Genomic DNA, 230,686 nt, shown 5'->3' on the forward strand with positions numbered 1-230,686 from the left:
ATGGCCGCTATGGCAACAGGTTTAGTATTGGCTTTCCTACTTTATGTCTTGAATAAAGGTCGTATGCTCACAAGCTTTAAGCAATCTGCTCTGGGCGGGGCGCTATATCACTGGTGCTACCACGGTCTAGGCTTTGATGCTTTATATGATTTAGTTTTTGTGAAGCCCTTCTTATTCATAGGCAATTTAGTGAAATCAGACCCTATAGATAAAACTTGGAATGTATTGCCAATGATCGTGTCAGCGGGCAACAAAATGCTGTCGGCGACGCAAACAGGCTCCCTTCGAGGCTATGCAGCAAGCTTTGGCTTGGGTGTGGCAGTACTGCTCGTGCTAGTAATGATGACGGTGGTGTAAGATGACAGGATTACAAGACGTTTGGCAATTACCCGCCTTAATCGCAGTCCCCTTTATTGCTGGTTTACTGTGTTGGTTGGTAGAAAAATTCAATAACCGTTTGCCGCGCTGGATTGCCCTTATCGGCATGATTATTACTTTTGGTTTGTCCATACAAATGTGGTATGCCGGTGACTATTCAGGCATGAGTCAGCAGGTGATTGCGCCTGCAGTCGCTACGCCGTGGGCGGCAGAGTTTGTCTTACCGTGGATTCCAAGCTTTGGCATTAGCTTCCATTTAGCGATGGATGGCATGTCGCTGTTGATGGTGGGCTTGACCGCTTTGCTAGGCATTATGGCCGTCGGTTGTTCGTGGAATGAGATTCAGCGCCGTGTTGGTTTCTTCCATTTAAACCTATTATGGAGTTTGGGCGGAGTTATCGGGGTGTTCTTAGCCATCGATATGTTTCTGTTCTTCTTCTTCTGGGAAATGATGCTGGTCCCCATCTACTTCTTGATCGCCATTTGGGGTCATGATGCTATCGGTGGCAAAACCAAAGAATATGCTGCGACGAAATTCTTTATCTATACTCAGGCATCTGGTCTGATTATGTTGGTCGGTATTCTTATCTTAGTCATCATTAACTTTGTCCAAACGGGCATGGTGAGCTTTAACTACGAAGACTTATTGAACACGCAACTCGGTAAGTGGGAATACCCATTAATGCTGTGCTTCTTTATTGGCTTTGCTGTGAAGCTGCCGATTCTACCTTTTCATGGTTGGTTGCCCGATGCGCATGCGCAGGCGCCGACAGCAGGTTCGGTCGATTTGGCAGGTATTCTTATTAAGACGGCTGCTTACGGTCTAATTCGTTTTGTCCTACCGCTATTCCCGAATGCCTCACAAGACTTCGCGCCAATCGCTATGACGTTAGGCACTATTGGTATCTTCTACGGCGCTTGGTTGGCATTTATGCAGACCGATGTGAAGCGTCTATTGGCTTATACCAGTATTTCGCACATGGGCTTCGTTGTATTAGCTATTTACGCTGGTACTTTATTAAGTCTACAAGGTCTCATGATTCAGATGCTCGCGCATGGGTTAAGCTCTGCGGCACTATTCATTATGGCCGGTCAGTTATACGAGCGTATGCACACGCGTGATCTACGTTTGATGGGTGGTATGTGGGGTGAGTTCCGCTATTACGCCCCGATGTTGATGTTCTTCTGTGCGGCACTGCTAGGTATTCCCGGTACTGGTAACTTCTTAGGTGAGTTCCTCATCTTAATGGGTGCCTTTGCTCAATATCCAGTCTTCGTTGTTTTCGCTACCATTAGCTTAGTATTGGCGGGTCTGTACTCGCTCATTTTGATTCATCGTGCTCTATTCGGTGATAATAATGTGAAGCAAGTGGCCGCAGAACAAGCCCATGTTCATGCTGCTCATGCTCAGCAGGCTTTACACGGCGAGACAATGATAGCTAGGACTAATGCTACAGCGGCTCCTGTTGCGCACAACACTCATAGTGCTAATACGGTCGCAACTAAGCCTGCACCTACTGTACGAGTTCGTGATTTAGGCAAACGCGAATTGTCCTTACTGTTAGTATTGGCAGCGGGTCTGGTCTGGTTGGGTTTATATCCACAGCCTTTCTTAGATACGTCTAGCGAAGCGATGCAGTGGATCAATAACGCCTACGTCTATAGTGAGGTCTCACAAATAGATACAACGCAATCTCTTGGTGCGATGGAGGCACGTTAAGTCATGAATGCAACGATAACGAATGATTTGATGGGGCTGGCGCCTTTTGCACCAATATTTGCAGTGGTTACCGCTGTACTGTTTGTGATGCTCGCCATTGCCTTTAAACGCTCGCACTTTGTCACGGGTACTATTAGCGTACTGGGTCTAAATGCGGCACTATTTATTTTACTAGCGCAAATCTTTGGCTTTTGGGATGTCAGTATGACCCCAGCTGAGATTACGCTAGCGTCTCAGCAGCTGTTTGTCATTGATCCCTTTGCGCAGTTCAATATGGTCGTGATACTTATTGCGGCTTTAGCGTGCTGTACTTTAGCTTACGCTTATCTAGCCACGCTCAAAGACAATAAAGAAGAGCTGTATTTGCTCATGCTATTGTCGACCGCTGGCGCCATGTTTATGGTAGCAGCGCAGCATATGGCTTCCTTCTTTATGAGCCTTGAGCTATTGTCAGTACCGCTATATGGCATGCTCGCTTATACCTTTATGCGTCAGCGCTCGCTAGAGTCAGGTCTTAAATATCTAGTACTATCAGCGACGGCTTCGGCCACGCTGTTGATGGGTATGGCGCTGATTTATGCAGAAGTCGGCTCGCTACACTTTAAAGAAATCAGTTTAGTCCTGCCTACCTTGTTTGAGTCACCGTTGATCATCGTTGGTGCGGCCTTAATGATATTTGCGGTAGCCTTTAAACTGTCGGCAGCACCTTTCCATACTTGGACGCCAGACGTGTACGAAGGGGCTCCGGCACCAGTCGCTACCTATTTAGCTTCGGTCAGTAAAGTCGCTATGATGGCGCTAGTCGTACGCTTCTTAATCGGCTCTGCATTACTAGCCTTACCATCTGTGCAAATGCTCATTATGGTTATCGCTGCCTTGTCTATCTTGGTCGGTAACTTATTGGCCGTGCGTCAGACCAACATCAAGCGCTTATTAGGGTATTCTTCAATCGCCCATATGGGTTATGTGTTGATTGCTTTGGTCAGTATCGATGCCGGTGCTCAGCGTATTTCTGCCTTATATATGGCAGTGTATGCGATGACTTCTATCGGTGCTTTCGGCGTAGTCACGCTAATGTCTAGCCCTTATCGTGAGATTGGTGAAGCAGACGAGTTGGTGCATTATCAAGGTCTATTTTGGCGTCGTCCAGTATTGACTGGGGTGATGACCATCATGATGTTGTCACTAGCAGGTATCCCGTTAACCGCAGGCTTTATCAGTAAGTTATTTGCCGTATTGGCAGCCGTACAAGGTCAGCAGTGGTTCTTGACCGCTATGATTATCATCGGTAGTGCTATCGGTCTGTTCTACTACTTGCGTGTCACGCTGACCCTATTTAAACGTCCTAAGAAAATCATCGAGTATGATGCGACTTGGCATTGGGGTATTGGCGCTGGTGGTATCATGGTGATGGCGACGACCTTTATCGTGATCTATTTCGGTATCTTGCCGAACAGTTTAATCGAATGGTCAACGATGGCTAGAATTTGGTAAGTATTAAACGACAGCCTCAATTGCTAACCTATCCGCTCTAACCAACAGCCCCACGTCATGTTACGCTTGGGGCTGTTTTTATTAGAGATACTCTACTAGACTAGAGTGGCAAGCAGTCATAGATACAGGTTGATACCGGCTAAGTCGTCCCCCATTTCAGTAGTAACCCTCATTTCAGTAATAACCCATATTTCAGCAGTAAAATAAGATAAGAAGAGCAATTATGAGTGATTCGATTCAAATCGTAACCGTATTAAGTAAAACCACTTGGACACCGACATTATTTAGCTTCACAGTCACGCGCCCTGATAGCTTTAAATTTACGGCTGGGCAATTTGTACGGTTGGGCGTGAACCCGAGTCAGTTAAAGTACTATGCTGATTTGCCCACAGCTGAGCAGGAAAAAGCCGTGGATGAAGACATTTTTCGCGCTTATTCTATCGTGTCATCACCATTCGACGAGGTGTTGGAGTTCTTTTCTATTGTGATACCTGATGGCGCTTTTACCTCGCAATTGCAGCATTTAGAAGTTGGCGATGAGCTGTTACTCAATACTATGCCGTTTGGCTTTTTGACCCTAGCGCGCTATCAAAAGCCCTTGCCTAAAGACTTATGGTTATTGGCTACTGGTACTGGGCTGGCGCCGTTTTTGTCTATGCTACAAGACCTAAAAACCTGGGAAGACTACGACGATATTATCCTAGCCTATAGCGCGCGCACCCAAGAGGAGCTGGCTTATGTAGAGCTGATTGAGCGCTTGGCAGAAGATTTTGGTAGCTTGGTCGACAACCCCGCTAAATTTACCTTTGTGCCTATTGTCACGCGCACGCAAGTTGAGGGAATGTTGAATGAGCGCCTGCCTAAGCTATTGTTAGACGGCACACTGCAGCAGCATGTGGGTAAAGCATTAGACCCAGATAGCACCCATATTATGCTGTGTGGTAACCCGGATATGGTTGATGATACTAAAGAGGCGCTGAAGTCATTAGGGCTGACTATGAACCGCCGCGGGGAAGGCAATATTGCTGTGGAGAATTATTGGTAGGCACTTATTCTAAGCAATCCATCCTCAATCCTTCCTTTATAAAAGGAAGGAGGTAAAAGCAAAGCAAATCCCCCTTACTACGCGAGCACAGCTCTTGTCTTGCGTCAGGGCAAAGGTTCCCCAAATCTTTGCTATTTCCTGACTCAGGGATTTAGGGGGATTTAAACCAAAAAAAACCATGACTGAATCAAGCCATGGTTTTTTTATGAGCGCTAGTTTTTCTTTATGCTAATCATTCTACTATTACAACCTATCAAGAAATTATTCCTGGCTAGGGTCGGTCGCATCGCTAATAGGGTTAATCGGGCCTTTCATAAGCTCTGGTTCTGGCTCATCCTTATCACTCAAGATATCTTCGCTATGACTCACTGACAGCAGCTCGCGATAGTTCACTTGGGTCTTAAGAATCAGCTGTTCTTCTTCCACCTTGCCATAGTTCACCTGAGCTTTATGTAAAGCGGTCATGATTTTCTTATTCTTTTTTAACCAACGATGAATATCTAAGTAGATGATATTGTCTTTGGAGCGGGCAATATTGATATAGCTCAAGATAAAACCTAGCGGGTCTTTCTTTAACACACTGTGATAAAACCAGATGGCCAGCTTGATGCCTTGACGTTTTACAAAAGACTCGCAGCGCAAGTTAAGCACATCGGTATAAGTCTGCTGGGCAAAGACAAAGCGCTGCACGTTACGATCGAGTTGGGCATGCACTAAGCCAAAGTTACTCGCTACCTCAGCGTGGATACCTGCGGCATTGACCGTACAGAATAACCGAAACCAATCGTCATGCAGCTCTACGCGTAGCTCCAAAATAGGGCCGACGTTATCGGTGACGAATTTCTGCAAGGCGTCATTGACCTGCTTTTGGCTCACGGGCAAGGAGAACTCATCATCGACCGCATTGGTAGCTTTGTTATACCACTGTTTTAGCGTATCAGTCAGCCCATCCCAAGTATCGCTAATGCCTTCTTGCAAGCGAAAGCCCAGACTCTCAGTAAATTGTTCAAAGTCACTCAAGCGTATAGTCCTTTTATCTTGTGATAAAATACATAGGGTTATAGCATTGGCTGTTAGCCAAGCAATTTGATTGATATTGTAGCAAATATTTCAGGGCGCACGGGGACTATCGCAGAGGGTTTATGTGACTTGCAGGCCCAACATGCTATGATGGTCAGCGCAGTCTACGGTTGAGCTTGCTGCCAACATGAGCTACCACCCGTAATCTTCTTTTTACCTTTTGTTTCGATGAGACCGCTAGTGTCGCCAACCAAAAAAACCTCACCTTATGTGACGTATTTCACTGAATTGACCCACGACCATACTTTGCTCGCGGCGATTTTGCTGGCGTTGATAATCCATGGCTTAGTGATTTTCGGCATCAGCTTTACCATTAGCCAGGACCCAGCGGCAATGGTGCAAGATGTGGCGCAGGTATTGAGCGATAATATGCAGCCGAATGCCGATGCTAAGTATATCGCCAATGCCTCACAAGTCGGCGGCGGTGAAGTGCGGCAGCAGCTGCGGCAAGAAAGCGTACAAATTAGCCCCATGACAGACGTGCAGATGCAAGAAACGCAGGATATCATCAACCTCGAGCAGCAAGTACAGCAGCAGCAAACGCAAGAGAGCTACCTGCATACTACGCTAAGTTGGCGGCAGGCGAGCACACAAAATGAAAATGATAGTGAGCAGCCAAAGAATGACTTGCAAGCGCAAGAGGCGCGACTGCGGAAACAGATAGCGACCTTAGAGGCGCAATTGTCCCAACGACAGCAAGAGTTTGCGACTAAGTCAAAAGTGCTCACTGTAGACAGTAATTCGACCACAAAAGGTGAGGCCGTAGACTATATCGAGCGCTTCCGACATCAGGTCGAGCAGATAGGCAATCAGCAGTATCCAGAGCAGGCGCGGCGACAAAATATCACGGGTGAAGTGCGGCTCATGGTAATTATCCGGCCAGATGGCACGGTGAAAGATATTCGTCTGCTCGGTAAATCGGGGTCTAATCTGTTGGACGATGCGGCGAAGATGTCCGTGAAAAGGGCGGCGCCATTTGGTCGTTTCACTAAGGATATGCAAGAGATTACGGAGCTAAGGCTTATTCGTACTTTCCGCTATAGTGATCGGATAGAAGTAACGTATTAATAGTTTAATTCGATGATGGCCCTTTGAGATTCAAGAGGACCGATTAGTCAGAAAACCGGCTCTCAAATAGAGACCTGTATCAGAAAACAGCGCAGTGGCACTATTGTCAGGCGCTGTCTTTTTTGGGGGATACTAAGGTAAATACCCAAAAGCGGAAGTTGAATAAGGTGTATAGGCTGCATAGCTTGGCTAAATAGTTTGTATGTATAGTTTGGATAGATAGTTTCGATTTATGAGACCGGGTTTATAAGACAGAAAACCACTTTTAGCCACTAATTTTTAACCCAAGAAGACAACCATAGATGACGAGCATTACTCGCATCGAAGGATAGGATAAAGCATGGAGTTTTTAGGATTCACGCTCGATATTGCCGAGCTAACGCACGATGCCACGACCATTTTAATCAAAGTAATTTTGGCGTTAGCCATATTTATTATTGGTAAATGGTTGGCGAAAAAACTGGTCGCGCTGGCGTTAAAGATGATGAACCGCAGTCGTCTTGATGATACGGTAGCCGTATTTCTAAGCAAAGTGCTCTACGGCATACTCTTAGTGGTGGTCACGCTCGCCGCGCTCAATAACGTCGGTATTCATACGACTTCTGTAGTGGCTATTTTGGGTGGGGCAGCGGTGGCCGTAGGGTTGTCGCTCAAAGACCAGCTGTCGAACTTTGCGGCGGGCGTGCTGATTGTGACTTTCCGGCCTTTTGTCCGCGGTGATTTTGTCAAAATTGGCAACTTTGAAGGGATTGTCAAAGAGATTACTTTGGTGAATACCCATCTTACCTCGCTAAATAACCATGAGATTATCATTCCCAATAGTGACATCACTAAGAATGCGACCCTTAACTATACCTCACTGCCCAATCGCCGCGTCGATATTACCCTAAGCATCGGTTATAGCGCAGATATCAAGACCGTCAAAGACATTATGCTACAGTTGGCGAGTGAGCATCCTTTATCCTTTAGCGACCCAGCGCCCATAGTGCGGGTGACTAAGCTGGGCGAGTCTGCCGTTGATTTAACTTTAAACGTTTGGGCCACCAATGGCGACTGGTGGACCCTCAACTGTGAGCTGCTTGAGCAATTCCGTTATGCTTTAGACCATAAGGGCATTGGCTTTCCCTTACCGCAACGCAATCTTAATGTCACTGGTTTAGAGAGCTTAGTAGAAGCAGCTACCACTAACCAGCCTGGACCTCAGGTTGAGCTGAGTAAAGAGACACTAACCAAAGAAGCTGCGTCTAGCGGCTCTATGCCTAAAGAATCGGCCAGTAACCAAGCGAATGCGAAACATAGCTTTATTAAAAGTACGACTAGCGACCCTGAATAAACTAAGCATACTGTTTGTTGCGAATAATTGAAAAAGGGGCTCTATCTCTCAGGCTATGAGCCTTAAATTCTAGTCCTGATACGGATCGGCAACGCCTAATTGCGCTAGGATAGCAATCTCAAAAGCCTCCATTTCGGCTTGTTCCGCGGCACCAATTTCATGGTCGAAGCCTAACAAGTGCAGGATGCCATGGACGATAAGGTGGGTGATATGGTCGGCTAAGAGTTTGCCTTGTTCGCTGGCTTGCTGCTCAACCACGGCGTGACAAATGATGAGTTCACCAAGCGGTAGGGTGGGCATTTCCGCTAATATAAAAGGCGGCAACTCACTCGGATAAGACAAAATATTAGTGGCATAGTCTTTACCACGTGCTTCAAGATTGAGCTCGCGGCCTTCTTCGCTATCGGTGATATAAATATCCAACTCTTTCGCTTTAGTTTGCCAGAGACTAGGGTCTATCTCCTCGAAATAAGGCAATACCAATCCCGCCTGCATTTGCTTATCCATATATGCTAACACGGTCGTCAGCAGGTGCTGAATTTTAGCAGGGTCATAAGCCGTGGCTATGAGCTGTTGGTCGATAGTGTCTGCCGCATTAATATTAATCTGTTGGTCATTCGCTTCTAAATTATCAGACATGGTCGCATTATCTCTCAAGCAAAAATAGGGGTATAAACTAAGGGTAAGAAAGTGGCAGTGTTAATACAATAGGGTCATTATAAAGTAGTAGCGCTATTATAAAGCCTAGGGCGTGTCCTCAATTAACAACACTAACGTGTAATGGACTAAAACTGGCTATATTTTCGTCACTCTGCGAAAATTTCTAGACAATATGCTCATATTCTCTGCAAAATTTTCATGGACTGACAAAAATCTATCTCACTTTTAGCCTCATGATTCAATTGAGGACACGCCCTAGCAAGTCTAAAATTATAAATACAAAAAAGCCGGATATGATATCCAGCTTTTTTTATGATTATTAGACTATGCTTTTGATTCAGTACTTGTATGGCTAAGCAAAGATAGCCCTAAGCTTTAGGGGTACTATTAGCGGCAGCGGCTTCCACAATTCTGCGATCTTGCTCAGCGATACGGGCTTGCTTACGCGCTTCTTTGATAGACTCTTGCTCTTCATCAAAGACATCATAAGCTTCGACAATTTGCTGTACCAATTGATGGCGGACGACGTCTTTTGAGTCAAATCTAGTGATATGAATCTCTTCAATCTTACTCAAAATCTGTAGCGCCTGCGCCAAGCCAGACTTATGACCGCGTGGCAAATCGACCTGAGTAATATCACCTGTGATGACCGCGCGTGAGCCAAAGCCTAATCGGGTCAAAAACATCTTCATCTGTTCTGGGGTGGTATTCTGCGCTTCATCCAAAATCACAAAAGAGTTGTTCAAAGTACGGCCACGCATATAGGCGAGAGGGGCGACCTCAATGATCTGGCGCTCAATCATTTTGCCAACCTTATCAAAGCCTAGCATCTCGTATAACGCGTCATAGAGAGGACGTAAATATGGGTCAATCTTCTGTGATAAATCACCCGGTAAGAAGCCCAGTTTTTCGCCGGCTTCTACCGCTGGACGTACCAATAAGATACGCTCAATTTCATTACGCTCTAGCATATCTACTGCACAAGCAACGGCTAGATAGGTCTTACCCGTACCTGCAGGACCCACGCCAAAAGACACGTCAGAAGTGAGAATTTGTCGGACGTATTCTTGCTGGTTGCCACCACGCGGGATGATTTTTCCTTTGCGGGTACGCAAGCTGATAGGGGTATATTCATTCGGCATTTTGCCGTCCATCTCGTCTTCATCTTCGCTGTTTTCTTGAGCTTCTAACTCGCGAGAAACGCTAGATTGAATAATAAGATGCAGCTCTTCTGGGCTGATATGTTTAGAGGTCATTGCCTCATCAGCGAGCTTATTAAAGACGCTTTCAGCACGTTCAACCGCCGTTAAATCTCCCGAGAGGCTAATGGTATGTTGACGTTGGCTGATAGTGATATCAAGGCGATCTTGAATGTATTTGATATTGTTGTTGTATTCACCTAAAAGCACTTTGAGCTGTGGTGAAGTTAAAAAGTCTAAGTTCATTTTACGAGTAATGGCGTCAGTCAAGTGGCTATCCTTTTTTATGCGAATGATATAAGTATAATTTGGTCTAGCAAATGCTAAAAAAACGGTAGATGGGGTAATGACGGTATAGGGTTGGTAGCTATAATAGATAAGTGGCTATATTAAATAATTAATGACTTGGTAATAGATTTCTTAACGTTATCTGGCAATTAGCAATATAGTAAAACAGGGTACATTCGGTACTGATAACGGTTGCTCGGGCTTCAGAATTGTTTGATTTAAGCGAGGTCAAAGCAAGGGGCAGCAGCGGAAATATGCCAGCCGTGATCTTTCATTGCCCAGGCCATTATGTGCTTAACCATTACTTTATTATGGACGCTCGCTAGGAAAATTCAAGCACCACCGCTAGTAACGGTGGGCAATTTTGTAGTGAAATAGTGATTCTGGCATCCCTTGTCATTACGGTTAGCGACTTATTGAAGACCCCTATAGTGCTGATTAAATAGGGTCTAAAGAAAAAGTGAGGTAAGCACGTTGATTGATTAATCGTCCCGCAGCAGAGTCGTTTGGCGCGAGAGGTCGTTCGCTAGTATGGATATGGGTTTTAATTAAGCTGGGATCAATACCGTACTGCTCTATCAAGACTTGCTTGATGACTTCTGCCCGCGCTGTCGCTAGCGCCAACTCATTAGCCACTTCGTCTTTGGCTGTGTGGCTTTCGATATGGAAGACCCAATGTTTGTCTTTAAACTTAGAATAACTGGCAATTTCTCGGTATTCCTTAACTACCTGAGCAATAGCAGCGAGGTCTGACGCTTTCAGCTCGCTCTTACCAGTTCCATAGGTAAATTGTTGCCTATGTTGGTCGTCGTCAGAGCCTAGCTGTTGTGCAGCTGTAACGTCTTCTATAAGTGGATTAGCAGGGGTAGCTTGGGGTGCCTCTGTGACCGTTTGTAGCGCACACCCCGATAATAGAAAAAAGCTTAGTAATCCAGTAAGTTTAAAAGTATCCAATAGCCTGCTTCTCCTAGTTGTTAGGGCGTGTCCTCAATTAACAACACTAGCGTGTAATGGACTAAAACTAGCTATAGCTGAACTTAGATTAACAGGGCCACTCTGCGAAAATTTCTAGACAATATGCTCATATTCTCTGCAAAATTTCCATGGACTGACAAAAATCTATCTCACTTTTAGCCTCATGATTCAATGGAGGATACGCCCTAGTATCGTTAAAAGTATGCCTTATTTTTGCAATGAAGGATTAAGTGCTTATGAGCTAATTCCTGCACCTACACTGATGATGCAATTTGAATAATAGAACAGCGCGCTATAGTAGACAGACGATAACGGTATCTGAACCGCAGTCGGTGTATGATATGGTAATCTAACCCTAGCAGATTTGAGCGACAAGATTCGTAAAGGAACGTAGAAATCCACTACACCGGTCCATACTCAGTAATATCGAACCGCAACATAAAACGACTATAAAATTGTAATAATTGACCGAGACTATTTATGACTGAAACTACCCATCAGATCGATAAGCAGAATGTTAAAGCCAGCCTTAACCAACCCATCACGGATCAGCACGTTCTAATTGCAGGCGGTGGTCATGTAGGCTTGTCATTTGCGCTATTGTTGGCGCACCACGGCATTGCCAGTACCCTTATTGAGAAGAACGCTTATCCAGAAATTAGCCCTGCTGATGATGCCAAACGCAGCCATTATTTAGACAGTCGCAATACCGCATTGTCACGCCGTACTGTGCAAATTTATCAAGAGATTGGCCTATGGGATGAGCTACAAAGCCATGCTTGTCGTATCGATGCGGTACAAGTAAGCGAGCAGGGCAGCTTTGGTAAAGCGACACTCAATAAAGCAGAGGAAAACGTCGAGTCTTTTGGTCAAGTGATGGAAAACGCTTGGCTTGGGCGTAAGCTTTTATTGGCGGTCAATGCCAGTCCGTTAATTACCGTGCTTGATGGCACGAGTGTCACCAAAGTAGACCAAGATAAAGCGTCTGTCAGCGTCACGCTGCAAGAAAATACGGCTACATCATCTACCTTAAATAGTCAGGATGCGAGTGCAGCTAATGAGCGCGTATTAACCGGGTCAATGCTAGTAGCCTGTGATGGTCGCGACTCTAGTATTCGTCAGCTGCTTGGCATTGATATTACCACTTATGATTATAAACAATCCGCTATCGTAGGTGTGGTGCAGACGGATAAACCGCATGAACACGTAGCGATTGAGCGTTTTAGTCCTGCGGGTCCTTTAGCCGTATTGCCACTCACTGATCCAGATGGTGATGGCCATGATTTGCAGCAAGCCGGCTATCGTCGTTCAGTGGTTTGGGTGTGCCGGAAAGGGGAAGAGCAGCAGTATCTGGATGATGAAACCTTATTTTTAGAGACCTTACAAACCGCCTTTGGGCAACGCGCGGGCAAGTTCGTCAAGGCGGGTCGTCGCGGTGCTTATCCGCTCACTCGAGTATTGGCCAAAGAGCAGGTCAAAGGTCGCTGTGTCATCATGGGCAATGCCGCCCATACTTTGCATCCCGTAGCGGGACAAGGCTTTAACCTGTGTATGCGTGATGCTCATGTATTGGCGCAAATGCTGGCGAGTCAGGTCATGCGTGGTGAGGATATCGGTGAGACGAAGATGCTCAAACGCTATGAAGCCGCCCGCCAAAAAGACCAAAAGCGGGTCATTCGCTTCTGTGATGCGGTAGTGTTGGGCTTTACCCATCCCAACCGCGCGGTGAAGCTGGCGCGCAACGTCGCTTTAGTAGCCTTTGATAAATTGCCCAATATTAAGCCGCTCGTAGCGACTTATGCTATGGGGCTGAAGTCTTAGGATAAGCTTAAGTACAGATAATAATAGCAGCAGCTCTATAAATATATATTATAAATATGGCAGATATAGCTACGGTAAAAAGGCATAAATCATGACCAATCACACCCTTATCATCGGCGGCGGCATTACTGGCGCTAGCCTTGCACTAAAACTGGCACAAGCTAAACTTCCCGTCACGCTGATTGACGCTCGACCTGAATTGACCTCTGAAAAATGGCAGCAAATCCTAAGCAAGCGCGATGCTCGCGTTTATGCGTTAAGTCTGGCTAGTATTGAACTGCTTAAAGAAACCGGCGTTTGGGATAAAATTGCAGCTTCGGGTCGCAAAGCCGATTATTCGCAGATGCAAGTCTGGCAGTTAGACGGTATCGGCGAGTTAAAGTTTGGTGATGAAGATGCCGCGGTGCCGAAACTACTCGGTAGTATGGTAGAGCCACTGGTCATCGAGCATGCGCTATGGCAGCGTTTTCAGGAAGAGGACGTTAAGGACTATTTAACCGTCATCGCGGGACAGAAAGTCACTGATTTGGATTGGTTGGGTGCGGAAAAAGGCTATCGGGTCACGTTAGCCAATGGCGAGCGCGTCGATGGCAAATTGGTCGTGGGTGCTGATGGTCGTGGCTCTTTTGTGCGTAAACAAGCCAGCATTGGTCTCGACACTTTAGATTATCGTCAGACCGCGATTTGCTGTGCGATTAAGACCGAAAAACCGCATTTAGCGACGGCTCGCCAAGCGATGTTACCAACAGGGACGTTAGCGTTATTACCGCTAGCCGATATCACCGAAGAAGATCATGCCAATCCACAACATTGGCAATCGGTCGTATGGACGCTACCCACCAATCAAGCTTTGGATATACTTACGGATTCAGACGAGGAAATCGCCGCAAGTTTGGCCGCTGCTTGTGGTTATGAATTGGGTAATATCGAGCAAATTGAATCGATTGCGAGCTTCCCACTAAACGCGCAACAGGCCGATACTTATGTGCGGGACAACTTGGTCTTAGTCGGAGATGCCGCGCATGGCGTGCATCCGTTGGCAGGTCAGGGACTTAATCTGGGTCTACTCGATGTGATTGAATTGTTTGCGACTTTACATCACGATTGGCAGCGCAGTGGCGGCAACAGTTGGGCGGCCTTATCGACTTTGCGTCGATATGAGCGCGCTCGTCGTCCACATAACAGTATCATGATGCACAGTTTTTCCGCGATGAACTGGTTATTCGCCGGTGAGTTTGCTGCGCTAAGACCGGTGCAGCAAATCCGTAGCGCGGGCATGTACCGCGTCAGTAAAATCAAACCGTTAATGCGCTTGTTTGCTCGGCAGGCTAGTGGGGTTTAAGGATATGGATGACGCTAACCTTATTACCTATATTGTAGGCTAGTGCTTTTAGTTCATCTCCTAAATTATCTGTTGGCATAGGGTGGATAGCTTTGGTGATGTATAAGGTGTTGTGTAAATAGACGCTAATAAAGGACAGCTGATGACTAAGTTCAGGACGACCAAAATCACTATTGCTGGGTTACTTATAGGGTCGATAGCCTTAGCAGGGTGTCAAATCCCCACACAAAATAACCCTATAGTTAAGCCAATAACCGTTACTATTGCTAACACGCAAAATATAGCAGCTAATTTGGATAGCGATGGTGATGGTATTTTAGACGACGAAGATAGTTGTCCAGGAACCCCTATAAACGTCATGATAGATGAGAATGGATGTCCCCCTTCATTGTTACTTGAGGGTCATCTTAAAATGGAATATCGAGCTTTTTTTGCCAAAGGTAGTAGTGAGTTATCAAAAGGGTATCAGCTAGAGCTCGATAAAATAGCCCAAAAATTGCAAGAGTACGAAACGGTACCTATGTGTATTGAGGGACACGCTTCAGCAGATGAAGTAAATGAAACATCAAAGGCAAAATTGCGAGAAAATTCTCTAGCAGAGAATAGGGCGCTTATCGTCAAAAACTATTTAATAATGCAACATCAAATTGATCCTGATCGCTTAAGTACTGCCAGTTATAGCGCGGAACGGCCTATTGCCCCTTCTGATACCGAAGAAGGTAAGTCTATGAACCGCCGAGTTTATGCGGTGGCTGAAGAACCTCTAAATTAATTACAGGTTTCGAGTTTTGAACATTCAGTATCTAATGAATGGGTTTTGATTTAAAACAATTATTCCAAGGCTATCTCTATGCTCATTCCTAAATATTGGGCGGTCTATCAGCAACGGTTTGATAAGGTTGAGGCTAAGACGCAAAATAAGCGCCAAGCCACCATCAAGCGTTATGGCTGGTCAGATATAAGCCATGCTGCAGCCTTAAGTCATGCGCAGTCACGAGTTGCGGAGGCGCATAAGCGTTGGTTAGCAGGCGATGATATCCTCCGGCGTGAGCGCGTTGAAGAATATAACGAAACCAACGCCATTCCTATCCGTGAGCAAATTCTCTTAGAGCAAACCTTCCCTGAGGGAGCCAAGCAGAATAATAGCGATACCACCCAGCTAATCGTCACGCGCAATAGCTATGGGGCGCAAGTCGCTAACGTGAATAATATTGCCATTATTGATGTCGATAATATTGATTTATTACGGCTTTATTATCCTGAGGTCTATGCGAATAAGTGGGATAGCTTCTTTGATGATGGTATAGCCGAGTGGCCACAGGATATTAACTTAGCTCAAGTTGCACCAGAGACCGTGGCAAGTCCGTCTAAGAGTGGTCCAGCAGGCAGTAGTTCAGCAGCTAGTAAAACTAAGTCTTGGTCAGGAGATAAATCGGCTGCATCTGAAAATTCACATTTTAAAAAGTCACGTGTAGAAAAGTCTCGTTTAGCAAAATATCAGGTAGAAAAACCACACTCTCTGAATACAGCTACCGAAAATACTCGATCAATGAAACCCCTAGTTTGGGTATTTGTTATTGCCTCAATCGCTTTAGCGGGTGTGATTACTTGGTACGACTTGTCATGGGGTTGGCTCATTGCCTTTATGGTGGGCATGACCGTCCTCTTATGGCAGCAAGCGCAGAAGATAGAGCAAACGCAAAACCATGCAGAGCAGGAGCAATGGCATGATCATTTGACCGAGTTAGTCGGTCATATGCGCCAGCGGATTAATGAGCGCCTTACTAGTCATCCCCATGAGCGCTTTCGTCTCTATCAGACCCCTGCAGGCTTTCGCATTATCGCCACGCACAGCATGGTTACCCCCAACGATACGGTCGTCAAAGACTGGCTAGAGCATTTCCACGCTGATAGCAACTACGCCCGACTGTGCCAAGCGCAGCAATGTTTCCGTGCGCGTTTAACGGCGAAACCTTGGCGTATGGTTGAAATTGTTAAGCAAAATAAATTGGATAAGACTTTGCCACATAGAAATATTTGGTTGGTCGAGACTGAGACACAAAGAAAAAATGAGGCCGTAGAGCGTGAGGAATGGGCGCAAAAGTATAATGAGTTTGCCAAAGGCTACAAAGCTTGTCGATATTTGGAGACGCTTGGCGAACGTAGTGGGGTTAATAACAATGCTGATAGTTTGAATTCGGCGGCTAAGCAAAAGGCCATTGAAGGGTTTGTGCGTTGGCATGATAAGGCTTGTCAGACGGATTCAGATTTCCCGATGGGGTAACTGTTAAGTATCAATATTTAATCCCTTTGAAAGTTAATCACAGTCTCAGAAAATATAAATGTTGCTCCAAATATAGATCAAGGAAAACCAGTGACCACTCTAAAATACATCGCCCATTATCCTGAACAAATTCAAGACCAAGCTCGCTTGCTCATTAGCACGGATCGGTTGGGCGATTATATTACCAATAAATATCCTAGCCAGCATGAGATTCAAAGTGACAAAGCACTGTATGACTATATTACTGAGATAAAAAGTCAGTATATGCGCAAGAGTAATCCATTGTCGCAAGTCAGCTATAACAGCAAACTTAAGGTGCTAAAAGATGCCTTGGGCATTCATACTTATCAATCGCGGGTGCAGGGGAGCAAGCTTAAGTCGCACAATAGCATAACGGTTGCCAGTCTTTTTAAAGAAGCGCCACCTGAATTTTTGCGCATGATTGTAGTACACGAATTGGCGCATTTTAAAGAAAAGGAGCACAGCAAAGCGTTTTATCAACTCTGCCGCCATATGGAACCGGACTATCATCAGTTTGAGTTGGATACGCGGCTTTGGTTACATTGGCGAGAGTTATAGTTGGCGCTAGTCTCAGCAGGAAGGGGGTAGGAAAGTTAAATTAATACTCGCTATATTTGGTTCGATTTAAAACCGATACAGTGCGACTGGGAGAAATTTTTTGCAGCCCTGATGTTAATATGGCCAAAGCTCTTGGCATACAACCAGCCATAAAAATTTTTACCAGTTGCACGAACTATGATGACTCGGATTTATTTTAACTTACTTATAACACTGTTAAACAATCGACTACCCCAACGCCGATAGCGCCACCATCAATACTGGCGAGACGATATTAATAATAAAACCAAAACTAATAGCCAATGGTACTACGGTCAAACCACCGGACTGTTGAATAATAGGTAAGGTAAAGTCGAGACTTGTAGCACCGCCAAGGCCAACAGCAGCGGATGGATAACGGCGCATAAATAATGGGATAAATAGCAACGCTGCAAACTCACGAATTAAGTCATTAAATAGCGCCACACTGCCCCAAACCGCGCCATAAGCGTCGGTCATCACAATCGCCGAGAGCGAATACCAACCAAAGCCTGCCGATAGCGCCATACCCTGGGTCATGGAAACTTCGCTAAACAGTAGCGAGAACAAGATACCACTCGCCAATACGGCTAAGGTAAACACTAAGCTCATCTGCATGCCGCGTTTATTCACCAGCACTTCTTTTAGAGTGATTCCTGACCCTTTGAGACCAATTCCGACCAATAAAATCAGCAGCATTAGCAGCCCCGTCATAGTATTGGCAGGGGGCAGTAGACTCTCAGGCAAAACCCAACCAATCGCATAGCCAATCACCACACAGATGACTTGCACCAAACTGCCACGGATACTCACGCGATGTTTAGCGATGTCTTGACTGGCGGCACGGACTTGCCACGGCAAGAATTTATCTAGCGCCATTAATCCTAATAGACCAGAGGCAATAGTTAAGATGGCCAATACGGTCACATATAAGGCGATAGTACCTACCTGCGACCCAAGCCCATGGACTTGTGCCAACTCGATACCAATGAGGGTCAAAATAATATAGACCAGATACGACAGCATCTTATCGGCTAGGCGTGTGCGCTGCTCAGATGAGGGCAAGATAAAGCCAATAAATAGCGGGGTTAGTACCAGCACCAACATGATTAGGTTTTTAAAATTATCGACAGTTTCAGGGCTTTGCATATCACAACCTAACACGCCGACACCGGGCAATATCGACGGAAAAAATAAAAACGTCGATTGTATCACGTTGTGCTGATTTTAGAGTACTGCGAGATGATTGCGAATTGGGAAAGTGTGTACGATAATTAGCCGCTCTCCTTGGATAAGGAGAGGGTAAAAGAATTAATTAAATGAAAAATATTAAGCAGATAGCGCAGTTGGCGAGTTGGTCTTGCTAGCGTTTAATACTGAGATAGGGATGAGTTTTTCGACATTGGCGGTCGTTGAAGTCTCTGCTGCTAATAGTGGCGTTATGATACTAACCTTTGCCGCCGCTGCACTGTCTGGAAAGTCGCTGCGGAAGTGGCCACCACGGCTTTCACTACGGCTTAAGGCAGCTTGTAGCATCAACGTAGCAAGGTGCAGCAATCGTTGCCAACGCCAAGTGTCTAACGTCTTCGATAAATCCTTGGAAGATTTTTCCACCATCGTTACTAGGTTGGAATCTATATTATTATCTGATGCTGCTGCGTCTTGCCACGCTTGCACCTGCTGTAAAGCCTGCTGTAATTCTAGCGCATTACGGCTAATACCTAGATGATGACTCATTAGTGATTTAAGCGCAGCTACTTTCGCTGTATTTTCTAAGCCTGCTTGAATGGGTTTTGAAGTATCTGTTGGCTTAGTCTGAGTGAGCGCTGTTTTCTCGACGACATAACCATTAGGCACGGTTGGTGATTGCCAAATATTCTCATCGATATTATTGATAGGGTTACTAATTTGGTCAAGATAACCAGGGATATGGGTAGCAATACGGCGACCGACGACTACGCATTCGAGCAGAGAGTTGCTGGCAAGACGATTGGCACCGTGTAATCCGGTATAGGCGACTTCACCAGCGGCGTAGAGACCAACGACATCGGTGAGACCATCCGCTGTAGCAACCACACCTCCACAAGAATAATGCGCAGTAGGGGCTACCGGAATTGGCTGGCAGGTCATATCAATGCCGAGTTCGCTCAACGTAGCATCAATTTGCGGGAAATGCTGGCGAATAAAATCGCTCGGTTGGTGGCTGATATCTAGGTGGACATAGCCCAAGCCGTTTTGCTTAATCTGTGCAGCGATAGCACGGGCGACGATATCTCGGGGCGCTAACTCTAAGCGTTCGTCATACTGAGCCATAAAGCGCTCACCCGTTAGCGGACAGCGTAGATAAGCGCCTTCGCCACGCAAGGCCTCAGAAATGAGAAAGTTGCTATTATCTAAGGCTAAACCTGTCGGGTGAAATTGCACAAATTCCAAATTAGCCAAACGGCAGCCCGCTTGCCAAGCCATCATCATACCGTCGCCCATACAGACATCCGGGGCGGTCGCGCGTTGGAATAGCTGTCCCAAACCCCCGGTCGCTAATACGGTCGCAGTGCTATTGATAGTGACTAAGCGTTGCTTATCGCTAGCAAATACTAGGGCGCCGCTACAAACTGACGGTTCACTCGCAGCCTTTTCATTCGCAATAGTCTCTCCACTAAGGAGCTCTAAAGCCTCATAGCCGGTCAATACAGTGATATTGCTCGCGTCTAATGTCCGCTGACTCAGCGTCTGCATAATATAGTAACCAGTCGCATCATCGGCATGAGCGACGCGGCGTCTGCCATGACCGCCTTCCTGCGTTAAATGTAAGTCTACAGGCGAGGGCAAGCCCGTTTGGCCATTGCCATTCTTATCAACCTCAGCTTGCTCTTGTAAGGTAAAAGGCACACCCTGCGCTTGTAGCCAAGCCACCGCATTCGCACCTGCCGTCAAAATCTCAGCAGTATTGCTACTATCACAGAGGCCATCGCCCGCGACTAAAGTATCCGCGATATGATCCTCTACGGAGTCCTCAGCAGCGAGACTGGCAGCGATACCCCCCTGCGCATAATGACTAGAGCAAGCGGTGAGCTCTTTTTTACTTAGAACGATGACCTTTAGCGTTGAGGGTAAAGACAACGCTGTGCTTAATCCCGCTAGTCCCGCCCCAATAATTAGCACGTCGCAGTCCATAGAGGTCAGTTTAGCTGAACTAGGAATGAGCGTTTGAGCTGGGCTTACGTCTGATTGCGGGACAGCTGTAGTCATAATCGTTTCTCTTAGAGAGTAGGAAGTAGGATAGAGCGCTTTTAGCGTTGCTGATCACTAGCTTCGTTTATCAGTAGCAGGGCTTATAAAGTAAGGGTTTTGCTAAGCCGCCCCGACTTTATTAAATAGTGGGCGATCCGCGACGATATCACCGCTGGCTTGGACGCGGCGTTTTTGCTCCGCAGCGAAGTCCAGCATACGTTGCAACGGTTTCAGCGCGCGTTCGGCTAAATCAGGAGCGAGATGGACCTCACCCGTACCGGTCTCTAAACTGTGCTCAATCCCTTTTAAGCCGTTCATTGCCATCCAAGGACAGAAAGCACAGCTCTTACAAGTGGCACTTTCACCCGCAGTAGGGGCGGCTAAGAAACGTTTCTCGGGAGAGTGTTTTTGCATCTCATGTAAAATGCCCAAATCCGTACCAACGATAAAGGTCTTGGCGTCCATTTCTTTAGTAGCATTCAATAGCTTACTGGTTGAGCCCACCACATCGGCCAATTGCACCACGCTATCGGGCGATTCGGGATGGACCAACACCACCGCATCGGGATGCTCGGCTTTAAGTTGCTGCAGTTCTGTCGCCTTAAACTCGTTGTGCACGATACACGACCCTTGCCAGAGGAGCATATCTGCACCAGTTTGCTTTTGGATGTAATTACCCAAATGACGGTCGGGGCCCCAAATGATTTTTTCACCATTGGCATGCAAGTGGCTGACGATTTCTAACCCGACTGAAGAGGTCACGACCCAATCCGCGCGTGCTTTCACTTCGGCACTGGTATTGGCATAGACCACGACAGTACGGTCTGGATGGGCGTCACAGAAAGCGCTAAAGTCGTCGATAGGACAGCCCAAGTCGAGCGAGCACTCCGCTTCCAAATCTGCCATTAATACGGTTTTTTCCATGCTAAGAATCTTCGCGGATTCCCCCATAAAGCGTACCCCAGCGACGACTAGCGTAGTAGCAGGATGCTCTTGACCAAAGCGAGCCATCTCTAATGAGTCGCCTACACAACCGCCGGTCTCTAAAGCCAACTCTTGGATAAAAGGATCGACATAATAATGCGCGACCAGGACCGCATTATGCTGTTGTAGCAACCGTCTGATATTGGCCTCTACCTCTTGTCGCTCCGAGCGAGACATATCTGCCGGTATCTTAGCTTTAGCGTATTCAATGTTGAGTTGGTTCGATAGCTCACCTGCCTGGTTTAAGGTGGGGGCATCGTAAGGATAGATTTTCATAAAGAACTCCGCGCTGTGCGATGTAGTAGGCGGGCTAGGTTTGCTATGCGTATTCCCTGCATAAAACCCACCTACTTAGATAAATATGAGAAAAATAAAAAGGGTTTTAATAGTGTTGGTATTAATTATGCTCATTTTGAGTATAAATACAAGAATTAATTTTTATAAGGGCAGTAATATTAGAAGTAAATAGGGGCTGTTTCTTGTATTACAGAAGCTGGTTTTTGCAATAAGGCTAAGAAAGACAGTGAGTTTACGGCTAAAATTTAGCGTCAATAGGGGTGAGAGTTTTATAGAGTACAGAGTCACGTAAAAACCTTAACCCTAGGGCAGAGGGTTAATGCTAGAATCAAGCTACTAAAATGAATAATCCTATTTTGCAAAATTATTGAAGTGCTTTTATGAATTGGTCTTATACGCATGCGCACCGCCAAGGGAGCGGTACCACCGAAGTGGTCGCTGTGCTTATCGCTATTACGGGTGATAAAGCGCGAGTTCTGACGGTCGATAATGGTCAGCTGTTGCCCAACGGCCCTTTGATGCCATTGCATCGCTCTTTGCAAGCCGGTGTGCGGCAATGGGTGGAAGAGCAGACGCAGCAGCCGCTCGGCTATATCGAGCAGCTTTATACTTTCGTTGATACGCATCGTCGCAACGCAGATGGTCATGCGTTGGTGTATGTCAGCTATCTCGGCTTGGTGCAGGAGACGCAGCTTTGCGAGCTAGAGTCGCAAGCGGTCTGGCGCGATTGGTATGACTATTTTCCTTGGGAAAATCATTTACAGGGCCCGCCGGAAGCTATTAGCGATTTAATCATACCGGAGTTGGCTAAATGGGCAGCCGCTAGCGAAACTGCCAATCAGCGTCTGCGCCGTGAGCAAAGGATTGCCTTGTGTTGGGGCTTACAGGTAGACACCGAGTCGACTACCAAGACGGTTACTTCCAAGACCGATACTCCTAAGACTCAAGCTACGGATATTGATTGGGTCTCTGAGCATGCTTTACTGCGGTACGAGATGCTTTATGAAGCGGGCTTACTGCCTGAATCGCCAGCATATCAGCCCAATAAACTGCCCGCCAGTTGGCCAAAAATCATTGGCAAACCCATGTACTACGACCATCGCCGGGTGATTGCTACTGCGATATCACGCTTGCGCGCTAAGATTGAATACCGCCCGCTGATCTTTGGCCTTATGCCAGATGCCTTTACCTTGTCGCAGTTGCAGCAAAGTGTGGAGGCGCTGTCAGGGGTGAAACTGCATAAGCAAAACTTCCGCCGTCTGCTTGAACATCAAGACTTGGTAGAGCCTACCGGGGAAAGTAGCAATGCCAGTCGCGGTCGTCCTGCCAAGCTATACCGATTCCGCTATGACATCGAGTTGCAGAGTTTATTAATGGACAGCAAGTTACCCAAACGCAAGTAGAGTTTTCTCGTACAGCTACTAGAATAAAACCCTAAAATTAAACAAAAAGTTTGCAGTAAGCCCTATTATTCTTTATATTTATGCTCCAACTGAGTATAAATAGCTTTTTTTACGCTATGTCATAAGCTTGTATAACAAGCAATGACTGGCGTAAATTCATATTATGAGAGGGCGAGCGATGGGAGTTCAAGGGATGCAGAGTCTACAAGCTAGCGAGCAAACAACTAATACTAAACAGCAGACTCAAGGCATGTGGGAGCCTAGCATCGATGATGTCTTGCTCAAACCTTGGGTCACCGCAGCGCTAACGGAAGATTTAGGTCGTCGTGGCGATGTGACTTCACAAGCGACTATACCTGCTGATAAGACAGCAAGCCTAGTGATTAAAGCACGCGATGCTGGCGTGATCTGTGGTTTGGATTTGGCGAGGTTGTCTTTTGCGTTGGTCGATAGTAAGGTTGAATTTACTGCCCATGCTTACGATGGTCAGCGGGTAGAGGCGGGCACCGTATTAGCAACAGTAAGTGGCAATGCGCGACACCTGCTCACGGCTGAGCGTACAGCATTGAATTTTATGACCCATTTGAGTGGTATAGCAAACGAGACCCAGCAAATCGTAGATAGTGTGGCGGACTATAAAGCACAAATTACTTGTACTCGTAAAACTATCCCTGGCCTGCGCACCCTGCAAAAATATGCCGTGCGCTGTGGTGGCGGTCGCAACCATCGTTTGGGTCTCGACGATGCTATTTTGATTAAAGACAACCATATTGCTATCGCTGGTGATATCGCTACTGCGGTCAAACAGGCGCAGCAATTTGCCGGTCATTTGATTCCTATCGAAGTCGAAGTAGACACTTTAGAGCAGCTTGAGCAGGCCTTAGCCGCTGGTGCAAAATTGGTCTTACTGGATAATATGAGCCCAGACACTTTACGAGAAGCAGTCACAATGTGCGCCGGTAAAGCGTTGACAGAAGCTTCCGGTGGCATTACGCCACAGAGTGTAATTGAGGTGGCTAAAACGGGCGTAGACTTCATTGCTATGGGCTATTTAACCCACAGCTCTACAGCGCTAGATATCGGCTTAGACTTTACTGCGTAAGCGTAGTAAGGTAGCTAAAATCCTACCATTAGTGGTGACACTATTACTGGTAGTAAATCGCTCTGAACAGTCAAAATAAGTTTTGAAAAATCGTGTCATAAAAACAAGGTATGTTACAATGGCCGCCTTTTATTTGCGGTCAGTCCTGTGACGATTAGCAAGCAATTGGCATTGCCCTTAATTCGCTCAATAAGCATCTACGCCAGCTATTAAATCAGGGTCAAAAGCTCAGTCAACTAATAGCTAAACTAGCGGCGATTACTATCGCTGTTTTAAGGGTAATTCACCAGACATCTCGGCTAAAGTGAGTTCGCTGTGGACACAGAAATCATTAAAATTGTCTTAGCATTTGTGGTGCTAATTAACCCATTCGGTGCCCTGTCACTGTTTTTGGATTTGACGCGTGGCTACTCGATGGCCGACCGCCGTAAAGTCGCTCGGATATCTTGTTTTACTATTTTTATTACCATTGCCTTTTTTACCATAGCGGGCTCCAGTCTGTTGCAAGGCCTGGGTATTTCTATCGGCTCTTTCCAAGTTGCCGGTGGGGTGTTGGTATTCTTAATCGCCATTAATATGATGAATGGTGAAGGCAATCCAGTAAAGCCGGACCAAGACAATTTCGATGTCGATCATATTCAAGCGCCCGCCAGTATGGGTGCTGCGGTAGTACCGATTGCTATTCCCATGATGATTGGTCCCGGTGGTATCTCGACGGTTATTATTTATTCTTCGCAGATTTCAGGCATCTGGCGGGTATCAGCGGTGATTATCGCTGGGTTATTTATTAGCTTATTCTGCTATTTATCGCTGATGATGGCGGGTCGTATCAGCCGCTTTTTGGGCGATACTGGTTTGAATATCATGAGTCGTATTATGGGCATGCTGTTGGCTGCCGTGTCTATTGAAATTATCGTTAGTGGCTTACGCACGCTGTTCCCGCAGTTGCTATAGTGTTTTAATGCAGTCGGCGATTCAGCTGAATTGACCAAAACAGCTGTAATCATAGAAAAAACAGGACATTGTCGATGCCCTGTTTTTTTTCGCTTAATTACTAGATTTTATAGGTTGTCTGAGCCCTAGGACTTTATACAGCGGTTAACCCTACAGCAATTTATATCCTCATCCTTAGCTTTGCCATAAATGCCAAGAGAGATAGAGCATTAACACGCCAATCAGGGCGTCCAAAATATTCCAAGCTTTCGGTTTAGTAAAGACGGGAGCAAGTAGGCGCGCACCATACCCTAAGGCGAAGAAAAAAGACACAGAGGCCGTAATTGCACCAATGGCAAACCAAACTTTACTGGCGGCATTGGTCGATACCATCCCCACCATCACTAAGGTGTCGAGATAAACGTGAGGATTTAGCCAAGTAAACCCGATGCATAATAGCAAGGCCTGTTTTAAGCTGCTGGTGGTCGTACCAGTCGTGGTCATAGCATGGCTTTTGGTCGCACTGGCGTACAAACTGAGTAAACCATAGACTAATAAAAAGAGCGCGCCGCCGAGCTTAGCAAAAGTTATGAAGTCAGGATAACGGGCAGTAATAGCGCCAAAACCGGCGACCCCAGCAGATAATAATAAGGCGTCAGAGAGGGCACAGAACAGACAGACCGCAAAGACGTGCTCGCGCTTTAAGCCTTGCTTTAAAATAAAAGCATTCTGTGAGCCGATAGCCACTATTAGCGAAAAACTAATCGCAAACCCTGAGATAAAATCTGGCATGACTGTCCTAATTGAAGCAAAAACTGGCAATATAAAACCGAGGAGGGGGAGAGGGCTGAAGTTTGACTTGATTTATAGCGCTTAATACCCTCATATTAGACTAATAACTACTGGATAGTAGACTAAGGCAAGCGCTGCATTGAGTGGTCATACGTCGGGCAGTATAGCTAGTCATATAGCCGCTAATGTGCAAAGAGGACGTATCTTAAGCCATATCGCTATCGCTAGGCAAACACTTGCTTTTTTTGTACAGAGTTTTAGCGGTGATAAAGGTATTATAAGCATTGCTGAGCGCATAATAATAACCATTAGGTCCGGTCGCAAAAGGCTAAAGCTAAGCAAGAGCGTGGCAAAACTGTGGTTATAAACTGCGGCTATAAACAACACCGCAATGCCAATGGCGTAACAGAATTGATGTGAATACGGTCGCGCCCGTTTGCGTGACATAAGGTGAGCAATGGTGGTCAGTCTAGCAAGAATGTTTAAATCGTTGACCGAGCCGGCGTCTCGTGATGTCGAGGCTTTGCTAAATGGAGCGACTCTACCCCCATTGACTTATCCCGGTTCAGTCGCGGCGCAACAGCAACAAGCGGCCAATCCAGCGACAACGCCTGTGCAAGAGCGTACAGACCCTACGGAGCGCGACAATCAGCGCTCAAGAGCAGAGCGGGTATCAGCCGCCGTCGCACAGGTGAATAATCATCTATCACCCACGCCCTTGACGGACCGCTATTTAGAAAACAGAAAACACTATCGCTCTCCCAATCGCCCCCCTTTTGATCCTGCCACTTTATGGACCTTAAAACACGGATGCTGCCCTATCATGACTGAACTTATCCACGTCGTCGATGAACGTACGCTCAACGCAATGCCTATTGAGGCGGTCGCTATTTTAGATCGGATTAACCAAAAGCTGGGGCGTTATCGAGAGTGGTCCAGTGAGCTGCATGGCGAGCAAGAAGAGTGGATTTGCGAGCGTCAGTTTGTGATTGATAAACTGATTAACGAGAGCATTCCCGAGGCCCTTAATCATTATGAGCAGCTGCTGCGCTTTAGTCCGCATCGTACCCGCAATAATACCGTTCAGGGTAAAATGACGGCAGGGGATATGTTGACGGATTTATTTTTAGAGATTGATTATGAGCTCGATGAGCTATTGGACGAGTTGCATAATACGGTCCTTAATCGCTTGGCCTCGACCCATCGTTATGTGAAAAGCCGCACCAAAAGCTAAACCAATAAATACAAAAATACGGGTATAACGCTGCTAAATTTAAGGCGTTAAATTTTAAAATTGAAGAGTTAGGATTGGATTATGACCCAGTTAACCGCCATGTTTTTGATGTTTGTCTTATACGGCGCGCTGCCTGCTGCCGGGATATATCTAGGCTATCGTGGGGTGAAAAAATTGACTCAGCCCAAGATGCTTGAGTATAAAGCGATGCCGCAATTGGGCTATATCCCTGAAAAGAGCTTACCAGCAGATATTAAACTGACCTTAGCGCAAATTAATGAAAAGGGCGAAAAGCTGCGCCTGATTTATGGCGATACCAATAACGATGGCGTCATCGATGATAAAGATGCGGTCACTGAAACCTATGTAATGATTAAAAACTTGATGGACAAACACGTGCCGCAAGCGATTAAAGACTATCGCCGCTTGCATGATTTAGATGGCGATCGTACCGATACCACCAAGATTCAAAATTCGAATGTTACGGGTAAAGAAGCCTTGTTGGAAGTTTTGAATACGGTCAACGCGCAATTTGACGAGTTACTGAATGCCTCATACCATAAAGACGGTCAGAAACTACTGGTAGCCAATCGCTACTTAAAGCAGCGTTTTGAAGATGAGGCGCTATAGCCTTAGTTTTTAGCAGCAGGTTTCAGTATGAGTTTTTATTATCATGCTGCACTGTTAGGCTGCAATCATTAGCTATAAGCGGCTAACCATTTGCAAAGGGGCCATTTAGGCACAAAAGCTTATGAGTTTATTAATTGGCGTAGCGCTAGTATCCACCTTAGGCGTGGCTTATATCGGCCGCAAAGGCTGGTATGCTTTCCATCGTGCCGTCGGTATTACTCCGGGTACTCTAACTTATACGCCGCCATCTGAGCCGCTAGCTTTGCCCAATCTCATGCAATTAACATTAGATGATGCGGTGCTGACGTATCTTCCCGAAGAGCTGCTTGAGCAATTATCTCGTATCGATCACAAGGCAGATATTTATCAACAATGGCTAGAGGATTTAGCCCAGCAGGGTCATACCGTACCCACCAGTGAAGCGCAATTCACCCTCCGTAAACTATTAAATGAGCGTCTGCCAGAGATGCTTAAGCATTATCATATCCTAGCCCAGCATCAACAGCGTATGGCCAGTCTACCTACTTTTGCTACAGCGGCGTCTACTCCTAATTCTGAAGCACTTAGCTCAGATTTAGGAGTATTAGAGGCGTTATTAGCGTCAACCGAGCAGCGTTTGGATAATTTACTAGCGCAATGTCGCGACAGTAGCTATCAAGAGTTACTGATTATGCAGCGTTATTTGCAAAAGCTGGATGATAACCTGTAAGAAGTAATGCGGCTACTCTAATGTCATAAGTCTATTGGTATAAGCAAGCAGATATAGTCATAATCAAGAAAAACCCCTTATATTAACGCTAATATAAGGGGTTTTTTATGGCCATCATTGCGAGTAAAGCTCGCTAATTGCAGTCAGCTAGGTCTTATGAGCGACCACGCTTATTACCGCGAGTGTCAGAACCGTTCGGACGCTCAGAACGGTTGCGACCTTCAGAACGGCCTTTGCTGGCGGGGCTACCTGCTGTACCTGAGCGGCCTTTACTGGCTGGACCACCTGAGCTAGCAGGACGACCTTTACTGGCCGGGCTACCGCTCTCGATACGGTCAGAAGTACGGCTACGGCGCGCTTTCAATGGCTTGTCTTTGATACGCTCTTGCTTACGCTTGGCCATACCATATAAGCCCGTACCTTGACGCGGACGCAGATTAACTAAGTCAGTCAAATCATGAATATCGCGTTTGTCGAGCTCAAGGAAACGACCCGTACGCAGCTCTTTGGGTAAGCTAAAGCTGCCATATTTAGTACGCAGTAGACGACTAACCTTGAGGTCTTGTGACTCAAACAAACGACGAACTTCACGGTTACGGCCTTCTTTTAGTTTGACGTTATACCATTTGTTGACGCCACTACCGCCGGCTTCTTGGATATCATCAAATTTGGCTAGACCATCTTCAAGCTCGACGCCAGCAGTCAGTTTACTGGCGATTTGCGGGGTCACTTCACCCAATACCCGCACAGCATATTCGCGCTCGATTTGATTAGACGGGTGCATCAAACGGTGCGCTAGCTCGCCGTCGTTAGTGAATAGCAGTAGGCCGGTCGAGTTAATATCCAGACGGCCTACCATCACCCAACGGTCATGGGTCAGTTTGGGCAGACGGTCATAAACGGTTGGGCGGCCTTCAGGGTCATTGGCTGAGCAGATTTCGCCTTCAGGCTTATAGTAGGCAATGATACGGCGGCGCTTTTCATTTTCAGATTTATATTTGATGAGACGACCATCGACTCGGATTTCGTCTCCTTGGGCAACGCGGTCACCGATAGTGGCTGGGGTGGTGTTAATAGAAACACGGCCCGCTTTAATGATCTCTTCCATCTGACGACGTGAGCCAAGCCCCATACGCGCTAGTGCTTTTTGTAGCTTTTCAGTACCGGCAGTGCTGACTTTGGTCGCTACGGTAGCTTCGCCATCTAGATTATAGTGTTCCGCTTCTGGATCAGGCGTAGACAGTTTAGGGTTGCGGGGGTTACGGCTAGGATAATTTGGTTTACTCATGGGAATAACTCCTTGAATCGGTGGGTGGCACATTTCGCAATGTGAATAACTTACTGTGATTGCTAAGAACCTTGTCTAAAGACAAGCCATTTTTAAAATCACAGTAGTAAATAATAAAATAAGTATTAATAAGCTACAGCCAAAAATACAGGCATAGTTTACGCTAAATACGCAGTAAATACTGTAACAGAGCGATAAGCTTTGCTAATTTTTAGCTTAATATAAACTTTTCGCTAATCTTGCAAAACGGTAACTTTTATTAAAGTTAACCGATAGTAATTAGATTCTAATGGATAATCATTAGCATTGAGCATAAAATGTGTCGTTGTTGAGCGTTTAACCCTGGCTACAACGGTTAGCAGACGCGGTATATCGCGCTTATTGCCAACTGGTGCAGTGAGGCAAAAGGTGATTAAACGCTCGCATAAAGTTGAGTAAATTCATATTTTAGCTAGTGTTTATTTATCACTCGTCCCACTATTTTATTCTTATTAATCTGTACTTTGCTGTTCATTAGCCGCTTATTAAGCCATACATCATGAATAAGGGCGTTGTGAATAAAAGCGTTATTAATACAGAATAGGACGTGTGCTAAACCAACCCTAGTTACTCGTATATATCACGCTAAGGTGGGTCTGCCTACCGATTGTGATGAGTAAACTCGCTAGCAGCCGCTGTTGTTATATTGCAACGACTCCTTAAGCCCGTCTTGCCCCGCACAGTCTATAACAGACGCACTCTAGCCCTGCTAGGAGTCGGTTATGACCTTCAAAATCCGCAGCGTAATGCCTGTAATGACGCTCTTTTTAGTCCCCGCTATCGCCACCACGGCTATGGCAAAAGAACATCCCATGGGCCCCTCGCAAGAGGTGGCTGGGATGGAGATAGCTTCGGTCTATCTACAACCCATCACTATGGATATGCCCATGGGACTGCCTGCCAATGAAGCAGAGGCCCATATTGAGCTCGATATCCACGCCACAAAAGACAACGAAAATGCCTTAGCAGAAGGTTGGTGGGTTCCTTATCTCACGGTCACTTATGAGCTAGAAAAAATCAACAATCGCACCAAAGCGGTGATCGCTTCACAATCGGGTGACTTAATGCCGATGATTGCTAGCGATGGTCCGCATTATGGCCGTAACGTCAAGCTTGATGGTCCGGGTCTCTACCGCATTAAATACCATATCCTGCCTCCGAGCGACAACACTCAAGTTCATTTTGCCCGCCATATCGACAAAGAAACAGCTGCTCCTGAGTGGTTTGCTCCTATTGATATTGAGTGGCAGTTCCCTTGGGCCGGTCCTGGCGAAAAGGGCAGCTACTAATCTCTATATGTTTACGGGGCTCGCTATGGTGGCCAATTTTAGCGACCATAACGAGGTTTCTGTTCGCAAAAACGGCCCTATCTTTATCTTCGCTATGTAAGGCTTACTCTATGACCTCCTTTCTAAAATTGGCTCTGGCACTATCTTTCAGTACAGCGGCAATGACGACTTTTGCCGCCTCGTTACCAGATATCGGTAAAAGCACCTCGTTGGCGACTAACGGCTACAGTCAGCAAGTGCACCATAAGCGTTATGGTGATTTGCCGGCCTATCTGGTCGAAATGAAAGATGGCCAGCTGATCCCCAAGACGCTAATCGTCCCGGCCAAACAAAAATTCCGCATTATTGTGCGCAATATCGGCCGAAAACCAGCAGAGTTCGAAAGCAACCAGCTGCGCCAAGAAAAGATACTCTATATGGGCACTGAGTCGGTTGTGCTGACCATGCCCTTGAGTGCAGGGGCTTACGACTATTTTGATGACTTCACCCCGGGGGCGAAAGGGCGGATTATCGCCAAATAACCCACAGTCTGTAGTTGCCGAGGAATAACTGCACGAGCAAAGCGGTTTAAGTCGACCAAGATTTGAGCACAAAACAGCTGCAATAAGTAAGTGGCAGCAAAGCACAAAAGGTAGGTGAGTATGGGACAAGTTATCTTTGTCGTTTGCCGAGAGAGTATCGAAGCCTTACTGGTCATCGGTATTTTATGGGCGTGGATGAATCAAAACGCTGAAAGTCGCAGCGGGAAAAAATGGCTGCTAGCAGGTATCGGAGCAGGGTTATTGTTGGCCTTGTTATTGGCGTTGACCTTGATTGGGGTGACGCAATTTTTGGGCGGAGCCGCCCAAGCTTGGTTTGAGATTGGCATGCTGATTGTAGCCGCAGCCTTAATCGTACAAATGGTCTTTTGGATGCGCAAACACGGTCGAACCTTGAAGTCAGAGCTGGAGTCTGGCTTGGCCAGTAATGTCGAAAACGCTAATTGGTGGGGAGTATTTTTTCTCGCTATGATTGCGGTAGGCCGCGAGGGCTCTGAGTCGGTCATGTTTTTGTACGGCAGCTTTTTGAGCCTAGTCGGGAGCGCGGCCTATCTGCAATTCTTTATTGCAGTGGCCATCGGCTTGGCTCTCGCCGGACTGCTGTTTTATTTACTGCAAATCGGCAGCCAGTATGTTTCTTGGCCGAAGTTTTTTCGGGTCACAGAAATCTTGTTGCTATTCTTAGGCTCAGCACTGTTTTTGACCGCCGCTGAAAAATTGCTCAATGGTCCTCTGGGGTTAGTAAATTTCCCAGACTGGATTTACGCGACCATGTGGGACAGCAGTGCACTGCTGAATGACAGCAGTACGTTTGGCAATCTATTGGCCTCACTCTTTGGCTATCGCTCACAGCCCAATGGCTTCGATTTGCTGGCTTTAGCGCTCTATTGGGGACTGGTCGCTTTGGTTTTATTGCCTAATTGGCAACGAGCACCAAGCCAATTAACCGTGCGTGCGGCCCAACCACAAAAACCACCTCAGTCGTTAACCGATCATTGAAAGCCGCCATGACTAACCGAGTATTATTCCGAACTGTGATATTGCGAACCTGGTTAAAAGATATCACGCTATTGGGCTTACTACCGGCAGTGTTGCTATTAACGGCAATCGGCTCCAGAGCGGGTGAGGCCAAGGCGCTGACTGATACTGACTCTAACGGAATATACCCTGAGCTTAGCGATGCTGAGGTCGGTAAGCTGCTGTTCTTTGATAAAAATTTATCTTATAACCGAACCATGTCATGTGCGACTTGTCACGATCCTGCTCAGGCGTTTAACGATCAGCGTTTAAGCCACGCCCACGGCAGTGTGTCGCAAGGGGCTAATGGCACCGCCTTTGGAGTACGCAATACCTTGACGGCAAGCTATGCTAATACCAGTCCGACCTTTCATTTTGATAGCGATATCCAAGAGTTTGTGGGCGGGCAATTTTGGGATGGGCGCAGTGCGACTTTAGCGCAGCAAGCGATGGGGCCGCCACTCGATGCCAATGAGATGGCGATGCCGTCAGCGGTCGAGATCGTCAAGCGCTTGCAGGCCAATCCAGTCTACGAGCAAGCTTTCAAAGATGTGTATGGCGATAATATTTTTTATGTACAAGACAGCTACTCTAAGTATCGTAAGCTCAGTGACCCCAAAGAGTTGCCCAATGCTTTTATTGCTATGGGGAACTTTATTCAAGCCTTTGAGCAAAGTGATTATTTCTCTCCGTTTGATAGTAAGTATGACCGCTATCTAGACGGAAAGTATGTCCTTAGCACCCAAGAGGAGGCGGGGCGTAAATTATTCTTTGAAGACCCTGAAGTGAGCTGCCGCAGCTGTCATATGCAAAAACAGATGGGGGATAAAAAAGAAGCTTTTACCAGTCACCGTTTTCGTAATGTCGGAGTACCGAGCAACCCTGCGCTGGTCGCTTTGCACCCAGATGCCCCTGACTTTATTGATGTAGGGCTGATGAACAATACCCACACGACTGAATCGCAGTTTAAAGGTAAGTTTAAAGTACCGACTCTGCGTAATGTGGCGCTGACGGCGCCTTATATGCACAATGGGGTCTTTCATGAGCTGCGCACCGTAATAGCGTTTTTTGATCATTACAACAACCCCGATCGCAAGATAAACCCTGAAACGGGTCAACCTTGGGGTGTGCCTGAAGTCGCTAAGACGCTAGACCATAAAGACCTAGCGGGTCGGCCTTTATCGGATACAGAAATCGATAACTTAGTGGCATTCTTTAAGACCTTGACCGACCAACGCTATGAAAATCAACTGGAGCTTAACCAAGTACCGTAACTAAGCTGCAAGATCACTAATAGATAGCTAAAGATATCTAAAAGATCGTTAAACCCACTATAACGCCCAAAAATCCCCACAACATGAATCAGTCAATTTGCGATAGCGCGCCCAAATCCGGCAGCGGCGGAAGCTCATCTAAGCTGGCCAGCCCAAAAGCATCCAGAAATTCAGGAGTGGTATGGAGCAGTGCCGGTCGACCCAAGGTTTCTTTATAGCCCTTTTCTACAATCCAAACTTTATCAAACAGTTGGCGAAGAATATTACTTGAGACTGTGACCCCACGAATCTGCTCGATATCACTACGGGTGACCGGTTGTCTATAAGCAACCACGCTAAGGGTCTCTAATAGTGCTTGGCTTAAATTCTCTAAACGCTGCGGAAAGACTTTTTGAATCAAGCCGCTATAGCGATCTGTAATCTGTAGCCGATAGCCGGTAGCGGAGTGGTTAAGCTGCAATACCCCAGTCGATAAACGTTGCTGCAACACCAATAAAGCCGTCTCTAACTCTTGTTTAGAGAGCGATAAATGCCGTCTAAGTTGGCTGTCGTTAAGCGGGGTTTCAGACGCATGCAGCAAGACTTCGACATAGCGACTCAAGGTCTCAAACCGGGCGTGCGAGTCTGCAATAGACTGAGCATCAGTACTAGGGGAGCTTGGGTTATTAGCCGGTGAGCTAGTAGGAGTAGGCGAATTAGGTTGCTTAGCATCAAGGTTTGCAGTATTAGCAGGGCTGCTCATAAAAGATTCACGATAATTGGGAGAAATTAGGAAAAATTGAGTAAGACTATACAGTTAGCTGACCCATTTTAAAGACAGCTCAGACATTGTAAAGTTAGCAAAATCATCCTCGTCATTCTGAACGTTGTCTTCGTCATTTATTGCCTTGCCATTCTTTATAGCGTCAGGCTGATAGTCCACGACAATTAAATGCCGTTTAATCAGCTCTAATACCGCGACGAAGCTGACCACAACTCCCAAACGACCTTGCGATTTATCCAGTAGCTCCGCAAAGCGACCTTCGCCGCGTTCTGACAGCTGCCGGGTGATACTGGCAATACGATCTTCTAAGGGAACGCTATCCGCCTTCACCGTATGCATCTGATAGTCTGGCTTGAGTTGCATTTTTAATAGGCTGTCGACTAATAAGGTCGCAGGATAATTAGGCAATTGCGCTGCCATAACTTCCGGGTTGGGCAAACTGGCCATTGCCACAAAAACATCGCGCTCTAAGCGTACAAGCGCATCTAGTCGGCGGCTGGCTTCCTTAATTTGGGCGTATTCTTCCAAACGCGCAATCAGCTCTGCTTTGGGATCGCGTGCCTCACTGTCGCCTTGCGTATCTTCAGGCAACGGTAATAATAACTCGGTTTTAATCGCAATTAAGGTGGAGGCCATCAGCAGATAGTCGCCAGCGAGCTCGAAGTGATCCTCATCCAAAGCATTGATATAGGCTAAATACTGCTCAGTAATCGGCAAGATAGCCGTATCGGTCAAATCAAAGTTATTCTTTTTGACCAGATACAGCAAAAAGTCGAGTGGGCCTTCAAATTGCTCCAACCAAATCGCAAAAGCTTGCGGTGGGATATACAGGTCGTCCGGCAAAGCCTCGATAGCCGTTTGATAAATCCGCACAGCTGGGCCAGCTAGCTTGGTGGTCGTGGCAGTATGAGCACCAGTGCTTTTATTAGCATCAGTATCAGGGCTGATACTATCTGGACTGTCATTGCCGCTATCTTGCTCACGACCTGACGGGCTATCCGTTAACGACATGGCTTATTTCAGCTTTGCTAAAGGTTTAATACCAATAGCACGGCGGGCTTTGTCCAATTGCTTACGGCTATGACGACGGGCTTTTTCCGCACCCATCTGTAGGATTTCTTCCAACTCTTTAGGGTTCGCCATTAGCTCATTATAACGAGCACGGAAAGGCGCGACCTCTGAGTTAATCTTATCAAATAACGCTTCTTTAGCCTCACCCCAACCAATACCTGACTCATATCTTGCGCGCATCTCAGCCACTTCTGCTGGGGTAGCAAAGGCTTTGTAAATTTCAAAGATAGCAGAATCATCTGGGTTCTTAGCTTCTTCGGGCAGCTGCGAGTTGGTGACGATTTTCATAATCGCTTTATGCATCTGCTTTTCGGCATCAACTTGTGGGTTGTTATCGCCAAATAAGGGGATAGTGTTGCCATAGCTTTTGCTCATTTTACGACCGTCAAGCCCGGTAAGTAGCGGCATGTCATCATCGACCATGGCCACAGGTAGGGTAAACAGCTCTTTGTATTTATGGTTAAAAGTACCGGCGATATCGCGCGCCATTTCGATATGTTGAATCTGATCGCGACCGACGGGCACATGCGTGGCGTTAAACATAAGAATATCAGCCGCCATTAATACTGGGTAGCCAAACAAGCCCATTGTAATCCCTTGATCGGGATCGACGTCGTTCTTTTCCATATTGGCATCGACAGACGCTTTATAAGCATGAGCACGGTTCATTAAACCTTTGGCGCACGAGCAGTTGAGTACCCATGCCAATTCAGGAATTTCTGGCACATCTGACTGGCGATAAAAAGTGACGCGCTCAGGGTCTAGACCACAGGCAATCCAAGTGGCGGCAATGATTTTGGTCGATTCATGAATCTGCTGTGGGTCATAGCATTTGATGATGCCATGATAATCGGCTAAGAAGAAAAACGCCTCGTCATCGCTGTCTTGGATTGACTGAATGGCAGGACGAATAGCGCCGACATAATTGCCTAAATGCGGAATACCGGTCGTGGTAATCCCAGTTAAGATACGTCTAGGGGTAGTGTCGTTAGTAGTAGTATTAGCAGAGTCACTCATGATAAATCCAATCAATGATTTTAATTTTAGGGAGAAATAGGTTGGGTATAACTAGATTAAACAAGGATGTTGAGTAGCGTATAAGGCACTGAGACCACGCAAGCCGCTAAGTATAACAAATTATCTTACGGCTTTTGCGCTTGAGACCAGTCAGTGTCGAATGAGACGTTAGTTGTTAATTAATTAGTAGCCAACTAGTCATAATAATTCGAGCGACCAGTCTCATTGTTTTTAAAGCGACGATGAAACCACATCCACTGGGTCGGGTCGATACGAATTAAGCCTTCTAGCAATTCGTTGACACGGGTAGCATCGGCCACTTCATCATTACTAGGATAATTCTCTAGTGGTGGGGTAATAGTGAGATGATAATGCGGACGCTTGCCACGAGGGAGATTGTCTGGGGTCTGCCGATAGGTGTGTAGCGCCATAATAGCGGGTGGATTGGCTTTATCGCCTAAACGGGCTAGCCGTCTAGGAGCAGTAATCGTAGCTGCCGGAACGCCAAAGAAAGGCGCCATCACCCCATGTTTAAGGCCATAGTCTTGGTCAGGCGAATACCAAATGACTTTGCCCGCTTTAATACTACTGACCAAGGCACGCATATCTTGATGAGGAATTTGTTGATCAAAAATATGGCGACGACCATTAAAGATAAACCAATCGAGTAGGGCATTATTCTGCGGGCGATAAACACAATCCACTGGGAAAAACTGCGTGCACAGGCGACCGCCTAAATCTAACATCGTATAGTGCGCCCCAAGCAATAACACCGCGCGGCCTTCCTTCTGGGCATTAATTAAATGCTGAAGACCTGAGATAGAGAGGGTGCGGGTAAATAAGTTAGGGCGAAACCAAGCACACAAAGTCTCAAAGATGCCAATGCCTTGATTAACAAAGATCTGTTTGGCCATCAGCTCGCGCTCAACCTCTGGCTTTTCTGGAAAAGCTAAGCGTAGATTAACCAAAGTATCGTTTTGCCGTGATTTGGCCACATGATAAATCATAATGCCCAGCTTACGCCCCAACCAAAACTGCCACGCTAGCGGTAAATATATCCACGGTAGCATCAGCGCAAAAGCCAACCAGATACCCCAATATTTAGGGTGCAAAAATTGCCATTCAAACGGACGCTTTGGCGCCAAGTGAGTTTGTTTATGGTTGTCCGTGATACTCGGCATCCCCGCAGGGATAGGCGGCGATTTTTTAGGATTGCTCGCCTTGCCCGTATTAATGGTTGCAGAATTAGCCGTCGGGTTACTAGGATCATAAATAGGAGGCGTCGCTATCTCTGACGTCGCAATTTTAATACGCGAGTCATGGCGGCTGCGAGTGCTAGAGTCGCGCGAATCGGTAGCAGTAGGCACCGAGGCATTGGGATTGGCGGGGTCGTACTGTTGGGGAGCTTTCATAAGCGTAGCAGATACATTATCAGAGTAATAAATGCTGTATGGGCAATAAATGCTCACTTGAGCAATAGGATAGCCTTATTATAGCTGAATCAGCCGCCCAAGCGGATAGGGCTTGTGGGCAGGAATGTAAACAACAAAAAAGGCGACTGTTTGACAGTCGCCTTTTCTTAACACTATAAGGTCTAGGACAAAACGGATTAACGTTTTGAGAACTGTGGACGCTTACGTGCTTTACGTAGACCAAGTTTCTTACGCTCAACTTGACGTGAGTCACGAGTTACGAAGCCAGCTGCTTTTAGGGCAGACTTAAGGGTTTCGTCAGTCTCGATCAATGCACGAGTGATACCATGGCGAATTGCGCCGGCTTGACCACTAATACCACCACCTTTAACAGTGATGTATAGGTCATAGCTGGTAGCTGAGTCAAGTAGCTCTAGTGGCTGACGAACAACCATGCGAGCTGTTTCGCGGCTGAAATACTCGTCAAGTGGCTTACCGTTTACAACGATATTACCAGTACCTTTAGCTAAAAAGACACGAGCGGTAGACGTCTTACGACGACCTGTACCATAATTTCTGTCAGTTGTGCTGAGTTCCATAAGTGTCTCCTTAGATGTCTAATACTTGAGGCTGCTGCGCTTCATGTGGGTGTTCAGTACCCGCATATAGCTTAAGCTTCTTAATCATAGCATAGCCAAGAGGACCTTTTGGAAGCATGCCCTTAACCGCCTTGTGTAGTACATCTTCAGGCTTATGCGCAATCAACTTAGTAAAGTTGGTTTCTTTAATACCGCCTGGGTAACCGCTGTGACGATAGTACTTTTTGTCTTGAGCTTTTTTACCAGTTACTGCAATTTTCTCTGCATTGATAACGACGATGTAATCACCGGTGTCAACGTGCGGAGTAAAATTAGTTTTATGCTTACCGCGTAGGCGAGAAGCGATTTCAGTAGCTAGGCGACCGAGAGTTTTGCCGTTAGCATCCACGACATACCAGTCATGGGTAACCTCAGCTGGTTTGGCACTAAGTGTTTTCATGATAAAACCTTAAATTAATAGTCGTTGAGAGTTGTAACGGGGCTCTCAAAAAACAGACTGCACATTATAAGCAGTAGTGTCTAAGCTTGCAAGCTGAATCGAGGGTTATTTTATCGCGAATAATAGACAGGCATAGTGAAACTGCCGTTTATTAAACACGGTTTCTATCCTCGAGCTTAATTTGGTGTCGATATTCTAACAGATATTACGCGCAATGGTTATGTGTTTCACGAATTAACTGCATATTGATAGATACCAGCGTGAATTTGGCCTACTTTAGTGGTCTTTAAGCAGTAAAAGCTAGGCTCTGTAGTGGTGCTATCTGAATTGTCATGAGCTAATGCTGTTGTCGGCTGCGCTTCTTGATGGGCCGTATCTGGTTTATGAACAGTATCTTGGTTAGAGTCACTGTCCTCAAGCACCGTCACGATTTCATTAATAGGGCGGTCTGCTTCTAGATATAGCAGCGTGTCGCCATGAATTAACTGATGGGTTAATAATGCCTTGAGGATAGGCTGCCAAAGATTAAGCTCATAAGGCGGGTCAATAAATACCACATCGAAGGGAGAAAGGGTAGCCGCCTGTTGCTCAATGACCACTTCTGCCCGTCCGGTAAAAATATCCGCGTCTGTCTGACTGACTTGTAGCAGTGCTGCGCTGTTTAATAACAATTGGCTTTGTTGGGGGTTGGCTTCAATAAAGGTACAGTGCGCCGCCCCTCGAGATAAGGCCTCAAAGCCTAGCACGCCGCTGCCGGCACAACAGTCTAATACCCGCGCGCTATAAAGGTCGGCCATAAGCCAACTAAATAAAGTCTCTCGCAAACGATCGGGAGTGGGGCGCAGCCCTTCAGCATCAATAAAATCCAATTGACGGCGTTTAAAGTGCCCCCCGATAATGCGCACTGCACTCGTGGCAGTGTGATGCTTGCTCGGGGAAGGACGAGAGGAGCGGACGGTTTTTTTGGGCATGGTAGCGGCTTGTTAAAAGTTATTAAGTGAGTAAAGTCATTATTGTTTAAAGCTATGAGCTATTTAAAGCTAGTGGTTAATAGCTATGAGGTATTACAACTTATTAAGGATTAAAAGGGCCTGCAAGTCTAAAAAAGTACAGGTTTAAAGAGTACAGGTTTTAAAAGTACAGGTCTAAAAAGTAAGGAGCTACTCAGTTGGTTTCTTTTTAGGGTCAGCGGGAGCTTGCGCCGCCAGCAACTCTTGCTCAGCTTCCAACCGTGCCTTCTCGAGAGCTTTTTGTGCCCGTATTTCTTTAATTTCTGCAGCAGTCGGTGGTAGGATCGGGTCTTTTTCGCGTTGCAGCATCCAATAATCCATCAAGGCCTTACCAATAGGCGCTGCTGTGGTACTACCGCCACCACCGTTTTCTACTAAAATAGCAACGGCAATTTCAGGGTCTTCTACAGGCGCAAAGCCATTAAACCAGGCGTGATCCCAATGACGCTCATCAAGCGCTGCTTTATTATAGCGTTTACCTTGCGCGATAGATTTGACCTGCGCCGTCCCTGTTTTACCCGCACTACGATATCTTGGGTTGTAGATAGCGCGAGCAGTACCATGTTTGGCCGTTTCTTCCATTGCCGCCCGCATCCGCAACCAATCCATCTTGGTGCCATTAAATTCAATTTGACCATCTGGCTTTTCGATGGTATCAACACGAACAGCGCCTTCACTACGCTTTAATAGATGCGGCGTAATATGTTGCCCTAAGTTGGCAGTCATAGCGGTCGCATTGGCAATTTGTAGCGGTGTGGCTAAGAAATAACCCTGACCAATACTTACTGAGATGGTCTCACCCGGTAGCCAGCCTTTATCGTAAGTGTCTTTTTTCCATTGCGGCGAAGGAAAGACCCCAGCCTTTTCATTGGGTAAATCGATACCGGTCTCAGAGCCAAAACCAAAGCGTACCATCCAGTCGTGTAGACGCTGGATACCCATAGTGTAAGCCAGCTTATAGTAGTAAGTATCTACCGATTGCACAATGGATTTTGTTAAGTTTACCGTGCCATGGCCACCCCGTTTCCAATCGCGGAAACGATGACTGTCACCGGGTAGCGTAAAGTAACCGGGGTCATAAATTGTACTGTTCCAGTCCATTAGCCCATAGTGAATGCCGCCCAACCCTTCAAACGGTTTAATGGTTGAGCCAGGTGGATACATGCCTTGTAACGCACGGTTATATAGCGGCTGGTCGATATTATCGCGGAGCGCACCATAATCCTTAAAGGAGATTCCCGAGATAAAAGGGTTGGGATCGTAGCTGGGGTTACTTACGAACGCCAGCACGTCCCCATTTTTAGGATCAATGGCAACGACGGCACCGCGGCGACCATTGAGCTGATCCTGCGCGACTTTCTGTAGCCCATAATCCAAGCTGAGATAGATATCATTGCCCGGCGTCGACGGTTTCGTATCCAATTGGCGCAAAATATTGCTATGGACATCGGTCTCTACGGACTGATAGCCCGGTTGACCGAGTAATAGGTCTTCGTACTGGGCCTCGATACCGAGTTTGCCAATCAGGTCAGTGCCTGCGTAGCGGTCTTTATCAATAGTCTTAGTTTCTTTATCATTAATACGACCGACATAGCCGATTACGTGAGCAAATAGCTCATCATAAGGGTAGGTGCGGGTCAGCTTGCTTTGAATAGCGATACCATGAAAAAAAGGCTTACGCTCACTAAACTGTGCCACTTGCGCCTCAGAGAGGTCGATTTTGACCGTCACCGGATCATTTTTTTTATTATTCTCAATACGCGCTAAGATATCGGTAATTTCTTTTGGCGTTAAATCGAAGATAGGGGCGAGCAACTCCAGCGTGCGTTTGGGGTCCGAGACCTCATCAGGGCTCAACATTGCTGTGAACACCGGCTGATTGTCCGCCAAAATGATGCCATTGCGGTCATAAATATAGCCGCGACTTGGCGGCACCGAAATCAGCTTGATACGGTTATTATCCGCTTCGGTAGTATAGAGGTCGTGCTCAAAGAGCTGCAAATAGCTATAGCGAGCAATGAGGGCAAGCAGACCCAAAAAAATAAAGAGACCGGCAACGATGACGCGGCGCATAAAAATGCGGTTCACTTGGTCCGTATCTGAGGAGTTATGTTGGTTCATGGAGCGCTAACAAGCTTGGCTAAAGTGGGCAAAATTATACCATAGAACCTTGAAGTCATGAGTAGCCCTGTCGGTAAGATTGCGTGAGGTTCTTTGCTAGAGTCCTACCCAAGTCTTGCCTTTAACTATAGCCCCCGTCTATAAAGACAGCAGTAAGGGCTTGTTTGCCTATTTTATCCACAGAGTATTTTTATTAAATCATGGATTTTATTCAGAATTGTAAAAGACTTGGGGGTCGGTTATAGCTATAGAGTAAGCGTGTTAACCCTAGGGAAATATGCTAGAATCATTCGATTTTGCGGGTAGCGTAACGGCGGCATAGTGCAGATTGGGGCGTGGTTAACTCACATAAGTGCAACCGTGAGCATACCCCGTCTTAGCTCAGCTAAACTAAGCAGCGGCTAGGCGGAGGGCTCATTACTCTAGTATAAAATAACAGAGGCGGATGCCGGACTCGTCAGAACTTTTGCTACCAACTCTAGGCGCTGTGTAGTATAAGTAGGCGTCATGGGACTTTTTTAGGTCTCCTATTGTCAGCCTTATTAAGGTAATGAAAACCGGTCTTATAATGCCGGCAAGCGCCTTAATACAACCCAATAAGCTAAGAGCCTAATAAGCTAAAAGTATGGTTTGGGTAGGCAGTGGCTTTGAGCTAATTTAATTATTTTACCAGTTGAGCTAGGGGTAACCGCAATTATGAGTGGATCATCTATATGGCAAACACTCATCGAGCATCCAGAATTTATTGCGATGCTGACTATTCCACCCGTCACAGCCTTTGTGACTTGGGTGCACGTGTGGATGGCGCTCAAAATGCTTTTCTATCCCATCAAGTTTTGGGGTATCCGTCTCCCGATTCCTAATTTGCCTTTTGGGCTACCGGGGATTGGCTGGCAAGGTATCGTACCGCGTAAGGCGGGTAAAATATCAGGCGTTATCGTTGATCAGACCCTATCTAAGCTGGGCTCGCTCGATGAGTTCTTTCAGGCGATGGAGCCGGAAGAGATGGCCGATTTCATTACGACCGCGGTCGATGAAAATCTAGACCATCTCATTGATGAGATTATGAAAGAGCGCTCAGATGCCCTATGGGGGCGTGTGCCTTATGCGGTAAAGCGCCGTATTTATGCTCATGCGCATCAAGAGCTGCCTAAGATTATGAAAGAGCTGGTCGTCGACCTGACTTATAATGTCGAAGACTTGGTCGATATGCGCGAAATGATCGTGCGCACGATGGAGAATGATCGCCGTTTGATGGTGGAGATGTTTCTCAAAGTCGGACAAAAAGAGATTAACTTTATCTGGCATATCAGTGCTTTGATTGGTTTAATCTTCGGTATCATTCAGATGGGTATTTTCATAGTGGTGCCGCAGCATTGGACTGTACCGTTCTTTGCCGCTATCTGGGGCGTCTTAACCAACTGGATCGCGATTTGGATGGTCTTTAATCCGGTTGAGCCGCATTATATTCGCTATCCTAAATGCTTTAAAGTCTCTAAGTCTTTTCCATTCATCATTCCGCAAATGCCGCATATGGGCACCTATAATTTCCAAGGTGGCTTTATGAAACGTCAGGAAGAGGTGTCTACGGTGTTTGCTGAGATTGTGGTCAAGGATTTGGTCACTTTAGAGAACATTATGAATGAAATGATGTTTGGCGCGCGCTCAGATAAGACACGTGAGCTGATGAAAAACCATTTATATGAGATACTAGAGTCACCTTTAGTGAGTACCACTTTAAAAGTGGGTCTAGGCCGTCGTGAGTTTGGTCAATTAAAGAATACCATTATCGACAAGTCTATTGATGCCACCATGGTGCCCATACGCGATCCTTCGTTGAACGCGAGCCGTGCCAGTAAAATCTTTGGTCTATTCCGCGATCGCATCCGTGCACTATCGCCTAGCGAGTTTCAAAACTTGCTGCGTCCCGCCTTCCGTGAAGATGAGCTAACCCTCATTATTTTGGGCGGTGTTACCGGCTTCTTGGCAGGGTGGCTGCATTTGGTCTTAGTGTTTTTCCCAGTTGCCGGCTAGCTAAAAATAGCTACTGCTATACTAGTTACTGCAATATGGACAGTTTAAAACACGAGTTATTAAACGGCTGAGCAATTTAATGGTTTTAGTATGAAAACTATAGGTTTAGATAAGTCCTGTTAGCTTACAGGGACACTTATCTAAGCCTTTACTCGTTTAGAATAAGGCATTTTTGCCAGCTATAACTTTAGCCGTATGAATCGTAAGGCGTTTTGCAATTTTCCTTTTTATAAGGTTACTCTTTATAACGCTTCTTTTTATGCTGCTCCTTTATAAATATGGCTTTATAATAGCTGGCTTAAGCCAGTTGGTATGCCCTTAAGCTAGTTGGTATGAAAGATTTAATAGTAAGTCACCATCACAAGTATTTGTCATAAATAGCGATTAACAGCCATGCTTCTAGCTGCCTGTCATAAATCACTGTCATAGTTATTGTCAACGATGGCCATTACTGGTCAAAGGTCAGATATATGTTAATCACAGAGCTGGGTTATTTTGCCTTGCTGGCCGCCTTAGTGCTAGCCATGTTACAAGTGGTACTGCCCACCCTTGGTATATACCGCAACGAGCCTGCTTGGCAGCGTCTAGCCCCAAGTCTAGCTTGGGCACAGTTTGTCGCCATGATGCTGTCATTCACCGCGCTAATGGCCGGGTTTTATTACAATGATTTTAGTCTCATCTATGTGGCGCAGCACTCGAATACCTTATTACCTTGGTACTATCGTTTGTCAGCCACTTGGGGCGGGCACGAAGGGTCGCTGTTATTATGGATGACCATCATGGCCACTTGGTGCGCTTTGGTGTCTTATTTCAGCCGCGGTTTGCCGTTGTCTATGCGCGCGCGCGTCCTCGTTATTTTGTCCGTAGTGCAGCTGATGATGCTGGCGATGTTGATTTTCACTTCATCACCTTTTGAGCGCACCCTGCCCAACTTACCCGTAGATGGTGCTGACTTAAACCCAGTGTTACAAGACCCAGGTCTGATTATTCACCCGCCTATGTTGTATATGGGTTATGTGGGTATGGTCGTGCCGTTTGCCTTCTGTATGGCCGCGCTATGGGCCGGTCGTTTGGATGCGGTCTGGACCCGCTGGTCACGCCCGTGGACTCAGGCGGCTTGGGGTTTCTTAACCTTAGGTATCGCGCTAGGCTCTTGGTGGGCTTATTACGAGCTTGGCTGGGGCGGATGGTGGTTCTGGGATCCTGTAGAAAACGCTTCGTTGATGCCTTGGTTGGCCGGTACGGCTTTACTGCACTCCTTATCAGTGACCGAGCAGCGTGGGGTCTTTAAGGCTTGGACCATTATGTTGGCCATCTTTACCTTTGCGCTTAGTTTGTTAGGCACTTTCTTGGTCCGTTCGGGCGTGATTACCTCAGTGCATTCGTTTGCTGCGGATCCCACCCGTGGTTTGGCCATCCTCGTTATTTTAGGCGTGGTGATTGGCGGCGGCTTGTTGATGTTTGCCTTACGGGGTTGGCGTTTGACCGTCGAGAGTCAGTATCAACTGATCTCACGTGAGACCTTTTTGGTCATTAACAACGTCATTATTCTCATCGCAACTTTAGTCGTCCTATTGGGTACGCTATATCCGATTATCGCGGATGCCTTTAGCTTAGGTCAGGTATCGGTAGGCCCTCCTTACTTCAATGCTTTATTTGTGCCGCTCACTTGGTTGCTGTTATTGGCCATGGGTATGGGCTCGAATATCCGTTGGAAAAGAGACAAGCGTCCTTTATTAGGCGTGGCGCTCATGATTGCTGTCAGCAGTGCTGTATTAGCCGCTATCATTACCTACTTTGTCCATCCCATGGATATGTTTAATATCGCCGTGACTATTGCCTTAAGTTTATGGGTATTGGGTTGGATGTTGGTCGATATCAAAGACAAAACCAAAAATGCGAGCAATCGTCTGGTCGGTTTGACCAAGCTAAAAAGCAGCTATTGGGGCATGCAAACAGCACACATTGGCGTGTTAGTAGTAGCTATCGGGGTGGCTGTCACTAGTGGCACCAGTATCGAAAAAGATGTGGCATTGGCCCAAGGCGATAAACTGCATGTGCAAGGCTATGATTTTGAGATTGCGAGTTTCCGTGAGGTCAAAGGCAGTAACTTTGATGCGACTGAAGCCGAAGTGTTGGTCAGTAAAGACGGTAAAGCCGTAACGACCTTACGCCCACAAAAACGCACCTATATCGTCAGCATGATGCCAATGACGGAAGCGGCAATCGACGCCAAGTTGAGCCGTGATATCTACGTCGCCCTAGGCGAGCCTATCAGCGATGGCAGTAACGAATGGGCCGTGCGTATCTATGTGAAACCTTTAGTTCGGTGGTTATGGTTTGGCGCTATTATCATGGCGCTAGGAGCATTATTAGCGATGCTAGACCGTCGTTATCGTCTAAAGCCTAAACGTCGGAATGGCTTGCCGGCGACCGTGTCTACTCAGGCCGCGCCTATCGCGCCAACAGCGGCAGTAGAGTCAGCGACGCCCGTCGTATCTGATGCTTCAGTAGGGGAGCGTTAATATGGAAAAGCAACAACTGAAACTGTGGTTTTTGATTCCGCTTATCGTTTTTTTGGGCTTAATCGTGATGTTGTTTTTGCGCTTAGGAAAGCCCACTGAGATTGAGACCAATACGGCCTTAGAGCGTCCGGTACCGTCTTTTGAACTGCCTTTATTGTCGGATACTTCACGGACGATAAAGACCTCGCAGTTACCAAATAAGCCGTACTTGATTAATATTTGGGGCTCATGGTGTCCGACTTGTATCGTTGAGCATCCTTTTCTTTTAGAGTTAAAAGAGCGCGGTGTCGACATCGTTGGGGTCAACTATAAAGATGAGATTGGCAATGCGCTAAATTATCTCAATGGTCGTGGTGACCCGTATCTACTATCTGTACAAGATGAGTCGGGGCAGTTTGCCTTAGATTTAGGCTTGACCGGTGCCCCTGAAACCTTTGTGGTCGATAGCAAAGGCGTCATTCGTCAGCACATCATTGGGGAGGTCAGTGAGGTCAACTGGCAAGAGCGGATCGCCCCTTGCATGATGGTACTGAATAAAGCGGATAGCGATAAGTCGAGTATTGAGGAGGCATGTCGATGAAAGCCCTGATAAATATTTTTCTGCTACTGCTAGCGTCGGCTACTTTTATGCCCTTGACCAGCTACGCTGAAATTGAAGTTTATGACTTTAAAAGTGATCAGCAAGAAGCGCAGTATCGCGGATTAATCGAAGAGTTTCGCTGTCCGAAATGTCAGAACCAGAACCTTGCGGGGTCCGATGCGCCTATCGCACAAGACCTTAAGCAAAAGACCTACGATATGATTCAAGACGGACGTACGGATGCTGAGATTCGTGAGTTTATGCAAGAGCGTTACGGGGATTTTATTAGCTACAAACCGCCCGTGCGACCGTCGACTTGGGTGCTGTGGTTTTTCCCGCCGTTATTGCTGATCTTCATATTGGGTGGTTGGTTTTGGCGTACCCAGCGCCGTCGCCATCGCAGTGACACAGTCGTCGATACTTCTAAAGGCCGAGGACAGCTCTCGCCGGAGGAGCAGGCCACCTTAGACCGGCTATTGGCCAGTCGTACAGCCAGTAAGACACCGTCACACCAGACCACTGCTGCAGGTCAAGACGATCCGAGTAGTCAAAGTAAAGGAAAAGGGGCATCGTCATGAGTGTATTTTCAACGCTAGGGTTATTTATTTCCTTAAGCTTAGTGATCGCGCTACTGTTGGCACTGATTGTCATTGTTCCTTGGTTGCGTGCCAGTAGCAAAATGGACAGCGTAGACAACCAGTTGGTTGATATTAATATCGACGTTTTTAAATCGCGCTTGGCTGAGATTGTCACCGATAGAGAGACAGGAATTATTAACGACAGCCAGTATCAAGTGCAAAAAACTGAGCTTGAACGTCAATTAATTGCCGCTGAGCAGCAAGCCGCCCCTATGCGCTCACCTGGGGTTAAAAGCCGTCTTATCATTATGATTTGGGTACCCGTATTAGCTGCGATGGCTTATTACCTGATTAGCGATCGCAGCGATGTCTTTAAGCTATGGCAAGCCCAAGATAGCGTCGGTCAAGTGGCGGACGATCTGCTCACAGGTAAGATTGATCAGCCGCCAGAGTGGGCCATTGAAGATGGCACCGCGCTTATCTCAGCCATGCAAACCAACGTCTACCGCCATGCCGATGATCCCGATCGTTGGATGCGCTTATCTGAGTTATTCTTATCGCTAGAGGCCACAGATTCAGCGCTAGAGGCATTATCGAGAGCTTATCGTCTTTCGCCCGATGATATGGCTATTGCCACGACTTATGCGCAGATTAGCTTCTTTGCTAAAGGTGGCAGTCTTGATGAAAGCAGCCGCCGCGTGCTACAAGGAGTACTGCAGAAGCAGCCGGACCACGAAGGCGCGCAGATGTTAATGGCCATGGGTGAGGCACGTGCTGGTAACTTTGCGCAAGCTCAGGGTTGGATTCGTAAGCTGCGTGGCAGTATCGCGCAAAAGCCTGGTGACCATACAGCCGCCTTAGGCAGCTTAGATGAGCTCAGTGCCAATATCAAAGCGCAGCAAGAGCAAGCTTCAGCGGGTGTATCGGTGACGGTTAGCGTCAATCCGAGCTTACTGCCGTTAATTAAAGCTGAAGACGTGTTGTTCGTCACCATTCGTGCTGCCGCTGGTGGTGCGCCTTATGCCGCCAAACGTCTGCCAGTGACGAGTCTCACCAATGGCAGCCTAGTACTAAGCCTCAGTGATGCTGATGCTATGATGCCAGACCGTACCTTAGAGAGCGCTCGCAGCGCCGGTGAGCAGCTGGTAGTCACCGCTCGAGTCAGCCAGTCGGGCAATGCTATTAGCCAATCAGGCGACTTATCGGCAAACCCAGTAGTGCTACAAAAAGATCAGAAACAGCTAAATATTGAGATTAATCGTCAGGTGCCTTAAGTGGTTATCAGATTATTTACGAGCTAGCGTGAGCCTTTAGGACTTTAACTGAGTATTAGTAGGTCTTATGTTAGCTCGTCAATTACGGTATCTCTGCTAGATATAACGATTTTTTATCATAGTACGCACAATTTTTATGCGGATAGTCGGCTTTATTAGGGTAATATAAGGCGGCTTTTATAGTACGAATGGTGAGCAAACACCATAATTTAAAGAGTGATCATGAAGTACTGCGAAAATTACTTGAGCTTTAATCCTTCACAAGGTAAGGTATTCGAGTAATATATTGGTAATATTGATACAACACAGACGAGGACAAGCAAGTATGATGCGTATTATTTTGTTAGGGCCACCAGGCGCCGGTAAGGGCACTCAGGCGCAATTTATCTCTAAAAAGTTTGATATTCCGCAGATTTCTACAGGCGATATGCTTCGCGCTGCTATCAAAGAAGGCAGTGAGTTGGGCCTTAAAGCTCAAGACGTTATGAAAGCTGGCGGACTGGTATCGGATGACTTGATCATCAACCTAGTAAAAGAACGCATCACAAAACCTGATTGTGTCAATGGCTGTATCTTTGACGGTTTCCCGCGTACTATCCCACAAGCGCAAGCTTTGGCTGATGCTGGTGTGGATATTGATAACGTTGTAGAAATTCGCGTACCCGATGACGAGATTGTCCAGCGTCTATCAGGCCGTCGTCAGCATCCAGGCTCTGGTCGTGTGTATCACTTGCAGCACAATCCACCTAAGACTGAAGGCTTGGACGATGTTACCGGTGAAGAGCTAATCCAACGTGATGATGATAAAGAAGAAGTCATCCGTGAGCGTCTAGCGACTTATCATGAGCAGACGTCTACGCTAGTGGGCTTCTATCAAGAAAAAGCGCAAGAAAGTGGGGCGGCGCCGCATTACTATCAGTTTGATGGTACCCAAGGTATCGACACTGTGAAAGAGCAAATTTTATCGGCTTTAAGCTAGTATTTATTAGGGCTTAGCTAGTGCTGAATGAGGACCCTGACTGCTTTGGTGGTTGGGGTTTTTTTGTGGGTGTTAATTTCAAATCCCCCTAAATCCCCCTTTGAGAAAGGGGGACTTAAAAGCGCTCGTCTAATTAAGAACGCCCCCTCCTTTGTAAAGGAGGGCTGGGGAGGATTTGGTTTTTAAATTTCGAAAGCTTTTCATAAAAAACTGCCAAGTAATCTTTATGAGCTAAAATCCCCCTAAACCCCTGAGTCAGGAAGCAGCAAAGGTTTGGGGAAACTTTGCCCTGACGCAAGACAAGAGCTGTGCTCGCGTAGGAAAGGGGGACTTAAAAGCGCTCATTTAATTAAGAACGCCCCCTCCTTTATAAAGGAGGACTGGGGAGGATTTAGTGTTTAAAGTCCAAAAGAAGCCCACAAAAAAACCGCCAAGTAATAAACTTGACGGTCTTTAAAATACTCTATTCAGTAACTGAGCTAGCAGTCAAACCAGCTAGGCTTAAGCGTTGCCTTCACCAGCGATTTGCTGTTGGCTTTGCGCATAAGCTTGGTCAAAGTTAACCGGAGCAAGCAATAGCTGTGGGAAGCTGCCACGCGTCACGATGTCGCTGATGACTTCACGAGCATATGGGAACAAGACATTCGGGCAATAAGCACCTAAAATCTGACCAATTTGATCTTCAGGAATATTTTGTAGTAAGAAAATACCGGCCTGATGAACTTCAGCGATAAACGCAGTAGTGTCAGAGTTTTTCGCAGTAACGCTTACGGTAAGCACCACTTGGTAATGGTCGTCATCTAGCTTGTCAGCACTGCTAGACAAGTTAATGTCGAGCTCTGGGTTCCACTCTTTGGTGAACACTTCAGCGCCAGGCACTTCTAGTGACATATCTTTTACGTAAATACGCTCTAAAGCCAGTTGTGGTTGGGCTTGTTCGTCAGCCATGTTTTGCTCCTTAAAGTAAATATTATAATTTATAGTAATACATGAGGTCGGATGACCGGCAAATTAACCGTTCAACATCTCATCAAGCTTACCAGCTTGGTTTAGCTTGTTCAATTCATCAAAACCACCAACGAAAGTGTCACCTACAAAGATTTGCGGCACAGTACGATAGTTATTGGTTTTTTGCATCAGTTCCATACGCTCTTCACGGCTCATATCGTGCATACCGATTTCTTGATACTCAACGCCTTTAGAGGTAAGCAGTTGCTTGGCGTTTGAGCAGTATGGGCAGATAGGGGTAGAGTAAACGATTACAGGGACGGTCATAAAAGCTCCTTGGGAGAAATAAATAGGGGGTAAAAAATCAGCAGCCATGCATTAATAATAATTATAAATCTAAAAGTAATACAAAAGGATAAGCTACAAATGGTGGCTGTTTTTTTGGACTACCGTTAACATGGGGGTAATCCAGATTTATTCAATATCTATTTGCTCTTACTCAATACAGTCTTTTTGTTACCGCCCTTGGCACCGACCAGTGGCATACCAGCAGCTTGCCAACCATTAATGCCCCCTTCTAAACGAAAGACATTGTCTTTACCAATCAATTGCACAGCCGCACCAGCCTGCACACCCATATCACAAATAATGATAATTGGGTTTTCAATCGCACGAATCTCTTCCATACGGTCTTTTAATTGGGTAAAGGGAATATTGCGGCTGCCTTGAATGTAGCCGGTCTCAAACTTGTTTTTGGCGCGCACATCGATCAGCTGTGCGTTTTGGGAGTTCACCATCATCCCCAACGTATTGGGAGAGACTTTTTTGCCACTGCGTTTATTTTCAATAGTGAAAAACAACACGATGAGCACCCCCAACAGACCAAATAGGAACGGGTGGTTGCCCATGAAATCAAACCAACGACTAAGATCCAAAACTTACCTCCAATAGTGTGCGTGCGGCTTGCCCGATATTCCTGCTATTCAGCGAACTTGTACGCTAACCCAAAATAGCGCTTGGCTAAGACCCAATGTGCGTCTATGCCAAGTACGGATCAGATAGGTAGGGGAGCAGGAAAAAATGGCAAACATAATCAACAGTGCGCATTATACCGACAACCTAGCGCAATTGCATTAAAAGCTATCACAGCCTTTAGGGTAAGGCCATGCTATGGATATAGGGTTATCGATATAATAATGTCTAAATATAGCAATGTCGCAATGCATTTTAACAGTGCAGTTTAATAATGCTTGGTATCGGCTTCTTCTTGCAAGACCACCAAGTTCTCAACGCGGCGTTGCAAGACCTCGCCATTCTCTACCGCTTCCCATAGCGCACAACCCTTGGCATTTTGCGTGTGTTTGCAGTCGCGGAATTTACACTCAGCAGATAAGGGGGCTAGCTCGATGAACCCTGAGATAACATCGTCTGGGGTCAAATGCCAAATACCGTATTCACGAATCCCTGGAGTATCGACAATACCGCCTTGGCTTAAGTCCTCAGTGACAAAAGGTAAAAGGCGACTGGTCGTAGTGGTATGCTGCCCCAATTTAGAGTTTTCGGAAATCACGTTCACGCTTTGCTCAGACTCAGGGAGTAAGGCGTTAATCAGAGTGCTTTTACCTACGCCAGACTGGCCAGCAAATATAACCAATTTATGGTCAATTTTAGCCTTTAAAGCTTGTAACCCTTGCTGCGAGAGTATGGCCTCGTCCGATTTGCTATCAGACGTCTCAGTAGACTGTTGGCTGAGTAAGTTTTCAGGGCAATCTACCGAGGTTAATACCGTCTCATAGCCTAAAGCCTCGTAGTCATCTAAGAGCGTCTGTACCGAAGCATAAGCCTCTTGCGCGAGTAAATCGGCTTTGTTAAGCACCAATAGTGGCCTCACACCCGCATGATGACAAACAACAAGATAACGGTCGATTAAGCTAGGCGCGGCCATCGGTAACGGGGCAAACACGATAGCTAAAATATCAACATTAGCGGCAACCGGCTTGAGCTTATGATAACGGTCAGGTCGTGACACTAATGAGGTGCGCGGTGCTACCGACTCAATACGGCCAAGCCCTGTGTTCGAGTCCGCAATCCAGCGCACATGGTCCCCAGCAACTAGCATCGGTAGATTAGTACGGGCATGACAACGCCAAATATCATGCAGTTCGATAGGCTGCCAAAAAGGGTCAGGGTCATCTGCAGCCACTTCCGGCTTTTCCGGGATGACGTTGGGCAGGCTGGTAATCTGCACTTCCAACTGTTTGCCATAGTGCGCCATAACGACGCCATCCATTAGGCTGTCATCGAGGCTGTCTTGCTGGTCGAGTTGTTGCTTTTCGATACGGCGAATCTGCTGTTTGGTCAGTTTGCGTTTTCGAATCAATGCCATTATTTATAACCTTTCATGCGAATATCCCAATTATTTTTGCAATAACAAATTTAACTCAGTGTACCGTGAAAATTTGCTAACATACACCGCTTATCGTATAGGTTTTGCCCATTAAATACCTCAGTACCTTATCTCATTATTTACGCATAGATAGTCTAGGCAGCTACAGGCATGATGATTAGAGAGTGTATAAAGAGCTACGAGGTTTACGCTATAGGCAGCTATATTTAGGCAAGCTTAGTATTTCGCAAGGGCACTAAGCAGCCCAATTGTATAATTACAGAATTTTATAGTTTTATAATTTTAACGTTCAGCAAGTTTTATAAGTCAGTTTCATAACCCAATTTAATAATTTAGTTTTATAACATCGCATGATTAATAGGAAAGCATATGGCCACGACCGACCACCCCAACAAAATTAAGATTAAGAACGAAGGTAAAAAAGGGCTGGTGTGGATAGATTTAGAAATGACGGGTCTAGATACCCTAAACGATGAAATCATCGAGATCGCCACTATTGTTACCGATCAAGATTTAAATATCCTCGCTGAAGGGCCGGTTTTTGCTATCAAAGTCTCTGACCAAAAGCTCAATGGCATGGACGATTGGAATACCAAGCAACATGGTCAATCAGGCTTGATAGATCGCGTGCGCCGCAGTACGGTGACGCTTGAGCAGGCAGAAGCTGAGACCATCGCCTTTTTAAATAAATGGGTAGATGCTGGCAAGTCGCCTATGTGTGGCAACTCTATCTGTCAAGATCGCCGTTTTATGGCGCGTCAGATGCCTGAATTGGAGCGCTTTTTCCATTATCGCAACTTGGATGTGTCGTCGATTAAAGAGTTGTGCTTCCGTTGGCGTCCCGATATCTTACGCAGCTTTGAGAAGAATGGCAGCCATCTGGCCATGGACGATATCCGTGACTCTATCCGCGAGCTTAAACATTATCGCACTCACTTTTTTAAATTGTTAGAAAAGTAGGCCTTAGTGTTTTAGTGATTATTATTGAGGTGCTATTCATCCATTTGAGTGAGTAGCACCTCAATCAGTTGTGGGCTAATAAATATTGGTGATTGTATTAATATATCTGTAAAAGGCCTAATATTCTCAATATAACCCAAGCGCTTTGCCAAAGCCAAAACGCCTAGCGATCCGATAATTTCTATCCCCATTTCAGCAGCTATTCTGCGACCTAACTTCTCATCAATCAGCAAATAATCCGCTTCTAATTCTTGATATAGTGCCATTGCCGTCATCTCGCCCATATCTAAAGGCAAATTGAGTTTTTGATAGTTGGTTAAAGTGTCTGATAAAGATATAGAGCAAATTTTATCAGAGAAAAATTCCTTTAACTCAGTAGCATAGGGTTTGTTCCTAACGGTAACCTCGGCAAAAACCTCTTGCGTAATATAAACTTCCTGATAAATCTTAACGAGCAAATCGAGACAGTGACAAGTTGTTAATGCCACTAGTGCTGAGGCATCACAAACGATAATCACAATTGCGGAATAGGAAAGTTGTTTTGTAATCGAGTAAGCTCATCGAGTAAGTCGGCTTCAGAAGCATAAGTCTGTCGGCTGATTCCGCGTAGTTGGCATTGGGTTAAAAACTCAGTTTCTGCTAATTGTGCCCAATTACTAGCTTGTTTTAAAGTGATATGGCCTTGACGATATTGATCAATAACAAAGCTTAAAGTCATCAGCTGTTCAAGGTTTTCGCCTAGATACTCTTTCGCTATCTCATCGGGAATAGAAATTGTAATATTCATTTCTTTCTCCATAATTTCGCCGGCAGGCAGCCTAGCCTAAGACCTAGTCTAGCATTCTATCTAGCTTAATGTGAGAGACAGTAGGTTTTTATATAAACTAGAATCTATGAGAGTGCTTAAAGGTTTCTCTCATAAAGTAAGTTCTAGAGCAAATCGACTAATTCGTATAACAAACCATCATAAAATTTTCATCGTTAGCTACTTCATCAGCATCATTATCTTCAGCAACGACCACCCCAATCACGGCCTCGACTTTTTCACGTGAGCCACCACTATTCAGCACCCGCCAATCACCCAAAACATAGCGGATCTTATTATTATTTTCAGCGTAGTCTTTGTTATTAGCAGCAGTGTTTTGCTTAATATCGGTGCCTTGAGAGCTATTAGCAACGGGATGGATATCAGGTCGATGCGTATGGCCATGCAACAGGCCGTCATAGGCTAGCATGACCTGTGCTACGGCGCCCTCATTAACATCCATAATAAATTCAGTTTTACGAGCGGTGTCGGTTTTACTCTTTTGCCGCATCTTCGCCGCTATTTTTTGGCGTTTCTCCAACGACTTATTGAGCAGATACCACTGTACCAAGCGATTGCGCATAAGTTTGCGGAAACGCTGATAAGCATGGTCATCGGTACAAAGGGCATCGCCATGCTCTAAGCGAAAGTGTTGGCTGCCAATTTGAATATCATAAGGCTCATCGATTAACAGGCCGCCAAAAGTGTTGCAAAAAGGCTGACCAATCAGGAAGTCGCGATTGCCATGCATGACGAAGATATCGCAGCCTTGTAGGCGCAATTGTTTCAGTTGCGCTATCATTGGGGTGATCCAATGGCTGGCCTTTTCAGCATCGCTCAACGACAGATAAGCATCATCGCCAATCCAAGCGTCAAACCAATCGCCTAGGATATACAGGCAGCGGAGATGGGGTAGGGCTTGCAAGTCGCTCAGTAATGACGAAAAAGCCTGCACTAAGGCAGGCTCTGACGCAGACAAATGCAAATCACTAATCATGACCTGCCGCACATCATGCGGGCGGGTGGTGACTAAATGATGGTAATCTCTAAATGGGGTCATCGAATAACAACCTATTGAGTTTACGGGGTATTAAGTTTATGGGGTCATTACGGCTATAGCTGGCAAGCTATTGGCTAATTGCTAGCGATTAGGTGCTAATGAATAGTGAATACTAGCAGCTCTAATCGCTAACCTCGGACTAGCGGATGACTTACTCGCTAATAACTTATTTGCTAATGACCTATTCGCTAATAACTTTAGCAGAATTGATGATAACAGGCTCTTTTGGCACATCAGCATGCATACCAAAACGACCAGTAGGTACGCCTTCGATTTTCTGAACTACGTCCATACCACTAGTGACTTTACCAAATACGGTATAGCCCCAACCTTGCATGCTTTTGCCAGAATGGTTTAGGAAGTCGTTGTCTTTTACGTTTACGAAGAATTGGCTGGTCGCAGAGTTAGGATCTTGAGTACGCGCCATGGCGATAGTGCCCATGTCATTTTTTAGACCGTTATCCGCTTCGATTTCGATAGGAGCGTTGGTCTTTTTCTCATTCATATCAGCATCCATACCGCCGCCCTGAACCATAAAGCCTGGGATGACGCGATGGAAGATAGTGCCATTATAATGACCGGCATTTACATAGTTTAAGAAGTTTGCAACCGTTTTTGGCGCGGCTTTTTCATTCAATTCGATGGTGATAGCACCCATAGTAGTATCGAGTTGTACGACTGGCATGTCACTCATGTGTTGCTCCTTGAGGTTTGGATTAGTAGTTGGATTGGCGTTTACAGTGGAATTGGCGCAACCTGCTAGCAGGATTGGCAATAGCAGACTCGAATAGCCTAGCGTTTTAAGATTTAACATTTTAATGGCAGTCACATCTTATCCTTGTTGATTTGATGGGCGCAAAAATTAGCAAAAATTTAAACGATGCCCCGCAGCTGAGGAGTGTTCATTGCTGAATAAGTGCTCGTTGCTGAATATAAGTGGGCATGGTCTAGACTAAGTGAGCCGCATAAACTTATTATTAATGGTTTAACTTATCGGTCATGACTTGATAAATGCTAGTCAATTCATACAAGCCCATTGATTAGCCGTAGTCTAACGACTTTTTGACGAGCTGTCATGTGTCAGGCTGTTAATGAGGCGCTCAAAGTAGCAAGATTACTGATAGAATAAGGCGCAATGTGCCATTAGCACCCCAATTACAAATTAATGGATGAATGCTAGGTTGAACTTTAGAGGCTTGCATAAATAAGCATAAGCTAAGAGGGATGAACCAAAGTAAAAATCCATTATCAAAGTTAGTATAGGCAAGTTTAGATTAAATCGACTGATAATGGGTGGTTTGCCACAAGACAACAGTTGTCCCTAGCGGTTGTTATCGGTAAGATATGCCCCATATTATTTGTCCTCATTATGTTTTAATAGCCACATCGCTGATCGTTAAGTTAATAGTTCAATCAGTATTTGTTATCCCTTTATTTCATACTTATTTAGTTGTCGCCGCATTACGGCAGACGACTCGTACCGTGTTAGGAGCACCCAGCCAATGAGTGACCACTCAACCAAGCCCGCTGAACAAAAAAATGACTTTATTCGTCAAATTATTAGAGAAGACTTAGCGGCGCAAAAATACCAGCAGATCGTCACTCGTTTTCCACCAGAGCCTAACGGTTATCTGCATCTAGGCCATGTAAAGTCTATTTGCCTAAACTTCGGCGTGGCGGATGAGTTTGGCGGCGTATGTAACTTACGCTATGACGACACCAACCCGACCGCTGAAAAACAAGATTACATTGATAATATTAAGAATGATGTGCAGTGGTTAGGCTTTGAATGGGCAGGGGAAGCGCGTCATGCCTCCAGCTATTTTGACCAATTGTATGCGTGGGCAGTCCAACTTATCGAGCAGGGTGATGCCTATGTGGATTTGCAAACCCTTGAGCAAATTCGTGATAATCGCGGCTCGTTCTTAGAAGTCGGTAAGCCGTCACCGCAGCGTGATACTACTATCGCCGAAAACTTGCAACTGTTTGATGATATGAAAAACGGCAAGTTTAAAGAGGGCGAAGCAGTATTACGTGCCAAGATTGATATGGCCAGCCCGAACATGAACATGCGCGATCCAATTATCTATCGTGTGATGCACCAGTCGCACCATCAGACCGGTGACAAATGGTGTATTTATCCTATGTATGACTTCGCCCATCCTTTATCGGATGCGATTGAAGGCATTACCCATTCGATTTGTACGCTAGAGTTTGCCGATCACCGTCCGTTCTATGATTGGGCGGTCGAGAAAATCGGTGAGAAGGGCGGTATTAAGCTAGCGCCGCATCAGTATGAATTCAGCCGTTTAAACGTCGACCATACTTTGACCAGTAAGCGTAAGTTAAAGCAATTGGTTGATGAAAATATCGTGAGCGGCTGGGATGATCCGCGTATGCCAACGATTGCGGGTATGCGTCGCCGTGGTTATACGCCAGAAGGCTTGCGTGATTTCTGTGATCGCGTTGGTGTGGCAAAGTCAGATGGGGTAGTGGATTTCCGCTTACTTGAATTTAGCATTCGCCAGTCACTAGAGACCACTACTGCGCGCGGTATGGCGGTTCTCAAGCCTTTAAAAGTAACCATCACCAACTTTGATGAAGCGCTTAAAGATTGGGACAACTTAAAAGACGAAGGTGTGGTTGCCCGTTGGGATAATGAGCAAAATACCCTATGGTTAACGCAGCCCAATCATCCTAATGTTGATATGGGTGAGCGTGAAATCCCTTTCACTGAAACCATTTACATCGACCAAGGCGACTATGAGCTTGAGCCACCTAAAGGCTATAAGCGTCTGTCACCAGAGAAGCCAGAGATTCGCTTGCGCAATACTTATGTGTTAGCAGTAACTGAGCATGTGTTAGATGATGCTGGCAATGTGGTTGAATTAAAAGCGACTATCGATCCAACGACTTTAGGTAAAAACCCCGAAGACCGCAAGGTGAAAGGCGTAATTCATTGGGTATCGGCGAGCCAAGGTGTGCCTGCTACCGTACGTCTCTATGAGCAACTGTTTGCGGTAGAAGACCCAAGTAGCGTCAGCGATGTGCACGATGCTTTGAACCCAAATTCGCTTACGGTATTAGAAGCAGTCGTCGAGCCGTCATTAGCAAATAGCGCTGCAGGTACGCGCTTCCAGTTTGAGCGTGAAGGCTACTTCATCGCGGATAGCGAAGACCATAGCAATGATAAGCCGGTGTTTAACCAAATCGTTAGCTTACGCGATACTTTTAAACCGGCTTAATTATTAGCTGGCTAGATAGCGATTTAGTGGTTAATAATAAGAATTAGGTCTACCTTTGGGTAGGCCTTTTTTTATGGGTGAGCTTTGTTGAGAGAGTTTTAATAGCTTTGAGCGTCTTGTTTTACATGAGTCTTTGCTAATCAAATAATAACAGATATCGATATGCATCTATAATATTAAATCAATGATATATTTAATAAAAAAGGCTATTATCAAAGTTAGTAGATAATAAATTTTACGAGATAATCTTATGTTTAAAAAATCTTTATATTTGCTCTTATTGCCATCGTTAAGCTGGGGAGCATCATGCGTTGTTCCTCCTGAGAGGATAGAGCTAGGTGGCATGAGCCCTGGGCAATCCATTACGGATTTTGTATCTAAACAAAAAGGTAGAGTAATAGTAAGAAGATTTGAAGAGGACGGAGAGAGTCGTGAAGGACGACTAGAATTCAAAGACAATAATAACTACACAACTATAGCGGGTATTGGAGAAGTATTTATAGGCTACATAGCATTTAATGTTGATAAAAATCAGATAACCTCATTTTCTCTAGCACCTACAGATTATTTAGATGACTTAGAAGATATTAGAAAAGCTTTAATTTATAAAACAGGAATACCAGAGTATTTATGGCAAACTGATAAGAAAGACCATGGCTTATATCGTTACCTTTGTGAATATTATGAAGTTGATATAAATCAAGATGATGATAGAGGTGAAATTTCTATTGTTCTAAAGAGCAGTCTTTCTGAAAGTTATAACTTCATAGAAAGGAAATATAATTTTACTGCTGCGCAGTTTATAACTCCAAAGGTGCAAAAGCGTTTACTGAGTGAAGGTATAAATTATGATAACTATGAGCTATACAACAATGACTCATTGTTTAGAAGTAGGTTGGATGAAGTCTTTCTAAATAAAGTAGGACTAAAGATAGATGATTTTGATATGGGTAGAGTTCTTAGCGCTAGAGATATAACAAATGGAATCTTAACAACTAATTTCTACCAAAAATATGAGAGTTTTAAAAATACTAAAATTGATATGTACATAGCTTACCAAACCTACAATAACCATATGTTAGTAGTGAGCAAAGATACTAATGATAATATTAAGGTATATGGTGATAAGGACCCCTTATTAATCAGTGCTATTGTGAAATCAGTGGATTTTCCAATTGAATTTGCTTCAAAAATCAAATGATACTTAATTTGCTATGGCATTAAAGACTAATTGGTTTACCTACTTTTCAATTTTAAAGTCAGACATTATTAGTTGAATGACTTTCGATACTACCTTTATTTACCGTTTATTTACCTAATAATAGAGCTCTTATGACCATAATAACCGATGCTATAGACGCTGCCGTCGCGCATATACTGCAAAATATTACCGGTCCTATTCGTTTAGCGACGCCGCTAGGATTGGGCAAGCCGTATTATTTACTCAATGCCCTTTATGACCAGGTGGCGAATGACCCTGCGCGTAAGCTGGCTATTTATACCGCTTTATCGTTGAATCCGCCTGTGGGCAAGTCTGAGTTAGAAAAACGCTTTTTGACGCCCTTCGTTGAGCGGCTCTATGGAGCAGACTTCCCTCGGCTGAAATATGCGGAGGCCAATAGTAGCGATAGCTTGCCTAATAATATTCAAGTGCAAGAGTTCTATATGAGCTCGGGAGCCTTACTTGGAAGTCTTAGCGCCCAGAGTTTCTATGCCAGTCTGAATTATACTCACGTCCCAGAAGCACTGGCCTCACGCGATATTAACGTTGTCGTGCAAAAATTAGCGCAAGATAATCAGGGTAATTATTCTTTAGCTTGCAACACCGATTTGACCTTAGATACGCTTGATGCTATCGCGGCTAAAGGTGCGCCCAAGCCCTTTTGTGTTGGGGTGATAGATGCCAAGCTTCCTTTTGTAGGGGGAGAGGCTATCGTCGATGCCAATCTTTTTGAGGTCATCGTTACTCAGGATGCGGGTGAGGAAAATGCTGCTGATAGAAAGGATGATACTAGCCCTATAGACGCCAAACTATTTGCGGCCCCGCGTCAGCCCGTAGGCGATGCAGATTATGCGATTGGCCTATATGGCTCTACCTTGGTCAAAGATGGTGGTACGTTGCAGATTGGTATTGGGGCTTTAGCGGATGCGCTGTGCCACGCGCTAGTATTAAGACAGAGCGACAATGCCACCTATCGACGGGTGCTACAAGCTTTAGCTCCTGATATTGAGAGTCATGCCACCGTTCAGGAATTTGGCGGCTTAGAGCCCTTTGTGACTGGCGTCTACGGTTGTAGCGAAATGCTCAATGAAGGGTTTCGTCTGTTGGTCAAGCATGGCATCGTGAAGCGCCGAGTGGTCGAAGATGAAGAGGTCATGCGCCGCGTGGCCAATGGCAACACCACCGAATCCGATAATAACCTTATTGAGACCCAAGGCCACTTTTTAGACGGAGCTTTCTTTTTGGGGTCGCCAGAGTTTTACGACTGGCTACGTAGTCTAGAATCGACCAATAATACCGTCGGGATGCGGCGTATCAGCCAAATCAACTCAGTGATTGGCGAGCATTATATGCTAGAGACCTATAAACGCCAGCACGCCCGCTTCTTTAACACTTGTATGATGGCCACGGCGCTTGGGGGTGCCGCGTCAGAGACTCTGCCCGATGGCAAGGTGGTCTCTGGTGTTGGCGGGCAATATAACTTTGTGAGTATGGCGCACAGTCTGCCTGCCGCTAAGTCAGTGCTACTACTGCGATCTACTCGGACTAGTGGCGGCAAGACCAAAAGTAATATCTTATGGGATGTCTCTCACTTGACGATTCCAAGGCATTTGCGCGACGTTTATATTACAGAATATGGTATCGCGGATTTGCGCTATGCGGCAGATAGCGAATGTATTAGCGCTATGCTAAACATTACCGATAGCGAGTTTCAACAAGAGCTATTAGAGACCGCACAAGACAACCGTAAAATCCATGACTCAGCGCTTAATGAGACGCTCGCCTCCGAGCAAAATACAGCCGAGGTTTTAAGCGCTAAGCTACAACCCTTTCGCCAAGACGGTACTTTGCCCGATTATCCTCTAGGCAGTGATTTCACAGATACCGAGCAGGATATCGTACGTGCATTAGGATGGTTAAAGTCAAATACTCAAACCACACCCGATAAACTGACGACGGTCTTTGATGTTTTTATACAAAACATCTCTGATAAATTCAGTGGCATCTTGGGCCGGCAGGATCGTGAAACAGACGCTGATAAAACCGAACAGCGTGTCCGTTCGGCTATGATTAGAATGGAGTATTGGGATACCGAGGGCAATGAGATTAGTGATGATGGACTACACTCGGAGCTGCTTGAACATGCTCTGCGTGAGACTTTGTAAAACTGCTCCCAGTCGCACTGTATTACTTTCAGATTAAACTGGCTGTCGCTTAGTATGCATCAGGTCTATCTTAGGATAGGCCTTTTTTAGTGCTGGATTATTTAAAAGCGCATCCATATTAATTAATAATATTTAAATTATAATTTATATATTTTAAATATAAAGTAATTTTAGTATGGTGGTATTGGGCTTTTTTATTAATAAGAAAGACGGTTGAAAAGTCTTATGAACGCTAATAATGATTATAAATAAGGGACACGACCATGGCCAAGTTTTTAAGCACTAGCGCGACCACCTACCATTTAGAAAGTTTGCTGCAAGATACCACGGAGCAATTAATCATTGTCACTCCTGCACTTAAGTTTAACGAGCGTGTGCAAGAGCTGTTAGCACAGCGCGATAGTGGGCAAGCTGCCACGCATATTCTATATCAACAAAATCACCTGCAACCGACTGAGATGTATTGGCTCAATACCTTGAGTTACCTACGCACGAGTTTTTGCAAAAATCTGCAAGCCCAGTGCTATCTTAATGATAGTCAGGCCATCATTACCAGTTTACAACTCCATGCTATTGGCCAAGAGCAACGCAATGAATTGGGCGTGTTAATACAACGCGATACAGATGCTGAGCTATATCAAGAAACTTATGATGAGGTGCAGCGCCTGCTTAGTATTAGCGAGGCTGTTCGTATAACTATAAAGACGCTAGCTGACGATACAACTAAGGACACAACTGAGTCAAATAAGAATACTTTTAAACCCAAAGTATTAGAGCAACTGAAGGCTAGCAAAAATACGGTTGCGCAGCAAAGTAATAAGGTAGATGATAAGGAACAGGTGGCAGACGCTCTGCAACCTACTGATAAATTAAAAGATAAAGATAAAAGTGAGGCAGTTGCCAGAGATAGTAAGCCAAATAAAACCCTCAAAGCTGCGCCGAGCAAACCAGTAGTAGCGCAGGATACAGACAAAGAGAAAAACAAAGACAAACAACTTACTAGTGCTACACCAGCAACAGTTCCTGACAAACTCACTACCGCAAAGTTGGCGAAGTCTCTCGGTCTCAAAACACCAGAGCTCAAAAGCAAGTTGATGGCACTTGGCTATTTAGAAGAGGTAAATGGGGAGATGGTGCTTTCGGAAGCCGGTAGGAAAACGGGTGGAGAAAGCAGAAAGGGACGGTTTGGTGAGTTTTGCGTATGGGATGCAAAAATGCAGATTTAAGTCTCGTCGTAGGCTGGCGAGCTACTATTATTTAAGGATGTTTTTATGCTACGGATGGTCGCCGGTCAAAAAGCCAAATTTACCGATTTAGGCATTAACCAACAGTTTAGTTTAACAGCAGATATTACCAGTCAGTCTGCCGTAGTGGATGTCGCTTGCTTTGGCTTAGATACGCAGCAAAAGCTAGTGAGCGATGATTATATGACCTTTTATAATCAGCCGGTTACGCCGTGTGGGGCGGTACGTTGGCAAGCGGTGGGCACGCAGCAGTGCTTTGATATTGACCTAAGTAAGTTGCCCAATATGGTCGATTATCTAGTGATTACCGCGACTATCGAAGGCCAGCAAACTATGCAGGAGCTGGGCGCCAGTCAAGTGTGGCTTGAGCAGGCGGGTCAAAGGTTAGTGGACTATCCTTTTTCAGGGGCAGCGTTCGCTAGTGAGCGCGCCGTGATGCTACTGCAGGTCTATCGTAAACAAGGTATTTGGCGTATTAATGCTATTGGTCAAGGCTTTAACGGCGGCTTAGCAGCTCTCGTTACCCATTTTGGTGGCGAAGTGGCTGAGGAGAGTAGCTCACCAGTAGCACAGTCAACGGCTGCTTCGACCACGACCGCTACCAGCACAACGTCTTCATTAACAACATCTTCCTCTTCTGCGCCACAGCCTAGTATTAATTTAAAGAAAATCACTTTAGATAAACCTGGGAGCGAGCACCGAGTCAGCCTCACTAAAGGCAGCAAAGACGTCCTGCGGGTCGAGGCTATCTGGGTCGATAATGGCGATGCCAGTGCAGACAATGACGACTTGGATTTACGTGTGGGCATCTTAGCGCAGCATGGTAAGGCGATGATCTACGTTCATGCCCCGCAGGAAGTTGGCAGTCTAAGCAAAAAGCCTTACGTGCAACATCAAGGCGATGTGCGAGTGGCTAGTGCCAATGAGCCTGGCAAAGAAGTGGTGTTGGTCAACCCTGAGATTGCCAGACATTATGGCGGTAAGGTAGCACTCGTATTTTCAGTCTACTCTGCGGTGAGCAATGGGGTCGTATCGATCGCTTCCTTGCAGCCAAAGATGCGCATGCAATATCAAGATCAGGTCGTCGAGTGCGTCTTTAATATCAAAGCGTCGCCCAAAGCGAAAAGTCGCGTGGTCTATACTTATGTGATTGGTATCGCTATCATTGATGAAGACGGGATTACTTTGCAGCATTCAGGCGAGACTAGTAAACGCATGAGCGAGGCCACGCCAAGATTAATTTGGAAAAGTGATAAGGTCGATATGAAGATTGATGGCGACGCTATGTTTAAGCTAGGATAATACTAATGCAGTTGCAATATTCCACGAAGGAATATAAGATTTACAATCAAGCACATGAATTAAATAATGAATTTGCTAAGATAAAGGCAACTACAACGAATTTATAACCCCCAAACTATAACCACTAAGGAAAATTTTATGGCACATTTAAGACTTGGCGACACGGCTCCTAACTTTGACGCTCCTACTACCGATGGCGATATCAATTTTTATGATTGGGCGGGCGACAAATGGGTTGTATTCTTCTCACATCCTGCTGACTTTACCCCAGTATGTACGACAGAGCTTGGCCGTGCTGCTGCGCTAAATGGTGAATTCCAAAAACGTAACGTTAAGCCAATTTGTATCTCAGTCGATAGCCTAGAAGACCACCATGCGTGGAGTAAAGATATCGGTGAGACTCAAGGGACTGACTTGAACTTCCCAATCATCGCTGACCCGAATAAAGAAGTCGCGAATCTATATGACATGATGCACCCAAATGCAGACAACACTTCGACGGTACGTAGCGTTTATATCATTGATGCTAATAAAAAGATTCGTCTAATCCTAACTTATCCTGCCAGCTGTGGTCGTAACTTTGACGAGATCATCCGTGTCATCGATGCGCTCCAACTGTCTGATGAATACAACATTGCGACGCCAGTAGACTGGAAAGATGGTGATGATGTTATCATTCCACCAAGCGTGAAAAACGAAGATATCGCAGCGAAATATCCTAAAGGCTATACCGAAATCAAACCGTATCTGCGTACTACGCCAGCGCCTAATAAATAAGCGTTGCCCAAGCGTAAGCTATGAGTAAGACTGGCAAGATGACTAACCCTGCGACTTAGGTGGCAGGGTTTTTTATGGTCTGGTTCTCGGGTCTTTTTAACCTTTATCTATCGCTTTTTAATCCTTACGTAAGTGTTTATAAGCTGGCTAACTTAAATGAAATAAGTTTGCTATGATGAGGTAACTTAGGTCACTGATGTCCTCTTATTTTATAGAAAGACATCCTTGTTCGGTGCAGCAACACCTTGGTTCTATAAGTAGCATTGTTCTATAAGTATCATTTGAAACTACAAAAGGAGATTGTAATGAAAAAATTATATCTAACAAGATCGGCGCCTAACCCGCGTAAAGTGGTTATTTTGCTACAAGCGAAAGGGATCGATGTCGACGATATGGACGATTTGGATGTGATTGATGTTGATTTCTCCAAGCGTGAGCAATTCTCAGAGTCGTTTACCGCAATGAACCCTATGCAAACTGTGCCCGTATTAACTCTAGAGGACGGCACAGTACTCAATGATTCCCAAGCGATTTGTGAATATCTCGACCGTGTGTATGGCGAGCGTTCGGTGATGGGCAATGATGTGGTACAGCGCGCCAAAGTCTGCTCTATGCGCCGGATTGCTGAGTTTGAAGTACTCTATAATTATATGCTGGCCTTTCAGCACAGCCATCCGTCGAAAGCTGAGCGAGTGGACCAAGTCCCGGAGCTGGCACCCAAGTCTATTGCGCGTGCTGCCAAAGCCTTGCCTTATTTTGAAAGCTTCCTGAAAGACAATGAATACTTAGTCGATAATCAATTTAGTTATGCCGATATTGTCTTATATATCGCTTTAGACTTTGGCCGAATCCTAAAAGTCGATCCGAAATCACACGGCGAAGGTATTGCTCGCTTTTATGAAATGATGAATGAGCGGTTTGGCTTTAAAAAGCAAGCGGCCAGCTAATCCTGTGGCGATTATGACCTTTAAGACCGTTATGACACTTAAGAGAAGCGTGGCTTGATGAGATGCGTAGTATGAGTAAGAGAAGAAATGTAAGAATAAGGGTGGGCGCTATGTTAATCGTAGTGCCTGTTTTTTTGCTGGGCTGCCAACCGTTACAGGTGCAAGCGCCCGTCATGGTAGAGGAGGTGGCAAGTGTTAGGACGGTTACTGAGGTTAAAGGTAACGCTGTAATAACGCCGGTAATTGCAGTCGAACAGAATTCCTCTTTGGGAAATAATACGGGCGTACCCTTATTGCCTGTCGCAGAGTGGCAGTTAATTAGCGCTTTTGATGCCAAGCGTCAGCCTATAGCGCTGTTCAATGAAATCAAAGATAACGTGCAGCTAACCTTACCAGCAGATGGTTCACCAGGTATGGGCTATACCGTGGGGTGTAATGCTCGTGGGGGTAACTTTCGCCTGCAAGAGTTGGGGGCGCACAGCAGTATTCTGACGGTAACCGATGAGATGGGCGATGCGCAGATGTGTCCTAATTTATTAGCGGCTGAGCAGCTATTGAGTGAGCTTATGGAGGGGCGCAGTCAATTGCAATTACTGACCGCTGCTGAAACCAAGAGTAACACGCCTATTATGCTGCAAATTACGGAGGAGGGCAGTGTGCTGCTGTGGCAAGCGCGCGTGGACAAACAGGCTAAAGGATTAACTGTACAGCTAATACCAGCAACTACCAACTGGCTCTCTCGATATGATTGGACGTTGGATTTCGCTATTGATAATCGCCATCTGCCTATACCTGCCTTTAAGGCCATTCCTAAGTTAGCCAATATAAAAGCTCAGCTTGAGTTTAACGAATCTAACTCTAATGCTAAGCAGGAGGTAGGGTTTGGTTATAAGATGGGTTGCAATTGGCATTCAGCGGGTTATACATTGCTCGATGGCAAGATGACCAAACCCAGTAGACTAACTATTAGCACACTCATAGGCTGTAATGACGAGATTGAGCAAGCAGAAGGCCAGCTCGGTAGAGAGTTGGCCAGCCCTAGTAGGTTCTATGCGCTAGAGGGTTCAGAGTCTCCAATCTTAGTGCAAACCAATGAGCGGGGTAGTGTCTTGCTGTGGCAAGGTCAAGCAAAGACAGTAGGAATGGCACTTAATGAATAGCAGGTATAGTAAATTACATGAACAATAAATGACTTAATTCTATATTCTTACAGTCACTATTCTTCAACGAACAATATCGTATACGGAATAAACATTTTGTTACATTATCATATTCTAGGTTGGTTATAGTAGCTTTATTGGATATTAGCAAAAATTTAATGCTCTATACTAATATCTAAACCACTGTTTAATATACCGATTATTTTGTTAATACCTCTATTATCCTACCCTTTATTATCCTACAAGGAACCTTATGTCTATTCAGCCCTTCGCCAATAAAAAATTATTGTTATCTTCTGCCATCATGGCAGGCCTGCTCTCTATCGTAGGCTGCCAAAATACCACGCCTATTAGCGCTGGGGCTACGGAAACTATTGTAAAGGATAAAGGTATGACCGATGCCAATAGTGCAGATACGAAAGCTGTCATCGATAGTAAGACGCTTGCGAGCTACGATTGGACCCTCATTAGCGCTGTGGATGGCAACAATCAACCGCTAGCGCCATTGACCGCTGTAAAAGACCAAGTGACTCTCAACTTCGCTCAGCAGAATGGCACGAATACCGTAGGTTTTGGCGTGGGCTGTAACCGTATGGGTGGCAGCTATGAGTTGGCCAGTAATGTGATGACGGTGGGTAACGTCATGAGCACGCAAATGTTTTGCCAGGACCTAGATGCGGCTGAAAAGCTACTAAGTAGCGTGATGCAGGGCGATAGTCAGCTGAGCTACAAAGACGGTGCCGCGCCAGTATTAACGTTAATCGATAGCAGCAGTGCTAAAAAGGCTACGCTAGTATGGCAGGGTAAGATGAATGCTGAAGCCAAGTATAAGCAAAAAGGTGAGACTATCTTTTGGGCGGTAGATCATAAAGCCGAGCCTTGCCCTGATGGCACGACCAAAGAATGCTTAAAAGTAAAACCTATTACTTATAATGAGCAAGGGGTCAAAACTGACGAAGGCAAATGGACCTTATTCGCCGGCGAGATCGAAGGTTTCACTCATAATGCCAACCAAGACCAAGTGCTGCGTCTTAAACGTTATACGGTTGACCCAAGCGATGTCAAAGGCAAGCAGTTTGCTTATGTGTTAGATATGGTAGTAGAAAGCCAAATGGTTAAATAAACGGTATTTATTTCAAAGCCCTAACCTAAAAAAAGCAGAGCCGTTAGGGTTCTGCTTTTTGGTTTAAAGAATCGCACTTTTTTTATACTAGCGCATTTTGGCGACATCTTCTTCTGTCAGGCGCCAGCGGCCTTTTTTCTTGGAAGCTGCCCCACGACCGAGCAAGGCAGAGTTCAGTAACAGCTTATTCATCGAATGGCTCGAGTGAGCGTGGCAAATTGCGCAGGCTAAGCCATCAGCCGCATCTTGTTGCGGGGTGATCTCGAGTTTCAACAAACGACAGACCATCTCTTGTACTTGGTCCTTATCGGCGGCGCCATAGCCACAGACCGCCTGTTTTATCTGTCTGGCGGTATATTCAGCCACTTCTAAATCTAACGCTACCAGACCAGCGATAGCGGCACCGCGGGCTTGACCCAACTTCAGCGCTGAGTCTGGATTTTCTGCCATAAAGACTTGCTCTACGGCAGCGTGGATAGGCTCGTCAAAGTGTTTTAGGTAGTGCTCGGTAATGCGAGTGACCCCCTGAAAGATGCGTTTAAGACGTTCAGGCATCTCTTTGGTCTCCGTACGGATGGTACCCGCATCCAGATAGGTGAGTTTGTCGCCCGTCTGTCGAATGATGCCGTACCCCGTCATACGGGAGCCAGGGTCGATACCGATAATAATTGCCATAGTGCCCAGTGCCTATTTTTGGTAGAGATTTGCTTAAAAAAGTAAATTGAATTTGATAGTATAGCAGGCCATCCCCATATACCTTATTAACGAAGCAAATATAAGCCGCCCCGTAGCTAGTAAGGCTGCTTTTATTCTCACTCTCTTTTTAATTATTTATTGTAGGACGACGCATTATGGGTCAGATTGTTGGCATCGCCATCGTATGGTTTATCATTGAGATGTTGCTGTGGTACTTGCTCGCCCAATTTATGAGCGGCTGGCTAGTATTCTTTTGGTTTATCATCGCAGCGGTCATTGGTATTACCTTAATTCGCAAAGGCCTAGCGACGCTGAATCCTATGGCGCAGCAGATGAAAGCAGGGGGCATGATGAACCCTGGCATGCGTCCTCCTGAAAATACGATGATTAAAAGTGTGGCCATGGCCGTCGCCGGATTGTTGTTATTGATCCCTGGCTTGATTAGCGATGTGCTAGCGCTATTAGTTATCTTGCCGCCGGTACAAAGAAAGCTGAAAGACCTGGCCAATAACTACGTCATGAACAACCAGCAAAAAATGATGGAAATGATGGCCAAGCAAATGGGTGGCCAAAATCCATTCGGCGGTGCTGGTGGTATGGGGGGCATGGGTGGTCCAGGCGGTAATCCTTTTGGCGGTCAAAACCCTTTTGGTGGTATGGGTGGCAACTCACCAAATAAGTCTGCCAATCCTTTTGGCAATGTGTTCAAGCAAACTACTACGGTAGATGGCACCGCAAAAACTGTGCCTAAAGATGTGAAGAAAATCACTCATTCTGCTAATGATGAATAAGACTTGCTAGTAGACTTGTTTTAGGACCAGACAACGCCATAAAAAAAGCCCTTTCATATTGAGAGGGCTTTTTTTGTAGCGCTAGCATAGTACAGTGATTAATAGAATATTAAGACTATAAAAACCATACTAAAAATTTAGAACCGGAGTGCCGCTGTAGGATGGGGACCCATGAACCGTCACGTTCAAGGGGGATACGTCATCGTCTCTTAAGGTTTCCTGAAACACTGCAAGCAGTGCAGGCATACACAATAAGACGATAGGTAGCGCATCCGGGTATTACATTATCGGCTCAGGGAATAACATCCACTGGCAAACACTCCAGAGTCCAATAATCATACCCAATGATTTTATAGAATGCAAGAGGCGGGCTAGAGAGATTGGTCTGTCAACACATTCAGTTCATTAGCAAAATAATAGAGCATATTTATCAAACAACCCTCTTACTTAGCGGATGAATATGCCGATAACGTCAGAGGTATTAAGGGACGAGCTGGCATTTAACGCGTCATGCTTATCACTCATGAAGTATAAAAAATACTGTTATAACATAAGCTTATTATTTGGTTTTTATCAACACCAATGCTGTGTCAAGCTCCTTGAATAATATAGAGTTTTTAGCGTTTTTTCGGCAATTTTACATTCTGTGGTAAGATAGAGGGCTTGATTCACCCTAATATTTTTGTTGTTACATTTTTTATCTCTGTTTCATGTTTTTAGCGCTATGGCCTTTCTTTTTATGGGACGAGCCATAGAATCCATCTGAATCACAGTAGGAGCGGTACTCAATGTCCAGTAGTCAAGACAGTCAAAATAATAAGCAAGCATCTAGCAAAACCCCTCATGTATTAATGATTTTAGATGGTTTTGGTTACCGAGAAGATGATAAAGACAATGCTATCGCTGCTGCCACAACGCCCAATTTAGATAAGGTTTACCAAGACTATCCTCACGGACTGATTTCAGCCTCAGGCGAAGATGTCGGCCTACCAGGGGGTCAATTTGGCAACTCTGAAGTCGGCCATATGAATCTTGGCGCGGGTCGTATCCTCTATCAAGACTCCACGAGAATCTCTAGCGAATTAGAGAGTCGTGAGTTTTATAAAAATAAAGCGATAGTCGATGCGCTGCATGCCGCTCAAGAGATGGGCGGTGCGGTCCATATTATGGGGCTTTTGTCTGACGGCGGTGTGCATTCGCACCAAGATCATATCGAAGCCATGTGTCATGCCGCGTTAGTCCATGGCGCGAAATCGGTCTATGTCCATTGTTTCCTAGACGGTCGTGATACCCCGCCTAAGTCGGCTGATAAATATATCAATCGTCTGCGCGAATACCTGAATAATTTAAATGCTCATTACGAAGGCAACGTACAAATTGCCAGTATTATAGGTCGCTACTTTGCGATGGACCGTGATAATCGTTGGGACCGCGTGCAAAAAGCCTATGAGCTGATGACCGAAGGCAAGTCTGAGCGTATGGCTACCCGTGCCGACGGCGCTATTCAAGCCGCTTATAAAGCTCGTGAGACTGATGAATTTGTGAGTCCTACGACCGTCATCGAACACGGTGAAACCCCTTGCACTATCAATGATAATGATGCCGTTATCTTTATGAACTTTAGAGCGGATCGGGCGCGTGAGTTGGCGCAAGCGTTTGTGTTGCCCGACCATGAGTTTTCAGGGTTTGCGCGTAATAAACGCCCGATGCTGTCCGCTTTTGTTATGTTAACGAAGTATTCTGACGAATTAGAAAACAACGCTAAGACGTCGATTGCCTATTATCCTACGGCCCTAACCAATACTTTGGGGGAGTTTTTAGAGAGCAAAGGCAAAACCCAACTGCGCATCGCTGAGACCGAAAAGTATGCTCACGTGACTTTCTTTTTCAGTGGCGGTCGTGAAGAGACTTATGAGGGTGAGGATCGCATCTTAATTCCTTCACCGGATGTCGCCACTTATGACTTAAAGCCAGAAATGAGCGCCTTTGAGGTGACGGATAAACTGGTCGAGGCTATTGAGTCAGGCAAGTATGATGTGCTGGTCGTCAACTATGCTAATGGGGATATGGTGGGTCATACCGGCGTCTTTGATGCGGCAGTAAAAGCGGTGGAGGTCCTAGACGAGTGTGTCGGCCGTATCGTTGAGAGTGTGCGCAAGATGCATGGTCATATGCTTATCACTGCCGACCATGGCAACTGTGAGCAGATGCAAGATTACGAAAGTGGTCAGGTGCATACACAGCATACTACTGAGCATGTGCCGCTAATTTATGTGGGTGAGAAGAAGGTGCGGGTACGTAATGGGGGTCGTCTATGTGACGTAGCACCCACTATCCTAGCATTGATGGAAGTCACTGCCCCTAAAGAGATGTCTGGGTTTAATCTGTTAGCGCCCGCTTAAGCGCTCGCTCAATGGATAGCTAACCTTAGAGTTGGCTTTCCTTCTAAGCCTACAGTTAAAAGCCGTTTTTACCAAGGTTAGTGCTAAGCTAATCGGTAAAAGCGGTTTTTTTATGCAAGCTGATGCTATCTTTAAGCACTTATTTAGCCTAATAGTAGCGGCGACTCGCCTCGATATCTGCTATGCGCAAATAGGTAAGTGACTACTACATAAATCCATTTTAACCTGAGGGCTTATTGCCTTAAACTTGGGGCTAGCTAACTTGAAGTTTAGCTTGGTATCGGGCTAGCTATTTAGCTTTATAATTAATAGAATTTCTACCCAGTAAATCTGACTATTGTCCCATTTAATAACTATAAATCGACCTTGAATTTAGTGAGTCCTCTTATGCATGTATCTTTGTTGCAGCGTTCAGCTCCTAAGACGTTAGCGCCCATTATTAGCCGTCTGACTTTAGCCATTATTTTAATAGGAGCAACGTCGCAAGTTGTGCTGGCTGCCACGCCTAAGGGTGCGATTATTAACGAGTCCAAGGCTTATTCTCAAGTAGCAGAAGAGATACAGGCAGCAGATGAGATACCTGAGTTTGATGGGGCTGATGACAGTATTGATATGGGCTCTGATGATAGCAGCTATGACGACATCAGCGATGACGATATCGTAGAGGATGATGGGGCAAGTAGTGCGCCTTTTGATGAGGCTCTAGCCTCGAGTGGCGATGAAGACTCTGCTAGCAATATTGGCTTACCGCCGCAATTTAGTGGCCCTATACCTGTGGTGCCATTGAATGCTATCTCACCGACCACGCTAAAAACCTTTGTAGAGGTGGTGGACTTAGTCCGCCGTGAGTATGTCGAGCCGGTGAGTGATGAGGTGCTATTAAACGATGCTATGAGTGGTATGTTGACCAAGCTCGACAGCCATGCTGAATTTTTGGATGCAGAAGCGTATGAAAGCTTGCGCGCCTTTACCCAAGGTGATGTGGGGGAGGTCGGTCTCTATGCTGAGTATGAGCCCACTAACGGCCATTGGGTAGTTACTGAGGTCACTGCCAACTCGCCTGCTGCCAAAGAGCGTATCAAAGTAGGCGACTATCTTCATCAAATCAATGAGGTAAAGCTCACGGATAAAAAGACTGCCAATGATATCGAGCAGATGCTCACGGGGATTGCTGGGACGCAAGTCGAGATGGTGGTGTCTAGAGCAGGGCGCCGTAAACGGACGATTACCGTGCAAAGAAACCAGATGCGCAATCAAGAAATCATGAGTCGCTTGGAGCAAGGTGTTGCGATAATTAAGCTGCCCGTATTTCAAAATAATAGTCGCCAAAGACTCCTGTTAGAATTAGCAAAATTAGATGCGCCTATCTCAGGTCTTATCATTGATCTTAGAGACAATCCGGGTGGTGTCTTAGAGTCAGCGGTAGACATTGCTGGTCTGTTTATGGCCAATACCGATGTGGTGCAGATTGAGGGCCGTAAAGGCGTAGAGCGTAGCTTAAGGACTTCACCTAATGCGTTACTGGCTAATCTACCGGTAGTCATTTTGCAAAACCGCTATTCGGCTTCTGCGGCTGAAGTATTGGCCAGCAGTTTGCAGACACAAAAACGCGCAAAAATCGTAGGTGAGATTAGCTATGGTAAGGGGTCGGTACAGTCAGTGATTCCGGTGAATGATGAGCAGGCTATTAAGCTAACCGTAGCGCACTACCTCACAGCAGATGGTCGCCAAATTGATGATATTGGGGTTACACCAGACGTTCGGCTCGAGGACAATGATGGCGCATGGGAGCAGAAAGCGTTAGCTGTAATACTCGCGCAGCCGCGTCCTGCAGGCATGAAGTTTGTTCTAAAGTCGGGCAAATAAAAAGCTTTCCACAATCATTGCGCTTACCTTTTTGAGCTATTAACCTAAAAAAGCCAGTACCCTAGTTAATCCTAAGGTACTGGCTTTATTTTTAGCAGGCTGCTACTGATGCTTTAAATGATTTTTGCTAAGGTAGCGCGGTTAATTTTTAGAATGGTCACTTTTTTAAAGTTTAATGACTGTCTATGTTATTAGCCTCTGTCTCTGCAGTCGCCGAATCTTCCTCAGGCATACTTTCTTCCAACTCAAGCTTTTTCATACGATAGCGCAATGAGCGAAACGTAGTGCAGAGCAATTCAGCGGCTTTAGTCTTATTGCCATTGGTTTGCTGCAGCGCCGTGAGTATTAGCTTCTTTTCTTGCTCCTGTAGATAGGCTTCCAACCCTTCTTTAGGCAGTTGCACCGCCGTGTTCACTTGCAAGGTATCGGCAGCAACCTTATCGGCAAAGGCCTTGGACTCATCGTATACATCCTGAGTGGGCAGTGCGTTTGCCTTCTTATCAACACTGCTATTGGCGCTGTTATTAATACTGGTATTAACGTTGTTAGTAGCACTAATGGTCATCGCCGGCTGTTTGATAGCCGCATGAATCACGCTATTTGCATAGCTAGGCTTGGCAATAGGCTGCTCTACCGTATGGCTTGGTAATATCGGCTGCTCTGAGCTGTGATAGGGCCGCTCTGTAGTAGCTACTGCTGACGGTGGCGAAGTAGGCGCTTGGTTATCAGCAGCTGCCGATATGTCTATAGGGTTAGCGCTTGTCTCAGACCCCAAGACCTGCGACTGAGGGTCTAAGCTCGTCGTTGGCATAGTCGCTTCAATACCCAGATGCTCGACATCGATAACGGGAGACTCGGTCAAAGTCACAGCGCGCTCTAACAAATTGCGCAGCTCACGCACGTTACCAGCAAAGTCGTGGGTCTTTAAGTGTTCGCAGGCGGCAGCGGTCAGTTCTGGAGCGCTCTCTAATTGCCAGTCTTCGGCAATCAAGCGTAAGAAGTGCTGGGCCAGTATTGGTATATCAGTATCCCGCGCATTTAAAGTCGGCAGCTTAAGCTCAATCACGTTGATACGATAAAATAAATCTTGGCGGAATTCTCCAGCTTGTACTAAGCGGTTTAAGTCTTTATGGGTGGCCGATAAAATACGGACATCAACCGATATTTCTTTGGTATCACCGATAGGTCGGATGGTTTTTTCTTGGATAGCCCGCAACAGTTTGACTTGCATCGCTAATGGCAGGTCGGCCACTTCATCTAAGAATAAAGTGCCGCCATTGGCCTGTTGAAAAAGACCAATTTTATCTGCTGACGCCCCTGTAAAGCTGCCTTTTTTATGGCCGAAAAACTCGGATTCCATCAGCTCAGAAGGGATGGCGCCACAGTTCACCGGCACAAAACTGCCGTCACGACGTGGGCTTAAATCATGGATAAGACGCGCAGCCACTTCTTTGCCCGTACCCGAAGCTCCCCATAAAAAGACCGGTGCTTGCGAGCGGGCCAGTTTAACAATAGTGGCTTTGAGCTGTTGGATGGCCGGAGAGCTACCGATGAGGCGCTTATCTAAAAGCTGCTGCTCGGGAGATTTTTGTTCAGCATCCGCAGGCATATTGGCCTGTTCTGCGACCTTGAGTGCATTTTCGACCAGCTGCCTTAACCGTGGCAACTCTAAGGGTTTATTCACGAAATCAAAGGCGCCCAGCTTTAGGGCTTGGATGGCCAAGTCCATATTGCCATGAGCTGTAATGACCGCCACAGGAGTATTGGCAGCGCTAGTACTAATCCGCTTGACCAGCTCAAGCCCAGAGCCATCGGGTAAGCGTAAATCGGTCAGACAAAAATCATAGACATGGTCGTCTAAATACTGATTGGCCGTCGCCAAATCATAAGCCACATGACTCTTGATGCCCATTCTGGTGAGCGTGATTTGCATTAAGCGGCACAGATCTACCTCATCATCGACGACCAGCGCGATAGCACTCATAACCCCTCCTGCCCTACAGTGTCTTTATAAAAATAAATCATATCAATTAATCAAGTCTTTTCCGTACAGCGGATGGGTTAAGTGGGGTTAGGCAGCGTAGTACTATTTAGGTCAGTCGCAACAAACTGTCGCTGTGGAATAATCAAGCGAAAGCAGGTCTTTTCATGTTCAGGCACGCACAGTAGGCGGGCATGATTGGCTTCTGTAAAGGCCTGTGAAAGATAAAGCCCTAACCCCGTCCCTTGGGTATCGGTAGTGAAAAAAGGATCGAATAATCTAGGTAAGTCAGCAGCTTGCACACCTTTTCCGTCATCAAGCACGTCGATTATAACATCGTTGACTAGCGAGTAGACTACCACTTCGACCAGCGCCTGTGGCTGTGCTTGCCGGCTATAACGCAGCCCATTATTAATCAGGTTAATGAGGATTTGCTCAAGATGCTGGGGGTCAAAATAGATGCTAACGGCCGTATTGGCCTGCAAGCGGACCTCTTGCGCGACAAAATGATCTGCTAGGAACGTCGCTAACCATTCGGCGATATCGAGCTGCTGAAACTTAGGCCGTTGTTGCCGAGACAGCTTTAGCACATCTTCAATAATATGGTTAACCCGTTTAGTTTGATTAAAAATCATCTGATATAACTCGCGGTTGCCGTCCCACTGCGCTGAGTGCGCATCACTAAGTGCAGCTGAGTCTTGAGCCTGATGTTCCTGCTCTGCCAAATCCTCCATGAGCAATTGGCTGGCTTGTGAGATAGCGGCCAAAGGGTTACGAATCTCATGCGCGATACTGGCGGTCAATTGTCCTAGCGAGGCCAGCTTAAGCTGCTGTGCTCCCGCTTGCTCGCGGCGTAAGTCTTCAATGATTAGCAGTTGACTGTTATTTTTGAGCGGCGTCAGCTCGATACGCAATTTATTCACCACCCCAGTACTGGCTAATGGTGGTAGCTCATAAATAAAAGTGAGGGGGTAAGGCCGTTGCAGGGTAGGGGCGTTAATAGAGTTGTTAATAGGGGTGTTAGGGTCTTTAGCAGTGCCGCTAAGCTCATCGTGTAGCGATAAAAACCAATTTCTTAAGATAGGGTGTAAGGTAATTAATTGCTGCTGCAAATGCTCTAAACTGCGCTCGTCATCACTGCTATAGCCATCGATATGCAGTAGCTGGCAAGCCGCTTGATTGGCTAAAACGACTTGTTTATTTTCTATGACCATGACGCCGCTGACGATTTTGCTAACGACCTCTTGATTGATTCTATTGAGTTTGGCGACTTCTTGTGCTTGTAACGCTGCGGTCTTTTCCACTTGTACGAGCCGCTGAGAGATAGACCAGCTGAGAAAACCTACCGCTAAAAAGCTCATGGACATCAGCAGGGCATCGCCTAGGTTGGACAAACTCATGCTGTTGGCGATAGCAAAAAAGAACTGCTGATAAATGACAAAAATAATGGCGAGGAGGGTAACAATTAAGGCTTGCCCCGCCCTTAATAACATAAAGCTGGCCGCCACGACGACCATATATAGCATAGTGATTTGTAGATCAGGGGCGCCACTCGAATAGAGAAGAAGGCTGAAAATAATCACATCAATCGCCAAGCCAAAGGTCAGTTGGCGCTGCGGTTGGCTCGACGCAAAATAGAGTAAGCCTAGTAAAGTGAAGCTGAGCAGTAGATATAAAATCAGTGATAGCTGTTGTAACAGGGTAGGGAGAATATGCAAATCAGAATTTTTGACCGCGGCATAACTGTTCGCCATCAAAAAGCCACTGACTATAATGCGGTAGACACTATAAATGAGACCCAGTTTACGAATTTGTGGTTCTGCTAAGGTGGCAGAGCTGGTAGAGGGCGGCAGATAACTTAGGACGCGTTGTTTCAAGGCCGCTAGCATGACGAGTGTCCCTCTACTGATGGCTATTGCTGGTCTGGTGTTCTACTGTTTTACTACTCTATTGCTATCTAGCATTTTAAGAGCCCAGCCTTAAGGTTGAATGAGACCATGACGAATCGCTAAATGCGTCAGTTTCACATCGCTGTCCACGCCCACCTTTTCATAGATACGATAGCGGTAAGTATTGATAGTCTTTACGCTAACGAATAGTTGATCCGCAATCTGCTGCGGACTCTGGCAATTAACCACCATCATTGCCACTTGCTTTTCGCGATCGCTGAGCAAATCAAAAGGCGAGCCCGCATTGTCCGACAAGAGCGTTTCAGCCAACTGTTCGGCGACTTCGCTGCTGAAATAACGCCCACCTTGATAGACTTTTTTGATGGCGCGGATCATCTCTTCGAGCGGAGTACCCTTAGTAATATAGCCATTGGCCCCTGCTTTGAGCAGCATGGAAGGGTAGGGCTGAGCAGACATACTGCTGACCGCAAGGATTTTAATGCCTTTATCCAACTGTACTAGCCGTTTGGTGGCCTCTAAGCCGCCAATATTTGGCATATTAACGTCTAACAATACGACATCAGGGGTGAGCTGCTTGGCTAATTTTAGGGCCATATCGCCACTATCTGCTTCACCAATAACTTCAATATCGGGGCTGTCACTTAACATCCGGCTAATGCCCATTCTGACTAAATCGTGATCATCGACTACTAGGACCCGAATCATAAACCCTCTCAATGTTGCTGACTGCTCGTGGTGTGATTATTTATCTTGGTATACGCACTGATTGAATTTTTATAATCAGCTAGCAAAGATAAATGGTTAGCGCTAATATTACTATAATGTTAACGAACCTTACGTCATTATGAGTTAACTGTAGCAAATCTTGTTTACAGGACAAAACATACTATTCAGTAAATCTAGAGCATTAAATTACTAGGAAATCCATGATACACTAAAAATACAAAAACTCACTATCTAGCTGTATCTACCCAATTTGTTTTACCCTTGTTAATTTTTACTGGGTTATAAAACAAACACATAGCGTGTCTATAACCGTATTATTTGTGCTTTATTACTGATAGCAATGACATTCTGTTAACTTATGCACTAATTTTAGTAGCTATTGCTAACAGGTCCTTGCTAAGGCTTATAGCTTATTAATGATTTGGCATTAACACGCGTAACGTAGCGGATAAGCTTTAAGACACAGTCTGTACAATAGGTAAGCTAATCATTTAGTGAGTTTTAGCCTATTTAAAAGTTTACTTCTATATTTATGTGGAGGTAAACGACTGCCCCTATATTGATTTGAGTCAGTGTTTGTTTGGCCCAGTAGTCTAAGTTATTTATTTTCAGTGGCTTTTATTGACTTCAGCTTAATGAAGCTAATGAGCTGCAGTAGTGGAATAAATGCAGGCTCGCTAGCCATAGATGCAGGCAGTCATTGCGCCAGCGCGCAGACACTGGCCCACAGCATAGCGAAACATGAGGTCAGCGCTCTTTAAACTGAGCGTATAGAGGGTAGTTGGCAAGCCATTTTTTAGTGGGTTGCTAATGGAGCATTCATGGTGCGTCGTTACTAGCGACTGCACACAGAAATTTTACACCGTAACTGGCAGGCTGTAGCTCGGCAGGCGTTACGCGGGGAGAGGCGAATAACATGGTAATGACTAAAAAACAGCTCATGGCAGCACTGATTTCTTTGAGCCTGGGTAGTATGGCACAAGCGGGTCTGACTATCAGTGAGGGCGGTAGCTCTAATTCTAATGCTAAGATAGGTTGGGGCGGCGCCGACAGTCTCTCAGAAGCCCGTACTATTATGTCTACCAAATCTGGTAGCGGTGTTAAGACCATTGATAATGGCTATGGCAGCAGCACCATCACCAACTCGGGTACACCAAGCTACAATACGTCTTACAATGGCGGCTATAGCAACCCTACTTATAATGCCGGCAGCGTCTATGACCAATTGGCCGTAAGTACGGGCTCCCGCGGCGTGGTCGTACTGGATGTCGAATCGGGTAAGCCTATCTACGAAAAAAGTGCTGACATCGCGCGCCCTATTGCCTCTATTAGTAAGCTCATGACCGCTATGGTACTGCTAGACAGTGGTCAAGATATGCGCGAAGAAATCGTGATTGAACCCATTGATTTCGTGGGTCCTAAACGCGCTAGCTCAAACTTAAAGTCGGGCGATCGTATGAACCGCGCTGAGCTGCTGCTCATGATGTTAATGAAGTCTGAAAACCCAGCGGCTAAGAGCTTAGCGCGTCATTACCCAGGCGGCTACGATGCCTTTATGAGCGCGATGAACCAAAAAGCTCGCTCGTTAGGGATGACCACTGCCTTCTTTGGTGACCCTACAGGTCTAGATAAGCGCAATGTGGCTTCGCCTAACGATTTGGTAAAAATGGTCAAGGCTGCGGGGAACTATGATGTGATTCGTCGTTTCTCAACCACTAAGAGCTACGACTTCTTTGTCTCCAACTATTCAGCCGGTAACCGCGTTTATAAAGCCAACAATACTAGCAGCTTAGTCCGTTCAGGCGACTATCCAATTGGTATCTCTAAAACCGGCTTTATTAATGAAGCGGGCCGTTGTGTGGTTATGGAAACTCGTGTGAATAATCGCCCTGCTATTATTATTATTTTGGGTGCCAACAGCTCAGCCACCCGTTGGGATGATGCCAAAACTATTTTGGCCGGTTTAGCGACCCGCCGTACGGTGTAGCCTCATTTCCTCGCAACAGGCGTAGTTTAAAGAAGCTGTTATTGCAAAATAACGGCTTTTTTTATGCGTGAACTTTTTGCTACCGCTACTTTTATCCTAAGCGTTGTTGTTCTATGGTTTTTTAAGCCCTTACCGTTATTAAGGCTGTTATAATTTCAATGTTTTTGGTAGGTTTTATTCACAAGACTTTTGGTTGACTGCTTATGAGCTCCCCTCTATTTTCCGCGAAATCTACAGCCAATACCCTCCCGCAACTTTACCTATTAACCAACGATGATGAGTTTACGCTGCTCTATCAAAAGTTAGAGATAGCTTTAGCTACAGGGGTGATAGGGCTATTACAGATACGCCGTAAGCAGGTGCTAGCGCAGCCTGAGGGCCGTGACCAAGTTTATGCTGAGGCTCAGCAGTTGCTGGAATTAACCCGCCGTTATCACGTGCCTATGATTATGAATGACGATATTGCCTTGGCACAAAGATTGGGCATAGGGGTGCATTTAGGGCAAGGAGATGGTGGCATAGCTATGGCCAGACAGGCGCTTGGCGAGCAGGCCATTATAGGGCGTACCTGCCACGATGCGGTGGACTTGGTACAAGCCGCACGGCAGGAAGGAGCCAGCTATGCGGCCATGGGTGCGGTCTTTGCCTCTACTACCAAACCGGAGGCGCAACCAGTCAACCGCCAAGCCTTGGTAGAGGGGGCAGCACAGAATATTGATTTATGTGTCATTGGTGGCATTAGCGCAGAAAATATCAGGGAGCTGTGCGGTTTGCCATTGCGCTACATAGCCGTAGTAGGGGATGTCTTGCATCATCCTGTAACGGAGATAGCGGCTCGCTGTGAGCAGTGGCAGCAAGTGCTCAATCATTGGTATGACTAGAGAGAATATCGGGAGGGCAGCGGAGACGGTGTCAGGAAGATATCGGAGAAGGTAGCGCAAATAGCAGTACTATGGTTAATATAAAGCTGTGGTTAATATAAAATAGCAGCTTTATTAAGGCCTAAATCAAAAAACAGTCAGCTAATGCCTTGAGAGCACTAGACTGACCGACTGTTTTTCAAAAGATACTCTTAGAGGGTTAAAAATGAAGCCACTGATTTATTAATTATTGGTTCATTAAATATTGGCTCATTAATTATTCAGCGTGCTCCATACATAAAGTAGCGTAAGGCAGCGCCTCCATACGTTTTTCTTCTATTTCTTCACCGCATACTTCACACTCGCCATAACTGCCATTTTCAATCTGGCTTAAAGCGTGCTGGACATAATGTAGGCCTTGCTTGGCCTCTACTAGTAAGCTCTTACGCATATCATTTTGACGCATAGAGATAGCTTGATCATCCCAATGCTCATTCAAGTCGTCTTGGGGATGCTGGATATGGTCTTCAATTTGATCAATGCGAACTTCATATTCTTCTTTCAGTTTAATTAGGCGCTCTTTAGCTTTAGCAGTATCGATACTCATGGTTATACCTCTTAATGATGTTGAATTAATGATGTTTAATATGGGTCATAGGTATGATGAGGTTATCATAAGCAAGATGGCAGCCGCTTACCACTGTAAAATGTAATGCCGTAAGGCTTTATTGTAGGTGCCCAGAGCGCTTGTTAGTCGCTAAAAGCTAACGTTTAAATGGCTGATGGGTTTTAGAGATATTGAGCAAGATATGCTAAACTTCGCTGCGCTATCGAAGCCATCAGTTTAGCGATTAGTAATCCACCCGCCTATAGCCTGAAAATAGAGCGTTTGCGTAGCGCTGATGCTCAAGCTAAATGGTAGAGATATAGCTTTGATTTTAGTAAAATAAATAGGTATTCTCAGCCCAATTGCTGACGGGGTTTTGAGCGTAGTACTCATTGCTAATGCTCCCCGTAGCGGGCTAATACACTCCGATATCGACCCTAATAGCGTTAACCACCCCTTTTTTGATGATTGATAAGGCGCAGCGATGAACTTTTTACGAATGAGTGAACTTGATTTAACGGGCAAGACGGTATTAATCCGTGAAGACTTAAATGTGCCTATCAAAAATGGCCAAGTCAGTAGCGATGCCCGTTTGCAGGCCAGCTTACCTACTATTAAGTTAGCTTTAGAAAAAGGCGCTGCCGTCTTAGTGAGCTCACATTTAGGCCGTCCCACAGAAGGTCACTATGAAGAGGTTTATAGTCTAGCGCCCGTTGCTGACTATTTGAGTAAGCATCTAGCCGCACAGCTTAGCGAGCCGGTACAACTTATCAAAGATTATGCGGATACCGCTGCCCTTATTACTGTAGCAGCAGGGCAAGTCGCTCTCCTTGAAAACGTACGCTTTAATAATGGCGAAAAAGCCAACGACGCCAGCTTAGCCACGCGTTATGCGGCCCTAGCAGATATTTTTGTTATGGATGCTTTCGGTACTGCGCATCGTGCGCAGGCTTCTACAGAAGGCGTAACGACGGCTATGAAACAAGCGGGTAAAACGGTCTGTGCCGGCCCTTTATTGGCGGCAGAATTGGATGCGTTAAGCCTAGCGTTAGAGACCCCTGCTAAACCGATGCTAGCTATCGTAGGGGGCTCAAAAGTTTCGACGAAATTAGAAGTCTTACATAGCTTGGCCGAATTATGCGACCAAATCATTGTGGGTGGCGGGATTGCCAATACTTTCTTGGCGACACAAGGGCACCCAGTAGGGGCGTCGCTATATGAGGCTGACTTACTAGAAGCGGCCAAACAAATTATGGAAAGAACACAGATATTATTGCCAGAATTTGTGGTAGTGGCCAATAAAAACGACATTAATTTTGATGACTTTGTTGAATCGCTCAATCAAGCAACCGCTACTATTAAAGCGGTAGACAGTGTCCAAGACGATGAAATGATTTTAGATATTGCCCCGCAAAGTGCGCAGGTACTGGCGGAACATATCAAGAATGCTAAGACTATTCTATGGAATGGCCCCGTGGGCGTCTTTGAATCAGATAACTTTGCTGGTGGTACTGAGATTATCTCTGCCGCTGTCCGTGATAGTGCAGGCTTTAGCATTGCAGGCGGTGGCGACACGTTAGCGGCAATCTATAAGTTTGACGTAGCGGACGGGGTGAGCTATATGTCGACGGGTGGTGGCGCCTTCTTGGAGTTTGTAGAAGGTAAAGAGTTACCAGCAGTAGCCGCACTACAAAAGTAAATGATGTGTTAATAAGTGTGAGCCTTTAGCCTACTTTCTAGCAATAGTTAGGATAAGTTGCTATTTTAGCTAGGTGGTAGCATTTAATTGCCAGAAAATATTTTGGTAATTCATTGAATTTATTAGCAGTATAGGCCTATAGATTAAGGCAGAGACACCTTGCTGAGTAGGTAGTTAACATACTTTGCAGAGGTAATGTTACTTTCTGTCTGAAATATACACCGCTTATATTAAAAATCGTTAAAATACGCTCAACCGCTATTGCCTATACAATTATCCAGCTATAGAATAGCGCCACCATGTATTTGACATGTATTTATTTAAAGAGGTTCATTATGTTAAAACGTCATTTATTGCTAGCTAGCCTACTTGCTGGTACTTTTGCAGTTACTGCTTGTAGCCAACAGACTGAAGAGCAAGCGGATGCGGGTAACGTCGAAGCGGCTGCTGAGTCTGCTGGTGATGATATCGCTGCCAACACCCAAGACGTGGCTGCTGATGCTGATGTAGCGGCTCAAGATGCTGCGGCACAAGCTGCTGATGGCGCTAAAACTGCTGCTGCTGTTACGGCCGGTGCTGCTGTAAATGCTGGCGAAGCTATTGCTGATGGCACCAATGCTGCTGTTGAAGGCACTGCTGCTGCCGTTGCTGATGGCGCGAATGCTGTCGCTGATGGCGCACAAAATGTGGCTGCTGATGCTGCTAGCAAAGGCAAGACTGATTTAGAAGCGGCTCCAGCTGTAGAAGAAGCCGTTGCTGAAGACCAAAAGTACTAATCTTTAGCTAATGGCTAATTAGCCCATAGCTTTATTTTTAGTCCCGTATTAGCTCATTATATTTTTTAGATAATACGGGCTTGAGCAAAGATAGCTTTTCAGTACAGACAACTATTGACCCCTAATGTGAGCTGTTAACAGGCCATCACTCTAGTGATATAACCCTTTATAACAGCTGAAAAAAAGGCCTTGGTATTTACCAGGGCCTTTTTTTGTCAGTATACCCTAGGATTAAACGGCTTTTGCGTGCGCAAACAAAGCCATATTTGCTATACTTGTGCCGTTCGAGCAGGGTATGCCAACCCCATACGCTAGAGCAGACTTGTAGTTCTGGTTAATGGTGGCAAATCGCTATATTGTTAAGCGTTAGTCTATATTAAGTCTTAATCAATCTATGGTGGTGCGCCTAAGTCAGTACTTTATGACTAAAGTACGTGGTCATGATTAGCGGCTGCTTTTTGGTTAAATCTCCCTGTCTCCGTCGGCTCGTCTCCAATCATCTTCAAATGTTAATTGTTTAATAAGTGAGTAATTTATGGCTTTAATTTCGCTTCGTCAGCTCCTAGACCATGCTGCAGAAAACAGCTATGGTGTGCCAGCGTTTAACGTGAATAATTTAGAGCAAATGCGGGCCATTATGCAGGCTGCGGATAAGACCAATTCGCCAGTCATCGTCCAAGCCAGTGCTGGCGCGCGTAAGTATGCTGGCTCTTCGTTCCTGCGTAATAACGTGTTAGCCGCTATCGAAGAATGGCCTCATATTCCGGTGGTATTGCATCAGGATCATGGCACCTCACCAGCGATCTGTCAGCGTTCAATTCAATCAGGTTTTTCATCAGTGATGATGGATGGCTCGTTAAAAGAAGATGGTAAGACCCCAGCAGATTACGAGTATAACGCTCGCGTAACCCGTGAAGTGGTTAAGCTAGCCCATGCTTGTGGTGTGTCAGTAGAAGGTGAAATCGGTTGCCTAGGCAGTCTAGAGACTGGTATGGCTGGTGAAGAAGATGGCGTTGGCGCTGAAGGCGTGCTCGATCATTCACAACTATTGACCAGTGCGGATGAAGCTGAGCAGTTCGTTAATGATACGGGTGTTGATGCCTTAGCGATTGCCATTGGTACGAGCCATGGTGCTTATAAATTTACTCGTCCTCCTACTGGCGATATCTTATCAATTGAGCGCGTTAAAGAAATTCACGCCCGTATTCCGAACACTCACCTAGTCATGCATGGCTCATCTAGCGTGCCCCAAGAGTGGCTAAAAATTATCAATGAGCATGGTGGTAACATCGGTGAGACTTACGGTGTGCCAGTTGAGCAAATCGTTGAAGCCATCAAATACGGCGTGCGTAAAGTCAACATCGATACCGATTTACGTCTAGCCTCTACTGGCGCTATCCGTCGTTATTTGGCTGAAAACCCAAGCGAGTTTGACCCGCGTAAATATTTTAAAGCATCGATGGATGCCATGGCTGAGATCTGTATCGATCGTTATGAAGCCTTTGGTACTGCGGGCCAAGCAGCGAAGATTCAGCCGGTGAGCTTAGAGAAAATGGTCTATTTTTACTAAGTCAGTATTAAGCCTTATCACCGTGTTGGCGCTAGGCCAAAAGCTTAGCCCTAACACCTTCTGTAGCAGACAAAAGGATTACTATGATTGGTATGATTAAAGGGCAAGTCACCCATCTGGCCGCACCCGTCGCGTGTGTGATGACCGCGTCCGGGGTGGGTTACGATATCGAACTGCCGTTGCCCGCCTTTTGTCAGTTACAGTTGAATACTGAGGCGCTCGTCTGGACCCATTTGCATGTGCGGGAAGATGCGCAATTGCTATACGGGTTTACCCAACCGCGTGACCGTGATGTGTTTCGTACCTTGATTAAAATTAATGGGGTAGGCGCTAAAATGGCGTTGGCGATGCTGTCTTCTATGTCGGCTAGCGAACTTAAAACGCATGTAGCGCACGAAGACGATGCGGCTTTAACACGTATTCCGGGTATTGGTAAAAAGACGGCGCAGCGTCTAATTATTGAGCTCAAAGATAAGCTGAAAGATGTGGAAGGCACGGATGATTTGCCTCTACTTAATGCTGCTGGTTCTGCTATGCCGAGTGAGGGCAGTATCATCGCTGAGGTAGAGTCTGCCTTGCTAGGTCTGGGCTATAAAGATAGAGAAGCGCAGATGGCGATTAAAGCTGCGCGCTCAAACAATGATGACGGCTTTAAAAACACGCAGTCATTACTCAAAGCGACGCTACAGCAGCTTTCTACTTTTAAATAAGGGTAGTGCAGTCAGTTTGTGGCTATTTACCCTATGCTGATTTTTAACCTTATACCTAGCTTATACTCTTTATTACTCCTTAAACTAAGACGACATCCATTGTCGTCTTTTTTATGCGCATAAGAAACGAGACGGGTAAAATGGCGTATGATAACGTATCCTTATATTTACTTATAAGCGTAAGGGTTAAGCCAAGCCCATTTAAATTTATTACCACTGTTCTATATTAGGAAGTCCGTATTTCATGATGGAAAACCGTTTGATTAATCCGCTAGAGCGCCAAGATGATGCGCCCGATACTGGTATTCGTCCCGGCCGCTTGGTTGATTATATTGGTCAGCCTGTCGTGCGTGAGCAGATGGAAGTCTTCATCGGAGCCGCCCGCAATCGGGGTGAGTCGTTGGATCATACTTTGATTTTCGGGCCACCAGGACTGGGTAAGACCACACTAGCGAATATTATCGCACGCGAAATGGGCGGTAACCTACGCTCGACTTCAGGCCCCGTAATGGAGCGTGCCGGCGATTTGGCAGCCATGCTGACCAACTTGGAAGAAGGCGACGTCTTATTCATCGATGAAATTCACCGCTTGAGTCCGGTCATTGAAGAGATTTTATATCCTGCGATGGAAGACTTCCAATTAGATATTATGATTGGTGAAGGTCCTGCCGCACGCTCTATTAAGCTCGATTTACCTCGATTTACTTTGGTTGCCGCGACCACTCGTGCGGGTCTATTGACGTCGCCACTGCGTGATCGCTTTGGGATTGTGCAGCGTCTTGAGTTCTATAGTGTCGAAGATTTGACCACTATTGTCAGCCGCTCAGCCAGACTGATGAATGTGCTGATGACAGGGGAAGGCGCGGTAGAGGTCGCTCGCCGTTCCCGCGGTACGCCGCGTATTGCCAACCGTTTGCTCAGACGGGTACGCGATTACGCCGAAGTAAAAGGCGATGGCAATGTGACGGGCGATATCGCCGCCCGAGCGCTAGATATGTTAGCTGTGGACAGACGCGGTCTTGATCATTTAGACAGACGCTATATCGAGATGGTCAATGACCGCTTTGATGGCGGGCCTGCAGGTGTAGAAGCCATCGCAGCCGCTATGGCAGAGGATCGGGGCACGCTAGAAGACGTCATCGAACCGTACTTAATTCAGCAAGGGTATGTGTTACGTACGGCCCGTGGTCGGGTATTAACGCAAATGGCGATTGACCAACTGCGTTAGTTTACCAGCGAATAATGCCACTTTAATAGATATCCCTTTAGTAACAGATATCCCGTTAATAATAGAGATACTTTTAATAACAGAAAGCCTCACTATTTATAGATAGTGAGGCTTTTTAGTGTACGCAAAATTGTTCTTTAGAAGATTTATAGTCTAATAAACCATACAAGCCGCATTAATCAGACCAAAGCTAATCGCAGTGCTGGCCAGCAAGATAGCTTTACTAATATTATTGTCTTCAATGCCTTGCGAGAGCGCCGGTAGAGCTAGGCGTACCAAGAAATAGGCCAATAGCTGCACGATAAGGGCAACGATGCCCCAAATCACCATATCGATTAGGCTAACGCTGTGCTCAATGACGGAAGCTAATGCCAACACAAAACCCAGCAAGGCCCCACTTAAGCTGATACTGGCGGCTACATTACCGGCCTTAATCAGTGCAAATTCTCTATGCGGGGTAATTGCGGTATAAATATAAACGAATGCGCTCATTAGCACGATAGCGGAGGCGCCATAAGCTAAGAAGTTCGGCAGGGTAGCTAATAAGTCAGAAAATATCATAATGCAGGCGCCTTGCAAGCGGTTATAGAGTTAAAAGTAATTAAATTAGAATCTTATGCTGCTGTTCATGTATCAGATAGCTAGGTAAAGCTTAAGCAGTCACAATCTTAAGCCTCAAAGTAATGCGGGACAAAATGACTGCTATCCTTAGTGATAAGGCTGTCATCTTCACGAATGCCAATACCAGCAGCGCCATGGCCAACGACCCAACTGCCAATCACAGGATACACTGGTTTTTTCTGCGCATTAATAAAAGTAGGTAATGGCTCCATCGCCTGATAAACCAGCTGAGCTTTATTAGCACTACCATACTCACCTGGCGTGGCCAAGACTGTCGCCGTGAAGTCGTGATTTAAGGCACTAATATTAGCGCCTTCTCGTGAGAATAAGGGCTTTTCAATGATGCCATGCTTTAAAGGATAGTGGGCCAATTGCTCACGCTGACTGGCAAAGTAGCTGGGCAGTAAGTTAGGATGATTAGGGGTCATCTCCCATAAGATTGGCAAAATGCCTTTATTGCTCAGCAGCAGCTTCCAAATAGGCTCTAACCAATGGGTTTTACTTTCGGCAATATGCGCTGCAAAGGACTCTTCTAGTAGCCACTCCCAAGGATATAGCTTAAATAAGAGGTCGATAGGGTCTTCTTCCAAATCGACAAACTGTCCTATAACCCCATGTTGACTAGGTATCGGCATCACACCGATATTTCGTAGATCTATAAACTGTGAGGTAAGCCCCGCTTGAATTGCCGTATCTTGCAAATAGCGGCAGGTTACCACGTCTTCAATGCTGTCGGTAATCGTAGCAAAAGTTACAGCAGGTTTTACTTGGTGTTGACGTGGTTCTGAGTGTTGATGTGACTCTGAGTGTTGGCGCTGATACTGCTCAGCAATCAGGCGCCACTGGCCAATCAGCCGCTCATGAATGCTGTTAAATTGGTCGGCATGCGGGAAATTATCCTGCAACCAATACCACTGTGCCACGCTAGCCTCGAACAGTGAGGTCGGGGTGTCCGCATTATATTCCAACAGCTTAGGTACTGGCGTATGCACAGGATGGTAGACCAAATCGAAGCGGCCATACAGTCCTGGCTCGCGCTGCCGCCAACTTTGTTCGATAAGAGCAGCGACACTGGGGTCAATACCCAGTTGGGCAAAACGGTCGTGTTTGATAATAAAGCTGACCGCTGCGATGCACAGCTCGTGCAGCTCATTGGTAGCGTCTTCTAAGCGGTCGATTTGCCTCTCTGTGAACCGATAGCAAGCTCGCTCTTGCCAGTAGTCGCCATCCATACTGTGATAATCAAAGCCCAAGCGCTCAAGCTTAGCTTGCCAATGGGGTCGGGGGGTCATCGCTTGTCGTTTCATAGGGTATAAGGGCGTTACCAGTAATTAAAGGTCTAGCTACGACGATAAAGCGACTAGCTACGACGATAAAGCAACTAGCTACGACCGCTACTAAAGCGACTGCCAAAGCCGCCACGCTTAACCGTTTGCGCATGACGAGCTTGGTTAGACCCATAACGGGCAGCTGCCGCATAAAAGAAAAAGCCACCGCCACGGCGTTGCTCACCTTTTTGCTCACCTTTTTGCTCACACTCAGTCTCGCCCCAGTCTTTGACGCAGTCCTGCTTGTCCGCATATTGATAGGTATCGGTTTCGCTACAGCCTGACGCGGCCAGCGTACCGAGTAGCACTAATGAGACTTGGCTAGAGCGTTTTAGGGTACGGCTCGATAGGGCAGTCGATCCCAGAGTAATCAAAGCATTTTTCATAAAAGGTCTACATTATTTTTTCATAGGCGGTGTGAATTAAAATATATTCGATACCCAATGAGCCAATTTTAAAGGGGATTAACTATAGCAGAATACCCGCCATTAAGCGCTGCTAGCCTGCCAATGGCTCTGGCCAGATTTTCCCGGGATTCAAAATATTATTAGGGTCTAGCGCCGACTTGATAGCCTGCATTATGGGCAGGGCATTACCGTGCTCTTGCACCATATATTTTCGCTTGCCTTGACCGATGCCATGCTCGCCGGTACAAGTGCCCTCCATCGCTATGGCTCGCATGGCCAGGCGACCGATAATCTCTTCTGCCTTAGCGATCTCGCTAGGGTTGTCCGTATCGACCAACAGTAACACATGGAAGTTACCGTCGCCGACGTGACCCACGATAGGCCCAACCATACCCGACGCTGCGATATCTTTGGCCGTTTCGCTCACACATTCTGCCAAGCGTGAAATCGGCACACAAGCATCGGTAGAGAGCGGTTTGGCATTCGGTCGTAGTGCTGCGCTAGCATGATAAGCATTGTGGCGAGCCTGCCAAAGACGCTTGCGCTCAGTCTCATCGGTATGCCAATTGAAATCGGTACCGCCAAACTCAGCGATGATATCGGCAAAGGTATCTGCTTGTTCTGCCACGCTAGCGTCAGTCCCATGGAATTCGATAAATAGGGTAGGCGTCTCTTGCAAGTTTAGATTGGCATATTGATTACAGGCTTTGACCTGTAACGCATCCAACAGCTCGATTCGCGCAATGGGCAAACACATCTGAATGGTCAGCATAGTCGCTTGGCAGGCCGCCTCAACAGTAGGAAAATGGCAGAGCCCGCTACCGATACACTCGCTAATACCAAACAGCTTCAGCGTAACTTCAGTGACGATGCCTAACGTGCCTTCAGAGCCAATCATTAGCCGGGTTAAATCGTAGCCTGCAGCGGACTTTTTGGCGCGAGTACCTGTTCGAACAATTTCTCCAGTCGCCGTGACCACTTCTAAGGCCAGCACCACATCCTTCATCGTGCCATAGCGGACGGCATTAGTCCCGGAAGCACGAGTGGCGACCATGCCACCAATACTAGCATTGGCACCCGGATCAATCGGAAAAAACAACCCGGTATCCCGTAGATAGTGATTCAGCTGCTCACGGGTGACGCCGGGCTGCACCGTCACGGTCAGATCTTCATTATCGACGCGAAGGATAGCGTCCATCGCATGCATATCGATACAGAGGCCCCCATAAGGGGCGTTAAGCTGACCTTCTAGGGAGGAGCCAATACCAAAAGCAATGACCGGCATTTTAAATTGATTGCAAATCGCTACTGCAGTCGCCACGTCTTGCTTATCACGCACGGTTAGGACGGCATCAGGCGGCTGATTGGTCAACCAAGTCATGGTATGGCCGTGTTGTTCGCGCACTGTAGCATTGATACTCAGCTGCTCACCGAATTTAGCTTGCAAGGCTGCTATCGCCTCTGCGTAATCAGGCTTGCTTAAAGAGGCATGTCTTAAAGAAGATTGGCTTAACAAAGAGGGCTGTGGAGTGTCTGTAGCATCAGTGGTAGATGACAACATAGGTAGCTCCTAGAAGTTGGGCGTATAGAATTGGGGTAGCGCTGGCGAGTTATAAATGTAATGGCCAGTAATTCACCAAATCGCTAAATAAATAGCTGTGGCAATTGTTGCAGGTAGCGAAGACTGAACAAGGGTAATAACAGGGTCTAATATAAAAAGGCGCCTAATTTAAACTCATTAAGCGCGCTATCTATATAAAAAGAACTTACCCGACCATCCGCCAGATGACGAAGATAATAGCAATGATATAAAACACAGGTGATAGCCAGCCGATGACTTGGGTAGCAATAGCGACACTGATACCAAAGCCGGCCAGCGCCAGCCAATCACGACGACGGTCATTAAGCATGTCCGAGCGAATCTGTTGAATCTCACGCAACTGATCGTCTTGCCGTGACCCTTGTGTCGCCAAACTCTGCAAGCCTTGGTCCAGCAGTTTAGGTAGCTGAGCGCTGGTGAGCAGTAGCTCAGGCAACTGTGTGCGCAGTTGCTGCAAGTTGCGCATAGGGTCCAGCTGCTCTTTGACCCAAGCGGTCAAGATGGGCTTGGCCAGCGACCAAATATCTAAATCGGGGTATAAATCACGGCCTAGACCCTCGACGTGCACTAAGGTCTTCAGCAGGAGCATCAGCTGTGGTGGGATGCTCATATGATGGCGGCGGGCAATATCTAGAATTTGCATCAGTACGCCTGCAAAGTCGATTTCATTAATTGGTTTCGACAGCATTGGTGAGACCGTTCGGCGCATATCACGGGTTAAGGCATGTTTGTCTGCGTTCGGGGGAATCCACCCCGCGCGACTGACAATATCGACAAGGGCGCTAAAGTTATTATTAATCACTGACAGTAGCATACGAGCTACGATTAACTGATCGTCTTTTGACAGCTCGCCCATAATCGCGCAATCAATACCGATATAGCGCGGGTTATAGCTAGGATTGGCGGCCATAACTTCAGGCGAGGCCACTTCAACGAAGATATTGCCGGGGTGCATATCCGCATGAAAAAAGTTATCGCGGAAGACTTGGGTAAAGAAGATGGTCAGACCGCGCTCTGCCAATGCTGCCCGGTCATAACCCAATTCATCAAACACATGGGTATGCGAGATGGGCACGCCGAAGATACGCTCCATAACCATGACATTTTTTGAGGCATCATAGACTTCCGGCACGTACATCATCGCCGAGCCTAAGAAGTTATTGCGCATCTGCGTGGTATTGTCCGCTTCAAAACTCAGGTCCAATTCACCGAGCATGACTTGACGATAGTCTTCGACAATATCGATAATACGTACTGCACGCGCTGCTTCAATACGCGCTGAGGCCCATTGCGCCAGCTCTCGTAACAGCTCAAAATCTGCCACGATAGTCTCACGAATATCAGGACGCACGACTTTGACGACGACTTCACGGCCATCATGCAAGGCGGCAGTGTGGACTTGCGCGATAGAGGCTGCAGCTAATGGCTTAACATCAAAACGAGCAAATAGTTCGGTAATAGGGGCGCCCAAGCCGTGTTTAGTATCTTCAATCTGGTCAATAGCGATATTGACGTCAAAAGGCTTGACGCGGTCTTGTAACTGGACCAATTGCGCGATAATCTCTGGCGTCACTAAGTCGCGACGCGTAGACAGTAGCTGGCCTAACTTTAAGAACAGCGTCCCCATATCCTCAAGCGCAAACTTAATGCCATTGGGCTGATGCGACTTGCCCCAAGCAGCAGGGTGCATACGAATCAGACGCACCACGGGCTGCAGTTGCGGGGTATCCTCTAAAGGTAGGTGAGTGTCGATACGATAATGAGCAGCGATGCGCCACAGCTCAAGCAGGCGTTTGCGGTAGGAAAAAAGCATGAACGGTACTCATCTCTTATTCTGGGACCAGGTCTGAATCTGGGTCTAAGTCGGGGACTTTATTCTAGTTCTGTGGTTTTAGTCGGGCTTGCTCGGCCATAATCATAGCAAGCCGGGCTTCTTCACGCTCGACATCTGCGCGCAGTTTGAGCAGTTGCTGCTTGAGCTCATCGACCTCAGCAGCCATCTCTGGATCGACGCGCGCATTGCCAGCCACGTCATTTGCCCAATCGGCGACATCATCAAAGGTATGCTTGGCGGTATGGCGTAGCGTACCTTTTAATTGACGAATCAATAGGTTCAGTTGCGAGGCTAATGGCACCCCAATCAAAGGCTCGAGCTGACCGGCCACATCGGGGTCAAAACCGGCAATCAACTGCTTCAGCTGCATCAATACTTTGTAGTCGCCTTCAATAGGCAGGTTGCCCTCAGTGCTACGCATAAGATTGAGCAGTTCTGCTATATTCGCTACTTTAATAGTACAGTCCGGAGCGCTATGTCCTAGGCTAGCCAGAGCTGCACTAGCACGGGCACGTTCGCTACCCTCTCTACTAGAATCTGCACTCGCATCATAACCGCGTGGCTCAAATACGCTAGGGGCCACAACCGGCTCAAAACGCAAATGGTTGTCATTGAATAGCACATCTATATTTAAAGCGGGTACTTGCATGGTTAAACGCAGCACCTTACCACTGAGTGGCACCAAGCCTGCTCGGGTAATCTCATCACTGCGAATGGCAAGATTGACCAGCTTTTCTACGCCAGCTAACAATAAGACGGTAAGCATAGTTACGACCTTTTATTTATTCTAGAAAAATAGTAGGGGCGGTTCTAGAAAGACAGTAGGGGCGGCAGCATGGCGCCCCGCCCAGTCGATTAGCAATCTATTTCTTAAAGCCGCGGTGCACAGCCACGATACCGGCCGTCAAGTTATGATAGTCGCAGTTTTCAAACCCGGCGTTTTCCATCATTTGCTTCAGCGTCTGTTGGTTCGGGTGCATACGGATAGACTCAGCCAGATACTGATAGCTCTCAGAATCGCCAGCGACTAATTTGCCCATGACCGGTAAGGCGGTAAATGAGTAAATATCATAAGCTTTAGATAAAGGCTCAAAGATAGGCTTAGAAAATTCTAGAATCAATAAGCGACCACCTGGCTTCAGCACACGGTACATAGAGCGCAATGCGGCATCTTTGTCGGTGACGTTACGCAGACCAAAACTGATGGTCAGTAGATCAAACGAGTTGTCATCAAACGGGGCTAGGGTCTCAGCATTAGCTAGGACGAAATCCACGTTATTACAACCGGCATTCAATAAACGCTCACGACCGACTTCTAGCATCGCTTCGTTAATATCAGATAGCACCACATGACCACTACGGCCCACTTCACGGCTAAATACTTTCGCTAAATCGCCGGTACCACCAGCGATATCCAGCACATGTTGGCCGGCACGCACACCACTTAAGCTAATGGCATAACGCTTCCATAAGCGGTGAATACCAAATGACATTAAGTCATTCATGATGTCGTATTTTTTGGCGACCGAAGTAAAGACATCGGCAACGCGTGCTTGCTTTTCAGCCTTTTTAACTTTCTTATAACCAAAATGAGTCTCTTCTAGACCATCGGTCTCCAGCGTATGCGGGTTATTAATGTCATCACGCGGGTTAAAACGCGGTGGGTAATGCGAGTGCTGGCTAGCTTGAGCATTGCTGTTTTGTGCGCTGCTATTTTGAGCATTGCTGTTTTGCGTAGGAGCCACATAAGGCTGGGTCATTTGCTGACCTTGTGGTGTACCTTGTGGAAGGTCAGCCGCTTGGGTAAATTGTGCGCTATCTGTGTTTTGCTCTTGCATAATATTACTCTGTACTTTGGCCATAGTAGTTTGGTTATGATTGATACTGTCTTTAACCAATTGGGCTTGCACGCTGTCATTTTGTGACGCACTTGCAGGCGTGGCATCGGCGGTCAAATTGGGCTCGATGGCATTATTATTCGTAGGGTTGCTGCTCATGGGGCGTCCTATTTTCTATGTGTTTGTGCATAATTTATCGATGCGGATATCATACATCAAACGGGTCCATGCTGCCGTCATTATTCGGTTGATGCACGCGGTCGACTATCTTTAATTCGCGCTCACAGACCGGTTCGATAAAGCTGGCGACATTAGGCAGTGGCTTCATAGCAGCAAAGCCATCGGCCATAAAGTCATACAAAGGCTGGTAGTTATATTTATAGGCCGTGCCTTTGGCTAACTGAAAGGCCTTACGTAACATAAACGAGTTAATATATTTATCCGTGCGATAGCAGACGTCTTTTAGCGCGCCCAGTTGCTCGCGGCGGGCATCGGCTTCATTCACACTGCGATAGGCTTGCAGCATATTGTCTTTATTCACCGGTAAATCGTTGCTGACTAACCACTCGGCAAGGTGTAAATCTAATTCAGTGGCATCGATAGCAGAACGAATCGCATGGGTAGCGGTCTCTAGCGCAGCAGCAGGGGCCAGTTTTTCGAGCTTTTTAGCTTTAGGGACAATACGCTCAAACTGTTTGACCAATATGTCAAATTCCGCGCCACCATAGAGCTTATTGACGAAATATTCGCCCATTAGCGTATATTTAGGCTTGGAAAACAGCTCTTTATGGGTCTCACGCAGGCGGTCGCGTTGCCAAGACTGCACTTCATTAAGTTTATCAGCGAGGACGGCATCGTTATGATGCGGCAGCTGACGGTAGTGCTCGAGGTGCGATTGCAAATTGGCGAGTGCAGACATAAAAAATCCTTATGGGTAAATTAGCTGGGGTAATCGTTAAAGTTAATGAGTAAAGTGGGCTAGCAAAGTCAGCTATAAAATCAGCTATAAAATTCAGGTCTCTAAAATAAAAATGGCGTTTTATACCATAAAAAGGGATAGTACAAATAAGGTTAATGGTGGCATAGCTCGCTGGTCTATTAATCCAGCTTATTATTTTATTTTATTGATTATATTCAGTAATTAACAGTATGACTATGCCGTATTTTACCAGTAAGTAGCGCTGAGTCTCTAATCATAGCGCCTTACCTTAAAATAATTTATAACATAACTCAAATGACAAACTGTTATCGTAACAGGGTAGCTAGATTAAGCTGGTAATTAAAGCGCTTCTTTATAAATTGAATCATAAATAATCATAAAGCAGGAGATAAGAAGAATGAGTAAAAAGAAAAAGGATGATAAGAGCGTAGATAAAGCCAAAGTTAAGGCAAAAGCAAAAGGGCAGAAAGTGGGAAAGGGAGAGAAGGCGGCAGTGGCAGATAAGCTAATGATTAATCCTCTAAGCCAGTTTTCGCTAGATGAAGAAGCGTTACGCTTGGCGTTAGTAACGTCGCAATATGCCCTGCGCGAGACCCGACAAACGGAAAAAGCTAACGTGCAGCCCACGGGTCTCTTGGTGCTGGTCAACGGTATTGAGCTGGCGGGTAAAGGCCAAGCGGTCAAACAGTTGCGCCAATGGGTCGATCCGCGGCTCTTAAAGGTCGAGGCCACTATTGGTTATCCGGCGCAGCACTCGCAGCCGCTCTGGCAAGCGCATACCAAAGCATTACCGCGCCATGGTGATGTGATGGTTTACTTTGGTAACTGGTACGCTGATTTACTCTACGAAGTCATGCAAAAGATAGCGGCTGCAGACGAGGATAACGATTGGGAGCAATATCTACAGAGCCAACTGACGCGGCTAGCGGCTTTTGAAAAGGATTTGGTCAGCAACAGCACTAAGCTGCTGAAATGCTGGTTCCATATCGATGCAGAGACGTTGGCAGAGCGTTTAGGGGACGCAGAGGCTGACCCTAAGCAGTTGTATCAAATTGACTGGTCAAATAACAAAGTATTAAAGCAGTTTAATAAAGTCGCCAAGCAAATCCTGGGGCAGCAGGGCGATTGGATTATCATCGATGGTACAGACCGTGAAGAGTCGACGCTCAAGTTCTGTCACCACGTCTTACATGCTATGCAAGAGGCGGTGCAAAGTAGCCAATACCCTGTGGCTAAAAATGCTGCTACGCAGTTGGCCACTGTGGGGTATAAACAGCCTAAGCACGAGTTTATTTGGGCCGATATCCCCGACATGCTGACCGATATCGACGACCCCGATATGGACAAATCAGACTATAAAGATGAGTTGGCGGACAAACAAGCCCAAGTGGCTAAGCTGCTGCGGGAACGTGGTCAACGCCATGTTATCTTTGCCTTTGAAGGGATGGATGCTGCCGGTAAGGGTGGGGCTATTAAGCGTCTGGTTGCCCCTTTAGACCCGCGCGAATACCAAGTCTATAACATCGGTGCGCCGATGCGCTATGAGCTTGAGCATCCGTATCTGTGGCGATTTTGGACGCGCTTGCCCAATGAGCAGACCGATCGTATCAGCCGTGTGGCTATCTTTGACCGGACTTGGTATGGGCGGGTATTGGTCGAGCGGGTGGAAGGCTTTGCCAGTGAGCAAGAGTGGCAGCGGGCCTATGATGAAATTAACCGTTTTGAATCCGATATAGCCGCTTCAGGGACGATTTTGATTAAGTTTTGGCTAGCTATTGATAAAAAAGAGCAGTTGGCGCGGTTTGAAGCCCGTGAAGAGACCCCGCATAAACAATTTAAATTGACCGAGGATGATTGGCGCAATCGCGATCGCTGGCAAGACTATGTACAGGCTGCCTCGGATATGCTGCTCCGTACCAGTACCACAGTGGCCCCGTGGAAGATGATTGCGACCAATGATAAACGCACTGCACGGCTACTCGTGTTGGACCATACAATTGCCCAATTAACCAAAGCTTTGCACCCTAAAAAAGCCAAAAAAGCTTTTTAAAAGGTTGCTGGACGAGCTAATGTATAAATGGGCTAAATAATAACTTTATTATTGGCGCTTTCACTAAGCCTTGTGTAACCGCTTTATTCAACAAGACGATTAAGCGGTTAATTCGCGCCTTTAAGTGGTGGCTTGCCTGTAGTGCTTTGCTTATATTCAGATAATTTATTTGGCGCAGCGACGAACGAGTAAGGCAGCAAAGTTATTGTTTATCTTAAAATAAATATTAGTTTATCTCAGCTTATCTATTAGTTATTTTAATGACAAAGTTTTTGTTAATAGCCGGGTCAATATCACTATCTACGATTGAATATTGCGTCAACCTCTTTATAATAGGCGCTATTTTCACCCCTATTCTAAGTTCGCATCTATATAGTCGGCTCAATAAATTCCATAGCATCCCTGTTCTCACAATATCGCCTACTTATTGCAATAAGTAACCCTATGGTGCAGGCAGGTATGTTGTCTTTTGTTGCGTTAGATTATGATCGTTCCACTGTCACGATAGCGCCTCTTAGCTATCATGAGTCAGTACAAGGCATCGTTGCATATGGGCATTAGCACTAATACCTCGCAGCCAACTCGTGAAGTTGGTTCTATGAAAGTTAATCTGTTATTCGCGGCCATTATGGCTGCAATGACCGCTTATTTTTTATGGTGGGGACTTGATTACACTTTACATCAGCAGACGCTATTGTTTGTCATTGCCACTTTTTTTGGCATCTTCATGGCGTTCAATATCGGTGGTAATGACGTTGCCAACTCTTTCGGCACCTCGGTGGGCGCAGGTACGCTAACCGTACCCCAAGCGCTAGGCATAGCGGCAATTTTTGAAGTGTCCGGTGCGGTGATTGCCGGTGGGGAAGTGACGGATACCATCCGTAAAGGTATCGTAGACTTAGATGGTCTGGCGGTCACTCCTGATAAATTCATTTATGTCATGCTGTCAGCGCTTATTGCTGCCGCGTTTTGGCTACTATTCGCCACCAAAAAGGGCTTGCCTGTCTCTACGACTCACGCCATTATCGGCGGTGTCGTCGGCAGCTCCATTGTCTTAGGTATCTCCTTGGGCGGCGTGGATATGGCCTTGTCTACGGTAGCTTGGAGTAAGATTGGTGAGATTGCGATTTCTTGGATAGTCTCTCCTTTATTGGGTGGCGTATTATCCTACTTATTATATGGGCAGATTAAAAAGAAAATCTTAGCCTATAATGATTTGGCTGAAACCCGCATTGCCGAGTTGAAAGCGGCCAAAAAAGCGGTGAAAAAGAATCAGAAGGTCTTTTTTGAACAGCTTTCTGAGTCACTGCAGCTGTCGTATACTTCGCAAATGCTGCGCGATCAAGAAATTTATAAAGATGAAGATTGCCAACGCGCTGATTTAGAGACCGATTATTACCGTGAGCTTTACGAGATTGATCGTGAACGCAATGCTATGGATCCGCTTAAAGCATTAAGAACCTGGGTGCCTTTAATCGCCGCTCTTGGCGGTATGGTTATGATGTCCATGGTGGTCTTTAAGGGGCTAAAAAATAGATCTGATTTGAATCTCTCAAATATAGATGCCTTTTTGATGATTGGGATGGCCGGGGCACTGATTTGGCTAACCACCTTTATTTATACCAAAAGTATCCGTGGTAAACTTAAAGACGACTTGGCGAAAGCGACTTTTATCATGTTCAGCTGGATGCAGGTGTTTACGGCGTCTGGTTTTGCCTTTAGTCATGGCTCCAACGATATTGCCAACGCGGTTGGGCCTTTTGCTGCCATTATGGATGTCATCAGGTTTAATACCATTTCAGCACAAGCTGCTGTGCCCACGCCAGTTATGTTGACCTTTGGGGTCGCGCTAATCGTCGGCTTATGGTTTATTGGTAAAGAAGTCATCCAAACGGTAGGGACCAACCTAGCGAAGATGCACCCAGCTTCGGGCTTCTCTGCCGAGCTTGCCGCTGCTGCCGTAGTTATGGGCGCGTCTACTATGGGCTTGCCGGTGTCTAGTACGCATACGCTAGTCGGTGCCGTATTGGGTATTGGTATGGTGAATAAAGATACCAACTGGGCGCTAATGAAACCCATCGGCTTGGCTTGGATTATTACCTTGCCAGCTGCCGCAACGATGTCTGCGTTAAGCTTCCTTGCGCTATCGTACTTCTTATAGGCCCTGCTATTAGGTCATTAGAAAGCTTGTTTTCTAGACCCGCAGATAACAAAAAACCGCCCGATAACTTGATTATCAGGCGGTTTTTTTAGGGTCTTAATTCTGTGTTTATTCTCTACTCTTTAGTCTCTAAAGCTACTTATGCTTTAAAGTTCTGTCATTTTTTATGCTTCTCTTACGCTTAAGCGCGCTCTAGAGCAGTGCCACTTTCCATAGTATTAGCACTATAATTATCCGTGCCGTATTCTCGGCGTTTTTTAGCAAAGAAGCGCTCGAGGCGATCCATAGCATCTTCTAAATCGTGCAGGTTGGGCAAAAAGACTACACGGAAATGATCCGGAGCATCCCAGTTAAAGCCTGTTCCTTGTACCATCAATACCTTTTCATCGATTAACAACTCCATCATGAATTTCATATCGTCCTGAATCGGGTAGATGTTGAGGTCAATTTTGGGGAAGCAGTAAAAGGCGCCTTGCGGCATGGTGCAAGAGATACCTTCAATAGCATTCAGACGTTCAATCGCCATAGCGCGCTGCTTATACAGACGGCCTGACTCAGAAGTGAGCGCCTTCATACTTTGGTAGCCGCCCATAGCCGTTTGGATGGCATATTGCGCCGGGACATTGGCACACAGGCGCATAGACGCTAGCATGTCTAAACCTTCAATAAAGTCGCCAGCATGGTCTTTTTTGCCGGATAGCATCAGCCAGCCTGCCCGAAACCCTGCGATACGATGCGATTTGGACAAGCCATTATAAGTGAGCACTAAGACATCGTCCGTCAGCGTACACATTGGGGTATGGGTCACCTCATCATATAAAACCCGGTCGTAAATCTCATCTGCCATAATGACTAGATTGTGTTGCTTGGCGAGGGCAATGATTTCACGCAAGATGGCGTCAGAATAAAGCGCGCCGGTCGGATTGTTGGGATTAATGACTACAATTCCTTTGGTTTTAGGCGTGATTTTAGACTTAATATCTGCAATATCGGGCTGCCAATTGTCGTCTTCATTACAGCGATAATGGACCGCTGAGCCGCCTGCAAGGTTCGCCGCTGCCGTCCATAAAGGATAATCAGGCATAGGAATCAGCACTTCGTCACCGTCATTCATCAGCGCTTGCATGGTCATGACAATTAGCTCAGACACGCCATTGCCCAAATACACATCGCGCACGTCTACAGCAGAGAGTAGGCCTTTGCCCTGATAGTACTGCAACACGGCTTTACGGGCAGAAAAAATCCCTTGTGAGTCTGAGTAGCCAATAGATTCTGGTAGATTTAAGGCGACATCGCGTAGGATTTCATGCGGCGCTTCTAGACCAAAAGGAGCGGGGTTGCCGACGTTGAGCTTCAGAATACGCTGGCCTTCGGCTTCCATTTTCGTGGCCGTTTTTAGGAGAGGGCCACGAATGTCATAACAGACGTTTTGTAATTTGTCAGATTTTTTTAGAGTATGCATAACGGGATCACTTTTATTAGTCATAGAAGAGGGGAGATCATTAGCAGGGTCGTCAGAAGAGACTACCCCAGAGTGGGTTGAAACAACATTTTTAGCCGTAGCAGTATTAGCGTCACCAGCCCTAGTCTCTGGGTGGACTGTAGCCTCTGTATTGGTTACTGCTGCTAACTCACCACGCAGTAAAAACCCTTCGCTACAATCTAGTATTCGCGCCAAAGTGGGCAGTTTTGAAGAGACAATACCATTGATACCACGCTCCCAATTAGAGATAGCACCGCGACTCGCTTTGGCTCCAGCTTCTGTCATGGCGGTAGCCAGTTGTTCTGCTGTTAGGCCTTTGGCTTTACGCAGCTTATTCAAGCGCTTACCTTGTGCCTTGTAATCAGGAGTGGAAGTCATATACGGTCCATTAGCTAATGAGAGAGCAGTTATTAGTCACCTAATGCAAGATATTATTGCATCATAAATTATCTTGCAAGTTAAATTATAAATAAGCTACAAATCTAATTTTATCGTTTATAAAATGCAAGTTTTTCTTGCATAAATAGGTCATAACGCACCTCCTTTAGTTATTTCCTAATAACTAATGGTAAAAATAACCTATATTTTGCGTGGCAGTGTAAAGAGATTTATGGAGCAAAATACGGTATAAAAATGGGGATAGATAAGTGGGGTTAATTAGAGTGTTAACCTTATAGCCATTAGCTTTCATTAACATTTATCAAAAGGTGATAGCGGCGTTTTTGTATTATTCTAGAGCTATAGATTTGAGGGTTAATCCTCCAATATCCATTTTCTTAAAATTATAGGTAACATTATGCAAGATAGAGAATTAAGCAAAGAAGAAATCGCCCAATTGACCGATGCTGATTGGCGTGCGCGCTTAAGCGACGAAGAGTATCGTGTGCTAAGAGAGAAAGGTACCGAGCGAGCTTTCGCTGGCGACTATACTGACACTGAAGATAAAGGCGTCTATCGTTGCAAAGGCTGCGGTGCCAAGCTATTTACTTCAGACAATAAGTTTCATTCGGGCTGTGGTTGGCCGAGTTTTGATAAAACCGTCTTTGATGGTGCCATTAACGAGCATTTAGACACTTCACATGGTATGCGCCGCGTTGAGGTCACTTGTAGCAATTGTGATGCTCATTTAGGCCACGTCTTCCCTGATGGTCCGCAAGATACTACCGGCATGCGTTATTGCATCAACTCTATTGCATTAGATTTAGAGCCTAGCAGCGACGACTAGTTCATGACTATTTACTGGCTAGTTTTCAATAACGACTCTTATATAACAACGGCTAAATAACAATTCTTAAATAACAACAACGACTCAAGGATAGCACTATGACCGGTATTTATGATTTTCAAGTTGAGACCCTCAATGGCGATATACAAGACTTTGCGGAGTACCAAGGTAAAGCACTGCTAATCGTCAACACGGCCAGCAAGTGTGGTTTTACCCCGCAGTACGAAGGCTTAGAGAAGCTTTATCAACAGTATAAAGATCAAGGTTTAGTCGTGATTGGCTTTCCGTGTAATCAGTTTGGTAGTCAAGAGCCTGGCGATGCCGACGATATCGGTTCATTCTGTCAAAAAAACTACGGCGTGACCTTTCCTATGATGGCGAAAGTCGATGTGAATGGTAAAGACACGCACCCTGTCTATGAATGGCTTAAAAAGCAACAAGGTGGGTTTTTGACTGACGGTATCAAGTGGAACTTTACTAAATTTTTGCTTAATAAAGATGGTCAGGTGGTGGACCGTTATGCCTCGACTACGAAGCCAGAAGCGCTGCAAGCGGATATTGAAAAGCTACTATAGTCGTTATCCTATCTAACTATTGCACGGTTTTAACCGTTTAATATTCATTACTGAGCGGTTATCTTTTGGCGATAAAAGGTCTATATAGTTACTAGCCCTATCAAGAACCCTTTCATAATTGGAAGGGTTTTTTGTTTTTTATGCATTAATTGCCATAGCTTCCAGTGTCGTAATAGATAAGAGTAATCCCTTATATCGACGATATGACGCAGCCCATCATAAAGCCCCTAATATTAGACCAATAGTTTTACTGCAGTGTTATTGTTTAATTCAGTGTTTAATAAATTTTAATAAATATGAACAACGCTTAATAACGCTTAATAACTGCAATGACTATTATTTGGGGGCCGTATGTCTATTCGGACGTCTATTAATAAACGCTCTATACTTTTTGCCTTTACCTTAATTCTACCCGTGACCGCCTTTGCAGCTGGGCAAGAGCCTACCGTCAGCTCCGTTGACCATATCAGCTGGCAGGACCAAGTCGCCATAGACCCACAGACCTTATTGGCCCAACCTATACCGCCCAATAAGGTGAGTCTGTTCTTTATTCGCGAAACTGACCTAGATAATAGTCAAACCAGTGTCAATCTGGCTATCAACGGTGACTATCAAGGCAGTCTACAACCTGGTGGCTATACGCAAGTCTATACCTGCGCCGGCACGACTCAGATTAGCGCGGTCACCACCTCACAAAAAACCAATGACTTACTCAAAAATGCTATGGCGTTAACGCTACCGGCACAGCAGAGCTATTTCTTTTATATCGAAGTGGATGAGCAAGAGCGCATTAGCTTACAGCAGGTAAATCCTGAGTCGGTTAGCTCGCTCATGACCGATAAACGCTATCAGCAGCATCAAATCAGCCGGGTCACTCCTACTTGCACCGCTGCGACCCCAGTCCCGTCTCCTACAGTGCCTCCTGTACTTGAAGAAGAGGTTAGTATTGAGATGCGGGTGTTTTTTGATACCGACAAAGCCATTATTCAACCCCAATACTTTAGCAGAGTCTCTGATGTCGCGGCGTTTATGGCAGAGCATGGCAATACTAGCACCATCATTGAAGGTCATACCGACAGTACGGCCAGTGATGCTTATAACCAAAAGCTCTCGGAGCGGCGTGCGCAGGCGGTGCAAACCTTGCTCGTCAATCAATACGGTGTGGACCCGAGTCGCATAACGACCATCGGCTATGGAGAGTCAAAACCTGTGGCGAGTAATGCTACTAAAGAGGGGCGACAGCTGAATAGAAGAGTCATCGCGGTAGTCGGACCACAATAGATAAGACGCAGCCAATAAATCTCAGGACGAGGGAAGCAGTATGAAAGCGATTATTGTAAAAGTTCAGAATACTCAAGCGACTATTAATACTGAGACGGTAATGCTAGGTGAAAATCAGCCTACGGTTATTACAGCGGGTAGAGGGGTCAATTATGAGTTACTCGAGCAGAGCTCAGGTCATGCTCCTGATCATATCATTACTAAACGGGTTGCAGATGATCTGCACGTTTCTTTTGCCGAAGACGGCGCCACGCCCAATTTAATCCTGCAAGATTTTTATAGTAATGCTGAGCAAGCCCTTATGGGGATGGCAGAAGATGGCCATTATTACTATTACATCCCAGATACCGCAGAGGTGGCTGACTATGTGACGCAGTTGGCGCCAGGTGATATAGAAGGTCAAGCGCTAGGTGGCCCTGCACAGATGTCCCCTTGGTGGGTGGGTCAAAGCGAGGAGGGTTTTACTATTTTACCTTGGCTGATAGGTCTAGCAGGACTGGGGTTGGTAGCAACGGCTCTCGCCGATGATGACGATAAGGATGATGAGGGTACGCCGGATAAACCGGAAATCCCTAAGCCAGTCCTAACGGCGGAAGAAGATGGCAGTGTGACTGTGAAGCCCACAGAAGAAGGTAATGCCACAGCGATTACTTATATCAATGAAGAGGTGAATGAGCAGACCGTCACCTTTACCCAAAATCCAGAGAACGGAAAATGGCTAGATAATAATCCTGAGGATAATGTGACGATTAACCCAGAAACGGGCACAGTGACTATTCCTGCCAATGAGGTGAAAGATGGCTCAGAGGTGACCGCAACGCAGACTACTCCAGCAGGAGAAAGCGAGCCTGCTACCGCTATAGCCGGCGCTGATATCCCACAAGCGCCCGCCATTAGTTTTGCCGAAGCAGGACCAGACGGTATTTATAATGCAGAAGAGGTCGGTGAAGATGGGACTATCACAGCTACGATCACTGTGCCTGAGGATACAGAGGTAGGCGATGTCCTGACTATCAACGGTACTGATTATCCTGTGACCGAAGACGTAATAGCTAATGGTCAAACGGTTGCTATTGCCCCGGCTACAGAGGTGGTCGCTAGCATCACTAGCGCTGCTGGTAAAAAGGGGCCCGATGCGAAAGACACTGCCCCCGAGGCAGACATTACGCCACCTGATGCCCCAACGATTGCCTTTGAATCTACTGGTGATGATGCTATTTATAATAAGGTTGAAGTCGGTGACGATGGTACGATTACAGCCACGGTGACTGTGCTGGACGGTACGGAAGTAGGTGATATCCTAACTATCAATGGGACAGAATACCCAGTGACTCAAGCCGTCTTAGAGGGTGGTCAAGCTATTGAGATTGCGCCGGATACCGTAGTGACCGCCAGTATTAGGGATGTAGCTGGTAATTCAGGGTCTGATGCGACAGCCACGGCCCCTGCAGCCGAGACCGAAATTTCACCCGCCCTGATAGTCGATAGCCTAATAGTGCCAGACATTCCAGAAACTGCTGATGGTGGGGTGGTGATAAACCCACCAGACGATACCGATTTAACCACTATGCAAGTTTCTTATTATGACGAAACTAGTGAGACGGGCGAGCTGAATACCTTTACTTTGACTCGAGTAGATACTGATAACGATGGCATTGCCGATCAATGGCAACAGGCTGCTAGCCCTGATACACCGACGGGCAGCTTACAGAGCGGGGTAAGTTTTGATGCGGAGACGGGGTCAGTTGCTCTAGTGCCCAATCGAGTTAGAGGCGAATCTGTAGTCACGGTCACTCTAACCGACGCAGCCGGTAACCAATCGATAGCTACTCATGACGCACTCGATGATAGACCCTCTAGAATTCAATATATTGAGAACAATACCAACGTGGGTTTGATTGGCAACGTGATAGTAGAGGACGAGCTAAAACCAGAAGTCGCCGAGGTGGTGTTTAATGAGAGCGGCACTGTGGTCAGTAGCGATGGTTGGTTCCGGTTAGAGCAGGACCCTGAGACTAATAATACGCTGCTTTACTTAACAGAGGCAGGCAAACTCAGTGAGGCAAATGATTTTGAAGAGGGTAGTGCCCAGCATAACTATGAGATAAGAGCGCAAGATGCTCAAGGTAATCAGCTGTATACCACCTCGCTTGAATTGACCGAAGAAAACGCTCGTGACGTATACTCTGTTGTCACACAAAACGTGGTAGAAAACGACACTGAGCAAGTGGCCTTTACCGTCACGCTCACGGATGCTCTGGAAAAAGACACCCGATTACACCTGACCCTTAGCGATGACTCGGTAGCGGATAAGCTAGATTATGACTTCTTAACCTTCAGTGAAGGGGTGTCTTATGACAAAGTTAATGGCGTGATATTTGTCCCCAAAGAGGTCACGACCTTCACGATTAGTGTACAGCCTATTAGCGATGGTTTGAGCGAAGGGGAGGAGCCGCTAGTCTTTACTATTGCCGATGCTGACTATGCCACGTCTATTTTAGACAGCGCGCCAACTAGCGCTTTGAACAGCTCGGTAGATAACGAAGTGTCCTTAGAAAACAGTCGTTTAGCATTACCAGGTACTGTCGCAAGTACACTGTATACTAACGCTTCTCTTATAGATGCTCAGGCTATAGATGCTGAATCTATGGATGCTCAAGCGACAGACAGCCACTCTATAAACGCTGCAGTTTCTACTAATAACTCCTCGATAAATGGTTACGAGCCGGTGACCATCCAAAGCTATCGCGTGTTAGATGAAAATCTAAATGCTAATGAAACGACAACGTTAGAGCTGGGCTATTCGTCACCAGTAGTGGGGCTTGAGCTAGATGACTTCCGTCTAGAAGGGGTTGAGCTAAGTGATTTGCAAACCTCAGATGGGGGTAAGAGTTGGACCGCCACCGTAACGCCGTTAGCAGGCTTTAAAGGCAGTGGACAGATTTTAGTCAATGGAGACGGCTACTTTGACGCCAATGATTACTCTCCAGGGGTAACCCGAACTTTAGAGCTAGCTGTGGATACTATAGAGACGCCCTCGCCAGAAATCACTTTTGCAGAGCCAGGGGCAGATGGCATCTATAATCTAGCTGAGGTAGGCGACGACGGTACTATTACTGCCAATATCAGTGTGCCGCCCGGTACCCTGACAGGACAGACATTGACAGTAAATGGTGAGGATTATCCAGTGACTTTAGCTATCCGTGATAATGGTCTCAATATAGAGGTTCTACCGGGTGAAGAGATAACCGCTAGCCTGACAGATAGGTTGGGCAATCAAAGTCCGCAGACCACAGCAACGGCTGCTACAGCGGATACTGATGCGCCAGCTGCCCCAACTATTGGCTTCGAATCTACGGGTGATGATGCTATTTATAATGCTGAAGAAGTCGGCGATGATGGCACTATTACCGCCACGGTGACCGTACCAGAGGGGACTGAAATTGGGGATAAGTTAACTATCAATGGCATTGATTATGCAGTCACCCAAGATGTTATTGATAATGGTCAAGACCTTGAAATTACTCCCGATACGGAAGTAATCGCTAATATTACCGATATGGCGGGTAACCCAGGGCCTATAGCCGATGACACCGCGCCAGTAGCCGATACGAGAGGGCCAAATTCTTGCACTACAAAGTTAGTGATTGATGCTATTACTGAAGACAATATCATTAATACTATAGAGCTCACCGAGACTATTAACATCACAGGCACAGTATCTGGAGAGTTTACGCAAGGCGACCAAGTGACTCTAGCCATCAATGATATAGACTATATGATGACGTTAGATACTAATGGTCTTTTCGGTGTTGAGGTCTTGGGACTAGAGCTAGGCACCGATGCGGATACCCGTGTGGTAGGTACTGCGAACGTCACGGATGCTGCGGGTAACCAAGGCACCATTACGAAAGTACAAGACTATACGTTGCAACTTGATGCTGATGCTATTGCCCCAACCAGTAAAATGGCTAGCGATATACATTACGAGGACTTGGTAGAGGACAGTTCACGTGACGGAGCATTATTCATCGACAGTAATAGTGATAATAGCGTCGCTAGTAATGTCGCTAGTAACTTTGAGACCTCGACTAGCTCGCAGTTAATCTCTGCGAATACCGGCAGCCCCCTTAACCATAATCTTGATATAGAGCAGGGTGGGGGCGTTATTTAACATTCAATCAGCCAGTCTATATGTGATAACAGGCCTTTGGTTACCTGAAGGTCTTTTATCTGCCGCTGAATTGGCTAAGAATAGTCAGTCCACTCAAGATTTGACACAGAGTCAGTGGTATAAGTTTGCGCCTGCCTCAGTCATATAATGACTTCTAACCAGAAAATTTATATCAGTGACTCGCTAAGTATCAGTTTTAAACAGGACTGACTATATAGGGTAAAACAGGTTATGTAGGGTAAAACAGGTCATTTTTAGCTTTATAACGTTTATATTCAAAAATATTGATAAAAAGTGCAAAAAGGGTTTGACAGCCTAAGTTAAATCTATATAATACACACCCACAGAGCGAGACCTTGGTTAGTATTTACAGGGGTTTCGGTTAGAAGGCCTAAGTAAGATGTGACAGTTTTTACTTAGAAATTCTAGAAAATTACCTTTAAGGAATTTTCTCTTGCAGTAGAAGTTATACCTCATTGTAGGTATTGAGCTTTTAGAATTTGCGGATAAGCAAATTCTCTTGCGCTCGGACGAAGCAGTGCTTCGTTGGCTCCTCGCTCAGGGTGATTAGCTCAGTTGGTAGAGCGTCTGCCTTACACGCAGAATGTCGGCGGTTCGAGCCCGTCATCACCCACCACATATTAGCCCGTGGGTCCTATTGATACGGACAAAAGCTAAGACGACCTAAGCAGCGGTAGTTCAGTTGGTTAGAATACCGGCCTGTCACGCCGGGGGTCGCGGGTTCGAGTCCCGTCCGCTGCGCCATATTTAAAACGAATTTAGACGTTAAGTCTGAGCAAGTTTCGCCCCATGTATTAGTTTACTTGGGGTTTTTTTGTGTCTGTAGTATTTTTTAAATTATTGATTTATAAAGTTTTAATTTTAAAAGTCTATTATCACTCTACAGGCATTTTACTCTCTCTTAGCTCATTAGACAGTAATCTATCAGCAGAGAAACTGGTATAAGAAAATCGATGACCAAAGCCTTGGTGACCAAACGGTGACCATTTCGTGACCAAGGTTGTTAAAGTTTAATGATATTTTCCCTAGCCATAACCATTTCATTTTGAACTGGCTCTACACAAAAAACCTGTTAAAGCTATGTTTGTCATAGATAAAACAGGTTTTTATTTTTTAGGACGTTCCTAGCTAGCTGGGCTAGGTTTGTAGTTTACGCACTCAGCTATTCATAGTTTTGGTTAAAAATAACTGAAAGCTCATTTGCAGCCTCTTGCATGAGAGGTAGATAACTGAGTAAATCATCTATACTTTTTCTAACCGTTGGTCCATGGGTAAATAAGGTAGCAAAGGCTGGTTGATCATTATTCGGAATCATGACCGCACAAGCTACCATGCCTGGAATAAATTCCTCATTATCTATTCCTATTTTAGTTTTGCGAGTCTTAGCAATCGTTTGCATAAGTTGTTTTTTATCGGTTTGCGTATTAGTAGTCAGCGCATGTATCGACATCTTTTCAACGATGCGTTCGCAGGTCTCAACCGATAACTGTGATAACAATAACTTGCCACTGGCACTGGCCCAGGCAGGTATATGCGTGCCAGAAGGCAAAAATATTTGCAGAGGCCAATCTGACATGACTCGATCGATATAAACCACATCTAAGTCTTTTAAAATCGCAATACCTACCGTCTCTCCTATTTTCGCTGACAGCTCATTCAGTATCGCTAATCTTTCATTTTTTAAGTCACTGTTTTGCAATAACTTCATGGCCAGTTGGTACGTGCGTTTTCCGCAGCTTACTTTCCCAGGCAAATCTAATTGTACGAACCCAAGACCATGCAGTTGGTCTAGCAGCCGATACATACTGGGTATGGGCACTTCTAATGCTTCTGCTAAATCACTGACACTCATTGGTCTTTGTGAGAGAGCGAGAGCTTCTATTATCTGCAAAACACGCTCAACGCTTGAACCCTTCTTTTTAGTAGTACTCATTATTACTTGATACCTCTAGCGCAATCGCTACGAATAAATTTATTTATTATAACGATAATTTTTATGCGGTTGCGTCTTGTTATTATAAAATTACTCTGATATATTTAAATAACGATAAGATTTTTATCGTTATATGAAATTATTCCCCAAGTGCTATTCACTGATGTGGATAGTCCGCTCTACGATTGAGCTGCTAACTAAGCTTCTATCTGGAGTCATCAATTCAAGGATGAATCACTATGTCACACAGTATCCTTCTACCAAGAACTATGGAGATTGGACGTGATGCTTGCCAAAAGCTACCGCAAATACTAGAAAGTTTAGGGGTAAAAAAACCACTTATTATCACTGATGAGATGATGGTTAAACTTGGCTATGTCGATGATATAAAGGCTGTTTTAAAAGACGCGCAAATTAATGTTGACGTGTTTTCTGATACGGTACCAGAACCCACTGAAAGCTCTATTAGTGCAGGCGTTGCCCAAGTAAAAGCTCAGGATTACGATGGTCTAATTGCATTAGGTGGTGGCAGTCCTATCGATAGTGCTAAAGCTATTTCAATTTTGGGTAAGTTTGGCGGTGTTATCCGTGACTATAAGTTTCCTCGCCAAGTGGATGAGACGGGTCTACCCATTATCGCTATACCGACCACCGCTGGTACAGGTTCGGAAGTGACACGTTTCACAATCATTACTGATGAAGCCAATAACGAAAAGCTGTTGTGTGTTGGGATGGGATTCATGCCTATCGCAGCTATTATCGATTACAGTTTCACTATCAGCGTACCGCCACGTACGACAGCAGATACGGGCATCGATGCAATGACTCATGCTATTGAAGCGTACATCAGCCCCAAACGTAATGCTTACAGTGACCAACAAGCCCTAGCAGCCTTACGATTAATTGGCCCCAATCTGCAAACCGCTTATCACGATGGTAAAGATGTAGCCGCCCGTGAGGCTATGATGCTCGGCTCTACATTAGCAGGTATTGCATTCTGCAACTCCTCTGTAGCCCTAGTACATGGTATGAGCCGTCCAATTGGTGCCTTTTTTCATGTTCCGCATGGTTTATCGAATGCCATGTTACTACCTACCATTACCGAATTCGGCATATCAAGTGCACCCGACCGTTATGCTGACTGCGCGCGTGCCTTAGGGTTATCGGATTACAGCGAAACAGATGAGCAAGCAAATAACCGTTTGTTGAGCTATCTAAAAACCCTGAATAAAGAATTAAAGGTTCCCACACTAGCTGAATTTGGCGTACAAAAATCTGATTTTGATGCACTCATCGATACTATGTGTGAACAAGCTTTCGCATCAGGTTCTCCTAATAACAACCCTCGAATACCTACTCTAGAAGAGATGATTCAGCTTTATAGCTTACTGTGGGACGACAGTAGTGAAGTGGGCTGCGAACCAAGCTGAAGCCTTCATCTTTTATATCAAGCCACTTCTTATTTAATTTACTAAGGAAAGTATTATGCAAACTATCGGCCATTTTATTAACGGCAACATGGTAAGTGATGAAAGCCAAACTCAAGCAGTTTATAACCCATCAACGGGCGACATCAGCAAACACGTCGCTTTGGGTGGTGAAAAAACTATCGCTGAGGCAGTCGCTGCTGCTAAAGCTGCTTTTCCAGCGTGGAGCAAAACGCCTCCGATGAAACGCGCTAGAGTCATGTTTAAATTCAAAGAGCTATTAGAGCAAAATGCTGATGAGATTTGCAGACTCATTGGCGAGGAGCATGGAAAAATTGTTCATGATGCTGCAGGTGAACTACAGCGCGGTATCGAGAATGTTGAGTATGCTTGCGGTGCTCCTGAACTACTGAAAGGCGAACACAGTCGCAATGCGGGTCCCAATATCGACTCGTGGAGTGAGTTTCATCCTCTAGGAGTTGTAGCGGGAATTACTCCCTTTAACTTCCCTGTGATGGTGCCGCTTTGGATGTTTCCAATGGCGATAGTATGTGGGAATACCTTTGTTTTAAAGCCTTCCGAACGTGATCCAAGTGCCACACTATTCATTGCCCAGCTCTTACAGCAAGCTGGCGTACCTGATGGTGTTATCAATGTAGTAAATGGTGGCAAAGAAGCGGTCGATGCCATCCTCCATCATCCAGATGTCAAGGCTGTCAGCTTTGTAGGTTCGACCCCTATTGCTGAATATATCTATACGACAGCAGCCGCACAAGGTAAGCGTTGCCAGGCTTTAGGCGGTGCAAAGAATCATGCGATTGTCATGCCTGATGCGGACTTAGACAATGTGGTCACTTCATTATTAGGGGCAGCTTTCGGCTCATCAGGAGAGCGTTGTATGGCTCTGTCTGTTGCAGTAGCAGTAGGTGATGAGACTGCTGACAAGATGATTGCTGCACTAAAGCCTGCAATTAAAGAGCTAAAAATAGGCAATCACTCAGATAAAAACAATGACTTTGGTCCTGTTATTACTGAAGCACATAAATCCAAAATATTACAGCATATTAAAAGTGCTGCCGATCAAGGTGCGGAACTGGTTATCGATGGCTCTGATGCGGCACCAGGAGGCCATGAAAACGGATTCTTCGTTGGGCCTACTTTGATTGATCGTGTCACCAAAGATATGCACAGTTACGAAGCAGAAATTTTTGGTCCTGTGCTACAGGTTATGCGTGTGCAGACCATGGCCGAAGCGGTACAACTTATCAACGACCATGAATACGGTAATGGCACTTGTATCTATACAAGAGACGGTGAAGCGGCTCGTTACTTTATCGATAACATCGAAGTAGGGATGGTTGGGGTCAATATCCCGCTACCCGTTCCTATCGCATCACAAAGCTTTGGTGGCTGGAAAAGATCATTATTTGGTGACTTAGCCATGTATGGACCAGATGGTGTGAGATTCTTTACACGCCGTAAAACTGTTACACAAAGATGGCCTAGCGCTGTGTCAAGAGAAGAGAAGCAGTTCTCAATGCCAACGTAACACTCTGCTTTTCACGAACACACTTTTTATAAGCAGCTCCTTTCTAGGATTTGTGCAATAGAACCCGATTACACGGTATCGAATACTGCCATGCATACCTCGATACCGTGTAATTGATCCGTTTATATTTCGGACTCAGATATAAATGTGAAGGGAGGCTCATTATATTCGATAGCTACATCTATGCTGTCGCCTCTCATTCAAATCTAATTTTTCATAGTGTTACGATAAAATTCTAAGGATGGATAGCTATGCGAGAAAATTTTGGATTACCGCTAACAGGTGTCAAAGTCATCGACTTTGGTCAATATATTGCTGGTCCTGCTGTAGGCATGATGCTGGGTGACTTAGGTGCAACCGTAGTTCACGTGGATCCACCCTCAGGTCCCAAGTGGGATAGTCCAGCTAACGCTGTATTAAACCGCAATAAACTAATGCTAAAGCTCGACCTTAAAACTGCTGAAGGCTTGGCACAGGCTAAAAAGTTAATATTAGAAAGCGATATCGTTATCGAAGGCTTTCGCCCCGGAAAAATGGCAGAAATGGGATTAGATTTGGTCGCATTACGGGCCGAACATCCGCAGCTGATTACTCTGTCAATCCCTGGATTTGCATCAACTGATGAAAAACGCCGTGAGCTACGCGCCTACGAAAGTATTGTATCAGCGAGTTCAGGTGTCTTCACTGATATGGGTTTAAACCGCGTATTAATGGGTATTAATCCATCATTCTCCCCTCTACCACTGCCTTCTGCGTATGGCGCAATGTTGGCAGGTTCTTCTGTAGTTTTTGCTCTACAAGCTCGCGAAAAAAGTGGCGTTGGGGATGCTATTGAAGTGCCTCTTGCCGCTGCTGTGATGGAAGGCCTCTGCTACAACTCAATAGAGATTGCAAATTTACCTAAACGTTATTTGACCCAACGTGAAGTTGAAATCCAACGCCGTCGCGTTGAAGGTATTCCAATGAATATGGACTACGAAGAATTGCAAGAGTTGCTGGATCCTTTTTACCGCAGTTATATGTGTAAAGACGGCCGTATGTTTTACGTGGTCTGTCCCAGTCACAAACATCATGCTAAGCGTTGCTTAGAAGTACTAGGGTTATACGATGAATTGATTGAGGAAGGACTGACAGAAGAGGAAAACACTTATTTACCTTCTAGTCAATGGCAGTCGGATACATCGCTAGGTGTTTATCCCATGCCAAAATTTTGGGCCGATCGTATTGCTGAGAAAATGAAAGTAGCTTTTTTAAAGCGTACTTCAAAAGAGTGGCAAAAGATTTTTGGGAGACGTGGTATTCCTGGCGCACCGCAGCGCTGGTTACAGGAATGGATTCATGATGATCATGCTGAAACTGCAGGACTAATGATTGAAGTCGAAGATACCACTTATGGCAAGATGATTCAGCCAGGCCCGATTGTTTGGTTAGAAGAATGTGGTGAGCTCATGTTGCACCCGCAACCACCGCAACCTATTGACTTTGATAGTGTATTAACCCGTTTGAAAAATATTGAAACTAAATTACCTGCCGTCAGCACTACGAATAAACAGCGTGGTTGGCTAGAAGGTATCAGAGTACTTGATCTGTGTAATGTGATTGCTGGGCCGCATTCGGCCTGTTATTTAGCCCGTTTTGGGGCAGAAGTCATCAAGCTTGATCCCGCTACCCCCTTGTACGACAGTTGGAATACCGTCATTTACGGCATGTCGCAAATGGCAGGCAAGCGCTCAATATTGGCTGATATTAGCAAGGGTAAAGGACGCGAAGTATTTGAGAAGTTAGTTCGTTCAGTCGACGTTATTGTTTGGAATGCGACAGACACACAAATTAAGAAAATAGGCTTAGATGCTGAAGGTTTAAAAGCCTTAAATCCTGAGGCTATATTCTGCAAGCTAGATTGTTTTAGTGGTGTGCGTAAAGGTCCCTGTAGTGACTTCATAGGCTATGACGATGTGGTACAGGCGTCTACGGGCATCATGTTGCGTTGCGGAGGAGCTATGGATACTCCTGAAGAACATGCCCACGTTGGTACCATTGATGTCATGTGCGGCTTTGGTGGCGCCATGAGTATTGGCGTGGCTCTATATCAAAAATATCGCACAGGACTTATTGGACGTGGTCGTACTTCATTAGTAGCGAACAGTGCCTTACTGCAAATTCCATATTGCTATGACTTCGAAAAGCGAGGGTTGTTTGATGAGCCTTCAGGACGTCAAGCTAACGGCCATGATGAATTGACGCGCTTTTACTACACTTCGTCAGGGAATTATTTGTTGTTAAGCGCTTATGAAGTCGATGTGAAAAACTTTGACAATGTTGAGGGCTTAGAAGGTTTTAGTCAGTTGGCAAAAGATGAGCGTGCGGCCTTCTTAGCTAATACTTTTCAAAAATATCCTGCTCATGAATTGGTAGAGCGCTTAAACGCTGCTGATATTGCTGCTGTGGTTTGTGATGATATTAATGCCTTACGTGCTGAATACGGTCGTATAGCGGATGGTACACCAGGGACTAATCGTAGCAGCTATTCATTCTCTATTTATGAAAACCATCCAAGTGGCCACAAAGTTATTCAGCTTGATCCCTATGCGGTTCGGCCATTGAATAGCATCGTATATGCGCCTTCTCTACCTGAAAAATTTGGTAAATCAACTCGTCAAATAATGCTAGAGCTCGGCTATAGTGAGGCGGAAATTGAGGCGAGTATTGCCAGTGGCGACTTGAGCGATAGTTGGAGTGATGAGTATTTACCGAGTTAACCACAATGGTTGGGTTCAAGTTAATCAAAGGATTGTGAAACTTTATACTCACTTAAACGTCAAACCAGCTATCTAAAGGATTAGCCATGAGATTTAACAATAAAAAACCTTTAACTAGACTACCCATTAAAGTCGCCGCTAGAGGTTTTTATGAGGGCTTCAATAAAGACGTTACGATTACCGCCAAAATCTTACTTGGTATGCTCATTGTTTGGGCAGTAATATCGCCCGAAAATTCAATTTCTATATTAAATTCCATCAATAATTTCTTACTAAATCATTTTTCGACCTGGTATATCTTGTCGGTAGCCTTTTTCTTAATTTTAGCTTTTATTCTGGCGGTTATTCCACGCTACGGAAAGTTAGTTTTAGGAGATCAAGGTGATAAGCCTGAGTTCTCCAACTTTTCATGGTTTTCCATGATTTTTGGTGCAGGTATCGGTGTTGGTATGTTGACCTTTGCGACAGCAGAGCCTATGTATCATTTTGCCAATAATCCTGAAGTCATTCAGGGTTTGGCTACGGCCTCTTCTGCGGATAATGTACGATTTGCATATAAATGGGCGTTTCTACATTGGGGGTTCAGTGCCTGGATTTGCTATTCATTAGTCGGATTATCCATGGCGTACTTTTCTTTTCGCCGTAAGTTACCTCTTACCATTCGTTCAGGGCTAGCGCCATTATTTGGTCAAAAGCTCTCAGGTAAGCTCGGGAATACCATCGATATTATCGCTGTTATTGCCACTATTTTAGGAGTAGCCCAAACCTTAGGTTTTGGAGTTGAGCAATTCGTCTCTAGCATGTACCGGGTTGGGATGGGGGAGTGGTTACTAAATGCGGATGGCAAGTCGTCCACTGCAGCTATTGTCGTTGCTCTGCTAGTTATCGTTGGTGTTGCCACCCTATCAGCTCTTTCTGGGGTCGGTAAAGGCGTGAAATGGCTGTCTAATATCAATATGGGTTTAAGTCTTATTCTTTTTGCATTTTTCTTAATATTCGGTTCGACTTTCTTTGGCTTACAAGCTTTTGTTTTAGGCCTGTTTGACTATGTCGTAGCGCTTCCTGACCTATTGTTTACGGTTTGGCAGCCTGATGGTACACCCGTTGGCGACACCCTTGCCACCTGGCAAAAAGATTGGTCCGTGTTTTATTGGGCATGGTGGATTGCCTTTGGTCCCTTTGTCGGTGTCTTCTTTGCTCGTATTTCACGAGGTCGTAGCATCCGTACTTATCTATTTGGCACTGTGATTCTACCTTCCTTAATGTGTTTTATTTGGTTCTCAGTAGTAGGTGGCACAGCGATTGATTTAACTCTCAATGGAGCGGCAGGAGATGCTATTTCAGGAGTGGGCCAAGAAGCGCAATTGTTAGCAATGCTGGATGTGATGCTATCTTCAGACTTTGCTTGGGCCATGGCAATTTTAGTCTTGGTCTTACTATTGACATATTTAGTCACCACTCTAGATTCAGCTATTTTAGTTATTAATACTATTAACTCAGGTGGTAACGAAGGCCCAAAAGGCCGTCCACATATTATATTTTGGGGCACTATTCTGGCCTTAGTAGTTGGCGTATTACTCATAAGTGGCGGATTAGGTGCCATTAAAACGGCTATGGTTATTGGCGCCTTGCCATTTAGTTTTGTCATGGTGTTAATGGGAGTTTCCTTGGTTAAAGCGATTCTTTACGATACCAGTCAAGCTAACACAACTCAGTTAAATACGCCCGATGATGAATAACTTATAGCAACATCCCAGAGGTAAGGCTCATGATATTCATAATGAGCCTTACCAACATACACTGTAGTACGACCCTCTAAACGGAGTGAAAAACGCTATGAAAACCCAAGAATTTGCTAATATCGATTTTAATTCAGAAAATGGTGTGGGCTATATAACCATCAATAACCCACCTGTTAATACCTTAAGTACAAAGACACTCAATGGATTGGCCGAATGCTTCAAGCAGGCAATAGCAGACCAAGACATCAGAGTTATTGTCATAACAGGCCAAGGCAAGATGTTTGTTGCCGGTGCAGATATTGCAGAGTTTACTGAAGCTTTTAATGATGCCCAAAAAGGTAAAAAATTATCACAAGATGCTCAAGCGGTTATGAACACAATTGAGTCGTCTACCAAGCCTGTGATTGCTGCTATTAATGGTGCTTGTCTAGGTGGTGGCTTAGAACTGGCTATGAGTTGCCATTTACGTATTGCTGCTAACGAAGCCAAATTAGGTCAGCCAGAGTTAAACCTAGGTTTAATCCCTGGTTTCGGTGGGACGCAACGTCTTACCCGTCTAATCAATAAGGCCAAAGCCATAGAGCTTATCCTTATTGGTAATTTCATTGGTGGTCAAGAAGCTGAAAAAATCGGTCTCGTTAATAAATCAGTGCCCCTTACGGAATTAATGGAGGAAACTAAAAAATTTGCTGAATCTATTGCTCTCAATAAAAGCACAGAGTCTGTAAAAGCGACTCTCATCGCCATCAATCAAGGAATTGAGACCACCTTAGACAAGGGGTTAGAGATAGAAGCCGAACAGTGGGCTCAGCTATTTGAGACGAAAAATATGATCGAAGGCGTCAACGCTTTTATGGAAAAACGTAAGCCTAGTTTTAAATAACTCTAATACTATTTAGACGGGCGCTGAACGGTTAAGCCAAATTTCAAATGCAAAAAACCTTTTAAACCTATGGCTAATATAGGGTTAAAAGGTTTTTATTTTTTAGGGCTTTACTAGTTAGAGTTTTCGTAGATACAGTCGAACCAGAATAAAATTAGCACCTCCTATATCACGAAACAGTCTTAGATAAATTATTCTCCATCCATCCATCCATGACGTAGAGATTTTGCCTATGCCCATTGCTTTTCAATGGGGTTAAATCAGGATTATAAGATAGTAGAAAAGGCTAATTAACAGCTAAATACGCGGGGGTAGAGGTACTTAGCGAGGCTTTGATCATCTTGGTCATCTCATCAGCAATGATTTCTTCAGTCCCTGCTTCTAATTCATTTAGTGCTATTTTGACAATGTCTGCAGGTGAAGACTTTTCATCTTCAATACCAGCCGTTAAATCCGTATCTACAAACCCCATATGTAGCCCAGAAACTTGCACATCATAAGGTCTCAAGGCGATACGTTGGGTATTGGTAATTGACCAAGCGGCTGACTTACTGGCGCTATAAGTTGCCAATACATCATTACTAACCCAGCTTCCCAGTGACAGGACATTCAGCGCGGCTGCCCCTGCGTTTTGTTTTAAAGCCGGTTCTAGCGCTTTAACGACTCGTAATAAACCAAAGACATTGGTATCAAAATGAGCCGTTGCGCTGGCAATAACGTCGTCAGATAACACACTGTCTGGAATACCAATGCCAGCATTATTAATGACAACATTAATATCTGGATAATTTTGCGACAAAGCGGCTATATCTTCTTGATTGGTAACGTCTAACTTGATTTTTTCTACGCCAGTAAGGGGAATGCTTTCTGGATTTCTCGCCGCTGCATATACTTTCTTCGCCCCCCTTGCTAAAGCAGCTTTTGCAAATTCAAGTCCGATACCACGATTGGCGCCAGTGATCAGTACGACTGAGTTTTCTATTTTCATTATTCTGTCCTATTTTAAATTGCAATACTCTTGATTTATTTGAAGTTTAAAGAGGTCTATTACCCATTCATAATGCGAGAAAGCACAGCTTGGTGTAGCCTACGCGGTGTTGCCCAAAAAAACATTGCAGTGAACTTATTAGCTAAACCTGCCACGACACTCATGTGTCCAGCGTCTAACGCGCTAATCCCAGCCTTAACCACAGGGGGCGTTTTCATCATCATCATGCGCATGGCGGGTGTGAGACGCTGCTGCGCTGCATCGACAAAGCCGGTGTCACTCAGTCCTGGACACAAAGTGGTGACCGTCACATTGTGGGGTTTAAACTCACGATGCAAGGCCTCTCCAAAGCGCAATACATAGGCTTTTGCGGCTGAGTAAACGGCAAAATTTTCTACACCTTGGAAAGCCAAGATACTGGATATTTGCAAAATCTGTCCCTGCTTACGCTTTTTCATATCCGCACCAAATAAATGCGTCATGGCTGTCAGGCTAGCGATATCCAATTGAATCATAGACAAAGCTGATTCCAACTCACTTTCCAAAAACTCACCTTGCAAACCATGCCCTGCGTTGTTAATCAAAATATCGACGGCTATGCTTTGATCATTTAGACGTGAGTGTAGTTTGGTAATCTCAGTAATATCAGATAGATCCACAGGTTCAACTATTACTTCAACATTGTGCTGTTTGCGTAGGCTTTGCGCCAAGGTCTCCAAGCGTTCTTTGCGGCGGGCTACGAGTATTAGACGGTGGCCACGCTTAGCATACTCTTTGGCAAATTCTTCACCAAAGCCGCTAGAAGCGCCAGTGATAAGAACGGTAGATACTTTATGGGTTGTCATAGTGGGATTCTCTGTAAGTTAAATGTGTCATTGAAAAATATTTTTGGTAAAAATTTTAGGTTTATCAAAAAGATAGTAAGCGTTGTGCAACTCAGTTTTTAAGCATTGTCACCATCAAATACCGATATTTCTAGTATTTTGCGGTATAATGGCACCCTAAAACTTAGACAATGATAGTGATAATTATGGCTAAAATGCCTTTAGATAACCCCAGCTTAGCCAACTGTCCTATAGCGCGTAGCCTGTCGGTATTTGGCGATACTTGGTGCCTACTTATCTTGCGAGATGCACATATGGGCTTAACTCGATTTGATGATTTTCGTAGCAGTTTGGGCATCGCGCCGTCAATGCTAACCAAGCGCTTAACGACTTTAGTTGCAGAAGGGCTGTTGGAAAAACAACGCTACTCACAGCACCCACCGCGTGAAGAATATCTACTGACGACGGCGGGCCAAGATATATTGCCCGTATTATTGGTGCTAGGAGCTTGGGGCCGTAAACACAAGGCTTGCGCTGACCCACTACAAATGCCGGTCTTGGTCGATGCGGAGACTGGCATTGAGATTGAACCGGTAGTCATTGATCAAGTTACTGGGATTGAAATTGGCAAACGCGCTATCCGCAGACAGACTTAAAAGGCGTGTTTGGATCAGGCCCAGTTAAGATTTCGTACCATTAAGATAGGGCGTTTGTACTAAAAGGTTAAGATTTTGCCCGTAAGCGCTTAGTCGCCATCGTGCCCCAACCATTTCTGAGCACCATCCTGATAAAGGCGCGCAAAGCACTCTCATTCGGTTTAGGGGCCTGTCCACGAGCGATTCGTTTGATCTGCCCGCTATACCAGAACACATCCATCACCCCCAGATTATCAATCAGCTTAATACCTACTTTGATCGGCTTGACGGTCTGTCGGCTATCCTGACCTTGCAATAAATACTTAGGCGCATCGGGGTCAATCGTCATTAGTCTGCCAATACCCACCATGTCTAACGCGCCTGAAGCCAAGGCGTTATTCATACCGTGGTAACTTTTAAAACCACCCGTGACCATCAATGGCGTACTCACTCGCTCCCGTACCTGCTCGGCGAATTCCAGAAAGAACGCTTCGCGGGCGACGGTTGATGATTTTTGTGCTTTTGCCACCCCGGTCTCATAAGTACCACCAGAGATTTCAATCAGATCAATACCCGCTGTGGCCAGCGCTTCGATGACTGCTAAGGACTCAGCTTCAGTGAATCCGCCTTTTTGAAAGTCAGCCGAATTTAATTTGAGCGCAATAGGATAATCGGGGCCGACTTGGCGGCGTATTTCTTGATAAATCTCTAGCAGTAAACGGCGGCGTTTGGCAGGACTACCGCCCCAAGCATCCTGACGAATATTATGATGCGGAGATAAAAACTGACTGAGTAAGTAGCCATGAGCCGCATGAATCTGTACCCCACTAAAGCCTGCCTTTTGACAGATAGCGGCGCTGCGACCAAAGCGTTCGATGATGTCGAAAATCTCAGTTTCTGTTGCCGCTTCAGGCGTTGCAAACATGGATTGCGTGTCCTTACTAAAGGGCACTGCAGAGGCCGATATATTACGCTCATTAAGCCCCTTGGGAGACTGCTTACCCGGGTGGTTGAGCTGTGCCCATAACAGTGAGCCTTGAGAGGTTACTGCGCTCGTCCATTGCTGCAAAATAGCCAAATCACGCTCATCTTCAATAACCACATTACCCGGTTCACCTAGCGCCCGGCGATCTATCATGATATTGCCGGTGATGATCATGCCAATGCCAGACTGGGCCCAACGCTGATAAAGGGTCACCAGCTCTTGCGTGGGATTATTGCTATAAGTGGCTAAGGTCTCACTGGTCGCAGCTTTGGCAAGGCGATTGTTGATAACCGTCCCATTCGGCAGCCGCAAAGGCTGGTTGAGTAAGTTGTTACTGGTATTATTGTTACTATGAGTGGCTTGCATACAGTATCTCTCAAAAAATGAACAGCTATGGAATAGAACGGCTTAAAAAACTGCTATTAAAGGCAGCTAGCTATTAAAAAAAGCCAGCTATTAAAGATAGGCAACCAAGCCCTGAAACCACATTACTGCAGCGTAATCGCCATTGATAACTAAATCCTTACTACCGACCGCGCTCAAAAAAGCCCCTGTACTGTCTTTAGCACTCAGCACTGCAAACCCTTTTTTAGCCGAGCTAAAGATCAAGGTAAAATCCGCTTTATTACTTATCCCAGTATGAGAACGAATGCGTTGGTTTTTGACGATGTAATAGCGTCCTTCTCCGTTAGCCGTTTGGATCTGAAAAGTTATTTCTTGACCCTGAGCATGTGCGGCAGCCTTAGGATTTTTTCGGATAGCACGCTGCATTAATGTCGTTAATAGTAAGAGTAAAATTTTAAATCTCAACATGAGGTTTTTATCCAAATAGATTGCGATTGAAGGAGCAAATGCTAACGTCAGGCCAAGCTATTCATTCAAAAATACTAGGGCATGGCTTAAAAAGCGTTCAGGATACTGAAATTGTGCCCCATGACCGGCATCTGGATAAATAAATAACTGCGCATTGGGAATATGCTGCGCCATATGGTAGGAATTAATGGTCGGAATCATCACATCATCTTTCCCATTTAAAATAAAAGTGGGTTGCAGAATCTTTTCTAGATGGGCGAAAGGCTGACTATCGTCAAGCTTTGGCAAGAAGTGTAGGTTGGCTTCGATTTGCGCTTGCATAACAGCAGGTGAGCTCGGCGGATCTTGCTGAACGCGTTGGTGACGGCGCTCCCAAAAGCGATTACCGGCTTCAACAGCTGCTTTTGAGCGGCCAAAGAATAGGAATAAAAAATTGTCTTTTGTCGGCGTAGACTGCGTGGCATGCTTGTAGACTAAGGCAGGAATATCCTTATCTTCATGACCTGGTTTGCCGCCACGTGGCCCTGTACCCAGTAGCATCAGTTTACGCACTAGCTCAGGATGGCGAAGCGTCAAATCTTGCGCCTGAAAGCCGCCTAAAGAGAAACCCAATACATCGACCTGCTTGAGACCCAACGCACGAATAACGGCTGCTGCATCATCGGCCATTGCCTCTATGCGCGTGCAGGGTGTCCCCGTTGAGGAAGCGACGCCGCGACCGTTGAACAAAATAACTTCTTGATTGGTAGCGATACCATCCGTCATAAGAGGGTCCCAATTGTCCATACCGCCACGGAAATGCTGCAAAAAAAACAACGGTGGATTTGAGCTTTCTTTATTGCCCCATCTGCGATAAGCAAAGATAGCCCCATCAACTTCTATAAACTGCGTTGGAGCCGTTAAATGAGTCGTAGTCATACAAGAGACACCTTAAATAATAGGTATTGAGATAAAATTAATTTTTTGCCAAAAAAACAAGCGTTTGTTTGACGAAATCTTCATGGTATTGAAAAACACTACCGTGTCCAGCATCGGGGTATATGATTAACTGACTGTTGGGCAATCGCTTTGCTAAATCATAAGTATTAAGTGTTGGCACCATACGATCATGATCTCCATTGACGACCAAACTAGGCTGTTCAATGACAGAGAGATCCACAGGGTTTTTGTTGCCCCACTTTTTCAATGCTTTAAGTTGAGCACGATATGCGGAAATCGTGATTTCTTTGTCAAGATTTTCAGTGCGTTCATTGATACGCTCAATAAACGCTTTTGCCGAACGCTTACCATTGTCAGTACGTGTGAAAAATAGAAATACTTTGGGGTCTTGACGGGTAATTAAACCTCGAACTAAATCTCTATTAGAAATCCTGCTAACTTTAGCAATGCCTTCTCCGCCAGCAGGTCCTGTGCCAGAAATGACCATTTTTCTAACCAAATTGGGATTTTTTAATACAATTTCCTGTGAAATCATGCCACCCATAGAAAAACCAAATAGATCAACCTTGCTAAATCCTTTTGCTTCAATAAAGGTGATTGCGTCATCCGCCATCTGCTCTATTGATTCAGCGGGTTGACCCGTTGTAGCGCCCACACCCCGGTTATCAAACACCACCACGTGATGTGTTTTGGCAATACCGTCAATAATTCGTGGATCCCAGTTATCTAATACCGCGGCCAAATGGTTCAAAAATATGATTGGCGTACCACCATTTTGCTGACCATACTCTCGATAAGCAAAATTGACACCACCTGAGTTAATAAATTCAGTAGGCACCGTTGTCCATTGGTATTGAGGTTGTTGTACTGACATCGTATTTTCTCCTGCAGAGTAAAAAATATCGGAATCTACGCTCGCTGATGGTTTAGCCAACGCGTATAGAACTCAACTTGCTTTTGGGTCTCCCATACGATCAGCAGCTTTCGAGGACGCTTTTAGCGAGGTGTACACACCGGCAGCGGCCATGCTCATTTCTGGCATATTGGCATAGATGGTTTCAAACTGACCTGCGGAAACTTTATAGACCTCATGCCAGATTCCCACATTGCCGTTATAGCCTGTACGTTTAAAAAACGCTTTCATAGCGGGTTTATGATCCAGCTTCTTATCATTAGCCCAAGCTATTAGATCCTCAAAAGAGCGCCAATGCTGGATTAGAAAGATCACCCTAGGATCATCTAGTGACCAGACAGTTTGTGAATTTAATAGCGGCTTACCCGGCAGCTGTAGCGCATTTTTAGTCATAGATTTTGCCGCTCTCATGACTGGCAACCACTCTCTCACTTTAGCGACTTTGTTGATACGAAACCCAATAAAGACCACTATAAAATCATCAGGATAATTTGCCGTGTAACGGCCTTGCTTGATAGTCATAAGTCACCCGGTAATAAATAAACTTAAATTGTAGTGAGAGATAATTTCAGCTGGATTATGGACGAGATACTATAGTAATATAACAATCATGTCACTATCTTTTTAGTAGTAACTAAGCTGTTTTTGTATTATTATTGGCCAAGATAGGACTGCGTAAGACTTATTTGCGCAGACGTGTATTATTCAAAACACACTTACGATCATTACACTTAGGTAAAGTATTATGAGAGCCGCTTATATAAATCACTATGGTAAGCTCGACCAGATTCAATTTGGCGACCAACCCAAACCGACGATTCAAAGCGATGAAGTTTTGGTTAAGGGTCATGCAGTGAGTATTAATCCACTCGATTTACGCATGGTAGAAGGGGAATTTAAAGCTGTTTTGCCTGTGCAGTTTCCTTTTATTTTAGGCAATGATTTAGCAGGAGTCATTGTCGAGGTTGGTGCAGAAGTTAAGCAATTCAAAGTGGGAGATGAGGTTTTTGCTAAGACGGATGAGCAAGGCTCTTTCGCTGAATATACAACCCTTAAAGAAACTTCAGTTGCTCTGAAACCTAAAAACATTGCTATGACGCAAGCCGCTGCCTTGCCCTTGGTTGCTCTGACAGCATGGCAAGCGCTCGTGGAAATAGCACAGCTAAAACGTGGACAGAAAGTCCTTATTCATGCCGGTTCTGGTGGTGTGGGGTCCATTGCTATTCAGCTCGCTAAGCATTTAGGAGCCTACGTGGCCACAACAGCAAGTGCTAAAAATGCTGATTGGCTAAAAGACTTAGGGGCAGACCTCGTCATCGATTATAAGACGACGAATTTCACGGATGTATTGTCTGATTACGATGTGGTGTTTGATACGCAAGGCGGCGACACTTTAGAGCAGTCTCTGCAGGTCTTAAAGCGTGGCGGTATCGTAGTGAGCATAGCAGGACAACCCGATAAGAATATGGCAAAAGCCATTAATGCTAACTGGCTCATGAGCAAGATTATCCCCATGCTCAGCCTGCCTATTAGAATAAAAGCTAAGAAATTCGGCGTTCGCTATCACTTTTTATTTATGCAGCCAAATGGAGAGCAATTGTCCCGTATTGCTGAGCTTGTAGAAGCAGAAGAAATTATTCCAGTGCTGGATCAGGTTTATGATTTCGCTGACTTTACCCAGGCTATCGAACATGTAAATGACGGTCATAGCAAAGGCAAAGTAGTGGTCAATTTACTTTGAAACTTCTCTTAAAATAACCGTAGAAAGTTAAGTCTGAAAAATAACCATTAAGATAAAGGACTATAAAATGGATGTTACAAAAATGGATGTTGCAGAGGTGATGGCTACTTGGGAAGCTGACGATTTGCGAGTACGTGCTAAATTAGGCCCTGCAGGGGTCACATCGCCTGCGCAATTGGCCAGCATGAGCGGTAAAGCGCTTTTAGATGCGATTTTTGCTGGAGAGTTACCCTCGCCACCCATTGGCGAAACGCTAGATTTTATTCCTATTCATATAGAAGACGGTCGTGCCATTTTTCAGGGTCGGCCAAATGAAAAACATTACAACCCATTAGGCAGCGTGCACGGCGGTTGGTTTTGCACCATGCTTGACTCTGCCGTCGGCTGCGCTATTCACTCAACCTTACCCGCTGGTAAAGGCTATACCACCTTAGAGATTAAAGTAAATATGATTCGTGCCTTGACCAAGGCAATCCCGTTGGTGCGCGCTGAAGCCGAAATTATTCATGTGGGCCGGCAAACCGCCACGGCTGAGGGTCGTATTGTGGGTCCTGATGGCAAGCTATATGCTCATGCCACGACGACTTGCTTAATATTTGATATGAAGCAGTCAGGATAATGACGACTTTTTACTAAATCTGGTTTCGATTATTCACTCATCATAAGACCAATACTATGCAAACATTCGACCGTACCATCCCTTTAGAAGCTAAAAAAGCGCGCTATTATGACCTGTCTTCTTTAGGGGATAAGGTTAAAAAAGGTACGTTATCTCCTGCGCATTTTTATGGTGGCAATGGCTTTACGACGGGCACCTATCTGCCACTATTAACCAAACTTAGTGAGCAGTTCACTATCACTAGTCTGGCTATGCGCGGTTATTGGCATGACCTGCCTGCAGTGAAAAAGCTCACCCGTGAGGAAGATGCTGATACGCTGATTGATTTTTTAGTAAAAACACAGGATAAGCCAATCGTTGGGATAGGACATTCGCAAGGCGCTACTGCCACCGCGATTGCTGCGGCCAAACGCCCAGAGCTCTTCTCAGAGTTATATTTGATAGAGCCGGTTACTTTTACCAAATCACAGACCTTGATGATGAACGCCGCCCCTGATGAGATAAAGATAACTCAAGAACCTTTTAAAAGTACGTTAGCCAAGCAAACGGATTGGGAAAGTATTGAGGCCTATTACGACTATCTACGAGCCCATCGCCCATTCAAGCGTATTGCTGATGACCACCTTTATACCTTTGCCCAGTACAGTCTGGTGCAAAATGAGCAAGGGAACTATAGTCTATTGTTTGCGCCTGCACAGGAATTGGCGAGCTACTTTGATACTCCTTTCGTCAATGATGCCTTAAAAGACCTCAATGCGCTTGAGCTGCCCTACACCATTATTGTGGGCAAACCTTCTATGTTTATTAGCGATGAAGTTCGTAAAGTCTGGGAACATCTTGTCCCTGCTGAACGACTCATTGAGCTGTCAGACAATGGCCATCTGCTGCCCATGGAAGCCCCTGACCAGTGTGCGACTATCATTATGGAGGCCTTCAGCAACAGTACCCCTGCATCCTAGTAGGGGTGAGCTAAAAAATTAGGGTTAACCGCGAGCACAAGGCCTGAGCTACTGAGCCTCTTTAGGCTCAGATTGGCTACTGGCATAAATAAAATAAAGCGCAATTGCCAAACAAACCAAAGCACTGACTACTTTGGCTATCGACGCTACTAACGGTGTCACTTTTAACGCTGGTATTTTAAACAATCAAGGAGGCAGTACTCAGATCGTCTCTAAAGACGGCGATGTCGCCTTTAACGCTATCAAAACTGGCAATGAAATTCGTGCTATCGGTGATGCTAATAATTACTATATAGACGGTCAAAGCCAAGATATAGGCAGCCGTATCTCAAGTTATGGCGATTTAGGTATTGCAGCTAAAAATGTCTCAGGAACGGCAGCGACGCTTACTAGCGATAGTGGTAACACTTCTATTTATGCCAAAAACGATGTTACCTTTAAAGAGGGGCGTGCCACCTCCGAGTTCTCAACCGCTAATAAAATGAGCAGCAGTGGCTTCTTAAGTAAAAAGACCACTCAGGATCGTTTTGATACCCAAAATGATAGTGCCATCAGCAGTAACATTGAAGGCAATCAAGTCGCTATTCAAGCCGGCAATAATATAAGTCTAACGGGCACTAACGCTATCAGTGATAAAGGCACTAGTCTCACCGCAGGTGGCGACATAGATATCCTAGCGGCGCAAAACACCTCTAGCGAAAGCACTTATAGCCAAACTAAAAAGTCAGGATTGTTCGGTTCCGATGGCGGCATGGGCTTTACCATCGGTAAGCAGCAAACTGATGAGACTAATGCTCAAACCGCACTGACCCATACTGCCAGTAACATCGCTGCGATTGACGGCAACGTTATCATTAATGCGGGTGGCAGCTATCAGCAGACAGGTAGTAACTTGATTGCTGGTATGGGCGCTGATAGCGACAAAGACATCAATTCCACGGAGCGTGGCAACACTATTGTCCGCGCCAAACAGATATCAACATCGATAGTGTCAAAGATGTCTACACTAATCAAAGCGAAGAGAAGTTTAAGCAAAGCGGTCTAACGGTGTCAGTTTCAAACAGCCTGATTGACAGTGCCAAAGCAATCGATAGTCTCGTTGATGCTGGCGGTAATACTGATAGCATGCGCATGAAAGGAATGGCTGCAGTAGCAGGTGCTCTTAAGACCAGATCACTAGCTAAAGAGGCTACTAGTGCTGCAAAAGGACTAGTTGGTGGTGTCAATGTAGATAGCTTAAAAGGACTTGGCAACACCCGAATACAAGCCACTATCGGCTCGCAAAAGAGCCAATCTAACTCTAGTAGCTACACTGAGATCAACCAAGGCTCAAACATCACTACTAATAACTTAGCGCTCATCGCAACCGGTGCTGGCACTAATAGTAATATTAATGTCAATGGGAGTAATCTAAACGTCACCAATAACGCGCTATTCCAAGCCGACAACGACTTCAATGTCAGTGGAGTGGCACAAAATAGCAATACTCGTAGCACCAACAAAAGCTCAAGCACCGCGATTGGCGGTTTTGCAGATACTAGAGGTAGCGCCGGTATCACCGCCAGTGCCAGCAAAGGTAAAGGCTATGCCAACAGCGATTCAGTGACCTATGCCAACAGCCAACTTAACATTGGCGGTACTACCACCTTTGACATTGGTAATGACGTCAATATCAAAGGCGGTGTGATTAATACCAATAAAGCCCAAGGCCAAATCCTTGGCGACGTCAACATCGAATCGCTACAAGACACGTCCACCTATGAAAGCGACCAGAAGAACATCGGCTTTAGCGCTGACATCGACATAGCAGGCGGTGGCGCAGGATCAAGCCTATCCGTCAATGGTGGCAAGACCGATATCAATGCCGACTATAAAGCTGTGGGTCAGCAGTCGGGTATCTTTACAGGAGATGGTGGCTTTAATCTCACCGTGGATGGTAAGACCGATCTTATTGGTGGGGCGATTACCACCACTGATGCTGCGGTAGCTGCAGGACTGAACAACTATGTCAGCAAAGGCGGTATTACCACTCGAGATATAGAGAACACCAGTAATTATGAAGGTGATGCTATTCAAGTTGGCATCAGTCTTGGTATGACGGATAACAAGCCTCAAGGCAATACTAATGGTTTGGGCTATGGCACTGATAGCGACAGTGATAGCAGTACCACCCGTGCAGGTATTACAGGTATCGCGGGTAACAGTGGCATCACCACCGACAATCGAGAGGAGTATGCAGGGGCGCTTGAGAATGGGTTTGATGAAACCCGAGTCAATGAGGAGCTTGGGGCGCAGACTCAGATCACTCAAGCCTTTGATCAAGAGCGTCGTAAGATAAAGACTGAGATTAATGCTAAAGAAAAAGCATTGCGAGATGAAGCAGAAGCAGCTAGTGATTCTGGAGATTATCAAACAGCGCAAGAGAAGTTTGCGGCAGCAGATAAGCTTGTGAATCAAGGATTATTATTTGATGCTGTCGCAGGTGCAATATATGGACCTAACAGTAATGGAACGATAGGTTATGTCGCTAAAGCTGTCAGTCCAGCAGTCTCTTTTAAAATCGGACAGTATTACAAAGATTTAGAGGCTAATCAGGATGATAAACTTACTGGTGGACAAGAAGCAGGTCATATTTTAGCTCATGCTTTACTAGGGGCTGCCGTCAGCTATGCTACAGGCAATGATGCCCTTACTGGCGGTGTATCTGCTGGTACAGCAGAAGCCGCAGCACCATTATTATCTCAACTTTTATATGAAAAAGACACAAATGAGTTAACCGCTGAGCAAAAGGATACTGTTAGCAGTATTGTTAGTGCACTTGGTGCTGGTATTGGTGCGACTACAGGTAATTCTAGTGAAGCTGCTAATTCTGCAGAAATAAGTAAAGTTGCAGCTGAGAATAATGATGGTGGACCTCAGACTTACGGTCAATCAAAAGCTGAGCTTATGAAAGAAACCTGGGAGATGAACAATGGACCTATTGGCAAGTTTTTAAATAAAAACCAAAAATATATCTTGATAGGAACAGATTTCTTACCTGTAATTGGCGACATTAAAGGAGTAAAAGAAGCTGAAGACACTGGTGATTATGTTTTTGCTGCAATCGGTCTATTTCCACTATATGGAGATGCGTTACAAAAGGCTCATAAAGCTGAAAAGGCTTATCAACAAGCTAAGGTAGCTGAAGACGTAGAGGGCATGAAAAAAGCGTCGCAAGAAGCTGTAAATGTGCTTAAATCTCAAGGCAAAGCTAGTGAAGCTACAGGTTCTCAGATTATTAAAAAAGTTGAGAGTGGTCAGAATGTAAAGCCTGCTAAGGTTAAGCAAAGTGACACAGGAGTGGTAACTCAACCTACAAATAAAGCTTCTTTTAATGATATCTCAAAAGATATTGATAAGTGGTCATTAACCCCCATAAGTGATAGACAAAAAGGCATGATTTACGACAAGCTATCTACTGTAAAACAACGTTCTAAGGAACAAACGGAACAGATGAGAAAAAATGGCTTTTCCAAAGCAAAACAAAGAGAATTAATTTCACAATGGGAGAATGAAACAGGATCTGTATGGCCAGCAGGAGCAACACCACATCATGCGATACCACTAAAAAATGGTGGTTCAAATGAGTGGTGGAATTTAGTTCCAGTCAAGCATCCTCACACTGGGACTATACACGGTACTGGCTCAGCGTTGAGAGAAAACCTCCCTTATAGTATTAAACCAGGGATCATAACGGAGATTAAATAATGATTTCAACAACTATTCATGAAAAAATAAATGAATTAATTAATGAAAGTTCGGGTAAATACATTCAAATAGCTTCAGGTCATGAGTATTATTTTACTCGAACAGCTAAGTACACTGAAACTGATATTGATTTTTTTCAAGAAAATATAGGTTGTGCGTTGCCTAAGCACTACGCTGAGTTTTTGATTAAGGTAGGGGCTTGCAAATTATATTTTGATAAGTATGATTTAGGCATTGTGTTTTATAGGTTGGAAGAAATAGTAGGTCTAATGGATAGCATTTTCTTAAACAGAAACAACCCTTTTCCTAAATTAATAATAATCGGAGCTAATCTAAATAATGGAGATAGTCTTGGTATTAATATGACTTTAAAAAACGATTCGAATTTCTCTATTTTCAGTCCAGAAGAAGATCCTGAGAGTTGGATGGAAGATACAGAAAAAAATATTACTTTAAATTATTTTTTAGAAAAACTTTTCTACTCTTATGGTGAGGATTATTACTTATAACTATTAATTGCTTAAGATTATATTGGAGTAGAAATTATGATAATTAATATAGATTCAAAAAAATCTATAAAGCAGAAGATTTAGATCTCGATACTTGGGAACCTATTTGGCGAGAGCAAGGTTGGAGTGAGTCAAAAATACATTCTACGAAAGCAGAAATACATCAAATAAAAAATTATTCAAAGATATGGGGATAAATTATAGATCTAAATAAATTTCTTGGCGAACCTATTATACCTACATTAAATAGTTTGAAGTCTGAATTTCCGATTGTAGAATATTCGAAGGTAGAGGATGATGAGTTTATCAAATTACCTGAACAGGGTTTTTTCTGCAATCTACAGATAATACAAGTACTATATCTGATTATAGAATATATATTCAGCCTTCAGAACAATATTTTAGGCTAGAACAAAACATTAGTAACAAATATAGTAATATTTCTAATATAGAAGAATTGGAAAAATTGTTAGGTCAGCCAAGTAAGGCTATTCCTTCTATCAAGATACCAGGAATAAAACCAACTTTACCAGGATTTAAATTTATAGACGTTGGTGCTAACCTTATAGTTTATGCTCACTATGACAATTCTGGTGACCTAGTATATATTCATGTTGAGCAAGAACAGGTACTATAAAAAATATTTATATAAGGTATGATTTTTTTGATTGATTTAGTGTTATATCATAATGATTTGTAATAGTAGCTTATATAATCAATAGTAATGATGCAACTTCCAAAAGCTACTGTACTCTATGTATAGTAGCTTTTTTTTATTTTACTTTAACTGAACTGCTCCAGGATTATCGAAGACTTAATATGCTGAGTTATTACGACAATCCCTGAGTGGTTTATTATAGTTAAGACAGATAACGGTTTTATATATAAAACTGACAAAAATTCACGTGTCACTTCTGTTGAAGCAGATCTATCACTAGATACAAACGCTAGGAATGGTTACCAGCAAAGAGTTTCGGGACGTAAAGACAGATTAGATGATGATCATGGGGGTCATTTGATTGCCTCTATGTTCGGAGGTCCTGGAGAGGGTATAAATATCGTTGCTATGAACGCAAAATTTAACGGTTCTAGTGGAGAATGGTATAAGATGGAGCAAGTTTGGCAAAAAGCTTTAGATAGTGAGAAGAGTGTAAAAGTAAAGATTGAGCCAATATATTATGGGAATAGTAAACGTCCTTCAGAGTTTATTATCAGACAAGAAATTGATGGTATACCATTTACTCAAAAATTAAAAAATACCGCTACAGGGAAATGATATGAAAACAGATGATCAAATTATCTATCAAAAGCTAGGTGAGTTGCTGTGGTCGGTAATGTCTCCAAAAGACATTAATATTATTTTTAAAGGACGTATTTATTCTGATCATCAAGACTTTCAGTTGTTATGTGAAACAATCGAAGGTTGTAGATATATAGAAATAACAAATGATCTCTTCTTTGACTTAAGCAAGCTGATGGAAGATTTGAATACATGTTTAATTTTCGATAAAGAACCTTGGACGCAGTTTAAAATTATCTTAAATGAAGAAGGTAACTTTAAAATTAATTTTGCTTATATTTCTGAAGAAGAGAGTTGGCCTGGTTTATATATGAGGGCAATTAGCGATTTAGATCAGACTGAACTTGATGAATACAATATCCCATTAGAGGAATGGAAAAAATGTGTAAGTGCAAAAAACTAAACATATTTTAAGTTGTTTATATTCGTGATTTAGCGCTTAGGTTGGAGGAAGCTTGTAACACCTAGCATAATGACGACGCAAGATACTGAAGCACCTATTTACTCAAACACTAAGCTGTATTTGTTCTTATCAAAGGACCAAGCGAAAACCCAACCCTTAAAGAACAATAACCTATGACCTACATATTTCCAGCTCATTGAAAGACTCAAATGTAGAAGCCATGATTCTTAGATTTTTGCTTTGTGATATTTGTCAAATTGAAGCGTAGTACTGAGGTTTAACAGAGCTTGCGATACTCAAAAAATATCTAGATTAAACTAAAAGCTATGATGTATCCTGCATCATAGCTTTTTTTATTTTCCTTTAATAGCCACATTAACGTCGGCGGTACTACCACCTTTGACATTGGTAATGATGTCAGCTTCGATAGCAGTGAGCTTAATACCAAGCACCTTACGGGTGAAGTGGGCGGTGATCTGAAAGTGATCAGTCGTAAAGATACGGCCATTTATGAAGGTAAGCAAAGGAATCTAGGCGCTACTGTCGACGCTGACCTATTGGGTGCGGGCTCTAGCGTCTGCCTTAATGGCGGTAAAACTAACTTTAACTCAGACACGCGGCGATATACGGCGCAAGCAGGCTTCTGGTATAAACATAAAAATGAGTATCTTAAACTAAAGTTACAGAATGACTATTATAGATTTACCATAGATTTTGTAAATGATCCTCCAAGCGGAACGTTGATAAAAATTAGAAAGTAGTTCTTTGTAACCTTGTCACTAAGGTATTAGCTGAAAAACTAAAGATGGAATACTTAAAGCAGCCTTTAAACCAAATCCATCGGACATAAATTTAACACTGATTTGGAGTATTCCAATGTCAAATAGAAATATGAATACCTGTAAAGTTTGTGGTTATAGTAATTCTAATTTCTTTCCTTGGGGAGAAGAAGGTAAGTATCCAATGTTCGAGATTTGCCCCTGTTGTGGCATTGAGTCTGGATATGAGGATATTTCTTCAAGTTCAATCGCAATCAATAGAGAAAAATGGGTAGAATCTTCTAAATATAAATCTGATATAAGGTATAAAAATCAGCTTGAGAAAACATTTAATAACCACATTTAAAGTAATTGATAATTTACTATCATATATTAATGATAGTAAGGACTATTAGTTAGATATCAACTATTTTTAAATTTAGGCAAAGCTACGACTTTATATGACTCGTAGCTTTTTTTATTTTTTAAACTAAGACACCGCAACCTACGACAGTAATCAAAAGAATATAGGCTTTACCGCTGATATCGCTCTAGAGGGTGCAGGCTCAAGTCTATCGCTTAATGGTGGCAAGACCAATATCAATGCCGACTATAAAGCTATGGGTCAACAGTCGGGTCTATTTACAGGTATGTTTGCTACAACACAAGCAGATAGAGTAAAAATGTCAGCTACCGCTCCTAAAGAAATGTGGTATCAGACTTGTAGTGCTTCAACGGGAGGTCAATGTGAAAGTCGGCAGATTTGGTCATTAGATAATCTGACTCAAGATGAGTTGAATCTTATAAAGAAAGCTGACAATACGCTAACGCTATCTAACCCTGGTATTTTTAACGACAAAGAAGCCTCCTTAGCCAATGCCGCCAAACAGAACACCAATGATACTAATAAAGTAGGCGCTCTAGTCGTCATGAATCAGCCAACAGGTAAGTATGATGGCTGGTGGATACTATCCTCATTAACCTCAGAGTTGATGTATGCTGGATATGACAAGTTTAATGATACTTTAGGCGGCAGGCTGCCTCTAACTAATTCAGAAAAGCTCAATCAAGATATCTACCTTGACGCTATGGAAAAAGGTTTACAGATCGATACCAGTAATCACAGTCGAGGTGGACTAACCGGTAGCGTTGCTCTAAAAGACTTAAATAACAATCAGAATATTACAAATATTCCTATTCGCCAGTCGCGCTTTTATGGTACTGCCACTAACGTACAGGACTACGCTGATCAGCTTGCCAAAAATGGATATACTTATGTGGGTATAGACAAAGAGGGTAACGAGGTTGTTTATCAAAGCGGCGCTTATTCTGCGGTACACAAAGCGGATTTCGTCGGTCGTCCTCCGATAATATTAGGCGGTAATCCTGCGACAGGGGGCGAGTGTTGGGCATGTTATTCGCATAGTAGTTATTTTGCGGAGATACCATCTGAATTTCTTATGAATAGTCAGGGTCAGTATATTAATAATGCAGGTAGGGTTGTTACTGAAAGGCAGAAAGTAAGTAATCCACTTTATACAGATTTTACAGATAAATGGGGTATACCAATAGAGAATATCAACCCGTCAATTCCCGTTTTAGTTAAACCTAAACAAACTCAATCAGAAGGAGTTTATGATGAAAGTGCTTTTTAATATTATGACAGTAGTTTTCTGCTTAAGTCTTTCCGCTTGTAATTATGGTATTTTTGATTGGAATAATCAAAATATTGATAAAACTAGGGCTTATAAACTGACAGAAAAATGCCGCGTAGAGCAGGAGAATATTGCAAGAAATAAACTAGGTGCCAAATATAATGATGAGGTTGATATTGATATCTACATATTAAACATGTGTATTAAAAATCGTAATTATAAGTTTGAATCCGATCCTAAATATAGGCAATGAGAATAAGATGATTTCTAGAGTTATATATACTATATTCGCTTGTTATTTTATGACGGGTTGCAGTGGATTTTTAAACCCTGTAGCTCCTGGTTTCCTAGATTGGAATCAAGAGTACTTACAAGAGCAGAATGAGGCAGCTATTAACTCAGGGTACGTGTTTAATGGAACTGATGAACAGGCTGCAAAGATAGGTAGACAATGCGAAGTAAAATTTAAAGATATTAATTTATATAAGAAATGTCTACTAGAGAATGGGTATAAAAAAGCTAATTAAACATAGAAATTAATCAAAGGAAATCTATGATGAAAATGCTTTCTAATATTATGGTAGTCGTTTTCTGCTTAAGTCTGTCCGCTTGTAACTACGGTGTTTTTGATTGGAATTCACAACATTATGATAAGACTAGAGCTTATAAAGAAAAAAATGCTTGTGTCTCTTCTCAGCAAAATATTGCAAGAACAGCTTTAGGAGGCAACTATAGTAAGGCTATTGATGATGATATTTTTTATAAATGCTTAGATAAGTCATCTTATAAGTTTAAATCTGATCCTAAGTATAAGTAGGAATAAGGAGTTAGAATAAAATGAAGACCCTTATGACTATTAGTGCTTTATGCTTATTTCTTACAAGCTATCAATCTTGTCACTTTCTTGACTGGAGTTGTAGTGAGCCAAATCCCAAATGGTCTAATTCAGTTGATGAATGCCAATTAACCCAAACGCAAAAAGCTAAACAAATTTTATAAGGAAAATTCGTAATGAAAATAGTTAAGGTCACACTCATCTTTTTAATGTTAAATATGAGTGGCTGTGTTTTAAATGATTATTACCAACAAGACTGTGCAATTAGTGGAGACTACTACAAGCAACTACCATCGGATGAACAAAAGCGTTTAAATAAGAAGTGTGGCGGCGCACCGCAATGGAAACTGGTGAAATCAGTTAAATAATGAAGGTGTATATCATGAAACCCCGTATTAGCCCTGTTGTGTTTAGCAAGCAAGCGTAGGCTGATTGAAGCTTGTAATCTAAACCTCACCAACAACGCCCTGTTCCAATCAGACAATAACGTCATCATCACCGCCGCCCTTCAAACAAGCCGCTCACGCAGCACCAACAAAAGCTCAAGCACCGCGATTGGCGGTTTTGCAGATACTAGAGGTAGCGCCGGTATCACCGCCAGTGCCAGCAAAGGTAAAGGCTATGCCAACAGCGACTCAGTGACCTATGCCAACAGCCAAATCAACGTCGGCGGTACCACCACCTTTGACATTGGTAATGACGTCAATATCAAAGGCGGTGTGATTAATACCAATAAAGCCCAAGGCCAAATCCTTGGCGACGTCAACATCGAATCGCTACAAGACACGTCCACCTATGAAAGCGACCAGAAGAACATCGGCTTTAGCGCTGACATCGACATAGCAGGCGGTGGCGCAGGATCAAGCCTATCCGTCAATGGTGGTAAGACGGATATCAATGCCGACTATAAAGCCGTGGGTCAACAGTCGGGTCTCTTTACAGGCGACGGTGGCCTTAATGTGCTGGCTGACGGGAAAACCACCTTGATAGGTGGCGCTATAACGACAACAGAGAAAGCACTAGCAGCAGGACTCAACAACTATGTCAGTAAAGGCGGTATTACCACTCGAGATATAGAGAACACCAGTAGCTATGACGGAGATGCGATCTCTGTTGGCATCAGTCTTGGTATGACGGATAACAAACCTAAAGGCAATACTAATGGTTTGGGCTATGGCACTGATAGCGACAGTGATAGCAGTACCACCCGTGCAGGTATTACAGGTATCGCGGGTAACAGTGGCATCACTACTGACAATCGAGAGGAGTATGCAGGCGCACTTGAGAATGTGTTTGATGCCACAAGAGTGAACGAGGAGTTGGGGGCGCAGGTAGAGATTACTCAAGCCTTTGATCAAGAACGCCGTAAGATCAAAGTCGAGTTAAATAAAGATGAGCAAGACTTAAGAGATGCAGCAAAAGCGGCAGAAGCCGTTGGCGATATAAAGGCCAGAGACGAATACCTTGTTCAAGCGGACAAGGTCCAACAAAAGGCATTAATATTCGATGGTATTAGTAGTGCCTTATATGGTCCTAATAGCAATGGCGCAGTAGGCTATGTGGCTAAAGCGGTTAGTCCACAAATCGCCTATAAGATTGGTCAAGCGTTTAAAGAAAATGACTTTAAAAATAGAGAAAATAACAATACAGAACTAGCAGGTGAGGGCAGTCCAAAGCATCTATTAGCGCATACCATCTTAGGTGCAGCGGTAAGCTATGCCACAGGCAATGATGCCTTAACAGGGGGATTGTCAGCGGCTGCTGGAGAAGCCACCGCACCGTTATTGTCTAAATATCTGTATCAGACGGAAGACCTTAGTGACCCACTAAAAATTTATAGTAATACTAAACCCTCGAAAAATAATATAAAAATGATAAACCTATTCATTCAAGAGGCGAGTAAAAACTAATGGTAACTACAGTATATGATACAGACATACCCAGCAATCTGACAGACCTGCTAAAAAGTCTGATTGGTCGACGGCTAGTTAATATGGTTAGATTTAACTATAGAACTGAACAAGAACTTATCGAAGAATACTATATGGAGCCTGAAGAGTTCTTTTGTTGTTCACTCGGACCATTTTTATTTTATTTTGAAGATGGATTGGTCGTCGGTGGTTCTAGTAACCCAAGTAGGAATACTGTTTTGATGTGGATTGAAAGAAATGAAAACGGTGATCATACTGAATGGCTACAAGAAGAAGATGAGCAAGCAATACCTTTTTATGCCAAAGACTTTGATGACTGGAAAATCTATTTAAACCAGGTGGTCAAGTCAGTGACCATAATTAAAGAGATAGCTGACAGTAGCAGTAGAATATTGGATCTACCCAATGAAAGAGGCGTGCTGATTGAGTTTGAAAATGGTACAGGACTTATTATGTCACATGGATTAAATGACAACTCTGATGACACCACACTTGCAAAACCTGATGGGATAGATCCTGATTTTGAGGGCCATTTAGAGTATATACCAGTTATTTAGCGCCTGAATTTCTTGAAACTAATTACCAAGTGTGACCTTAAACCATCATTCAATATGATGGTTTTTTATTAAGATAATTGAGGTGTTCTAAAATAGATTATACAAATTAGTCTCGTCAAGAGAAGAGTTTGGTGATAAGTGTGACTATCGCCCTGTGGTCGCTAAAAAAACCACCCCAAATGTACCCATCTATGAAGTACAAATACAGCATGACAGTGGTCTAACAGAAACCTTTGGCACAACAGAGGAGCATCCTTTTTATGTAGATGGCATCGGCTGGCAAAAAGCGTCTGTGCTAGAAGCAGGAATGAAGTTGCTTGATAAGCAAGGTGAGCCAACTGCTAAAGTCATCAGTCAACAGCTCAAAGACACCACAGAGACCGTCTATAATTTTGAAGTACATGAATTTAGTACTTACCATATCGGTGAGCTTGGTGTTTGGGTTCACAATGCGGATTGTTGTGATTTCACTGACAACTGGGGTGCCATTGAACCAAAATTCAAAGCAGCAGGTTGGGTTGATTCAAAAACAAACAAGGTCAGATATTTAGATCCATTTGACGGTAAACTAAAGAACTTTCCTGATGATGTAAAACCATCTGTAGATCATGTATTACCAAGAGCTGAAGCTAAAAAAATAGCTGGTAATAAACTCACCACTGCTGAGTTAAATGCCATTGTTAATGCGCCTGAGAATCTTATGCCATTACCGAAGCATCTCAACTCATCGAAAGGAAAAAAGGTGGAATACTCAAATGGCGGTTGGGTAGAGTATGGCAATAAAGGTCAGCCCATACCGATTAACTCAACGTATAAGAAAACCATTGAAAGAATTCAAATAAAGGTACGCCAAGATATAGCCGATGCTATTAAATTAAAAGAAGGCAAATAGAATGAATACTCATATTTTAAACGAGTTTGATGAAATATATCATGATCTAAGTAATCTTAGTGCAGATAACATCTATTATAAAAATAGAATCAGCTCTGTAGGACTTGATCGGTTTCGTCACGACCCATTAAATTTTACAGACGATAAACCTAAAGAACAGAGTTTTCATGAGTATTTTTTTAGACCTTTTAAAAATACCCAACCTGAAACTTATAAAGTCTTATCAGAGGTTACGGAAGAATTTTTCTACGGAATTGAGAGATCGTCTATTCCAGAAATACTTTCTGATGCCACAGCGTTTGGCATCAATATAAATGGCATTATAGTGTATTTAGACTACTCACCCTATATCGCTAATAATGCCGATAAAAATGAATATAACTTCCCCACAGAGATTATTCAATCTTGGTTATGGCGCAGTGCAGGATGGTATGTTCCTGAAGATGCCAGCTATGGCTCACCTACAATGGCAAGTGGACTCCCATCAACTGATAATCCTCCTCTCGGTTCAATTTGCCCAGATATTGAAGGAAAGAGTAAAAAAGCTCGTGAAAAAGTAGCCTTTTTAGAAGATAAATTTGCTCAACCGTTTCTAGTAGACTATGAAGATGATGACAGTTATGACACTCATTTTCAGCTTCGGGCATTAATTGACACCAGATTTAACCAATTAAAGCAACATAAAAATTACCAGCTATTCTCTATCACCAATCATAAAAACAAAGGGATGTATATCATACAAGATCAAGATGTCTACAGTATTCAAAAACTAGTTAATCCAGCAGAAGCGATAGATCGTTATGCCGCGCACTTACTCTCAAGACAAGCGGGAGAGTTTGATTTTTTAAAGTTCGCTGAAGACTTTAGCTCCTAGGTTAGATATAGTTTGTAACACCCTAAAATCCATATCATTCAACTTAAAGCTACCATACGCTATGTATCGTAGCTTTTTTTATTTAGCAATGCCAACACTCAAATCAACGTCGGCGGTACTACCACCTTTGACATTGGTAATGATGTGAATATCAAAGGCGGGGTCATCAACACCAATAAAGCCCAAGGCCAAATCCTTGGCGACGTCAACATAGAATCGCTACAAGATACTGCAACCTACGACAGTAATCAAAAGAATATCGGCTTTACCGCTGATATCGCTTTAGAAGGCGCAGGCTCAAGTCTATCGCTTAGTGGTGGCAAGACCAATATCAATGCCGACTATAAAGCTGTGGGTCAGCAGTCGGGTATCTTTACAGGGGATGGTGGCTTTGATCTAGAAGTTGGCGGTAAAACTACTTTAATTGGTGGCGCGATTACCACCACTGATGCAGCACTAGCAGCAGGACTGAACAACTATGTCAGTAAAGGCGGTATTACCACTCGAGATATAGAGAACACCAGTAGCCATAAGGGCAGTGCAATACAAGTTGGCATCAGTCTTGGTATGACGGATAACAAGCCTCAAGGCAATACTAATGGTTTGGGCTATGGCACGGATGGGGATAGTGACAGTAGCACCACTAGTGCTAGCAAAGGTAAAGGGTTTGCTAACAGCGACTCATTTCTGATTAGACCACCTGCCTGAATAACCTGCCACACGCTGCCTAGTATTAGCAAACATCAAAACCGCCAGCCCACAAGCACCCGCCCAAGCCAGCAACATCGACACTAGTGTATGGCTGAAGAAATGATCGCCAATACTCATCTTATAGAGCCCCATAATCCAGCCTATGATAATGACCGCTATGATAATTTTGCGGCGCTGTGGTCGCCAGTGGGGCAGATACGCCAAACCAAATAAAGAGAACCCAGCACTAGCATGAGCTGCCGGAAAGCATTTCTGCGGGGTCTGTGCCAGAATATTTTGCCAAATCGTCAAATAGGGCAGGTCGCCATTAAAGACGGCCAAGTGATTGGGACAGCTGACATGGGTCATGCTTTTGAGCAGGGCAATAGTGGAGGGGACTACTATCAGGGTTAAAAGTAAGTAGCCCAATTCACGAGAGCTCATACGGGTCAACAGTGGAGGCCAACCTAGCCTAGTAGTGTGGGTCTCTGGCAAGTGGCAAGTAGCAAAGCTATGTTGCCAATAGCGATAGGCCAAGGTAAGCATTAACAGCAGTCCCAACAGTATTAAGAAACCTTTGGGTAAATCGTAAAAAATAAAGGCATACGGTTGCGTGCCTTTAGCTAAGAGCCATTGACCATCACTATAAAATAACTGACTAATAGAGATGTCTAATTGGCTGTGTTCAAAGAGTAAGGTGGCGAGGCCAGCTAGTAGAAGTAAGACATAACACGGGATCATCTGCGCTTTAATCATAGCAGGTATAGGCTCATTTGCTAGGCTATCCTACAATAGGGCTCGCCAACTGCTATTGAGCATAAAGCGTCGCCCGTTAAGATAGTGTGAAGCTCCGGCTGTCCTAAAAAATGAGTTAACCTGCTTTTATTTAGTCAAGTAGCCTATATTTATAATAGCCTCTATCATAATCGTTATAATGAGCCGCTTTGATGCTGCCTTAACGTCTTCTTAACACCCTACTTGTTATCGTGGCGCATGATTATTACTTTGCCTGCTAAGAAGTCCGCCATGCTAAAAAGATTGCCCGTCTTGCTCCGTAACTCGCTAATCCATCCGCAACTGCTGATTTTATTAAGTGCTATATTTTTAGTGGCTACCGCTAACCTCAGTTTCTATAAACAAGTGCTCGCGGTCTATCCCTTAAGCCAGAATATAGGCTTTATCCTATCGTTAGTTGGCTTGTTATTCGGGTTGATGTGGCTGATATTACAGTTATTGTGTTATCGACCGACCATCAAGGTTGTGTTGATTGCCATGGTATTGATTGCGGCAGTGTGTGGGTATTTTACCGATGCTTATGGCACTATATTTGATAGTAATATGTTGGTAAATACGCTACAGACGGATCATGCTGAAGCTATGGATTTGCTCGCGCCTGAGTTTATTATTCGGCTGCTATTGCTAGGCATCTTACCCGCCTTTATCATTGCGAAGCTACATTTAAAGCCGCTAACGTTAAAGCAGGCGTTAGTACAAAAAATAGCGGCATTACTGTTGGCTCTAGCAGTGATAGCGGTCAGTTTGCTACCTTTTGGTGACCAATATGCTAGTTTCTTTCGTCAGCATAAAGCCGTACGTTACTATGCCAATCCTATTACCCCGATTTATTCTGCGATTAAATTAGGCACAGACACTATCCATGATTGGCGACGTCCCGAAGGTATGATTGCTCATGCGACGGATGCCAAGCGTTTGGACGCTACTAGTAATAATGCCAGCGCCACAACTGCTAGCAAACCTAAATTAATGGTGTTTGTGGTTGGAGAGACGGCTCGAGCCGATCATATTGGCCTCAATGGATATGCTCGGGATACCACGCCGTTGTTAGCAAAACAACAAGATATCTATAGTTTTAAAGACGTGCAATCCTGTGGCACGTCCACCGCTTATTCGGTCCCGTGTATGTTTAGTTATATGGATCGCGATAATTACGATATGGACGCGGCTGAATATAACGAAAATGTCTTAGATACTTTGAGTAAGCAAGGGGTCAACGTCATCTGGCGCGATAACAACTCTAGCTCAAAAGGGGTAGCCGATAGGGTGAATTATGAAGACTATAAGAGCGATAAGCTAAACCCAGAATGCGATGAAGAGTGCCGAGATATTGGTATGCTGGCGGGGCTGGATAAAGTCATTCAAGCGCCAAAAGATACGCTACTGGTGCTGCACCAGATGGGCAATCATGGCCCCGCTTACTATAAGCGCTATCCCAAAGCGTTTACGGTCTTTAAACCGGTTTGTATGAGCAATGAGCTGTCAAAATGTGATCAGCAAAGCGTCATTAATGGCTATGATAACGCCATCCGTTATACCGATTATTTTCTTAATAGCGTGATTGAGACCCTTAAGACCTATCAAAAAGACTATGATGTGGTGATGGTGTATGTGAGTGACCACGGTGAGAGTTTAGGCGAAAATAACGTCTATCTGCATGGCTTGCCGTATAGTGTGGCACCACAAGCCCAGAAGCATGTGCCGGCGATCATCTGGTCACCGTCTGGTAATAATATCGATGCCAACAGTATAGCGAGCCAGCTGAAGCAACCAGTATCGCATGATTATATTACCCCGACGCTGCTGCAGTTTTTTAACATCACTACGCAAGAGACTGCTGGTAAGCCTAGCTTTTTTAAAATGCAGTAGCTGTCTTTTAAGGTATAGCTGTCTTTTAACGGGCAGTAGTAGTTTTAAGGTGCATTAGCCAATTTTCAAAGGGTAGCAATTTTTAAAGCATAGCAATAGCCAAGCGGCAAACGGAGCTAGCCGCTTCATTGAGAGTACAGCATGTATAAAATTTTAATTATCGAAGACAATCCGGATATCGTGGCTAATATCTATGCTTTTTTTGAGCCAAAAGGCTTTGAGATGGATAATGCCCATAATGGCATTAGCGGCTTGGCGCTGGCCTCGAGCAATCGCTACGATGTCATTTTATTAGATGTCATGCTGCCGGGGATGGAGGGGACCAAACTGTGTCAGACGCTGCGTGAAAAATGGCATGATAAGACCCCTATTTTAATGCTGACCGCGCGCGATACTATCTCGGATAAAGTAGCGGGCTTCGATAGCGGAGCCGATGATTATTTGGTCAAACCTTTCTCACTGGTGGAGTTAGAGGCGCGCATTAGAGCTTTAATACGTCGCCATCAAGAGGAGTATTTTGCCCAGACCCTTAGCGTCGCTAGCTTAACCATGAATATCGCGACTCACAGCGTCTCACGAGAGGGGCAAGTATTAAAATTAACCCCGACGGGTTTTAAAATCTTACAGGCTTTGATGACTGCCTCGCCACGGGTGGTCAGTAAAGCGGAGTTAGAGGAGCGCGTCTGGGGCGATGATATCCCCAGCAGTGATGCGCTACGGACCCATCTGCACAGCGTCCGTCAACAGCTGGACAAACCCTTTGCAAGTCCTATGCTGATGACCTTGCCCGGGGTAGGCTATCAACTTGTGCCTGCCTAAGAGAGCGCTATGAGAGACAATACTTCCATCGCCAATAAGCTGCGCCGCTCCTACTTTATTTTTGCGGTGCTATTGTGCGCGGCCTTTGTGAGCATTTTTGTTGCCGCAGAGATCAAGGTTGAGCGCGCGCTCGTAGAAAGCCGCTTGCTACAGCAGTTGCAGCTCAGCCAAGCGCAACATGGGGTACAGGATATCTATGTGGCGGAACCGGGGATTAAAATTTATCGCTTTGAGGTAGCGCCAGCAGATCTACAAAAAGAGGTGACGACCACCGTGCAAGAAAAGCCGGTGATGGCAGAGGGCCATGAGACTTCCCTGCATTTTTTTACTTATCAGCAACAGCAGCAACGCTATATTCTGACTTATCTTGAAGATACCAATCTGGCACCGGAAAACTATCCGGTGTTGGCTATTTTTGAGTACTTTGAAGATATCTTTGATAAAGCGCTATTGGCTGCGATAGTGCTGAGCCTATTGGTGGCTATTCTCTTTTCTTATTTATCATCCAAACAAATTATCAAACCGCTGCTAGATTTAAAATCAGCCGTAGAGAGCGACCATCAAAATTTGACTCAGCTCACGCACTTACCGTCTGAAGTCGGGGTGCTGGCGCGGGCAATTGCGGATAAAAACCACGAGCTGGCATATTATCTAAAGCGCGAGCAGTTATTTACCGGTGATGTGAGTCATGAGCTGCGTACCCCGTTAACGATTATCATGGGGGCCTCAGAGGTGTTGGCTGCACAACTGCCCTCGGACAGCCGCTTACTCACCTTTGCAGAGCGCATTAATACGACCGCCAAAGAAACCTCAGAAATTATCAGCGCCTTATTATTGTTATCTCGCGCACCAGAAAAGTTGGATGCGCCGCTAACCTCGATTAGTACAATAGCGAATGCTGAAGTAGAGCGCTTGTCATATCTGCTGCGTCATAAGTCCGTCACTTGTCAGGTGAGCGCTAAGCAAGACTATACGGCTTATGTGCGCCCGGAATTGCTAAAGATGGCTTTGGGCAATCTAATTAAAAATGCCTTTCAATATACCGATGAGGGGCAAGTCACGGTCATTATCGACGCCGATAAAATTGCCGTTAGCGATACGGGTTTAGGCATACCTAGCGAGATGGTCTCCGTGCTGTACGAGCGATTTACTCGTCTTGAGCATAGTACTACGGCGTCCTCACTCAACCGTGATGATAGTCAGCACCTTGCCGATGAGTCCAATAGTATGGGGATGGGGTTAGGTCTCAGTATTGTGCAGCGTATTATGACCCACCTAGACTGGCGTTTAACCCACGAGGCCAATAGCGCTGGTGGCAGTACTTTTATTATTCACTATAACTCGCAGCCACCTGCACAGACTGACTGCATTACCTAACCGCACTGGTTAACTGCACTGGCTAATGAGTAGCTAGATTGATTAGCATAAACTATAGTCACATCTGTTGATCGAGCACGTTAGCTTGTCACAATGGTAGCAGGTACTTAGCCTGCTAAGAGCCCCATTTTTTAGTCCCATGATTTAAATGAGAACACGCCCTAGGCATAGCTGCGACAATGGATTATAATCTCTTGAAACATTCATTTTAAATATATCTTTATCTATAGCAGTCAATAGCGAGGCCAAGATGTTGCAGCTGCAATCGCCCAGTGAACGCCCAAGCTCACCCCATCCTATCCTAAACCTGTCTTTCCGTATTTTCTTCACGGGAGGGGGGATATTTGCCATTATCACGATGCTGCTGTGGGTCTTTGTCTTTATGGGTAAGACCAATATTGATGCTGTGACGATTAACCCTTTTTATTGGCACAGCCATGAGATGCTCTATGGCTATACTTTAGCGATTATCGCAGGGTTTTTGCTCACCGCGGTTAAGACTTGGACGGGGATGATGATGCCTTATGGCTATCGGCTATTAGGAATTTTCTCTTGCTGGGCGGTCGCACGCATAGGTTGGGTCATGGTCGGGCTAGGGGTAGGTAACCCGTTGTTATGGTTGGCTATAGCAGCTATCGCTGACTTGGCCTTTATGAGTTGGACCGCCTTAGTTATCACAAAAGCTGTGCTCGCGGTCAAACAGTATAAACAGATGGGTATCATCACTAAGCTGACGCTACTCACGCTCGGTAATGCATTGTGCTACTGGGGTATTTATAGCGGCGACCCTGATTTCGTGCGTATAGGTATCTATCTGGGTTTATACCTCATTATCGCTATTGTGTTGACGATTGGTCGGCGGGTGGTGCCGTTCTTTATCGAGCGTGGTATCAGTTTTGATGGCTCAGAAAAGGTGCAGGTCAAAAATAGTAAGGCTCTGGATGTTTTGAGCCTAGTGATGTTTTTGGTATTTATGATTGTCGATATCTTTTATCCCAATAAATACTTGCTCAGTATAAGTGCGGCTGGCGTGGCGCTAGTGAATAGTGTGCGCTTACTAGGTTGGTATCACCGTGGTATCTGGCAAAAGCCACTATTATGGTCGTTATTCTTAGCCTTTGTTGGCATGTGTATCAGCTTCGTGCTATTCGCGGTACAGCCTTGGTTGGGCTTTAGCCACAGTCTTGCTGTGCATGCGCTGACCATTTCCGGCGTGGGCATGATGACCGTGGCGATGATGTCGCGCGTCTCTTTAGGCCATACGGGTCGCAGTATCCATCAGCCCCCTAAAATGGTCGTGCCTATCTTATTATTACTGGTCTGTGTCTTTATCTTCCGGGTGCTGCTGCCGTTGGTGGCTATGGACTACTACACCGTTTGGTTAATGATTGCGCAGACTGCCTGGATACTTTGTTTTACGCTATTTTGTGTGACCTATGTGCCTATTTTAGCCGCGCCAAGACCGGATAAGCTGTTTGGTTAAATGGCTGGAATTAACGGATAAGCAGGGCTGAAGCGGTTAACTTAAGCCCGTACGGAATAAACTGCCCACCACGACAAACGAGACGGCTAACAAGGTCACAGTGACAATATGGACGGCAAACCAGTTTAGAGTTTGATCGCGCAAGGTAGGTATGACGCGGAAGCGGGCGTGTAGCGCTACGAGCACGGTGGTGAGTAGTAGCGCTAATTTAAGGGCAATGAGCTTACTAATATCGTTATCTAGCGCAAACCAATTGTGCCAATCGGGCAATAGGCGCTGTGCCATCCACAGTCCCGTAGCGATCTGGAGGATTAAAGCAGGCATACCCACTTTTTCAAACTGCTGCTCAAATTGATGTAAAGCTTCGATATTACGGGTTATTAATACTTTTGGTAAGACGGCTAAGGTGAGAATTAGATGCCCGCCAGTCCAAATAGTAGCGCCCAATAGATGCGCGATTAAAACGTGATTTAGCATAGGATAACCATCTCATTCAATGCTAGCAGTAGGGATTTAATTATAGCATTTATTGCGATTTCTCTAACTTATTTACTCCCCTTATTTAAAAGATTTCTACTCTTTAAATCCGATGGAAATAAAGGATTACTATGCGCTTAACCAATTATAGCGACTATGCTTTACGCACTCTAATGTATCTGGCGGTGATGCCAGAGGATGCCGACTTAGCGACGATTCAAGATATTGCGGACGGCTATCAAATTTCTAAAAGTCATTTGACCAAAATTATTCATCAACTGGCACAATTGGGGTATATCGAGAGTATTCGCGGCAAGAATGGTGGGATACGTCTAGCTAGGCGGCCAGAGCAGATAAATCTTGGAGAGGTGTTGCGGTATACCGAGCCTGATTTTGCTACTGTCCCGTGTTTTGTAGACGCGCGACCAGCGAATAATAAGCTGGAGCCCACTATAGAAAAAGACAATAAAGCAGCCCAGGTATCGTGTATGATTCAACCTAGCTGCTTGTTAAAGAACGTATTTTATGAGGCAACACAAGCTTTTATTGCCGTCATGGACTCGTATACATTGGCGGATATTACTCGAAACGGAGATAAATTATGGGCGCTATTACGGTAAAGAGTACTTGGGCAACTAGCAAAATTTTACTGGCCAGTACGGCCGTGGCGTGCTTAGGTTTGGTAGGCTGCAGCAATAACACAGCCACTGATACTAATGCTAGCTCTGAGACGGCGGCAGTAGAGAGCGAAACGCCCACTGAAGCCCCTGCTAAAACCTCGACCACCACGACTACAGATAATAATAAATCAGAAGCAGGCCCTAGTATCCGTATTGCTGCTGCAGCGAATTTAGCCGATGTCTTGCCAAAGATTATCGACAGTTATAAGGCGGACAATAACCTGCCTAATCAAGAGATTGAGGTGACCTTTGGCTCTTCAGGCAAGCTCTATGCTCAAGCCGTTGCTGGTGCGCCCTACGATCTCTTCCTATCGGCCAACCAAACTTATGCGGAAAAGCTAGCTAGTGAGCTTAAGTCAGTCGACCCCGCCCATAAACCCTTTACTTATGCGCGTGGTCAGTTGGCATTGTATAGCGTTACAAAGCCAGTTGAGTCCTTGGATAAGCTGACTTTGACAGCGCTATTGCAGCAGCAGCCTAACAGTAAAATCGCTATTGCCAATCCAGAGTTGGCCCCTTATGGCGAGTCGGCCAAAGCATTCTTACAAGCGCAGAACCTTTATGACGGCCTGATGGCTGAGAAACGCATTATTCAAGGCGAAAATATCGGGCAGACTTTCCAATATGCCCACACGGGGAATGTCGACTACGGCTTTGTAGCGCAATCCCAAGTCACCGGGGTGAATGCAAAGCCGCAGCAGTTTTACACGCTACCAGCAGACAGTTATCCCGCTATTTTGCAGGACGGGCTAGTGATTAGCGCGGCGCCTGTGGCAACAGATTTCGCTAATTATCTACAGTCAGCAGCCGGTCAACAGCATTTCTCTAAAGCTGGCTATTTAGCGGTCTCAGCGCAATAAGGCTTAGCGAGTGATAAGCCGATTTTAATAGTTCGTTCAAGCTAGGCCGCTCTTGATAAATAGCTAGCGCCTGCTGGATTCGTTGGCAGTTCGCTAGCGACTCAAGTAGACTATAGCTACTCCCGATAACTATTGATGTGATGATGGCACAAACGCCTGTTTTATTAGATATGTTGGCCCCAGTTTGGCTCAGTATCAAGCTCGCAGGGGCCACGACCTTGTGCTTGCTGCTGTTTGCCACACCGCTAGCTTATTGGTTGGCCAAGCCGGAACGCCGTCGCGTTATCTCCCGCCTAAAAGTTGTGCTAATGGGGCTGATTGCTATGCCCCTAGTGCTGCCACCAACCGTCATTGGTTTTTACCTACTGCTATTGCTCAGTCCAAATTCTACTGTCGGCAGCTGGTTAGTGGCGCATGATATCGGAGCCTTGGCGTTTACCTTTAAAGGCATTGTCATTGCGTCTATTATCTACGCTATGCCTTTTTATGTGCAGCCGGTCTACGCACAGTTTTTGCGCATCTCTCCCAACGTTATGGAAGCGGCACGGCTATTAGAAGACAGTCGTCTCAGGCGTTTTTTTAAAATAGCGTTACCGCAGGCGCGGGTAGGCATTGTGCTCGGCAGCTTGATTAGCTTTGCCCATACGATTGGTGAGTTTGGGGTGGTATTGATGATTGGCGGTAGTATCGCTGGGGAGACTAAAGTGGTCTCCATTGCCATTTATGAGCAAGTCGAAGCGCTGAATTATGACGCTGCGCATATGATGTCAGCGGTGCTCATATTACTGGGTATGCTGATGGTGGGCTTGATTGCGAGCGTTAATAAATTTGGTCAACGCTCATAACAGCTAGTAGATTGCTTAAATAATTTTATTAGCAAAAAGCTATCGTAGTTCTTTAGCCCTAACCACCAGCAATAGGGCGCATAAAGGCCACGCTATCACCATCCTTTAAAGTATCTGACCAATTAGCCAGCTGCTCATTAATAATCACTTCTAAATCCTGATGACCACAATCAAAGTCATACTCACGACTGAGCATTTCATAAAGCTAAGGTAGGGTAGTCTGTGGCGTTAAAGTCACTTTCTCTTGCTCACGCCCTGCTTTGTCCGCCAAACGCGCATAATATAATACTGTCACTGCCATAGTTTGCTCCATTACACCCTCTCTTATCTTTGTCCGTGAGTCTCTATTTAGCGTTTTATTACAGCCGCCTGCGCTGCGACCATTTGCATGGCGCTTTATTGTAGCCTGCTAAACGGCATAAAAAAAACGACTGTGAACAATAATAGTCGTCCTATTATCCCTCACAATCGTTATAAAGACTAAGCCGCTAAATTAATTAAGGGTTAAATTAATCAAGGGCTAAATCAATACTGGTCAATGACGCCATTATGCTGTTTTTAGGCTCATTTTTGGACCAAACGGTTCGTAATGTACGGAATCGACGCCATGGTCTAAGGCAATTAAGCCATCAATCATATTGTCCATAAACGCCATTGAGCCACAGACGTATACATCAGCGGGCATAGGTAAGCCTTTTAACCAGTTTTCATCCAATAGCGTGCCGTCTTCAAAATAAAAGAAGTGTTTTTGCACTTTTTCCGCTTGCGCCAGTAAGGCATCGGTACGGTCGGCAAAAGCGTGATGGTCGGCATTCTGGCAAGCATAAGCCCAGATGATAGGACGCTCTGGATTGGCTTTAACTTGCGCCTCCAACATTGCCAACATAGGGGTCACGCCCACACCAGCACTGATTAATACTAGTGGAATCTCGTTTTGATTGACCAGCTTAGGCTCTAACATAAAGTCACCGGCAGGGGCAGACAGCAATATAGTATCGCCGACTTCGACTTGATCATGCATGTGGTTAGACACGACACCTTCATGGCCGTTACGATTGTCGCGACGTACCGCAAACTGGATGCCTTTCTCGGTACTGTTTGAGCACAGAGAGTAATGACGTAGCGCTAAATGAGCCGTATCTTCAGGGTCTGTTTTTACGGTGACGTATTGGCCAGCGGTAAGGGTCAATTTGCTTAAGTCGATATCTTGGTTGGCATCGACCGGTACAACGGTAAAGGCGGCCACATCGGTACCGGTGATTTCTTTATCGACCACTTTGAATGATGCAAAACCATCCCACATTGCTGCGTCGTACATGCCTTTTTCGACTTGGATAAAGACCCCAGCGATATCGCCATAAGCTTCAGCCCACGCATCAATAATATCGTCGTTTGCAGCATCGCCTAAGACTTCTTTAATCGCTCCCAAAATATGCTTACCTACGATAGGGTAATGGTCGGGATGAATCTGTAGCGCGCGGTGCTTATGGGCAATTTGCGTGACTTCGGGTAGCAGGGCTTCTAACTTATCTAAATGTTTTGCAGCGGCCAATACAGTAGACGCTAACGCAGACTGTTGGCGGCCCAATTTTTGATTGGTCTCGTTAAAGATGTCCAGCAGCTCAGGGTGCTCGGCAAACATATTTTGATAAAATATTTTGGTAATTTGATTGCCGTGTTCTTCTAGAAAAGGCACAGTAGATTTAACGATTTCGATAGTGCGTGGGCTGGCCATAAGGGGCTCCTATTGACTGGCATTAATGGTATGAGACGCGGTGCTCATGATGAGGATATACGGACTAAATGTGGGACAATTAAATAAACGCAGCATGATAAAGGCAGCATGGATACATAGTGAATTTTTCACTACCGTTATTGGCGTTAGGGGATAGAGAGCTGGCTTAACCGACGACGCCAAAAACCAAAAAACCGCTTTCTGGTGATTTACCAAAAGCGGTCCTTTATACGCTCTGTTTAGACTGACAATTTTATCAAATCAAAGAGATTATTTCGGGCGGTTTTTTGTTGTGGTAAGTTACTCAACTTTGTATACGGACTATAAGGTTAACTTACTGACCGCTCTTTTATTGACCGTCCGCTTAGGAGTAGTGATTTTAGATTTTCTACTGCGAATTTTGTTATAATTGCCCCTATATTATTGACCATCCAGTCCTTCAAAGTCCTACAATTTAGAGCCCTTCTATGACTATTAGCCCCAATTCTGCTACGACTCTTGCCGACCTATTTAATCCGCAACCTAGCTCTGTTAATGCCAATCAGCAAGAAAGCCTTCAAAATGATGCGCAAGATACTGCCGACTTATACCCTATGGCAGACTTAGAAGATGATAATTTAGACGCTGAGGATGAAAGTGAGATTGAGAGTGAGAGTGAGGCGGCGACGGTCGAGCATAAAGGAACTGAGTCGACACGCTTTCGTAAGCTGCAAAAAAAGCTACGTAAACAGGTGTCTTGGGCGATTCGTGACTTCAATATGATTGAAGATGGCGACGTGATTATGGTGTGTGTATCGGGCGGTAAGGACAGCTATACCTTACTCGATATCTTGTTATGTTTAAAGCGTATTGCCCCCATTAACTTCGAAGTGGTCGCGGTGAATCTAGATCAAAAACAACCGGGTTATCCCGAAGATATCCTGCCAAATTACTTAAACGAGCAGGGCATTCCGCATTATATTCTAGAAAAAGATACTTATAGCATCGTGAAAAGTGTGGTGCCAGAAGGCAAGACGTATTGCTCAGCGTGTTCGCGCCTGCGCCGCGGCTCACTATATGGCTTTGCCAAGCAAATTGGGGCGACGAAAATTGCGCTAGGTCACCATCGTGACGATATTTTGGCCACGTTCTTTTTAAACCTATTTCATGGCGGCACCCTAAAAGCCATGCCACCGAAGCTATTGAGCGATGACAAACAGAATATCTTGATTCGACCGCTAGCTTATGTCGAAGAAAAAGACATCATTAAATACGCGCGTTATAAAGAGTTCCCGATTATTCCGTGCAATCTATGCGGCAGTCAGACCAACTTACAGCGTGCCATTATTAATGACATGTTGCGAGAATGGGATGATGCGCACCCACAGCGTCTCGCCTCAATTTTTAAAGCGATGCAAAATATAGCGCCGTCACAATTGGCCGATCGAGAGCTGTTTGACTTTGAAGGTCTGACCTTAGACCGTGATGATGAAGAGCGGGTCTTTGAAGGGGATAATATTCAGTCGGGTCAGACCGATAGCTTGGCTGAGTTGGGCCTACCAACCCAGCCTGATGTGCAGACTTTTAATCCGAAATATGCACCATCCACTAAGAAAAACGGTGCAGACACCGCAAGCAGCAAAAAGATCCCGACGATTAACCCAGTGTTATAGATTAGACCAGTGCTATAGGGCGTCTTTATCGCGTAGTTATAAAAGGTTGGTTTTAAAACAAGCCAATACTTGAGCCATAAAAAAACCTCATCACGAGTGCAGCATGGTGAGGCTTTTTTATGGGGATTAAAAAATTAAGGGGCTAGACCTACTTAACCTTCTTAACTTTTGGGTCAGGCTCATCAAAAGAGGTGAGCGGGTTAAAGGTGATTTCACTTCTAGGCAGCAGGGCGACATCGCGCAAGCGCCAGTTAGGTTGGGCCTCATTACTAATTTCGATGTAATACTTCGATTTGGTCTCGCTAAGCTTGACGTTTGCCGTATATTCATTGGCCTGTTGATGCTGCAAGATAGCATCCCGATCTTGTTTGATATCCGTAGCATGCGAGATAGACAGCTTTAATGTATCGGGATAAGTTAATGGCGTACCATCATTGAGTTTACCGTCTTTTAGGCTTTGCGCAGAGTAGTTGAGATAGAACACCACTTGGCCGGTGTCCTTAAACTGCATTTTGCCATGCAGCTCTAAATCATGCGCCAATTTATCGCGTGAGACATCTTGGTACAGGGTCTTGCCATCCATATACCAATCATCACGGACCACACTGTCTTTGATGACAAAAGAATAATACACCAACCAAATGCACGCCAACACTACGAAGGTGGGCATACCGATGACAAAAATAACCACCATGTAGTTTTTATACCAAGGCTGGCGGTCCTGATGTTTAAAATTAGGGTTGGAATTAGGCAATGGCGATGACATAAACGACCTGTGAGGCAAAAAAGGAACCGGAAAAACCTATTATACGAGTCGTGTCTCTAAGTTATGCTTAAAGAAGGTGACTACTATAGGTCATATTAGGAGTGGCTATCACCGCAAGGTCAGCAATCAGCCTTGCAGCTAGAGCCATTGTACTGAGTCTTGCGGCCAATAAATAGATCAATAAGTGACGCTTATTAAGCCCCTCTTATTGATCTAAATGAACTGACTAAGCTCAAGAGTGGATGTTACTGACCCTGTGTCGTAAAGATATTCTCTTTACTGACTTTGTATTTGCCATCATCACTAACGACGGTTAACACCACCGGCGTCTGGCCTTTATCGATTACAGCAGGATCACCATAGATACTTAATGGCATATCATAACTTTCACCGGGATCTAAAGGCAGGTCATTAAAGCGCAATTGCAGGCTCATACCATCTTGCGGTTCTAGCGAGATATTATAAGTATGCTTATCTTGGGTCTTATTAGTAATTTTAACAATATAGCTGTTTTCAATAGACCCTTGCGCATTGATAGACGATAGCGCATTACGGTCACGACGAATATCAATTTCTAGCGGCACGCGGTCACTTAGAGTATAGATAAGCACACCGAACAGCGCAGTGAGCAGCAGTAGGTAGGCAAAGATACGCGGACTGATAATCTTAGTCTCTTCTTTTTCTACCAATTGGCGCTCGGTAGTATAGCGAATCAAGCCACGTGGATAGCCGACCTTGTCCATGACATCATTACAGGCATCAATACAGGCGGCACACTGAATACATTCCACTTGTAGACCATCACGAATATCGATACCGGTGGGGCAGACCTGCACACACATCGTACATTCGATACAGTCCCCTAAATTATCAGGATGCGTGCCTTTCTTACGGGTACCACGCGGCTCACCACGGTTGTAATCGTAAGAGACGATCAAAGTGTCTTTATCGAACATCACACTCTGGAAGCGACCGTAAGGACAGATATGGGTACACATATGCTCGCGCATATAACCGGCGTTGACGTAAGTGGCAAAGGTAAACATAGCCACAAATGACCAGGTCATAGTTGACCAAGTGGGGAAGGGGATACCGCCTAGGCTCTGCCAGCTAAAGTATAAGTCTTGCGTCCCGACCACATAGCTGACAAAAGTGAGCGCGGTAATTAACGCCATTACAAACCAAATAAAGTACACCAGTGAGCGCTTAGCAATTTTCTCAGCATTCATGGGCGCTTTATCAAATTTAATGCGCTTATTACGATCGCCGATGACCCATTTTTCCACATACTGGTACATATGGGTCCAGATGGTCTGCGGACAAGCATAGCCACACCAAACCCTACCCGCGTAGACAGTCACCATAAACAAAGTAAAAGCCGCAATGATAAAGAAAAAGGCAAAGAAGTAAAAATCTTGTGGTAAAAAAGTCAGACCAAAAATATAGAAACGCTGCTGGGCAAAATCAAACAGAATCGCTTGGCGGTCATCATACTTAATCCACGGCAATACCAAAAACAGTACCAATAAAAAGTACATGCTAAAGACACGAATATTTTGGTATTTACCAGTGACAAAACGAGGATGGACGCGTTTTTTGGTCGCATCTAACTCATGGACGGGGATTTTGTAGGGTTGTTGTGCTGACATAAACTTGCCTCTTTATAAAAAGAATAAGTCTGCTGGCATACCGTGAACCGGCTACAAAGCTGCTATGGTCTGACAGGAGCAGAGGCTATGCCATAAGCACAACATCCTGCGCTTATCTTCGTGGTCGCAGTTTTATATGTGTTTCACTTAAGATAATCCGCACCTTTTAATAATGCAGGGATTGTCTTTAAATAATGGTGATGCTTTAGAATATTATCAATACTAAATGAAGGTAATAATGGCGCGGCTAAGTAGGGAAGGAGTGTCGCGCTAGCGGTGTTTTTAAGCCAATCTATCTTGATATTTTATGGAAATTGCTCTCCGTAAAATAAAAAAAGGACTGTATGAAACAGTCCTTTTTTAGATCATAACGGTCAAAGAAGGACACAGTAAGTGTCAATTAGCTTTTGTCAGTATCGACAGTCGCTTGTTCTGATTTCATCTCAGCGGGCTGTGCGTCACGTGGCTCTTGCACGGCTTTTGGCGCAGTAGCATTGACGTTGTTGTTAGACAATGAGTAGATATAAGAGGCAAGCAGCATAATACGCTCATTACCTAACTTAGTTTCCCACTCTGGCATCACACCAGCACGGCCATGACGTAAAGTATCACGGACGACTTCGCGCTCACCACCATATAGCCAGACATTGTCAGTTAGGTTAGGGGCACCGACCGAAGTCATACCTTTACCATTTTCACCATGACAAACCACACAGTTCTGCTTATAGATAGCTGCACCTTGAGCCACTAGCGTTTTATCTAAATCGCCATTGGGCGTCTTGCCCGGTACATCACCATGCTTAGACGATAAAGACAAGACATATTCAGCGGTAGCGCGAACGCCATCTTCACCGATCTGATCACGCCAAGCCGGCATACCACCAACGCGACCATTATGTAACGTGGTCAAGATGTTGACGGGCTCACCACCATACAACCAATCATTATCAGTCAGGTTAGGATAGCCCGTAGCGCCTTTCGCGTTAGAGCCGTGACATACTGCACAGTTCTGTAAGAATAAGCGGCCGCCCACTTTAAGAGCATCTGGGCTTTGTGATAGCTTTTGTACATAAGGGTCGAGAGCAGCAATTTGCTCATCGATATTCTTTTGTAAATCAGCAGGTGGCTTTTCACTACGGCGTAAAGTCGTCTGTAACTCATCCAACTTAGTCAGCGAAGTCATAGCACCAGTAGCGCCAGCCTTTTCCAAAATATCTTTTTCAAAACTAGCGATAAAGACATTGTTGTTAGACTCAAGATCGCTGTTTAGCTCATTGTGTGAGGTCCATGGCACCGTTTCGCCATCGACTTCTACTGTAGCGATACCAGTCCATGATTTTGGCCAGATAGCGGGGAAGAGTATCCAGTAGCCGACACCCCAAATAATAGAGCCAAAGAAGATGACCAACCACCATTTAGGCAATGGCTTGTCATACTCAGTGATCCCATCATAGTTATGGCCGGTAGTGCCGTCTTCTTCTACTTCTGGTTTATATTTAAGTACATATAGCAATACACCGAGGATAAATGCCCAGCAGCCGATACTTAAAACCGTAATCCAAGTACTCCAAAAAAAAGTCATCTTTTATCCTTATTGCGCGGCGTTGAAGATAAGGCAGCTGAATCTGTATCTAAATCGGTATCGTCAAGCGCAAGTTGTGCGTCTTCTTCGAAGCGTTTTTTATTTTTTGGCGAATACGCCCACCAAGCAATACTGACAAAAGCGATAAATGCCGCTACCGTAGCAAATATCTGTAAGTCAACCATGCTCATTAGCGTTGTCCTTCCATTGCCGTACCAAGTTGCTGTAAGTACGCGACCAAAGCATCGAGCTCAGTAGCACCAAGCACATCATCTGGCGCAGCTTCAATTTGCTCTTCAGTGTAAGGCACACCGAAACGATCGCGGAATAGACGCATTTTTTCTTGGATGTTTGAACCATCAACTTCGTTTTTAGCCAACCAAGGGAAACTAGGCATTACTGATTCAGGCACTAGTGAACGTGGGTTGATGAGATGCTGTTTTTGCCAGTCATCAGAATAACGCTCACCGACACGCGCTAGATCTGGACCAGTACGCTTTGAGCCCCAAAGGAATGGGTGATCCCAAGTAGACTCAGCAGCGCGCGAGTAGGGGCCATAACGCTCCACTTCAGCACGCAACGGACGAATCATTTGCGTATGGCAGACGTGACAGCCTTCACGGATGTAGATGTCACGACCTTCCATTTCTAGCGCAGTCCATGGCTCCATAGTCGGCAGTGGTTTGTTGACACCGCCTTCTTCTGGACCTTTATAATCATAAATCTGCGGCACGATTTCAACTAAGGTGGCAAAGCTGATGGCAATAACAATAAGTATGACCAACAAACCTGTATTCTTTTCAATTAGTTCATGCGGTGTACCAGCCATGATTGCTCCTTATACCTTAGCAGTTTGCGGGTCTTTGTTAATGTCGATCGCGTCGTGATCCGTAGGATCAGCTACGTCCACAGGCTTGCCATCAGGCATCTTGATAGTCTTATAGGTGTTATAGGCCATAAAGAACATGCCTGATACGTATAAGAAGCCACCAAACGCACGGCCGATATAAGGCAGATGCGAGAACTCTACGGTATCTACAAAGCTATATACTAGTGTGCCATCTGGGTTGGTCGCAAGCCACATCATGCCCTGGCCAATACCTGAAATCCACATAGAAACGATATAGAAGATAGTCCCAGCAGTAGCCAGCCAGAAATGCGTGGTAATCATGCTGATTGAGTACATTTTTGGTTTATTAAAGATACGCGGTAATAATACGTATAGTGAACCAATCGTAATCAAACCAACCCAACCTAGCGCTCCTGAGTGGACGTGACCTACCGTCCAATCGGTGTTATGCGATAGCGCGTTAACCGTTTTGATAGACATCATAGGGCCCTCAAACGTCGACATCGCATAGAACGATAGCGCTACGATCAAGAAACGAATGATAGGGTCAGTACGTAATTTATCCCAGCTGCCTGACAAGGTAAGTACGCCGTTAATCATACCGCCCCAAGAAGGTGCGAATAGGATAATAGAGAACACCATGGCTAAAGACTGAGTCCAGTCTGGCAATGCTGAGTAGTGAAGATGGTGACCACCGGCCCACATGTAAGACGCGATTAGCGCCCAAAAGTGCACGATAGATAAACGGTATGAATAGATAGGACGGCCAATCTGTACCGGAACGAAGTAATACATCATTCCTAAGAAGGCTGCTGTCAGATAGAAACCAACCGCGTTATGTCCGTACCACCACTGCACCATAGCATCCGTCGCACCACCGAATAGTGAGTACGATTTAAAGGCCGTTAGCGGCACTGACATGCTATTGACGATGTGTAGTAGGGCAATGGCAATAATGAAAGCACCAAAGAACCAGTTCGCCACGTAGATATGCGAGGTTTTACGTTTGATCAGCGTACCAAAGAATACGACGGCATAAGAGATCCAAACCAGCGCAATTAAGATATCGATTGGCCACTCAAGCTCAGCATACTCTTTAGTCGTGGTATAGCCTAAAGGCAGGGTAATCACCGCACCGACAATCACCGCTTGCCAACCCCAGAAGGTAAACCAAGCCAGATAAGGAGCGAATAGACGGGTCTTACACGTGCGCTGCACAATATAATAAGAGGTCGCAAAAAGAGCTGACCCACCAAACGCAAAAATGACCGCGTTGGTATGGAGCGGACGTAAGCGGCTAAAAGTCAGCCAAGGGGTATCGAAATTTAGCACTGGGAAGGCCAATTGAGAGGCGATAAACACGCCAATACTCATGCCGACGATGCCCCAGATGACCGCCATCACTGTGAAAAATCTCACAATTGTGATTTCATATTCGCGATCTACGGAGGCGACTGCTGTGTTTTGTAAATTCATGGGATGATTCCTTTACAGCCTAAATAATCAACAGAATTAGCCAAAGTTACGCCAGTGAGATTTGTCTCATGAGCTCTAAAAATACCCAGTTCTAAGCCGCGGCCTTCATAAGGCTTAACTCTGCGGTAGGTATTTATAAACGCCTAAAAACCAATACGGCAAACAACGCGGCATATTGGTGAAAAGGAGATAAAGCATTAATTAGGAGTTGCCGATAGCATAAGGCAATGGAGATTAGAGCTTGCTGCTTATATGTCTGTCATTAAATTTAGTATATTGGCAATGGCAGATAGATAAACAAAAAACCCTTGAAGATGCTAGCGGCAGCTGACAAAAATCGTTCGACCGTAAAGTTTGGTTAAAACTCCCGACTCTGTTCAGGGTATTGTAACGCAAACTCTGTCAAATATCACCATTCAACTGCAGTAAAGCATAAACTCTTTGGTAATATTTTTACGTTATGCTTACAAGGTAAGCGCGATTTATAGCTTTCCTAAGTCCCTATTAATAGGACAAATTAACTCATTATAGCTAAAGAATAGCATCAGCAAAATAGGAACGGATGAATAATACCACAATATTACTAGGGATTAATATTTAACCCACTAATAATGCTTACCCTAGAGCCGCGGCAAAGGGAGTTAAAAAGGGCAGCTACAGGCCAAGCTTGGAAGCGCCGCTAAAAAGAAGCACCGCTAAAAAATAGAAAAGTAGGGTTTTTGGATTTGTTATAGTGGGACTAACAAGGCAGATGTATGCACATGGAGCGTAAAGTTTGCATTGACGAAGTCGCATGGGTCAGTAAGAAACTGAAACCGAAAAGGGCTAAATAGCGTAGCCTATTAAGATAATATACTTAGGTATATTGTAAGGAAAACATGGAGTCTATTAGCCATTATAATTAGTGGCTAACTGGGCACTAAAATCAGTGTGCATATAATCACTGAAAACTATATTAAGCCAAGTAAAATGGGCTAAAGCTAATAACGCCGTGTTAAAACTCAGTGAACTAATATAAACTAATATAAGAATCAAGCGATGATAAAAGGTAGCCTTAGCAGACTACAAATTGTCGTGTGATTCTGTCGTATAAGTATGGTATAAAGCTGTTGGTAGTACTTAATATTATCCAGTTAACATATTTTATATGAACCCCCTAATTCAATTAGGCCACTAAAAAAGGACAGAACAATGGCAGTATTTTTATCAGAAGATTGGTTCAATCAAGTAGAGACGCTAGGACAGGAAGCTGGCGATCTAAACTTACCACCATCACTTGAAAACATGACTATGAACTTGAAAGTGAATGATGGCGGCGAAGAAACGCAAGCCAACTTAACCAAAGGTCTATTAACTCGTGGCTTAAACAACGATGCTTCAACGACTTTGTTGTTAGACAAGCAAACTTTGTTAGACTTAATGAAAAACTTTGACATGAACAGCGCTATGGGCGCATTCATGAGTGGCAAAATTCGCGTTGAAGGCGATATGTCACAGCTAATGACTTTGCAAACCGCTAAACCAAGTAGCGAACAAGCCGCTTTGTTTGACAAAATCAAAGCAGTTACTGAATTTGCTTAAGCCTTTCAAGGTATAAAGGCAAAGGGGTAAGTCATCCTTAGATAATTTGCCCCACAAAAAAGCCCCTTAATTCGTTAAGGGGCTTTTTGCTGCGCTATGTTATTTTATAACTGTGACGATTTTATAACCATTAAGGTTTTATAATCCTGATTATTTTCCCACTAGCCGTCTGTTCTTCAAAATAATATTTTGAAAAATAGAGGTCGGTCTCTAAACTGCCGTGATAAGCCTAAGACTTCTAGGTCCGTTATATAGCCTTGACTGTGCAGAGCCCTAACTGTGCAGTAACAGCCACATTAGGGTTGCCCCAGATAGAAAGAAAGCTATAGGCAATATAAAGCGTCTTAACCCTGCCGCTGCCGTAGCAGACAAAAACTGCTCTAGGGACGGTGAGAGCCTAGGGCTATCCGTGGTTTGAGGTGACAAAGGGGCTGCCAGCTCAGACCTTGCCGGTTCAGACGGCGCGGTAAAAGACTTTAGCATTAAAGGCAACATCGCAGTACTGCCTTTAGAGATGGGACGATAAATGGCTTTCATAGCGCTCTCTTAGAGCTGAGTTAAAAAATAAAACTATAATTGGGATGGGCTTAAGCGTCTTCTTGGTTGTCACCATGAATAGCGGCTTGCAACCAAATATTGGCCTGCACATAGTCATGGACGGCAATAGCCTTGGTGCTATCATTGCTCATAGCAGCGATACGTACCACAAAAGGCGTGGCCTCATGCTCCCGTAAGATGACCATATCAAATAAAGTCAGCTCCAGCCCATTAAAAGTGGCTTCCTGCTTGCCTAAGACCTGACCCTGACACCAAGCTTCATCTTCTTGGCCTAGCGTCTCGCCAAATAAATAGGCGCACATATTGCCCAAATTAATCTCGACCGGAGCGAGGGGTTTATCGCTATCGGGCTGCCAGTCTCTGATGAGCTCTTGCATGTTCTGCGGCACTTGGCCGTCGTTATTGGCCACGATGTCATTAAAGGCGCGGTGATAACGAATCGCTTCTGGGTCTTCAACCAGAATCACTTCTGACTCATCGCTTTTGCTGATCTCATACGCCCAAGCACTAAAATTCACAAAGTAATGGGTGCCTTGGCGATAGTGATAGCGGTTGGTGGTATACAGCTGGTCGAAAGCATAAATAATAGACCCATCTTCGCTACATAACCGTAGGACGGCATCTTGGCTACTGTCATTGGCAATGATGCGCTCGATGCGGCACTTCAAGCCATAAGGGCTGTTGACGCAAGGATAAGCATTAACGAAATTCTGCGGTTTACCGTCGCGCATGGCCAGCACTTGATTGATATGACAAGTGCTGTTTTCAGCCAATAACAGATGGCTACTGGCAGCGCTAGAATTGGCAAAGCTACTGTCCGCATTGTCCGAGCCATTCAGGCCTTTAGGGATAACGGCGCGTTCGATCATGGCTTGTAGCCACTGCGGCACGTCGTTGCTAATGTCTTTGGTTAGGATATGCCAGTGGTCAGCATGACCAGCGGTTTGTTCTTCAGTCAGCGTAATTTTGACAGGCGACTGAACATTCTTGTATTGGTATTTAATGGTCATGGACACACTCAAACTAAATCAGTTAAAAAGGCATTGGGGAGTCACGGTTAAGACGATGATACTAAAGGCAATGAATGCTAATGCTAAATACTATTCATAGTAGTGTTAAAGACAATTCATCAAATAGCTAACCGTCGTAACCTTGCTCAGCTACCCTTTAAATGGGGTAGGTTGGCTCAAGTCTCAATGCTAAAGACAGTTAAATAATGCAATTAAAGCAAATTGGTGCTTATAATCAGTGCTGCTAATAGGGTAGGTGGTCAGATAATAGTGATGCTGCAGCCAGTGCTCAAGGCCGTCTACTATAAGCAGAGCCCGTAAAGTTGAGCGCTACCCCCTATAAAAACCACTTCTAGCATACAATATCTGTGCGCTGACGCAAGCTGCAGCAAGGTTAAGCGGTAAAAATAGTACAAAAAAAGCGCATTTTATTAAATAGCGCGCCTAAAATAGCAAATATTGGCAAAACCCTGCTGATTTATGTCACACTAGCTTGCATTTTTTATGTCCGACCTGCCCTATACATGGCAACGCTTATAAACCGTTATAATGCGGCTATAATGCTGGGTGTTAGCGCTGCGCTAGGTGCTCAATAGTTACAGCACTATGCCTAACTGTGCAGTGCCCTCAACCGACACTAGCAATTCAATAAGAAGCCGTTAAATAACGGCTTTAGTTAAATAAAATCGGCAGTTGAATAAAGAGTCTTACTATGTTTCGTCCGCTTGCCTTATTTATAGGTCTACGCTATACCCGCGCTGAGCGCAGTAATCGTTTTATTTCTTTTATCTCCTTAATCTCGATGATCGGCATGACCTTAGGGGTCGCCGTATTGATTACCGTATTGTCGGTGATGAATGGCTTTGACCATGAGCTCAAGACGCGTATTTTAGGCATGGTGCCCCAAGCGACCGTGTCCTCGAGCGAAATCATGACCGATTGGAGCGATCTCGCAGAGGATATTAAAAAGGACCCTGAAGTCGCTGGCGTCGCGCCTTTCATTCAGTTGCAAGGCATGTTGACCTCTAACGGGCAAGTGGCTGGCATCATGGTGACGGGTATCGAGCCGGACTATGAGAAAAACGTCTCGATTATTGGCGAGCATATGGTAGCCGGTAGTATCGAATCGCTCAAAGGCGGTGACTTTAGCATCGTTTTAGGCGAAAAGATGGTTCAGTCGTTAAACCTGCAAATAGGCGATAAGGTCACTTTAGTGTTGCCAGAAGCCTCGCCGTCACCCGCTGGCGTGATTCCCCGTTTTAAGCGTTTTACCTTAACCGGTGTGTTTAGCATTAGCCCAGAAGTCGATACGCTGATGGCCTTTATCCCTATGGATGATGCTGCAAAGCTGCTGCGCCTACCAGCTGGGGCGCAAGGGGTTCGTATGCGTTTAAACGATATCTTTAATGCTCCTATGGCGGCTCAGAAAGCGGCTGCAGCTCACCCTGATAAAGTGCTTTATCCTACCGATTGGACTCAGTCGCATGGCCAGTTGTTTGGCGCTATTCAAATGGAAAAAGCCATGGTTGGCTTGCTACTGTTTTTAATTATCCTAGTAGCAGCCTTTAATATCGTGTCTAGTTTGGTGATGTTGGTCACGGATAAAAAAGCCGATATCGCTATTTTAAAGACTTTCGGGGCCTCACCGCGCTTGATTACGCAAATCTTTATGGTGCAAGGCGTCCTCATTGGTGTGATTGGCACGGTAGCCGGCGCTATTCTCGGGGTGATATTTGCCTTAACCGTAGGTGACATTGTGGGCTTTATTAACCAGAGCTTTGGTCTGCACTTGTTCGATGCTTATTTTGTCGACTACTTGCCTTCGCAATTGCGGATTACCGATGTGGTGGTGATTACTTTAGCTTCTTTTGCCCTCAGTTTCTTAGCGACGATTTATCCCGCGCGCCGTGCCGCCAAGATTCAGCCCGCGCAAACGCTACGTTATGAGTAAGGGCTAGGTTTAAGCAGATAAGCCTAAACAGGTCAGTAGCTACAAGCCGTGGTTAATAGTAGATATTCAGTAGTAGAGTGGGGTTTAGCGAGCCAGTAAAGGCAGGGCTGATATGCCAAAGTCTAAGCGCTGACTCCAGTCTACAAGTTGTTAGTAAGTTATTTTAAGGATAGGACATGTCGCCTATATTGGTCGCCAAAAATGTTAGTAAAACCTACGACGAAGGTAAAATTCGTACCCAAGTACTTACCGGTCTAGATTTATCCGTTAATGCGGGCGAGCGCATTGCTATTGTGGGCACTAGTGGCTCGGGCAAGAGTACCTTGCTGCATATTTTAGGCGGGCTAGATACGCCTACGGATGGCGAGGTTTGGTTACACGGTAAGTGCCTCAATACTATGAATGAGACCCAACGTGGACAGATGCGCAATGAGCATTTAGGTTTCGTTTACCAGTTTCATCATCTGTTAGCAGAGTTCACCGCAGTAGAAAACGTGGCCATGCCATTGTTAATGCGCCCCAAAGTGACCACCACAGAGGCCAGACAACAAGCCATTGATTTGCTAGAGAAGGTAGGCCTTGGCCATCGCTTAGACCATCGTCCTGGTGAGCTATCAGGTGGTGAGCGCCAGCGCGTAGCTATCGCCCGTGCGCTAGTGACCAAGCCTTCGGTAATCTTGGCGGATGAGCCCACGGGTAACTTGGACTATGATAATGCACAAAGTATCTTTGGCTTATTGACTGAGTTGCAGACGACGTTAGACACGGCGTTATTGATGGTCACGCATGACCGTAACTTGGCGGCCTTAGCCGATCGCCAATTGCTTATCCGTAATGGCCATTGGGAGCAGTATTAGCGGCTAGTTGGTTAGTAGTTGTCTGGTAGCTAAACTAGCTAATAGGGACTGGGTAGCTACTAGTTTTTAACACGCTATCGTCTCCGACAAAAAAAGCTAGATCACAATATGCTGTGGTCTAGCTTTTTTTATGGGTAATGCTAAGCGTATTGGCTTTGCGATATCAGAAATTAAGACCAGAAATTAAGATTTAGGCGGTTTATTTTTTTTGGGGCGATAGCCATGACGTTGTTGCCAAGTGGTCACCACTTTATAGCGCCACAAGATTTTAAACGTGATACCACAAACGATACTCGTGACCACCGCCATGATAACCAACCCTAAGCAAAACGCCGCGATGGAAAAGCTGCCTTGATAAGTAATAAAAGGGTTGGCGCCATCTGAGAATACCCAAGTGCTAAAGTCGGCAATCATCCGCGCAATCAGCCGTAAACTAATCATAGGAGCATCGAGGATGAGCGCACCAATATAATAAGCGGCATAGAAAATAGGTAAGGTAGTAAAAGGATTGGTAATCCAGGTAAGGGCTAATGCCATGGGGACATTTGCGCGAAACATCAGAGCCCCAATTAGGGCTAGCGGCATCTGCCCCGGTAGTGGAAAAAACGCACAGAGAATCCCAATATAGACCGCTTTATTGAGACTATGACGGTTAAAATGCCACAGTCGTGGGTCAGCTAAATGCGGCGCAAATAACTTTAAGGTTTTACTTTGGAGGATTTGCTCGGGCGTGGGCAGCCACGATCGGAGTTTCTTTTGGGGCACAGGGCAGCCTTAGTCATATCTCTTACTGAGTTGTTATTTTATTAACAGCATCTTATTAACAGAATTTTATTTGAAAGCATTGTATTCATAGCAATCATATTTCATAGCCGTCGTTGATAGCATTAAGAGCATGCTATCAGTGCCATATTTACGCATTAAAAAAATTACTAAAATAGTGGCAATATAGCCGTTTGATTATACCGAGCTTTTGGTAAAAGCCAGTATTTTTACTTAGCTTATTTGTCAGTGAGGCATCATAGCATGATGTTGTAGTAGCGGTGCTAGTGGCTTGAAGAGCATTATTGCGAATAGTAGAAATAATATCCATGCTTATTAATTATTTAATGGGGTTTTGAATTTAAATTATCTTTTGGTATAGCCGATAAAAATAGTAGCTTACTCATAGCATAAGCTAAGGCTGACTCATCTGAGCATAACTTAAAATAAATTTTTGCATAGTGTATATAAATAATAAAATTAGTAAAATTAAATTATAAAGTTGCTTTGTGGGCTGAAAAGCAGCTACTCTTAAGCCCTGCATATTATGGTTAAGGACTGGCGTGTTTTGGTGGATAAGTAGCCTAATCCTAACGGTGATGATGGGGGTGTTGGCCGTCGTGTCAGGGTCGGTCAATGCTAGCCCGCAGCTACACTGGCAAGGCCTTGCGCCACTAACAGCATGGCAGCCTGTATTATTGGGCAGCGTTATCCTCCTGGCTTATGGTAGTTATAGGCTAAGCCGTTATAAAATTAGCAGCTATGAAGTTACCCGTTATAAAATTAGCAGCTATGAAGTTACCCGTTATAAATTTAGCAAAATAAGCTTACTGCTTAGGGTAATACGTGCAGCCGCCTTAATGACCATCGTTCTGATGAGTATGTTGTTAGCACTAGTCAGTTATTATGAGGCGGAGCAACGTAGTCTCAAGCACGCTATGCGGGTGACAGCGCTGGTCACTATCGAGGGCTTGAGCGATAGTGTCTATGATCCGAGTTTAGATACGGGCTATCGGCAAGTAGCAACCTTAACTCGCATCCAGCCCCTGAGCCATGACGCAAAACAACAAATGGCCCGTCCTTGGCTAGCCTCTAATCCTACTAATGATGCTCCTATCACGCTGAATGCCGCCAATGCAAACACTCCCTTAAAAGTACTGCTCAGCGCCTATGCTTATAATGAGGGGGCTAGTGATAAAGCGGCGGACCCCTTAGTCGTGGTCAATACATTATTGCCGCAGCAACAAGTCTGGATGACCTTGGCTTTAAGCCCGCTAGCGGCTGATAAACAGAGGGCTCAAAATAGAGTCGCGGCCAGTGGCTTTGACAGTCAGCGGTGGTTGCATACTAGGCATATTGATGCGACGGCTAAAGTCATCCAAATCAGCCCTATTAAAGCGGCAAGTACCCGCTACGAACCCCCTAAGTTGGCATCAGGCAACCAGACCTTACGTTGGCAATTGCGTCAGCATTTTTTGCAAGACTGGCAGCAACTTAGCGAAGTGCAGCGGCAAGCTCGTGCGGTCACGCTCAGCCTACTGACGGGAGATAGGGCGCTGATTACCCGCGCTACCAAGTCGTTATATCAACTAGCGGGCATCTCGCATCTGCTAGCAATCTCAGGCACTCATGTCTTGTTTTTAGCTATCCTACTGGCCGCTCTGGTCACAACTCTAGTGACTAAGATTGCCGCTAGCGTTTATGTTTGGCTGCCAAGGTGGCAATTGCGTTGGGTGGTGATGGTAGCCACGGCATTTATTTATGCTGCTTTTACGGGCTTTGACGTGCCTGCTGCGCGTACGGCATGGATGTTAGTGGCTATCGGTTTGGTACGGTTGAGCTTAGTACCGGTACGGCCCTTAAAAGTTTTACTGGCGTTAGCCGTGCTCATGGCTTGGGTCGACCCTTTTGTACTTTGGCAGGTGGGTTATTGGCTCTCTTTTGTTGCTGTCGCCTTATTGTTGGTTTACGAACAAGGTCAAGTCTCGAGCCATCAGACCAACCCGCCTAACCCAGATAGCCCGCTTATTCTACGTGTCAAACAGACGTTACTAACGCGCAGTTGGCAGCTAATAAGGCTGCAGCTTTGGTTATTTATGGCCCTGTTGCCGCTGACCTTGTTGTTGTTTGGCAAGGTGTCGCTTTGGGGGCTGCTGATTAACTTATTTGCCATTGGTCTATACGGCATGGTCATCGTACCGCTGAATCTACTGGCCGGAGTATGCTATCTCTTATCGCCCTCAATGGCCGCCATAGTTTGGCAAGGGGTCATAGCAATTGTTGCCCTAACGCATAGCCTGATTGAGACTATTGTGGGCTGGCAAGTCTTAAGCCGGCAAAATGAAGCTTGGCTATATACCCCAGTAAATTTAGGCACTTTAATTATCGTGAGCTTAGCGTTATTGCCTTGGCTGCTCCCTAAAGGGATGCTCTCACGTTGGTTGGCCTTGCCTCCGCTGTCATTATTAGTGCTAACGATGTTGCCTGCACAGGCAAATGTAGAGGATGCGACCACTAAAGTCTATGTATTGCCTACTACGGAAAGCTACCTGCAAGTGGTGCTTATCAAAGAAGAGCAGCAGCAAGCCCATTGGCTACTTTTAGCCGACTATCGCAGTGGCAAGCAGCTTAGCTATATGACGCTAGAGGTGGAGCACGTCAGCGAGCGCTTGCAACAGCAATTAGGCATGCTGGGTATTAGGCGGCTACACGGGATTATCGTACAGACGCCAATAGCGACCGCTCATGCCACTACGCCTAGTTTAGCCAACGTAGCGACTGACCTAGCGCAGCGACTGCCAGTGGGTCAGTTTTGGCTGGCGGGTGCGTCATCGTCCCTAGTTCCTGCTGATAGCACCAATACTATTAGCAATCAGACTGCTAGCACCAATACTATTAGCAATCAGACTAACAACAACCGTGCGATAGCCCCAGCAATGCCTTGCCAAGCGGGTCAACGTTGGCAAACTGAGGCCGCTATATTTAACCTAACAGCATTAACAGGTTGGCCTACAGTGAATGCAGCAAGCGTAGCCAGTTGTGCGATTGTCGTACAAAGTGCGCAGCCTATCGAAATGTATAAGGTTAGTGCAGTCAATCCATTAGCGCCTGACTTAATAACCACCACTCAGCAGGATACTATAGAGACGACGGAACGTAGCCCTAATAATGCTCCGATGGATTTAAATGAGCGGTTGCCCGACCCCCAGTATCAGTTAATCATCGATGCTGCCAACCGCCCTCAACTGTGGCCGTTATGGCAATTATTATGTCCTGGGCAGGCTAGTAAGAGTGAGCTATCTAACACCATTTTATTAAGCCATAGCGACTCTCAAATAGGGGAGGAGCAACAGCAACGCTTAGGGATAAACGCCCGTGTTAATACCAGCACCCTAGTACAACACCGCTCCGCTCCTTAACCAATGACCCTCTAAATCCCTATTGAACCTAGCTTAAAATACCACCATACTTAGCAAACCTTTTTTTTAAGCCTCGTTCTAGGAAGTTCTAATGCCCAATTGGCCACCCGATCCAAATAAACAACCTGATGACCAGCGTCCGAACCCCCAACGACCCTCTGAAACCCCTAGCGCGCTAGTGCCTGCGCAGCCGAGTGGCCGAGAGTGGTTGTTGTTAGAGAAGACCTTACTCGCTAGTGTGGAAGAGCAGCGTCGCGCGCGTCGTTGGAGCATCTTTTTTAAGCTGTTAACTTTTGGCTATATCCTGTTGTTATTCTTAACCTTAGGTCGCGGTTGTAGCGGCAGTAAAGCGCCCACCGGATTAGAGGGCATGGATACCAGCAAGCCCCATCTGGCGGTGGTTGATCTGCAAGGGGTTATCAGCAATGATGATAAAGCCAATGCTTATGATATTAATAAAGCGCTAACCAAAGCCTTTGAAAATAAAAATTCGAAAGCCGTCGCGTTGAATATCAATTCACCAGGGGGCTCGCCGGTACAGTCCGACCAAATTTGGCTCCGTATGATGGAACTGCGTAAAGCGCATCCTGATAAGAAATTGTATGCGGTTATCGGCGATATCGGTGCTTCAGGCGCTTATTATATCGCCTCAGCAGCGGACGAAATATACGTCAACCCTTCGAGTCTAGTAGGCTCTATCGGTGTGATTATGCCGAGCTATAATATCGAAGGTCTGATGGATAAAGTGGGCGTAGAAGATAGAACGATCACGGCGGGTGAGTACAAAGACATCTTAAGCCTGTCTAGACCTTTGAGCGACTACGAAGAAAAGCATGTCAAAAATGTTTTGGCCAATACCCATAAACACTTCATCAACGCGGTAACCAAAGGCCGTGGTGATCGTCTGAAGAATCCCGAGCAGAACAAACTGTTCTCAGGGTTATTCTGGACCGGTGAGCAGTCGATTCAATTGGGCCTAGCGGATAAAACGGGCAGTGTTTACTCTTTAGAGCAATCGCTAAAACTAGACAATGTCGTCAACTACTCTCCAGTCGATCCGTTTGAGCAGCTGTTTGACCGTTTTGCTGTCAAAATGGGCGCAGGCTTAGGCGCAAATATTAAGTTAGACTTGTTACCAAACGAGCAAAATGCAGCCGAACTGCGTTAATACTGGCGCTAAAATAAACCTGCAGGCCGTACGCTGACGGCGCTATTTGTCAACTAGAAAACGTCGACTAGCTCGGCTTTTCTTAGCGCTGTTAGTGTACTATCTTATAGAAGCAAGCTGCGGTTATACCGATATTAATATCTTGATTCATATCAGTATTTCTCAGACTGTTTATGCACAAGCTAAGTGCTAATCCTAAATAGTAAGTTGTGCGCTTATGTGCCCTTAATAGTAGGTTGTCCCCTTAATAATAAGTGGCACTACCACCCAAACAGATGATGCTAGATGGCGTCATCTTTTTATTAGGCGCAAGGTTTCGGTTTAGGGCCTCTTAACTGAACGTGCTTTGCTAGGGCTATAACCGCTTCTGTCATTTGCTGTGTTTGCGCTCCTTTTGTTGATTAACTCTATTGATTACTTCATGGATGAAAAGATGCTAAATCCTCTTAAAAAACGCGCGTCTGCGCGCAATGCCGCTACTAAATTACCTGCTGCCTCCAAGCTGACCAATAAGCCCGTGATTCATTTCGCGCACGCGAATGGGGTGCCGAGCGCCGTCTATGCACCACTGTTTGCCGTGCTAGAAGATACTTATACGATTGAATATGTGCCGCTATTGGGACCAAATCCTGATTATCCGGTGGACAATCATTGGCATGCGCTCACTGAACAGGTCATTAATAGTGTCAGACAAGCTTGCAGCAAGCATGGGGTCAGCCAAGTGATTGGTCTGGGCCATTCGTTAGGGGCGCTCTGTACTTTACAAGCCACTTATCGCCGTCCTGAGCTGTTCACGCGCGTGTTATTGATGGATCCCCCTTGGGTCTATGGTAAAGACAGTTTTATTTGGCATATGGCTAAATTGGGCGATCGCCTACCCAAAATGAACCACCGTTTGATGGACAAAATGTCTCCAGCGAATATGTCTAAACGTCGCCGCGACACTTGGGATACGCGTGAACAGGCGTATGAGCAGCTGCGCGATAAAGGCATCTTTAAACATTTCGATGAGCGCTGCTTTCAGGGTTATATCGATCATGGTTTAACAGACTGTGAGGATGGCAGCGTGACTTTGACTATCCCTAAAGCAGACGAAGTGGCCATCTTCCGTACCAACCCTTCTTGGTATTGGCTCAAACCCAATAAGCCTCCTAAGGTGCCTGTAAAGTTAATTATTGCGGAAGACGGTATCTTTATTAAGCGTAAATTCCCACAGAAAATTAATAAGCGTCTGGGCATCGACTATGAGATTCATCCCGGCGGCCATATGTTCCCTTTAGAGCAGCCTGAAGCTGTGGCCAAGCGCATTAAGCAGCTGTTAGCGGCCACGAATTAGGGGTGATAGAATAGCGGTAAAATAGCCCGCTATGGCCAACCACCCTGAGACAATCATTATGACAGTAAGCACCAGTACAGCAGTTAAATCGCCTTTATTCAGTCGTTTAGGGGTGGTTGGACTCATCGTCATTATGATTGCCAGTTTTTTTGCCAGTCAGCTTATAGGCTTATACGCTGCGGCAAAAGTAGTGTTGCCAGAGGCCGGCCAGTTGAGTGTCGCCGAGCTGTTTACTCAAGGTGGCGCGCAGGGTACGGTAGTGAGCTTGTCGGTGTTGCTGTGCTTTGTTTTATTGACGCTGCTGACCTATGTCATCGTAGCTCGTAAAGTGAACAGTTCACGGCAGTTGTTTGAGTATCTGGGCTTGCGCCGCATCTCTGGTCGCCAATTTTTGCAGGGCGCCTCGCTATTAACTGTATTTATTATCATCAATGAAGTTTTTAGCGAGCTGCTGCAGCGCACGCCCTTAGACTTTGTCGACCCTTTGTTTGCCAGTACCGATGCTAAATGGCTGTTGATCGTTGTGATTGTGGTGGTAGCGCCCATCTATGAAGAATTGGTGTTTCGCGGGTTGATTTGGTCAGCTATCGCTGAGCAGTTTGACCGTAAGCGCGGGATTATTATTGCCAGTATCATTAGTAGCATTTTGTTTGCGGCTATCCATACTCAGTATGATTTATTTGAAATGGGCGCTATTTTTATCTTGGCACTAATCTTTTGTTATGTGCGGGTAAAAGCCAACTCGCTACTGCTCCCCATGCTATTGCATATCACGAATAATGGGGTAGCAATGGCACTTTACCTTACGATGGGCTCAGGCGCTTAAGCGATGCTATAAAGGCCTTTGTCTAAGTTAACAACGCTACCCAGGTTAGTTACTAATAAAAAAATAGCGACCCAGTGTGATAACTAGGTCGCTATTTTTTATCGGTTATTTATTATTGCCGAGCCAGCTTTGCTAAAGAGCGGAATTAATCTTGCGCCTCTAAACGCTCTTGGTAAGCGTCCTGCTGGGCAATAAACGCCAAGGTCTGAGCGGCAGCATCTTCTATTTCGGCTACCGTCAACGTTTGCTTACCACTGAGTGCCTGTCGCCATTTGCGTGCACCGGGCAGCCCTTGGAATAAGCCTAAGAAATGCCTAGCTATGGATGGCAGCGGCTCACCATTGGCCACTTGTTCCTGCAAATAGGGCATCAGACCGGCCAAGATATCTTCGCGACTTGGGGCCGTCTCACCCCATAAGCTCATAGCTTCAGCCATGATATAAGGGTTTTGGTAAGCGGCGCGGCCAATCATGACCCCATCGACATGCTGCAAGTGGCTTTTGATATCCTCAACTGTACTAATACCGCCATTAATCTCAATCGCTAGACTCGGGAAGTCCTGTTTGAGGCGGTAAACATCCTCATAGCGCAGCGGTGGAATCTCACGGTTTTGTTTAGGGCTTAAGCCTTGTAGCCACGCTGTACGAGCATGCACGATAAAGCGCTCACAGCCTGCTGCCGCTACCGTCTCCACAAAGTTATGCATAAACTCATAGCTGTCGAAATGGTCGATGCCAATACGATGCTTGACGGTGACCGGGATAGTGACTGCGGCTTGCATATGCTTGACTAAGCCGGCTACCGTCTCAGGCTCGGCCATCAAACACGCCCCAATTTTATTATGCTGTACGCGGTCAGAGGGGCAACCCACGTTAATATTCACTTCTGCAAAACCGCGCTCTTCTGCCAATTGCGTACAGTGGGTCATCTCTGCAATATCTGCGCCGCCCAACTGTAATACTAATGGCTGCTCACTGGCAGCAAAGCGCAAATGACGGTCAGTCTTGCCATGAATAAGCGCACCGGTACTGATCATCTCGGTATACAGATAAGTATGCGGGTTAAACAGTCGCGCGAAAAAACGATAATCGGTCGTAGTCCAGTCGATCATGGGCGCGATTGATAAGCGTTTGTCTTGCATAATATTTGGCATAGTCAGTAATGCTGTCTGCAGCTTGTAGGCTGAGACCCTTGTGTTTATTAAGGTGGAGATATTTCAGTAATCCGCTTATAGCAGTTATTGGCATTTATTAGCAGTTATCAGCCTGATTTAAAAGGTGGTAAAGCTGCTAAACGCCATTATACCTGAGTGTTTAAGCTCGCTAATGGTGGCGCACGCATGACATACATGCCAATAATCACCCCAACGATACCGATAAAGGTAATGTAGAGCGCCGGTGAAAAACTAATCTGCTCGGTCGCATAGAGCAGCGCCAAAGGCAACACGCCGCCCACTACGGCATAAGTGCAATTGTAGGTCAGCGCCACTGCGGTCAGACGGGTTCGGGTAGGGAAGAGCTGTACCATAATGACCGGACAGAGACTGATAACGCCCGTACTAAAGCCTAAGATGGCATACATCAGTAAGATATAATCCCCTGAACTGTTCTGTAAGTGATAATAGAACGCTAGAGACAGCAGCGCTACTGCCGTTGAGCCTATCATCAGCGCTTTACCAATATGACCCTTGTCGGCCATGAGACCAAAAAACACACAGCCCAAGGCCAAAAACAGAATCGCCAGACCATTAGAGAAAGCCAATAAGCTGGCATCGATACTGAATTTATGCAGAATCATTTGTGGTAACAACAGCGCCACGACGATCACTAAACTTGAGATATAGAAGCTGAGTAATACTGTGATAAAGATGGCGTTAAAGCGTTTAAAGGATAACTTAAACTTTTTATAGCGCGGGATATAAGGGCGCTTGAAGTTTTGGCTTAAAAATAAGGGGGTTTCTGTCAAATAGCGGCCCAATAGCACGGCCAATATTGCCATACAAGCTGAGATGACGAACGGGATACGCCAAGCATATTCTACCAACGCCTGATCAGTATACGTATTGAAAATTATCTTAAAAATTATCAATGTCGCTACGATACCTACCATAAAACTGGCCGATGAGACGCTAGAATAAAAAGCCATTTGTGACTTGGGCGCTTGCTCAGACAAATAGACCCAACCCAAGGTGGAATGGGCACCAAAGGCCATGCCCTGAGCGACGCGGGCGGTAAAGAATAAGATAGGGGCTAAGATACCGGCTTGCGCATAAGTGGGCAGACAAGCGGTGGCAAGGGAGGTGAGGGCAATAAAAGAAGCACTAATATAAAAAGTGGCTTTACGCCCCTTAATATCGCCAAACCTACCGAGCAGTAAAGCCCCTACAGGGCGCGAAAGATACCCTGCTGAAAACAAGCTTAAAGTCTGCAATTTACCCAACATCGTCGCTTCAGTAGCGGGGAAAAAAGCAGCGCTTAAGATGTCGGCCAGATATAAATAAATCAGAAAGTCAAAAAAAGCCGCAAAATTACTAAAAGAAATAATACCCAATTGTCTAAGAGTACGCGGGTTGGTATTAAAAGGCATCTGTACGACCTATAACTGTGCAATATAAAATATAAAAGCAGTAATAAACTATAAAATTACTAGTCTTGCGAATGGGTTGAATGAACAGTCATGCTCAGCGACCCGCATTTTATAACAACCAGTCAATAGGTAACCATGACATAATCGTAAGCCAAATTTGATCGGTTATATCGACTTCAGGCTCGCGATTATAAGTGACCAGTTGCCCCTTCTCTATAGTTTGCCATTGCAGCTGTCCCGCCTCCGTTATGGTGACCTCGTAAGCCTGATCTAACAGGTCGTCATCTAAGGCCTCATGCAGTTTCTGCGCCAGTTCATCATCATTAATAATGACCCCCATCTCAGTATTAATATTCGCTGAGCGCGGATCAACATTGTAAGAGCCGATAAACACCTGATGGTCATCGACGGCAAAAGTCTTGGCATGCAAGCTGGTAGACGATTGACTGCGCGCCCGCCAAAGTTTATTTTCGCGTTTTTCTTCGCTGGCGGTAGATTTCAGCTCGTAGATTTTAATTCCTGCATTCAGCAGAGCAGGGCGCCATTGGCTGTATCCCGAGTGCACTGCGGTGACGTCTGTAGCATCAAAAGAGTTGGTCAAAATCCGAATCTTAATGCCTTTATTGGCCAGTTGAATGAGGGCAGCTACCCCGTCTTTGGTCGGGACAAAGTACGACGAGATAATGGTGAGTTGCTCAGTAGGCGTGCCCAATAGCGCCCGCAGTTGATGGACCAAATTGCTGTTGGGCGGTGCTGTTTTGTTCAGTTTGCCCACATCGTCACTCAAAAACTGCATGTCGGTCCAGCGAAAAGGCACGCGCTTATTTACGAGGTCGGAGTCGATGGTTGAGTCTTGAATCGCCGCTTTATATACGGACAAACTGCTGCGCGGCCCGTTTTCCTCATCGCCATTAATCTTGTCGAGAGACTTTAGAAAATCGCCAGCTGGATCCTCGGCTTTTACCAAGGTTTCGATATCGTAGGACATAGCGGAGTCCCAGTAGCTGCTAAAGCTCTGGCTGATATCATTGACGACTCGGCCAATCAACAGCACGTCTAAATCGGCAAATTGACTGTTTTGATCATTACTCAGGTATTCGTTGCCAATATTGCGGCCCCCGATAATGGTAATCTGCTTATCGAACGTCATGCTCTTATTGTGCATGCGGCGATTGATACGCGGCAAGCTGGTGATGAAGTTGAGCGTCTGAAACTTACGGTAAAGCAGGGGGTTGATAATACGTACCGAGATATTCGGGTGGCTAGCAAAACGGCGCAAATGCTGATCAAACTTGGCATCGGTATTGAAATCATCGAGTAACAGACGCACTATGACGCCACGCTCTGCGGCATCCCATAAGTCTTTTAGCATCAACTGCCCAGCTTGGTCGTTGTGCCAAATATAATATTGCACATCGATATTTTTTTCGGCCATACCCGTCAAGATACTGCGTGAGGCAAAAGCGTTGGCACCCGTGACGATAGGGTAGTAGCCGGACAGCTCGGGATGGACCTTGTGTTGCTCAGTAATAGAGGCGGCTAAATCGTAATTTTGAATACGCTCAGCTATGGTGGACGGTTTAGAGTTGGCTGCAGTTACCGCGCCAGTATTTGCTGTATCTGTATTTACAGTGCTAGGCTCAGCCGTTTCGTCAATGGACTGCACGTCATCCGCACTGGCTACAAGCTCGCTATCTTCTTCTGACTGAGGGTTATTTGATGGGCTGCTATCAGGCTCGCTGTATAGCGCGGCTACCCGCTCGGTCAACGCTTGACTCGCTGGCAAATGCGGCTGCGCAGGCAGATGCTGACAACCACTAATCAATAAAGTCGGCGCCACCAGTAAGGGTAAGAGGGTCGTTGAGCGAAAACGGGACGGGGCCATGAGTCAAAACCTTGTAGCAGGATCGTCGCAATACGCATTGCTGTATGCATAAGCATTACTAGCCGACCTCTATTTTTAATGCCCAACATAGCAGGCTATGCGGTAGCCTCTAGAGAAATGGGCGGGCAAAAGGAGGGGGTCATAGTGCGACGAATCTAAAAATAAGAGGATTCAATAGAAGCAGCAAAGTGCTGGGTATTAAGCTAGGTGTTAAAAGGAACGGTAGCGAACCTAGCCTTATTTTGTCTTGTTTAACCTAGACAGGTATTACTGATTATCAGTGAATAATTATAACTATTTATGAGCGTGAGCTTAGACTATTTTACACGCTATTATTACACATTGATTAAAAATAAGCGGCTTATTCAGTAAGCTAATTAAAGAGTAGACGGCAAGGCCACTTTGCTCATTGCCGCTGTGATAGCGATAACGGCTAAGGTTTTGCCAAAATAGACTGTGGCATTGACGTTATGGAGTAAGCGTAAACCGCAAAAAACTGCTAAAGTGCACCTCATAATTTTATCTTTGTAGTCATCAGTTAAGGGGCGGTAATGACCCAATCTTCCAAGGCAACACCCAGCAATACTAGTAGCAATAATGAGTCAGTTCTAGACAGCAACTGGCAAGATGACGCTTTAGATTTATCTGCAGGCTACGGCATGCAAACGATTGCGATACGTGCCGGACAGCATCGTACGGATGAGGGCGAACATTCTGAGCCTATCTTTACTACCAGCTCATATGTGTATCAATCGGCAGCGGATGCTGCGGCTCATTTTGATGGCAGTAAAAAAGGCAACGTTTACTCACGCCATACCAACCCTAGCGTGCGTACTTTTGAGCGTCGCTTGGCCGCTTTAGAAGGCGGTGAGCGTGCAGTAGCGACGGCCTCAGGCATGGGTGCGATATTGACCATGTGCTTGGCTTACCTACAAGCCGGCGATCACCTATTGGCGGCCAAACAGTTATTTGGCTCCTCTATCGGCCTGTTTAACAACTATTTTGTTAAATATGGCGTTGAGGTCAGCTACGTCGATTGCACGGACAATGCGGCGTGGGCAGCCGCGATGCAAGACAATACCAAGGTCATCTATTGTGAAAGCCCGAGCAACCCTTTGGGGCAAATTGCCGACATGACCTTCCTAAGCGAGTTGGCGCATAAGCAGGGTGCGTTGTTTATCGTGGACAATTGCTTTGCCACCCCAGCCATTCAAAAGCCACTCGATTTTGGTGCCGATATCGTGATTCATTCGGCGACTAAATACATCGATGGTCAAGGCCGTGTGCTCGGTGGTGCCTTAGTGGGCAGCGAGGAGTTGATGCAGCAAGCCTTTACCGTGGTACGTTCTGGTGGTATCAGTATGAGTCCTTTTAACGCGTGGGTATTTACCAAAGGCTTAGAGACGTTATCTTTACGGATGCAAGCGCACTGCCAGAATGCCAATAAGGTCGCTAAATTCTTAGCTGAGCACCCAAAGGTCAGCCGCGTGCATTTTTCGGGTCTTAAGGACCATCCCGCTCATGAGCTAGCCACCCGTCAGCATTATCGTAAAGAGTGCTACGGCGCAATAATGGGTTTTGAAGTCATCGGTGCGGGTAAGTCGCCGAAAGAAGCAGCTTGGCATGTGATTGATAGCACGCAAATGGTCTCTATTACTAACAATTTGGGCGATATGAAAACTACCGTGACGCATCCGGCAACGACCACTCATTTCCGCTTAAAGCCAGAAGATAGAGCGGAGGCTGGCGTGACTGATGGCCTGATTCGTCTGTCGGTTGGCTTAGAAGATGTTGAAGATATCATCGCTGATCTGGCGCGCGGTTTAGACACGCTATAGAGATACAGGTATAATAGCGCTACTGAAATTATTTCTTCGCCCATAAATATTACTATTATCTGTAAGGATCTATCATGAATATTCAAGCCTTGATGCAACAAGCGCAAACGATGCAAAAGCAAGTCGAAGTGAATGTTGAAAAAGCTAAAAAAGACTTGGCCAACAAAGAAGTTCACGCTGAAGCGGGCAGTGGCCTAGTAAAAGTTACGATGACTGGCCGCCATGTGGTTAAGCGTCTGAGCATCGATCCTAGCTTGTTAGAAGACGAGCCAGATATGATTGAAGACCTTATCGCTGCCGCTATCAATGATGCGGTTCGTCAAGCTGATGAGCTTTCAGAGACCACTATGTCGAATGCGACTAGCGGCATGGGCTTACCACCAGGTATGCAGGGTCTATTCGGCTAATAGCTTATAGCGTTCTACTAAGTTAGTAGACTAGGTTATTGAGCTCAAATAGACTATAAGCGTCAGTATCGGGGTGGGTTGTCATAGCTACAATACCACCCTTTTTTTAATCGACAAGATTCGATATATTTTTTAGATAGAATCAACTATCCTACTGAATACCATGGTTTATTTATAATATAATTGCTGCCATTGCTAGGGCGTTATAGCGGTCATTTATTGTGTCGTTATTGCATTACTATTGTACGTTGTCTATTGAATATTGCCGGTCGAGCCGTCATTAAATGGGGAGGCCTAGCCGCTATTTTTACCGTGATTTTTATCGTGAGGATAGGCAGGTTTTTTTATTTAGCTTCTTTTTATTTAGGTTCTTAGTAAGGATGTCCATTGCTGACACAAAAGTTTGATACGCTAGTCAAGCAGTTGCGAGTATTGCCTGGGGTCGGTCAAAAGTCCGCCCAGCGTATGGCGCTGCACCTGTTAACGCAAAAACGCCCGCAAGGTATTGCACTGGCGCAAGCGCTCGATGTGGCCATGCACGATATTATCGAATGTCAGCGCTGCCACTCTTTTAGCGATGATGAGGTATGCCCTATTTGTTTAGACCCGCGTCGCGATGATGCGATATTATGTGTGGTTGAGACTGCAGCAGACGTGATGGCTATTGAGCAGACAGCAGGCTTCCGCGGTCGCTATTTTGTGCTAGGCGGGCATTTATCCCCACTCGATGGTGTCAATGCCGATGACCTCAATATTGACCAGCTAATATGGCGCTTAAAACAAGAGCCTATCGATGAGTTAATCTTAGCGACTGGCACTACCGTAGAAGGGCAGACTACCGCGCACTTTATCTCGGAGGCCGCCAAGAATCATGTCAGTCAGGTCACCCGTATTGCCCAAGGGATTCCTATGGGCGGCGAACTAGAATATCTCGACAGCATGACTTTATCGCAAGCGTTATTAAACCGCTCGTTTATTTAACCCCCACTTTATGACTTCATCAGTTTATTAAGCCACTACTTTATTAATCCACCACTCTAAGACACCATAATGACCGACAAAACCGCCAGTATCCATGACCCGGCTAAGATCACCAACCCGCAAGCTATTCTTGATGCACTGCAAGCTTCTCAGCAGTTGCCCGTACATTGGGTCACCGACTTTGATGGTTTAGAGGCCTGTCTTGATGATTTAGAAACTTGTGAGCGTATTGCTTTAGATACTGAGTTTATCAAGCGCGATACTTATTACCCTAAACTGGCACTGGTGCAGATTAATACCGGCGAGGCCATTTACCTGATTGATGCGCCGAAGCTGGATTTGAGTGAGTTTTGGGTGGTGTTAGAAGAGATGCCACTGATGATCTGGCATGCCTGTGGCGAAGATTTAGGTATCTTTTATTTATTGTCAGAGTGTGAAGCCCTGACCAATGTGTTTGATACGCAGATTGCTTTATCGTATCTGACCAGCCAATTACAAATGGGTTATCAGCAAGCGCTCAAAGACGAATTAGCGATTGACGTCACCAAGGGCGAGAGCCAGTCGGACTGGTTAGCGCGGCCTCTAACCGATGAGCAGGAGCAGTATGCTATCGATGACGTGCGCTATTTGCTCAGCCTTTATGATGCGTTGCAAGCACAGTTAGTCGCTAAAGATTTGGTGGATAAAGTTACCGAAGACTGCCAGCTGTATGCCAAAGAGCTCTATGAAGCGGCTAATGTATCAGACGAAGCGACCTATTTGGCGATGGCTGACTTTCGCTATACGGGTGAGCAATTGGCCGTGTTGCAAGCGGTATCGACTTGGCGAGAGGCCTTGGCGCGCGCGACCAACCAACCGAAGACTTTTATTTTAAAGAAACAAGCGGTACGCGATATCGTCACTGAACTGCCGTCAACCATGAAGCATTTGACGCATAAAACCTCGATGCACCGTAGTATGTTGCGACTGTATGGGCCTGAGCTTTTGACGGTGATTAATGAGGCGCGCGCGCTTAAAGAAAACGAGCAACCGCCTAAAATCATGGCGCCATATCGCTCAAAAGATAAGACTATCTCTAAAGCCGTCCAGAAAATCGTCGATGCTTATGAAGCAGAGACGGGCGTACCCGCCAACGTCTTAATGCGTAAAAAGTGGCTGTCGCAATTGTATGAAGTAGTCGCTTATGACCTGCCTTTGGAGCAACTTCCAGAAGGCTTAAAAGGCTGGCGCTATCCTTGGGTGGTCGAAACGGTTATTCCCTTAATAGCTACTCATAAAGAAGCGCTACAAGCGGGCATGGGTGTGGATGATGAGGACTATTCAGCAGCGGGCGGTTGAGTGAGGGCTTTTGGTGCTGGTATAGCGGCTGGCGCTTGATGGTCTCGGTAGTAACCATAAATAGTGAGGCCAATCACTACGGCAAAGACAGCTAGATATAACGTCTTTTTATCGATACCAAGGGGGCTCTCAGGCGCGGCGTCTTTTTGCGGAGATGCTTTTGGAATGGGCTTCTTGCGGGTAGGTCTACCGTGATTGGGATGGGACATATAGCGGTCTCGTAAAGTCGGGGTAGTGGTTTAAGGGTCAGTTAAAGACCAAGGTTTAGAATAGCTAATAGCTAATAGCTAATAGCTAATAGCTAATAGCGAGTTAGCGTTGAAAGCGACCGTGGTCTAAAAAGTACAGCATTTGCTCAGCGACCTTAGCATTGATGAGCATACCCGTATGGTTGACCGGCAGGATAATATGGTCCTTAGCATTGGGCAAGCGGGTCTCAGCAATATAAACCGAGCCATCGTGCTCACGCTCGCTTTGGGGTAGACGGGCACGCCGATTATGGTGGCTTAAAAACAACTGGCCGATTCCGTAAGGCGAGCTCCCGGCGATGACTCCCAGACAAATCTCATTAGGTAGAGGCGCAACCTTACCATCTAAGCCGGCAGCATAAGAGTGACCGACCAAAGGCGCTATCAGTCTTTTGGCATAATCGGCGCTAATGCTGCCAGTATGGGGCGTGCCTAAGGTGACACAGCGGTCAATCTGCCAATTTGGATAGCGATGAATAAAATCGCGAATGACCAGACCGCCTAGGCTGTGACCGACTAAGTGGATAGGCTCAGCAGGGTTATGATTAATCGTGAGCCAATCATGCAACTGCTGACTGTGCTGCGCCACAGGAGCGCGTAGGCTACGATAGTCCAATTCATAAGTGCTATAGCCTGCGCTATGCAAACGCTTCGCCAAAGGACGCATGACCCAGGCACGATGATGCAAGCCGTGCAGCAACACGACTAAAGGGCGGCTAGGGGCTATGTCAGTCATGCAAGTAGGTTTTCCATAAATGAATATTTTTTCTAAGCAAAGTGGATTGTAATATAGGCCAGTTAAACAAACAAAAACCCGCAAATCAAGCGCTGATTTGCGGGTTTTTTTGTGGCTTTAGAGGTTCAATAAAACCAATTACATATAGTTTTCGATACTAGGGCAGCTGCACATCAAGTTTTTGTCTCCATAGACATCATCCACACGACCGACCGTAGGCCAGAACTTATTATTGCGGATATAGTCGAGTGGGAACGCAGCCGTTTCGCGGCTATACGGATAGTTCCACTCTTCCGCAGTGATGACATATGCAGTATGAGGCGCATTGACCAACGGGTTATTGTCTGCGGTCCAACCGTCTGTGCCAGCTTTCACTTTCAGAGCTTCCGCTTTGATAGATTTTAGCGCGGCGATAAAGCGGTCTAGCTCTTCTTTAGACTCAGACTCTGTCGGCTCAATCATTAAGGTACCCGCTACTGGGAAACTCATAGTAGGTGAGTGGAAACCATAGTCCATCAAGCGCTTGGCAATGTCGGCTTCAGAAATACCGGTTTCTTCTTTGAGCGGACGGATATCGATGATGCACTCATGCGCTACGCGGCCATTGCTGCCGGTGTAAAGAACTGGGTAGTCGTCTTTAAGCTGGCTGGCGACATAGTTGGCATTCAATAGCGCCAATTTGGTAGCGGCCAAAAGACCATCACGGCCCATCATGGCGACATACATCCAAGAGATTGGCAAGATGCTCGCTGAACCATAAGGAGCCGCAGAGACTGCAGACAAATCTTTCGGTGCGTTATGTACAGGGCTGATAGAGTGGTTGGCTTTGAAAGGCGCTAGATGCGACTTCATACCGATAGGGCCCATACCAGGACCGCCGCCACCATGCGGGATGCAGAACGTTTTGTGCAAGTTCATGTGCAATACGTCAGCACCGACTTCGGCAGGCTGCATGATGCCGACCTGAGCGTTCATGTTAGCGCCATCCATATAGACTTGGCCGCCATGCTCATGGATAAGGTTACAGATATCACGGATACCGGCTTCGAATACGCCATGAGTGGAAGGATAAGTGACCATCAACGCGCCGAGCTTGTCGCTATTGGCTTCACACTTAGCTTTTAGATCGTCTAAATCGACATTACCGTTTTCGTCAGTATCCACGACCACGACTTGCATGCCCATCATTTGCGCGGTAGCTGGGTTGGTACCGTGAGCAGATTTAGGGATTAGACAGACATCACGATCAGGCTGACCGAGAGACTCGTGATAGCGACGAATCGCTAATAGACCAGCGTATTCACCAGAGGCACCAGAGTTAGGCTGCATAGAGATATCGTCAAAACCTGTGATGGCTTTTAACTGGTCTTGTAAGCTGTCAATCATCGCGATATAGCCACCGACTTGTTCACGTGGCGCGAAAGGATGCACGTTGGCAAACTCGTTCCAAGTGATCGGTAGCATTTCGCTAGTCGCATTCAATTTCATGGTACAGCTGCCGAGAGAAATCATGCTGCGGTTCATCGCCAAGTCTTTATCTTCTAAAGACTTCAAATAGCGTAGCATTTCGTGCTCGGTATGGTGCGAGTTAAACACAGGGTGCGTTAGAATCTCATCTTTACGCATATGCGCGTCATCTAGGGAAATACGAGCGTCAGCTGGCAAGCTGTTAGCTTTATTGACAAACAACTGGGTCAATACTTCAAAGTCAGTGTTATCGCTGGTTTCGCTAAAGGCGACCAACAGTTTCGTGTCGCTGATTTGCCAGAGGTTATAGCCTATGTTTTCAGCATTCTCAAAGATTTGCGTGGCCAGTTTCGCATCGCCACAATCGACAACGACTGAATCGAAGAATTGTGAATGGACGACGGATAATTTGCCATCATCAGCACTGATAACGTCAGCGAAAGCAGTAGCCATAGCATGGATACGCGTCGCAATACGTTTTAGACCTTCTGGGCCATGATAGACGGCATACATACCCGCTAGGTTGGCCAGCAAGACCTGCGAAGTACAGATGTTTGAGTTGGCTTTTTCGCGGCGGATATGCTGCTCACGAGTTTGCAGGGCCATACGTAGAGCAGTGTTGCCTTGAGCGTCTTTTGATACGCCAATGATACGACCAGGCGCTGAGCGTTTGGCTTTATCACTAAAGGCGAAATAAGCGGCGTGTGGACCACCAAAGCCCATTGGGATACCAAAACGCTGCGTGCTACCTAGAGCGACGTCTGCACCCATTTCTGCAGGCGATTTTAGCAGGACTAAGCTCATGATGTCGCTGGCGACAATAGCGTAAGCTTTCTTTGCTTTTACCGCACTGATAACCTCGGTTAAATCAACCACATCGCCTTCACGACCGACGTACTGGAATAGCGCACCAAAGAAATCACCGGCTTTCGCAGTTTCAAAATCACCAACGACCACTTCCCAACCAAAGTATTGGGCGCGAGTTTTGATGACGTCTAGCGTTTGCGGATACACGCGGTCATCGACGAAAAACTGGTTTGACTTGCTTTTGCTAACGCGTTTGGCCATCGCCATGCCTTCAGCAGCAGCGGTCGCTTCATCTAGCAATGAGGCACCAGCCAGCTCTAGACCCGTTAGATCAATACAAACCTGTTGGAAGTTCAGCAAAGCTTCGAGGCGACCTTGGGCAATCTCAGCTTGGTAAGGCGTGTAAGCCGTGTACCAGCCTGGATTTTCTAGCACGTTACGTTGAATCACAGCGGGCATACGGACTGGCGAGTAGCCTTGACCGATATAGCTCTTATTCACGGTGATATCGTCTGCCATAGCGCGTAATTTAGCTAGGGCGGCGTGCTCGCTCATCGCTGCAGGAAGGTCTAAGTCTTTGTTCATACGGACGGGTGCAGGCACCGTGTCATCAATGAAGCTGTCCATATCGTCATAACCGACGGCTTTGAGCAATTCAGCTTGCTCGCTCGCGTCTGAGCCTAAGTGACGATAAATAAATTCAGCTTCGTTAAATAAGCTGTCAAAGGTAGCGTTAGAGGTCATGTTAATCCTTAAATCACACGGTCAGGGTTAAGAGGAACTGAGTTTGGGGTAACCATAAGTGTCCGTTGCGGCTAGCGATAACATCAATTGCCATAGCAATGAAATCGGCGCTAACAGAAACAGACATAAACGTTGCAACCCACTTTATTAGCAAAGCAGGTTGGTTGGCAGTGACATAAATAGCGAATTAAAAGGGCAGTAATAGGGTGTTAATAGAGTGCTGATGGCTTGTTCATCAAGGTAGCCGCCATTAATAAGCGTTAAACGTGCTTTACAAACTGGTCGTAATCAAAGCGGAACTGCTCGTGATAGATGCCATTGTCGGCGCGTTCTCCCGCACCAATCATCATCACCACATGATGCTCATCCCCAAGGCCGAGCAATACTTTCATCGCAGGCTCATCAAAACCGGCCATAGGGCAACTGTCAAAACCATGCGCGCGCAGGGCTAGCATTAAGTTTTCTGCGGCCAGCGAGGTATTGTTGGTGGCCCAGTTTTTGACATCATCAAAAGTATAATAAGGCGATTTCATTGGGCCTTTGACTTGTCTTACCGCTTGGGTCAAGCCCCATTTTGCGACAGAGACGACATTGACTGGGCCACGAGCGAACTCTAATGGGACGAGTTTGGCGTAGTAGTCCTTCACTTTTTTGGGTAACGGTTGGATCGGGAATTCGCGCAAGACTTGCTTGGCGCTCTCATGCCAAGTGTCGGTACGGGCGACGACAGCGATTAAACGATTGGCCGTCTTAGCCGCATTTTGATTCATACAAATCTTATTAGCGCGGGCGCGTTTGTTTTCTGAATCAATCACGTAGAATTCCCACGGCTGCAGGTTGCTGGCATTTGGGGCCAGCATAGCCAGACGCAAACAATCTTGTAAGACTGCGTCGGTAATAGGGGTGTCTGTGAATCTGCGAACTGAACGGCGTGACTCTACTACTTCAGTGAAAGCCTGTAGTTGCGGGGCATTAGTAGGGGTGGATATGGCATTTTTCGAGACGTTAGCAGGTTCAGATTGACGCATTAAAAACTCCAGAACGAGTAAGGGGTGGCAGACCAGATAACCGATGGCTGATGTTCTAGCGATTAGCGAAGTCGTTATAGCCAAAACGAGCTACTACTTATGTTAATTTAGATTAAATCAAGGACACAGATACCGACTTGCCGCCCATATCTGTGTTAAAAATTCTTTATTACAACCAGCAAATTAACCATTAGCAAGATTGCTTACCATAAGCCGCAGCTTATAGGTCGTTTTGGTACTCTTCTGCTGACATCTGAGCTTCGTAATCGTCCATGCTGTCCGGACGGATTCTGAAGAACCAACCATCGCCGTATGGGTCAGAGTTGATAGTTTCAGGGGCATCTTCTAAATCTTCGTTGATAGCCACGATTTCACCGTTTAGCGGAGCATAAATGTCAGAGGCGGCTTTTACCGATTCAACAACAGCGATTTCACTTTCAGCAACTACAGTATCACCAACTTCTGGCAGTTCTACATAGACGATATCGCCCAATAGGTCTTGCGCGTGCTCAGTAATACCGACAGTGATGGTGCCGTCGTCTTCTAAACGTAGCCACTCATGGCTGCTCATATATTTTAATTCAGATGGGATAGTGCTCATGGGGTCTCTCCTATAAGGGATAAAAATAACAGGGAAAAAATAAAAGGGGTAAAAATACGGTCAACATAGCGAAAGGGTAAAGCTAAACCTAGCTAGCAATTCACAATGACTGAGTAATCGTTAGCCAGTTAAGCACTCTAACCGGCTAAATATAACAAAATAAACCAAAAAGCTTTAGTGAATATAACTTTAAATTAGCAATAATTGCACCAATTAATCGAATTGTTTTTGACCATTACGGACAAAAGGCAGTTTAATCACACGTAGGTCAACAAATTTACCTTTACCGCGTAAGTCGACTTGTACTACTGCATCATCCGCTACGCTAGCAGGAATACGCGCGATAGCGATAGACTGTTTTAGCGTTGGTGAGAAAGTGCCACTAGTAATGGTGCCGCGTAGACCACTGTCAGCGCCCTCGCTATCATTGATGACCACTTCCATACCTTCACGTAACACGCCACGTGACTCTAGCAATAGGCCCACTTGTTTCATAGCAGTGCCGTCAGCTTTAGCCTGTTTGCGTTTTGCTACTAGCGCCTCGCGACCGATAAAGTCACGCTCATCTTTTAACGCTAGCGTCCACGCCATGCCGCACTCGTAGGGGCTGACCGTCTCGTCCATATCATGGCCGTATAGGTTCATGCCCGCTTCCATACGTAGTGTATCGCGAGCGCCAAGGCCAGCAGGCTTGATATCATGGGCTAAAAGTAAGGCATAAAAGTCAGCAGCGTGATCGCCATGTAAAATCACTTCGACGCCATCTTCGCCGGTGTAGCCGGTCTTGGCGACGAACCAATCTGGTCCTTCGATGTCATTTAAATCCGCACCAACGAAAGGTTTAAGCTCGTCTAATACTGCTGACCAAGTTGGCTTGGCCGCTTTTAATTTTTCGATAGCATTGGGGCCTTGCACCGCTAGCATAGCCAGTTCAGGACGCTCAGTTAATTGGATATCAAAGTCGGCAGCAACTTTTTCAAACTGCGCCAAATCTTTATCTCGTGTAGCCGCGTTAGAGACGATACGATACTCGGTCTCAGCCTCATTCATACGGTAGACGATTAGGTCATCAATAATGCCGCCTTCCGCGTTAAGCATGCCCGAATAAATAGCTTTGCCTACCGTTTTTAATTTTGCGACATCATTGGCCAGTAATTTTTGTAGCCAAGCTTTCGCCTCAGCGCCCACCACATCAGTGACGACCATATGGGACACGTCAAACATACCGGCATCGGTACGGACGGCTTCATGCTCTTCGATTTGCGAGCCATAATTAATAGGCAGCTCCCAACCCGAAAAGTCGACCAGTTTGCCATCGGCATCTAGGTGAGATTGGTAAAATGGCGTGCGTTGTGGCGTAGTCATGGGGCAGTCCTTAATCAACAAAAGGGAAAGGTTAAATGATAAAAATACGGGTACTACAGGGCACTATTTTTGAAACTTAATCGTTAACATGAGTCTGCGGGTCAAGTCGAGCAACGACGCCTAACTTATGCTATCCGTACTCAGTTACTAATTTGCGCGCATAAAAAAAGAGCAAACAATGCCAGTACGCTGGTGAAAGGGCCTTAAATTCGGCGCTATTTCACGGCAGTCGCAATAGTTTGTTTGCCCTATCTGTCCTGTGACCTGAGATTTTCAATAATAGACCTATCTTAAAGAGCATGCTCTACAAGACAGGACTATTACCTTTGCCCCTTCGGTGGGTGAGGATCTAGTGCTCACCACTCTCCAGAATTTCCATCATTATAGGTTGGCACTGCTGGGCAGTACTGACTATAGGCAATGCGCTATAGCACGGGCCAAAATATACCGGTTGATGAGTCTCTCAGTCCGGTTACCTGAGCGATTGGCAGGGTGAATGCGCCTTCGGTGGTGGCCTTGGCAGCAGCAATAATGCTTATCTAGTCTTATTTAATTACCGATATTGATAGACCGGCTTTTATAAATAAGCAGCACTATTTTTACTATGAGCCACACTCTCCTGAGAGACGCTTTTATTATGAAAGGTAACGAGGTGTTTTACAAGCACAAAAAACGGCCATTTGTTTCTCACTGCCTTTTATCGGCTGAGACGAGATGCTGCAAACTGAGCGGTGGCTAACCACTAAGCTGTTTCTAACAACTGGGTTGTAGCTAACAAAGATAACCTAGTGCCATTGTGACACTGAGGCTGAAAAATGACCCGCTCATAACGTTTTTGCTAATTAGGGTTAGCCGTAAATATGCTAAGCTATGCGCCATGCCCTGTGCTATCCCCTGCGCTATAAATAAACACTTATAAACCAACGCAGGCTAGCACTTGTTGCGGTCTTAATTTACGCCCTACAGTTATTATTAAAGGTCTACTATGCATTGTGATATTTATAAATTCCCTAAGCATGACGAGATGTATGTCTATATTGCCCGTCCGAATTATCCTGATGATGTTGAGACCTTAACCGACTGGTTGGGTGTATTGCCAAAGGAGCTGCGCGCAAGCTTGGGGCAGGGAAAGTTTGTCATGCATCTGGACTTAGACGCTACCGAAAAGTTAGCGCGGGTGAATAAAGAAGACGTGCTAGCGAAGTTGACCGAGCAGGGCTACTACGTGCAAACCCCACCGCAAGATATCTTATTAAGACAGGCGCAAAACCGCGCCAAAGACGCCCAAGATAAGCGTTACGATTAATCAGTGCTAAATATTTATTATATAAAAAGTTTTTCAGTAAATTAGCGATTTATCTTGCAGTAGCTGCCGGCTATATCGAGCTATAGAGACGGCGCTACTTATTGAAAACTACGCATATAAAGGTAAGCGTGATAAACTAGCGCTACTTAATTGCCAGTGGCGCTAAGGCGTTCTATTGGCGAAAGTTATTATTATTTAATCTTTTATTATCTGACTATCAGAGTACTCATGGATTGGCTTAAATCACTGTTACAAAGTTTACCGCTAGATACCATCAGCGATATGTTAGGCAATATCGTGGTCTGGTGGAGTCATTTGGTTGCGGATGTGCCGCCTGCTGATCTGCCGATGTATGCCTATCTGGGCGGTAGTGTCATCGTGCTGTTATTGTGGCTGTTGGTCGCTCGTATGCTACCAAAACCGCTAGGCGGCATTAGCTGGGTTATCCTGTTTGCTGTTTTATTTGCGCCAGGTAGTGCGCTTAATGAGCCCGGTGTGATTGCCCCCGCTAGTATCAGTGTGGTGTATGCCGTCATGATGAAAGACATTGCCGGAGCTATCACGAATGCCTTGCCTATTTTAGTGGTGATGGCAGCGGGTCTGTTCCTCGGATTTATCTGGCAATTGCTACGCGGCGCTATCGAGCGTGGTATGGCCAAATCGCGCTTACGGGCTGAGCAAAACGCTGCGGCGAACATGCAATTGGCAGGAGCAGACTATATTAATCCATCGGCTGATAGCGATGCGGCTACTGAAGTCAACTTGGTCAAAGAAAAGAAAAAATAGCGGTTTATATTTAATGCTTAGCTAACGCAGTATCTTGTCTATACATTCCCATTATTTGGCTAAACCCAATTAACCCATAAATTTATACAGTTTATGGGTTTTCTTTTAGGGGGCAATTTCGGTACTATTAGAGCGCGTTTAAATTTTGTCTTTTTGCCCGCTATATTATCTAAGTATCGAGCTGATATTTATAGTGTTTAGTGGTGCTGCTTAAAGACACAGTTTGACTGCCTTATATGTCACATATCCTATATGTTACCAGCCTAGCTATAACCACCCGATTTAAAGTTCATCCATTGCAATTTAGCTCGCTTTGAGTCACCTGATTTTCATTTAACCGATTTTGCTAAAAATACTTTAAAAACCTTAGATTAAGCGCTATTACACCAAGAGCCCTTACACTAACAACACTTATATTAAGCCCCATCATATTAAGAGACATGCTATGACGACACCGACTTCTTTTACAGGTACTGAATCCTATATTGCTACCGAAGACTTGCAGCTGGCAGTCAATGCGGCGATGACCCTACAAAAACCACTGCTTATCAAAGGCGAGCCTGGTACCGGTAAGACCTTGTTAGCGGAAGAAGTGGCAAACAGTCTAGGTATGCCGCTGATTACTTGGCATATTAAGTCGACGACCAAAGCTGAGCAGGGTCTGTACGAATATGACGCGGTTTCGCGCCTGCGGGATTCGCAGTTGGGCGAAGATAAAGTCTATGATATTAATAACTACATCAAGCCGGGCAAACTGTGGGAAGCCTTCACTAGCGAGCAGCGTAGTGTGTTATTAATTGATGAAGTCGATAAAGCGGATATCGAATTCCCCAACGACTTACTGCATGAGCTCGATAAGATGTCATTTTACGTCTATGAGACCGGCCAAACCGTGACGGCTGAGCAGCGCCCTGTCGTCATCATTACCTCAAACAATGAAAAAGAATTGCCTGATGCGTTCTTACGTCGTTGTTTTTTCCATTATATCGACTTCCCCAATGAACAGACTATGCGTCAAATCGTCGACGTGCATTTCCCTAATATCCAAGAGAAACTGGTGAATGATGCGCTCGATATCTTCTATAAATTGCGCAATATTCAGGGTCTGAAAAAGCCACCTTCAACTTCTGAGTTGGTGGATTGGTTGACGCTGCTATTAGCAGACGATATGGCGCAAGCCGAGTTAGAAGAGAACTTACGTGGTGAGAAATCAATTCCACCACTATACGGCGCCCTGCTAAAGAATGAAGCCGATGTTAATTTGCTACAGCGCTTTGCTAATATGATGCGTCGCTAGTTGTAGTTAACTAGTAATAAGACTACAACCTAATTAAGGCGCATTGATGAGTACGTATTTCGAGGGTAAGTTTAAGGACTTACGGCTAGAGTATGGTTATGAAAAAGCGATAACTAAAGTTGTTGAAATTTTACTATTTCAAAGTAGTCTGCCTCTTAGGTTTAAAAAAGGATCAAATAAATTTAGTGATTTTTGGTCTTCTAACTTTATTAACGAGTTATCTAGTACTCAATTATCTACCGAAAACTATGTTTTATCTTTAAGCCAATATATTCGCTCTCCAATTATTGAGGCAGATATACTAGGCTGCCTTATTGGAATTGATGAAAGTAGTGTTATTAATGCTATTCGTATTTCGGGGATTATCGCTAAGATTGATCATCCTTCTTGGCATGTGCTGCAGAATATTAACTCTCAAGCAAAATATTACCTTTTAGATGAGTTTTTGCAAACTGTCGCATACATGCAAGTACAGTATCAAGTGCGCTTAGAAGAATATAAGCAAGTCAAGAAGCGCCTTAATCTCGATCAAGTGTCAGCAATGGTTTTTAGTGGCCTTTATGCTTGTCAATATCTGATGACAGCTACCGAGAATGCAGAAGATAAAAGTTTGTTAATACCCTATCAAGTAGATACTAATGATAAAGTGAATGTTGAGCATATATGGAGAGTATTTCATGAAGTCATTACTAAGGCTAATATAGATAAAAGCACAATCACAGAGAAAAAATTAGGCATTTTATTAAAAAGTAAATTGATGCCTTTGTTAACGAACGATAATTTAACATCAAGACTCATCCAAGAATATGAAGGATTTAAAGAGCTAGTTGCATACAGAATTGAAATTAATCTATATGAAAATCAAGTTATTAATTCTTATTCATACGAGTTAGCCACAACCTATTATGTTGAGGGTAAGCAACTAAAACTAGTCAAAAGAGATGAGCTAACAGACCCATTTCAGGAGAAGTTTTATACCTTATGGATGTATTGGCTATGGCGTGGTATTCAAGCCGTGCCGGAAAGCCCTTATTTCCATCGAATGGATAGAGGCATCAATGCCGAAGGTAATTTTTTAGCTTTAGCAAAGACGCAAGGTATTATGTTGCAATTAAAAGAAGTCTTTGGTATTGATCAGGCAGTTTTTGATCAACAGTATGATTTGTCTTCATTAATACTAACGATGCTATTGTCCCAGTCTCATTACAAACAAGATTTTGAACAATCATATAGAAGTATTTTGACGCAAAAGAATTGTCACCCGTTTCAAGCATTATTGCAATTGATGATAGAAGGGTTAATGATAGGTCAAAATCGTATGCCTCTTACTTTTAATAAGATAAAAGACAAAGCAATAAAAATGTCAGATTGGGTGGTTGATGAGAGTAAAAAATCAAGGGTAAGAAAGATGACCAATATTCTGAGATTTTGGTCGAGAGATTTGAAGTCTGATTCTAATTCAAATAGTTTTTATGCTGAAAAGACTTTTTACATTATCGATGATTTTATATTTGCATTACCTTGGTTATCGGCTCAGCAAAATTATAATACTGCTTTGATTAATAATTTTCGCAAGCTACATAAAAATAGAGCTTCTTTAAAATTTGAAACAGATACGATGGAGAAGAAATTAGCTGAATTATTTAGTCATAATAATAATACTGTTTATTGTCAGTATGAGCCTAGCCAGAGTGAAGTAGGAGAAATTGACTTAATAGTTATATCCGAGGAAACAGTTTTAGTTGTTGAGCTAAAATCCACCTATATTAAAAGCAGCATTAAAGAGATTTATGAGTATAAAAATTTTGTATTAAAAAAGGCCGCTTATCAACTTAATAAGAAAACTAGCTATATAAAACAAGTGCTATTACCTGAACTTGGTTATCTAAATCGGCAAGTTAGTATTCATTCTTGGATTGTGGATACTACTTTAGAGTTCGATCATGAAAATATCGATGGTTTCTTAAAAGTATCGTTTGAAGAGTTACTGATTGTTCTTAATAGGCATCAAGGCTTCATAAAAGAAATGGTAAGTGGTCAAGAAAATATTAAAAAAAAGGTAAGTTTGAGAGAGATTGTTAAAGATATTGAGTCTGATAGATTTTGGCAAGATAGCTTAGCAGTGGTTCGTGCAACCCCAAGTTTTAACACGAATAATTTTACTTTGAATTCCATGATGCAGACCTAGCTATGTTTATTAAACTGTTTTATACCCTGCGAACGTACGGCGTACCGGTCACTACCCGCGAGCTGCTCGACCTGAATGCAGCGCTCGATAAGGGGCTGATGATGCAGCCGCACCCTGAATTTCCCGATGATTTGGATAAGCGTACCTTTGCCAATCGGGAGGATATGTATCGGCTGATTCGACTGTGTATGGTCAAAGATGAGCGCCATTTTGATAAGTTTGACCGGGCTATGGCGGACTACTTCGAAGGCGTGGACAGCGTTGATATCGATGCGCTAATGGACAAGCTCACTCACATTCCGCAAGAGTGGCTCGACATGCAGCTCGACCCCAAAAACCTTACTGAAGAGCAGCGCCGACTGCTGAAGAAATACGGCTCATTAGAGGAGCTGATGAAGGCGTTAGAAGAGCGTCTCAAAGAGCAAAAAGCCCGTCACCAAGGCGGTAATAAATGGGTCGGTACTGGTGGTACATCACCGTTTGGCTCAGGTGGCGATCATCCGGAAGGGGTACGGGTAGGCGGAGAGTCGCGCAAACGTAGTGCGGTCAAAGTCTGGGAGCAGCGTAAATATCGCAATCTCGATGACGATGCTATCTTAGGTACGCGGCAGATTCAGATGGCGCTGCGAAACCTACGTCAGTTTGCGCGGACTGGCAGTGCCGATGAGCTCAATATCAATGAGACTATCAAACGTACGGCCAAAAAAGGTATTCTCGATATTCATATGCAGCCTGAGCGCCGCAATCGCGTGAAAGTGCTGATGTTGTTCGATATTGGCGGCAGTATGGATGTGCATGTGGAAGCCTTGGAAAAGCTATTTTCTGCTGCTAAAAATGAATTTAAGACGCTGGACTTTTTCTACTTTCATAACTGTCTCTATGATTATGTGTGGAAAGACAATAGCCGCCGTCACAGCGACCGTATGCCCACCTTTGAGCTGTTGAATAAATATGGGCGTGAGTACCGCGTTATCTTTGTGGGCGATGCCTCGATGTCCCCCTACGAGCTGTTTTCAGTCGGTGGTAGTGTCGAGTATATGAACGATGAGCCGGGTGTGGTGTGGCTAAAACGCATGCTCGAGCACTTCGATAAGGTCGCTTGGTTAAACCCAGAAAACCCCGACCATTGGGACTATACCCATACTATTGGTGAGATTAAAAAGCTTTTTGAGAGGCATATGTACCCGATGACCCTACATGGGGTCGAAGATATGACGGGCTATCTGGCGAGATAGGCAACCAACAATTTATAAATTAACCGGCTCTTTATGAGTCGGTTTTTTTGTCTATGGTGCTCTACTTTATAAGCGGCTATTTTTAGTAGGTCTATCTTTAAAAATTGTGTGTTATGAGAGTTGTCTTGAATAAGGATAAGACTTTACAAGGTGTATCTGAAGTAGCGTACCCCTTTATTTAATACCGTATTATTTTATATGAAATACGGGTAAATCAGATAATTAAGTACAATCATTCACTGAAATTACCGTTGTCGGCTATTCTTTGCTAGTATTAACCCTCGCAATGCAGGGCGCAAGCAGCTAAATTATTAGTAACAATCGCTATTAATAGCTATTTATAACCCGCTTTTATGATAAATTTTATAGCTCATAGATAACTGTTTAACGGCTTCACCCTCTTAGCCACCCCATTTTATAACTTATAGGATAGCCAATGAGTTCACAAGATAACACCAGTCCCCAGAATGACCCTGAACTGCAGCAGCAAGGTGCCTCCGCCATCAGCGCTGAGGATACGCCTATCACAGTATTTGACCCTATCGCTCGCGATGCGCTATTGGGCAATGAAAAGGACTTGCCGCTATTGGCAGAGACTAAGCTGTTAAGTGATGCGCTCATCCGCGTGATTAAGTCACAAACCTCGGCAGCGGTTACCCAGACGATTAATGACTTGCTGGCTGGCGAGAATCCTAAGCAGACCATTGAGCAAATCTTACCGACTTTAGATGATATCCAAACTGAAAACTTGATCCGTGCCTGCAGCTTATTTGCGCAGATGTTCAATATCGCAGAAGACCGTCACCATGAGCGCCGTCGCCGTGCTCATGAGCATGATGCGGTACCGTCGCGCTCAAGCTTTGAGAGTGTATTAGCGCAAATCCAAGAGCAAAATATTAGTGGTGAGCAGCTTGCCGAGCAGCTTGAGTCTACTAGTGTCGCCGCAGTATTGACGGCGCATCCTACTGAAGTCCAACGGCAGAGTATCCTGAACTTTCATCGCCGTATTCGCGAGGTATTGTCTCAGCATTCGCATTCATCAGGCTATCAGCAAGCGTTACTCGAAGAAGACATCGAGACGGTACTATTGGCATTATGGCAAACCAATGAGACCCGTCATTTTAAGATTACCGTTGATGATGAGATCGAAAACGGGGTAGGCTATTTTGACCTAAGTTTTTTCCAAGCTTTGCCTGCCTTATATCGTAAGTTATCGAAAACTTTAGAACAAAGCTATCCAGGCGCAAACTTGCCCAATATCATTCATATTGGCAACTGGATTGGCGGCGATAGAGATGGCAACCCTTTTGTCTCAGCCCAGACCTTACGCGATGTGTTTAAACGTCAAGCGGCTGCAGTATTCTACTTTTACCGCGATGAGCTGGCCAAGCTGTATGAAGCGCTGCCGTTGTCTATTCGCCGAGTGCAGGTGAATGCCGACGTCTTGGCGATGGCTGAGCAATCCCCTGACACCGAAATCTCACGTAGCGAAGAGCCATACCGCCGTGCGATTGCGTTAATCTCTGCCCGTGTGGTCGCGACCAGCCATGGCTTTGGCCTAGATTACGGCTGCCGTTTCGGCACTGCAGAGCCGTATGCTCATGCAGAAGAATTTCTAGCCGATTTAACCGTGATTCAGCAGTCTTTAATCGATAATGGCAGCACCAAATTAGCAGAAGGCAGACTGGCGGATTTAATCCGTAGTGTCAGTCTATTTGGCTTTTATTTGATGCCGATTGATTTACGTCAGCATGCGGCGCGTCATGCCGATTGTGTGCAGGACTTGTTTAAACATGCGGATTTAGAAGACTATCTATCTTTATCCGAGTCTGCCCGTCAACGGGTGTTGCTGCGTGAGTTAGCCACCCCGCGACCACTATTTAGCTCGTATATCGACTATGACGAGCAGACCGAGCATGAGCTAGCTATCTTTGCTGCTGCTGCAGATATCAAAACTCGCTTTGGTGAGCAAGCAATCCAACAAAGCATTATCTCGAACTGTGAGACCATGAGCGATATGCTTGCGCTTGCCTTGCTAATGAAAGAGACCGGGCTGTTAACCATCAAGGCCGGTCGTCCGGTCAGCCGCCTCAATATCGTGCCGTTATTCGAGACTATCGGCGCACTAGAGGGCTGCATCGAGGTGATGGACGCACTGTTTGCCAACCCTTGGTACCGTGACTTGCTCAACAGCCGCCATAATTTGCAAGAAATTATGCTCGGCTATTCAGACTCCAATAAAGACGGCGGTTATATTACCAGCCAGTGGGCGCTGTATCAGTCGGAGCAAAGACTGGTCGAAGTGTTTGCCAAGCATAATGTGCGTCTGCGCTTATTCCATGGTCGTGGCGGTAGTGTTGGCCGTGGTGGTGGTCCGTCATTCGAAGCTATCTTGGCACAGCCTGCTAAGTCGGTAGCTGGGCAGATTCGTATCACAGAGCAAGGCGAGGTTATCACAGCGAAATATGCCGATGCGGGCAATGCTGAGCGCAACCTCGAAGCGTTAGTCTCTGCTACCTTAAAGGCGACGCTACTGCCCGATGCTACGATGACGCCAGACCCTGAGCTGCTCGATAAGCTATCGACTACGGCGTTTAATCACTATCGTGAGCTGATTACTCACCCGTACTTTATCGACTACTTCATGCAGGCGAGCCCAATCACCGAGATTGCTAGCTTAAACATTGGTTCGCGTCCCGCCAGTCGTAAGACTTTGGCGAAGATTCAGGATTTACGTGCGATCCCTTGGGTATTCTCATGGATGCAAAATCGCTTGATGCTACCCGCCTGGTATGGCTTTGGTACGGCAGTAGAGCAGTTACTAGCAGAAGATGAAAATATGTTAGCCGTGCTGCAAGACCATGCGAAAAATAGTGCCTTCGTCGAATCGATGCTGTCCAATATGGAACAGGTAATGGCTAAAACAGATATCGATATCGCTAAGAGTTATGTCGAATTGGCTAAGGATAAAGACAATGCCGAAGAGATATTTGCGTTAATTCTAGAAGAATACGAGCGCAGTCAGAGAGCCTTGCTACTATTAACCGGACAAGATACTTTATTGACCAGCAACCGCTCGCTAGCCCGGTCATTAGCATTAAGATTGCCGTATCTCAATGCGCTTAACTGGTTGCAATTGGCCCTGCTTAAGCAACGTCGTGGTGATGGTACGGCTATGCTCAAAGACGATATCGACGATGCCAGATTGCTACAATTGACCCAGTTGACCATCAATGGAGTGGCACAGGGGCTGCGGAATACCGGCTAGTTTTTGTTAATTGCTACTTTGCTTAAAGTCATCATAAATAAAAAGGCGTAAGAATAATCTTACGCCTTTTTTAATGGTCAAATTTTGCGTGGTGAGTTTTGAGTGGTGAATTTTCAGTAGTGAGTATAAACGCTTTAACTAATCTGCAGAAAATTCATCAAATGCGGCAATCGCTTCAGCGGCATACATCATGCTCGGGCCACCGCCCATATAAATACAGACGCCTAAAGTCTCAGCGACTTCTTCCCGAGTAGCACCTAGTGCCAATAGCGCTTTGGTATGAAAGCCAATACAAGCATCACAACGTGACCCAACAGCTAAAGCTAAGGCGATTAACTCTTTAGTCTTCTTATCCAAGACCCCGTCATCACTGGCCGCTTGCGCCAGACCGGTAAAGGCCTTGCTGGTCTCAGGGATATCGCGACGTAATTTAGCCATATTTTTGGCAACATGTTTGGTGATGTCGTTAAATGACTTGCTCATGGGAGACTCCTGAATTGCTTTATAAAAGATGAGATTACAAGTACTACTGCTGGCTAGACTGACTCAATTTGATGCAATAGTTGCCTATTTCATAGGGCAAGTATTCATACCCAACATGGTATATAACGGGCAAAATCTAAATAGCCCTGTGAATAAAGGGATCAGCCCTACAGCGCCCCACCAACTGCCGAAGTAAACGCCCGCGGCTAAAATGACGATACCTGCGATCACACGTAATATTCTATCGGTACTACCCACATTAACTTTCATAACAACTCCTTAACTCGAACAGAGAGTAGGGTAGATAGCGATACCACCCTAAAGATAAATAATATATTAAATTATATAATATAAAAATATATATTATAAAGGTGTGGAAGTCAAGCACCTGTTTTATAGGAAGTTTTGATTGGGCGATGAGGTGTGAGGTTATACGGTTTGCTAATACTGGGTTTGCAGAGAGCTGCTAAGCTAACAAGGACTGGCAGCAACTTGCTAATGATTGATTTATAAGGCAATCGGGATATATCGATTTGCCGTAATCTAACTTTTATTAAAGAGGTCGTATTATGAAAACTGCCCAACAACTTGTCGCAGATGCTAAAGCCAACATTACCGAAATTGACGTCAATGAAGCTGAGAAACTATGCTCAAAAGCCGATATCGTGATTGATATCCGTGAGCCTGAAGAGTATGCAGCAGGACATCTCAAAGAAGCGATTTCAATCCCGCGTGGCGTATTAGAGTTTAAAATTGGCGATTTGCCGAATATCGATGCCAACAGTCAGATTATTCTGTACTGCAAAACTAGTGGTCGTGCGGCATTGGCGACCGAGTCACTTGAGAAAATGGGCTATGAGCAAGTACGCTCCATTACGGGAGGTTATGAAGCTTGGCTAGAGGCGGGCAAGCCGACGGTTCAGCCTAATGATGGAATTGATTTTGGGTAGGGGTGGTTTTTGAATAACTAAGATTAAATATACTATTGCGCGTTACTCATTACTTTAATGCCATCTTGCGTTGCATTTGGTCTGTTAATATAAGATATAAAAAAAATGTAAGGAATTATATCTTAACGTCATCAGCTGTCGCGAACAATTGACTCTTGTATATCCTAAACAGGAAGACTTTGCTATATTTTAACGAATACAGGATTTTTATTAATATCAAGGAGTTAATTAAGTGGCAAATTTACAAAAACAGTTCTTAGAGTTTCATGATGCTATTAAGTTAGGAACTTACGAAGAAAACGGCTTTTTACGCGATAAACGAGACTTAATCGTTAATAAACTTAAAGAAAAACTTAAAGAAAAACTTAAAGAAAAGGAGGGTGATGGCTATCCTCAATTTGTAAGAAGCTTTAACCAGGGAAGTTACGCTTTAAATACAGGCATCAAACCAGTCAGAGCTGGAGATTATGATATAGATGTTGGCGTACTGCTCGACTGTCATATTGAAGATTATGAGGACCCTGTAGAGCTAAAAGAGTTAGTAGCAGAATGTATCCAACATACTAATCGTGATGTGGTAGTAAGTCGATCTTGTATAACAGTAACATATAAAAAAAATGGGATCGCTGATTATCACGTTGATTTACCAATATATGCTAAATCTAACATTGAGTACGAGGACACCTTTTATTTAGCGAAAGGCAGAAAAGGATTAGCTGTAGATAAACGAACTTGGCAGCCAGCTGATCCTGAAGGTATCACCTCACTAATCAATGGCTTATTTAAAGATAATGATGACTATGAAGATAAAGGATCTGATCAACGTAAGCAGTTTCGTAGATGTATACGTTATTTAAAAAGGTGGCGTAATCATAAATACGTTGGTATTCATAGTATTGGATTGACTATGGCAGCGTATCATTGGTTAGAACCTGAAGTTAACGTCAACAATGACGGGGAGGTTCTACTGAATCTAATCAACACTATCCTGAGTAATTTTGATTGGTGTGGTCGTCTTTCAATTGATCTACCGGTAACTCCTTATGGAGACTTACTTAAGTCTGTCAGTGATGAGGATATGGCTACCATTAAGGAGCGTTTTGAAGCACTAAGAGATAATTTGCAATCAGCAGTTGATGAGCCAGATGCACATGAAGCTAGTAAGATTCTGAGAAAAGTTTTTGGTGATGATTTCCCAGAGGTTACAAAAATTGATAAAGCTAAAAAGAGTAATGAAGCGCCATATGTGAGTACTGGGTCATCAGCATAGGTGATGTCATGACAATTAGCGCTGATATACAACAAAAATTTAAAAACCATGTCCAATCTATTGGTGGCAATAACATCGATAGTAAGGATGTAAAAAATGGCTTTATAGCTATTGGTTTTGAATTAGATATTGATGGTCAGACAATCCCTTTATCAGTCAAATATATTGATCAGAAGCGTTAGCTATCACTACCTACAGTATCGGTTACTAAGTGTAATTTGCCAGCACTCGACCATGTGGGTAATAGTGGTTTGATTTGCATCACAGATCATCAAGGTGAAATGTTTGATAGCGCTGACTTATTGGGACTTTTTCAATATGCTTTAGATACAGCTATAAACATTCTTACTAACTCTCTAGAGTCTTATAGAGTTGGAAATAGAATCGCTTTATACAAAGAAATAGATGGATATAATCAGACAGTTGTATCAAATGCACCTGTTATTGTTGCTACACACAATCCAAATCAGTCTGACAGTTTGTATGCATGGTGCATTAATTATACAAGAAAGCGTAATACACCTCAGTGTCATCATATCAAATACTTAGTCGACGGAGCTATTCAAGAACCTTCTAGCTCTACCCCTTATACTGCTATAAAGGTAACTAAGATATCCTTACCCAACATTGAAGACTTTGTGATTCCTAATCTCTTTGAATCGTTCGATGAAAAGTGGTGGGAGCGGCAAACTTTAAACTTCAATGCAAAACAGTTAGATAGCTTAAAGAGGAGAACTGGTTTTAAAATCGTTCTTCTAGAAATTCCTGCGCCTAAAATGAATACATATTTGGTTATTACCTATTATCAGGATATGCCTGTAAATAAATATCGTGATTTTAGGGTCCAAACCTTACAACGTGGCTGGCGTGAATACTTATTAAATCGTACAGGCATTGAGTCTAATTCATCCAGTAAAAAAACAGTTGTAATAGCGGGCTGTGGTTCAGTTGGATCTAGAGTTGCAGAGATACTGGCTGAGTCAGATGTCGATAAGCTCATATTGATTGATTATGATGATATGACAACCGACAACGTTATGCGGCATTACCTTGGCATACAAGACGTCAATCAGTCTAAGGTCAGTGCGCTGAAAGATCGTATTCAGCAAAACATACCTGAATTAGAAATAGTAGTCCATAAGGCACATATATTGAACTGGCTTAACAACCAAGACGATGCAAACTTATCTGAGATTCATTCTATAGTATTAGCCACGGGTCACCCACCAACAGAACTGGAGGCATGCCGCCGCTTATATACTCGTGAGATTAGTGTCCATGTTGTATGTGGTTGGTTAGAAGCATACGGATTAGGTGGTCATGTTTTAGGATTCAGAAGTAATGAGGATGCTTGCTTGAAGTGTCTTTACCATGATGACGCTGGAAATTCTTCAAATTACATAAAGACCAGTTTGTTTAGTAATCCTTTAAATAAAGTATTATCAAAAAATATCACTGGATGTGCTGGAGCATTCACTGCATACGGTTCAATACACGCTATGAAAACGGCTGTGATAATGGCTGAGTTCGTAGTTGAACATAAAACTGGATTGCAATCATGGTGTGCTACCGATAAGTTACCGACCAACTATGACTTAGAAGCTACTAAGTACCAAGAATTGACTCTTCAAAATGGTGGTTACTATTTACAACCATTAAATGCTATTAAAGCGGCAGGGTGCTCATGTTGCAGTACTTAAACAACCGCATCACATGGAAAGAAATTAATAAAACACATGATGGCGTAATAGCAGAATCTGTTATAGCTACATGGTTTGATTTTAGACAGATACAACCACGATCGAAAGAGGCTGGCGGGATATTATTGGGTAGGTATTATCCAGATAGTCATACTATATTGGTAGACGACTTAACAACGCCCATGTTCAGAGATAAACGTACCCGTACCACTTTCTTTCGTTCCACATCTCACAATAAAGCCTTGAAGAAATATTGGAAAGAGACCAAAAATTATGGTGGTCTTCTAGGGCTATGGCATACACACCCTGAGCCGAAACCTAATCCATCGAATACCGATTTGAATGATTTAGCGAGTCAATTTACTGATTCAAGATATTTATCTAATAGAGTGCTTTACGTCATTGTAGGCACTACTTATATTGGATTCTGGATTGCTTACTCTCAAAACTCGAAAACATTTTTAGGGTATTTACCTTTTTCTATTGAATTGGATACTTAGCAGATGACCTCGAATAACATACCTGAAATAGTTCAGACTTCTCAAGATCAACCCTTAGGTAAAACTATATTTACCGAACTTGACTCAGCAAAACAATATCTAGATCAAATTCAAAGTAAAGGGTTGCAATGGAACCAAATTGGTTTATTTTCTGACGCAAAATATCATAATTTACTGACACTACTATTCAATGATGATGAATTAATTGATGTCTTTAGGTTTTCTCTTGAAGGTGAAGGTAATGAAAAATTAGTTTCTTACGTAAGTGAGAGCTATCAACTACAGGCTACGTTTAAGGTTTCTGAGAAGGAAGATTTCACTTTAGAAGACATACAAGAAATAGGAGATATTGAGTTATTATGGAATGATATCAGTATTGAATCTAAAAACCTTAATAGTAAGGAAACTACAAAATTATTCAATCGTTGGCAGACAGGTCGAGAGAAGAGTAAGGGAAGAGGTGATGGATTTAGTCAAGAAACTAAACGGATAGTGATGCAAGAGAGTCATGGTAGGTGCATGTTTTCAGGCTGTGGAAAAAGATTAGACTTAGATTCCTTGACTGGTCATAGAGGCAATTTTGGTTATTTAGCTCACAATATTGCGGCCTCTGAAAATGGTCCAAGGGGAGTACTTTATTTGTCAGCAAATTTAGCAGACGAACCAAAAAATGTTCTTCTATTATGTGATATCCATCATCGTTTGGTAGATAGAGTAGCAAGTATTGATTATCCAGCATCAAGATTAGAAAAAATGCGTGAGGATCATATTGAGTTATGTAATAAGTTACTTGATGCTTTGAATTATTCTCCAGTACCTATTTTTTTCATTCCATGGGGAGTTAATGGACAGGCTATAGAAAAGCCTTGTTCAATCTCAATTGCGAAATCATTAAGTGTAGTAAATCATAGAGCTTTAGATAATATTATTTCTTTACCTTATGGTGAAAATGAATCAATTGAATGTGTAGATGATTTCCATGCTAAATCTCCCACATTTATTAAGCAATGTGTTGAGAAGATACAATTACTGGCTGAGGAAAAGAGAATAGCGGTATTTGCTTTTGGCCCATCTTCATCGTTAATCGGCTTTGGAGCTAAATTCGGAAATAAATCAAAATTAATACCCATGTTGCGCTATAGGGATGCGAATAGTTGGACTTGGCCCCGTTCTGAACCAAGAAGTGATGCCATAATAATTGAAGAGGCCTTAATAGAACCTGAACATAAGCAGGTAATAGTGAGTGTCAAATTAACAGCTCCCGCTCCAAAAATAGATAAAACGATTGCATGGCTACAAGGAAAACAGCAATCTTCGATACCTGTTATTAATATATATCCTAAAGATTATGCCTATGGAAATGGTTCTGTTGCACATCCTGTTGAAGGTGAAAAGTTGGCTGTTAAACTTAAAAATATCCTTACAGATTTAAATGAAACTTATAGTGTTGAAACCGTCCATTTATTGGTTTGTGCGTCAAATGCTGCGTGTGTATATATTGGTCAGGCTATAGATAGATTTCAACCCGAGTTATTAGTTTATGATTTTAATCAGGAAATGATGGAGCCTAAGCTTAGGATACATAACGATGGTAATAATACTCTTGTGGAGTGTATTAACGCAGACTGCCGTTGAGGCCTTTCAGGAAGATTAATCCTCCCCAAAAGCAAACCCACCCCCCTCAATCTTACTCATCAAAGCCATAATCTCCTTATGACTAGCCTCTAAATACTGCGCTCTTTTATCCGCTTCAACCAAGGCGATAGAGCGCTTTTCTTTTTTTGGCTGATGAAATTGGCTCATAAACGCTTCATCATCAGCATTGTGCGTCAGCAAAGTAAAGGTATGGATGGGTTCATCAAAGTGTGGGTTAAACTCAAACATTCCAGCAATGGTAAAGGCCTCAGCATCTTTTTGATAGATGCGCTGCCAATGATTCTTACCATCGATATAGTACGGCTCAAAAAACGCTTTTATGGGCACAAGGCAAAATTGATTGTGCGTAAACGGCGGCTCAAAGGTCTTCTTATTTTCGATACCTTCCAAGCGAGCGTTATAGGTAGAGTAGTCGACAGGCTTATCAGCCCACTTCGGGCTTAAGCCAAACTGACCAGCGACCACGGTCATGCCGTCTTCTGTAGGGATAATAATAGGGCAGTAGTCTTTGGGATAGACGTGGGGTTTATAGTCAGCTAAAGGGCCGTCAAGATTCAACGCATATTGCGACTCTATTATTACTTCGATTTGATCAAGGGTAGCGGGTTCAAAGTTTGAGCACATGGTCAGTCCTTTTTATGCGTCATTTTAGAGGGGCTTGTTTGCTTCTTATTTTATAGTAACTACAGCTTATTATTGTATTTAAAACAGTGAATGATATCGTTGGATTTCGCGGACTTACTTTACCTGAAAGGCCATACGCCCCTATATAGAGAACGCGATAATTTAACCCTAACGCGACTTAAGCAATTCAATCTCCTGCTCTAATTCACCCCGTCGTACTGCAGTCATCTGGCTCAAACAAGAGTTTTTCTCTAAGCTATGGATACTGCCACCTACCGAGTTTCTAGTAGAAAATTCACAGGACTTATCTCTATAACTGATCCAAGCTAACTGTACTGTTTTTAACTGGGATTTTTCTTTCGTCGTCAGATGGCCACGTAGGGTTTTATAAGTTTGATTCAGGCGAGCGTCTTCATTCTTGTAATCTTGGCTAGCACACTGATTCATATCAGCTTGGGTTTGCGGGTTACTACACGAGTCAGCAGCCATAGCCTGCGCGCTGCCCAATAAACAAACTGTCGCTAGCCCTAGACTCATACTGATTTTATTCACGGCTGATAGTGAAGGCATAAAACTTCCTTATAATGAACTATTTGTAGTGACTATTAGCTTACCACCGCCAATCCACCGTCATCCTATGGCTATTGTATTTTTTTAATTCTCAGTGTTGTATTTATGAGAGTTTACTTTTAAAACTATCCCCCATAAAAAACCCCAAGCGAAAAGTGCTTAGGGTTTGGTAATCTTAAATTTGTTAGCGATTATTTGGTTTTAATTACATCCCAAGTGCCAAATTTGCCATCACCGTTTTTGTCACCAGGCTTGGTATCGTTGGCATAGAAATATAAAGGCTTGCCGTTCATGGTCCACTGGTACTTGCCATCTTCACGTTGGATGGTGGAAAACTGACCTTTGGTATTTGACGCTTGCGGCGCTAAGAAAGCCGGCCAAGCGACTAGACATACCGCGCCACAATTTGACTTGTTCATTTCATCTTTATCAAAGGTATAAAGGGTCATGTGGTTGGCAGAGTCGACCAATACACCATTTTCACTGGCTACAGGGGCCGTGCGGCTTTGTGCAGAGTGGACTTCATGAGTACCAGTAGTATCATTACCCGCTACATTTTTCAGCGTAGTACAACCGGTAAAGGCTAATGTGCAGGTAGCGAGAGTCGCTAATAATAGAGTTTTCATAATCGTACCTTTTAATAATAGTGAAGTCATTATGATAAGAAGACTGCTAACTTTCATTCAACCAGACTGGATTTAATGCTTTATTTTGAGTTTGGTGACAGAGCATTAAGACTAACGGGTCGGCATAACTCAGCATAGGGCAGGGCACATTAAGAAAGCGTTAAGATAGGGCAACCAAAAGTGTCATTGTGCAAGGTTAAGTAACTGGCAGCCCTATTTTTGTCACTAGCAATCAATGCGCTTTAGCACTGGCTCTTTGCTTAAAGACCAACAGACAAATCACGATAAAAGCCAATAGCGCAGCCGATGCCCCAAAGCGGCTTAGATCCAAGCCACCGTGGTTTAAGGGTTTGTCCAAAAAGTCTCCCAATACAGCCCCCAAAGGCCGTGTAAGCACAAAGGCGCTCCAAAATAAGAGGGTTTTGGAGATCTTGGTAGTAAAGTGCGCCACGGCGATTAGAACCAATAAGCTACCAAAGATAATAGCGCTGGTGGTGTACCCCATACCTTTAGTGTCAGCGACCCAGTCGCCAAGCGCCGTACCTAGCGTCTGCGAAAACATGATGGTGGTCCAATAAAAGACCTCAGCGCGTGGACTGACAATACTGTCTACAGCGATGCTGCCCATGCTTTTGTGCCAGACAAACAAGCACAACCCTAGCAAAGCCACCAATAAGGCAGAGCCGCCTGCATAGCCGATGCCCATAGAGCGGGTAACAAAGTCAGCAATGGTGGTGCCAAGAGTAGTGGTGGCAATGATCGTGCCCCAATACAGCCATTTATTGAAACCACGGGCTTTGATTTGCGCCGCCACCGCTAGCGCGAATATCACAGCAAATATGCCGGTGCTGACCAGATATCCTAAATTGAGGGACATGGATAGCGCATCACCAGCAGTCTCTCCTAAAGTCGTGGCCGCCACCTTGACTAGCCAAAATAATAGGGTGACTTCAGGCACCTTGGCGAGAGCGGCCTGCAGGGTGTTGTGCGCAGGAGGTATAGGCTTAGGGTTATAGTCGCTATTATTGTTGCTACTACGATCGTGGTAGTTGATGGGCACCGTCATGGCCTGCTCCTTGATAAGTCACCGACAGATTGTCTGTGGGTATAGCTGCCAAAATAGCGATGGAGGCGTTAAGATTGCGTCAAGATTTGGCGCTATTTGCTATTTACAACAAAGGAGAAATGCTGACGATATAAAATCTTGATTTGGCTTGTGACCGTGGCTTATGAGCCAGTAGCGATAAGGGTATTGGTCGGCGCTAGTCTTAGTCCCAGTATCTTTAGCAGCTGAGGTTTGCTTACAGACACAAAAAAACCCCAAGTAAACTAATACATGGGGCGAAACTTGCTCATAACAAAAGAGCTATCAAGGAGGGTATAAAAAGTGCTTTCGATGGGCGCACTTCGTACTTGATAAAAAAGCCCACCGCCGATTACAGCCGCTGCGCCTATGACTATAATTCGCAATCACATTAATATATGACCCCTTAATTGACGTGTGTATTTAGGTCTCTTTTCAGGATAAACATGAAAGGTTGATCGTTACCGCGAATATCCATGGCGCCAATCACCACATCAGGGGTGACCATGCGGAAGACGTCGTTGATTGGTAGGCGATCGTAAATCATCGTCGCTGAGAGCACACCACGATACTCTGTCATCCTTAGTCGGGCTGCCGGTTCCTTAGTTTGGAGCGCGGTGCTACCCAACTTGAAGAGTAGGCTTGCGGCGTTAGTGTTGGCGATGCTAGGAGGATTATTAACCATTCCAATAGGTAGCATCGCTGGATTGATAGCGAAGAGCGTGCCATCTTTTTTAGTGAATACTAGAGGATCAACCTCTTCAGTACTACGAAATCGTTTTCCATACCAATTGAAGCTTTCAAGCATACCGTCTAAGGGGTGGTCGGTCGCTATGCCGCTACCGCGCCAACTTCCTATCATGCTAGCGATAGGCACAGCCTCAAGGGAATCAAAAAACTCCAAAACTTGCTCGATTGTCGCTCCCTTAGACAGGGTGTCCAGTTGGGCTTGTTGTTGCGTAAACATGATATTGTTCATAACGCGTTACTCTCTTTTAGGGGGATTCAAATGGGTTGCGGGTTACTTAGTACATAGTTATTTAGTACCTAATTAGTTAGTGTCTAGGCCTGAGGCCATCCAGCAAGAGACTCAAGGCTTGCTTGGCCGTCGTTGCCCGATGGGCTGGATCACAGCCGTTGAGCGCACCACCAATCATCCGTCCCATCATGATTAAATCCTCGGCGGTCAGCTTCGTACGACAGAGGCTCTGGGCCTGGGCCTGGTTGATAAGGTTGGTAAATATCTGCTGGGATCGCATGAATGCGTTCTGTACCGCAGGATGATGGGGATCGGCTGCATTCCAGTAACGAACTAGATTGGCCCTCATTCCCATGCGACTGGCCATGAACTCCAGAAAAATCAACAGGCCATTGGGGTCTTCCTGGACTCGATCGGCCTCCTCGGCTAGTTCATCAATTGAACGCTCAAGTAGCGCGGCAAGAAGAGTGGGGCGGTCAGCAAAGTGACGAAAGAAGGTCGTTCGTCCAACCCCGGCTTTAAGGATCACGGCATCCAGGGAAACATCAATATCGTCGACTTGAAATACCGTGTCGGCTGCGTCTAGGATGCGTGCTCGGTTTTTTCTGGCGTCTTTGCGCTGTGGTACAGGGTCTGGTATAGCCATCAGGTATTCTTCATCAGCATAGGGATTGTGGAGGCCGGCAGCAGGTGCGAAGCCAGTGAGGCCATAACGGACCCCTTGCCGAACAACACATGGGCTTTGCCTTCACGCATTCCATGGAGTCCCGCCTGTGCCACCTCTGCAGGCGAACTGGCTTTGTCAGAGGCAAATAAATCTTTCAACATCGACTTGCCCTCGTAGCCATCGATATTGGCTGCTTGTGAAAACTTCGTGTCAGTCGCACCGGGTGTCAGGCACGTGACGTTGACGCCATACTCAGCCAGCTCTCCGCGAAGTGTAAAAGTGAAGAGGTTCACGTAGGCCTTAGTGGCACCATAAGCTGCAAACCGCGCTGACGGCACCATGCCTGCTGTCGAGCCAACATTGAGGATGTTACCACTACGACGCTCTTTCATCCGCGCGCCGAATAGGGCCGACAGTTTGGTCGTCGTGATGACATTCAGATGGATCATGTTTTCAATGCGGCTAAGATCTGCATCGACAACCTCGCCAAAGGTTGCAAACCCCGCGTTGTTGACTAGGGTGTCAATAACAAGCCCGGACTTATCACACCACGCGATAAGTGCTTCTGCGGAGTCTGACTCTGACAAATCTATTGCGAGCGTCTTGAGTTTATCGCCAAATTCAACGAAATCGATGTGCAGCTGGGCCAACTCTTCCTCTACGAGGCTCGCAACGAGGACGTTCGCGCCATCTTTCAAGAAAAGACGGACAAACTCGCGTCCGATGCCTGATCCACCACCTGTTATAAGAACTTGTTCACTCATGGTTATTACTCACTATGATATTGCCAAGTTAGGGTGTGGCGGTATTAACGATTTTGCCACATTAGTATGTGAAATTATTAGTTTATATATTAACATGAAGTGGTACTATTAGTACCGTTTTTATATTTTGGCTATCACTGGTGCTGTAATAATTTCTGGCTAGCTGGTCGCAAATAGAACAAAGTATTTAATTTTTTATAAAAAAAGGATTGCCCCTATTATGTTGCTTTACGATGCTGAATCCCCAAGCCCAAACGTTATGCCAGTACGAATGTTTATGCACGAACGAGGTGGATTAAAGTTTGATACTGAAATTATTAGCTTAGGCACACTAGAAAACCGCAGTCGCTACTTTTGTGAAAATATTAACCCACGAGGTGAAATGCCTGCGTTACGACTGGATGATGGCAGAGTTGTTACTGAAATCACGGCGATTTGTGAGTATTTGGATGAGGTCGCTGTTGGTGGTCGTTCCCTACTCGGTGATACGCCTGAAGAAAGGGCGCTTACCCGCATGTGGACGCGCCGTATCGATTTAGAAATTGCTGAGCCGATCGTTGCTTGGTGGCGTGGCAGTGACGAGGCTGAAAGTTACTATAGAGGTTTCCGTGTGCTTTCACCAGAGAGCCAGCATTACCATCGACTCCTTGCAGATAAAGGCATGAATCAACTAGATGCTGATATGACCGATAGAGAATTTATTTGCGGCAATCAAATGATGTTGGCAGATATCGTTCTCTTCGGGTTTATGTTTACGATGTCACCTACTGGCGATTGGATTAATAATCCTGCTAGAAAGAATATTGCTGCTTGGTTCAAGCGAATGCAGTCGAGCAAATCTGCGCAAGCGGCATTGGAATCATTTTCAGGACAGATAAACTTACCTGCAAATGACCAATAGCAGCAGCCTTTTACATCATGATTGGCTTTTATGAAATATTATTATTTAGGAGATAAATGATGTCTAATCAAATCGCACTTATCACTGGTGCTAGCCGTGGCCTTGGACGCAACATGGCTCTTCAGTTAGCCAAGCGTGGGATTCATATCATTGGCACTTATCATAGCAGTGCTGCAGAAGCCGAAACCCTAAAGCAAGAAATTGAGGCGCTAGGCGGTAAGGCAGCATTGCTGGCACTCGACGTCACCGATACCTCAAGCTTTCCAGCATTTTCTGAGCAAGTGATTGAGACTCTAAAAACCAATTTTGACCGTGAACAATTCGATTTTCTCGTTAATAACGCCGGTAACGGTATTTCCTCCAATTTCACAGAGGCAACCGAAGAGCAATTCGACTCACTCGTCTCTACGCATTTGCGTGGGCCTATCTTCTTGACTCAAAAAATGCTTCCTCTTATTCAGGATGGCGGTCGCATTTTGAATGTCTCGTCTGGTTTGGTGCGTTTCACATTGCCAGGCTATAGCCTCTATGCCTCAGTCAAGGCGGCGATTGAAGTTATCACCCGTTATTTGGCGCTCGAACTTGGTGAGCGTCGTATTCGGGTAAATGCGATCGCTCCTGGTGCTATTGCTACTGATTTCGGCGGAGGAGTAGTGCGTGATAATGATGAGGTCAACGCCTATGTGGCGCAAGGCATTGCGCTAGGACGGGTGGGCTTACCTGACGACATCGGTCAGGCTGTCGCAGCCATTTTATCTGATGACATGTCGTGGGCAAACGGAACCACCTTTGATATTTCAGGTGGGCAGCTGCTGTAAACCGCTTCTTTTACCATTGCGATACTTTCTCGGCTTATTGTGGTCTAGAAAGCATCTCATCATACTGATACATTAATATTTATTGGGAATAGGCGCTGTCAAATATGGCCATTTCAATGACCTAAGCCTCAACCAATTTACAACTATCTCTAGGGACGATTATGACCAATAATAAACAGTTCGATGTTCTATTCCGTTACACTATTAAGCCCGGCAAAGAAGCCTTGTTTCAGAGCTACCTCGATAAGGTTCTGCCCGTTACCAAAGCAGAAGAGCCTTACGTTTTGGAATACCAGATTTTCCGTGATGAAGATGGCAGTTTTCTACAACACGAGCGCTATATGGATGAGGCCTCGGTTGCTAAACATCTTGAGGTAACGGCTGATGGGCAAGCAGACTTTCATGCCTCAGTTGACCTCATTGAAGTTCGAGCCATTGGCGAGTTTACTATGAGCTTTTGGGAAGAGTATGAAGGTCCACACTTCTTCCGTTATAGTCGCTATCGTGAGGTTACGCGATAGACTTTTTAGAGATACCTAAAAAAGATGCTTTACAGTTTGTAGAGCGTCCTATTAGAAAATATCTAGGCTAGATTACTATGATGAATCTCAATAATAAGCAATTAAAATCATCATTATAAAACTTGAGCAGTTGGTCTGAAAGTGATTTCATTCACATCAACATTATTAATAATATGGCCCGCTTTTTGTCCGATCATCTGTGATAGGGCAATCGCGATTCTCGTAGGAAAAGTCTGGATACTTTGTGGCCCGAGTATCTATTATTTGAGCTTTAAAGTATCGATAACGGCTCGTAGCGCAGGGGACACATTGTGATGCGGATAATATAAATGAAAGCCGTCAAAAGTATGACTGAACTCTCGTAATATATGAATAAGCTTGCCACTCTTTAGCTCATCTTTAACCATATCGATGGGCACATACCCTATGCCCAGTCCTCTTATTGCGGCATTAATCACTGAATAATCAGTCGAAAACACCCATTGTCCTTGCGTCTTCAATTTATAGGGTTGACCCTCAATCATGAAGTCCCAGTGATACATACCGCCCCCCATAAATCGATAGCCCAAACAATTGTGATCGTTCAACTCCATTGGGGTTTTGGGAAAGCCAAACTCATTAAAGTAGTCTGGCGAACCGACCACTGCAATCTCTTCATCATAGTCGATACGCACCGATATCATACCTTCGGTGACTAAGCTGCCAAAACGAACGCCCGCGTCAAATTGTGTGCTGATAATATCTGACAAAGCCGTATCGCTGATCAACTCCAATTTAATATCAGGATATAGCTGCTTAAATTTAGCCAGCTTCGGTAACAGCACTTTATCAATAGCATATTGACCCGCACTAATGCGCACCAACCCCGCAGGCGTTTCGCGTAAATGCTTCAGCCCCTCTAACTGCCTATCTAATGACCCAAAACTCTGCTCAGCGGTCACAAATAATGCTTCACCTGCGTGTGTCAAAGACAAGCTACGAGTGGTTCTTGTGAATAACTGTAGACCTAGGTGCTGCTCTAATAACTTAATGGAGCGGCTCAAGGCAGATTGCGATATGCCAAGTTTGATAGCGGCCTTGGTAAAACTGCCTTCTTGAGCGACCAGTAAAAAAGCATACAGCTCATTATAATCCTCTTGCTGTCGCATATTCAGAACCTGAGTGAATAAATAAAAGTTAAAAAATGGGTATTATCACTAGAATTGTAGAAGTATAAGATAATCTCATGACTTTACAGAATATATTATAAACAACTTTGTCTTGTTTATAACCTGACTCTTTCCGCTCAAATCTTATGAATGATAATCAGATAATTGCTTATTTGCCATCACAAAGGACGACCAATGACCCTACCATCAATGTTAAAAAAGTTTAGCTTGGGCTTACTTGTTAGCTCAACCCTCTTTGGAGCGACTCATATGGCCCATGCTGCCACAGCCACCATACCACTCATACAACAATGGGATAAAACCTTTGCTCAAAGTAATAAAGTCACCCATCAAAAAGTAACTTTTAAGACCCGTTATGGCATCACGCTCGCCGCAGATCTCTACACACCGAAAAACTATGAAGGTAAGAAATTAGCAGCGTTGGCTATTGGTGGGCCTTTTGGTGCCGTGAAAGAACAATCATCAGGACTATACGCGCAAAAAATGGCAGAACAGGGGTTTGTCACTATTGCCTTTGATCCCTCATATACAGGTGAGAGCGGTGGCGAACCTCGTAATATTGCCTCATCGGATATTAATACCGAAGACTTTAGTGCAGCAGTAGATTTTTTAGGCCTACAAAAAAATGTGGATAGAAATAAAATTGGCATCATTGGTATTTGTGGCTTTGGTGGTTTTGCGTTAAACGCTGTAGCCGCAGATAAAAGAGTAAAAGCCGTAGCGACAACCAGTATGTATGATATTCCTAGAGTTAGCTCAAAGGGTTACAACGATAAAGTTACAGTTGCAGAGCGTACAAAAATGTTGGAGCAATTAAGCCTGCAGCGTTGGAAAGATGCTGAAAACGGCACCCCTGAATATGGTGCAAAAACCAATAAGGACACGCTGACAGGAGACGAGCCACAGTTTATCAAAGAATATTGGGAGTACTATAAAACCCCTCGTGGTTTTCACCCTCGTTCCGTTAATTCAAACGGTGCTTGGGCAACGACTTCTGCAATGTCGTTGACGAATATGCAAATTTTAGCTCATCTAAAAGAAATTTCACCGCGTCCCATGCTGTTGATAGCTGGCGAAAATGCTCATTCTCGATATATGAGCGAAGATGTTTTTAAAGAGGCTGCTGAGCCAAAAGAGTTGATGATCATACCCAATGCAGTTCACGTAGATTTATATGATCGTATGGACAAAATTCCCTTTGCCAAGTTAACCGACTTTTTTAACAAAAATTTGAAATAAAAAAGTAAGGTCGTCAGTCATCAAAATAACCGGCTACGTGATGGCCGGTTTTTGGTTTAGTTTAAAATCCTTTTTTTAATAGCGTCTTAATACAATATCGAGAGTGTGTATGTTGAGCACCAAAGCAATAGAAAGAAATACAGAACAGCCCGCTTACTGGAGTGGGGTCTTTGCCATGACCTTGTGCGTATTTGCATTAATTGCCTCAGAGTTTATGCCGGTGAGTCTACTCACGCCGATTGCAGTAGACCTCAAAATCAGTGAAGGAATGGTGGGCCAAGGTATTGCCATTTCAGGTGCTTTTGCGGTGATCACAAGTCTGACGGTCTCTCGTGTAGCAGGCAGCATGAACCGTAAAACGCTCTTGTTGCTATTAACCGCCATCATGGCTATCTCAGCAGCTATTGTTGCACTTGCGCAAAATTATATGCTTTACATGATAGGTCGCGCTTTGCTAGGGATGGTGATCGGCGGCTTTTGGTCAATGTCAGCGGCGATGGCGATGCGTTTAGTACCAAGCTCAGATGTCCCTCGTGCCATGGCAATTTTTAACAGTGGCAACGCATTGGCAATGGTCATTGCTGCCCCTTTAGGAAGTTATCTTGGCTCAGTTATTGGGTGGCGCGGTGCTTTTCTTTGTCTGGTTCCTGTCGCCATACTGGCCTTTATTTGGCAGTGGATCAGTTTGCCTTCCATGCAAGTCACGAGGGACAAGACTGACAAGCCTCCCTCTATTTTAGGGCTACTACGCAATCCTGTAGTGATGATTGGTATGTCGGCAGTCAGTTTGTTCTTTATGGGGCAGTTCTCACTTTATACTTATGTGAGACCTTTTTTAGAGACCGTTACCCAAGTTGATATTTCTACCTTATCATTGATTTTACTTGGTATTGGCGTGATGGGTTTTATTGGCACATGTGTTATTACTATATTTTTAGATCGTCGTTTTTATGGAACCTTGATTATCATTCCAATCATGATGGCCGCTATCGCAATGACTTTAATATGCTTTGGTACCTCGACCATGATTGTGGCTATATTGCTCGGTATATGGGGGCTGTTAGGAACAGCAGCACCCGTTGGCTGGTGGAGTTGGCTTGCTCGAACGCTGCCAGAAAATGCTGAAGCTGGTGGCGGATTAATGGTAGCGGTAGTGCAATTGGCCATTGCTTCAGGGTCAACATTGGGTGGGGTATTATTTGATCATAGCGGTTATCAAGCAACGTTTGTGTTGAGTGCTATTATTTTAGTAATTTCTGCGTTCTTAACATCGCGTTTGGCGATTAGGTAACTACTTCAAAGGGTTTTGATAGAGGAGTGTGAGCAAGCGCATTAAAACGTCTTAATATTAGTCAAAAACAGGACACTTAAAGTCCCGAAATCCTATCCAATCAAAAGAACTGAGTCTCAATGTAGTACCAGACTTTTCACAACCTTGGTCACGAAATGGTCACCGTTTGGTCACCAAGCCGTTGGTCACCGATTTTTAAAAGGCAGAGTGCATGTACGCAGACTTATAGAGAATACATTATTAAAGAGTAGATTGCTTCTTAGAAGTTTTTAAAAATAGAATAACTAACCCTTACGGATAAAGGCTTTAAGGAAAATTACAGACACAAAAAAACCCCAAGTAAACTAATACATGGGGCGAAACTTGCTCAGATTTAACATCCGAATTCGTTTTAAATATGGCGCAGCGGACGGGACTCGAACCCGCGACCCCCGGCGTGACAGGCCGGTATTCTAACCAACTGAACTACCGCTGCTTAGGTCGTATTTAGTATTTCATCTCAATTAAAAGATCCACTTTACTAAAATAGTGGTGGGTGATGACGGATTCGAACCGCCGACATTCTGCGTGTAAGGCAGACGCTCTACCAACTGAGCTAATCACCCTGAAGAGCGTATAAAAAAAGCACTGCTTTTTTGGCTCTGCAAGAGAAAATTCCTTAAAGGGAATTTTCTGAAAACTTAAAGCATCAACTCTAAATCTTCATTCAAAAATCCAAGAAGTAACTGTCACATCCAACTCAGATTTTCTAACAACGCTACCTTGTGATAATTTATCAATAAGGTCCGTCGCTGTGGATGTGTATTATATACATTTAACTTTGCCTGTCAAATCTTATTTTCAATAATTTTAATTTTACTGCAAATTTACCCGTTAGGGGCTAGGGTATAATTTTGGTTAGCCATAGTCATAGCCTAGCAACGTAGACCTAGGCGAAAGTCAGTCTCGATAACGATTCACAAATAGACAGCCGTCATCAAGTCGCTATGATAAGAGGATAGAATAAAACAATTAGGTCCGACGCTAAGTATTAAGGAGAGGGTCATAAATATTCGGGTGCCTGAGCAGCTGTTTACGGCTTGGTCATGGATTGAGGTGGCGCAGCTGGGTTTGATAGCGCATATCATCGCTATTATATTGCTCACTTTGCGGATTGTCTCGGTACAGCGCAATATTGGGGTGGCGATTGCCTGGCTGGCGATATTATATGCTTTACCGATTATTGGGTTTATAGCGTATTTGCTGATTGGTGAGCCCATGGTGGGTCAGCGTTATCTAAAACGTACTCAGCAAGCGCGTGCTCTGCTCAATGATATGGCGGTGCGTGAGCGGATCGTCTTTGATCAAGGTCAGGAGCTGTTATCGGAGACTTATCGTGGGGTCAGTCGGATGGGTACCTCGTGGACAGGGTTTGGTGTCTTTGATCAGCATAAAATGCAGCTACTTACCGAAGCCGAAGAGCTATTCTCTAGATTAATTGACGATATTAATCGCGCCGAGCGTATGATTTTAATGGAGTTTTACATTGTCTATCCGGAAGGTCAGGTCAAAGAAGTCTTAACCGCATTGTCAGCAGCAGCGCAAAGAGGCGTGGAGTGTCACTTATTAGCGGATAGTGTGGGCAGCTTTAACTTTTTTGGCTCAGAGCATCATCGTACGCTAGAGGCGGCAGGGGTCGTGGTGCATCAGTCCTTACCCGTGGGTTTATTCAAGACCTTATTTACCCGCACTGACCTACGCAATCATCGCAAAATCATCGTGATAGATGAAAATATTGGCTATACGGGCAGTTTTAACCTGGTTGATCCCGCTCACTTTAAACAGGATAAAAACGTCGGGCAGTGGATTGATTTGATGGTGCGTATTAAGGGCCGTCAGCCGCTCAGCGTCGTCACCGCCATGGCGAAGGTAGTAGTCACCGATATTGGCGCTGAGAGCAATACCAACTTGCTGGCTTTGGGCGGTCATATCAATACTTATACCCGCAAGCTGTATCAACGTAACCCTAGAATTAACGATATTAATGATTCAGCAGGGCGCTATATCGATTCTTTAGCGCTCACTGGCACGGTGGCTGTAGCACGAGGGGCGACCAGTACCGTAATCATGCCGGAGATTGAACCGGTAATTGCCCAGCTTATCCCTTCAGCGCCACAGGTCACCGCCCATGTTATTTATAATACTCTGGTGGCCGTGATACATCGTGCCGACCGCTGTATTCAAATCACCACGCCTTATTTTGTCCCCGATGAGGCATTGTTAGGGGCTTTAACGACAGCGGCTAAGCGTGGGGTAGCGGTGACGCTGATTATTCCCAAAAAAGTCGATTCTTTTATGGTGCAACATGCCTCACAAGCTTATTATACGGAGTTGCTAGAGGCTGGCGTGACGATTGCACTGTTCCGTGGCGGCTTACTCCACGCCAAAACGGTCGTGGTAGATGATGATTATTGCTTATTTGGTACAGTTAATATCGATATGCGCAGCTTTTATTTGAATATGGAAGTGAGTCTAGCGATTTATTCTCGAGAGATGGTAGCGCAAGTGGCCCGTTGTCAGCAGTCTTATCTGCAACATTGTGAGCTATTGACCCTAGAGCAGTGGCGTCGGCGTCATGGCTTTCAACACGTATTTGATAATGGCATGCGGCTGTTTAGTCCCTTATTATAATGATCCTAAAAATAGTAAGGCTGATAAATTATAACGATTTAATTTACGTTTTAGCCTTTATAATAATTTAGCTCAAATCCTTGAATATTATGGCTATATTGCTAGCCCTTATTTGCATAGAAGACGATAATTTATGCCCGTTAATAACCCCATTAGCCCTGTGACGCCTTCAACCAACCTTGACAGTGCAAGCGTCGCCGATGATAAAACGGCGATGGCCTATGCGCAAAGATTGCAAGAGTGCCAATTAGATCGGTCTCTGGCCAGCTTAAAACGGTTAGATTTACTCTTATCGCAAATTCGTCATGAATTGCTCGAGAGTAAAATCAGCGAAGCGGCATTGCTGACGCAGCCGAGTGGTCGACGTTTTCTATTGTTTGTGGGGCGTTATGCGGGTCAAGTGTTAGCGGGACAATGGCAGCAACCCTCGCAGTGGCTAACCGTGCCAGAGATTAGCGAAATTATTGAGGCGGTCACCCCAAATTTAGACGCGCCTGCTGGGGGTAATAATGATTTTTATCAGCAGCTCGCTTGTCAGTATTGCTATGCAGAGCATCATACGGATGTCTTTAATACCATTACTGAGATAACTGCCGTATTTTTTCCCTTAGAAGTCGTTGGTGCCAGATTATTTGCCAGTCTTGATCGCCCGTTTCACTCTATAACCGGCGAGCCGATAGAGAGTGGCTTATATCAAGCGGTGCGCAAACGCTTACCAGCTTCTATGAGTGATGAGGGTGCGGCGGCGGCTAGCGCTGATTTGGCTAAGCAAACAGCGGCTTTAGAGATAGCGCCAGCCATTGCGCAAAATAGAAGTTTGCGGCAGCAAGGGGAGGGAGAGGCAGTAACGGAGGCTAATAATCCCGCCACTCTAACGCAAACGCTAGCGCCCGTTCTTAATGAGCCTGTAGTCACGCCTGATTTGCATACCCCTAATCCTTTACACCCTGCGCCAGGAGTGATAGCGAGTAGCGAGGCCAAGCCAGTCGCTACGGCTAAGCTACCGGCCGCTTTAGTCACTACCCCGAAAGCACCAACTTTGGCAAACGAAACTTTGCAAAGTTTGGCCGCTGTGCGACCTAGCGAGTCTAAGGTAGCTATACTAGCTGTGCCAGCGGCTGACCCATTAGCTGCGCTGCATACTGAACTGCTAAAAGATTTAAATACTTTGGTTAAGCCACAGAGTGCGGGCGTGGATGAGTACCAAAAGGCGGTGAAAATCTTAGATGTCTTTGAAGGGTTTGTAGTGGCGCAGAAGCGGCCGCGTAGTGAGGTTAAGTTATCTGAAAGTCATACGGTGCTGCGTGAAGAGGCGGTGGCATTATTGACCGAATCAGCAGAGCAAGGTAATACCGCGGCCATGCTACGATTGGCGATGCAAATGATGTTGGGTGAGGGGATAGATAAGGATTTGGCAGAAGGCACCAGTTGGGTGCAGAAAGCCGCCAGTCGCGATGATGCACGAGCACAAAGACTCTTAAGTAAGCTGTATTATCAAGGGCTAGGCGTTAGCCAAGACTTAACACTAGGCAAGCATTGGCTAGAGCAGGCCGCGAAAAATGGCCATCCTGAAGCCCAGCACCTCGTTGAACAATGGCAGCAAGTGGAGATTCTGACTAGCGTGCAACAGCAGGAGCAAGTCTCGAATAAACGCTACTTGCTATTGTTCGTGGGCGTAGGTCTTTTAGCATTGCTGCTAGTGTTACTGCTATAAACCCTAATAAATATTTTATGCATGGAGTTTATGAATATAACTTGCAGTTATATACAGTTAGTATTTATCATCAGCGTCCAAAAGTGTGACGTCCCCTAGGCATCCTATGCGATTCTTTATTCCCGTATTATTAGTGCTATTGCAGTTTTCAACCTTAAGTATGCGGGCGTACTCCAGTCATATTAACCCTGCAGAGCCTAGGCAAGTGGCGCTACTAAAAGGTATTTATGTGAAAACTGGCAACGCCGCCACTTTCAAGACCGAAGACGAGACCTACTTGCTAGTCGATAAAAGAGGCTTATTAAAAAATGCGCCAGATACGCCGTTAGCTAAACAAGCCAGCCTGGTCATGCAGTCCTTTCGCCTGTGTCTGAGTGGTTATCTGCTAGCCAATCATGAAAAAAACTACAGCCAGTACCCGCAATTGCTCGTCGTGGAGCAGGTCTGCGAGGTCAGCCAGTAGCCCGCTAAAAGAAGTTTCAACAGACTTTGAGGTTTAGTGACTTGTAACCTAGGTATAGTGAACTATGCCCAGGCTATAAATGATAGAAAACCTTAGGGCTTCCTTTACGAGATATTTTTTAAATAGAAATTGCGTTAAAATCCTCCATTTTTGCTAGGCTAGTGCCGGCATTGAATAGTGCGTGACTGCGCATGACTGCTGTTATAGCTTAGTTTTTAGGTCTTATTATGTCCAACCCGCCGCCAGAGTCTACCCCTATTAAAGACAATACTACCTCCGTGCCAGACGCGCCATCGACTGCGGTAACTGACCCTGCTGCAGCGCCGCCTTTAAATAGCAATAGCGCTACGCTGGCTAAAGCTACACAAGTGACGCTCAGTGAAAGTCCGTCTCAACCTATGAATAAACCGGTAAAATCTCGCGTTATCATTGAGGACCCCAGTCTAGACTTCGAACCGCTGACGGCTAACAAAGTCAGTAGAGCGGCTGCTATTACGCCACCGCTTTACTACCGCGTGGCCATTGCCGTATTAAAACCGCTATATCGTCTGTCAGTCTGGAAGCGCTCGCGGCAACGGGATAATTATAGCGATGAAGTGGCGCACCGTTTTGGTAGGCAATATCCTGCTAGACCGTTTAGTGGTGGCAATAGCCGAGTTGATGCTATTACTAGTACGGAGGGACAGAGCACAGCGCTGAAAAGCTCGCCGCTTAAAAAGCCATTGCCTAGTGGGCGGAGCGTGATTTGGTGCCATGCCGTGTCTTTGGGCGAGACCAACACGGTGGCACCGTTACTCGATAAGCTGATGGCGGCCGGTTATGGCATTTGGTTGACCAATACTACGCAGACGGGTTTTGCCCGCGGGGAATCACGCTTTGCTGAACAGATAGCGGTTGGCGTGCTCAGTCACAGCTATGTGCCGGTGGATAGTGCGCCGGTGATAGAGACTTTTCTGCAGCATGTGCAGCCTGTTGCGGCGATGTTTGTCGAGACTGAGCTGTGGGCAATCACCTTGGCGAAACTGGCCGAGGCACAAATTCCCGCTATTATGGTCAATGCGCGGTTGTCAGCATCGTCCTTTGCCAGTTACCAAAAGATGGCCAAAGTCACCACCAGCATGATGCAAAACCTGAGCTTAATCATTGCCCAAGACGCGGACTCTGCCAAGCGTTTCCGGCAATTGGGAGCGGCCAGTGGCAAAATTCGCGTGGCAGGCTCGCTAAAGTGGGTGATTAATGCGGGGCAACCAGCGCAGTCTGCTATAGCGTCTGATTATGAGAAAGGGTTTAGGCAAGCGGGCTTAGAGCAGCGGCCCACTTGGATAGCCGCCAGCACCCACGCAGGGGAGGAGAGTATAGCGCTGCAAGTCCAGCAACAGCTGCTGCAGCAACAAGGACTGAGCAATGCTTTGCTAATTATCGTGCCGAGACATCCCGAGCGCTTTGAGGAAGTGGCGACCTTGATAGAGCGAGCGGGTCTCACCATGGCCAGACGCAGTTTAGAGCAGCCCATTCAGGCCGATACCCAAGTGTATTTGGCCGATACCATGGGCGAGTTGATGCACTGGTATGCGGCGGCGAATGTGGCCTTAGTCGGTGGCTCATTGGTGGATATTGGCGGCCATAATCCTATCGAGCCCTTGAGCGTAAAGACCCCAGTTATTATGGGTGCCTTTACCCAGTCGTGCCAGCAGGTCGTGGATACCTTGGTGAATAAAGGCGCCCTTTATCAATTACCCACAGCGAAAAAACCGCAGGCTACTGTGGCCGCCTTATCAGCACAGTTACAAGTTTGGCTGACCGATTTGGCTGCCGCTCAGCGAGCCGGGCAGTTGGGCTATGAGTCTGTCGAGGCGCATCAGAGCGTGTTAGATCGCCAGTTGGCTATGATTGAATCCGCTATCCATCAACGCACGGTATCTGCTACGACTGCGTTATTGGGTTAAATGGTTTTCGTGGCTGGTGCTTAACCTTTCATTCTTAGTGCGTCATGCTTAGTACGTAATGTTTAATGCCGCATGCCGATTTAAACATTTATGCTAGTCAGCGCGCTTGTCCACTGCTCCTTATTTTGTTATACGGCTTCCTTTATGAACTGTCTGTTATTGCCTCAATCTGCTTTTATACCGCCCGCTAACCTAGCCTCTGCTAGACAGCCAATAGCGCAAGGCTTTGCAAAAGAGCATTTTGCTGCTGCGAAGATTAATGACGCGCAACAAATAGCCCATATTCATACGGTATTAGCAGCGAAGGTGGGCGATACCCTCAAGATTGGCCGACAAGACGGCAATTTGGGCACGGGCATTATTCAGCGTATGGATACCCAAGAGATTGAGCTGACAGAGGTGAATTTAACTGAGCCGCCCCCACCTAAATTAGAGCTGACGGTCGTACTGGCTTTGCCGCGCCCTAAGGTATTGCGCCGATTAATTATGGATATGACGGCGCTAGGGGTGCAGCATATTATCCTAATCAACAGTTACCGCACCCAAAAAAGCTATTGGCAAAGTCCGATGCTGGCACGTTTAGATGAGTTTGTGCAAGAAGGGCTGCAACAAGCTTGCGATACTGTGGCGCCGCGTATTACGTTAAGCAAACGCTTTAAACCCTTTGTAGAAGATGAGTTAGCGTCAGTATTGGCAGGAACTATAGGCGTGGTAGCACACCCTTATGCGCCTACCAGCTTGCAGAGTTTTATCCAGAGCCGCGCTGCCGATGATTCTGTACAAAACCCATGGCCTAAGCTGTTATGTATAGGGGCGGAAGGCGGTTGGATTGATTACGAAATTGAGTTGCTGCAAGCGCACGGCTGCCAAGCGCTGTCGATAGGCCCCCGTATTCTGCGTACAGAAGCGGCAGTGAATGCTTTAATCGGACAATGGCTGATTCATTAAAATAAGCATTATTAAAATAAATATTATCGAGATACTGCGGAGCAATAAGTCAATCCCATTATTGGCTATACCCTGCAAAGGGCAGTAAGCCAATAGTTACTCTAGGCAGGGTCTTGAAGGTTTAGCAGCAGGTTTAATGTTAAATATAACTAATAAATACTAATGGAATGATAGGGTTAGCTTCCTAATCAACCAAGTCAATAATGGTATACCTTTGCGTTAAATAAAGTTATTGATAATTACTATCATTCATATTAAGATACGCTTTGTAAATATTAGTTAGTCTAGCTTAATATCTGGTTATAAATAACTTCTGAGACAACAAGTTTAGGAGAGGGTAGCAGAATTATTAAGCGACTAAACCTTGAGTTACACAACATTGAGCTACACAAATTTTTGGAGCGTATTATGTCGTCCGTCACACCTTTACTATCTAGCAAAGTTAGTCTGTCTGCAGCCGTGTTTGTTGCCATGTTGGGCCTAGCGGGCTGTAACAAGACGCCACCAGCAGAAGAAGCCACGAGCGAAGAAGTCACCACCGAGACTCCGGCTGTAACGGAAGGTGAGACTGCAGCAGTGACTACAGATGGTGGTACTGTGACGATTTACTCTTCACGTAATGAGCAGCTTATCAAGCCTTTACTGGATCAGTTCACTAGTGAAACCGGTATCAAAGTCGATTTGGTGACCGATAGCACAGGCCCATTGATGGCTCGTCTTGAAGCAGAGGGCGCGAATACGCCAGCCGATATGCTTTTGACCGTAGATGCGGGCAACTTATGGCAAGCGGCACAAAAAGGCTTATTACAGCCAGTCGCTTCAGAGACTTTAGAGAGCAATGTCCCGGCGAAATATCGTGATCCAGCAGGTCTGTGGACCGGTCTGTCATTACGTGCCCGTACTATTTTCTATGATCCGAGCAAAGTCCAAGCTAGCGACCTCTCTACTTACGCTGATTTAGCTGATCCGAAATGGAAAGGCAAATTATGTCTGCGTACCTCGAAGAAGGTTTATAACCAGTCTTTAGTTGCCAGTATGATTGAGCACTTGGGCGCTGAAAAAACTGAAGAAATCGTACGTGGCTGGGTAGCCAACTTAGCCACTGATGTCTTCAGCGATGACACGAAAATGCTAGAAGCTATCGCTTCAGGTCAGTGTGAAGTCGGTATTGCCAACAGCTATTACTACGGTCGTCTGTTAGACGAAAAACCAGACTTCCCGGTTAAATTATTCTGGGCAAACCAAAGCACTACTGGCGCCCATGTCAACGTTTCTGGCGCAGGTGTGGTGGCTAATGCAGACAATCCAGATGGCGCATTAAAACTGATGGAATGGTTGTCATCTGACAAAGCGCAGGGTTTATATGCTAGCGCTGATAAAGAATTCCCGGTGAAAGAAGGTATCGACGAGTCAGACTTACTACGCTCATGGGGCGAGTTTAAAGCCGATGATATCAATGTGCAGAAGTTTGGCGAGCTACAGACCGATGCTATTCAGTTGATGGACAAAGCCGGTTATAAATAAGCGGTCTTTTTTTGATAGAGTCAGGTTTGATAAAGTCAGCGGTCTACCGTCTTAAAGAAGGCTAGATCGCGATAGCCCTGCGATGATATCTATGCT

200 protein-coding genes, 4 tRNA genes, 1 other RNA gene, 2 pseudogenes and 2 riboswitches (1 of these 209 running past the window's edge) are annotated in these 230,686 nt (G+C 45.1%); of the genes and pseudogenes, 123 read left to right on the plus strand and 84 right to left on the minus strand.

Going from position 1 to position 230,686, the window contains the following annotated elements; all coding sequences use genetic code 11:
* The 4 genes from nuoL to ACZ2XM_RS00240 form a co-directional block, all read left to right on the plus strand.
* Window positions 1–357: the 3' end of an NADH-quinone oxidoreductase subunit L gene (gene nuoL / locus ACZ2XM_RS00225; protein ID WP_490588158.1), read on the plus strand. The gene continues 1,518 nt to the left of window position 1, outside the view; only the last 357 of its 1,875 coding nucleotides appear in the window; its start codon lies off the left edge, out of view; its stop codon occupies window positions 355–357.
* Window position 358: 1 nt separating this feature from the next.
* On the plus strand, window positions 359–2,098 hold the full coding sequence (gene nuoM / locus ACZ2XM_RS00230) for an NADH-quinone oxidoreductase subunit M (RefSeq protein WP_490588157.1): 1,740 nt from the start codon (window positions 359–361) through the stop codon (window positions 2,096–2,098).
* 3 nt (window positions 2,099–2,101) lie between these two features.
* Window positions 2,102–3,592 (plus strand): NADH-quinone oxidoreductase subunit NuoN, encoded by a 1,491-nt coding sequence (nuoN, locus tag ACZ2XM_RS00235; RefSeq protein ID WP_490588156.1) that lies wholly within the window; start codon window positions 2,102–2,104, stop codon window positions 3,590–3,592.
* A 223-nt stretch (window positions 3,593–3,815) separates the two neighbouring features.
* Window positions 3,816–4,637: a ferredoxin--NADP reductase gene (locus ACZ2XM_RS00240; protein WP_490588155.1), complete on the plus strand. Its 822-nt coding sequence runs from the start codon at window positions 3,816–3,818 to the stop codon at window positions 4,635–4,637.
* Between the two features lie 261 nt (window positions 4,638–4,898).
* Here the strand turns inward: ACZ2XM_RS00240 and ACZ2XM_RS00245 are convergent, their stop codons facing one another.
* Window positions 4,899–5,657: a hypothetical protein gene (locus ACZ2XM_RS00245; RefSeq protein WP_490588154.1), complete on the minus strand. Its 759-nt coding sequence runs from the start codon at window positions 5,655–5,657 to the stop codon at window positions 4,899–4,901.
* Between the two features lie 240 nt (window positions 5,658–5,897).
* Here ACZ2XM_RS00245 and ACZ2XM_RS00250 point away from each other — a divergent pair, with 240 nt between their 5' ends.
* A complete protein-coding gene (locus ACZ2XM_RS00250) occupies window positions 5,898–6,785 on the plus strand; it encodes a TonB family protein (RefSeq protein ID WP_490588153.1) in 888 nt (295 codons plus the stop codon).
* A gap of 340 nt (window positions 6,786–7,125) precedes the next feature.
* Window positions 7,126–8,118: a mechanosensitive ion channel family protein gene (locus ACZ2XM_RS00255; RefSeq protein WP_490588152.1), complete on the plus strand. Its 993-nt coding sequence runs from the start codon at window positions 7,126–7,128 to the stop codon at window positions 8,116–8,118.
* 69 nt (window positions 8,119–8,187) lie between these two features.
* On the opposite strand, the gene ybeY is transcribed toward ACZ2XM_RS00255, so the two are convergent.
* The 3 genes from ybeY to ACZ2XM_RS00270 form a co-directional block, all read right to left on the minus strand.
* Window positions 8,188–8,757, minus strand: a complete 570-nt coding sequence (ybeY, locus tag ACZ2XM_RS00260) for an rRNA maturation RNase YbeY (protein WP_490588151.1) — start codon at window positions 8,755–8,757, stop codon at window positions 8,188–8,190.
* Window positions 8,758–9,146: 389 nt separating this feature from the next.
* Window positions 9,147–10,247: a PhoH family protein gene (locus ACZ2XM_RS00265; protein WP_490588150.1), complete on the minus strand. Its 1,101-nt coding sequence runs from the start codon at window positions 10,245–10,247 to the stop codon at window positions 9,147–9,149.
* A gap of 456 nt (window positions 10,248–10,703) precedes the next feature.
* Window positions 10,704–11,219 (minus strand): OmpA family protein, encoded by a 516-nt coding sequence (locus ACZ2XM_RS00270; protein ID WP_490588149.1) that lies wholly within the window; start codon window positions 11,217–11,219, stop codon window positions 10,704–10,706.
* Window positions 11,220–11,720: 501 nt separating this feature from the next.
* Here ACZ2XM_RS00270 and ACZ2XM_RS00275 point away from each other — a divergent pair.
* The 5 genes from ACZ2XM_RS00275 (at window position 11,721) to ACZ2XM_RS00295 (ending at window position 17,266) form a co-directional block, all read left to right on the plus strand.
* Window positions 11,721–13,061, plus strand: a complete 1,341-nt coding sequence (locus ACZ2XM_RS00275; RefSeq protein WP_490588148.1) for an FAD-dependent monooxygenase — start codon at window positions 11,721–11,723, stop codon at window positions 13,059–13,061.
* An 88-nt stretch (window positions 13,062–13,149) separates the two neighbouring features.
* Window positions 13,150–14,403 carry an FAD-dependent oxidoreductase gene (locus ACZ2XM_RS00280; RefSeq protein ID WP_490588206.1) on the plus strand — a complete coding sequence of 418 codons (1,254 nt, stop codon included), beginning with the start codon at window positions 13,150–13,152 and terminating at the stop codon, window positions 14,401–14,403.
* 142 nt (window positions 14,404–14,545) lie between these two features.
* On the plus strand, window positions 14,546–15,175 hold the full coding sequence (locus ACZ2XM_RS00285) for an OmpA family protein (RefSeq protein ID WP_490588147.1): 630 nt from the start codon (window positions 14,546–14,548) through the stop codon (window positions 15,173–15,175).
* Window positions 15,176–15,253: 78 nt separating this feature from the next.
* Window positions 15,254–16,687 (plus strand): hypothetical protein, encoded by a 1,434-nt coding sequence (locus ACZ2XM_RS00290; protein ID WP_490588146.1) that lies wholly within the window; start codon window positions 15,254–15,256, stop codon window positions 16,685–16,687.
* 90 nt (window positions 16,688–16,777) lie between these two features.
* On the plus strand, window positions 16,778–17,266 hold the full coding sequence (locus tag ACZ2XM_RS00295; protein ID WP_490588145.1) for a M48 metallopeptidase family protein: 489 nt from the start codon (window positions 16,778–16,780) through the stop codon (window positions 17,264–17,266).
* A 228-nt stretch (window positions 17,267–17,494) separates the two neighbouring features.
* Here the strand turns inward: ACZ2XM_RS00295 and ACZ2XM_RS00300 are convergent, their stop codons facing one another.
* From ACZ2XM_RS00300 to nadA, 3 genes are all read right to left on the minus strand, one after another.
* Window positions 17,495–18,433, minus strand: coding sequence for a LysO family transporter (locus tag ACZ2XM_RS00300; RefSeq protein ID WP_490588144.1), 939 nt, complete (start codon window positions 18,431–18,433; stop codon window positions 17,495–17,497).
* 180 nt (window positions 18,434–18,613) lie between these two features.
* On the minus strand, window positions 18,614–20,533 hold the full coding sequence (nadB, locus tag ACZ2XM_RS00305) for an L-aspartate oxidase (RefSeq protein ID WP_490588143.1): 1,920 nt from the start codon (window positions 20,531–20,533) through the stop codon (window positions 18,614–18,616).
* A gap of 102 nt (window positions 20,534–20,635) precedes the next feature.
* Entirely contained in the window at window positions 20,636–21,775 is a 1,140-nt protein-coding gene (gene nadA / locus ACZ2XM_RS00310; RefSeq protein ID WP_490588142.1) for a quinolinate synthase NadA, read from the minus strand.
* 401 nt (window positions 21,776–22,176) lie between these two features.
* Here nadA and ACZ2XM_RS00315 point away from each other — a divergent pair, with 401 nt between their 5' ends.
* The 3 genes from ACZ2XM_RS00315 to ACZ2XM_RS00325 all read left to right on the plus strand — a co-directional run bounded on the left by ACZ2XM_RS00315 (window position 22,177) and on the right by ACZ2XM_RS00325 (window position 25,255).
* On the plus strand, window positions 22,177–23,199 hold the full coding sequence (locus ACZ2XM_RS00315) for an NUDIX hydrolase (protein WP_490588141.1): 1,023 nt from the start codon (window positions 22,177–22,179) through the stop codon (window positions 23,197–23,199).
* 250 nt (window positions 23,200–23,449) lie between these two features.
* A complete protein-coding gene (gene nadC / locus ACZ2XM_RS00320; protein ID WP_490588205.1) occupies window positions 23,450–24,301 on the plus strand; it encodes a carboxylating nicotinate-nucleotide diphosphorylase in 852 nt (283 codons plus the stop codon).
* A gap of 315 nt (window positions 24,302–24,616) precedes the next feature.
* Window positions 24,617–25,255, plus strand: coding sequence for a MarC family protein (locus tag ACZ2XM_RS00325; RefSeq protein ID WP_490588140.1), 639 nt, complete (start codon window positions 24,617–24,619; stop codon window positions 25,253–25,255).
* Window positions 25,256–25,429: 174 nt separating this feature from the next.
* On the opposite strand, the gene ACZ2XM_RS00330 is transcribed toward ACZ2XM_RS00325, so the two are convergent.
* Entirely contained in the window at window positions 25,430–26,026 is a 597-nt protein-coding gene (locus ACZ2XM_RS00330) for a LysE/ArgO family amino acid transporter (RefSeq protein ID WP_490588139.1), read from the minus strand.
* A gap of 457 nt (window positions 26,027–26,483) precedes the next feature.
* Between ACZ2XM_RS00330 and ACZ2XM_RS00335 the strand changes: the two genes are divergently transcribed.
* The 3 genes from ACZ2XM_RS00335 to ACZ2XM_RS00345 all read left to right on the plus strand — a co-directional run bounded on the left by ACZ2XM_RS00335 (window position 26,484) and on the right by ACZ2XM_RS00345 (window position 28,599).
* The gene (locus tag ACZ2XM_RS00335) at window positions 26,484–27,260 is read left to right on the plus strand and encodes a hypothetical protein (RefSeq protein WP_490588138.1); all 777 of its coding nucleotides are present in this window, start codon (window positions 26,484–26,486) and stop codon (window positions 27,258–27,260) included.
* A gap of 81 nt (window positions 27,261–27,341) precedes the next feature.
* Window positions 27,342–27,890 (plus strand): hypothetical protein, encoded by a 549-nt coding sequence (locus ACZ2XM_RS00340; protein WP_490588137.1) that lies wholly within the window; start codon window positions 27,342–27,344, stop codon window positions 27,888–27,890.
* A 121-nt stretch (window positions 27,891–28,011) separates the two neighbouring features.
* Window positions 28,012–28,599: a hypothetical protein gene (locus tag ACZ2XM_RS00345; protein WP_490588136.1), complete on the plus strand. Its 588-nt coding sequence runs from the start codon at window positions 28,012–28,014 to the stop codon at window positions 28,597–28,599.
* 154 nt (window positions 28,600–28,753) lie between these two features.
* On the opposite strand, the gene rluB is transcribed toward ACZ2XM_RS00345, so the two are convergent.
* A complete protein-coding gene (gene rluB / locus ACZ2XM_RS00350; protein ID WP_490588135.1) occupies window positions 28,754–29,887 on the minus strand; it encodes a 23S rRNA pseudouridine(2605) synthase RluB in 1,134 nt (377 codons plus the stop codon).
* A 761-nt stretch (window positions 29,888–30,648) separates the two neighbouring features.
* Here rluB and ACZ2XM_RS00355 point away from each other — a divergent pair.
* From ACZ2XM_RS00355 to ACZ2XM_RS00370, 4 genes are all read left to right on the plus strand, one after another.
* Entirely contained in the window at window positions 30,649–31,215 is a 567-nt protein-coding gene (locus ACZ2XM_RS00355; protein WP_490588134.1) for an iron transporter, read from the plus strand.
* 110 nt (window positions 31,216–31,325) lie between these two features.
* Window positions 31,326–31,736 carry a cupredoxin domain-containing protein gene (locus tag ACZ2XM_RS00360; protein ID WP_490588133.1) on the plus strand — a complete coding sequence of 137 codons (411 nt, stop codon included), beginning with the start codon at window positions 31,326–31,328 and terminating at the stop codon, window positions 31,734–31,736.
* A 120-nt stretch (window positions 31,737–31,856) separates the two neighbouring features.
* Window positions 31,857–32,753 carry an FTR1 family iron permease gene (locus ACZ2XM_RS00365; protein WP_490588132.1) on the plus strand — a complete coding sequence of 299 codons (897 nt, stop codon included), beginning with the start codon at window positions 31,857–31,859 and terminating at the stop codon, window positions 32,751–32,753.
* An 8-nt stretch (window positions 32,754–32,761) separates the two neighbouring features.
* Entirely contained in the window at window positions 32,762–34,045 is a 1,284-nt protein-coding gene (locus ACZ2XM_RS00370; RefSeq protein WP_490588131.1) for a cytochrome-c peroxidase, read from the plus strand.
* Between the two features lie 88 nt (window positions 34,046–34,133).
* On the opposite strand, the gene scpB is transcribed toward ACZ2XM_RS00370, so the two are convergent.
* From scpB to mrdA, 8 genes are all read right to left on the minus strand, one after another.
* Window positions 34,134–34,787 carry an SMC-Scp complex subunit ScpB gene (gene scpB, locus ACZ2XM_RS00375; RefSeq protein ID WP_490588130.1) on the minus strand — a complete coding sequence of 218 codons (654 nt, stop codon included), beginning with the start codon at window positions 34,785–34,787 and terminating at the stop codon, window positions 34,134–34,136.
* A gap of 54 nt (window positions 34,788–34,841) precedes the next feature.
* Window positions 34,842–35,819, minus strand: coding sequence for a segregation and condensation protein A (locus ACZ2XM_RS00380; protein ID WP_490588129.1), 978 nt, complete (start codon window positions 35,817–35,819; stop codon window positions 34,842–34,844).
* A 3-nt stretch (window positions 35,820–35,822) separates the two neighbouring features.
* Window positions 35,823–36,896: a tryptophan--tRNA ligase gene (gene trpS, locus ACZ2XM_RS00385; RefSeq protein WP_490588128.1), complete on the minus strand. Its 1,074-nt coding sequence runs from the start codon at window positions 36,894–36,896 to the stop codon at window positions 35,823–35,825.
* 194 nt (window positions 36,897–37,090) lie between these two features.
* Entirely contained in the window at window positions 37,091–38,077 is a 987-nt protein-coding gene (locus ACZ2XM_RS00390; protein ID WP_490588204.1) for an LpxL/LpxP family acyltransferase, read from the minus strand.
* Window positions 38,078–38,505: 428 nt separating this feature from the next.
* A complete protein-coding gene (gene rpsI / locus ACZ2XM_RS00395; protein ID WP_490588127.1) occupies window positions 38,506–38,907 on the minus strand; it encodes a 30S ribosomal protein S9 in 402 nt (133 codons plus the stop codon).
* Window positions 38,908–38,917: 10 nt separating this feature from the next.
* Entirely contained in the window at window positions 38,918–39,346 is a 429-nt protein-coding gene (gene rplM, locus ACZ2XM_RS00400) for a 50S ribosomal protein L13 (RefSeq protein ID WP_490588126.1), read from the minus strand.
* Window positions 39,347–39,573: 227 nt separating this feature from the next.
* Window positions 39,574–40,317 carry a 16S rRNA (guanine(966)-N(2))-methyltransferase RsmD gene (gene rsmD, locus ACZ2XM_RS00405; RefSeq protein ID WP_490588125.1) on the minus strand — a complete coding sequence of 248 codons (744 nt, stop codon included), beginning with the start codon at window positions 40,315–40,317 and terminating at the stop codon, window positions 39,574–39,576.
* Between the two features lie 189 nt (window positions 40,318–40,506).
* Window positions 40,507–42,477: a penicillin-binding protein 2 gene (gene mrdA, locus ACZ2XM_RS00410; protein ID WP_490588124.1), complete on the minus strand. Its 1,971-nt coding sequence runs from the start codon at window positions 42,475–42,477 to the stop codon at window positions 40,507–40,509.
* A 696-nt stretch (window positions 42,478–43,173) separates the two neighbouring features.
* Between mrdA and ACZ2XM_RS00415 the strand changes: the two genes are divergently transcribed.
* The 6 genes from ACZ2XM_RS00415 to adk all read left to right on the plus strand — a co-directional run bounded on the left by ACZ2XM_RS00415 (window position 43,174) and on the right by adk (window position 50,447).
* On the plus strand, window positions 43,174–44,511 hold the full coding sequence (locus ACZ2XM_RS00415; RefSeq protein ID WP_490588123.1) for a hypothetical protein: 1,338 nt from the start codon (window positions 43,174–43,176) through the stop codon (window positions 44,509–44,511).
* Between the two features lie 470 nt (window positions 44,512–44,981).
* Window positions 44,982–47,036: a heme lyase CcmF/NrfE family subunit gene (locus ACZ2XM_RS00420; RefSeq protein ID WP_490588122.1), complete on the plus strand. Its 2,055-nt coding sequence runs from the start codon at window positions 44,982–44,984 to the stop codon at window positions 47,034–47,036.
* 1 nt (window position 47,037) lies between these two features.
* On the plus strand, window positions 47,038–47,616 hold the full coding sequence (locus tag ACZ2XM_RS00425) for a DsbE family thiol:disulfide interchange protein (RefSeq protein WP_490588121.1): 579 nt from the start codon (window positions 47,038–47,040) through the stop codon (window positions 47,614–47,616).
* An 8-nt stretch (window positions 47,617–47,624) separates the two neighbouring features.
* A complete protein-coding gene (locus ACZ2XM_RS00430) occupies window positions 47,625–48,194 on the plus strand; it encodes a cytochrome c-type biogenesis protein (RefSeq protein ID WP_490588203.1) in 570 nt (189 codons plus the stop codon).
* Window positions 48,191–49,468, plus strand: coding sequence for a c-type cytochrome biogenesis protein CcmI (ccmI, locus tag ACZ2XM_RS00435; protein WP_490588120.1), 1,278 nt, complete (start codon window positions 48,191–48,193; stop codon window positions 49,466–49,468). Before ACZ2XM_RS00430 ends, ccmI begins: the two co-directional genes overlap by 4 nt.
* Before the next feature lie 328 nt (window positions 49,469–49,796).
* Window positions 49,797–50,447, plus strand: coding sequence for an adenylate kinase (gene adk, locus ACZ2XM_RS00440; RefSeq protein ID WP_490588202.1), 651 nt, complete (start codon window positions 49,797–49,799; stop codon window positions 50,445–50,447).
* Window positions 50,448–50,948: 501 nt separating this feature from the next.
* On the opposite strand, the gene secB is transcribed toward adk, so the two are convergent.
* The 4 genes from secB to rsgA all read right to left on the minus strand — a co-directional run bounded on the left by secB (window position 50,949) and on the right by rsgA (window position 53,781).
* Window positions 50,949–51,395: a protein-export chaperone SecB gene (secB, locus tag ACZ2XM_RS00445; RefSeq protein WP_490588119.1), complete on the minus strand. Its 447-nt coding sequence runs from the start codon at window positions 51,393–51,395 to the stop codon at window positions 50,949–50,951.
* A gap of 63 nt (window positions 51,396–51,458) precedes the next feature.
* A complete protein-coding gene (grxC, locus tag ACZ2XM_RS00450) occupies window positions 51,459–51,722 on the minus strand; it encodes a glutaredoxin 3 (RefSeq protein WP_490588118.1) in 264 nt (87 codons plus the stop codon).
* Between the two features lie 158 nt (window positions 51,723–51,880).
* On the minus strand, window positions 51,881–52,303 hold the full coding sequence (locus ACZ2XM_RS00455) for a rhodanese-like domain-containing protein (protein WP_490588201.1): 423 nt from the start codon (window positions 52,301–52,303) through the stop codon (window positions 51,881–51,883).
* A gap of 332 nt (window positions 52,304–52,635) precedes the next feature.
* A complete protein-coding gene (gene rsgA / locus ACZ2XM_RS00460) occupies window positions 52,636–53,781 on the minus strand; it encodes a ribosome small subunit-dependent GTPase A (RefSeq protein ID WP_490588117.1) in 1,146 nt (381 codons plus the stop codon).
* A gap of 390 nt (window positions 53,782–54,171) precedes the next feature.
* On the opposite strand from rsgA, the gene orn reads away from it, so the two are divergent.
* A complete protein-coding gene (gene orn / locus ACZ2XM_RS00465) occupies window positions 54,172–54,762 on the plus strand; it encodes an oligoribonuclease (RefSeq protein ID WP_490588116.1) in 591 nt (196 codons plus the stop codon).
* Between the two features lie 32 nt (window positions 54,763–54,794).
* On the opposite strand, the gene ACZ2XM_RS00470 is transcribed toward orn, so the two are convergent.
* From ACZ2XM_RS00470 to ACZ2XM_RS00485, 4 genes are all read right to left on the minus strand, one after another.
* Complete coding sequence (locus ACZ2XM_RS00470; protein WP_490588115.1) at window positions 54,795–55,280, minus strand: PIN domain-containing protein; 486 nt, start codon at window positions 55,278–55,280, stop codon at window positions 54,795–54,797.
* Window positions 55,277–55,549, minus strand: a complete 273-nt coding sequence (locus ACZ2XM_RS00475) for a UPF0175 family protein (protein ID WP_490588114.1) — start codon at window positions 55,547–55,549, stop codon at window positions 55,277–55,279. Before ACZ2XM_RS00475 ends, ACZ2XM_RS00470 begins: the two co-directional genes overlap by 4 nt.
* A gap of 157 nt (window positions 55,550–55,706) precedes the next feature.
* Window positions 55,707–56,627 carry a UDP-2,3-diacylglucosamine diphosphatase gene (locus ACZ2XM_RS00480; RefSeq protein WP_490588113.1) on the minus strand — a complete coding sequence of 307 codons (921 nt, stop codon included), beginning with the start codon at window positions 56,625–56,627 and terminating at the stop codon, window positions 55,707–55,709.
* A 181-nt stretch (window positions 56,628–56,808) separates the two neighbouring features.
* On the minus strand, window positions 56,809–57,321 hold the full coding sequence (locus tag ACZ2XM_RS00485; RefSeq protein ID WP_490588112.1) for a peptidylprolyl isomerase: 513 nt from the start codon (window positions 57,319–57,321) through the stop codon (window positions 56,809–56,811).
* An 808-nt stretch (window positions 57,322–58,129) separates the two neighbouring features.
* Here ACZ2XM_RS00485 and ACZ2XM_RS00490 point away from each other — a divergent pair.
* From ACZ2XM_RS00490 to ACZ2XM_RS00530, 9 genes are all read left to right on the plus strand, one after another.
* On the plus strand, window positions 58,130–59,872 hold the full coding sequence (locus ACZ2XM_RS00490) for a glutamine--tRNA ligase/YqeY domain fusion protein (RefSeq protein ID WP_490588111.1): 1,743 nt from the start codon (window positions 58,130–58,132) through the stop codon (window positions 59,870–59,872).
* Window positions 59,873–60,122: 250 nt separating this feature from the next.
* Complete coding sequence (locus ACZ2XM_RS00495) at window positions 60,123–61,073, plus strand: hypothetical protein (protein ID WP_490588110.1); 951 nt, start codon at window positions 60,123–60,125, stop codon at window positions 61,071–61,073.
* A gap of 131 nt (window positions 61,074–61,204) precedes the next feature.
* Window positions 61,205–63,259 (plus strand): acetyl-CoA hydrolase/transferase C-terminal domain-containing protein, encoded by a 2,055-nt coding sequence (locus ACZ2XM_RS00500; protein ID WP_490588109.1) that lies wholly within the window; start codon window positions 61,205–61,207, stop codon window positions 63,257–63,259.
* A gap of 263 nt (window positions 63,260–63,522) precedes the next feature.
* Window positions 63,523–64,485: a phospholipase D-like domain-containing protein gene (locus tag ACZ2XM_RS00505; protein WP_490588108.1), complete on the plus strand. Its 963-nt coding sequence runs from the start codon at window positions 63,523–63,525 to the stop codon at window positions 64,483–64,485.
* Between the two features lie 45 nt (window positions 64,486–64,530).
* Window positions 64,531–65,805 (plus strand): TerD family protein, encoded by a 1,275-nt coding sequence (locus ACZ2XM_RS00510; protein WP_490588107.1) that lies wholly within the window; start codon window positions 64,531–64,533, stop codon window positions 65,803–65,805.
* 138 nt (window positions 65,806–65,943) lie between these two features.
* Window positions 65,944–66,582 carry a peroxiredoxin gene (locus ACZ2XM_RS00515; protein WP_490588106.1) on the plus strand — a complete coding sequence of 213 codons (639 nt, stop codon included), beginning with the start codon at window positions 65,944–65,946 and terminating at the stop codon, window positions 66,580–66,582.
* A gap of 305 nt (window positions 66,583–66,887) precedes the next feature.
* A complete protein-coding gene (locus tag ACZ2XM_RS00520) occupies window positions 66,888–67,529 on the plus strand; it encodes a glutathione S-transferase family protein (RefSeq protein ID WP_490588105.1) in 642 nt (213 codons plus the stop codon).
* Between the two features lie 110 nt (window positions 67,530–67,639).
* The gene (locus ACZ2XM_RS00525; protein ID WP_490588104.1) at window positions 67,640–68,689 is read left to right on the plus strand and encodes an META domain-containing protein; all 1,050 of its coding nucleotides are present in this window, start codon (window positions 67,640–67,642) and stop codon (window positions 68,687–68,689) included.
* A 253-nt stretch (window positions 68,690–68,942) separates the two neighbouring features.
* A complete protein-coding gene (locus ACZ2XM_RS00530) occupies window positions 68,943–69,812 on the plus strand; it encodes an META domain-containing protein (protein WP_490588103.1) in 870 nt (289 codons plus the stop codon).
* Between the two features lie 87 nt (window positions 69,813–69,899).
* Here the strand turns inward: ACZ2XM_RS00530 and ruvC are convergent, their stop codons facing one another.
* Window positions 69,900–70,487 (minus strand): crossover junction endodeoxyribonuclease RuvC, encoded by a 588-nt coding sequence (ruvC, locus tag ACZ2XM_RS00535; RefSeq protein WP_490588102.1) that lies wholly within the window; start codon window positions 70,485–70,487, stop codon window positions 69,900–69,902.
* Window positions 70,488–70,663: 176 nt separating this feature from the next.
* On the opposite strand from ruvC, the gene ACZ2XM_RS00540 reads away from it, so the two are divergent.
* Window positions 70,664–71,299 (plus strand): FxsA family protein, encoded by a 636-nt coding sequence (locus ACZ2XM_RS00540; RefSeq protein WP_490588101.1) that lies wholly within the window; start codon window positions 70,664–70,666, stop codon window positions 71,297–71,299.
* 139 nt (window positions 71,300–71,438) lie between these two features.
* On the opposite strand, the gene ssrS is transcribed toward ACZ2XM_RS00540, so the two are convergent.
* Window positions 71,439–71,630: non-coding RNA, 6S RNA (ssrS, locus tag ACZ2XM_RS00545), on the minus strand.
* Window positions 71,631–72,087: 457 nt separating this feature from the next.
* On the opposite strand from ssrS, the gene gpmI reads away from it, so the two are divergent.
* Together gpmI and ACZ2XM_RS00555 are read left to right on the plus strand one after the other, a co-directional pair.
* Entirely contained in the window at window positions 72,088–73,701 is a 1,614-nt protein-coding gene (gpmI, locus tag ACZ2XM_RS00550) for a 2,3-bisphosphoglycerate-independent phosphoglycerate mutase (RefSeq protein ID WP_490588100.1), read from the plus strand.
* Between the two features lie 387 nt (window positions 73,702–74,088).
* Window positions 74,089–75,567, plus strand: coding sequence for a S41 family peptidase (locus ACZ2XM_RS00555; protein WP_490588099.1), 1,479 nt, complete (start codon window positions 74,089–74,091; stop codon window positions 75,565–75,567).
* Between the two features lie 172 nt (window positions 75,568–75,739).
* Here ACZ2XM_RS00555 and ACZ2XM_RS00560 read toward each other — a convergent pair whose 3' ends face one another.
* From ACZ2XM_RS00560 to ACZ2XM_RS00570, 3 genes are all read right to left on the minus strand, one after another.
* Window positions 75,740–77,551: a sigma 54-interacting transcriptional regulator gene (locus ACZ2XM_RS00560; RefSeq protein WP_490588098.1), complete on the minus strand. Its 1,812-nt coding sequence runs from the start codon at window positions 77,549–77,551 to the stop codon at window positions 75,740–75,742.
* 77 nt (window positions 77,552–77,628) lie between these two features.
* Window positions 77,629–79,437, minus strand: a complete 1,809-nt coding sequence (locus tag ACZ2XM_RS00565) for a sensor histidine kinase (protein ID WP_490588097.1) — start codon at window positions 79,435–79,437, stop codon at window positions 77,629–77,631.
* Window positions 79,438–79,527: 90 nt separating this feature from the next.
* Window positions 79,528–80,163: a response regulator gene (locus ACZ2XM_RS00570; protein ID WP_201497608.1), complete on the minus strand. Its 636-nt coding sequence runs from the start codon at window positions 80,161–80,163 to the stop codon at window positions 79,528–79,530.
* A 937-nt stretch (window positions 80,164–81,100) separates the two neighbouring features.
* On the opposite strand from ACZ2XM_RS00570, the gene ACZ2XM_RS00575 reads away from it, so the two are divergent.
* Both ACZ2XM_RS00575 and ACZ2XM_RS00580 read left to right on the plus strand, forming a co-directional pair.
* Window positions 81,101–82,171: a serine hydrolase gene (locus ACZ2XM_RS00575; protein WP_490588096.1), complete on the plus strand. Its 1,071-nt coding sequence runs from the start codon at window positions 81,101–81,103 to the stop codon at window positions 82,169–82,171.
* Window positions 82,172–82,374: 203 nt separating this feature from the next.
* A complete protein-coding gene (locus ACZ2XM_RS00580; protein ID WP_490588095.1) occupies window positions 82,375–83,052 on the plus strand; it encodes a thiamine phosphate synthase in 678 nt (225 codons plus the stop codon).
* Between the two features lie 256 nt (window positions 83,053–83,308).
* Here ACZ2XM_RS00580 and ACZ2XM_RS00585 read toward each other — a convergent pair whose 3' ends face one another.
* Window positions 83,309–83,638: a TraR/DksA C4-type zinc finger protein gene (locus ACZ2XM_RS00585; RefSeq protein ID WP_490588094.1), complete on the minus strand. Its 330-nt coding sequence runs from the start codon at window positions 83,636–83,638 to the stop codon at window positions 83,309–83,311.
* Window positions 83,639–84,122: 484 nt separating this feature from the next.
* Between ACZ2XM_RS00585 and ACZ2XM_RS00590 the strand changes: the two genes are divergently transcribed.
* The 5 genes from ACZ2XM_RS00590 to ruvB all read left to right on the plus strand — a co-directional run bounded on the left by ACZ2XM_RS00590 (window position 84,123) and on the right by ruvB (window position 89,621).
* Entirely contained in the window at window positions 84,123–85,337 is a 1,215-nt protein-coding gene (locus ACZ2XM_RS00590) for a phosphoglycerate kinase (RefSeq protein ID WP_490588093.1), read from the plus strand.
* 335 nt (window positions 85,338–85,672) lie between these two features.
* Window positions 85,673–86,113 (plus strand): hypothetical protein, encoded by a 441-nt coding sequence (locus ACZ2XM_RS00595; protein ID WP_490588092.1) that lies wholly within the window; start codon window positions 85,673–85,675, stop codon window positions 86,111–86,113.
* Between the two features lie 535 nt (window positions 86,114–86,648).
* The gene (gene fba / locus ACZ2XM_RS00600) at window positions 86,649–87,683 is read left to right on the plus strand and encodes a class II fructose-bisphosphate aldolase (RefSeq protein ID WP_490588091.1); all 1,035 of its coding nucleotides are present in this window, start codon (window positions 86,649–86,651) and stop codon (window positions 87,681–87,683) included.
* 83 nt (window positions 87,684–87,766) lie between these two features.
* A complete protein-coding gene (gene ruvA / locus ACZ2XM_RS00605) occupies window positions 87,767–88,393 on the plus strand; it encodes a Holliday junction branch migration protein RuvA (protein ID WP_490588090.1) in 627 nt (208 codons plus the stop codon).
* A gap of 247 nt (window positions 88,394–88,640) precedes the next feature.
* Window positions 88,641–89,621: a Holliday junction branch migration DNA helicase RuvB gene (ruvB, locus tag ACZ2XM_RS00610; protein ID WP_490588200.1), complete on the plus strand. Its 981-nt coding sequence runs from the start codon at window positions 88,641–88,643 to the stop codon at window positions 89,619–89,621.
* Window positions 89,622–89,774: 153 nt separating this feature from the next.
* Here the strand turns inward: ruvB and ACZ2XM_RS00615 are convergent, their stop codons facing one another.
* The 8 genes from ACZ2XM_RS00615 to ACZ2XM_RS00650 form a co-directional block, all read right to left on the minus strand.
* Window positions 89,775–90,182 carry a DUF350 domain-containing protein gene (locus ACZ2XM_RS00615; RefSeq protein ID WP_490588089.1) on the minus strand — a complete coding sequence of 136 codons (408 nt, stop codon included), beginning with the start codon at window positions 90,180–90,182 and terminating at the stop codon, window positions 89,775–89,777.
* 107 nt (window positions 90,183–90,289) lie between these two features.
* Window positions 90,290–91,534 (minus strand): glutathionylspermidine synthase family protein, encoded by a 1,245-nt coding sequence (locus ACZ2XM_RS00620; RefSeq protein WP_490588088.1) that lies wholly within the window; start codon window positions 91,532–91,534, stop codon window positions 90,290–90,292.
* 89 nt (window positions 91,535–91,623) lie between these two features.
* The gene (locus ACZ2XM_RS00625) at window positions 91,624–91,956 is read right to left on the minus strand and encodes a hypothetical protein (protein ID WP_490588087.1); all 333 of its coding nucleotides are present in this window, start codon (window positions 91,954–91,956) and stop codon (window positions 91,624–91,626) included.
* 112 nt (window positions 91,957–92,068) lie between these two features.
* Window positions 92,069–93,538 (minus strand): FAD-binding oxidoreductase, encoded by a 1,470-nt coding sequence (locus ACZ2XM_RS00630; protein WP_490588086.1) that lies wholly within the window; start codon window positions 93,536–93,538, stop codon window positions 92,069–92,071.
* A 205-nt stretch (window positions 93,539–93,743) separates the two neighbouring features.
* Window positions 93,744–95,390 carry an ABC1 kinase family protein gene (locus tag ACZ2XM_RS00635; protein WP_490588085.1) on the minus strand — a complete coding sequence of 549 codons (1,647 nt, stop codon included), beginning with the start codon at window positions 95,388–95,390 and terminating at the stop codon, window positions 93,744–93,746.
* A 64-nt stretch (window positions 95,391–95,454) separates the two neighbouring features.
* Entirely contained in the window at window positions 95,455–96,177 is a 723-nt protein-coding gene (locus tag ACZ2XM_RS00640; RefSeq protein WP_490588084.1) for a ubiquinone biosynthesis accessory factor UbiJ, read from the minus strand.
* A gap of 97 nt (window positions 96,178–96,274) precedes the next feature.
* Complete coding sequence (ubiE, locus tag ACZ2XM_RS00645; protein WP_490588199.1) at window positions 96,275–97,249, minus strand: bifunctional demethylmenaquinone methyltransferase/2-methoxy-6-polyprenyl-1,4-benzoquinol methylase UbiE; 975 nt, start codon at window positions 97,247–97,249, stop codon at window positions 96,275–96,277.
* A gap of 208 nt (window positions 97,250–97,457) precedes the next feature.
* Complete coding sequence (locus tag ACZ2XM_RS00650; RefSeq protein WP_490588083.1) at window positions 97,458–98,168, minus strand: FFLEELY motif protein; 711 nt, start codon at window positions 98,166–98,168, stop codon at window positions 97,458–97,460.
* 418 nt (window positions 98,169–98,586) lie between these two features.
* Between ACZ2XM_RS00650 and ACZ2XM_RS00655 the strand changes: the two genes are divergently transcribed.
* On the plus strand, window positions 98,587–100,239 hold the full coding sequence (locus tag ACZ2XM_RS00655) for an ATPase (protein ID WP_490588082.1): 1,653 nt from the start codon (window positions 98,587–98,589) through the stop codon (window positions 100,237–100,239).
* Window positions 100,240–100,789: 550 nt separating this feature from the next.
* Window positions 100,790–102,400, plus strand: coding sequence for an inorganic phosphate transporter (locus tag ACZ2XM_RS00660; protein ID WP_490588081.1), 1,611 nt, complete (start codon window positions 100,790–100,792; stop codon window positions 102,398–102,400).
* Between the two features lie 181 nt (window positions 102,401–102,581).
* Here the strand turns inward: ACZ2XM_RS00660 and ACZ2XM_RS00665 are convergent, their stop codons facing one another.
* Window positions 102,582–104,261 carry an aminotransferase class I/II-fold pyridoxal phosphate-dependent enzyme gene (locus ACZ2XM_RS00665; RefSeq protein WP_490588080.1) on the minus strand — a complete coding sequence of 560 codons (1,680 nt, stop codon included), beginning with the start codon at window positions 104,259–104,261 and terminating at the stop codon, window positions 102,582–102,584.
* Window positions 104,262–104,679: 418 nt separating this feature from the next.
* On the opposite strand from ACZ2XM_RS00665, the gene msrB reads away from it, so the two are divergent.
* The 6 genes from msrB to ACZ2XM_RS00695 all read left to right on the plus strand — a co-directional run bounded on the left by msrB (window position 104,680) and on the right by ACZ2XM_RS00695 (window position 111,903).
* Window positions 104,680–105,108 (plus strand): peptide-methionine (R)-S-oxide reductase MsrB, encoded by a 429-nt coding sequence (gene msrB / locus ACZ2XM_RS00670; RefSeq protein ID WP_490588079.1) that lies wholly within the window; start codon window positions 104,680–104,682, stop codon window positions 105,106–105,108.
* A 98-nt stretch (window positions 105,109–105,206) separates the two neighbouring features.
* Entirely contained in the window at window positions 105,207–105,683 is a 477-nt protein-coding gene (locus ACZ2XM_RS00675; protein ID WP_490588078.1) for a glutathione peroxidase, read from the plus strand.
* A gap of 351 nt (window positions 105,684–106,034) precedes the next feature.
* Window positions 106,035–106,964 (plus strand): OmpA family protein, encoded by a 930-nt coding sequence (locus ACZ2XM_RS00680; RefSeq protein ID WP_490588077.1) that lies wholly within the window; start codon window positions 106,035–106,037, stop codon window positions 106,962–106,964.
* 40 nt (window positions 106,965–107,004) lie between these two features.
* Window positions 107,005–111,138 carry an Ig-like domain-containing protein gene (locus tag ACZ2XM_RS00685; RefSeq protein WP_490588076.1) on the plus strand — a complete coding sequence of 1,378 codons (4,134 nt, stop codon included), beginning with the start codon at window positions 107,005–107,007 and terminating at the stop codon, window positions 111,136–111,138.
* A 561-nt stretch (window positions 111,139–111,699) separates the two neighbouring features.
* Window positions 111,700–111,775 (plus strand) — tRNA-Val (locus ACZ2XM_RS00690).
* 51 nt (window positions 111,776–111,826) lie between these two features.
* Window positions 111,827–111,903 (plus strand) — tRNA-Asp (locus ACZ2XM_RS00695).
* Window positions 111,904–112,321: 418 nt separating this feature from the next.
* Here ACZ2XM_RS00695 and ACZ2XM_RS00700 read toward each other — a convergent pair.
* On the minus strand, window positions 112,322–113,092 hold the full coding sequence (locus tag ACZ2XM_RS00700; protein WP_490588075.1) for an IclR family transcriptional regulator: 771 nt from the start codon (window positions 113,090–113,092) through the stop codon (window positions 112,322–112,324).
* 239 nt (window positions 113,093–113,331) lie between these two features.
* Here ACZ2XM_RS00700 and ACZ2XM_RS00705 point away from each other — a divergent pair, with 239 nt between their 5' ends.
* From ACZ2XM_RS00705 to ACZ2XM_RS00725, 5 genes are all read left to right on the plus strand, one after another.
* Window positions 113,332–114,522 carry an iron-containing alcohol dehydrogenase gene (locus ACZ2XM_RS00705; RefSeq protein ID WP_490588074.1) on the plus strand — a complete coding sequence of 397 codons (1,191 nt, stop codon included), beginning with the start codon at window positions 113,332–113,334 and terminating at the stop codon, window positions 114,520–114,522.
* Window positions 114,523–114,577: 55 nt separating this feature from the next.
* A complete protein-coding gene (locus ACZ2XM_RS00710; protein WP_490588073.1) occupies window positions 114,578–116,068 on the plus strand; it encodes a CoA-acylating methylmalonate-semialdehyde dehydrogenase in 1,491 nt (496 codons plus the stop codon).
* A 251-nt stretch (window positions 116,069–116,319) separates the two neighbouring features.
* Window positions 116,320–118,827 carry a CoA transferase gene (locus ACZ2XM_RS00715; RefSeq protein ID WP_490588072.1) on the plus strand — a complete coding sequence of 836 codons (2,508 nt, stop codon included), beginning with the start codon at window positions 116,320–116,322 and terminating at the stop codon, window positions 118,825–118,827.
* An 86-nt stretch (window positions 118,828–118,913) separates the two neighbouring features.
* Window positions 118,914–120,566 (plus strand): BCCT family transporter, encoded by a 1,653-nt coding sequence (locus ACZ2XM_RS00720; protein WP_490588071.1) that lies wholly within the window; start codon window positions 118,914–118,916, stop codon window positions 120,564–120,566.
* Window positions 120,567–120,663: 97 nt separating this feature from the next.
* Window positions 120,664–121,452: an enoyl-CoA hydratase-related protein gene (locus ACZ2XM_RS00725; RefSeq protein ID WP_490588070.1), complete on the plus strand. Its 789-nt coding sequence runs from the start codon at window positions 120,664–120,666 to the stop codon at window positions 121,450–121,452.
* A gap of 286 nt (window positions 121,453–121,738) precedes the next feature.
* Here the strand turns inward: ACZ2XM_RS00725 and ACZ2XM_RS00730 are convergent, their stop codons facing one another.
* Together ACZ2XM_RS00730 and ACZ2XM_RS00735 are read right to left on the minus strand one after the other, a co-directional pair.
* Window positions 121,739–122,440, minus strand: coding sequence for an SDR family oxidoreductase (locus ACZ2XM_RS00730; RefSeq protein ID WP_490588069.1), 702 nt, complete (start codon window positions 122,438–122,440; stop codon window positions 121,739–121,741).
* A gap of 59 nt (window positions 122,441–122,499) precedes the next feature.
* On the minus strand, window positions 122,500–123,285 hold the full coding sequence (locus ACZ2XM_RS00735) for an SDR family NAD(P)-dependent oxidoreductase (protein WP_490588068.1): 786 nt from the start codon (window positions 123,283–123,285) through the stop codon (window positions 122,500–122,502).
* Between the two features lie 185 nt (window positions 123,286–123,470).
* Here ACZ2XM_RS00735 and ACZ2XM_RS00740 point away from each other — a divergent pair, with 185 nt between their 5' ends.
* Window positions 123,471–123,920, plus strand: a complete 450-nt coding sequence (locus ACZ2XM_RS00740) for a winged helix-turn-helix transcriptional regulator (protein ID WP_490588067.1) — start codon at window positions 123,471–123,473, stop codon at window positions 123,918–123,920.
* 67 nt (window positions 123,921–123,987) lie between these two features.
* Here ACZ2XM_RS00740 and ACZ2XM_RS00745 read toward each other — a convergent pair whose 3' ends face one another.
* From ACZ2XM_RS00745 to ACZ2XM_RS00765, 5 genes are all read right to left on the minus strand, one after another.
* The gene (locus ACZ2XM_RS00745) at window positions 123,988–125,250 is read right to left on the minus strand and encodes an NADH:flavin oxidoreductase/NADH oxidase family protein (protein ID WP_490588066.1); all 1,263 of its coding nucleotides are present in this window, start codon (window positions 125,248–125,250) and stop codon (window positions 123,988–123,990) included.
* 90 nt (window positions 125,251–125,340) lie between these two features.
* Complete coding sequence (locus tag ACZ2XM_RS00750; protein ID WP_490588065.1) at window positions 125,341–125,697, minus strand: helicase; 357 nt, start codon at window positions 125,695–125,697, stop codon at window positions 125,341–125,343.
* 57 nt (window positions 125,698–125,754) lie between these two features.
* Window positions 125,755–126,615, minus strand: a complete 861-nt coding sequence (locus ACZ2XM_RS00755) for an alpha/beta fold hydrolase (protein WP_490588064.1) — start codon at window positions 126,613–126,615, stop codon at window positions 125,755–125,757.
* Window positions 126,616–126,652: 37 nt separating this feature from the next.
* Window positions 126,653–127,510 carry an alpha/beta fold hydrolase gene (locus tag ACZ2XM_RS00760; protein ID WP_490588063.1) on the minus strand — a complete coding sequence of 286 codons (858 nt, stop codon included), beginning with the start codon at window positions 127,508–127,510 and terminating at the stop codon, window positions 126,653–126,655.
* A 72-nt stretch (window positions 127,511–127,582) separates the two neighbouring features.
* Window positions 127,583–128,071: a monooxygenase family protein gene (locus ACZ2XM_RS00765; RefSeq protein ID WP_490588062.1), complete on the minus strand. Its 489-nt coding sequence runs from the start codon at window positions 128,069–128,071 to the stop codon at window positions 127,583–127,585.
* Between the two features lie 223 nt (window positions 128,072–128,294).
* On the opposite strand from ACZ2XM_RS00765, the gene ACZ2XM_RS00770 reads away from it, so the two are divergent.
* The 20 genes and pseudogenes from ACZ2XM_RS00770 to ACZ2XM_RS00865 all read left to right on the plus strand — a co-directional run.
* Complete coding sequence (locus ACZ2XM_RS00770) at window positions 128,295–129,290, plus strand: NADP-dependent oxidoreductase (RefSeq protein WP_490588061.1); 996 nt, start codon at window positions 128,295–128,297, stop codon at window positions 129,288–129,290.
* 67 nt (window positions 129,291–129,357) lie between these two features.
* A complete protein-coding gene (locus ACZ2XM_RS00775; protein ID WP_490588060.1) occupies window positions 129,358–129,909 on the plus strand; it encodes a PaaI family thioesterase in 552 nt (183 codons plus the stop codon).
* Between the two features lie 56 nt (window positions 129,910–129,965).
* On the plus strand, window positions 129,966–130,868 hold the full coding sequence (locus ACZ2XM_RS00780) for an alpha/beta fold hydrolase (RefSeq protein WP_490588059.1): 903 nt from the start codon (window positions 129,966–129,968) through the stop codon (window positions 130,866–130,868).
* Window positions 130,869–131,001: 133 nt separating this feature from the next.
* Window positions 131,002–131,913, plus strand: coding sequence for a hemagglutinin repeat-containing protein (locus ACZ2XM_RS00785; RefSeq protein WP_490588058.1), 912 nt, complete (start codon window positions 131,002–131,004; stop codon window positions 131,911–131,913).
* A 2-nt stretch (window positions 131,914–131,915) separates the two neighbouring features.
* Window positions 131,916–134,615: a hemagglutinin repeat-containing protein gene (locus tag ACZ2XM_RS00790; RefSeq protein WP_490588057.1), complete on the plus strand. Its 2,700-nt coding sequence runs from the start codon at window positions 131,916–131,918 to the stop codon at window positions 134,613–134,615.
* A complete protein-coding gene (locus ACZ2XM_RS00795) occupies window positions 134,615–135,124 on the plus strand; it encodes an SMI1/KNR4 family protein (RefSeq protein WP_490588056.1) in 510 nt (169 codons plus the stop codon). The genes ACZ2XM_RS00790 and ACZ2XM_RS00795 overlap by 1 nt, the downstream gene beginning before the upstream one ends.
* A gap of 880 nt (window positions 135,125–136,004) precedes the next feature.
* On the plus strand, window positions 136,005–136,400 hold the full coding sequence (locus ACZ2XM_RS00800; protein WP_490610519.1) for a DNA/RNA non-specific endonuclease: 396 nt from the start codon (window positions 136,005–136,007) through the stop codon (window positions 136,398–136,400).
* Between the two features lies 1 nt (window position 136,401).
* Window positions 136,402–136,827, plus strand: a complete 426-nt coding sequence (locus ACZ2XM_RS00805) for an immunity protein YezG family protein (protein ID WP_490588055.1) — start codon at window positions 136,402–136,404, stop codon at window positions 136,825–136,827.
* A gap of 404 nt (window positions 136,828–137,231) precedes the next feature.
* Window positions 137,232–137,588 carry a hemagglutinin repeat-containing protein gene (locus ACZ2XM_RS00810; protein ID WP_490610520.1) on the plus strand — a complete coding sequence of 119 codons (357 nt, stop codon included), beginning with the start codon at window positions 137,232–137,234 and terminating at the stop codon, window positions 137,586–137,588.
* A gap of 115 nt (window positions 137,589–137,703) precedes the next feature.
* Window positions 137,704–137,952: a hypothetical protein gene (locus ACZ2XM_RS00815; RefSeq protein WP_490588054.1), complete on the plus strand. Its 249-nt coding sequence runs from the start codon at window positions 137,704–137,706 to the stop codon at window positions 137,950–137,952.
* A 253-nt stretch (window positions 137,953–138,205) separates the two neighbouring features.
* Window positions 138,206–139,240: a hypothetical protein gene (locus ACZ2XM_RS00820; RefSeq protein ID WP_490588053.1), complete on the plus strand. Its 1,035-nt coding sequence runs from the start codon at window positions 138,206–138,208 to the stop codon at window positions 139,238–139,240.
* Complete coding sequence (locus ACZ2XM_RS00825) at window positions 139,224–139,493, plus strand: hypothetical protein (protein ID WP_490588052.1); 270 nt, start codon at window positions 139,224–139,226, stop codon at window positions 139,491–139,493. Before ACZ2XM_RS00820 ends, ACZ2XM_RS00825 begins: the two co-directional genes overlap by 17 nt.
* 7 nt (window positions 139,494–139,500) lie before the next feature.
* Entirely contained in the window at window positions 139,501–139,767 is a 267-nt protein-coding gene (locus tag ACZ2XM_RS00830; RefSeq protein ID WP_490588051.1) for a hypothetical protein, read from the plus strand.
* A 29-nt stretch (window positions 139,768–139,796) separates the two neighbouring features.
* Window positions 139,797–140,057: a hypothetical protein gene (locus tag ACZ2XM_RS00835; RefSeq protein ID WP_490588050.1), complete on the plus strand. Its 261-nt coding sequence runs from the start codon at window positions 139,797–139,799 to the stop codon at window positions 140,055–140,057.
* Window positions 140,058–140,251: 194 nt separating this feature from the next.
* Window positions 140,252–140,443, plus strand: coding sequence for a hypothetical protein (locus tag ACZ2XM_RS00840; protein ID WP_490588049.1), 192 nt, complete (start codon window positions 140,252–140,254; stop codon window positions 140,441–140,443).
* 36 nt (window positions 140,444–140,479) lie between these two features.
* Window positions 140,480–141,985: a hemagglutinin repeat-containing protein gene (locus ACZ2XM_RS00845; protein WP_490588048.1), complete on the plus strand. Its 1,506-nt coding sequence runs from the start codon at window positions 140,480–140,482 to the stop codon at window positions 141,983–141,985.
* Between the two features lie 134 nt (window positions 141,986–142,119).
* Window positions 142,120–142,563 (plus strand): hypothetical protein, encoded by a 444-nt coding sequence (locus tag ACZ2XM_RS00850; protein WP_490588047.1) that lies wholly within the window; start codon window positions 142,120–142,122, stop codon window positions 142,561–142,563.
* 127 nt (window positions 142,564–142,690) lie between these two features.
* Window positions 142,691–143,455, plus strand: a pseudogene (locus tag ACZ2XM_RS00855) (polymorphic toxin-type HINT domain-containing protein); the annotation flags it as partial.
* 1 nt (window position 143,456) lies between these two features.
* Window positions 143,457–144,329 carry a hypothetical protein gene (locus ACZ2XM_RS00860; RefSeq protein WP_490588046.1) on the plus strand — a complete coding sequence of 291 codons (873 nt, stop codon included), beginning with the start codon at window positions 143,457–143,459 and terminating at the stop codon, window positions 144,327–144,329.
* 96 nt (window positions 144,330–144,425) lie between these two features.
* A pseudogene (locus ACZ2XM_RS00865) lies at window positions 144,426–145,037 on the plus strand (hemagglutinin repeat-containing protein); the annotation flags it as partial.
* Here the strand turns inward: ACZ2XM_RS00865 and ACZ2XM_RS00870 are convergent.
* Window positions 145,011–145,775 (minus strand): PAP2 family lipid A phosphatase, encoded by a 765-nt coding sequence (locus tag ACZ2XM_RS00870; protein ID WP_490588045.1) that lies wholly within the window; start codon window positions 145,773–145,775, stop codon window positions 145,011–145,013. The pseudogene ACZ2XM_RS00865 and the gene ACZ2XM_RS00870 sit on opposite strands and share 27 nt — an antisense overlap.
* A gap of 237 nt (window positions 145,776–146,012) precedes the next feature.
* Here ACZ2XM_RS00870 and ACZ2XM_RS00875 point away from each other — a divergent pair, with 237 nt between their 5' ends.
* The 4 genes from ACZ2XM_RS00875 (at window position 146,013) to ACZ2XM_RS00890 (ending at window position 151,362) form a co-directional block, all read left to right on the plus strand.
* On the plus strand, window positions 146,013–147,683 hold the full coding sequence (locus ACZ2XM_RS00875; RefSeq protein WP_490588044.1) for a phosphoethanolamine transferase: 1,671 nt from the start codon (window positions 146,013–146,015) through the stop codon (window positions 147,681–147,683).
* A gap of 141 nt (window positions 147,684–147,824) precedes the next feature.
* Window positions 147,825–148,502 carry a response regulator transcription factor gene (locus tag ACZ2XM_RS00880; RefSeq protein ID WP_490588043.1) on the plus strand — a complete coding sequence of 226 codons (678 nt, stop codon included), beginning with the start codon at window positions 147,825–147,827 and terminating at the stop codon, window positions 148,500–148,502.
* Window positions 148,503–148,511: 9 nt separating this feature from the next.
* On the plus strand, window positions 148,512–149,879 hold the full coding sequence (locus ACZ2XM_RS00885) for a sensor histidine kinase (protein ID WP_490588042.1): 1,368 nt from the start codon (window positions 148,512–148,514) through the stop codon (window positions 149,877–149,879).
* Window positions 149,880–150,129: 250 nt separating this feature from the next.
* Window positions 150,130–151,362 (plus strand): NnrS family protein, encoded by a 1,233-nt coding sequence (locus ACZ2XM_RS00890; protein ID WP_490588041.1) that lies wholly within the window; start codon window positions 150,130–150,132, stop codon window positions 151,360–151,362.
* 36 nt (window positions 151,363–151,398) lie between these two features.
* On the opposite strand, the gene ACZ2XM_RS00895 is transcribed toward ACZ2XM_RS00890, so the two are convergent.
* On the minus strand, window positions 151,399–151,839 hold the full coding sequence (locus ACZ2XM_RS00895; RefSeq protein WP_490588040.1) for a CopD family protein: 441 nt from the start codon (window positions 151,837–151,839) through the stop codon (window positions 151,399–151,401).
* A 131-nt stretch (window positions 151,840–151,970) separates the two neighbouring features.
* On the opposite strand from ACZ2XM_RS00895, the gene ACZ2XM_RS00900 reads away from it, so the two are divergent.
* From ACZ2XM_RS00900 to modB, 3 genes are all read left to right on the plus strand, one after another.
* Window positions 151,971–152,459, plus strand: a complete 489-nt coding sequence (locus ACZ2XM_RS00900) for an Rrf2 family transcriptional regulator (protein WP_490588039.1) — start codon at window positions 151,971–151,973, stop codon at window positions 152,457–152,459.
* Window positions 152,441–153,379 carry a molybdate ABC transporter substrate-binding protein gene (gene modA, locus ACZ2XM_RS00905; protein ID WP_490588038.1) on the plus strand — a complete coding sequence of 313 codons (939 nt, stop codon included), beginning with the start codon at window positions 152,441–152,443 and terminating at the stop codon, window positions 153,377–153,379. Before ACZ2XM_RS00900 ends, modA begins: the two co-directional genes overlap by 19 nt.
* Before the next feature lie 143 nt (window positions 153,380–153,522).
* Window positions 153,523–154,224: a molybdate ABC transporter permease subunit gene (modB, locus tag ACZ2XM_RS00910; protein WP_490588037.1), complete on the plus strand. Its 702-nt coding sequence runs from the start codon at window positions 153,523–153,525 to the stop codon at window positions 154,222–154,224.
* A 58-nt stretch (window positions 154,225–154,282) separates the two neighbouring features.
* Here modB and ACZ2XM_RS00915 read toward each other — a convergent pair whose 3' ends face one another.
* The 3 genes from ACZ2XM_RS00915 to ACZ2XM_RS00925 all read right to left on the minus strand — a co-directional run bounded on the left by ACZ2XM_RS00915 (window position 154,283) and on the right by ACZ2XM_RS00925 (window position 155,959).
* Window positions 154,283–154,420 carry a MoaD/ThiS family protein gene (locus ACZ2XM_RS00915; RefSeq protein ID WP_490588036.1) on the minus strand — a complete coding sequence of 46 codons (138 nt, stop codon included), beginning with the start codon at window positions 154,418–154,420 and terminating at the stop codon, window positions 154,283–154,285.
* Window positions 154,421–154,429: 9 nt separating this feature from the next.
* The gene (locus ACZ2XM_RS00920) at window positions 154,430–154,525 is read right to left on the minus strand and encodes a ubiquitin family protein (protein WP_490588035.1); all 96 of its coding nucleotides are present in this window, start codon (window positions 154,523–154,525) and stop codon (window positions 154,430–154,432) included.
* Between the two features lie 246 nt (window positions 154,526–154,771).
* A complete protein-coding gene (locus tag ACZ2XM_RS00925) occupies window positions 154,772–155,959 on the minus strand; it encodes a globin domain-containing protein (protein ID WP_490588034.1) in 1,188 nt (395 codons plus the stop codon).
* A gap of 593 nt (window positions 155,960–156,552) precedes the next feature.
* Between ACZ2XM_RS00925 and ttcA the strand changes: the two genes are divergently transcribed.
* A complete protein-coding gene (gene ttcA, locus ACZ2XM_RS00930; RefSeq protein WP_490588196.1) occupies window positions 156,553–157,611 on the plus strand; it encodes a tRNA 2-thiocytidine(32) synthetase TtcA in 1,059 nt (352 codons plus the stop codon).
* A gap of 148 nt (window positions 157,612–157,759) precedes the next feature.
* On the opposite strand, the gene ACZ2XM_RS00935 is transcribed toward ttcA, so the two are convergent.
* The 6 genes from ACZ2XM_RS00935 to ccoN all read right to left on the minus strand — a co-directional run bounded on the left by ACZ2XM_RS00935 (window position 157,760) and on the right by ccoN (window position 163,934).
* Window positions 157,760–158,377, minus strand: a complete 618-nt coding sequence (locus ACZ2XM_RS00935; RefSeq protein ID WP_490588033.1) for a FixH family protein — start codon at window positions 158,375–158,377, stop codon at window positions 157,760–157,762.
* A 245-nt stretch (window positions 158,378–158,622) separates the two neighbouring features.
* A complete protein-coding gene (gene ccoG, locus ACZ2XM_RS00940) occupies window positions 158,623–160,026 on the minus strand; it encodes a cytochrome c oxidase accessory protein CcoG (protein WP_490588032.1) in 1,404 nt (467 codons plus the stop codon).
* A 400-nt stretch (window positions 160,027–160,426) separates the two neighbouring features.
* Window positions 160,427–161,608, minus strand: a complete 1,182-nt coding sequence (locus tag ACZ2XM_RS00945) for a c-type cytochrome (RefSeq protein ID WP_490588031.1) — start codon at window positions 161,606–161,608, stop codon at window positions 160,427–160,429.
* Window positions 161,605–161,799 (minus strand): cbb3-type cytochrome oxidase subunit 3, encoded by a 195-nt coding sequence (locus ACZ2XM_RS00950; RefSeq protein ID WP_490588030.1) that lies wholly within the window; start codon window positions 161,797–161,799, stop codon window positions 161,605–161,607. The genes ACZ2XM_RS00945 and ACZ2XM_RS00950 overlap by 4 nt, the downstream gene beginning before the upstream one ends.
* A complete protein-coding gene (gene ccoO, locus ACZ2XM_RS00955) occupies window positions 161,799–162,437 on the minus strand; it encodes a cytochrome-c oxidase, cbb3-type subunit II (protein ID WP_490588029.1) in 639 nt (212 codons plus the stop codon). Before ccoO ends, ACZ2XM_RS00950 begins: the two co-directional genes overlap by 1 nt.
* Before the next feature lie 9 nt (window positions 162,438–162,446).
* Window positions 162,447–163,934 carry a cytochrome-c oxidase, cbb3-type subunit I gene (ccoN, locus tag ACZ2XM_RS00960; RefSeq protein ID WP_490588028.1) on the minus strand — a complete coding sequence of 496 codons (1,488 nt, stop codon included), beginning with the start codon at window positions 163,932–163,934 and terminating at the stop codon, window positions 162,447–162,449.
* A 1,191-nt stretch (window positions 163,935–165,125) separates the two neighbouring features.
* Here ccoN and ACZ2XM_RS00965 point away from each other — a divergent pair.
* Entirely contained in the window at window positions 165,126–165,515 is a 390-nt protein-coding gene (locus ACZ2XM_RS00965; protein WP_490588027.1) for an SCP2 sterol-binding domain-containing protein, read from the plus strand.
* 273 nt (window positions 165,516–165,788) lie between these two features.
* Here the strand turns inward: ACZ2XM_RS00965 and ACZ2XM_RS00970 are convergent, their stop codons facing one another.
* Window positions 165,789–166,052 carry a hypothetical protein gene (locus ACZ2XM_RS00970; RefSeq protein ID WP_490588026.1) on the minus strand — a complete coding sequence of 88 codons (264 nt, stop codon included), beginning with the start codon at window positions 166,050–166,052 and terminating at the stop codon, window positions 165,789–165,791.
* Between the two features lie 50 nt (window positions 166,053–166,102).
* Entirely contained in the window at window positions 166,103–167,083 is a 981-nt protein-coding gene (locus ACZ2XM_RS00975) for a hypothetical protein (RefSeq protein WP_490588025.1), read from the minus strand.
* A 712-nt stretch (window positions 167,084–167,795) separates the two neighbouring features.
* Between ACZ2XM_RS00975 and ACZ2XM_RS00980 the strand changes: the two genes are divergently transcribed.
* Both ACZ2XM_RS00980 and lolD read left to right on the plus strand, forming a co-directional pair.
* Window positions 167,796–169,034, plus strand: a complete 1,239-nt coding sequence (locus tag ACZ2XM_RS00980) for a lipoprotein-releasing ABC transporter permease subunit (protein WP_490588024.1) — start codon at window positions 167,796–167,798, stop codon at window positions 169,032–169,034.
* A gap of 176 nt (window positions 169,035–169,210) precedes the next feature.
* Window positions 169,211–169,891, plus strand: coding sequence for a lipoprotein-releasing ABC transporter ATP-binding protein LolD (gene lolD / locus ACZ2XM_RS00985; protein ID WP_490588023.1), 681 nt, complete (start codon window positions 169,211–169,213; stop codon window positions 169,889–169,891).
* Window positions 169,892–170,074: 183 nt separating this feature from the next.
* Here lolD and ACZ2XM_RS00990 read toward each other — a convergent pair whose 3' ends face one another.
* Window positions 170,075–170,656, minus strand: a complete 582-nt coding sequence (locus tag ACZ2XM_RS00990) for a DUF2062 domain-containing protein (RefSeq protein ID WP_490588022.1) — start codon at window positions 170,654–170,656, stop codon at window positions 170,075–170,077.
* A gap of 560 nt (window positions 170,657–171,216) precedes the next feature.
* Here ACZ2XM_RS00990 and ACZ2XM_RS00995 point away from each other — a divergent pair.
* From ACZ2XM_RS00995 to ACZ2XM_RS01010, 4 genes are all read left to right on the plus strand, one after another.
* The gene (locus ACZ2XM_RS00995; protein WP_490588021.1) at window positions 171,217–174,072 is read left to right on the plus strand and encodes a ComEC/Rec2 family competence protein; all 2,856 of its coding nucleotides are present in this window, start codon (window positions 171,217–171,219) and stop codon (window positions 174,070–174,072) included.
* A 91-nt stretch (window positions 174,073–174,163) separates the two neighbouring features.
* Window positions 174,164–175,240 carry a signal peptide peptidase SppA gene (sppA, locus tag ACZ2XM_RS01000; RefSeq protein WP_490588020.1) on the plus strand — a complete coding sequence of 359 codons (1,077 nt, stop codon included), beginning with the start codon at window positions 174,164–174,166 and terminating at the stop codon, window positions 175,238–175,240.
* Window positions 175,241–175,673: 433 nt separating this feature from the next.
* On the plus strand, window positions 175,674–176,576 hold the full coding sequence (locus tag ACZ2XM_RS01005) for an alpha/beta fold hydrolase (RefSeq protein WP_490588019.1): 903 nt from the start codon (window positions 175,674–175,676) through the stop codon (window positions 176,574–176,576).
* Window positions 176,577–176,607: 31 nt separating this feature from the next.
* Complete coding sequence (locus ACZ2XM_RS01010) at window positions 176,608–177,402, plus strand: CPBP family intramembrane glutamic endopeptidase (protein WP_490588018.1); 795 nt, start codon at window positions 176,608–176,610, stop codon at window positions 177,400–177,402.
* Between the two features lie 145 nt (window positions 177,403–177,547).
* On the opposite strand, the gene dusA is transcribed toward ACZ2XM_RS01010, so the two are convergent.
* The 4 genes from dusA to ACZ2XM_RS01030 form a co-directional block, all read right to left on the minus strand.
* Window positions 177,548–178,555, minus strand: a complete 1,008-nt coding sequence (dusA, locus tag ACZ2XM_RS01015; protein ID WP_490588017.1) for a tRNA dihydrouridine(20/20a) synthase DusA — start codon at window positions 178,553–178,555, stop codon at window positions 177,548–177,550.
* Window positions 178,556–178,701: 146 nt separating this feature from the next.
* A complete protein-coding gene (locus tag ACZ2XM_RS01020) occupies window positions 178,702–179,988 on the minus strand; it encodes an MFS transporter (protein ID WP_490588016.1) in 1,287 nt (428 codons plus the stop codon).
* Between the two features lie 109 nt (window positions 179,989–180,097).
* Window positions 180,098–181,873, minus strand: a complete 1,776-nt coding sequence (locus ACZ2XM_RS01025) for a phospholipase D family protein (protein WP_490588015.1) — start codon at window positions 181,871–181,873, stop codon at window positions 180,098–180,100.
* 377 nt (window positions 181,874–182,250) lie between these two features.
* On the minus strand, window positions 182,251–182,388 hold the full coding sequence (locus tag ACZ2XM_RS01030; RefSeq protein ID WP_490588014.1) for a hypothetical protein: 138 nt from the start codon (window positions 182,386–182,388) through the stop codon (window positions 182,251–182,253).
* A gap of 36 nt (window positions 182,389–182,424) precedes the next feature.
* Between ACZ2XM_RS01030 and ACZ2XM_RS01035 the strand changes: the two genes are divergently transcribed.
* The 4 genes from ACZ2XM_RS01035 (at window position 182,425) to ACZ2XM_RS01050 (ending at window position 186,437) form a co-directional block, all read left to right on the plus strand.
* A complete protein-coding gene (locus ACZ2XM_RS01035) occupies window positions 182,425–183,711 on the plus strand; it encodes an O-succinylhomoserine sulfhydrylase (RefSeq protein ID WP_490588013.1) in 1,287 nt (428 codons plus the stop codon).
* A gap of 74 nt (window positions 183,712–183,785) precedes the next feature.
* Complete coding sequence (locus ACZ2XM_RS01040; protein ID WP_490588012.1) at window positions 183,786–184,118, plus strand: YbaB/EbfC family nucleoid-associated protein; 333 nt, start codon at window positions 183,786–183,788, stop codon at window positions 184,116–184,118.
* Between the two features lie 387 nt (window positions 184,119–184,505).
* Window positions 184,506–185,099, plus strand: a complete 594-nt coding sequence (gene recR, locus ACZ2XM_RS01045; RefSeq protein ID WP_490588011.1) for a recombination mediator RecR — start codon at window positions 184,506–184,508, stop codon at window positions 185,097–185,099.
* Window positions 185,100–185,168: 69 nt separating this feature from the next.
* Window positions 185,169–186,437 carry a ribonuclease D gene (locus ACZ2XM_RS01050; RefSeq protein WP_490588010.1) on the plus strand — a complete coding sequence of 423 codons (1,269 nt, stop codon included), beginning with the start codon at window positions 185,169–185,171 and terminating at the stop codon, window positions 186,435–186,437.
* Here ACZ2XM_RS01050 and ACZ2XM_RS01055 read toward each other — a convergent pair.
* The 6 genes from ACZ2XM_RS01055 to gcvT form a co-directional block, all read right to left on the minus strand.
* The gene (locus tag ACZ2XM_RS01055; RefSeq protein WP_490588009.1) at window positions 186,416–186,646 is read right to left on the minus strand and encodes a hypothetical protein; all 231 of its coding nucleotides are present in this window, start codon (window positions 186,644–186,646) and stop codon (window positions 186,416–186,418) included. The two genes, ACZ2XM_RS01050 and ACZ2XM_RS01055, sit on opposite strands and share 22 nt — an antisense overlap.
* Before the next feature lie 103 nt (window positions 186,647–186,749).
* Window positions 186,750–187,421 (minus strand): esterase/lipase family protein, encoded by a 672-nt coding sequence (locus ACZ2XM_RS01060; protein WP_490588008.1) that lies wholly within the window; start codon window positions 187,419–187,421, stop codon window positions 186,750–186,752.
* Between the two features lie 138 nt (window positions 187,422–187,559).
* Window positions 187,560–190,439 (minus strand): aminomethyl-transferring glycine dehydrogenase, encoded by a 2,880-nt coding sequence (gene gcvP, locus ACZ2XM_RS01065; protein WP_490588007.1) that lies wholly within the window; start codon window positions 190,437–190,439, stop codon window positions 187,560–187,562.
* Between the two features lie 260 nt (window positions 190,440–190,699).
* A complete protein-coding gene (locus tag ACZ2XM_RS01070) occupies window positions 190,700–191,467 on the minus strand; it encodes a nitroreductase family protein (protein WP_490588006.1) in 768 nt (255 codons plus the stop codon).
* A 220-nt stretch (window positions 191,468–191,687) separates the two neighbouring features.
* A complete protein-coding gene (gene gcvH, locus ACZ2XM_RS01075; protein WP_490588005.1) occupies window positions 191,688–192,068 on the minus strand; it encodes a glycine cleavage system protein GcvH in 381 nt (126 codons plus the stop codon).
* Between the two features lie 213 nt (window positions 192,069–192,281).
* Window positions 192,282–193,433, minus strand: a complete 1,152-nt coding sequence (gene gcvT / locus ACZ2XM_RS01080; protein ID WP_490588004.1) for a glycine cleavage system aminomethyltransferase GcvT — start codon at window positions 193,431–193,433, stop codon at window positions 192,282–192,284.
* Window positions 193,434–193,675: 242 nt separating this feature from the next.
* Window positions 193,676–193,813, minus strand: a riboswitch (glycine riboswitch).
* A 74-nt stretch (window positions 193,814–193,887) separates the two neighbouring features.
* Window positions 193,888–194,065, minus strand: a riboswitch (glycine riboswitch).
* Window positions 194,066–194,418: 353 nt separating this feature from the next.
* Here gcvT and ACZ2XM_RS01085 point away from each other — a divergent pair.
* From ACZ2XM_RS01085 to ppc, 6 genes are all read left to right on the plus strand, one after another.
* Window positions 194,419–194,739, plus strand: a complete 321-nt coding sequence (locus tag ACZ2XM_RS01085; protein ID WP_490588003.1) for a YcgL domain-containing protein — start codon at window positions 194,419–194,421, stop codon at window positions 194,737–194,739.
* 228 nt (window positions 194,740–194,967) lie between these two features.
* Window positions 194,968–195,525 carry a hypothetical protein gene (locus ACZ2XM_RS01090; RefSeq protein WP_490588002.1) on the plus strand — a complete coding sequence of 186 codons (558 nt, stop codon included), beginning with the start codon at window positions 194,968–194,970 and terminating at the stop codon, window positions 195,523–195,525.
* Between the two features lie 445 nt (window positions 195,526–195,970).
* Entirely contained in the window at window positions 195,971–196,822 is an 852-nt protein-coding gene (locus ACZ2XM_RS01095) for an AAA family ATPase (protein ID WP_201497536.1), read from the plus strand.
* A 46-nt stretch (window positions 196,823–196,868) separates the two neighbouring features.
* Window positions 196,869–199,010: a nuclease-related domain-containing protein gene (locus ACZ2XM_RS01100; protein WP_490588001.1), complete on the plus strand. Its 2,142-nt coding sequence runs from the start codon at window positions 196,869–196,871 to the stop codon at window positions 199,008–199,010.
* A 2-nt stretch (window positions 199,011–199,012) separates the two neighbouring features.
* The gene (locus tag ACZ2XM_RS01105; RefSeq protein WP_490588000.1) at window positions 199,013–200,245 is read left to right on the plus strand and encodes a vWA domain-containing protein; all 1,233 of its coding nucleotides are present in this window, start codon (window positions 199,013–199,015) and stop codon (window positions 200,243–200,245) included.
* Window positions 200,246–200,681: 436 nt separating this feature from the next.
* A complete protein-coding gene (ppc, locus tag ACZ2XM_RS01110; RefSeq protein ID WP_490587999.1) occupies window positions 200,682–203,513 on the plus strand; it encodes a phosphoenolpyruvate carboxylase in 2,832 nt (943 codons plus the stop codon).
* 138 nt (window positions 203,514–203,651) lie between these two features.
* On the opposite strand, the gene ACZ2XM_RS01115 is transcribed toward ppc, so the two are convergent.
* A complete protein-coding gene (locus tag ACZ2XM_RS01115; protein WP_490587998.1) occupies window positions 203,652–203,996 on the minus strand; it encodes a carboxymuconolactone decarboxylase family protein in 345 nt (114 codons plus the stop codon).
* A gap of 84 nt (window positions 203,997–204,080) precedes the next feature.
* Entirely contained in the window at window positions 204,081–204,266 is a 186-nt protein-coding gene (locus tag ACZ2XM_RS01120; RefSeq protein ID WP_490587997.1) for a YgaP family membrane protein, read from the minus strand.
* Between the two features lie 299 nt (window positions 204,267–204,565).
* Here ACZ2XM_RS01120 and ACZ2XM_RS01125 point away from each other — a divergent pair, with 299 nt between their 5' ends.
* The 6 genes from ACZ2XM_RS01125 to ACZ2XM_RS01150 all read left to right on the plus strand — a co-directional run bounded on the left by ACZ2XM_RS01125 (window position 204,566) and on the right by ACZ2XM_RS01150 (window position 210,051).
* Window positions 204,566–204,946 carry a rhodanese-like domain-containing protein gene (locus ACZ2XM_RS01125; protein WP_490587996.1) on the plus strand — a complete coding sequence of 127 codons (381 nt, stop codon included), beginning with the start codon at window positions 204,566–204,568 and terminating at the stop codon, window positions 204,944–204,946.
* Between the two features lie 232 nt (window positions 204,947–205,178).
* Window positions 205,179–206,216 (plus strand): cyclic GMP-AMP synthase DncV-like nucleotidyltransferase, encoded by a 1,038-nt coding sequence (locus ACZ2XM_RS01130; protein WP_490587995.1) that lies wholly within the window; start codon window positions 205,179–205,181, stop codon window positions 206,214–206,216.
* A gap of 8 nt (window positions 206,217–206,224) precedes the next feature.
* Window positions 206,225–206,398: a hypothetical protein gene (locus ACZ2XM_RS01135; protein WP_490587994.1), complete on the plus strand. Its 174-nt coding sequence runs from the start codon at window positions 206,225–206,227 to the stop codon at window positions 206,396–206,398.
* A gap of 36 nt (window positions 206,399–206,434) precedes the next feature.
* Window positions 206,435–207,916 carry a ThiF family adenylyltransferase gene (locus tag ACZ2XM_RS01140; RefSeq protein WP_490587993.1) on the plus strand — a complete coding sequence of 494 codons (1,482 nt, stop codon included), beginning with the start codon at window positions 206,435–206,437 and terminating at the stop codon, window positions 207,914–207,916.
* Window positions 207,901–208,416, plus strand: coding sequence for a Mov34/MPN/PAD-1 family protein (locus ACZ2XM_RS01145; RefSeq protein WP_490587992.1), 516 nt, complete (start codon window positions 207,901–207,903; stop codon window positions 208,414–208,416). Before ACZ2XM_RS01140 ends, ACZ2XM_RS01145 begins: the two co-directional genes overlap by 16 nt.
* A 3-nt stretch (window positions 208,417–208,419) precedes the next feature.
* Entirely contained in the window at window positions 208,420–210,051 is a 1,632-nt protein-coding gene (locus tag ACZ2XM_RS01150) for an SAVED domain-containing protein (protein WP_490587991.1), read from the plus strand.
* Window positions 210,052–210,066: 15 nt separating this feature from the next.
* Here ACZ2XM_RS01150 and ACZ2XM_RS01155 read toward each other — a convergent pair whose 3' ends face one another.
* From ACZ2XM_RS01155 to ACZ2XM_RS01185, 7 genes are all read right to left on the minus strand, one after another.
* Window positions 210,067–210,696 (minus strand): SOS response-associated peptidase family protein, encoded by a 630-nt coding sequence (locus ACZ2XM_RS01155; RefSeq protein WP_490587990.1) that lies wholly within the window; start codon window positions 210,694–210,696, stop codon window positions 210,067–210,069.
* A gap of 168 nt (window positions 210,697–210,864) precedes the next feature.
* Entirely contained in the window at window positions 210,865–211,266 is a 402-nt protein-coding gene (locus tag ACZ2XM_RS01160) for a lysozyme inhibitor LprI family protein (protein ID WP_490587989.1), read from the minus strand.
* 191 nt (window positions 211,267–211,457) lie between these two features.
* A complete protein-coding gene (locus ACZ2XM_RS01165; protein ID WP_490587988.1) occupies window positions 211,458–211,892 on the minus strand; it encodes a COG4315 family predicted lipoprotein in 435 nt (144 codons plus the stop codon).
* 232 nt (window positions 211,893–212,124) lie between these two features.
* The gene (locus ACZ2XM_RS01170; protein WP_490587987.1) at window positions 212,125–212,958 is read right to left on the minus strand and encodes a COG4705 family protein; all 834 of its coding nucleotides are present in this window, start codon (window positions 212,956–212,958) and stop codon (window positions 212,125–212,127) included.
* 424 nt (window positions 212,959–213,382) lie between these two features.
* Complete coding sequence (locus tag ACZ2XM_RS01175; protein WP_490610507.1) at window positions 213,383–213,955, minus strand: DUF4334 domain-containing protein; 573 nt, start codon at window positions 213,953–213,955, stop codon at window positions 213,383–213,385.
* A gap of 76 nt (window positions 213,956–214,031) precedes the next feature.
* Window positions 214,032–214,601 (minus strand): TetR/AcrR family transcriptional regulator, encoded by a 570-nt coding sequence (locus ACZ2XM_RS01180; RefSeq protein WP_490587986.1) that lies wholly within the window; start codon window positions 214,599–214,601, stop codon window positions 214,032–214,034.
* Window positions 214,601–215,386, minus strand: coding sequence for an SDR family NAD(P)-dependent oxidoreductase (locus tag ACZ2XM_RS01185; protein WP_490587985.1), 786 nt, complete (start codon window positions 215,384–215,386; stop codon window positions 214,601–214,603). Before ACZ2XM_RS01185 ends, ACZ2XM_RS01180 begins: the two co-directional genes overlap by 1 nt.
* 220 nt (window positions 215,387–215,606) lie before the next feature.
* Here ACZ2XM_RS01185 and ACZ2XM_RS01190 point away from each other — a divergent pair, with 220 nt between their 5' ends.
* The 3 genes from ACZ2XM_RS01190 to ACZ2XM_RS01200 all read left to right on the plus strand — a co-directional run bounded on the left by ACZ2XM_RS01190 (window position 215,607) and on the right by ACZ2XM_RS01200 (window position 217,626).
* Window positions 215,607–216,287 carry a glutathione S-transferase family protein gene (locus ACZ2XM_RS01190; protein ID WP_490587984.1) on the plus strand — a complete coding sequence of 227 codons (681 nt, stop codon included), beginning with the start codon at window positions 215,607–215,609 and terminating at the stop codon, window positions 216,285–216,287.
* Between the two features lie 56 nt (window positions 216,288–216,343).
* Window positions 216,344–217,105: an SDR family NAD(P)-dependent oxidoreductase gene (locus tag ACZ2XM_RS01195; protein WP_490587983.1), complete on the plus strand. Its 762-nt coding sequence runs from the start codon at window positions 216,344–216,346 to the stop codon at window positions 217,103–217,105.
* Between the two features lie 161 nt (window positions 217,106–217,266).
* A complete protein-coding gene (locus ACZ2XM_RS01200) occupies window positions 217,267–217,626 on the plus strand; it encodes a putative quinol monooxygenase (protein WP_490587982.1) in 360 nt (119 codons plus the stop codon).
* Between the two features lie 260 nt (window positions 217,627–217,886).
* Here the strand turns inward: ACZ2XM_RS01200 and ACZ2XM_RS01205 are convergent, their stop codons facing one another.
* Entirely contained in the window at window positions 217,887–218,774 is an 888-nt protein-coding gene (locus ACZ2XM_RS01205) for a LysR family transcriptional regulator (protein WP_490587981.1), read from the minus strand.
* Window positions 218,775–218,969: 195 nt separating this feature from the next.
* Here ACZ2XM_RS01205 and ACZ2XM_RS01210 point away from each other — a divergent pair, with 195 nt between their 5' ends.
* Window positions 218,970–220,034 carry an alpha/beta hydrolase gene (locus ACZ2XM_RS01210; protein ID WP_490587980.1) on the plus strand — a complete coding sequence of 355 codons (1,065 nt, stop codon included), beginning with the start codon at window positions 218,970–218,972 and terminating at the stop codon, window positions 220,032–220,034.
* Between the two features lie 109 nt (window positions 220,035–220,143).
* Window positions 220,144–221,325 carry an MFS transporter gene (locus tag ACZ2XM_RS01215; protein WP_490587979.1) on the plus strand — a complete coding sequence of 394 codons (1,182 nt, stop codon included), beginning with the start codon at window positions 220,144–220,146 and terminating at the stop codon, window positions 221,323–221,325.
* A 398-nt stretch (window positions 221,326–221,723) separates the two neighbouring features.
* Here ACZ2XM_RS01215 and ACZ2XM_RS01220 read toward each other — a convergent pair.
* Window positions 221,724–221,800 (minus strand) — tRNA-Asp (locus ACZ2XM_RS01220).
* A 54-nt stretch (window positions 221,801–221,854) separates the two neighbouring features.
* Window positions 221,855–221,930: transfer RNA gene (locus ACZ2XM_RS01225), tRNA-Val, on the minus strand.
* Window positions 221,931–222,381: 451 nt separating this feature from the next.
* Here ACZ2XM_RS01225 and ACZ2XM_RS01230 point away from each other — a divergent pair.
* From ACZ2XM_RS01230 to ACZ2XM_RS01255, 6 genes are all read left to right on the plus strand, one after another.
* Window positions 222,382–223,995 carry a cardiolipin synthase gene (locus tag ACZ2XM_RS01230; RefSeq protein ID WP_490587978.1) on the plus strand — a complete coding sequence of 538 codons (1,614 nt, stop codon included), beginning with the start codon at window positions 222,382–222,384 and terminating at the stop codon, window positions 223,993–223,995.
* A gap of 133 nt (window positions 223,996–224,128) precedes the next feature.
* Window positions 224,129–225,709 (plus strand): tetratricopeptide repeat protein, encoded by a 1,581-nt coding sequence (locus ACZ2XM_RS01235; RefSeq protein ID WP_490587977.1) that lies wholly within the window; start codon window positions 224,129–224,131, stop codon window positions 225,707–225,709.
* A 106-nt stretch (window positions 225,710–225,815) separates the two neighbouring features.
* A complete protein-coding gene (locus ACZ2XM_RS01240) occupies window positions 225,816–226,172 on the plus strand; it encodes a hypothetical protein (protein ID WP_490587976.1) in 357 nt (118 codons plus the stop codon).
* Between the two features lie 227 nt (window positions 226,173–226,399).
* Window positions 226,400–228,118 carry a 3-deoxy-D-manno-octulosonic acid transferase gene (locus ACZ2XM_RS01245; RefSeq protein ID WP_490587975.1) on the plus strand — a complete coding sequence of 573 codons (1,719 nt, stop codon included), beginning with the start codon at window positions 226,400–226,402 and terminating at the stop codon, window positions 228,116–228,118.
* 144 nt (window positions 228,119–228,262) lie between these two features.
* Entirely contained in the window at window positions 228,263–229,066 is an 804-nt protein-coding gene (locus ACZ2XM_RS01250) for a 16S rRNA (uracil(1498)-N(3))-methyltransferase (protein WP_490587974.1), read from the plus strand.
* A 408-nt stretch (window positions 229,067–229,474) separates the two neighbouring features.
* Entirely contained in the window at window positions 229,475–230,590 is a 1,116-nt protein-coding gene (locus tag ACZ2XM_RS01255; protein WP_490587973.1) for a Fe(3+) ABC transporter substrate-binding protein, read from the plus strand.
* Window positions 230,591–230,686 lie beyond the last annotated feature (96 nt).

The organism is Psychrobacter sp. CoH-33_TS_01, assembly GCF_058189395.1.

Coding starts and splice junctions, on each gene's coding strand:
- ACZ2XM_RS00730 (WP_490588069.1), bottom strand. CDS start 122,440: ATGAAAATAGAAAACTCAGTCGTACTGATCACTGGCGCCAATCGTGGT.
- ACZ2XM_RS01215 (WP_490587979.1), top strand. CDS start 220,144: ATGTTGAGCACCAAAGCAATAGAAAGAAATACAGAACAGCCCGCTTAC.
- rluB (WP_490588135.1), bottom strand. CDS start 29,887: ATGAGTAAACCAAATTATCCTAGCCGTAACCCCCGCAACCCTAAACTG.
- ACZ2XM_RS00525 (WP_490588104.1), top strand. CDS start 67,640: ATGTTAATCGTAGTGCCTGTTTTTTTGCTGGGCTGCCAACCGTTACAG.
- ACZ2XM_RS01180 (WP_490587986.1), bottom strand. CDS start 214,601: ATGGCTATACCAGACCCTGTACCACAGCGCAAAGACGCCAGAAAAAAC.
- ACZ2XM_RS00885 (WP_490588042.1), top strand. CDS start 148,512: ATGAGAGACAATACTTCCATCGCCAATAAGCTGCGCCGCTCCTACTTT.
- ACZ2XM_RS00540 (WP_490588101.1), top strand. CDS start 70,664: ATGGGTCAGATTGTTGGCATCGCCATCGTATGGTTTATCATTGAGATG.
- ACZ2XM_RS00585 (WP_490588094.1), bottom strand. CDS start 83,638: ATGAGTATCGATACTGCTAAAGCTAAAGAGCGCCTAATTAAACTGAAA.
- ppc (WP_490587999.1), top strand. CDS start 200,682: ATGAGTTCACAAGATAACACCAGTCCCCAGAATGACCCTGAACTGCAG.
- ACZ2XM_RS00890 (WP_490588041.1), top strand. CDS start 150,130: ATGTTGCAGCTGCAATCGCCCAGTGAACGCCCAAGCTCACCCCATCCT.
- ACZ2XM_RS00760 (WP_490588063.1), bottom strand. CDS start 127,510: ATGTCAGTACAACAACCTCAATACCAATGGACAACGGTGCCTACTGAA.
- ACZ2XM_RS01050 (WP_490588010.1), top strand. CDS start 185,169: ATGACCGACAAAACCGCCAGTATCCATGACCCGGCTAAGATCACCAAC.
- ACZ2XM_RS00935 (WP_490588033.1), bottom strand. CDS start 158,377: ATGTCATCGCCATTGCCTAATTCCAACCCTAATTTTAAACATCAGGAC.
- ACZ2XM_RS01160 (WP_490587989.1), bottom strand. CDS start 211,266: ATGCCTTCACTATCAGCCGTGAATAAAATCAGTATGAGTCTAGGGCTA.
- gcvT (WP_490588004.1), bottom strand. CDS start 193,433: ATGACTACGCCACAACGCACGCCATTTTACCAATCTCACCTAGATGCC.
- ACZ2XM_RS00840 (WP_490588049.1), top strand. CDS start 140,252: ATGAAAATAGTTAAGGTCACACTCATCTTTTTAATGTTAAATATGAGT.
- ACZ2XM_RS00570 (WP_201497608.1), bottom strand. CDS start 80,163: ATGATTCGGGTCCTAGTAGTCGATGATCACGATTTAGTCAGAATGGGC.
- ACZ2XM_RS01085 (WP_490588003.1), top strand. CDS start 194,419: ATGCATTGTGATATTTATAAATTCCCTAAGCATGACGAGATGTATGTC.
- modB (WP_490588037.1), top strand. CDS start 153,523: ATGGCACAAACGCCTGTTTTATTAGATATGTTGGCCCCAGTTTGGCTC.
- ACZ2XM_RS00475 (WP_490588114.1), bottom strand. CDS start 55,549: ATGAATATTACAATTTCTATTCCCGATGAGATAGCGAAAGAGTATCTA.
- nadC (WP_490588205.1), top strand. CDS start 23,450: ATGTGGGAGCCTAGCATCGATGATGTCTTGCTCAAACCTTGGGTCACC.
- rsmD (WP_490588125.1), bottom strand. CDS start 40,317: ATGCCCAAAAAAACCGTCCGCTCCTCTCGTCCTTCCCCGAGCAAGCAT.
- ubiE (WP_490588199.1), bottom strand. CDS start 97,249: ATGCAAGAGCAAAACACAGATAGCGCACAATTTACCCAAGCGGCTGAC.
- ruvB (WP_490588200.1), top strand. CDS start 88,641: ATGGAAAACCGTTTGATTAATCCGCTAGAGCGCCAAGATGATGCGCCC.
- ACZ2XM_RS00705 (WP_490588074.1), top strand. CDS start 113,332: ATGTCACACAGTATCCTTCTACCAAGAACTATGGAGATTGGACGTGAT.
- ACZ2XM_RS00680 (WP_490588077.1), top strand. CDS start 106,035: ATGTCTATTCGGACGTCTATTAATAAACGCTCTATACTTTTTGCCTTT.
- ACZ2XM_RS00805 (WP_490588055.1), top strand. CDS start 136,402: ATGAAAACAGATGATCAAATTATCTATCAAAAGCTAGGTGAGTTGCTG.
- ACZ2XM_RS00640 (WP_490588084.1), bottom strand. CDS start 96,177: ATGCTTACCGTCTTATTGTTAGCTGGCGTAGAAAAGCTGGTCAATCTT.
- ACZ2XM_RS01135 (WP_490587994.1), top strand. CDS start 206,225: ATGACAATTAGCGCTGATATACAACAAAAATTTAAAAACCATGTCCAA.
- ACZ2XM_RS01210 (WP_490587980.1), top strand. CDS start 218,970: ATGACCCTACCATCAATGTTAAAAAAGTTTAGCTTGGGCTTACTTGTT.
- nuoN (WP_490588156.1), top strand. CDS start 2,102: ATGAATGCAACGATAACGAATGATTTGATGGGGCTGGCGCCTTTTGCA.
- ccoN (WP_490588028.1), bottom strand. CDS start 163,934: ATGAATTTACAAAACACAGCAGTCGCCTCCGTAGATCGCGAATATGAA.
- gcvP (WP_490588007.1), bottom strand. CDS start 190,439: ATGACCTCTAACGCTACCTTTGACAGCTTATTTAACGAAGCTGAATTT.
- ACZ2XM_RS00945 (WP_490588031.1), bottom strand. CDS start 161,608: ATGACTTTTTTTTGGAGTACTTGGATTACGGTTTTAAGTATCGGCTGC.
- ACZ2XM_RS01250 (WP_490587974.1), top strand. CDS start 228,263: ATGAACTGTCTGTTATTGCCTCAATCTGCTTTTATACCGCCCGCTAAC.
- ACZ2XM_RS00900 (WP_490588039.1), top strand. CDS start 151,971: ATGCGCTTAACCAATTATAGCGACTATGCTTTACGCACTCTAATGTAT.
- ACZ2XM_RS00365 (WP_490588132.1), top strand. CDS start 31,857: ATGGGACAAGTTATCTTTGTCGTTTGCCGAGAGAGTATCGAAGCCTTA.
- ACZ2XM_RS00660 (WP_490588081.1), top strand. CDS start 100,790: ATGGGCATTAGCACTAATACCTCGCAGCCAACTCGTGAAGTTGGTTCT.
- ACZ2XM_RS00870 (WP_490588045.1), bottom strand. CDS start 145,775: ATGATTAAAGCGCAGATGATCCCGTGTTATGTCTTACTTCTACTAGCT.
- ACZ2XM_RS00920 (WP_490588035.1), bottom strand. CDS start 154,525: ATGGCAGTGACAGTATTATATTATGCGCGTTTGGCGGACAAAGCAGGG.
- ACZ2XM_RS00710 (WP_490588073.1), top strand. CDS start 114,578: ATGCAAACTATCGGCCATTTTATTAACGGCAACATGGTAAGTGATGAA.
- ccoO (WP_490588029.1), bottom strand. CDS start 162,437: ATGGCTGGTACACCGCATGAACTAATTGAAAAGAATACAGGTTTGTTG.
- ACZ2XM_RS01070 (WP_490588006.1), bottom strand. CDS start 191,467: ATGCGTCAATCTGAACCTGCTAACGTCTCGAAAAATGCCATATCCACC.
- ACZ2XM_RS00780 (WP_490588059.1), top strand. CDS start 129,966: ATGCAAACATTCGACCGTACCATCCCTTTAGAAGCTAAAAAAGCGCGC.
- ACZ2XM_RS00515 (WP_490588106.1), top strand. CDS start 65,944: ATGGCACATTTAAGACTTGGCGACACGGCTCCTAACTTTGACGCTCCT.
- ACZ2XM_RS00965 (WP_490588027.1), top strand. CDS start 165,126: ATGGCAGTATTTTTATCAGAAGATTGGTTCAATCAAGTAGAGACGCTA.
- mrdA (WP_490588124.1), bottom strand. CDS start 42,477: ATGAACCAACATAACTCCTCAGATACGGACCAAGTGAACCGCATTTTT.
- ACZ2XM_RS00850 (WP_490588047.1), top strand. CDS start 142,120: ATGGAGCCTGAAGAGTTCTTTTGTTGTTCACTCGGACCATTTTTATTT.
- ruvA (WP_490588090.1), top strand. CDS start 87,767: ATGATTGGTATGATTAAAGGGCAAGTCACCCATCTGGCCGCACCCGTC.
- ACZ2XM_RS01240 (WP_490587976.1), top strand. CDS start 225,816: ATGCGATTCTTTATTCCCGTATTATTAGTGCTATTGCAGTTTTCAACC.
- ACZ2XM_RS00895 (WP_490588040.1), bottom strand. CDS start 151,839: ATGCTAAATCACGTTTTAATCGCGCATCTATTGGGCGCTACTATTTGG.
- ACZ2XM_RS00590 (WP_490588093.1), top strand. CDS start 84,123: ATGAACTTTTTACGAATGAGTGAACTTGATTTAACGGGCAAGACGGTA.
- ACZ2XM_RS00745 (WP_490588066.1), bottom strand. CDS start 125,250: ATGCAAGCCACTCATAGTAACAATAATACCAGTAACAACTTACTCAAC.
- ACZ2XM_RS00510 (WP_490588107.1), top strand. CDS start 64,531: ATGCTACGGATGGTCGCCGGTCAAAAAGCCAAATTTACCGATTTAGGC.
- ACZ2XM_RS00275 (WP_490588148.1), top strand. CDS start 11,721: ATGACTGAAACTACCCATCAGATCGATAAGCAGAATGTTAAAGCCAGC.
- ACZ2XM_RS01235 (WP_490587977.1), top strand. CDS start 224,129: ATGCCCGTTAATAACCCCATTAGCCCTGTGACGCCTTCAACCAACCTT.
- ACZ2XM_RS00650 (WP_490588083.1), bottom strand. CDS start 98,168: ATGTCTGCACTCGCCAATTTGCAATCGCACCTCGAGCACTACCGTCAG.
- ACZ2XM_RS00555 (WP_490588099.1), top strand. CDS start 74,089: ATGCATGTATCTTTGTTGCAGCGTTCAGCTCCTAAGACGTTAGCGCCC.
- nadB (WP_490588143.1), bottom strand. CDS start 20,533: ATGACTACAGCTGTCCCGCAATCAGACGTAAGCCCAGCTCAAACGCTC.
- ACZ2XM_RS00625 (WP_490588087.1), bottom strand. CDS start 91,956: ATGAAAAATGCTTTGATTACTCTGGGATCGACTGCCCTATCGAGCCGT.
- ACZ2XM_RS01245 (WP_490587975.1), top strand. CDS start 226,400: ATGTCCAACCCGCCGCCAGAGTCTACCCCTATTAAAGACAATACTACC.
- ACZ2XM_RS01115 (WP_490587998.1), bottom strand. CDS start 203,996: ATGAGCAAGTCATTTAACGACATCACCAAACATGTTGCCAAAAATATG.
- modA (WP_490588038.1), top strand. CDS start 152,441: ATGGGCGCTATTACGGTAAAGAGTACTTGGGCAACTAGCAAAATTTTA.
- ACZ2XM_RS00615 (WP_490588089.1), bottom strand. CDS start 90,182: ATGATATTTTCTGACTTATTAGCTACCCTGCCGAACTTCTTAGCTTAT.
- ACZ2XM_RS00595 (WP_490588092.1), top strand. CDS start 85,673: ATGTTAAAACGTCATTTATTGCTAGCTAGCCTACTTGCTGGTACTTTT.
- ACZ2XM_RS01170 (WP_490587987.1), bottom strand. CDS start 212,958: ATGACGGTGCCCATCAACTACCACGATCGTAGTAGCAACAATAATAGC.
- ACZ2XM_RS01005 (WP_490588019.1), top strand. CDS start 175,674: ATGCTAAATCCTCTTAAAAAACGCGCGTCTGCGCGCAATGCCGCTACT.
- ACZ2XM_RS00520 (WP_490588105.1), top strand. CDS start 66,888: ATGAAAAAATTATATCTAACAAGATCGGCGCCTAACCCGCGTAAAGTG.
- ACZ2XM_RS00755 (WP_490588064.1), bottom strand. CDS start 126,615: ATGACTACGACTCATTTAACGGCTCCAACGCAGTTTATAGAAGTTGAT.
- ACZ2XM_RS01055 (WP_490588009.1), bottom strand. CDS start 186,646: ATGTCCCATCCCAATCACGGTAGACCTACCCGCAAGAAGCCCATTCCA.
- ACZ2XM_RS01175 (WP_490610507.1), bottom strand. CDS start 213,955: ATGAACAATATCATGTTTACGCAACAACAAGCCCAACTGGACACCCTG.
- ACZ2XM_RS01100 (WP_490588001.1), top strand. CDS start 196,869: ATGAGTACGTATTTCGAGGGTAAGTTTAAGGACTTACGGCTAGAGTAT.
- ACZ2XM_RS00860 (WP_490588046.1), top strand. CDS start 143,457: ATGAATACTCATATTTTAAACGAGTTTGATGAAATATATCATGATCTA.
- ACZ2XM_RS00750 (WP_490588065.1), bottom strand. CDS start 125,697: ATGTTGAGATTTAAAATTTTACTCTTACTATTAACGACATTAATGCAG.
- ACZ2XM_RS00360 (WP_490588133.1), top strand. CDS start 31,326: ATGACCTCCTTTCTAAAATTGGCTCTGGCACTATCTTTCAGTACAGCG.
- nuoM (WP_490588157.1), top strand. CDS start 359: ATGACAGGATTACAAGACGTTTGGCAATTACCCGCCTTAATCGCAGTC.
- ACZ2XM_RS00500 (WP_490588109.1), top strand. CDS start 61,205: ATGACCATAATAACCGATGCTATAGACGCTGCCGTCGCGCATATACTG.
- ACZ2XM_RS01040 (WP_490588012.1), top strand. CDS start 183,786: ATGAATATTCAAGCCTTGATGCAACAAGCGCAAACGATGCAAAAGCAA.
- ACZ2XM_RS00285 (WP_490588147.1), top strand. CDS start 14,546: ATGACTAAGTTCAGGACGACCAAAATCACTATTGCTGGGTTACTTATA.
- ACZ2XM_RS00825 (WP_490588052.1), top strand. CDS start 139,224: ATGAAAGTGCTTTTTAATATTATGACAGTAGTTTTCTGCTTAAGTCTT.
- ttcA (WP_490588196.1), top strand. CDS start 156,553: ATGGCAGACTTAGAAGATGATAATTTAGACGCTGAGGATGAAAGTGAG.
- ACZ2XM_RS00925 (WP_490588034.1), bottom strand. CDS start 155,959: ATGGCCAGCCCACGCACTATCGAAATCGTTAAATCTACTGTGCCTTTT.
- ACZ2XM_RS00355 (WP_490588134.1), top strand. CDS start 30,649: ATGACCTTCAAAATCCGCAGCGTAATGCCTGTAATGACGCTCTTTTTA.
- ACZ2XM_RS00565 (WP_490588097.1), bottom strand. CDS start 79,437: ATGCTAGCGGCCTTGAAACAACGCGTCCTAAGTTATCTGCCGCCCTCT.
- ACZ2XM_RS00630 (WP_490588086.1), bottom strand. CDS start 93,538: ATGTTGTCATCTACCACTGATGCTACAGACACTCCACAGCCCTCTTTG.
- secB (WP_490588119.1), bottom strand. CDS start 51,395: ATGGCTGACGAACAAGCCCAACCACAACTGGCTTTAGAGCGTATTTAC.
- ACZ2XM_RS00740 (WP_490588067.1), top strand. CDS start 123,471: ATGGCTAAAATGCCTTTAGATAACCCCAGCTTAGCCAACTGTCCTATA.
- ACZ2XM_RS01205 (WP_490587981.1), bottom strand. CDS start 218,774: ATGCGACAGCAAGAGGATTATAATGAGCTGTATGCTTTTTTACTGGTC.
- grxC (WP_490588118.1), bottom strand. CDS start 51,722: ATGACCGTCCCTGTAATCGTTTACTCTACCCCTATCTGCCCATACTGC.
- ACZ2XM_RS00330 (WP_490588139.1), bottom strand. CDS start 26,026: ATGCCAGATTTTATCTCAGGGTTTGCGATTAGTTTTTCGCTAATAGTG.
- gcvH (WP_490588005.1), bottom strand. CDS start 192,068: ATGAGCACTATCCCATCTGAATTAAAATATATGAGCAGCCATGAGTGG.
- ACZ2XM_RS01165 (WP_490587988.1), bottom strand. CDS start 211,892: ATGAAAACTCTATTATTAGCGACTCTCGCTACCTGCACATTAGCCTTT.
- ACZ2XM_RS00830 (WP_490588051.1), top strand. CDS start 139,501: ATGATTTCTAGAGTTATATATACTATATTCGCTTGTTATTTTATGACG.
- ACZ2XM_RS00315 (WP_490588141.1), top strand. CDS start 22,177: ATGAATTGGTCTTATACGCATGCGCACCGCCAAGGGAGCGGTACCACC.
- ACZ2XM_RS00425 (WP_490588121.1), top strand. CDS start 47,038: ATGGAAAAGCAACAACTGAAACTGTGGTTTTTGATTCCGCTTATCGTT.
- ACZ2XM_RS00765 (WP_490588062.1), bottom strand. CDS start 128,071: ATGACTATCAAGCAAGGCCGTTACACGGCAAATTATCCTGATGATTTT.
- ACZ2XM_RS00675 (WP_490588078.1), top strand. CDS start 105,207: ATGACCGGTATTTATGATTTTCAAGTTGAGACCCTCAATGGCGATATA.
- ACZ2XM_RS00485 (WP_490588112.1), bottom strand. CDS start 57,321: ATGAGTGACATGCCAGTCGTACAACTCGATACTACTATGGGTGCTATC.
- ACZ2XM_RS00770 (WP_490588061.1), top strand. CDS start 128,295: ATGAGAGCCGCTTATATAAATCACTATGGTAAGCTCGACCAGATTCAA.
- ACZ2XM_RS00345 (WP_490588136.1), top strand. CDS start 28,012: ATGAGTTTATTAATTGGCGTAGCGCTAGTATCCACCTTAGGCGTGGCT.
- ACZ2XM_RS01255 (WP_490587973.1), top strand. CDS start 229,475: ATGTCGTCCGTCACACCTTTACTATCTAGCAAAGTTAGTCTGTCTGCA.
- ccoG (WP_490588032.1), bottom strand. CDS start 160,026: ATGTCAGCACAACAACCCTACAAAATCCCCGTCCATGAGTTAGATGCG.
- ACZ2XM_RS01185 (WP_490587985.1), bottom strand. CDS start 215,386: ATGAGTGAACAAGTTCTTATAACAGGTGGTGGATCAGGCATCGGACGC.
- ACZ2XM_RS00655 (WP_490588082.1), top strand. CDS start 98,587: ATGAGTAAAAAGAAAAAGGATGATAAGAGCGTAGATAAAGCCAAAGTT.
- ACZ2XM_RS00980 (WP_490588024.1), top strand. CDS start 167,796: ATGTTTCGTCCGCTTGCCTTATTTATAGGTCTACGCTATACCCGCGCT.
- ACZ2XM_RS01145 (WP_490587992.1), top strand. CDS start 207,901: ATGTTGCAGTACTTAAACAACCGCATCACATGGAAAGAAATTAATAAA.
- ACZ2XM_RS01125 (WP_490587996.1), top strand. CDS start 204,566: ATGAAAACTGCCCAACAACTTGTCGCAGATGCTAAAGCCAACATTACC.
- ACZ2XM_RS00340 (WP_490588137.1), top strand. CDS start 27,342: ATGACCCAGTTAACCGCCATGTTTTTGATGTTTGTCTTATACGGCGCG.
- ACZ2XM_RS01150 (WP_490587991.1), top strand. CDS start 208,420: ATGACCTCGAATAACATACCTGAAATAGTTCAGACTTCTCAAGATCAA.
- fba (WP_490588091.1), top strand. CDS start 86,649: ATGGCTTTAATTTCGCTTCGTCAGCTCCTAGACCATGCTGCAGAAAAC.
- ACZ2XM_RS00480 (WP_490588113.1), bottom strand. CDS start 56,627: ATGACCCCATTTAGAGATTACCATCATTTAGTCACCACCCGCCCGCAT.
- ACZ2XM_RS00875 (WP_490588044.1), top strand. CDS start 146,013: ATGATTATTACTTTGCCTGCTAAGAAGTCCGCCATGCTAAAAAGATTG.
- ACZ2XM_RS00700 (WP_490588075.1), bottom strand. CDS start 113,092: ATGAGTACTACTAAAAAGAAGGGTTCAAGCGTTGAGCGTGTTTTGCAG.
- ACZ2XM_RS00300 (WP_490588144.1), bottom strand. CDS start 18,433: ATGCAAAGCCCTGAAACTGTCGATAATTTTAAAAACCTAATCATGTTG.
- ACZ2XM_RS00495 (WP_490588110.1), top strand. CDS start 60,123: ATGTTTAAAAAATCTTTATATTTGCTCTTATTGCCATCGTTAAGCTGG.
- ACZ2XM_RS00380 (WP_490588129.1), bottom strand. CDS start 35,819: ATGTCGTTAACGGATAGCCCGTCAGGTCGTGAGCAAGATAGCGGCAAT.
- ACZ2XM_RS00390 (WP_490588204.1), bottom strand. CDS start 38,077: ATGCCGAGTATCACGGACAACCATAAACAAACTCACTTGGCGCCAAAG.
- ACZ2XM_RS01090 (WP_490588002.1), top strand. CDS start 194,968: ATGGATTGGCTTAAATCACTGTTACAAAGTTTACCGCTAGATACCATC.
- ACZ2XM_RS00715 (WP_490588072.1), top strand. CDS start 116,320: ATGCGAGAAAATTTTGGATTACCGCTAACAGGTGTCAAAGTCATCGAC.
- ACZ2XM_RS01010 (WP_490588018.1), top strand. CDS start 176,608: ATGGCCAACCACCCTGAGACAATCATTATGACAGTAAGCACCAGTACA.
- ACZ2XM_RS00420 (WP_490588122.1), top strand. CDS start 44,982: ATGTTAATCACAGAGCTGGGTTATTTTGCCTTGCTGGCCGCCTTAGTG.
- ACZ2XM_RS00685 (WP_490588076.1), top strand. CDS start 107,005: ATGAAAGCGATTATTGTAAAAGTTCAGAATACTCAAGCGACTATTAAT.
- trpS (WP_490588128.1), bottom strand. CDS start 36,896: ATGAGTGACTCTGCTAATACTACTACTAACGACACTACCCCTAGACGT.
- scpB (WP_490588130.1), bottom strand. CDS start 34,787: ATGAGCAGCCCTGCTAATACTGCAAACCTTGATGCTAAGCAACCTAAT.
- ACZ2XM_RS00560 (WP_490588098.1), bottom strand. CDS start 77,551: ATGAGTGCTATCGCGCTGGTCGTCGATGATGAGGTAGATCTGTGCCGC.
- ACZ2XM_RS01095 (WP_201497536.1), top strand. CDS start 195,971: ATGACGACACCGACTTCTTTTACAGGTACTGAATCCTATATTGCTACC.
- ACZ2XM_RS00455 (WP_490588201.1), bottom strand. CDS start 52,303: ATGGGCAACCACCCGTTCCTATTTGGTCTGTTGGGGGTGCTCATCGTG.
- ACZ2XM_RS00820 (WP_490588053.1), top strand. CDS start 138,206: ATGGGTCAACAGTCGGGTCTATTTACAGGTATGTTTGCTACAACACAA.
- ACZ2XM_RS00665 (WP_490588080.1), bottom strand. CDS start 104,261: ATGACTTCCACTCCTGATTACAAGGCACAAGGTAAGCGCTTGAATAAG.
- ACZ2XM_RS00505 (WP_490588108.1), top strand. CDS start 63,523: ATGGCCAAGTTTTTAAGCACTAGCGCGACCACCTACCATTTAGAAAGT.
- ACZ2XM_RS01030 (WP_490588014.1), bottom strand. CDS start 182,388: ATGAGGTGCACTTTAGCAGTTTTTTGCGGTTTACGCTTACTCCATAAC.
- ACZ2XM_RS00490 (WP_490588111.1), top strand. CDS start 58,130: ATGAGTGACCACTCAACCAAGCCCGCTGAACAAAAAAATGACTTTATT.
- ACZ2XM_RS01035 (WP_490588013.1), top strand. CDS start 182,425: ATGACCCAATCTTCCAAGGCAACACCCAGCAATACTAGTAGCAATAAT.
- ACZ2XM_RS01025 (WP_490588015.1), bottom strand. CDS start 181,873: ATGGCCCCGTCCCGTTTTCGCTCAACGACCCTCTTACCCTTACTGGTG.
- rpsI (WP_490588127.1), bottom strand. CDS start 38,907: ATGGAACTCAGCACAACTGACAGAAATTATGGTACAGGTCGTCGTAAG.
- ACZ2XM_RS00970 (WP_490588026.1), bottom strand. CDS start 166,052: ATGAAAGCCATTTATCGTCCCATCTCTAAAGGCAGTACTGCGATGTTG.
- rplM (WP_490588126.1), bottom strand. CDS start 39,346: ATGAAAACACTTAGTGCCAAACCAGCTGAGGTTACCCATGACTGGTAT.
- ACZ2XM_RS00370 (WP_490588131.1), top strand. CDS start 32,762: ATGACTAACCGAGTATTATTCCGAACTGTGATATTGCGAACCTGGTTA.
- adk (WP_490588202.1), top strand. CDS start 49,797: ATGCGTATTATTTTGTTAGGGCCACCAGGCGCCGGTAAGGGCACTCAG.
- ccmI (WP_490588120.1), top strand. CDS start 48,191: ATGAGTGTATTTTCAACGCTAGGGTTATTTATTTCCTTAAGCTTAGTG.
- ruvC (WP_490588102.1), bottom strand. CDS start 70,487: ATGGCAATTATTATCGGTATCGACCCTGGCTCCCGTATGACGGGGTAC.
- ACZ2XM_RS00530 (WP_490588103.1), top strand. CDS start 68,943: ATGTCTATTCAGCCCTTCGCCAATAAAAAATTATTGTTATCTTCTGCC.
- ACZ2XM_RS00835 (WP_490588050.1), top strand. CDS start 139,797: ATGAAAATGCTTTCTAATATTATGGTAGTCGTTTTCTGCTTAAGTCTG.
- ACZ2XM_RS01120 (WP_490587997.1), bottom strand. CDS start 204,266: ATGAAAGTTAATGTGGGTAGTACCGATAGAATATTACGTGTGATCGCA.
- ACZ2XM_RS00775 (WP_490588060.1), top strand. CDS start 129,358: ATGGATGTTACAAAAATGGATGTTGCAGAGGTGATGGCTACTTGGGAA.
- ACZ2XM_RS00975 (WP_490588025.1), bottom strand. CDS start 167,083: ATGACCATTAAATACCAATACAAGAATGTTCAGTCGCCTGTCAAAATT.
- ACZ2XM_RS00815 (WP_490588054.1), top strand. CDS start 137,704: ATGTCAAATAGAAATATGAATACCTGTAAAGTTTGTGGTTATAGTAAT.
- ACZ2XM_RS00720 (WP_490588071.1), top strand. CDS start 118,914: ATGAGATTTAACAATAAAAAACCTTTAACTAGACTACCCATTAAAGTC.
- ACZ2XM_RS00415 (WP_490588123.1), top strand. CDS start 43,174: ATGAGTGGATCATCTATATGGCAAACACTCATCGAGCATCCAGAATTT.
- ACZ2XM_RS00620 (WP_490588088.1), bottom strand. CDS start 91,534: ATGACCCCCCGACCCCATTGGCAAGCTAAGCTTGAGCGCTTGGGCTTT.
- ACZ2XM_RS00335 (WP_490588138.1), top strand. CDS start 26,484: ATGGTGGTCAGTCTAGCAAGAATGTTTAAATCGTTGACCGAGCCGGCG.
- ACZ2XM_RS00950 (WP_490588030.1), bottom strand. CDS start 161,799: ATGAGCATGGTTGACTTACAGATATTTGCTACGGTAGCGGCATTTATC.
- dusA (WP_490588017.1), bottom strand. CDS start 178,555: ATGCCAAATATTATGCAAGACAAACGCTTATCAATCGCGCCCATGATC.
- ACZ2XM_RS00725 (WP_490588070.1), top strand. CDS start 120,664: ATGAAAACCCAAGAATTTGCTAATATCGATTTTAATTCAGAAAATGGT.
- ACZ2XM_RS01020 (WP_490588016.1), bottom strand. CDS start 179,988: ATGCCTTTTAATACCAACCCGCGTACTCTTAGACAATTGGGTATTATT.
- ACZ2XM_RS00290 (WP_490588146.1), top strand. CDS start 15,254: ATGCTCATTCCTAAATATTGGGCGGTCTATCAGCAACGGTTTGATAAG.
- orn (WP_490588116.1), top strand. CDS start 54,172: ATGGCCACGACCGACCACCCCAACAAAATTAAGATTAAGAACGAAGGT.
- ACZ2XM_RS01105 (WP_490588000.1), top strand. CDS start 199,013: ATGTTTATTAAACTGTTTTATACCCTGCGAACGTACGGCGTACCGGTC.
- ACZ2XM_RS00255 (WP_490588152.1), top strand. CDS start 7,126: ATGGAGTTTTTAGGATTCACGCTCGATATTGCCGAGCTAACGCACGAT.
- nadA (WP_490588142.1), bottom strand. CDS start 21,775: ATGAAAATCTATCCTTACGATGCCCCCACCTTAAACCAGGCAGGTGAG.
- ACZ2XM_RS00240 (WP_490588155.1), top strand. CDS start 3,816: ATGAGTGATTCGATTCAAATCGTAACCGTATTAAGTAAAACCACTTGG.
- rsgA (WP_490588117.1), bottom strand. CDS start 53,781: ATGGCATTGATTCGAAAACGCAAACTGACCAAACAGCAGATTCGCCGT.
- ybeY (WP_490588151.1), bottom strand. CDS start 8,757: ATGTCTGATAATTTAGAAGCGAATGACCAACAGATTAATATTAATGCG.
- ACZ2XM_RS00575 (WP_490588096.1), top strand. CDS start 81,101: ATGGTAATGACTAAAAAACAGCTCATGGCAGCACTGATTTCTTTGAGC.
- ACZ2XM_RS01190 (WP_490587984.1), top strand. CDS start 215,607: ATGTTGCTTTACGATGCTGAATCCCCAAGCCCAAACGTTATGCCAGTA.
- ACZ2XM_RS00880 (WP_490588043.1), top strand. CDS start 147,825: ATGTATAAAATTTTAATTATCGAAGACAATCCGGATATCGTGGCTAAT.
- ACZ2XM_RS01155 (WP_490587990.1), bottom strand. CDS start 210,696: ATGTGCTCAAACTTTGAACCCGCTACCCTTGATCAAATCGAAGTAATA.
- ACZ2XM_RS01200 (WP_490587982.1), top strand. CDS start 217,267: ATGACCAATAATAAACAGTTCGATGTTCTATTCCGTTACACTATTAAG.
- lolD (WP_490588023.1), top strand. CDS start 169,211: ATGTCGCCTATATTGGTCGCCAAAAATGTTAGTAAAACCTACGACGAA.
- ACZ2XM_RS00635 (WP_490588085.1), bottom strand. CDS start 95,390: ATGCTTTTTTCCTACCGCAAACGCCTGCTTGAGCTGTGGCGCATCGCT.
- ACZ2XM_RS01195 (WP_490587983.1), top strand. CDS start 216,344: ATGATGTCTAATCAAATCGCACTTATCACTGGTGCTAGCCGTGGCCTT.
- ACZ2XM_RS01060 (WP_490588008.1), bottom strand. CDS start 187,421: ATGACTGACATAGCCCCTAGCCGCCCTTTAGTCGTGTTGCTGCACGGC.
- ACZ2XM_RS00580 (WP_490588095.1), top strand. CDS start 82,375: ATGAGCTCCCCTCTATTTTCCGCGAAATCTACAGCCAATACCCTCCCG.
- ACZ2XM_RS00795 (WP_490588056.1), top strand. CDS start 134,615: ATGATTTCAACAACTATTCATGAAAAAATAAATGAATTAATTAATGAA.
- ACZ2XM_RS00735 (WP_490588068.1), bottom strand. CDS start 123,285: ATGACAACCCATAAAGTATCTACCGTTCTTATCACTGGCGCTTCTAGC.
- msrB (WP_490588079.1), top strand. CDS start 104,680: ATGCAAGATAGAGAATTAAGCAAAGAAGAAATCGCCCAATTGACCGAT.
- ACZ2XM_RS00915 (WP_490588036.1), bottom strand. CDS start 154,420: ATGCTCAGTCGTGAGTATGACTTTGATTGTGGTCATCAGGATTTAGAA.
- gpmI (WP_490588100.1), top strand. CDS start 72,088: ATGTCCAGTAGTCAAGACAGTCAAAATAATAAGCAAGCATCTAGCAAA.
- sppA (WP_490588020.1), top strand. CDS start 174,164: ATGCCCAATTGGCCACCCGATCCAAATAAACAACCTGATGACCAGCGT.